Raw genomic sequence first — 230686 nt, 5'->3', positions numbered from 1 at the left:
CAACGTCACATAGGCCTTGGCCTCGTAACCGGACATGCCCAGGCGCTGCAACTGCTCCACGACGTCCCGCATCGGAGTTATGGTACGGCTCGCCATGCCTGTTGGGCGTTGTCGTAACGAACATTATTTAGTACGAAATTAATCGTTTTGGAGTGTTTCCCAATGTGGTGCGGAAAAAGTTGCCGCTGACCAGCGCTTTTTCCAATCGTGCCGGTGAAGGCCGGGTCGGCGACCAACTTCATCGGGATTCAGAAAACGTTCCGCACGCTGGAACACGGCGGGCCATGTCCTGGGAACGCGGAAGGGCCGCGCCCGCCCCTTCCGGGTGGACGCGGCCCCGCGCGGACGTGCCTGTCAGACCTGGCCGGCCTTCTCAAGGGCGGAGCAGCAGGTGCTGACGATGAGACGGGTCACCAGATACGGGTCGACGTTGGCGTTGGGGCGACGGTCCTCGATGTAGCCCTTCTTCTCCACCTCGACCTGCCACGGGATGCGCACGGAGGCGCCGCGGTCGGAGACGCCGTAGCTGAACTCGTTCCAGGGGGCGGTCTCGTGGTGGCCGGTGAGGCGCTCCTCGATGCCCGCGCCGTAGTGCTTGACGTGCTCCAGGGCGTTCGCCGCGAGGGCGTCGCAGGCGGTGATGATCGGGTCGTAGCCCTCCCGCATCGCCTTGGTCGAGAAGTTGGTGTGCGCGCCCGCGCCGTTCCAGTCGCCCTTCACCGGCTTGGCGTCGAGCGTGGCGGCGATGTTGAAGTCCTCGGCGACGCGGTAGAGCAGCCACCGGGCGATCCAGAGCTGGTCGGCGACCTCGATCGGGCCCGCCGGGCCGACCTGGAACTCCCACTGGCCGGGCATGACCTCGGCGTTGATGCCGGAGATCGCCAGACCGGCCTCAAGGCACAGGTCGAGGTGCTTTTCCACGACGTCGCGGCCGAAGACCTCGTCGGCGCCGACGCCGCAGTAGTAGCCGCCCTGCGGGGCGGGGAAGCCGCCGATCGGGAAGCCGAGCGGACGGCCCTCCTTGAAGAAGGTGTACTCCTGCTCGATGCCGAACCAGGACTCCTGCTCGGCGAACCGCTCGGCCACCTCGACGAGGGCGGCGCGGGTGTTGCTGGAGTGCGGGTTCATGTCGATGGTGAGGACCTCGCACAGGACCAGCACGTTGTCGCCGCCGCGGATCGGGTCGGGGCAGGTGAACACCGGCTTGAGCACGAGGTCGGAGGCGCCGCCGTCGGCCTGGTTGGTGCTGGACCCGTCGAAGCCCCACAGCGGCAGTTCGGCGCCGTCGGCGAGGATCCTTGTCTTCGAACGGAGCTTGGCGGTCGGCTCGGTGCCGTCGATCCAGATGTACTCAGCCTTGAAGGTCATCGCCGGAGTCCTTGCTAGGGGAGGGGTCTGCTGCCCCAAAGACTCGCAAGTCGCGATTTCGCATCTGTTGCCCTTATGTGAACGGGATGTTACTCAGGTCCGGTTCGCCCGGCACGGTGTTCACATTCCCGTGAAAACAGGGGCTGAGCTGCGGAAACGGAGATCGTCACGGGGTCGTGTGAGCCTTGTCACCGTCGTCGCCGGGCTCTATCCCGAAGAAACGGGCCGAGGCGGACTCGTGGGCCAGGCGGCGCAGCACGTCGAGGACCCGGCCGTGCATGACGGTGCCGATGACCAGGGTCTCGACCGCCGTCTCACGGGGCCCGTCCAGGGGGAGGACGCCGAACTCGTGCTCGACCAGCGTCTCCGCGGCCCGCGCGTAGGGACGCAGGGCCTCCTCGTCCATCGGCATGCCGAGCCGGGCCAGGGCGTACAGGGCCTGGGCCAGCTCGTCGAGCGCCGGGGCCCAGGGCTCCGTCCGCCAGCCGAGGCCGGAGATCAGCCGGTCGGCCTCGGCGCGGGCGCGGCGCCACTCCTCACCGTCGGGCCGGGGCGCGGGCGCGGGGGCGATGGCGTAGTGGGCGGTGCCCAGCACGCGGTGCATGCTCAGTTCCTCGTCGTCGACCGCGGCCAGCACCTTGGCGATGGAGGCGATCGGCAGCCGCCCGACCTCAAGCAGCGCGCGGATCAGCCGCAGCCTGCGCACGTGGGCCTCGCCGTACTCGGCCCTGGTCGCCGAGGTCTGCTCGCCGGAGGGGAGCAGACCTTCCCGCAGGTAGTACTTGATCGTGGGGATGGGCACGCCCGTCTCGGCGCTGAGCTGGGAAATCCGCATAGCCGGATAGTACAACTACCCAATAGGTGCGTCGTTGTTCCCGTCGGGGGCGGAGGGTAGCGTGACGGTCACCGTACGTCATGAAAGGGTGATCGTGAACTCCCCCTCTCTCCCTTCCGGGTGGCGAGCCGGGCGGCGAACCGGGTGGCGGGGCGTGTCCCGGCGCGAGCTGCTGCGCGGCGCCCTGGCCGGGCTCGGCCCGCTGGCCCTGTCCTCCTGCGCCTTCCCCGTCGGCGGCGCGCCTCCGACGTCCACCGCGGGCCCGCCCCGTCTCGTCGAGGACGGCCCCCTGGAGATCTGGATCTTCGACGGGGGGCTCGGCGACGACTACGCCAGGACCATTCACGAACCGCTGGTCGCCGCCCGCTTCCCCCGCCTCAGGATCAGCCACAACGCGACCAAGGAGATCTCCAGGACCCTCCAGCCGCGTTTCGTCGGAGGAGACCCGCCCGAGGTCGTGGACGACTCCGGGGCCGGGGCCATGGACCTGGGTGCCCTGGTCCAGGACGGCCAGCTCACCGACCTGACACCGTTGTACGACGCGCCCAGCTGGGACGACCCCTCCGTCACGGTGCGCGAGACCGTCGATCCCATGGCGATCGAGCTGGGCGGCTACGGCGGCAGGCCGTACGTCATGAACTACACCAACACCGTCTGGGGCATCTGGTACTCGCGGCCGCTCTTCGAGGCTAGGGGGTGGCGACCGCCCAGGACGTGGGCGCGTTTCCTCGACCTCTGCGAGGAGATCAGGCGTTCGGGGATGGCGCCGTTCACCTACGCGGGCACCCACCCCCAGTACATCTACGAGCCCATCCTCACCCTCGCGGCGAAGATCGGCGGCAGGCGGGTGCTGACCGACATCGACAACCTCGCCGAGGGCGCCTGGCAGGCCGAGCCCGTACGGCGGGCCGCCGCGGCGTTCGCGGAGATCGGGGCCAGGCACCTCCTTGAGGGCACCGCGGGCCTCGACCACGTCCAGACCCAGATCGCGCAGAACCGCGGGCTGGTCGCCATGCTGCCCTGCGGTTCCTGGCTGGAGAACGAGCAACGCGGCTCAGCCCCGGACGGCTTCGGCTACGCGATGTTCCCGCTGCCCGACTTCGGCCCCTCGGACGCCATGCCGTACGGCACGCTGCACGCCCAGCCGGGTGAGGAGTACATCGTGCCCGCGCGCTCGGCCAACCCCGGGGCCGGGCTCGAATACCTGCGGGCCATGCTCTCCCGGCGAGCGGCGGGGAGGTTCACCGAGGCCGTCTCGACGCTCACCGTCGTCAGGGGGGCGGCCGACGGTCTCAGGCTCAAACCCGGCCTGGAGAGCGCCCGCGCCGCCCTCGCCGCCGCCGGCGGCAACGTCGTCACCTTCATGTTCCGCAGGTGGTACTCCGAACTGCACGACGAGGTCGCCGCGGCCTCGGGGCAGCTGATGAGCGGGGCGATCAGCGCCGACCGGTGGGCCGAGCGGGCCCAGCGCAAGGCCGACGCGCTCAGGGCCGACCCCTCGGTGCGGAAGTTCACGAGGTAGCCGCCGATGAACCAGCACAGGAGACCGTTCGTCGCCGGGTTCCTCGCCGTCCCGGTCACGCTGTACACGGTCTACGTGCTCTCCCCCTGCGCGCAGGCCCTCGTCATCGCGCTCACCGACTGGCGCGGGGTCAACGCCGTCCCGCGCTTCGTGGGGGCGGACAACTTCCGCAGGCTCCTCGGCGACGAGGTCTTCCTGCGGGCCGCCGGCCACAACCTGCTGCTGCTGGCGCTGGTGCCGCCGCTGACGATCGGGCTCGCCCTGCTGTTCGCCTGGCTGCTGACCGGCGACGGGGCGGCCGGGCGCACGGGCGGAGGAGCGGTCAGGGGAGCGGGGTTCTACCGGGTGGTCTTCTTCTTCCCGCAGGTGCTGGCCGTCGTCCTGGTCGCCGTCCTGTTCCGGCAGATCCTCAGGCCGGACAGAAGCGGGATGCTCAACGGCCCGCTGACCGCCCTGGGGTTCGAGCCGGTCGGGCCGCTGGCGGAGACCCGCCTGGCGCTGTGGGCCGTACTGTTCGTGCTGGTCTGGCAGGCGGTCGGGTTCTACGTCGTGCTCTTCTCCGCGGCCATCGTCTCCATCCCGCGCGAGCTGTTCGAAGCCGCGGCCATCGACGGCGCCAGGGGCGGACGGCTGTTCCTGCGGATCACCCTTCCCCTGCTGCGGGACACGGTCCAGGCGGGCTGGGTCTATCTCGGCGTCGCCGCGCTCGACGTCTTCGCCGTCGTGTGGGTGATGACGGCCGAGCAGGGTGGTCCCGACCACTCCACGACGGTGATGGCGGCGGAGGTCTACCGCAACGCCTTCCACTACTCCAGGTTCGGTTACGCCTGTGCGATGGGTGTGGTGCTGTTCGCGCTCACCACCGGGTTCGCGGTGCTGGTCCTGCGGCTGACCCGGCGCGAGCGGATCGAGTTCCGGTGAGCGCGGCCCGCGCCCGCCTCACGGCGCTCCTCTCGCACGCCGTCCTGCTCTGGTGGACGCTCCTGGTCACGGTGCCGATCGCGTGGACCTTCCTGGCCTCGGTGAAGAGCGAGCGGGAGATCTTCGGCGACGCCTGGTCGCCGCCGGCCACGATCCGCCTCGACAACTGGGCGCGTGCCTGGCAACAGGCGCACGTGGGCCGCTACATGCTCAACAGCGTCGTCGTCGTGGCGTGCGGTACGGCGGGCACCATGCTGTTCGGCGCGATGGCGGCCTACGTGCTGGCCCGCTACCGCTTCCGCGGCAGCCGGATCGTGCACGCGCTGTTCGTCGCGGGACTGGCCCTGCCGGTCTACCTGGTGCTGACCCCGCTGTTCTTCGTCGTCAGGAACACCGGGGCGCTGCCGCTGGTCGGCCCGTTCATCGGCCTGAACACCCACGGCGGGCTGATCCTCGTCTACATCGCCTTCTCCCTGCCGTTCACGGTGTTCTTCCTCACCGCCTTCTTCGGGACCCTGCCGGAGACGGTCGCGGAGGCCGCCTTCGTGGACGGCGCCTCGCACACGCGGGTGTTCTTCCAGATCATGCTTCCGATGGCCAGGCCCGGTGTCGTCAGCGTGACGGTCTTCAACGTGCTCGGCCAGTGGAACCAGTACCAGCTTCCCCTCGTGCTGCTGCCCTCCGACCGGGACAGCTGGCTGCTCACGCAGGGCATCGCCGACATCTCGACCACGGCGGGCTACGACGCCGACTGGGGCGCGCTGTTCGCCGCGCTCGGTATGGCGATCATCCCGATGGTCGTCGTCCACGCGCTCCTTCAGGGACAGATCCGCAGGGGGCTGACCGCGGGGGCGTTCAAGTAGATCGGATTTTGCCGTTCACGGAGATTGGGTTAACTGTTGGAGTGACACTGACGACATATCGGGCAACCGACACCCTGTCTGTGACCTCCTCCGCCCGCCTCGGCGGGCGTCGACGTCTTCTCGGGCTGTTCCTGGCGCCCGTGGTGGCCGCCGGGACCGCCGTCCCGCTCGCCCCGGGCCAGGCCGCGCACGCCGCCCCGGCACGTTCCACGGTGATCTCCGGAGACTCGGCCTCGGCTCACTCGGCACCGGGGCTCGACGACCCGGCCAAGAAGGAGATCGCGATGAAGCTGGTCTCCAGCGCGGAGAACTCCTCCCTCAACTGGCGGGCACAGTACAAGTACATCGAGGACATCGACGACGACCGCGGCTACACGGCGGGCATCGTCGGCTTCTGCTCGGGCACCGGGGACATGCTGGACCTGGTCAAGCTCTACACCCGGTACAAACCGCACAACCCGCTGGCCAAGTACCTCCCCGCCCTGCGACGGGTCAACGGCACCGACTCGCACAAGGGCCTCGACCCCGGCTTCACCAAGGCCTGGGCCCGCGCGGCGAAGGACAGGGCCTTCAGGAAGGCGCAGAACCACGAACGCGACCGGCTCTACTTCCGCCCCGCCGTACGGCAGGCCAAGAAGGACGGCCTGCGCGCCCTCGGCCAGTTCGTCTACTACGACGCCATCGTCATGCACGGCGGCGGCGACGACTCGCTCAGCTTCGGGGCGATCCGCAGGAACGCGCTGAAGAAGGCCAAGCCGCCGTCGCAGGGCGGTGACGAGACCGCCTACCTCAACGCCTTCCTCGACGCCCGCAAGGTCGCCATGAAGGCCGAGTCGGCCCACGAGGACACCAGCAGGGTGGACACCGCACAGCGGGTCTTCCTCAGGAAGGGCAACCTCGACCTGAACACGCCGTTGTCGTGGAAGGTCTACGGCGACTCCTACCGGATCAAGAAGTAGCCGTCCGGCTCAGGCCCGCTCACCGGTCGTCAGGCCGTCGAGGAGGACCGTGATGTAGTGGTCGGCGAGTCCCGCGGTGTTCAGGCGTCCCCCCGGCCTGAACCAGCGGACCGTGACCCAGATGCTGTCGCGGACCATGCGGTAGGTGAGCTTGGGGTCGATGTCCCCGCGGAGCTGCCCGGCGGCCTGGCCGCGCCTGATCTGCTCGACCCACATGCGCTCGACCTCCTCCTCGGTCCTGACCAGGTAGTCGAAGCGGTCGCCGGGCAGGGAGCGCAGGTAGTTCCAGTCGTTCTGCATGACGGTGATCGCCGCGCGGTGCGGTTCGAGCGTGCCGAAGGCGACGCGGACCATCTCCGACAGGGTCGTGCGGGGGTCCTCCCGCCGGTCGAGCACCGTGCGGTAGCGGCCGACGAGGTCGTCGAGGAAGGTGGTCAGCACCTCGTCGACGATCGTCTCCTTGGAGTCGAAGTGGTGGTAGAGGCTGCCGGACAGGATGCCGGCCTCCTCCGCGATCTCGCGGACGGTTGTCGCCTGGAATCCCTTGCGGGCGAAGAGGTCGGCGGCGAGTTTCACGAGGTGTTCGCGGCGCTCCGAGGCGGAGCCGGATGAGGCCGCGCGCCTGGTCGCACCCTGGCGTCTGACGGAGGTGGTCGTGGCGCCGGAGTTCTTTCTCGTGTTCACGTCCTCCATTATGAGTCTTTGCGTAATCGCTTGTTCGCGCGAACGAACCAGCTCATCGCGGCATTCGCCCCGTGCCGGGCGCCTGTCCGGAACGGTGTGGCGGGGCCGCTCTCCGGCGCCGCGCCGTACGGCTCGTGCCCGGGTGGGCGCGGGGTGGGTTTCGGTTTTCCGTAAAGGGAGGGGAAAGCCTTCCCTTACCGACAAAACTCATAAACGTCACTTCTCTGGACATGCCTCCTCTTTCTTGGAGCGCGTCCGGTCTCCGGAGGGGGCTCGTGACGGATCCGGCTTCGCTGGCGCGCGCCACACGGATGGTTTCGCTCAAAGATCGCCCATGGTGACGCACCCGGCACGTCCCGTGGCTTCCGGTGACCGTTCCCCCTGCCGCCCCTGGAGCGTTCCCGGGTACCAGGTGTCACTCCGGATCGCAGGATCTTGACGGAAGGCCCATGGTCAGCCCCCTAGCGATAAAGAAAGTTTCCTATTAGATTTGCGCGCAAGGCCGATGGGAGCGCTTCCTCCCACGCCTGTGAACACAACATGGTGTCCGCGTGTCCTCGGCATGAGATGCCGGCCGGCCATGAGGCGAGGAGGGTGCATGAAGCGCGGCCAAGAGCTGCTTCGTCTGGCGGACACGGTTGTTCTCCCGGGATTCGAGGGCAAGTCACCGCCCGACTGGGTCCGCAGACGCCTGAGCGAGGGCCTGACCGGGGTGGTGCTCTTCTCCAGGAACATCGCCACCCCCTCCCAGGTCGCCGACCTCACCGCGGCGCTGCGCGCGGAGAACCCGCAGGTTCTCGTGGGCATCGACGAGGAGTCGGGAGAGGTGACCCGGCTTGAGGCGGCGGCAGGGAGCACGCGCCCCGGCAGCTTCGCCCTCGGAGTCGTCGACGACGTCGCGCTCACCGAGGAACTCGCCGCCGACCTCGGCCGCGATCTGGCGCTGACCGGCGTCAACCTCAACTTCGCACCCTCGGCCGACGTCAACTCCAACCCCGACAACCCGGTCATCGGCCTGCGCTCCTTCGGCGCGGACCCCGACCTGGTCTCCCGGCACACCGCGGCCTGGATCCGGGGCCTGCAGTCGGCGGGCGTCGCCGCCTGCGCCAAGCACTTCCCCGGGCACGGGGACACCTCGGTCGACTCCCACCACAGCGTCCCGCTGGTCACGGCGACCGCCGAGGAACTGCGCGAGGTCGCGCTGCGGCCCTTCCGCGCGGCGATCGCCGAGGGCGTGCGCACGGTCATGACGGCCCACCTGCTGGTCTCCGCTCTCGACCCGGGCGTGCCCGCGACGCTCAGCGGCAAGGTGCTGCACGACCTGCTCCGTGTCGAACTCGGCTTCGAGGGCGTCATCATCACCGACGGCATCGAGATGACCGCCGTCTCGGGCCCGTACGGCATCGGCGGCGCCTCGGCGCTGGCCATCGCCGGAGGCGCGGACGCGATCTGCATCGGCGGCCAGAACTCCGACGAGCAGACCGCCATCGACGTCCGCGACGCCATCGTGGACGCGGTGATCGAGGGCAGGCTTCCCGAGGAGAGGCTGGCCGACGCCGCACGGCGGGTGTGCGAACTGGCCCTGTGGGCGGCCTCGGCCCCCAGGCGGCAGGACCCCGCGCCCTCGCGTCCGGGAGACGTCTCCATCGGCCTTGAGGCGGCCAGGCGGGCGCTGCGGATCACCCGCCGCTCGGCGAGCGCCTCCCTTCCCCTGGCCGCCCCGCCCCACGTGCTCGAACTGGCCCCCGAGATGAACCTGGCCATCGAGAAGGACACGCCCTGGGGCGTCGGTGAGCCGCTCGGCAAGCTGCTGCCCGGCACCACGGTGACGCGCCTGGACGCCTCCGGGGCGACCGGGAGCGCGGTAGAGGGGGTGCTGGCCGCAGCCACCGACCGGCCGCTGGTCGCCGTCGTCCGCGACGCCCACCGTCACCCCTGGCAGATGGACGCCCTGCAGCACCTGCTGGCGGCGCGCTCCGACGCCGTCGTGGTCGAGATGGGCCTGCCGGGACGCTCCGACCTCGGCGCCGTCCACATCGCCACCCACGGCTCCTCCAAGGTGTGCGGCCAGGCCGCGGCCGAGGTGCTGGCGGGGGACGCCTGATCCAGCGTGTTCCGCCGCCCCCGGGCCGCGGGAACGGCGGAACACGCTCACAGGCCGGGCAGGCGGCCGTTGCGGAACAGGTCGACGAACAGCTGGTGGTCGGCCCTGGCCCGCGCGCCGTAGGCGTGGGCGAGGTCGACGAGCACACGGGTGAACCCGGCGGCGTCGGCACCGATCACGTTCACGATCGCGTCCTCGGTCGAGAAGTCGACCAGGTCGTGGCTGGACTCGTCGTCGGCGACGGAGTGCATGCGGGCCACGGCCCTGCCGAGGTCGCCGATCACCGAGGCGAGTTCCTCCGGCTCGTTGACGTCGCCCCAGTCGAGGTCGGCCGAGTAGGGGGAGACCTCGGCGACGAGCTGGCCGACGCCGTTCAGCGTCGTGTGGCCGAGCCAGGGGTCGGCGTAGGCCTGCAGGGCCCGCTGTGACTCCGCCGTACGGTGCCCCTGGTGCCTGAAGTAGCCGCGTACCTTCTCGTCGGTGATGTACCGGGCGACGGCCGGGACCTGGGCCTGCTTCATGTAGAGGATGACGTCGTTCTCCAGGGCCTGGGTGTGGCCCTCAAGGAGCATGTTGTAGGACGGCAGGCCCGCCGAGCCGATGCCGACGCCCATGCGGAGCGCGAAGTCCTTGATCCTGTGCTCGACCGCGGGGACCGACGAGGGGAGCGTGGTGAGGTACTCCGCGAAGGCGGCCTCGACGGCGTGCCTGGTCTCCTCGTCGACCGGATAACGGCCGTCCATGATGGCGAACCTGCGCTCGAAGTTGTCGATCGTGGTCTCGACGTCGAGCAGCGCGACCCGGGTGTTGAGCCGGGCGACCTGGAGCACCCGGTGCAGCACACCGGTGGTCGTCTCCAGCGTCAGTGAGCCGATCGCCTCGTCCCCGCCCTCGGAGATGCCGGTCAGCTCGGTGAGGTAGGCCTTGGCGAACCCCGAGACCAGGTCGGTGATCACCTCGTCCGACAGCGCCTTGGCGTAGCCGATGAGCGCGACGCTGGCCACGAACCGCTTGAGGTCCCAGATGTAGGGGCCGACGTAGGCCTCGTCGAAGTCGTTGACGTTGAAGACCAGGACGCCGGAGGCGTTCATGTAGGTGCCGAAGTTCTCCGCGTGCAGGTCGCCGTGTATCCACACCCGGCTCGTCTGGTCGTCGAGGAAGGCCGTGTCGGCGAAGGAGCCGGCCATGTCCGCGTAGAACAGGCAGGCGCTGCCGCGGTAGAAGGCGAACGGGGAGGCGGCCATCTTCCTGAACTTGCGCCGGAAGGCCGGGGGGTCACGCCTGATCGACTCGCCGAACTCGGTGATCAGGACATCGAGAATGTGCGCCGAGCGCCCATCTGTGGTCATGGTGCGCACGTTAGGGCCCACCGGCCCGGCTCCGCCAGGCGAAGACGTCACAGGGCCGTCACAGCGGCGGCTTCCCGGCAGAAGCGATGTCCGGGGAAACAAGGGGACATGCCATGGAATGAGGCGTTCGCCCGCGTCTGTTGGGGAGAGAGGACTCCGACCACGGTGTCCTCACGGGGAGAGACGGTGACGCGGCTGTGACACGACGGGGACCGGTGGTGGCCGGGCTCATGCTCAGCACGGCCCTGGCCGCGATGGACGCCACGATCGTGGCCACCGCGGTCCCGGCGATCGTGCGCGACCTGGGGGCCTTCTCCCTCTTCCCCTGGGTCATCGCGGTCTACATGCTGGCCCAGGCGGTGTGCACCCCGATCTACGGCGGGCTCGCCGACGTCTACGGCCGCAAACCCATGCTGCTCGTGGGCGCGGCGACCTTCCTGGCCGGGTCGCTGCTGGCGGGTGTGGCCTGGAGCATGCCCGTCCTCATCGTGGCGCGGGCGGTGCAGGGGATCGGGGCGGGAGCGATCCTGCCGATCACCCAGACGATCGCGGGCGACCTCTACCCACTGGCCCAGCGGGGACGCATCTCGGCGCTGATGTCCACGGTGTGGGGAGGCTCCGCGCTGCTCGGCCCGGCCCTGGGCGGCCTGCTGTCGGAGTTCGGGCTGTGGCGCTGGGTCTTCCTGCTGAACCTCCCGATCGGGGTGGCCGCGCTGGCCATGGTCACCGTGTTCCTGCGCGAGTCGGTCGAACGCCGTCCGCACCGCCTCGACCTGTTCGGCACCGCCCTGCTCGCGGCGGGCGTCGTCACCGTGATGATCGGGCTCCAGGAGACCGTCTGGTGGCTGATCGCGCCCGGTCTGGCGTTGCTCGCGGCCTTTCTGCGCTGGGAGCGGCACGCGGCCGAGCCGGTCGTGCCGCCGTGGGTCTGGCGTGACCGGATGCTGCTCGGCTCGTTCCTCGGCAGTGCGCTCGTCGGCGTGGTGCTGATCGCCCCCGCCCTCTACCTGCCCACCTACGCCCAGGGAGTGCTCGGGGTCGGCGCGGTCGCCGCCGGGTTCGCACTCGCCACGCAGTCCATCGGCTGGCCGCTGGCCGCGGGCCTGGCCGACCGCCTCTACCTGAGGTACGGCTTCCGCGCCACGGCCCTGGTCGGGATGGTGCTCGTCGTCGTCTCGGCGGTGATGTTCACGCTGCTGGGCCCGGCCTCGCCGCTCGTCTACGCGGGCCTGTGCGCGTTCGTCAACGGCGCCGGGCTCGGCCTGGTCTCGGTCTCCTGCCTCGTCGGCGCGCAGTCCGTGGTCGGCTGGGAACGGCGTGGCGTCGTCACGGGCGGGGTGGTGTTCTTCCGCAGCGCGGGAAGCGCGGTGGGCACGGCGGTCTTCGCGGCGGTCGCGAGCCTGTCCCTGCTGTCGTCCGGTTCCGTCGGCTCGGTCGACGACGTCGCCGCCGCGCTGGACGGTCCAGGGGCGCAGGCCGCCCGTTCGGCCCTGGCCTTCGCCGTGCACCACGTCTTCCTGGCGATGACGGTCGTCGTGGTGCTCGGCGTGCCGGCCGTGCTGGTGATGCCGAGAAGGGGACGGCCGTTGTCCGAAACCCTTTCCAAGGCCGAGCCGGAAACCGTTTCCGAGGGCGGGGAGGACGGTGGGCGGACCCGCGCGGACCGCTGAGTCGTACGGGAGCGTTCCATTTTCCGAGAACGGTTTTCATAAGGGAGGCCGCCCAGGGCCGGGGCGGCCTCCCGTCGTTTTTACAACCATTTTGGGTCTTGTAGAGCCCGGGGGTCAGGGTTACGATCCGCATAATTATTAGGAAACTTTCCTAAAGGAAAGAGCATCAACATGCGCCGATTAGCTTCTGTGCTGGTGGTGTTCGCCATGGCGGCCGCGATGGCCGCATTGTCGATCCCCGCCCACGCAGCCGCTCGCCTGACAGCCGCCTTCACCCTCACCGGCAACCAGGGCAAGTTCGTGGTGAGCAACCCCAACAGCACCGCTGTGACCGGTTGGTCGATCACTTTCGAACTCCCCTCCGGGGTGACGGCGAGCGGTGCCCAGAATGCGACCATCTCGCAGACTGGCACCAAGGTGAAGCTGACCCCCGCCTTCTACATCAACACCGTGAAGGCGAACGGCAACACCGAGCCCTACAGCCCGACCTTCACGCTCAGCTCGGCCGTCCAGCCGACCAAGTGCACCATCAACAACGCCAACTGTGACGGCAGCGGCGACCCGCCCCCGCCGGACGCGCCCGTCACCGCGACCTACTCGGCCAGCGGGTCGCGTGGCAAGTTCGTGGTCAACAACAACACCGACGCCGCGCTCAACGGCTGGACGATCACCTTCGACCTGCCCGCCGGTGTCACCGCCAGCTCCGCCGACAACGGCTCGATCAGCCAGAGCGGCCGTTCGGTCACGCTGAGCCCGGCCCACTACAACACCAACGTCGCGGCCCACGGCTCGACCGAGCCCTACAGCCCGACCTTCACGCTCAGCAGCGCCTCCGCCGAGCCGGACAACTGCCGGATCAACGACGTCAGGTGTGACGGCGCCGCCGACACCCCGCCCGGCGTCCCCGGCAACCTGCGCTCGCCGGTCAAGACCACCAAGACCGTGACCCTGGCCTGGGACGCGGCCACCCAGGGCAGCCTGCCCATCGTCGGCTACCAGGTCTACAAGGGCAGCGACGTGGCGGCCACGGTCACCGGGACGACCGCAACCGTCTCGGGCCTGACCCCGAACACCGAGTACACCTTCACCGTCAAGACCAAGGACAGGAAGGGCACGCTCTCCGCGGCCACTCCTCCGCTGAAGGTCACGACCAACAACGCCGGTGACGACACCCAGCCGCCCACCGCGCCCACCAACCTGCGCAGCACCGGCAAGTCCTCCTCGACCGTGAACCTCACCTGGGGTGCCTCCACGGACAACAAGGAGGTCGCGAACTACGAGATCTACAGCGGCTCGACCCTGCTGACCACCTCGACCTCGACCTCGACCACGGTGACCGGCCTCTCGCCGTCCACCGAGTACACCTTCACGGTCAAGGCCCGCGACACCTACGACAACGTCTCCGACGCCAGCAACGCGGTGAAGGTCACCACCGACGACATCATCGGCAGTGGCTACGCCCGGGTCGGCTACTTCGTGCAGTGGGGCATCTACGGCCGTCAGTACTTCGTCCGCAACCTCGACACCACCGGCGTCGCGGCGAAGCTGACCCACCTCAACTACGCCTTCGGCAACATCGACCCGGTCAACCTGACCTGTCTGCAGGGCGTGACCAAGGGCACCAGCGGCAACCCGCAGGACCCGAACCAGGGTGACGGCTCCGGCGACGCGGACGCCGACTACGCCAGGCCGATGAGCGCCGGTCAGTCGGTCGACGGTGTCGGCGACACCGGCTGGGAGAAGCTGCGCGGCAACTTCAACCAGCTCAAGAAGCTCAAGGCGAAGTACCCGAACCTGAAGATCCTGATCTCGCTCGGCGGCTGGACCTACTCCAAGTACTTCTCGGACGTGGCCGCCACCGACGCCGCCAGGAAGAAGTTCGTCTCCTCCTGCATCGACACCTACATCAAGGGCAACCTGCCCACCTACAACGCCGCCGGCGGCCCGGGCAGCGCTGCCGGGATCTTCGACGGCATCGACCTCGACTGGGAGTGGCCGGGCGCGGAGGGCCACCCGGGCAACCACATCGGCGCCAACGACAAGCAGAACAACACCCTGCTGATCGCCGAGTTCCGCAAGCAGCTCGACGCCCTGACCGTCGAGACCGGTAAGCGCTACCAGCTCACCGCCTTCACCCCCGCCGACCCCGCCAAGATCGAGGCCGGCTGGGAGCTCGCCGAGGTCGCCAAGTCGCTGGACATCTTCAACGTCCAGGGCTACGACTTCCACGGATCGGGCAGCGACAACTCGTGGGAGCCCAACGTCGCCGGCCACCAGGCCAACCTGTACGCCGACAACGACGACCCGTACAACTTCCACTTCAGCGTGGAGAACGCCGTCAACGCCTACCTGCAGGCCGGGGTGAACCCCCGCAAGATCGCCATCGGTCTCGCCTACTACGGGCGTGGCTGGCAGGGGGTCGCCGACGGCGGCAAGTCCGGTGAGTGGCAGTCGGCGACCGGCGCCGCGCCCGGCCAGTTCCAGGACGAGGCCGGTACCCGTGGATACAGCAACCTGCTGGCCAGCGTCCCCGGGTGCACCATCAAGCACGACGAGCAGTCGGTCGCGACCTACTGCTACACCGGCAACGGCGGCCAGTGGTGGACCTTCGACGACACGTGGACGATCGCGAAGAAGACCGCATGGCTCCGCAGCAAGAACCTGCTCGGCGTGATGATCTGGGAGATGTCCGGTGACCCCGGCACCCTGACCAACGCCGTGGACGCGGGCCTGAAGTAATCGATCGGGGGTAATCCCCATCAGAACGGGCTGTCCCCGCGACCTGCGACGCCGCGAGGACAGCCCGTTTCGCGTGCCGGCCTGTTCAGGCGTCACGGCGCCTGAACAGGGGAACGGCGACGACGAGCGGGAGCGCGATCCAGGCCAGGTAGACGGCGAAGCCGGTCCAGGGCCCCATCCCGACGGGACTGACCAGGGCGATCCGGCTGCCCGCGTTCGAGGGGGTGAGCTCCACCAGCCTCCTGCCCAGCTCGCCGGGCACGAACGCGACCAGCGTCGGCAGCACCATGAGCAGCGCGCAGGCCGTCACGATCGCGCCCGGGGTGTGCCTGATCAACGTGCCGAGCGCCAGCCCGAGCAGCCCGCCCGCGGCCAGGTAGAGCCCGGCGCCGACGATGGCCCGCAACACGCCGGGATCGGCCAGGGAGACCGCCGCCGCCCGCCCGGCGAACACGGCCTGACCGGCGAGGAAGGCGGCGAAGGAGGCGACGACGCCCACGACGAACGTGACCCCGGTGAGCACGGCGGCCTTGGCGGCCAGGAACCTCAGCCTGTCCGGCACCGCGACCAGGGAGGTGCGGATCGAGCCCGTGCGGTACTCGCCGCAGACGACGATCACCCCCAGCGTCGCCGTCACCGGCGCCGCGAGCATGATGCCCATCAGGCTGACGGAGACCGGGTCGGACAGGCGCCCGCCGTCCCCGGCGCTCACGGCGACCAGCGCCCCGGCCGCGCCGAGCGCGACCATCAGCGCCGTCACGGCGCCCAGGGTCCACACGGTCGAGCGCACCGAGCGCACCTTGGTCCACTCGGACCGCATCACGTCGATCATGAGGAGTACTCCAGGCTGTCCTTGGTCAGTTCCATGTAGGCGGCCTCCAGGGTCGGCCTGACGAGGGTCAGTTCCTCGACTGCCAGCCCCCGCGCGGCGACGACGGTCCCGACCTCAAGGGGAGAGCGCCCGGTGACGCGCAGGTGGTCCCCGTGCATCTCGGCACCGGGCAGCAACCCGGCCACCTCCGCCAGGTACGGCGAGCGCACCCGGACGTACCCCTGCGAGCTGCGCCCGATGAACTCCTCCATCCCGGCGTCGGCGATCAGCCTCCCCCTGCCGATGACGACGAGACGGTCGGCGGTCTGGGCCATCTCGCTCATGAGGTGGCTGGAGACGAAGACGGTGCGCCCCTCGGCGGCCAGGTCACGCATCAGCGTGCGGATCCACAGGATCCCGTCGGGGTCGAGCCCGTTGACCGGCTCGTCGAACAGCAGGATCTCCGGGTCTCCCAGCAGCGCCGCAGCGATCCCGAGCCGCTGCGACATGCCCAGCGAGAACCCTCCGATCCGCCGCCCGGCCACCGCGCCGAGCCCGACCGTCTCCAGCACCTCCCCGACCCGGGAGGCGGGGATCGCGTTGCTCCGCGCGATGGCCAGCAGGTGGTCGCGGGCGCTGCGCCCGCCGTGCACGGCCTTGGCGTCCAGCAGCGCGCCGACCTTGCGCAGCGGGTGCCTGAGCTCGCCGTACGGCACCCCGCCGACCGTCACCGTCCCCGAGGTCGGCCGGTCGAGGCCGAGGGTCATGCGCATCGTGGTTGACTTGCCCGCTCCGTTCGGCCCCAGGAAACCGGTCACCAGACCGGGTCTGACGTCGAAGGACAGGCCCGCGACGGCCGTGGTTCCGCCGTACTCCTTGGTGAGGCCGATGGCCCGTATCGCTGTCATGCCCCAAGGCTCTCCGGAGGGGGCGGGCGTTTCCTCCTGCCACGGGACCGTCCGCGGCGGCCCGGACCGGGAGCCGGGTCCTACTCTCCTGGTCTGACCAGGCCCCGTTCGTAGGCGACGATCACGGCCTGCGCCCGGTCCCGTGCGCCGATCTTGGCGAACAACGCCGTCACGTGGTTCTTCACGGTGTTCGGTGAGATCGCGAGCGCGTCGGCGATCTCGGCGTTCGAGCGGCCCCCGCCGATGAGCGTCAGCACCTCCAGCTCCCTCGCGGTGAGCCCGTCGAGAGGGGTCCGGCCCCGGACCCGGGCGGGTGCCTGGGACGGGGAACCTCTGACGTGGGTGCGGATGAGGCCGAGGAGCAGACGCGGCGCCACGGCCGCCGTGCCCTCGTGCACGGTCCTGACCGCTTCGACCAGTTCCTCGGGGGAGACGTCCTTGGGCAGGAAGCCGTTGGCCCCGGCCCGGAGCGCGGCCACGACGTTCTCGTCCAGGTCGAAGGTGCTGAGCACGAGCACCCTGGTCTCCGGCAGTTCCGCGGTGACGCGTTCGGTCGCGGCGACCCCGTCCAGCCCGGGCATGTGCAGATCCATGATCACGATGTCGGGCCGCAGCTCGTGGCAGCGGGTCACGGCCTCCAGGCCGTCGGCGGCCTCGCCGACCACGGTGATGCCCGGCTGGGCGTTCAGCATGAGCCGGTATCCGGTCCTGACCAGGGCGTGGTCGTCGGCCAGCAGCACGGTGATCACAGCGGCAGCCTCGCGTGGACCCGGAAGCCGCCCGCCGGTCCCGGTCCGGCGTCCAGGCTTCCCCCGCACAGCGCGACCCGCTCGGCCATCCCCACCAGGCCGAAGCCGCCGGGGGAGGGCGGGACGGTCACGGGCCCGTCGTCCAGCACCTCGACCTCGACCTCCTGTTCTCCGTAGCCGATCCGCACGAGGGCGCGCGACCCGGGGGCGTGTCTGCGCGTGTTGGTGAGCGCCTCCTGCACGATCCGGTAGACCGCCCGGTCGACCGCGGCGGGCAGTGGCACGGGCTCACCCTCGACCACCAGCTCCGCGGGCGCTCCCGCCGCGCCCGCCTGTTCGACCAGGGTGGGCAGCTCGGCCGTGCCGACCCCCGTGGCCTCCCCGCCTCCGGAGCCGTCGGCCCGTAGCACTTTCAGCAGGTGCCGCATCTCGGTGAGGGCCTGCCTGGCGCTCTGCTCGGCGGCCAGCAGTGCCTGCGTGGCCTCGGGCGGCTCCGTGGGCAGGGTCACCCTGGCCCCGCCGACCAGCGCGCTGACCACGGTGATGTGGTGGGCGACGACGTCGTGCAGCTCACGGGCGATGCGGCGGCGTTCGGCCTGCACCGCCTCCTCGGTCCGGATGCTCTCCTTGAGCCGTCGTGTCTCCGCCCTCGATCGCGCCAGCAGACCGGCGCCGGTGAGGACCAGCGGGAAGAGAGCACCGAAGGCGAACGCGCCGGAGGACTGGGGGCCCGCCGTGAGGGACGCGGAGGACGTGACGGCGTAGGCGGCCGTCACCGGGAGGAGGGAGGAGGCCAGCGCCCTCCTGGTCGTGGTGTGGCGGCCGAGGCCGTACAGGGCGATCGCCGCGAGGATCGAGAGGGAAGGAGTGATCGTCAGGCGCCCCGCGATGTCGAGCGCCGCGATCACGACGGCGACCGGGACCGGGTGGCGGCGCCGCGCCAGAAGGGGCGGGACGGCGAGCAGGAACAGCCCCGCCCTCATGGCCGTGTCCGGATCGTCGTCCAGCAGGGTGAAGGGCAGGACGATCAGCGAGGGCAGGCAGAGGAGCACGACCAGCGTCACGTCGAAGATCTGGGGACGACCCAGGAGCAGCCCGACTTTCCGCCCCGACCGCATGGGGTGATCTTAGTCGCCGGAGCCGCCGGACGGGCGGGAGAGCGGAGACGCGTCCTGGCGGGCGTGGGGGACCCGCCAGGACGCGCTCCTGCCCGGCGCGGCGATGCGAGGACCCCGGCGAGGGTTGGGGTCCTCGAACCGGTTACCCGCGCCGGGGGCCGGTGACAGGGGAGACGCGGACCTGAGGAACCCGCGCCTCCCCGGAGGGGGTGTCGCCGAAGACCGGACCCTGGTGGCGCCGGAAGAGAGGGCGGATGCCGCCTTTCTCATTTCGGACAAAAAACCTATTTCTCCACCAAAGGGTCAGATCTGTCGGTACCGAAAGCACTCGTGTGCCGTCCCCATCGCTCTGGTAGGTGTGGGGGAATCCGTGGCGGGGCGACGCGCAGCGCAGTAGGCGCGTCGGACCGCCGAGGTCGCGCCGGGACGGGCGTGGCGCGCCCACGCGGACCGATGGCACCGGCGTTCACCCCCTTGCCGACCTTTCGATGGATTTGTACCAACGATTGGATGATGCGGGTAACGAGAGGTTGGGTCAAGAGGCTGTTCCCCGGTAAAACCAAATCGTCTAGTTTTGTTGGCACAAAGGGGACTTAATGCCGCGGTCAACGCTGTATCAGCTGGTGGCCTCCGAACTCCGGAGGGCCATCTACTCCGGTGCGCTCCGGCCGGGCGATCAGCTGCCGACCGAGGTCGAGCTCATGGGCATCCACCAGGTGAGCCGCAACACCGTACGGCTCGCCCTCGGAGAGCTGGTCAACGAGGGTCTGATCACCCGCACCCCCCGCAGGGGAACCGTCGTCAGGGAACGCAGGCCGCTGCTCATCCACCCCCAGCGGGAGCTCCAGCCGCAGCCGGAGGAGACCAAGGAGGCCTTCGCCTGGGCGGTCTCCCAGGAGGGGCGCGTGCCGAGCCAGCACATCGAGGTCGCGATCGTGCAGCCCGCCGAGGAGATCGCCAGCAGGCTGGAACTGGCCGACGACGAGTTCGCCGTGGTCCGCCGCAGGCTGCGTTTCGTCGACGGCCAGCCGTACAACACCAACGACTCCTACTTCCCGCTGTCCCTGGTCGCCGACTCCGAGATCGCCCGTCCCGGCGACATCACGCGCGGCGCCAACAGGGTGCTGACCGAGCTGGGCCACCGTCAGGTCCGCATGGTCGACGACATCTGGGCCAGGATGCCGAACACCTCGGAGACCCACCGCCTGCAGCTCCAGTCGGGCACGCCGGTCGTCGTCTACATCAGGGTCGGCTACGACGAGGGCGACACCCCCGTCCGGGTCGCCGTCTCCGTGCTCCCCGCGGACAAGCACCTGATCAGGTACGAGCTGGAAAGCCGCTGACATCTCCGTGACCGCCCGGCCGGGCCGGCTCCCAGCACGCCCGCGCCGCGGGCGCCTGCCGGGCCGCCCGCCCAAGGCGGCAGGGCGCGGGCCGCTGCCCCCGCCCTCCCTGGACCCCTAGGCATTCGCCTGGGCCGGCATGGACACCGTGCGTCATCGAACGGTTACTCTCCGTGCCTCTTCACGCACCCTGTGCAACGAAGGGATCAATCATGCACTCCAACACCGTCGGTACCGTCACCGCGCGTCCGCTCGCGCTGCGCACCGCGACCGCCGCCGACCTCGGGGAGGTCCTCACCCTCCTGGCGGAGACCGCCGACTGGCTGAACGGCAGAGGCGTACGGCAGTGGCCCGCCGGAGGCTTCCCCGCCGCGCGCATAGCCCCGCTGATCGAGACGGGTGACATGTATCTGGTGGAGGGCGAGCGGGGCGTGGTGGCCACCATCGCCCTCGACGGCAACGCCGACCCCGAGTTCTGGCGGGCGGAGGACCTCCCCGGCGCCGCGTTGTACGTCCACAAGCTGTCGGTCGCCCGCTCCTGCTCCGGTCTCGGTCTGGGGCGGGCCCTGCTCGACTGGGCGGGCCTGCGGGTGGTGGCCGCCGGAGGGCGCTGGCTCAGGCTCGACTGCTCCAAGGACAACATGCGGCTCCAGGACTACTACCGGGGCCAGCGCTTCACCCACCTGCGCACCGTGGACCTCCCGCACCGCGCCTCGGGAGCGCTGTTCCAGCGGCCCGGAGGCGTGCGCGGCGGCCTCGGTACGGCGCTGCCGTTCACCGACCGGCGCGGGCTCGGCGGACGCCGTGGACCGCTTGTGAGCAGCCACGACTCCTCCCTCGCCGAACATGTCTGAACCACGGCGATCCCAGGACAAAGTCATCCGATAGCCTCACCCCATGACCGGTTCCTTGCTTGAGGTGATCGCGCTCGACGTCCGCGACGCCGTCGCGGCTGAGGAGGGCGGTGCCGACCGTCTTGAGGTCGTCGCCGACATCGCGTCCGACGGGCTCACCCCGGCGGTGGAGACGGTCGCGGCGATCTCCAAGGAGTGCGCGCTGCCGCAGATGGTGATGCTGCGCGGCGAGGCCTCCTTCCTGGCCGGGCCCGAGACTCTGGAGAGCCTGCGGCGTGACGCCAAGGCCCTCGCGGAGGCGGGCGCGGCCGGGTTCGTCTTCGGCTTCCTCGACCAGGCGGGGACGGTCGACCTCGCCGCGACCGAGGCGCTCATCCACGCCGTCGCCCCGCTGCCCTGGACCTTCCACCGGGCCGTCGACCACGCGGCCGACGTCCAGGCGGGGTGGCGGGCCGTACGGCTGCTGCCCAACCTCGCGACCGTGCTCACCTCGGGCGCGCCCAGCGGCGTCGGGGACGGCCTGCGGGTGCTCAAGACCCGCTGCGAGGCGGGGGACGGGCCACTGATCATGGCCGGTGGCGGGCTCAAGCCCACACACGTCCCTGCGCTGCTCGAATACGGCGTGCGCGCCTTCCACGTCGGCGGTGCCGTACGGGCCTCGTGGGCGCACCCGGTCGAGGCGCGCAGGGTCCGTGAGTGGCGGGCCCTGATCGACTGACGCAGCCCTCCTCGTCGCGGCCCACGCGCCGGGGAGGGCCCGCCGAGCCGGGTGAGGTCACCGGCCGCCGGCGTCGAGCATGGCGTCCAGGCCCAGGAGTTTGACGCGCTCGCCCCGGCCCAGCGTCCTGGCCAGGGCGATCTCCGCGGCCTCGATGGCCAGCCAGCGGTCGTAGGTGACGGGGGAGACGCCCCGTGAGGCGAGCAGGGCGTCCAGGCCGCCGCGCGGCACGGGCGCACGGCCGGCGAGATCGGCCAGAAGCGTGCGGACGGTCTCCGCGGCGTCGGACTTGTTGGTGCCGATCACACCGGTCGGGCCGCGCTTGAGCCAGCCCGCGACGTACTCGCGGTCACGGACCCGGCCGGCCTCGTTCGGCACGGTCGAGGTCCGCTCGGAGAAGGGCACGCCGGGCAGCGGGAGGCTGCGGTAGCCGACCGAGCGCAGCACCATCCCGACGGGAAGGGTCTCGAACTCACCCGTCCCGACGATCCCGTCCTCGGTCCGCCTGGTCCGTTCGAGCCTGAGCCCCTCGACCCGGTCCCGGCCGACGATCTCCACGGGCCGCATCCAGAAGCGGACCTCAAGCCGCCGGGGACGACCGGCGGGGGTGCGGGCCGCCCAGCCGCGCAGCACCTCGACGTTCCCCCTGACCTGGCGCGAAGCCCGGGACAGGTCGGCCGCCGACTCGTCCGGACGCACGTGCACGTCCGCGTTCGTCAGCTCGCCGAGCTCCCGCAGCTCCTTCAGGGTGAACTTGGCGTGCTCCGGCCCCCGGCGGCCGATCATGTGGATGACCCGCACCCGGCTGGCCGCCAGGCGGGCGAGCACCTCCTCGGGCACGTCCGTGGCGCGCAGCTCCCGCGCGGACTTGGCCAGGACACGCACCACGTCCACCGCGACGTTGCCGACGCCGACCACCGCGACCTCGGGACTGTCGAGGGTGAACCGGTCGGCCGGCACCTCGGGATGGCCGCAGTACCAGTTCACGAAGTCCGTGGCCGCCGCGCTTCCCGGCAGGTCCTCGCCCGGCACGCCCATCCGCCGGTCAACCGGCGCACCGGTGCAGTAGACCACGGCGTCGTAGCAGGCCAGCAGGTCGGCGACCGAGACGTCCCGGCCGAGTTCCACACCGCCGAGGAAGCGGACGTTCGGCAGTTCGAGGACCCGTCGCAGGTAGTCGGCGATCGACCTGATCGAGGTGTGGTCCGGGGCGACGCCGTAGCGCACCAGTCCGTACGGCGTCGGCAGCCGTTCGAGCACGTCCACCTCGACGGCTCCGGGGGCCTGCCTCGTCAGGGCCTCCGCCGTGTAGAGACCGGCCGGTCCCGAGCCGACGACCGCGACCCTCAACGGCCTGTTCTCCGGTGCCATGTCGCCTCCCAAGCGGTGACCGCCCCTGAGGGTGATTCTGTCCCACCACGGCGCCGGGCGGCCAGGGTGACGCGGCCGTTGCGCGGGCCGGGTTCCCGGCGCTCCTCTTGACCATCTCTTGGGGTATTTGGGTCATTCTTGCAGGTCAGATATGCTTTGCATGGTTATGGGGGCAATGCGATCGGGGGATCACTGACCTTGGCGGGATCGGACCATACGCTCGAATACGACTACCTCGCCGGAGACCGGCAGGAGCGGGCAATCCTTCTGCACATGGTGCTCTCCCTCCTGGTCGGCATGATCCTCGGCGCGGCCGGAGCGCTGCTCTCCTACGGGCCACAACTGATCCACTCGCTCTACGAGCCGTACGCGTACGTCCTGTTCGTCGTGATCGTGGGACGCACCGCCGCGGGATTCGGCTGGGCCGCCCTGACCAGCGCGCTGGCGAGCTTCGGCCCCCTCATCGCACTGCTGGCCGCCACGATCTTCGAGTCGGGCGCGAACCTGCTCAACTTCACCGCCAGAGGGCCGGGAATGGTCCTCGGCAGCAACGGCCCGACGGTGAACCTCACCGTCGCCACCCTCGCGACCTTCGGAGTACTCGCCTACTTCAGCGGACGACGTGACGTGTGGGGCGACCTGGCCAGCGGCGCGCTCGTTGGAATCGTCGCGATCGACGGGCTCGACAAAACCCTCCGGGGCGGCCCCGAGTACATCCGGGGATTCTGGCCCTGGGACACCCTCCTCGTGGCCGTGTTCGTGATCGGACTGCTCCTGGCACTACGCAGGGGCCGCTCCCTGAGCCGCTGCGCCGTGGTGGCCCTGACCGTCCTCTCAGCGGCGTTCGTGTTCGCGATCGGTATGTAGTTGTGCCCTGCCTTTTTGCGCCGCCTGCGGCGGCGCGGGCTTGGGCGCGTCGGTGTCTTCCCTCGTCGTTCGTCCGCTGCGCTCCCTCACTCCTCAGTCCAGACACCGACGCGCCCAAGCCGGACACCCCTCACGCACGGCACCGGTAAGGCCCAAGCCGAAACTCCTCACGCTTGGGGCCGATTGAGTCGATCGAGCTCTCCGACGCCCGGAGTGAGGGTTTGACCTTGTGCTTTACCGGTGCCGTGTGGGAAGGGTTTCGGCTTGGGCACGTCGGCGCTTGGACTGAGGAACGCGGGAGCGAAGCGACGGAGAGACGAGGGAAAGCGCCGACTCGGAGGCGCCCAAGCCCGCGACGCCGAAGGCGGAGCAAGGAGACACAGCGACGAGGGAAAGCATCGACTCAGGGCGCCCAAGCCCGCGACGCCGCCAGGCGTCGCAAAAATAATAGATAGCCTGTGGTTCATCGATCCCTGCTAGCTAGGAGTAGCCGTGCTGCTGCGCATGTCGTCGTTGTTTCTTCGAACCCTGAGGGACGACCCGGCAGACGCGGAGGTCCCGAGCCACAAACTGCTCGTCCGCGCCGGTTATGTTCGTCGTGTCGCACCCGGCGTCTACTCCTGGCTGCCGCTCGGCAAGAGAGTCCTGGAGAACGTCACGCGCATCGTGCGCGAGGAGATGGACCGGATGGGCGGCCAGGAGGTCCTCTTCCCCGCCCTGCTGCCCCGGGAGTACTACGAGGCCACCGGCCGCTGGACGGAGTACGGCGACACGCTCTTCCGTCTCAAGGACCGCAAGGGTGCCGACTACCTGCTCGGCCCCACCCATGAGGAGATGTTCACCGACATGGTGAAGGGGGAGTACTCCTCCTACAAGGACTATCCGGTGACGCTGTACCAGATCCAGACGAAGTACCGCGACGAGGCCCGTCCCCGGGCAGGCATCCTGCGCGGCAGGGAGTTCGTCATGAAGGACTCCTACTCCTTCGACCTGGACGACGACGGTCTCAAGCGCTCCTACGAGCAGCACCGTGAGACCTACATCAGGACCTTCGACCGGCTCGGCATCACCTACAAGATCTGTTTCGCCACCTCGGGCGCCATGGGCGGCTCGGCCTCGGAGGAGTTCCTCGCCCCGGCCGAGACCGGTGAGGACACCTTCGTGGCCTGCCACCACTGCGGCTACGCCGCGAACGCCGAGGCTGTCACCACGCCCGCACCCGCCGCGATCTCCGGGGAACGGCCCGCGCAGCGGGTGCTGGACACCCCGGACACGCCGACCATCGAGTCGCTGGTCGCCTACGTCAACGAGCACCACGGTCTGGACGTCACCGCCGCGCAGACGCTCAAGAACATCGTGGTCAAGGTCGTCACGCCCGGTTCGGACAAGGTGGAGACGCTGGTCGTCGGCGTCCCCGGGGACCGCGAGGTCGACTTCAAGCGTCTTGAGGCCGCCCTGGCCCCCGGCGAGCCCGCCATCTTCGAGGCCGAGGACTTCGCCAAGCACCCCGGCCTGGTCCGCGGCTACATCGGCCCCCAGGTGCTCAAGGACCTCGGCATCCGCTACCTCGTCGACCCCCGCGTGGTCGAGGGCACCTCCTGGGTGACCGGTGCGAACGAGCCGGGCAAGCACGCGGTCGACGTGGTCGCCGGGCGTGACTTCGTTCCCGACGGCACCATCGAGGCCGCCGAGGTTCGTGAGGGCGACTCCTGCCCCGTCTGCGGGGCAGGCCTGTCCATCGACCGGGGCATCGAGATCGGCCACATCTTCCAGCTCGGCCGCAAGTACGCGGACGCCGCCAAGCTCGACGCCCTCGGCCCCGACGGCAAGCCGATCCGCGTCACCATGGGTTCCTACGGAATCGGCGTCTCCAGGGCCGTGGCCGTACTGGTCGAGCAGCGGCACGACGAGCTGGGCCTGGTCTGGCCCCGCGAGGTCGCCCCCGCCGACGTCCACATCGTGGGCACCGGCAAGGAGGACCAGATCGAGGTCGCCACCAGGATCGCCGAGGAACTCGACGCCAGGGGCCTGCGCGTGCTGCTCGACGACCGCCCCTCCGTCTCCCCCGGCGTCAAGTTCAAGGACGCCGAACTGCTCGGCATGCCGACGATTCTGATCATCGGCCGCGGGCTCTCCCAGGGGGTCGCCGAGCTGCGTGACCGCGCCGGAGGCGTCAAGGAGGAGATCCCCGTCGACGAGGCCGTCGAACGTGTTCTGGCGGCCTGCGGCGCCTGACCGGAAGGCTTGGACGAGGCGGGTCACCCGTGGGGTGGCCCGCCTCTTCGGCGTGCCCGCGAGGCCGTGCCGTACGGGGCGGGTGTCTAGGACGGCGGGACGGAGGAGGACGGCGCGCCGGGGGTGCCCGAGACGGTCGGGGCCGGGGCGGCGGGCATGCCGGGGAAGGTCTCGATCTCCGGGCGCAGCCCGTAGGAGCGGGTGACGCACTCCTGCATGGCCAGCGCGGCCATCCGCCGGACGGCGGTGTCGGAGGAGGCGGTGAGCTCCAGGTAGGCGGCCGTGACGCCCCGCTCGACCAGCGTGGCGAGCTCGACGGCCTGGGCGGGCGTCGAGGGGGTGACCGGAAGCCGGTAGGCGGGGTCGGGCTCGACCGGGACGCCACCGGACGCCGTGATCAAAGCGCGCAGCTGGTCCCTGCGGGCGCGGTGCGCGTTGAAGGCGGCGGTCGCGGTCGCGCGCAGGGAGCCGGTGGTCCTGGCGCCGATGACCCCGTAGGCGTAGACGGCCGCGTGCTCGGCGGCCAGGGCCGTCTCAAGGTCCTGGCCTCTCACAGCGGCCTCGAAAGGGCCAGGGCGTGCGCGGCCTCACAGGCGCCCATGGAGGCGATCAGCTGGGCCAGCGCGGGGGAGACCCCGTCGAGCTGACGTGGTCGCAGGGCCGCCGACTCACGCTCCATGTCACGCAGGCTCCTGACGGAGACCGCCTTCCTGGAGCCCGGCCCGGCGGTTTCCGAGGCTCCCGGGGACGCCGAGGCGGCCGGAGTCGCCGGGGCCCCCGAGGGGGAGGGAGAGACCGGCGCGCTCTCGCGGGGCAGCCGGCGGCGGAGCTCGGCGAGGTGGGCCTCGTGCCGTCGTCTGAAGGGCGTCAGCCTGTCGGAGGAGGCCGAGGAGTAGAGCGCGATCGTCCGCTCCTTGCCCGCGATGAGCTGCCTGATCAGCATGATCTCCGGGTCCGGCTGCTCGGCGGTGGGCGAGGGTGAGGACACGGGCCTGCCGGTGGCGCATCCGGCCACGGTCACGGCGGCCACTCCGAGAGCGCCGCCCCGCAGCAGGGAGCGCCGGGAGACGGAACGCACGGACGACCTCCGGTTATGGATGTGGCTGCTGACGCATCTAGCATCGTACGGGCTTGGAATCACAATCACCGCGCTTCTCGGACGGCTTCGCCACACCGAGTGGCGCTCTTTCCACGCCCCGGTGTGGATAGGCTGGTGAACCGCAAGGGCGAGGTCCGCCCGCTTAGATCGTGACAATGGGAGGTCGGCATGGGCAGCGCCACATCCCGCGACCGCCTGATGAAGCTGCTGGAACCTGTCGCCTGCTCCTTCGGGCTCGACCTGGAGGACGTCACGGTCACACCGGCGGGCAAGCGGCGTCTGCTGCGTGTCATCGTCGACCGTGACGGCGGCGTGAGCCTGGACGACGTCGCCGAGGTCAGCCTCGCCGTCTCCACGGCGCTGGACGACGGTGACGCGATGGGCGCGACGCCGTACGTGCTTGAGGTCTCCTCTCCCGGGGTCGACCGGCCGCTCACCGAGCCGCGTCACTGGCGCCGCGCGGTGCGCAGGCTGGTCAAGGCCGACCTGCGGGACGGCACGCTGGTTGAGGGCCGGATCGTCGCCACGGACGACACCGGCGTAGAGATCGACGTCGACGGCGTGACCCGCCGCATCGACTATCAGGACCTGACCCGAGGACGGGTGCAGGTGGAATTCCGCCGGTTTGACGACGCCGAAGACGACGGCGAAGACGGCGACGAAGGCTAAGGGGGAGCCTCGTGGACATCGACATGAGCGTCCTGCGCAGCCTGGAGCGGGAGAAGGACATCTCCTTCGACCTGGTCGTCAAGGCGATCGAGGACGCACTGCTGATCGCGTACTTCCGGAGCGAGGGGGCCGCGGCCAAGGCCCGTGCCGAGCTCGACAGGCAGTCAGGGCACGTGACCATCTTCGCCGCGGAGCTCGACGACGAGAGCGGGGAGGTGCTCAGGGAGTTCGACGACACCCCGGGCAACTTCAGCCGCATCGCCGCGACCACCGCCAAGCAGGTCATCCTCCAGCAGCTGAGGGACGCCGAGGACGAGATCAACTTCGGTGAGTTCGCCAGCCGTGAGGGTGAGCTCGTCGCGGGCGTCATCCAGCAGGGCAAGGACCCCAGGGTCGTCCTGGTCGACCTCGGCAAGATCGAGGCGGTGCTGCCGCACAACGAGCAGGTGCCCGGCGAGGAGTACGTCCACGGCGAGCGCATCCGCTGCTACGTGGTCCAGGTCAAGAAGGGCCACAAGGGACCGTCGGTGACGCTGTCGCGGACCCACCCCGGGCTGGTGAAGAAGCTTTTCGCCCTGGAGGTTCCGGAGATCGCCGACGGTACGGTCGAGATCGCGGCGATCGCCCGCGAGGCGGGTCACCGCACCAAGATCGCGGTCCGTTCCCGGCGCCCCGGCGTCAACGCCAAGGGTGCCTGCATCGGCCCGATGGGTTCGCGCGTGCGCAACGTCATGGCCGAGCTGCACGGCGAGAAGATCGACATCATCGACTGGTCGGAGGACCCGGCGGAGTTCGTGGGCAACGCCCTCTCGCCTGCCCGTGTCTCCCACGTCGAGGTGATCGACCCCGAGGGGCGCGCGGCCCGTGTGATCGTTCCCGACTACCAGCTCTCCCTCGCCATCGGCAAGGAGGGGCAGAACGCCCGGCTGGCCAATCGCCTGACCGGATGGCGCATCGACATCCGTCCCGATACACAAGCGGGGGATGCGGCCGGTTCCGCAGATGCGTCCACACGGTAAGCTGGAATATGGTGACCGGGCGGCCCCACTGAGAACCTGTGTGGGCTGTCGGGTTCGCACGGTTTCCTCCGAGCTGCTCCGCCTGGTGGTGGTCGAGGGCGTCATCGTCCCTGACCTGCGACGACGGCTCCAAGGGCGTGGTGCTTCACTGCATCCCTCCCTGAGCTGTCTCGATCTCGCCGAGCGTCGCCGAGCGTTTCCGCGCGCGTTTCGTGCCGCGGCCCCGCTTGACGTCTCGCGAGTGCGAGAACACCTGGAAGGGCTCCACTCCGAAAGGAACGGGTGAAATGGTTGCCAACTGTCATGTAGGACGCCGAGTTGATGGGCTGGTCAGATAGCTATGAGCGCCTGATGAGCATGCGGCGATGAGTACGTCTACGTAACGACGGTCCGGCGGCACAGCCTCCCGGGCCGAGTAAGGGAGTGCAGTGGCGAAGGTCCGGGTATACGAGCTCGCCAAGGAGTTCGGTGTGGAGAGCAAGGTCGTCATGGCCAAGCTCCAGGAGATGGGCGAGTTCGTGCGTTCGGCGTCCTCGACTATCGAAGCACCGGTAGTCCGCAGGCTCACGGAAGCTTTGGGCGGTCCCCCCAAGGGTTCGTCCGACAGGGGCGGCAACAGGTCGCCCAGGCCGCCGCAGGCGGCACCCCGGCCGGCCGGAGGCCAGGCCGGAAACGGCGCTCCGTCGCCGGCATCGATTCCCAAGCCGGGACCGGTTCCCAAGCCGGGCCCCAGGCCGGGTCCCGCCGCGGCACGTCCCGCGGCCCCCGCGCCTCAGGCCCCGCCGGTTCCCCAGCCCCAGCAGGCACAGCCTCAGCAGCAGGCGCAGCCTCAGCAGCCGCCCTCGCCGGTCCAGCCGCCGAGGTTCGAGGCACCCCGTCCCGCCGCCCCCGGCCCCAAGCCGGGTCCGCGTCCGGGACCGCGTCCGGGACCCGCCCCCCGTACCGAGGGCCGTCCTTCCGGCGGTCCCGGTGGCGGTCAGGGCGCTCGTCCCGGTCAGGGTGCCCCCGCTGCGGGTGGCCCCAAGCCGGGCCCGCGTCCCGGCCCGCGTCCGGGTCCGCGCCCCGGCAACAACCCGTTCTCCTCGAACGCCAGCGGCATGGGCCAGGCCCGTCCGCCGCGTCCCGGTCGTGAGGGCGGCGGCCCCGAAAGGGGTCCGCGTCCCGGCGGTCCGCGTGAGGACCGCGGGCCCCGCGAGCAGCAGGGTCAGCGTGACGGCGGGCCTCGCCCCGGCGCTCCGCGCGCGGGTCAGGCCGGTCCCGGCGGTCCGCGTCCCGGGCCTCCTTCGGGTGGCCCCCGTCCCGGTGGCGGCGCGGGCGCGGGTGGTCCGCGTCCCGGCGGCCCCCGGCCCAGCCCGATGATGATGCCCCAGGGCCGTCCGGCTCCCGCCGGCGGCGGGCGTCCCGGTGCTCCCGGCGGCGGTCGTCCCGGCGGTGCCGGTCGTCCCGGTGGCGGCGGTGGTCGTCCCGGTGGCGGCGGCTTCGCCGGTCGTCCCGGTGGTGGCGGTGGCGCGGGTCGTCCCGGCACCGGAACCGGTGGTCCCGGTGGTGGCGGTGGCGGCGGCTTCGCCGGTCGTCCCGGTGGCGGCGGTGGCCGTGGCCGTGGCGGCGGTACGGCGGGCGCCTTCGGCCGTCCCGGCGGGCGTCCGACCCGTGGTCGCAAGTCCAAGCGCCAGAGGCGCCAGGAGTTCGACAACATGCAGGCCCCGGCGATCGGCGGCGTGCAGGCTCCCCGTGGTGGCGGCCAGACGATCCGTCTGTCGCGTGGCGCCTCCCTGGCGGACTTCGCCGACAAGATCGGCGCGAACCCGGCGTCCCTGGTGCAGATCATGCTGCACCTCGGCGAGATGGTGACCGCCACGCAGTCGGTCAACGAGGAGACGCTGCAGCTGCTGGCCGCCGAGCTGGACTACAACCTGCTCGTCGTCAGCCCGGAGGAGGAGGACCGCGAGCTTCTTGAGTCCTTCGACATCGAGTTCGGCGAGGACGAGGGCGACGAGGGCGACCTGGTCGCGCGTCCGCCGGTGGTGACCGTCATGGGTCACGTCGACCACGGTAAGACCAAGCTGCTCGACGCGATCCGGCACACCAACGAGGTCGCGCGGGAGGCCGGTGGCATCACCCAGCACATCGGTGCCTACCAGATCTCCACCGAGCACGAGGGCGAGGACCGGAGGATCACCTTCATCGACACCCCGGGTCACGAGGCGTTCACCGCCATGCGTGCCCGTGGTGCCAAGGTGACCGACATCGCCGTCCTGGTCGTCGCGGCGGACGACGGTGTGAAGCCGCAGACGATCGAGGCTCTGAACCACGCCCAGGCGGCCGACGTGCCGATCGTGGTCGCGGTCAACAAGGTGGACAAGGAGGGCGCCGACCCCAACAAGGTCAGGGCCCAGCTCACCGAGTACGGCCTGGTCGCCGAGGAGTACGGCGGCACCACGATGTTCGTCAACATCTCCGCCAAGAACGGGACCGGCATCGACGAGCTGCTCGAGGCCATCCTGCTCACCGCGGACGCCGAGCTCGACCTGCGGGCCAACCCGACGATGGACGCCCAGGGCGTCGCCATCGAGGCGCACCTCGACAAGGGCCGCGGCCCGGTCGCGACCGTGCTGGTCCAGCGCGGCACGCTCCGCGTCGGTGACTCGATCGTCTGTGGCGAGGCCTTCGGCCGCGTTCGGGCGATGGTCGCCGACAACGGCAAGCTGATCGACGAGGCCGACCCGTCTCGTCCGGTCCAGGTGCTCGGTCTGACCGCGGTGCCGGGGGCCGGTGACAACTTCATCGTCGTCACCGACGACCGGATGGCCCGGCAGATCGCCCAGCAGCGGGCGGCTCGCAAGCGCATCGCGGACATGGCCAGGTCCGGCCGCCGCCGTACGCTCGAAGAGCTCTTCAGCGAGATGGAGAAGGGCCAGGTCGACGAGCTCAAGCTCATCATCAAGGGTGACGTCTCCGGTTCGGTCGAGGCCCTTGAGGACGCGCTGCTCAAGATCGACGTCGGCGACGAGGTCCGCCTGCGGGTGCTCCACCGCGCCGTCGGTGCGATCACCGAGTACGACGTCAACCTGGCGGTCGCGGACGACAACGCCGTCATCATCGGCTTCAACGTGCGCCCGGAGGTCCGGGCACGCGACCTGGCCGAGCGCGAGGGCGTCGACATCCGCTACTACTCGGTCATCTACCAGGCGATCGAGGAGATCGAGGCGGCCCTGAAGGGCATGCTCAAGCCCGAGTACGAAGAGGTCCAGATGGGCACCGCCGAAGTCCGCGAGGTCTTCAAGGTGCCGAAGATCGGCAACATCGCCGGTGCGCTGGTCCGTTCGGGCACGATCGTCCGGAACAGCAAGGCGCGGATCATCCGTGGCGGTGTCGTCATCTCCGACAACCTCACGGTCAGCTCGCTGCGCCGGTTCAAGGACGACGCGACCGAGGTCCGTGAGGGCTACGAGTGCGGTATCGGTGTCGGCTACAACGACATCAAGATCGACGACGTCATCGAGACGTTCGAGATGCGGGAGAAGCCGCGCGTCTGACGCCACCGGTCCGGCACGGGCACCCGTAACGGCCGAGGGAGCCGCCCACAGTGTGGGCGGCTCCCGGAGCCGCGGCGGCCCCGGGCCGGACGGCGTGCGTCAGAGCCGCGGCTGGTGACTGACCAATGTATGTAGGTGCCCTGACACTGGACATCCTGCTCGGCGACGTCCGTTCGCTGAAGCAGAAGCGCTCCGTGGTGCGTCCCATCATCGCCGAGGTGCAGCGACGGTTCCCGGGTGTGGCCGTCGCGGAGACCGGACATCTGGATCTGCACCGCCGTACCGAGATCGGGATCGCCGTCGTTTCCGCGACCGCGTCCAACTGCGGTGCGGTGCTGGACGACTGCGAGCGACTGATCGCCTTCCACCCGGAGATCGAGCTGTTGTCGGCGAGACAACGGCTCTACAACGAGGACGAGGACTAGCACGGAGCGACCGGTCGCGGAGTTGTCGTGCCCGGTCGTTACTGTGAGAAGGGGGGAGCGAATATGGACGCCGCACGCGCACGTAAGATCGCCGACCGCATCCAGCAGGTGGTCGCGGAGATGCTGGAGCGTCGGATCAAGGACCCGAGGCTGGGCTTCGTGACCGTCACCGACGCTCGGATCACCAACGACCTGAGCGAGGCCACGGTGTTCTACACCGTGTTCGGCTCCGAGGCGGAGCGGGCTGACTCGGCGGCCGCCCTGGAGAGCGCCAAGGGGCTCATCCGGTCCGAGGTCGGGCGTCAGACCGGTCTGCGTCACACGCCGACGCTGACGTTCACCCACGACCCGCTCCCTGACAGCGCCCGCCACCTGGACGGGCTGTTCGCCGAGGCGAAGGTCAGGGACGCCGAGATCGCCAAGCAGGCCGCCGGAGCACGGCACGCGGGGGAGGCGGACCCGTACCGCAAGCCCGCCGAGGAGAGCGACCTTTCCGAGGAGGACGAGGACGAGCCGGCCGAGCAGGCGGGACGCCCCGCGACGTGACCTCCGACCCGCGTGAGAGCGACCCGGTGCCGGAGCGCGACTGGGACCGGGCCGTCGAGCTTGTCTCGGCCGCGGGAGAGGTGGCGCTGGCCTGCCACATCTCGCCCGACGCGGACGCGCTCGGTTCGATGCTCGCCGTCGGCATGGCGCTGCGCGCGGAGGGCAAGCGGGTCACGGCCTCCTTCGGGGAGCGCAGGTTCCGGGTTCCCCGGCTGCTGCGCTTCCTGCCCGGCCAGGAGTTGCTGGTCGAGCCGGCGGCCTACCCGGCGGTGCCCGAGCTGATGATGACGTTCGACGTCCCCGTCGCCGACCGGCTCGGCACGCTGGCCGCCAACGCGGGCAAGGCCAGGGAACTGGTCGTGGTCGACCACCACGCCTCCAACACCGGGTTCGGCACGCTCAACCTGGTCGATCCCGAGGCGGCGGCGACCGCCGTGCTCGCCGAGGAGCTGCTCGTACGGCTTGGCCTGCCGATCGGCAGGCAGGTGGCGACCTGTCTGTACGCCGGGCTGGTCACCGACACCGGATCGTTCAGGCACTCCTCGACCACGCCGCGGGCGCACGCCATGGCCGCCAGGCTGCTGGCCACAGGCCTGAACCCCGAGAAGATCGCCAGGGAGCTGTGGGACCGCTCGCCGTTCGGCTATCTCCGGGTGCTCGGCGCCGCGCTCGACCGGGCGGTGCTCGAACCCTCGACGGGGCCGGGGCTGGTCTGGACGTTCGTCACCAGGCAGGACCGGGCCGCCCAGGACCTGCCCTACGACGAGGTCGAGGGGATCATCGACGTGGTCAGGCGGACCGACGAGGCCGACGTGGCCGTGATCCTCAAGGAGGACGACGACGGGGCCTGGCAGGTCTCGACCCGTTCGAAGGGGGCCGTCGACGTCGCGCGGGTCTGCGCCGCGCTCGGCGGGGGCGGGCACGCGCGGGCGGCCGGGTTCACCTCCCACCTGCCGGTCGAGCAGACCATGGAGAGCCTGCGCGCCCTCCTGTAGTTCCCGGGCCGTGCCGCCGGCGCGGCCTCTTCGCACACAGCTCTTCTCCTGATGAGGACTCCCATGAGCACGGCTCGCGTCAAGCGCACCCCGCCGCCGAGCGGACTGATCATCGTGGACAAGCCCGCCGGGTGGACCTCGCACGACGTGGTCGGCAAGATGCGCGGCGTCGCGGGCACCAGGAAGGTCGGGCACGCGGGCACCCTCGATCCGATGGCGACCGGGGTGCTGGTGATCGGGGTGGAGAAGGCGACCAGGCTGCTCGGGCACCTGGCGCTGACCGAGAAGGGCTACGACGGCACGATCAGGCTCGGTCAGTCGACCAACACCGACGACGCCGAGGGGGAGATCGTCGCCTCGGCCTCGGCCGCCGGGATCGCCGCAGAGGAGGTCGGCAAGGGCGTCGCGGCCCTCACCGGGCGCATCATGCAGGTCCCACCGCAGGTCAGCGCCATCAAGGTGAACGGCGAACGGGCCTACAAGCGGGCGCGGGCGGGCGAGGAGGTCGAACTGGAGGCCCGGCCGGTCACCGTCTCCGCCTTTGAGATCCTCGACATCCGGCGTGAGGGGGACCTGCTCGACGTGGACGTCTCCGTGACCTGTTCCAGCGGCACCTACATCAGGGCACTCGCCCGCGACCTGGGGACCGCGCTCGGCGTCGGCGGTCACCTGACCGCCCTGCGGCGCACCCGGGTCGGGCCGTACGACCTGTCGGCGGCCCGCACGATCGAACGGCTCGCGGCCGACTGCGTCATCCTGCCGATGGCGGAGGCGGTCGCGGCGGCCTTCCCGCGTCGTGACGTGACCGAGCAGGAGGCCGGTCTCGTCGCGCACGGCGGCAGGCTGCCCGCGGCGGGGCTGGGCGACGGGCCGATCGGGGTCTTCGGGCCGGACGGCACGCTGCTGGCCCTGGTCGAGGAGCGGGGGAGGCTGACCAGGTCGTTGGCGGTCTTCGTGCCCTGATCCCCGCGGGCTCACCCGGACGCGACCGCGACCGGCCCGGGCTTCGAGGAGATCATGGTCCACACCCCCGGAGTCACGCTCCGCGGCCGGGCACACGCCGGGTCCAGGGCCTGTTCCCGCGTCACACGACCCGGCGGCCGGTAAAAGGATCTTCTGTTCGCTCCACCGGGCTCCCCGATTGGAGCGAAGCCGGGGCGGCATGGCAGGCTTTAGGGATCGATCCGCTACAACGGGAAGAGGTCACGGTGCGAGCCTGGCACGGATTGGACGACGTGCCCGAAGACTGGGGCAGGTCCGTCGTCACGATCGGCGTCTTCGACGGGGTTCACCTGGGGCACCAGCAGATGGTCGCCCGCGCCGTGGCGCTGGCGGGGAGGCTCGGCCTTCCCTCGGTGGTGGTGACCTTCGACCCGCATCCCGAGGAGGTCGTGCGCCCCGGCACGCATCCCCCGAGGCTGACGACGGGCAGGCACCGCACCGAGCTGCTCGCCGGTCTCGGTGTCGACGCGGTCTGCGTGCTGCCGTTCACACTCGACTTCTCCCACATGAGCCCGGACGAGTTCGTGCAGACCGTGCTGGTCGACCGGCTGCACGCGGCGGGTGTCGTGGTCGGGGAGAACTTCCGTTTCGGTCACAAGGCCTCGGGCGACGTCGAGACGCTGCAGACCCTCGGTGAGAAGTACGACTTCGTCGCGGAGGCGGTCCCGCTGGTGAGCAACGGGGAGGCGATCTCCTCCACCCTCATCCGCGAACGGCTCGCCGCGGGCGACATGGAGGCCGTGGCCGTCGCGCTCGGCCGTCCGCACCGGGTCGAGGGAGTGGTCGTGCGCGGCTACCAGCGAGGCAGGCAGCTCGGCTTCCCGACGGCGAACGTCGAGTCGCCCGAGCACACCGCGATCCCCGCCGACGGCGTCTACGCGGGCTGGCTGCAGGGGGTCTCCAACGGCAACCTGCCCGCCGTCTACGGCGGGGAGCGCTGGCCCGCCGCGATCTCCGTGGGCACCAACCCCACCTTCGAGGGGGTGCCGCGCACGGTCGAGGCCTACGCGCTCGACCGTGACGACCTCGATCTCTACGGCGCCCACGTGGCCGTCGACTTCGGGCGGCGGCTGCGCGCCAACCTCAGGTTCGACTCGGTCGAGGCGCTCATCGAGCAGATGCGCGCCGACGTGGACGAGGCCCGCCGCATCACCCGCGAAACGCCGTAAAGGCTCCGGTGTCCCGCCGGGCGCGTGGGATGTGCGCGTCCGTCCGGCCCGGTGGTAATCTGGCGTGTCAGCTCTGTAACCGGTGGTATCGCACCCCGGGCGCTGGCCCGCCACGGCGACTGTAGGCACGCACGGTCGTTCGGGCACCTGTATACCCGCGTGCCCGCAGAGTCCGAGGAGAGACGTGTCGCTCGACACCGCCGCCAAGAAGCAGATCATCGGAGAGTACGCCAAGGGTGAGGCCGACACCGGCTCCCCCGAGGTGCAGATCGCGCTGCTGAGCAAGCGCATCAGCGAGCTCACCGAGCACCTGAAGCTGCACAAGCACGACCACCACAGCCGCCGCGGCCTGCTGCTGCTCGTCGGCCGTCGCCGCCGGCTGCTGAAGTACCTGCAGAACAAGGACATCGAGCGTTACCGCTCGCTCATCGAGCGGCTCGGCCTGCGCCGATAGGTTCACCGGGGAGCGGCGCTCGCGCCGCTCCCTTCATCTCATATGGGGGGTGTCGGCGCGTCGCGCCGTAAAGACACCCCCGGTGTGAGCAAACTGAATAGCCGAGACAGTGCCCCGCGTCCGCACAGCAAGCGCGCCCCACGGCGTCGGAGGGCCGGTCCTCGGTAGTGGCCCCCGGTCATCATGGCATCAGCCGTACGGAACCGGGCGCTTCAATCGAAGACCGGCGCTGCACCTACGGGGAGCCGGCAGGAAAAGACGACCCAGGCGCGAGACGCGTGCCTGGGGGACGCGGGCGACCGATCAAAGGAGGTCCCCGTGGAGGGTGTCCACAGCAGTGAAGCCGTAATCGACAACGGCTCCTTCGGCACGCGTACCATCCGGTTCGAGACCGGCAGGCTCGCGCGCCAGGCGGCAGGCTCCGCCGTCGTCTACCTCGACGAGGAGACGATGGTCCTGTCCGCGACCACGGCGTCCAAGTCGCCCAAGGAGAACTTCGACTTCTTCCCGCTCACGGTCGACGTCGAGGAGCGGATGTACGCCGCGGGCCGCATCCCCGGCTCGTTCTTCCGGCGTGAGGGCCGTCCCTCCGAGGACGCCATCCTCACCTGCCGTCTGATCGACCGGCCGCTGCGCCCGTCGTTCGTCAAGGGTCTGCGCAACGAGGTCCAGGTGGTCGCCACCGTCATGGCGCTCGACCCCAACCACCTCTACGACGTGGTCGCGATCAACGCCGCGTCCCTGTCCACCCAGCTCGCCGGGCTGCCCTTCTCCGGGCCGATCGGCGGCGTGCGGGTGGCGCTGATCGAGGGCCAGTGGGTGGCCTTCCCCACCCACTCCGAGCTGGAGAACGCCACCTTCGACATGGTCGTCGCGGGCCGGGTCCTCGACGACGGCGACGTCGCCATCATGATGGTCGAGGCCGAGTCCACCCGTGACACGCTCAAGCTCGTCGCGGAGGGCGCCGTCGCTCCGACCGAGGAGACCGTGGCGCAGGGCCTCGACGCCTCCAAGCCGTTCATCAAGGTGCTCTGCGAGGCCCAGGCCAAGATCGCCAAGGTGGCGGCCAAGGAGGTCAGCGAGTACCCCGTCTTCCTCGACTACCAGGACGACGTCCTGGAGGCCGTGACCAACGCGGTCAGGAGCGAGCTGGCCGCCGCGCTGACCATCGCGGGCAAGCAGGAGCGTGAGGTCGAGCTCGACCGGGTCAAGGCGCTGGCCCTGGAGAAGGTCGCCCCCGACTTCGAGGGCCGCGAGAAGGAGATCGGCCCGGCGTTCCGGTCGCTGACCAAGAAGCTCATGCGCGAGCGGGTCATCGCCGAGGGCGTCCGCATCGACGGCCGCGGCGTCAAGGACATCCGGCAGCTCAGCGCCGAGGTCCACGTCGTGCCCCGGGTGCACGGTTCGGCCCTGTTCGAGCGCGGTGAGACCCAGATCCTGGGCATCACCACCCTCAACATGCTCCGCATGGAGCAGATGATCGACACGCTCAACCCGGAGCGCACCAAGCGCTACATGCACAACTACAACTTCCCGCCCTACTCCACGGGTGAGACGGGCCGCGTCGGTTCTCCCAAGCGCCGCGAGATCGGCCACGGCGCGCTCGCCGAGCGGGCGCTGCTGCCGGTCCTGCCGACCCGCGAGGAGTTCCCCTACGCGATCCGTCAGGTCTCCGAGGCGCTCGGCTCCAACGGTTCGACCTCCATGGGTTCGGTCTGCGCCTCGACCATGTCGCTGCTCGACGCGGGTGTCCCGCTCAAGGGCATCGTCGCGGGCATCGCGATGGGCCTGATCAACGAGGGCGACCAGTACGTCACGCTGACCGACATCCTCGGTGCCGAGGACGCCATGGGCGACATGGACTTCAAGGTCGCCGGCACCAAGGACGTCATCACGGCCCTGCAGCTCGACACCAAGCTCGACGGCATCCCCGCCTCGGTCCTGGGCGCGGCGCTGAAGCAGGCCAAGGGCGCCCGTCTGGCCATCATCGACGTGATGCAGGAGGCGATCGACTCCCCGGCGGAGATGAACGCCACCGCTCCGCGCATCATCACGATCAAGGTCCCGGTCGACAAGATCGGCGAGGTCATCGGCCCGAAGGGCAAGATGATCAACCAGATCCAGGACGACACCGGCGCCGAGATCACGATCGAGGACGACGGAACCATCTACATCGGCGCCACCGACGGCCCGTCCGCCGAGGCGGCCAGGTCGGCGATCAACGCCATCGCCAACCCGCACATGCCGGAGGTCGGCGAGCGCTACCTGGGCACGGTCGTCAAGATCGCCGCCTTCGGCGCCTTCATCTCCCTCATGCCGGGCAAGGACGGTCTTCTGCACGTCTCCCAGATCCGCAAGCTGCACGGCGGCAAGCGCATCGAGAACGTCGAGGACGTCATGAACGTCGGGGAGAAGATCCAGGTGGAGATCGCCGAGATCGACTCGCGCGGCAAGCTCTCCCTGGTCCCGGTCGAGGTCATCGAGAAGGAGGCCGCGGCCAAGGCCGAGTCCGGAGCCGACGGGGACGAGTCCCCGGCGCCCGCCGAGGACAGGCCCCGCGAGGACGCCGCCCCGCGCCGCCGTACCCGCACCCGCAGCAGCGGTGCGAGCCGTGGAGGGGAAGACCGCAACTCGTGACGACCACCACTCTGCACCCCGGCAAAGACGGTGCCGGGGTCGTGCGGCGCACCGTCCTCCCCGGTGGGCTCCGGGTGGTGACCGAGTCCATGCCGACCGTGCGTTCCGTCGCGGTCGGCATGTGGGTCGGCATCGGATCGAGGGACGAGGCCCCCGAGCACACGGGGGCCTCCCACTTCCTTGAGCACCTGCTGTTCAAGGGAACCCCAACGCGGGACGCCCTGGAGATCTCCGCGGCGATCGAGGGCATCGGCGGTGAGATCAACGCCTTCACCGCCAAGGAGTACACCTGCTACTACGCGCGGGTCCTCGACGAGGACCTGCCGCTGGCGGTGGACGTCCTCGCCGACGTGATCACCTCCTCGCTCATCACCCCGGAGGACGTCGAGGCCGAGCGTGGTGTGATCCTGGAGGAGATCGCCATGCACGACGACGATCCCTCGGACGTGGTGCACGAGCAGTTCTCCGCCGCCCTGTACGGCGACACGCCCGTCGGCCGCCCGATCCTCGGGACGGTCGAGTCGATCAAGGCGCTGTCGCGTGACCGGATCGCGGAGTACTACCACCGCTACTACCTGCCCTCGCACACGGTCGTCGCGGTCGCGGGCAACGTCAGCCACGAGTACGTCGTCGAACTGGTCGCGGCCGCCTACGAGCGGGCGGGCGCGCTCGGCGGTGAGGAGTGGCACGCCCCGCCCCGCGTGGGCGGCGCGGAGGTTCCCTACCGTTCCGGCGTCACGGTCCTCGACCGGACGACGGAGCAGGCGAACCTCGTGCTGGGCACCGCGGCCCTGGCCCGCAACGACGAGCGCCGCTTCGCCCTGGGCGTGCTCAACGCCGTGCTCGGCGGCGGCATGTCGTCGCGGCTGTTCCAGGAGATCAGGGAGAAGCGGGGCCTGGCCTACTCCGCCTACAGCTACACCTCCGCCTACGCCGACACCGGCCAGTTCGGTGTCTACGTCGGCTGCCTGCCGCCCAAGATCGACGAGGTCCTCAAGGTGGCGCAGGCCGAGGTGGCGCAGGTGGTCGCGCACGGCATCACCGAGGAGGAGCTCGTCCTCGGCAAGGGGCAGATGCGCGGCGGCCTCGTGCTCGGCCTTGAGGACACCGGGTCGCGAATGTCCAGGCTGGGCAAGAGCGAGCTGGTGCACGACCGCCTGATGTCCGTCGACGAGGTGCTCGGCCGCATCGAGGCCGTCACCCTCGACGACATCCAGGCCGTGGCCCAGGAGATCCTGCGGCGTCCGATGACCCTGGCGGTCGTCGGACCCTACGCAGGCCGGGACTTCTCCCCGCTCCTGGTCTGAGCTTCCACCGGTGTGACCGGCCGCCCTGCGCGACGGCCGGTCACACCGGTGGAGATAGGCTGACCGGGTGATCAGGGTAGGAGTTCTCGGCGCCAGAGGGCGCGTGGGCATCGAAGTGTGCAAGGCCGTCGAGGCGGCCGACGATCTGGAACTCGTCGCGGCCGTCGACAAGGACGACCCCATCGAGGAGCTTGAGGGCGCCCAGGTGGTGGTCGACTTCACCCACCCGGCCGTCGTCATGGACAATCTGGCCTGGTGCGTCTCCCACGGCATCCACGCCGTGGTCGGCACCACCGGGTTCGACGCCGAGCGTCTGGCCCGGGTGCGCGGCCTGCTCGACGACAACCCCGGCGTGAACGTGCTGATCGCCCCCAACTTCGGCATCGCGGCCGTCCTGATGATGCGCTTCGCCCAGCAGGCGGCCCGCTACTTCGACTCCGCCGAGATCGTCGAGCTGCACCACCCCAACAAGGCGGACGCCCCCTCGGGCACGGCCCGCCGTACGGCGGAGCTGATCGCCGAGGCGCGTCGCAAGGCCGGGATGGGGTCGATGCCCGACGCCACCAGCGCGGAGCTCGACGGCGCCCGCGGAGCCGACGTGGACGGCGTCCACGTCCACGCGGTACGGCTGGCCGGGCTGATCGCCCACCAGGAGGTGATCCTCGGCGGTGACGGCGAGATCCTCACCATCCGCCACGACACGATGAACCGCGCCTCCTTCACCCCGGGTGTGCTGCTCGGCGTGCGCCGGGTCGGTGAGACGCCGGGCCTCACCGTCGGCCTCGAACACCTTCTGGACCTCTAGCCGGATGACGGACGTCCGATGGGCGAGCGCCGCCGAACTGCCGGGCCTGGCCGAGGTCGAGATCGCGGCCGACGGGGTGTTCGCCCAGGTCGGCATCACCTTCCCGCCGGGGACCACGATGGTCGAGGAGGCCGGTGACCCGGCACGGGTGCTGGTCGCCGGAGACCCGCCGTTCGGGTTCGCGATGATCGGCTGGGTGGACGGCCAGGTCCACCTGGACCAGCTGGCGGTCCATCCGGCCCACGGGCGGCGGGGCGCCGGCGGGAGCCTTCTCGAAGCCGTCTGCGAGCACGCGCTCGCCGAGGGGGCGGCCGCGGTGACGCTGACGACCTTCAGGGACGTGCCGTGGAACGCGCCGTGGTACGCCCGGCGGGGCTTCGCCGTACTGGGACAGGAGGAGTGGGGGCCGGAGCTGGCAGCCCTGGTGGTCCACGAACGGGAACTGGGCATCGAGCTGGCGCCCCGGGTCGTGATGCGCAGGCTCCTGTGAGGGCGCGCCGTACCGGGCGGGCCTCTGTGACGGTGGCACGCCCTCGCCGGGCCGGGCGGATAGCATCGCTGGTGTGAGCCGGTTTCGCGATGAGCTGTGGCGGGTGGTCGACGGTGTCTACGGACGCATCCTGGCTCATCCCTTCCTCACCGGGCTGACCGACGGGACACTCCCGCGCGAGGTCTTCCGGCACTTCGTGGTGCAGGAGACCCACTTCCTGCCCGACTACGCGCGGGCGCTGGCGGCGTGCGGGGTCAAGGCGGCCGATCCGGCGGCGGTGCAGCGTTTCGCCGCCGACTGCGCGCGTACGGTCGAGGTCGAGCACAGCCTGCACGTCGAACTGCTGACCGCCTTCGGTCTCGACCGGGACGAGGCGCGCCGGGCGGGGGCCGCCCCGACGACCGTCGGCTACGCCTCCTACCTGCTGCGCGTCTGTCACCTCGGGACCTTCCCCGAGGCGCTGGGCGCGATCGTGCCCTGCTACTGGATCTACGCCAGGGTCGGTGAGGCGCTGTTGAAGCAGTCTTCGCCGGATCCGCTCTACGCCTGGTGGATCGAGACCTACGGCGGCGAGCACTACCAGGAGACCGTCGCCGGGGTGCTCGACCTGCTCGACGAGGTCGCCGCGACGCTGCCCGAGGCCGACCGGGCGCGACTGTGCGAGCACGCGCTGACCACCGCGCGCTACGAGTGGCTGTTCTGGGACGCCGCGTGGCGGCGGGAGTCGTGGCCGATCTGAGCGGCGGTTAACCTACAGGTATGCGCCTGCGGGACCTGTGCCAGGTCGATCACCTGGGGCTGAAGGTCCTCACCGGTCACGACCTGCTCGACCGCAGGGTCCGTGGCGTCACGACCACCGACCTCATCGATCCGGGCCGCTTCCTCAAGCCCGCGGAACTGGTCCTCACCGAGCTGACCTGGCATGACGGGCCCGGCTCCGCCAGGCGGTTCGTGGCCGCCCTGGTCGAGGCCAGGGTCGCCGCGCTCTGCTCGGGCACCGCCCTCAAGGTGCCGCCCGCCGACCTCGTCGACGCCTGCGCCGAGGCGGGGCTGCCGCTGCTGGCCCTCGGCGTCGAGGTCTCCTTCGGCGCGCTCACCGAGTACGTGCTGCGTGCCCTGATCGAGGAGTACGGCGCCGCCGCCCCCAGCAGGCCGTACGGCCCGCGCAGGAGGCTGGCGAGCACGCTCGTCGACGGCGGCAGCCTGAGCAAGGTCGTCACCACGGTCGCCGGGGAGCTGGATGTGCCCTGCTGGGTGCTCTCGGCGACGGGCCGGGTGGTCGTCGGCTCGCAGCCGCTGCCCGAGGGGGCCGGTGGGCGGCTGGCGCAGGCGTTCCTGTCCGCCCGTTTCCTGCCCGGTACGGCACCGCAGCCGGACGGCACCGTGCTGTCGGTCTTCCCGGTCAGCAAGGGGGCCCCGCACCGGATCGCCAACTGGTTCCTGGCCTACGCGGGTGAGCAGGTGCGGGCGGGCGGTGAGCATGAGGACCTGGTCGTCGAGCTGGCCGCGCTGGTGGCGCTCGAACGCTCCCGCCTTGAGGCGGCCCACCGCATCGAGCGCCGGGTCCTCGACCAGCTGCTGGACCTGCTGGCCTCCGGCGACGCGAACCTGCCCGGGGTGGTCTCCCGGCTGCACACCCTGCACATCGAGACCGAGCACGGCCTGCTGGCCGTCGCGCTGGCCGTGGAGGGGATCGACCGGGCGGACGAGGTGGGGGTCGCGGTGCTCGACGAGCTGCTGCGCCCGCTGGCGCCCGGCGTGGCGACCGCCGCGGACCGGCACGCCGTGGCGCTGGTGCCGCTGGCGGGCAACACCGCGGACGAGCTGACCGCGCACCTGCTGGCCGGGGCGGCCACGCTTGAGGCCGGGCTCGGCGAGGCCAGGATCACGATCGGCGTCAGCAGCGTGACCAACGGCCCGGCCACGCTGAGCGGCCTGATCGAGGAGGCCAGGCACGCCCGCACGCTGGCCGAGCTGGGTGAGGGCCGGGTCTCGGCGATCACCGGGGCCGACGTCAGCTCCCACCGCTCCCTGATCGCCGCCATCCCCGGGGAGTTGCGGCGCTCGTTCAGGACCCGGCTGCTCGGCCCGCTTGAGGAGTACGACGCCGCCCACCAGACGGACCTGCTGGAGACGCTGGAGACCTTCCTTGAGGAGTCGGGCGCGTGGGCGGCGACCGCTGACCGGCTCCACGTCCACGTCAACACGCTGCGCTACCGGCTCAAGCGCATCGAGGAGCTCACCGGCAGGTCGCTGACCTCCCTGGACGAGCGGGTGGACTTCCTGCTGGCCCTGCGGATGCGCTGATCCCACGGACCTCACCGGGGTTACCCTGTGTCCGCATCGCAATGCGTCCTCATCCACCCCCTTTTCAGCCTGAAGGACGTGAAAGACCACATGAGACACCGACTCATCGGGGCTCTGGCCGTCGTGGGAACCCTGCTGATCCCGCTGGGAGCCGCCGTCCAGGCGGACGCCACGGTCGTCCTCCCGATCCGGATCGACGCCAACGGGCCCGGCCTCACCGACTCCTCGGGAAACCTCTGGGAGGCCGACCGGGGATACGACATCCGTTACGGCGGCGGCCGGATCCCCTCTCCCATCGAGGGCACCGTCGACGACGCGCTGTACCAGACCTACAACGCCTTCGGCGGCGGAGCTGGCTACGCCCTCGACCTGCCCAACGGCACCTACCGGGTCACCCTGAAGATGGTGGAGGACTGGGCCACGGCGGCGGGGCAGCGCCGCTTCGACGTCAGGGCCGAGGGGGTGACCGCACTCGGCGCCTTCGACATCTACGCGAACTGCGGCAGGCTCACGGCGTGCGACCGCTCCTTCACCGTCGCGGTCACCGACGGCCGATTGAACCTGCAGTTCAGCGCGAACGGCGGAGCCAACCACGCCACGGTCTCCGCCGTCGAGATAACCGCCGCCACGGCCACTCCCTCGCCGTCGCCCACGGCCTCCCCGTCGCCCACAGCGTCCCCCACAGCGTCCCCCACAGGGTCGCCCACGCCGTCTCCCGGGGGCGGCCGGGTTGTCGCGGTGTCAACGGCCTCGGGGCTCAAGACGGCGCTGAGCACGGCCCTGCCCGGTGACACGATCCGGCTCGCCGACGGGAGATACACGGGCAACTTCAAGGCCACCGTGGCGGCCAGGCCCGACGCCCGCATCACGATCACCGGCTCCTCCGGGGCGGTCCTCACCGCGGGCGGCGGCTACGGCCTGCACCTCAACGGAGCCTCCTACTGGACCGTCACCGGCGTCACCATAACCGGCGGCCAGAAAGGGATCATGATCGACGCGGCGAAGGGCGTCGTCATCGACGGCGTCACCGTGCACGACCTCGACATGGAGGGCGTGCACTTCCGCAACTCCAGCACCGACGGCGTCATCAGGAACTCCACCATCTACGACACCGGTAACGACGGCCGGGGCATGGGGGAGAGCGTGTACGTGGGCACGGCCAACACCCTGTCCGACAACAGCGACCGCATCGAGATCGCCGGCAACACGATCGGTCCGGACGTCGGCGGTGAGAACGTCGACATCAAGGAGGGCACGACGGGCGCCAGGATCGTCGGCAACACCTTCGACGGCGGCGGGCTCACCGGCGCCAACTACGACGACTCCTGGGTCGACGTGAAGGGCAACGACGTCCTCGTCCAGGGCAACGTGGGCAGGAACACCACCAACAACGGGTACGAGACCCACACCCAGCGGCCCGGATGGGGCTGCGGCACCGTCTTCCGCGACAACGTCTCGGACCTGACGGGCGCGACCGGTGACCGGCGGCTGGCGATCAACGTCACCAACCATGCCCCCGGCTGTGAGACGACGGTCCACGCGAGCAACACGGTGACGGGCGGCAACGGCCTGACGAACGTCCCGGTGACCCCGTGAGACGGCTGGAGGCCGCCGCCCGGACTCGGGCGGCGGCCTCCAGCGGGTTGGTTCAGCGGGCGGCGTAGGCGTCCAGCTCGGCGAGGTAGGCGTCCTTCAGATGGCGGGGCAGCCAGGTGATCTCGAAGGCGTTGCGTTCGAGCTGGACGAGGTCCTCCTCGGTCAGCGAGAGCTCCTCGGCCAGGACGGCCAGGTTCTCCTGGACGTAACCGGCGAAGTAGGCCGGGTCGTCGGAGTTGACCGTGACGCGCAGGCCGAGGTCGAGCATCCTGCGGATGGCGTCGGCCTTCGTCGAGTCCGTCACGTAGCCGTTGGAGATCGGGCACACGGTCAGCCCGAGCCCCCGCTCGCGGAGCGTCTCGACCAGCGCCGGGTCCTCAAGGACGTTGACGCCGTGGTCGACGCGGTCCACGCCGATCTCCTCGACGGCCTGGCGGATGTGCTCGACCGAGTTCTCCTGGTCGACGTCGCAGTGCATGGTCAGCAGGTAGCCCTCCTGCCTGGCCCGCTCGTAGACGGCCTTGAACTTGACCGGGGGGTTGCCCTTCTCGTCGGAGTCGAGACCGACACCCACGATCCACTCCCGGTAGGGCAGCGACTCCAGCAGCGTCGCCATGGCGTACTCGGCCTGGAAGTCGCGCAGGAAGCACATGATGAGCTGCGCCCTGATCCCGAGCTGCCGCTCGGCGTCGATCAGCGCACGGCGCAGGCCGCGGATCACGAGGTCGAAGGGCACACCACGCGAGGTGTGGGCCTGCGGGTCGAAGAAGATCTCCGCGTAGCGGACGTTCTGCGAGGCGGCCTTGCGCAGGTAGGCCATGGCCAGGTCGTAGAAGTCGGGCTCGGTGCGCAGCACCTCCATGCCCTCGTAGTAGATCTTGAGGAAGGAGGGCAGGTCGTCGAAGGAGTAGGCGGCCCTGATGTCCTCGACCGAGGAGTAGGGCAGCTCGATGCCGTTGCGCTCGGCGAGCGCGAACTTGAGCTCGGGTTCGAGGGTGCCCTCGATGTGCAGGTGGAGCTCGCACTTGGGCAGCCCCGCGATGAAGTCGGTCATGCTCTAGCTCCAGGAGAGGATCGGGTCGACGACCTTGAGTTCGACGCAGTCCACCAGGCCGAGATCGGTGATGGCGTAGTCGGGGATCGCGGTGATCGACAGGAAGAAGAGATACATCAGCGGTGAGGGCAGCGCGCAGCCCAGTTCGCGGGCCAGATCGTCCAACTCGCTCTCCGCCTCGGCCATCTCCCGCGCGGGCAGGTCGGAGACGATGCCGCCGACCGGCAGCGGCAGCAACCGCAGGACCTCGCCGTCCACGACGACGGCCTGGCCGCCGCCCGCCCGGACGACCTCGTTGACCGCCAGGGCCATGTCGGAGCGGGAGGCGCCGACGCAGATGATGTTGTTGTCGTCGGGGGCGGCGCTGGTGGCGATGGCGCCCCTGGTGATGCCGAAGCCGTTGACCAGGGCGACCGGCCGGTTGGCGGTCTTGCCGTACCGCTCGACGACCGTGATGTAGAGCGCGTCGTGCTCGACGGACGGTTCGACGACGCCGCCGGTCACGGGGAGCGTGACGTCGTGCCGCTTGCGGACGAAGACCTGCTCGGGGCTCATCCGCATGGCCAGCGCGGTGACCGAGGCGGCCCCTTCGGGAGCGCGCAGCACGATGTCGTCCGCGGTCAGCTCGGCGACGGGGAAGGGCCGCACCGGCGGGCGGGCGGGCGGCGCCGTGGGCGTGATCATGGCGTTGTCCCTGGCCACGAGCCTGCCACCGGCCACGACCTCACGCACCTGGAAGTCGGCCAGATCGTCCACGATCAGCACGTCGGCGAAGCGTCCCGGGGCGATGCTGCCGACCAGGTGGTCGATCCGGTACATCTCCGCGCAGTTGATCGTGGCCATCTGGACCGCCGTCACCGGGTCGACGCCCGCCTCGACGGCCATCCGGACCAGCTTGTCCATGTGCCCGGCGGCGAGCACGTCGGCGGCGTGCACGTCGTCGGTGCAGAAGGCCACCCGGCGCGCGCCGACCTGGGAGACCACCTGGATGTTCTCCTGCAGGAAGTGGGCGACGCTGGACTCACGCACGATGGCGTAGATACCCAGGCGGAGCTTCTCCAGTGTCTCCTGCGCCGAGTACGACTCGTGGTCCAGGCGGATCCCGGCCGCGGCCAGGCCGCTGATCCGGCGTGTGTCGGACATCGGGGCGCAGCCGAAGACCGGGAGCCGGTGCCGTTCGGCCAGGTCGAGGGCCTCCATGACGGCCTCGTCGCCGTGCTCGACGAACTCCTGCACGGTCTCCCAGATGCCGACGCACTCGGGCCACTCGTGGGCCAGCCGGTGCTCGGCGGGGCCGAAGGTGTGCCCGACGGTCGACTCGGGAACGGTGTAGGGGGCCTTGGCGGGTGCCCCCCACCACACGCGCATGCCGGTGGCCGCGGCCTCGTCCAGGCAGCTCCGGACCCCGGGCAGGCCCTCGGCCACCAGGATCTGGTCCAGGCCGGAGACGACGCTGGTCGTGCCGTAGGGGACCACCAGGTCGGCGAAACCGGTCACGGAGAGCTTGCTGCACTCGATGTGCAGGTGGCCGTCGATCAGGCCGGGGACGAGATGGCCGCCCCGGGCATCGATGATCTTCGTCTCGGGGCCACGGGGCAGGTCGGGACCGACCAGGGCGATCCGGGAGCCGCTGATCCCGATCTCCGCGGGATAGGTCTCGCCGGTCAGCACGTTGACCAGGACACCGTTGGTGATGATCGTGTCGGCGGGACGTCGTCCGTACGCGACGTCGAGCAGGGCGCGGTCGGGCATTTCGCTGCGGCCTTTCTGCGGGTCAGGCGGGGACGGGGACGGGGGCGGGGCGGCGTTCCAGCACGGCGTAGACCAGACCGGCCACGGCCACGCCCGCGAAGATGCTCAGGTCGGAGCCGCCGGTCGCCTGGGAGAGCGGTCCGGTGAAGGCCGCCGAGTTGATCCACAGCGCCGCCGCGACCATGCCCGCGGCCTGCGCGATGATCCCGTTCCAGCGGACGCCCCCACGCCCGTGGTACGGCCCGGCCTCGGCGAACAGGCCCTCGGCGTCGTAGGAACCCCTGCGCCGCAGCCAGTCGGTCAGGTAGACGCCGGCCCACGGGGCCAGCCAGAGGATCAGCAGCCCGAGGAAGGTGTTGAGCATCGTGTTGAAGGAGTCGGAGAACACCGCCACACAGGTGATGGCCACGCAGATCACCAGGTCGAGCACGACCGCGGCCGAACGGTTCAGCCTGATCCCCGAGGCCTGCAGGTTCAGGCCGGAGGAGTAGAGGTCGGTGGTGTTCACCGCGAACAGCGTGACGATCGCCAGCAGCAGGTAGGGCACGACGAACCAGGAGGGCAGCGCGCCGGGCAGCCCGGAGACGGGGTCGCCCGCGTCCTTGACCACGGTGGCGACGGCCGCGCCGAGCGTCATCAGCAGCACGTACGGCACCAGCCCGCCGAGCGCGGCGTAACCGAAGACGGCCTTCCTGCTGGAGGAGGCGGGCAGGTAGCGCGAGTAGTCGCTGCCCAGCGGGGCCCAGGACAGGCCGCCGCACGACATGACCAGCGCGACCGCGACGGTGAACGTGGCGAAGTCGGCCCCGCCCCCGGCGGTGGCCTGCACCTTCGGGCCGACGAGAACGGCCATGACGGCGAACATCGCGACGAACACCCAGGTGAAGTACTTCTGGGCCTTCATGACGGCGGCGTGCCCGACGAGCGGCAGGACGAGCTGGATCAGCGCCGCGACGACGATCACGCCGACCTTCAGGGCCGCGCTCTGGGAGGCGATCCCGGCCTGGTCGAGCAGGGCCAGCGAGGCGAAGGTGATCAGCACCATGCCGCCCGCCTCGAAGCCGACCATGTTGATCCAGCCGAAGAAGCTGAGCACCCGGGCGCCCTTGGGGCCGAACGCGGCGCGGGAGACCGCCATCGTCGAGGTCCCGACGGCCGGTCCCTGGAGACTGGTCAGGCCGACCAGCGGGAAGGACAGCAGGTTGCCGATCACGATGGCCAGCACGGCCTGCGGAAAGCTGAGCCCGAGGGAGACGACGACGGTCCCGTAGACCAGGGTGAAGACTCCCATGGTGGTCCCGGTCCACAGGAACAGCAGGTCACGTGGCCTGCCGTACCTCTCGGACGGCGAGACCAGCTCGATCCCGCGTTGCTCGACGGCCACTACGCCTCCACCTGGTGCCTTGGACATTCACCTTCAGTGAACCAGGGCACGCGGCGTGCTCCCGTTGTCGGAGAACACGAGGTCAGGGGGTCCGGACTGTACCGGTCTCCAAGGTGATCGCCGGGCGGGAGGGGAGTCCTACAGGGCGTGCAGGGCCAGGCCCGCGGTGAACAGCAGGCCGAAGACGAGCTGGAAACGGCCGGTCTGCTGCAGCGTCGCGATCAGCGCCCGGCCGGTGGCACCCTGGGCGACCGCCCTGACGGGGGCGACGGCCAACGGGGCGGCGAGCAGGGTGAGCGCGGCGAACGGCTGCCAGGGGACCAGCGCCAGCGCGAGGACCAGCGGCAGCACCAGGCACACCGAGTAGAGCGTGCGGGTACGGCCGTCGCCGAGCACGACGGCCAGGGTGCGCTTGCCCGCGGGGCCGTCGGTCGCGATGTCGCGCAGGTTGTTGACCACCAGCAGCGCGCAGGCCAGCAGGCCGACGGGGACCGCGGCGGCGACCGCGGTCCACGGCAGTGACTCGGTCTGGACGAACGTGGTGCCCGAGACCGCGAACAGGCCGAAGAACACGAACACCGAGATCTCGCCCATCGCGCGGTAGCCGTACGGCCGCGAGCCCCCGGTGTAGAACCAGGCCGCCGCGATCGACAGCGCGCCGATCAGGACAAGCCACCACGCACGGGTCACCACGACCAGGGCCAGCCCGGCGACCGAGGCGGCCAGGAAGCAGCCGAAGGCCGCGAAGAGCACCTCGCGAGGGGTGGCCGCTCCCGAGCCGACCAGCCGCATCGGGCCGACCCTGCCGTCGTCGGTGCCGCGCACACCGTCGCTGTAGTCGTTGGCGTAGTTCACGCCGATCTGCAGGGCGAGCCCGACGAACAGGGCGAGCAGGGCCCGCCACCACACCGCGCCGTCGTAGCCGAAGGCGACGCCGGTGCCGACGGCGACCGGGACGACGGCGGCGGGCAGGGTGCGCGGGCGGGCTCCGGCGATCCACTGGCTCGGGGTGGCCATGGCTGCGAACGTCCTCTCGAAGGTCAGCTGATGTCGGTGGCCAGGCGGACCATCCGCACGGAGCGACCGATGTGCAGCACCCGTTCGGCGCCGTCCTCGCCCCAGCCGGCCGACTCAAGGAAGCCGAGCACCGCGTGGTTGTCGGCGAACGCCCACGTCACGATGGTGCGGTAGCCGTCCTCCCTGAAGTGGTCGACCGTGGCGTTCAGCAGGCGGCTGCCGTGGCCGCGCCGTATGTGGTCGGGGTCGACCAGGAAGGTCAGCAGCTCCCCGGTCGTGGTCGGATCGAGGTCGGGGTCCTCCGCCGGGGCGTGCGAGGCCAGCCCGACGACACGCTCGGGACCCAGGGCCGCCGCCGCGGCCGCGATGCCGCCGGGACCGAGCGCGGGGAACGCGTCGGTGTCCAGGACGACCTTCTCGACCGCCACGAGCACCCGGTGCCGTCTGCTGGGCGGGGAGACGATCGCCTCGTCCCACTGCCGTCGCCAGAGGTCCTCGGCCGCCGTGCCGGTCATCTGCTCAAGCGGCCCCTCGGGAAGGAAGTCCCGGTAGCCGTATCTCCAGGCGCGAATCTGGGTGCTCGCCACCGCGGCGACATCATCGTGCCGAGCCGCCCGCACGCCTACGTCTGCCATTCGGCCCGCTCCCTCTCTGCCGTCTGCCGTCGCCCATGACACGCCGCCTCGCGGGTCTCGTGCCACGCGAGCGGGCATCAGGCGGGTGGAACCGTGAGGCAGCCCCTACACCGTATCGGGGAATCAGACTCAGAGATGACGCGGCTGCGTCTCGGTCTGGCGCCGTGCCCGATATGCCCGAGTCTTGGTGCGGTTGCCGCACACCTTCATGGAACACCACGAGCGCGAGCGGTTCTTTGAGGAGTCGACGAAGGCCCACTGACAGGTGCTCTCCGTGCAGACCTTCAACCTGGGCCACATGCCCTCGGCGTGCGCCTCCATCACGGCCGCCGCGATCCTGGCGAGCCCGCCGGGGACGCCGGAGGCGGCCGGTTCGAGGACCGGCCCCGCCTCGGTCAGAACGACCCGCAGCGCGAGATCGGGGAACGATCTGGGCGGGGCCGCCTCCTGGTCGCGGTCGTGGTTGTGCCGCAGCGCGGAGCGCAGGGACTCGCGCAGGTCCACGGCGGCGCTCACGTCGGTCTCCTCCGCCGTGTCGGCGGGCCCGATCAACTCGCGCCTGCCGAGCCAGGCGGTCAGCGCGGCGGGGGACGGGATCGAGTCGGTCGCGCTCTCGACGTCGTAGGTGTTCACGAAGTCGCACACCAGGTCGGCGGCGTTGCCCATGGTCAGTCACCTCTTCGAACCGCTGTTGAAACCACTGTATGTCAATAGGAGGTTTTTCTCTCATCGACACCTGCATAATGATTTCAATGGTGTCGGCTCTCGTCTCGGCGGGCACGGGCGGGGACGCTCAGACCTCCTCGACCGCCGTCGCCAGCCGCCTGACCCCCTCGGTCAGCTCCGTCGTGTGCGCCGCCGCCGAGTGGCTGACCCTGATCCGGGGGCCGGGTGGCTCGGCCGGGTAGTAGATGCGTCCCGGGCTCACCAGGACGCCCGCCCGCCGGGCCCGCTCGACCACGGCCTCCTCGTCCAGATGGCGCGGGAGCCGTACCCACAGGTGCAGGCCGCCACGGGGGAGGAGGTGGATCTCCGCGGCCGGGGCGAAGGCGGTGAGCGCGCCCGCCAGGGCGTTCCTGCGGGCCGTCAGCTCGCTCTCCAGCGTGTCCAGGTGGCGGCGCCAGGCCGGTGAGCCGACGAACTCCAGAGCGGTCTCCTGCAGCGGCCTGGCGACGAAGAACGACTCGACGATCTGGCTCGCCCGCAGCCGCCGTGCCGCGGGTCCCCTGGCGACGAGGCCCGCCACGCGCATGTTGGGGGACAGGACCTTGGTGAGCGAGTTGATGTGCACCACGGTCCCGTGCTCGTCGAGCGCGGCCAGCGGCGGCGGGACCGGGGAGGTCGCGAAGTATCTGGCGTAGTCGTCCTCGACGACGAACGCCCCGGCGGCCCGCGCGACCGCGAGCACCTGCCTGCGCCGGTCGAGGGGGAGCGTCGCGCCGGTCGGGTTGTGCAGCGTCGGCTGACACAGGAAGACCCGCGCGCCCGTGACGGCGAACGCCTCGGCCAGCAGGTCGGGCCGCACCCCGTCCCCGTCCATCGGTACGGCCGTCGCCCGCAGCCCGGCGGCCCGCGCCGCGGCGAGCGCCCCCGGGTAGGTGGGTGTCTCGACCAGCAGGGGGGTGCCGGGGGCGGCCAGAGCGCGCAGCGCGTGGGTGAGGGCGGCCTGCCCGCCGCTGACCACGAGGACGTCGGCGGCGGTCACGTCGCCGCCCAGTTCGCAGGCGAACCACCCGCGCAGCTCGGGCAGGCCGCCCAGCGGCGGCACCTCCCAGACGCCGGGACGTCGCATCGCCCGTGCCCCGGCCGCCGACAGGGCCCGCGCGGGGCGGATCGACGGGTTGAGGTAGCCCCCGGTGAGCGGGACGACGCCCTCGGGTGGCGGGGTGAGCAGCCCGACCACGTCGGTGTCGTCGACCACCCGGTCGCCGAGCGCGACCGTCTGCCAGGACAGGTCGGGGGCGTTCTCCACCCGCGCCTGCGCGGGGGCCACGTAGGTCCCGCTGCCCGGCCTGACGATCACCCGGCCCTCGGTGGCGAGCCTGCTGAGCGCCCTGGAGACGGTCACCGGACTCACACCGTGGACCCGCATCAGTTCGCGGCTCGACGGCAGCCTGTCGCCGGGCCGCAACCGCCCGGCCTCCTCCCTGAGGATGGCGGCCAATCGGACGATACTGCTATCGTCATTCATGAGAGACAAGAGTAGCGCTACGCTCGCCAGCCCGATAGCGGTCGGCCGGGAGGCCCCGGCGCCGGCGGAGGGAGGCGCCTCGTGGCGCGGGACCCTGCTCGCGGGGCTGGGGGTGCTGACCTTCTCCGGCTCCTTCCCCGGCACGGTCTTCGCGATGGAGGGGTTCGACCCCTACCTCGTCGCGATCGGGCGCGCCGTGGTCGCCGTCGTCGCGGCGGTCGTGTTCCTGCTGGTGGCCAGGGCGCCCTTACTGCCGCCCAGAGAGCACCTGTGGTCGTACCTGGTCATCGCCGCCGGGGTGGTCTTCGGCTTCCCGATTCTCAGCGGGCTGGCCCTGGACGCCGGAGCCGACACCTCCCACGCCGCCGTCGTGGTCGGCCTGCTGCCCGCCGCGACCGCCGTCTGCGCCGTCCTGCGGGGCGGGGAACGGCCGAGGCCGCTGTTCTGGGCCGCCTGCGCGCTCGGCGCCCTGTCGATCACGGTCTTCACCGTCGGCAGAGGCGGCGGCCACGTCACCGGCGCCGACCTGCTGCTGGTCGGGGCGCTGCTGTCGGCCGCCGCCGGCTACACCGAGGGAGGGCGTCTGGCCAGGCGGACCCCCGGCTGGCGGGTGATCTCCTACGCCCTCGTCGTCGCGGCCCCGCTCACGGTCCCCCTGACGGTCGCGCTGGCGCTGACCACGCAGGTGCGGCCGAGCGCGGTCTCGCTGGCCGGGTTCGCCTACGTCGGGCTGATCTCGATGTTCCTCGGCTTCATCCCCTGGTACGCGGGTCTGGCCAAGGGCGGCATCGCCAGGGCCGGGCAGACCCAGCTCGCCCAGCCGCTGCTCACCCTGCTGTGGGCCTGGCTCCTGCTCGGCGAGCCGTTCGACCCGGTGACGGTCGCCGCGGCACTGGCCGTGCTCGTGTGCGTCGCGGTGAGCCAGCGGGCGCGCTCCTGAGGAATTCCCCGAATTATCGTGATGCTTTGTTGGGGAATGTGACCATTCTCGGATTGCGATGTTCCGGACGGGTGCCGTGCATGCTGAAAGGGCGGGGGAAAACGCCTGACGCCTGCCGATCGGAAAGTGATCCGTTTCCCCCGGCGTCGTTCGTGGGGGCCGTTCACTGTTCCGGAGGGCAACATTGTTCCCACCGTCTCTTCCCGGCACGGGAGGAGCGGTTATACGGTCAGCGAGACCGGTGCCCGCGGGCAGGGGGTGGTTCCCCCACGGTCACGGGCGGGCGGGCGACGCAGGCCCTTCGGCGACAGATGGAGGACGGTCATGGCGGGAAGCCCCAAGGTCGGGGACGTGGTCGAGGACTTCGAGCTCCTCGACGAGACCGGTACGGCACGGCGGCTCGTTGATCTGGTGGCCAAGGGGCCGGTGGTGCTGTTCTTCTACCCCGCAGCCATGACCACGGGGTGCACCGCGGAGAGCTGCCACTTCCGCGACCTGGCGGAGGAGTTCGAGGAGGTCGGCGCGAACCCGGTCGGCATCAGCCGCGACGCCGTCACCCGGCAGAAGAAGTTCGCCGACACCTACGACCTGGGCTTTCCCCTGCTGTCCGACCCCGACGGGGCCGTGGCCCGCAAGCTCGGCGCACGCCGTAACTTCGCGGTCGGGCCGTTTCTCACCCGCAGGATGACCTTCGTCATCGACGTCGACCGTCGCCTGCTCGAAGTGATCCACAGCGAGACCAGCATGCTGTCCCACGCCGACCGGGCGCTTGAGGTTCTGCGGGCCCGCGCGCAGGAGTGACGGGACCGGCCGGGCGTGATTTTAGAGGTCCCGGGTGATCACACGGTGTAGCCGTGGTCATGGGGTGGAGACGCTGGGGGGAGACGGCGAAACCTTCGCTGGACCGGCGGGAGGATAAATGGTCACCCTGGGGCTGTTCGTGCTGATCGAAGCCAAGCCCGGCAAAGAGGACGAGGTCGAGAGCTTCCTCAAGGAGGCGATCGCGCTCGCCGAGATGGAGGAGGGGACACCGGTGTGGTTCTCCATCCGCCTGGGACCGACGACCTTCGCCGTGTTCGACGCCTTCGCCGACGAGGCGGGCAGGGAAGCCCATCTGTCGGGCCAGATCGCCAAGGCGCTTGAGGACCAGGCCTCGCGCCTGTTCGCCAAGCCCCCCGCGGTCAACAAACTGAACATCCTGGCGGCCAAGCTGCCCGGCCGGTGACTCTCAGTGGGTTTCCATGGGAGCCAGGAGATCCGCCGCGTGCCGTAACTCCGCCACGAGATACTCGGTGCCGCCCCGTCCGTCGGACTTCTCGATGATCGCGGCCAGTGCCCTGGCCGCGCCGGGTGAGAGCCGTACGGCGGGCTTGGTGCCGGCGTAGGGGATCGTCAGCAGGATCGAGGGGCCGTCCTGCTCGCCGGGTGAGTGGGGGCGCACGGTCTGGCTGGCCGTGATCGTGAGGTGCAGGCCTTTCCAGACAGTCGTGCGATGGGTCGTCGTGAGAGCGTCGCGGTTGCCGTGGTTACCGTCACACCAAGCGGGACATTCCACCGCAGAATTATTATTCATCACCGAACCATGGCTGTCGGCTGTGGGCTTCCCCGTCAGCATCTTAGGCGGGGAAGCGAGGTGTCAAGAAAGTGAATACGTGGAATTCCCCCGGATCGGAGAAAAGGCGGGATTTTTCGTTATCGGTCAGCCGTATGCGTCGTCCCGCGGCGGCGGATTCCTCCGAGGCCGGTTTCGGTCCCCGTCCGGGAAAAGGTCAGGCGCACATGCCGTACGGCCGTGCCGAAAACGGGGCGCACGGGATGGGGGAGCGCGATGCATCATGGGAGGCGCGGGCCTTTCGGGTACGCCAGGACATAAGGTGTAGCCGATACAAGGAGGCCTGATCGTGATCGACCCGCACATCGCCGAGCTGCTCGGGATCGATCCCGAGGCTCCTGAGACGCGGCGCGAACTGCGGGCCGCCGAGCGCGACGTGCGGCTCATCGAGGAACTCGTCAGGTTGCGCAGGGCGCGGGGCCTCACCCAGGCTCAGGTCGCCGAGCGCATGCGCCGCACCCAGCCCGCGGTCTCCGACTTCGAGCGCCTCGGCGGTGACCCTCACCTGTCCACGATCAGGCGTTACGCCCTGGCCATCGGAGCCGAGGTCACCTACGTCGTGCGGGAGCTGGACGACCCGCCCTCGGAGCCGCTGGAGCACGTCGGCGAGCGGTAGCGGTCGTCAGGAGGGGGCCAGAGCTCGTTCGAGGCAGTCGAAGACGCGATCGAGCAGGGCGGCGTGTTCCTCGACCACCTTCTGGATGGGCTCGCCGGCGAAGACCTTGTCCACGGTGGTGACGTAGACCGTGCGGTAGGCCGAGACGATCATCGCCGCGGAGACCCGTGACCATGGGTCGTCGGAAGGTGCCCCCGCGGCCTCGGCCAGCAGTGAGCCGAGCAACTCCTCGAACTCGGCCGCCCGTTCCCTGGCCCGCGCCTGCAGCGACGGGGAGTCGATCACGACCTGCCAGAAGAACCGGTAACCGTCGGTGAACGCGCCGAAGGGGTGATTGTCCCGCAGGAGCTCCCGCTGCAGGCGCCGTAGCGCGGTCAGCGGCTCCTCACCCTCGGGGCGTTCCCTGATGGCCCTGGTGATCAGCTCGGCGGCCTCGGGGAACCGGTCGAGGAAGAGGTCCTCCTTGCGCGGGAAGTAGTTGAAGACCGTCTTCGCCGAGACGCCCGCCGCCTCGGCCACCTCGGCGACCGTGACGTTGTCGAACCCGCGCCTGAGGAAGAGCCCGGAGGCGATGTCCGAGATCGTCTGGCGTGTCCGCTGCTTCTTCCGCTCACGGAGTCCTGGCTCGCTGCTCATGCGCTGACTATAGTTGATAAAAGTTTTTAGTCGTAGTAACTTTCTAGTGGCAGTAAGAATTTTCGTGGAGGTGTGGTGTGTCGTACGACGTCGTGGTGGCCGGAGGCGGCCCTGTCGGGCTGATGCTGGCCTGTGAGCTGGCGGTCGGAGGCGTCTCGGTCGTGGTGATCGAACGGCTGACCGAGATCGACCAGACCGTCAAGGCGGGTTCGCTCAACACGCCCAGTGTCGAGGCGCTCCACCGGCGCGGCCTGCTTCCCGCGCTCCGCGCGGCGGAGGAGGAGAACCTCGCCGCCTTCATGAGGGGGAACGCCCCCAAGGGCAGGCCCCAGGGCGGGCCGAAGTTCGCGGGGCACTTCGCGGGGATCGTGCTCAGGGGGGACCTGCTCGACCCCACCGACCCCGACCTGGGCGGGAACGGCCCCGGCGACAACGTCAAGCTGGTCGGCCAGCAGCAGCTTGAGTGGATTCTGGCCGAACGCGCCGCCGAACTCGGGATCGAGGTACGCAAGGGAGTCGAGCTGACCGGCTTCGAGGCCGACGAGGACGGGGTGACCGTCACCACCACCGAGGGCACGGTCCGCGGCGGCTGGCTGGTCGGCTGCGACGGGGGAAGGAGCCTGGTGCGCAAGCTCGCGGGTTTCGACTTCCCCGGCACCGACCCCGAGATCACCGCCCATCAGGCCATGGCCGCGATGGAGGGCACGGAGGAACTGCGGCTGGGCTGGAACGCGACTCCGACCGGCGTCTACGCCTACGGTCCCATGCCCGGCCGGATCCTGACCGTGGAGTTCGGCGGCGTGCCCAAGGACCGGGACGCCCCCGTCACCACCGAGGAACTGCAGGACTCGATCAGGCGGGTCACCGGGGCGCCCGTCGTCGTGACCGGCATCAAGACCGCGACCCGGTTCACCGACAACGCCAGGCAGGCGAGCACCTACCGGAAAGGGCGGGTGCTGCTCGCCGGGGACGCCGCCCACGTCCACTCACCCTTCGGCGGCCAGGGGCTCAACCTCGGTCTCGGCGACGCGATGAACCTCGGCTGGAAACTCGCCGCGACCGTGCGCGGTGACGCCCCCCAGGACCTGCTCGACACCTACACCGCGGAACGTCACCCGATCGGCGCCTGGGTGCTCGAATGGACCCGCGCCCAGATCGCGGTGATGCGTCCCGACCGCCACGCCAGGGCGTTGCGCGCGGTGGTCACCAACCTCGCGGAGACCGTGGCCGGAACCACCTACCTCGTCAAACAGCTCTCCGGGGTCTGGCAGCGCTACGACATCCCCGGTGACCACCCGCTGCTCGGCAGGAGCGCCCCCGACCTGGAGCTGGCCGACGGTTCCAGGCTCGCCGACCACATGCACACCGGCCGCGCGCTGCTGCTCGACCCGTCAGGGGAACTCGCCGCCTCGGCGTACGGCTACCGCGACCGTGTCGAGGTCGTCGGGAGCGCGATCGTGGAAAGGCCGCAGCTCGCCGGACTGCTCGTCAGGCCCGACGGATTCGTCGCCTGGGCGGCTGACGAGGGGCACCCGAGCCCGGTCCCGCTCGGGGCGGCCCTGTCCACCTGGTTCGGAGCACCCGCCGTCACGGGCGCGGGCGGGAGCGCCGAAGCGGAGACGAAGGCCGTGGGAACGGCCTCCTGAGCGTCCGCCGGGCCCGCGCCGGACCCGGCGGACGCGGCTCATCACAGGGGGTGGTTGTAGATCAGGCGGAAACGGTCGCCGGGGATGACGATGTCGCTGGTCTCCACCGGACGGTCGCCCGCCCAGTGGGTGCGCTCCACATGCAGGACGTGGACCCCCGCGGGCAGGGCGAGGACGTCGCTCTCGGCGGGCTGGGGCACACGCGTGTAGACCTGTTCGACGATCTCGGTGACCTTGACGCCGAAGGAGGAGAGCCTCGATATCAGACCCCGGGGGTTCTCCTCGGCCGCGGGCTCGCCGAACCCGGTCGGCTCATAGGAGGTGGCCAGCTGAACCGGCCTGCCGTCGCCGCGGAAGACGTAGCGGACACGGGTCACGGGGGCCGACTCGTCCAGGCGCAGTCGCTGGGCGATGCCGGGCGGGGCCTCGGTGTGCTCGGCCCGCCACTCCCAGGTGGCGCGGGTGCCCTGCGACTGGATGTCCGCGCCGAAGGGGGCGTGGTGATCGTGGAAGCGCCAGCGGTGCAGCGGCAGCAGCACCGGCCTGGCCCTCACGTAGTGGCCGGAGCCGACCCGGCCGATGATCAGCCCCTCGGCGGCGAGCACCCGCAGCGCGTGACGGGCGGCAGTCTCGCCCACGCCGTACTTTCTGGTCAGCTGGGCGCGGGAGGGGATCGGCGCGCCGGGGGGAAGGGAGCCGTCGACGATCTGGCGGCGGATATCGGCGACGACGCGCAGGTAGACCGGATCGGAGCTTGCCACGTGTTCATCCCTGGGTTCGACAGCGTCGCCCCATCCTGACGTATTCGGTGGACAACTCACGGTAATGGCGGCGATTTGGAGTTCCAACTTTGCGGCCTCCCGGAGAGCGCGTGAAAATCTCTCAGAGACTGTGTAACGCCCGCGTAAGGAGCCTCGATTCACCTACAGAGGCCGTCGATGTGTGTACCCCCGAGCACATATCGGCGGCCTCTGTGTCTCTTTGCTCCGCCTTCGGCGTCGCGGGTCCGGGCGCTTCGAGCCAACGCTTTCCCTCGTCGTTCGTCCGCTGCGCTCCCTCACTCCTCAGTCCAAGCGTCGGCGCGCCCGAACCGTGTCTCTTTGCTCCGCCTTCGGCGTCGCGGGGCTTGGGCGCCCTGAGTCGGCGCTTTCCCTCGTCACTCCGTCGCTTCGCTCCCGCGTTCCTCAGTCCAAGCACCGACGCGCCCAAGCCGACACTCCTCACACTTGGGGCCGGTAAAGCCCGAGACGTGTCTCTTTGCGCCGCCTTCGGCGTCGCGGGCTTGGGTGCTTCGCGTCGGTGTTCTCCCTCGTCACTGCGTCGCTGCGCTCCTGCGTTCCTCGGTCCAAGTCGGCACTCCTCGCGTGGGGCGCCGGGGGGCTGGGTCGGGAGGCCCTCGGGTGGGGCACCGGGGGAGGGCTTGGGGAGAATTTCTGCCTTCTGGGGTGGTGATGTTCGGGGCGTTTCCGGCTGACGGGGGGGCTTCTGGGGGGTTTGTCTTATTTGGTGGTTTGTTTGGAGTTCGGGGGCGGTGGGGGCTTCAACGGGGGGTTTCCGGGAGGAGGAAGCGGGGCCATGTGGGGGTTGACGAGGCAGGGAAGGGGGAAGAGGGCTTAGGCGGGGTGGCGGGGTCTACCGTTTGCGTGGTTCCGGGTAGCGTTCGGTCTATGGCAGCGCCAACTGGAACCTCTGACGCCCCCTTCGGCCGCATGCTGACCGCGATGGTCACACCGTTCACCGCGGACGGCTCGGTCGACTACGAGGGAGTGCGGCGCCTTGCCGCCTACCTGGTGGACGAACAGCGCAACGACGGCATCATCGTGAGCGGCACCACGGGTGAGTCCCCGACGACCACGGACGAGGAGAAGGAGCGCATCCTGCGCGCCGTCGTCGAGGAGGTCGGCGACCGCGCCACGGTCGTGGCGGGGGCGGGCACCAACGACACCCGCCACAGCGTCGAGCTGGCCACGGCCGCCGAGCGCGCCGGGGCCCACGGTCTCCTGGTGGTGACGCCCTACTACAGCAAGCCCCCGCAGGAGGGGCTCTACCGGCACTTCACCGCCGTGGCCGACGCCACCGGCCTGCCGGTCATGCTCTACGACATCCCGGGCCGCAGCGGCGTGCCCATCGAGACCGCCACCCTGCTGCGGCTGGCCGCGCACGAGCGGATCGTCGCGGTCAAGGACGCCAAGGCCGACCTGTTCGCCGGGTCCCAGGTGATGGCGGCGACCGACCTCGCCTTCTACTCCGGCGACGACACGCTCAACCTGCCGTGGATCTCGGTCGGAGCCGCGGGATGCGTCAGTGTCATCGGGCACGTCGTGGGCGCCGAGATCGCCACGATGATGAGCCTGTACCGCTCCGGCGACGTCGCGGGAGCGCTCGCCGTACACCGTGCGATCCTGCCGGTGGTCGAGGGCGTCATGACGCGGGCGGGCGGTGCGATCATGACGAAGGCGGCGCTGACCCTGATGGGGCGCTCCGCGGGACCGGTGCGGGCACCGTTGGCCGACGCCACGGCGGAGCAGGTCGCGCGGCTGAGAGAAGACTTGATCGCGGGTGGCGTGAAGCTGCCCGACGGAGATGTGTCATGAGAAGGAACGCGGCGGCCGGTGACGGCCGCAGAGGGGAGAAACGGAAGTTTGAGTGACAGAGGACACAGTGGCCGGCCGGTGACCGGAGTGCTCGGCGAGGGAGCAGTCCCGCCGGCGGAGAGGGCCGCCTCCACCTACCAGAGAGGCGTGGCCGGATGAGTCATCCCCACCCGGAGCTCGGGCCGCCTCCCGAGCTTCCCGAAGGCGCGCTGCGCATCGTCGCGCTGGGCGGCCTGGGCGAGATCGGCCGCAACATGGCGGTCTTCGAGTACGACGGCCGTCTGCTGATCGTCGACTGCGGGGTGCTGTTCCCCGAGCCCGACCAGCCCGGCGTCGACCTGATCCTGCCCGACTTCGAGTACATCAGGGACCGCCTCGACGACGTCGAGGCGCTGGTGCTGACGCACGCGCACGAGGACCACATCGGTGCCGTGCCGTACCTGCTGCGGGAGCGGCGTGACATCCCGATCGTCGGCTCGAAGCTGACGCTGGCGCTGATCGAGGCCAAGCTCACCGAGCACCGCATCCAGCCGGTCAAGGTCGAGGTCGTCGAGGGCGAGCGGCGCGTGTTCGGGCCGTTCGAGACCGAGTTCTTCGCGGTCAACCACTCGATCCCGGACGCGCTGGCCGTGGCGATCAGGACGCCCGCGGGCATCGTGCTGCACACCGGTGACTTCCGGATGGACCAGCTGCCCAGCGACGGGCGGCTGACCGACCTCGGCGGGTTCGCCAGGCTCGGCGCCGAGGGCGTCGACCTGCTGATGTCGGACTCGACGAACGCGGAGGTCCCGGGCTTCGTCACCAGTGAGCGGGAGATCGGCCCGGTCATCGACGAGGTGATCCGCACCGCGGAGAAGCGGGTGATCGTGGCGAGCTTCGCCTCCCACATCCACCGCGTCCAGCAGGTCATCGACTCCGCGGAGAAGCACGGCCGCAAGGTCGCGCTGGTCGGCCGCTCCATGGTCCGCAACATGGGCGTCGCCAGGGACCTGGGCTACCTGAGGGTGTCGTCCGACGTCATCGTCGACGCCAAGGAGATCGAGGGCCGGCCTCCAGAGGACGTCGTGCTGATCTGTACCGGATCCCAGGGCGAGCCGATGGCGGCGCTGTCGCGCATGGCCAACCGCGACCACCCGATCAGGGTGGCCGAGGGCGACACCGTCCTGCTGGCCTCCTCCCTGGTCCCGGGCAACGAGACCGCCGTCAACAAGGTGATCAACGGGCTGAGCCGCTGGGGCGCCCGCGTGGTGCACAAGGGCAACGCCAAGGTGCACGTCTCCGGGCACGCCGCCGCGGGCGAACTGCTCTACGTGCTCAACCTGACCAGGCCGTCGAACTTCATGCCGGTGCACGGAGAATGGCGTCACCTGCGGGCGCACGCCAAGCTCGCCGCGCTGACCGGGGTTCCCGACGACCACATCGTGATCGCCGAGGACGGCGTCGTGGTCGATCTGCTCGACGGCCGCGCGCGGATCGTGGGAGCGGTCCCCGCGGGCTACGTCTACGTGGACGGCACCTCGGTCGGCGACGTCACCGACTTCGCCCTCAAGGACCGTCGCATCCTGGGCGAGGAGGGCTTCATCTCCATCGTCGTGGTGGTCGACACCGGCACGGGCAAGCTGACCGGAGGGCCGGAGATCCACGCCCGGGGGTCGGGCATCGACCCCGACCGGCTCACGGAGGTCCTCCCGCAGATCGAGAGGGCGATCGAGGAGAACGCCGCCGACGGCGTCGTGGACATCCAGCAGGTCCGCAGGGTGGTCCGCAGGACCGTCGGGCGCTGGGTGAGCGACACCTACCGCCGCCGCCCGATGATCGTCCCCGTGGTGATCGAGGTCTGACCCGTCTCCGCCGTACGGCCAGCTCAGGCAGGCCGTACGGCATGTCGGTGGGGGCGGATCCATGGGGCTTTTGTTCCGTATGGTGAGGCTGGTACCGGCGAGCCTGCGCGTGATCGACGGTGTCGCTCGATAGCCTCGCTAGCATGGCCACCGGTACGTCTAAAGGCGCCTCAGGCAAGACTCCCGCCAAGGGGTCGGGCCGGTCCGGGTCCTCCGCGCCCCGCACGGCTCCCGTCAGGCGGGCCGCCACCACCCGGGCGAAGCCCGCCCCGCGTTCCAGAAGACCCCCGGGCCCCCAGCACGACCCGCTCGGCTGGGTGTTCACCATGATCGGCAAGCTGTTCATGGGGGTCTGGATGCTGCTGGCGGGCGGCATCGGCACCGCGGCGCGCGCCCTCGGGCAGAACGCCAGGGAGCTCGACCCGGTGCACCGCCGTGACGGGCTCGGCCTGGCGGTGTTCTCCGGGGCCGTCGCGCTGGCCGCCATCCTCTGGCGGGACACGACGGGCACGGTCTCCCAGGTGGTCAACGGGGTGATGCGCGGGACCTTCGGGTCTCTGGCCTGGCTGATTCCCATCCTGCTCGCGCTGCTGGCCTGGCGGCTGCTGCGCCACCCCGACCAGAACGCCGACACGGGCCGGATGGGCATCGGGTGGTCGGCCCTCATGATCGGCCTGCTCGGCGTCGTGCACGTGGTGCACGACACGCCGTATCCGTCGGGAGGACCAACCGACGGGATGGACAAGGTCTCGGCCGCCGGAGGCATGGTCGGCTTCATCGTCTCTGCGCCGCCCGCGAGCATCCTGCCTGCCTTCGTGACGATCCCGCTGCTGCTGATCCTGTCCGGGTTCGGCGTCCTGGTGATCACCGCGACACCGGTCCACCGGGTCCCCGAGCGGCTGGCCGAGATCAGGCACATGCTCTTCGACCGGGAGGCGCCCCCCAAGGCCAGGCCCGCCAGGAAGCCCGCGCGCAAGCGTCCCGCCGAGGAGCGTGAGGGCGGCGAGACCGTCAAGCCGTACGACACGCCGGTCGTCACCGAGACGCGGGCGGGGACCGGGCAGGACCACTCCCCGGAGATCGTCCCCGGGCTCACCGAGGAGCAGCCGGAGGAGGAGGCCGTCGCCGCCACCAGGGCGGAGCCGCCTGCCCCGACCCCGGCGCCGCGCAAGGTCGAGCAGCTCGTCCTGTCGCCGCAGGCGGGCCCCTACACGCTGCCGGACATCCAGCTCCTGCGCCCGGGCAGCGCTCCCAAACCGCAGACCAAGGCCAACACCGTCGTGGTCAACGCGCTGACCAGCGTGATGGAGCAGTTCTCCATCGACGCCCAGGTGATCGGGTTCACCCGGGGGCCGACGGTGACGCGCTACGAGATCGAGCTGGGCCCCGCGGTCAAGGTCGAGAAGGTGACCGCCCTCACCAGGAACATCGCCTACGCCGTCAAGTCCGCCGACGTACGCATCCTGTCGCCCATCCCCGGCAAGTCGGCGATCGGCGTGGAGATCCCCAACACCGACAAGGACCTGGTCTCCCTCGGCGACATCCTGCGCTCGCAGGTGGCCCAGGCCGACCACCACCCGATGATCGTCGGCCTGGGCAAGGACGTCGAGGGCCGCACCATCGTGGCCAACCTCGCCAAGATGCCGCACCTGCTCATCGCGGGCGCGACCGGCGCGGGCAAGTCGGTCTGCGTCAACGGCCTGATCTCCTCGATCCTGATGCGCGCCACGCCCGACGAGGTGCGGATGGTGCTGGTCGACCCCAAACGGGTCGAGCTGAGTGTCTACGAGGGCATCCCGCACCTGATCACGCCGATCATCACCAACCCCAAGAAGGCGGCCGAGGCCCTGGAGTGGGTGGTCGGTGAGATGGACCGCCGCTACGACGACCTGGCCGCCAGTGGTTTCCGGCACGTCGACGACTTCAACAAGGCGGTGCGCACGGGCAAGCTCGTGCCGCCGCCGGGCAGCGAGCGTGTCTACCAGCCCTACCCGTACCTCCTGGTGATCGTGGACGAGCTGGCCGACCTGATGATGGTCGCCCCGCGCGACGTCGAGGACTCCATCGTCCGCATCACCCAGCTCGCCCGCGCCGCGGGCATCCACCTGGTCATCGCGACCCAGCGGCCGAGCGTGGACGTGGTCACCGGCCTGATCAAGGCCAACGTGCCCTCCAGACTGGCCTTCGCCACCTCCTCGCTGGCCGACTCGCGCGTCATCCTGGACCAGCCGGGCGCCGAGAAGCTGGTCGGGCAGGGCGACGCGCTGTTCCTGCCGATGGGCGCGAGCAAGCCGATGCGGCTGCAGAACGCCTTCATCTCGGAGAAGGAGATCGGCGACGTCGTCGCGCACTGCAAGGAGCAGATGCAGGTCGAGTACCGCGACGACGTGGCCGCCTCGGCGACCGCCAAGAAGGAGATCGACGAGGACATCGGCGACGACCTCGACCTGCTGGTCCAGGCCGCGGAGCTGATCGTGACCACCCAGTTCGGCTCGACCTCGATGCTCCAGCGCAAGCTGCGGGTCGGCTTCGCCAAGGCGGGCCGTCTGATGGACCTGCTGGAGAGCAGGAACGTCGTGGGGCCGAGCGAGGGCTCCAAGGCACGCGAGGTCATGGTCAAGCCCGACGAACTGCCCGGGCTCCTGGCCGACCTGCGGGGTCAATGACGCCCCCGACGTACGGGAGCAGCCCGATTACTGGTTGAATAGGACTCACTACGCAGCGTCGGGTGCTTTGGGGGCGTGCGGCTATGAGCATTGGTAGTGGTTTGGCGCAGGCGCGCCGGTCGGCGGGGCTGACCGTGGCGGAGCTGAGCGCGCACACGCGCATTCGTGAGGCGTTGATCCACGCGATCGAGCGTGACGACTTCTCCCAGTGCGGAGGGGACTTCTACGCGCGGGGCCACGTCCGGAACATGGCCAAGGCCCTCGGGCTCGATCCGGAGGCCGTGGTGCACGAGTACGACGAGCTGCACGGGGGCGTGCCGCTGCCGGTCAGGGCCGCCAGCGTGTTCCAGGCCGACACGCCCATCAAGATCCGTGAGAGCCGCTCGCCCAACTGGACCATGGCCATGGGTGTCGCGCTGGCCATCGTGGTGGTCTTCGGCGTGGTCAAGACCATGGGCGGGCGGGGGGAGACGCCGACGGCCGAGGTGCGGCCCGCCGTGCCCGCGCACTCCGAGGCGGGCAGGGCGTTCGACACGCCCGGGCCGACACGCAGGCCCAACTCGCTGGCCGCGGGCACGGTGAGCGGGCCCGTGGTCCTCAAGATCAGCGCGAAGCGCTCCTCGTGGCTCGACGTGAAGGACGTCAGGGGCAAAAAACTCTTCTCCGGCACTCTGGAGGCGGGTAAAACCTCCGTCTGGCGGGCGGAGAAAGGGATGAAGGTCACTTTCAGCGACGGCGGGGCTGTCTCGTTGCAGCTCAACGGCAAGAACCTCGGCGCTCCCGGGCGCCGTGGGCAGGTCGTCAACCGCTCCTACGGCCTGCGGGACTCCACACCGAGCTGACCCGGGGCCATCTGGGAACGGGGGAGGTGCATCGGTGGCCGTCAACTCCCGATACCGTAGTGTCCACCATGTCATCCCGCCGAACCGCATCGCTGATCACGCTGGGCTGCGCGCGCAACGAGGTCGACTCAGAAGAGCTCGCCGCGCGTCTTGAGGCTGCCGGTTGGCAGGTGGGCGACGACGACCCCGAGGTCATCGTCGTCAACACCTGCGGCTTCATCGACTCAGCGAAAAAGGACTCCATCGACACCCTGCTCGCCGCGGCCGACTCCGGGGCCAAGGTGGTCGCCGCGGGCTGCATGGCCGAAAGGTACGGTGACCAGCTCGCCGACGCCCTGCCCGAGGCCGCGGCCGTCATCTCCTTCGACGACTACACCCAGATCGGCGCGCGTCTCGACGACGTGCTCGCCGGCAAGTCGCTCGTCCCGCACAGTCCGCGTGACCGCAGGACCCTGCTGCCGATCTCCCCGGTCGAGCGCGCCTCGGCCCCCAAGACCAACATCCCCGGCCACGGAGAGCTGCCCGAGGGGCTGGCCCCGGCCAGCGGTCCCAGGCCGCTGCGCAAGCGCCTGGGGGACGGCCCCGTCGCCTCGCTGAAGCTGGCCTCCGGGTGCGACAGGCGCTGTACGTTCTGCGCCATCCCCGCCTTCCGCGGCGCCTACGTCTCACGTGATCCCGCCGAGCTCATCGGTGAGGCCGCGTGGCTGGCGGGTGAGGGCGTCAAGGAGCTCGTGCTGGTCAGCGAGAACTCCACCTCCTACGGCAAGGACCTGGGCGACCTGCGGGCGCTGGAGAAGCTGCTGCCCTCCCTGGCGGCCGTCGAGGGCGTCGAGCGGGTGCGGGTCAGCTACCTGCAGCCCGCGGAGCTACGTCCCGGCCTGCTGGAGGTGATCTCCTCGACCGAGGGCATCGCCCCCTACTTCGACCTGTCCTTCCAGCACGCCAGCGGCTCCGTGCTGCGGCGGATGCGCCGTTTTGGTGACCCGAGGCGCTTCCTCGACCTGCTGGAGATGATCAGGGCCAAGGCTCCCGAGGCCGGAGTCCGCTCCAACTTCATCGTGGGCTTCCCCGGCGAGACCGAGGAGGAGTTCGGCGAGCTCGTCTCCTTCCTTGAGCTGGCCAGGCTCGACGTGATCGGCGTCTTCGGCTACTCCGACGAGGAGGGCACCGAGGCGGCCTCGCTGCCGGGCAAGCTGGAGCAGGAGGTCATCGACGCACGGGTGGCCACACTGACCGAGCTGGCCGACGAGCTCATGGCCCAGCGGGCCGAGGAGCGCATCGGCACCGAGGTCGACATCCTCATCGAGGAGGATCTCGGTGACGGCGGCTACGAGGGACGCGCGGCGCACCAGGGCCCCGAGGTGGACGGGTCCGTCACGGTCCAGGGCATCGGCCTGGTGCCCGGGCAGATCGTCAGGGCCGTCGTGGTCGACTCAGAGGGAGTGGACCTGATCGCCCGCATCAAGGCCGCGCCGTGAGCGCGCCACCGGGCCGGGGGACCGTATGACCAATTCGCCAGAGACCGGTACCGGCACGACGCCGGCGACCACGCGCCCGAAGGTGAGCGCGTGGAACATCGCCAATGTCGTGACGGTGATACGTCTGGCGATGGTCCCCTTCTTCGCGGCCTGCCTGTTCCTGCCCGGCGCGGGCTGGCGGGTCACCGCTCTGGTGGTCTTCCTGGTCGCCTCGCTGACGGACCTGCTCGACGGTGAGCTGGCCCGGCGTTACGGCCTGATCACCGACTTCGGCAAGATCGCCGACCCGATCGCGGACAAGGCGCTGATCGGCGCGGCGCTCATCAGTCTCTCGCTGCTCGACGAGCTGCCCTGGTGGGTCACGATCGTGATCCTCGGCAGGGAGCTCGGCATCACCCTGATGCGATTCGCGGTCATCAGGCACGGTGTGATCCCCGCCAGCTACGGGGGCAAGGTCAAGACCGTCCTGCAGATCGCCGCGATCGTCTCCTACATGTGGCCCGGGGTCCCCGAGCCGGTCCGTCTGGTCGTCATGGGCGCGGCCGTCGTCGTGACGGTGGGCACCGGCCTCGACTACGTGATCCGCGCGGTCAGGCTGCGGCAGGTGGCCAGGAAGGCGCGGGGCGAATGAGTCACCGTCTGCTCGCCGCGACCAGCGTGCTGTCCCTTCTCATCCGCAGAGGGGAGACGGTCGCGGTCGCCGAGTCGATGACCGCGGGGCTGATCGGCGCGGTCCTCACCGCCCCTCCGGGGGCCTCGACGGCCTTCGTCGGGGGTGTGCTGTCCTACGCGACCGAGCTCAAGCACCGGTTGCTCGGCGTTCCCGCCGACCTGCTCGACCGGGAGGGGGCGGTCCATCCGGACGTCGCGGCCGCGATGGCCGAGGGCGTCCGTGAACTCACCGGCGCCTCGTACGGCCTGGCCGTGACCGGTGTCGCCGGTCCCGAGCCGCAGGACGGCAAACCGGTCGGCACCGTGCACCTGGCTGTTAGTGGTCCTGATGGGCGGGTATGGCACCGGGATCTCCACCTCGCAGGCGCCCGTGAGGAAATTCGCCAATCGACAGTCAAGGAGGCCGTAGACCTGCTTTTAGGTGTGCTGGAGTCGAACTTGGGGGAACATTCCGGGTGATTACCGCGTTACGTCCCCAGCGAACATGCTCACCACGGTCTGCCGCAGGGTTGGTGGATACAGGTACGGTGGAGCTGTGAGTGAGGTAAAGGTCAAGCGATGATGACGGCGAGGAGTATGTACGAAGGGTCGCGTTCGAAGAACGGGCGGCACGAACCGATCGCGCGGAGTGTCGTGAAGGCGCCCGCGCCGGGGAGGGAGCGACAGATGGTCCTGCTGCGTCAGCTGCTCGGTGACGTGCTGCGGCGGCTGCGGGTGCGGCAGAGTCGCACCTTGCGTGAGGTGTCCACACTGGCTCGTGTTTCTCTCGGATATCTGTCCGAGGTGGAGCGTGGCCAGAAGGAGGCCTCCTCCGAATTGCTCGCGTCGATCTGCGGTGCCCTCGGTGTGCCGCTCTCACAGGTGCTGCGTGAGGTCTCAGACCAGTTCGCGCTGGCCGAGCTTCAGCACGCCCCGGTGCTCGCCGGTGACGTGCCCGAGCGTGAACGCCTGCCGATCGCCGAGACCGTGGTCTCCGGCGCTCTTCCGGATTCCGTCTTTCCCGAAGTCAACGACATGGTCGCTGCCTAACCGGTCACTCGTTCCGGCTGGCAGTGACGACACCAGACGATCAGCCGTTCCTGCGGCCCTCTCCCCATCTCACCGCGACTGATCCGGTTCCCACAGCGCAGGCAGGCCCGTCCGGCCCTGCCGTAGACCCAGGTGTCCCGGCCGGGGCGTGCGTCTCCTGTCGTCACCCTGTTGGGACGCTCCCTGTTCGCGTGCAGTAGCCGCTGCGCGATTCTCACCACCTTGTCCAGGTCATCGACCGCGCCGACGGGCCGCCACGGCCACAGACCGGCCAGGAACAGCGTCTCGGCCCGGTAGATGGTCCCGATTCCCGCAAGGTTGCGCTGATCCAGCAGCGCCTCTCCGATCGTCGTCTCCGGGACGGCGGACAGCCGCCGTACGGCCTCGCCCGGATCCCAGTCCGCCCCGAGCAGGTCGGGGCCGAGATGCCCGACGACTCTCGCCTCGTGCCCGGTGGGCAGCAGATCGACCATGCCCAGCCGTACGCCTGTGGCCTGCCACTCCTCGTTGGCCAGCAGCAGGCGCACGACGTCTCCCGGGGGCGTGCCCCGTCCCGGTTTGGAGATCCGCCAGCTTCCCTCCATCCGCAGATGGGTGTGCACGGTCAGACCGCCCTCGACCCGGGTGAGCAGGTGCTTGCCCCGGGACCGGGTCTCCAGGACGGCCCGGCCGGTCAGATCCGCGGTCGCGTGGGCGGGCACGCGGAAGTCGGAGCGGGTGAGCACCCGTCCGTCGAGCGCGAGACCGAGCCGTTTCGCGGTGAGGTGGACGACGTCACCCTCGGGCACGGCGGTCTCCCGGATGGTGCCCCGGCCGGTGCCGGCGACTCAGTCCCACGCCGAGGGGTCGGCGGCGAGCTGGCGGACCCGTTCGGGGAGCACACCGGTGGCCACGCTGTCGAGCGTGACCTCCTCCAGGATGGCCCGCTCACTGGCCCGCAGCGCGATCCAGACCTGCTGCAGCGCCTCGGCGGGGCCCCGGTAGCCGACGTGCTCGGGGCGCTCGCCCCGCACGTTGGCCAGCGGCCCGTCAACGGCGCGGATCACGTCCGCCAGGGTGATCTCAGAGGCGGCGCGAGCCAGCACGTAGCCGCCCTCGGGCCCTCTCTGACCCCGGACCAGACCGGCTCGCCGCATCTGCAGGAGGATGTTCTCTAGGTATTTGGGCGGCATGTCCTGCTCCTTGGCCAGCTCACCCACGGTGGTAGGTCCGTCACCCGCGGCGGCGAGTTCGGCGGCGGCACGTAGGGCATAGTCGACACGAGCGGATAGACGCATGTAATCGATTATCCCGCCTGCTATTGACTGCTTACGCGCGAGGTGGCGGAAAAAACGAACTCACGTCCGCAGCCTTCGGTGACGACAGGGGCTCGCAGCCACGCCTCCGCCGGCGCGGGCTGGTGGATCACGTAGTGGTGAGGGGCGATCGCGGAGGTGCGTCCCGGGAGCAGGGCCATGCACGCGGCGTGGGCCTCCTGGGGGGTTCCTCCGGAGACATGGCAGGTCAGACGTCCGTCCGCGTCGCGGGTCACCAGGTGGGGGCGATCTCCGAGGGCCGCGTCGACCAGCCGTTCCACGGCCTCCAGGTTCACCCAGCACGAGTCGGTGTGGACCCAGCCCGGGCCGTACTCGACGGGCGGGACCCCGCACAGGTCCGCCACCTCCGGCAGCGGGACCACCCGCCCCGCCGCCTCGATCAGCAGTCTGACCAGGCCGGTGCCGAATCTCTCCGCCTCGGCGCGGGACATGACGCGGGGGTCGATCCAGAACGTCAGGTCGACCTCGTCCTCAAGGCGGTTGGTCCACAGCGCCAGGTGCGCGGGGAAGGAGGCCTCGGGCAGCCACCGGCACTCGATGTCCTCCGCTGGGGGAGGCTCCCGCTCGGCCAGGGCGACCCCGCTCATGTCGCTGAAGACGCAGTCGCGGGCGAAGTCGATCCCCCGCTCGGTGTTGACGGCCCCGATCAGGTTCCAGAGCGCGATCGAGTCGAACCTGGTGTGCTGGTAGCCGGTGAGGGAGGCGGTGCGGAAGCGGCGGACGGCCTCGTCGAAGGTGGGGACCTCCAGATCGGCGGTGATCAGCGCGTCCTGGGCGATCGGGCCGACGTAGTCACGCACCTCGGGGCGGATCCTGTTGCTGGTCAGCGAGGCGATCACGCAGGTCCGCTGGACGGTCCGCGCCCCGATCAGCGTCCCGAGCGCGGCGAGGGTGACCACGGACCTGCTGGCTCCCGTACGGCGCGCCACGGCGCCGAGCGCCTCGGCCGCGACGGTGGAGCGGACCCGCAGCCGGGGCCGGAGCGCCTCGGGGTCGGCGGTCTCGTCGACGGCGAACATCGACTGGGGCACCCGGCCGAGCTGGGTGCCCCAGTGCCGCAGGGCGGCGGCGGTGCGCAGCCGGGTGGGCGGGGCCTTCTCCTCCAGGGCCAGGTCGAGCGGCTGGGTCGGGCACGGCTCGGGTACGGCCTCGCCTCTGATCAGCCGTTCCCAGTCGCGCATCACGGTGGCCAGGCCGACCTCGTCGACCGAGGTGTGCGTCAGCACGAAGACCATCCTGAGGGGGACGTCCCCCTCGGTGATCACCGCGACCCGGATCGGCAGCTCGTTCTCCACGTCGAACCGGTCGCCCTGCAGGCGCAGGCCGACCTCCTCGGCCAGCCGGTCGACGGCGTCCGGCTCCGGCTCGTCCTCGACGACGTGGACCTCGACGGGCAGGGTGCCGGACCCGGAGACCAGCTGGGTGTCCCCGCGGATCGTGGCCCGCAGACTCTCGTGCCTGGCCAGCAGCAGCCCGACCGCCTCGACGACGGCGGCCAGGGTCGTCCCGTGGGGAAGGGGCGTGGTCTCACGGAAGTTCATGTGCAGAGGGGGATCACGCAGCACGCAGCGGGCCATGTTCGCCTGGCCCATCGTGACGGGGCCGTGCCGGGTCGGTCGTCCCGCGTAGCAGGCCGAGATCCTGATGACGGTTTCCATGTCGAGACCTGCCTCGCCACACGCCGCAAGAGTCTTACTGAAAAGAATCTTTACCATTTCCCGTTTCCCGGAGTGTTCCACGCGACGGGCGGGCGTCGCAAGCCCTGATTTCACGGCGATCCCGTGCTGTGAGGGGGCGGTGGAGGCGGGTAAGTCCGGGGAAGGAGGGGGAAGGACATGCCGGAAGAGGCCCTCCTGGCCTCCCCGCACCCCCCTTCGGGGCTAAACTATCAGGAAGCTTTATTAATGAATAGAACCGCTATTCTTACCTGAATGTAATTGCGACGGGGAAACGGCGAACAAGAGAGCATGCGTATGGAGCGACGTCCTGGCGTGCCCAGGCTGCTGAGGGAGATCAACGACCGGGCCGCCCTGGAGCTGTTGCTGGATTCGGGACCGCTGACGCGGGGCCAGATCGGAGAGCTCACCGGCCTTTCCAAGGTGACGGCGTCCCAGACGCTCGCGCGCCTTGAGGAGCGCGGTCTGGTCGAGGTGGCAGGGGAGCAGGCGGGAGGAAGAGGGCCAAATGCCGCGCTTTACGGCATCATTCCCTCCTCCGCTTATGTGGCGGGTCTGGATGTGGGCCCGGAATTCGTGACCACCGCCATCGCGGATATCCACGGGGACATCGTGGCCGAGGTGACGGTCGCGCCGAACGGGCACGACGACCCGGTGGCGCTGGTGCACAGCGCGGTCGTCAAGGCGTGCCGGTCGGCGAAGGTCGCCCTGTCCAAACTGAGGGCGGTCGTGATCGGCACTCCGGGCGTTGTCGACCCCAGGACCGGGGACGTGCGTTTCTCCTTCGACCTGCCCGGCTGGCACGAGGGAATCCACGAGGCGCTCGCCCGTGACCTGCGGCGCGACGTCAGGATCGAGAACGACGTCAACCTCGTCGCGGTCGCCGAGCGCGCCCGTGGCGCGGCGCACGGGGCCGACGACTTCGTGCTGCTGTGGGTCGGCCGCGGTATCGGTCTCGGCGTCGTGCTCGGCGGCAGGCTGCACCGGGGCCTGTCCGGCAGCGCGGGTGAGATCGGCTACCTGCCGGTGCCCGGCGTGCCGCTGGCCGAGGACATCCGGGCGGTGCCCGGACGGCTGCCCTCGCTGGCGGGTGGTCTGCAGTCGCTGGTCAGCGCGGAGGCGGTGATGGAACTCGCCGCGACCTACGGCTTCAGCGGCGAGAGCGCGACCGAGTGCGTGGCCGCCGCGGTCGGGGCGGGAGAGCGGGGGGAACCCCTGCTCGACGAGATCGCCGGGCGTCTGGCGCTGGGCGTGGCCTCGGTGTGCGTGGTGCTCGACCCCGGGCTCGTGGTGCTCGCCGGGGAGATCAGCCAGGCGGGCGGAGCCGTGCTCACCTCCAGGATCGAGGAGGCGGTCGCCAGGATCTGCCCGGTCCGCCCGCAGGTCGTGCCCAGTCAGGTGATCGGGAACCCGGTTCTGCGCGGGGCCGTCCTGGCCGCACTCGACCAGGCACGCGAGGAGATCTTCGCCTCCTGAGCCGCGCGCGGGGGGTGTTCCGGGATGCCGGAGCACCCCCCGCGCGTAATGGAACGTGCCATTTTCCCGACTTGCCGGTTTCTTCTTGATCGCCCGTTGCGGTGCGAGGAAGATCGTCTATGCTGGCGCGGAAATGTCATAAAACTGACATTCTTCCGTGATCGGGGAGCGAAGCACTATGACAGCCGTCATCGCCGTGCTGCATGCCGAGGACGTGGCACTTGAGTTCCTGTCCGTCCTGAGACAGCACGCGGAGGACGACATCGGGGTCGTCATCGGGCGCCCCGGCACCCGGGTGACCCTCCCCGGTGGCCTGTCGCTGCGGGAACGCCTGGAACTGCTCGCGCCGTTCGTCGAGCCGGGGGGCAACACCGCGGCCCTGCCGGGACCCGAGGAGGTCGCGGGCCTGCTGGGTGAGGCGACGGGGGAGGTCTGGACCCACTCCCCGGCCGACCACCGCATCCGCAGGGCCAGGTTCGGCTGGATCGTCTCCAGGGCGCTGGCGGGCCGGGCCGTGACGTACTCGGTGGGGGACAACCTGTTCCTGCAGACGGTTCCCGGCCAGGTGGCGGGGCTCACCGGAGCCGAGGCCGCCGCGAAGATCGACTTCATCAACCGGCACGCGGGGGAGCTGCTGCGCAGCCGTGTGCCCGACCGGCTCGTCACCACCGACCGGGTGCCGGTGGTCGAACGCTTCTTCACCGTCGACACCGAGCGGGCGAACCGGCTCTACGCCCTCATCTCCAGCCTGGGGGAGGACGCGGCCGTCGCCGACGACCCGTGGGAGTTCGGGCGCTCGCCGTACGAGGCGGACCGGCTGGACGCCACGGCGGCCTGGATCGGCCGGTGGTGCTCTCCGGACGACGGGCCGCTGGTCGAGGTGGGGGCCTGTCAGGGTGAGCTGACCCGCAGGCTGGTCGGCAAGGGGTACGCCGTCCAGGCGACCGAGCCGAACGCCTCCTTCCTGGCCAGGCTGGGGGAACGGGACCTGGGGGCCGAGCTCTCCGCGGAGAGCCTGGAGGAGCTGGCCGCCGGGCGCTCCCGGCCCGCGGCGGCCTACCTGCTGATCGAGATGCTCTACTACGACCAGGACCTGACGCTGCTGGACGCCCTGCCGACCGACCGGATCCTGCTGGCGCTGGAGACCGAACGGCTCAACGACGTGGTCTGGCCCTGGCTCAGGGAACAGTCGGTCTGGCGGGTGGCCGAACGGGTCGAACTGGCCCCGCCGACCCTTGAGTTCGTCTGCGACGACCTGGCCTACCTGCGTAAGCGGGGCAGCCGGGGACTCGTGCTGACCAGGAACGGACAGGTGTGATGAGCTGGCGGACGATCGTGGTCTCCCCGCACTTCGACGACGCGGCCATGTCGGTCGCGGGGGTCCTCGCCAGGAGCGAGGGGCCCTCGGTGATCGTCACGGTGCTCGGCGGCGCCGCGGCGGAGCGGGAGTCGTCCTGGGACCGGCTGTGCGGGTTCGCCTCCGCGGAGGAGACGGCCCGTGAACGGCTGGCGGAGGACGCCAGGGCGTGTGAGGTCCTCGGCGCCGAGCAGGTGGCGCTCGACTATCCCGACGTGCCCGCACAGGCGCTGAGACTGGACGGGCTGGCGGACTTCCTGACCGCCGGCGTCACACCGGACACCCGGGTGCTGGTCCCGATGGGCATCGGCAACGCCGACCACGAGACCGTCCGTGACCGGGCGCTCGACGCGCTGAGCGGGCTCGGGGCGGGGGAGGTCCTGGCCTACGCGGACCTGCCTTACGCCTCGGCGGCCCGCGAGTGGGGCACCCCGGAGGCCGCGCGGGCCCTGGCGGAGCGGCAGCCGGTGCTGACGCTGGCCGGGCGGCACCGGCTGCGTCCCGAGCCGCCGGTACGGCTCGACGAGCGGGAGTGGGCGCTCAAACGGCGCGCCGTTCTGTCCTACGCCTCGCAGATCGCACCCCTGGCCTGCGAGTACGGGGAGTTCGTCGCGATGCCGGGGCCGCTGCAGCACGAACTTCTGTGGGCCCTCGAAAGCGAGTCCGCCGCGAGTCCGGCGTGATGTTCGCGGTGAACTCACGCTGGACTCGCGGCGGGCTCACCGGGTCCCGTACGGCCCGCGCGCTCAGGCCGGGGTCAGGTCCGTCACGGCGGTCCTGCCCGTGAGCAGCTCGGCCACGGCCTGCCCCGAGGCGGTCGTCGCGCCGTGGGTGGTGATGTGAGTGCCCCCCGGTGTCAGCGGGCCGGGCAGGCCCATCTCGACCACGATCGCGTCGGGCCGTCCGGCCAGCAGGGTGTCGAGGCCGGCCGAGACCCAGGTGTGACGGTGCGCGTCGCGTACCACGACCACCAGGGGGCGTCCCTCGGCGGGCACCGGGAGCGGGTCCTCGGGGCCGAGCCGTACGCCGTCGGTGCCGGGGAGCAGCGCGGCCAGCGGCGCGGCCACGCCCCACGGGGTGACCCGGTCGATGGCGATGTTGGTCTCGGAGACGAACTCGACCACCTGCGGGGCCGTGACGAGAGGGAGCCCCTCACCGCGGACCCGCAGGGCACGCCTGGCCGCGGCGAGGCCGGAGGGGTCGGCTTCGGTGCCTCCGGTGACCCAGGTCGCCCGGCGCTGTTCGGCCGACCACGCGGCCAGGCGGCGCACCCGCTCCGCGGCCTCGGCCAGGCGCTCCTCGGGAAGCGTGCCGTCGATCACCGCGGCCATGATGGCGTTGCGCATGAAACCGACGACGCCCGCGCCCTTGCGTTCGCCGCCGACACAGATGGCGTCGGCACCCGCGGCCAGGGCGCGCACCGCGGCGCCGGTCACGCCGTAGCGCTCGGCGACCGAGGGCATCTCGACGGCGTCGGTCACGATCAGGCCGTCGAAGCCGAGTTCCTCCCGCAGGAGCCCGACCAGCAGCCGGTGGCTCAGCGTCGCCGGGAGTTCGGCGTCGTAGGCGGGCACCAGCAGGTGACCGGTCATCACGGCCCGCACTCCCGCCTCGATGGCGGTCCGGTACGGCGGAAGCGTGGTCGCGGCGAGTTCCTCGACCGAGTAGGAGACCGTTGGCAGGTCGTTGTGGGAGTCGACGGCGGTCGCGCCGTGCCCGGGGAAGTGCTTGGCACAGGCGGCGACCCCGGCGGCCTGCAGGCCGGTGACCCACGCCGCGGCGTGCCTGGCGACCAGCCACGGGTCGGAGCCGAAGGCGCGGGTGCCGACGACGGGGTTGTCCAGGTCGGAGTTGACGTCGATCACGGGGGCGTAGTTGAGGGTGACACCCGCCCGCGCCAGGTCGGCGCCGATCTCGCGGGCCACCCGCTCGGTCAGCTCGGGGTCGTCCACCGCGCCGAGGGCGAGGTTGCCGGGACGGGAGCTGCCGGTGAGGGCCTCAAGCCGGGTGACGTCCCCGCCCTCCTCGTCGGTGGCGATCACCACGTCCGGGTTCTCCGCGCGCAGGGCGGCCGTCAGGGCTCTGATCTGGGGGCCGTCCACGAGGTTCCTGGAGTAGAGCGCGACCCCGCCGAGCCCGTCGGCGAGCCGTCTGCGCAGCCAGTCGGGCACCTCGGTCCCCACGAAGCCCGGCTGCAGCACGGTGTCCGCAAGCCTGGCCAGCTCGGGACTCGCGCCACTCAGGCCCCCGCGAACGCTCATAACGCCTCCGTTTTTTCAACATCGTCTTTTGCTTGTTTCAGACGTACCACATGTGTAGCATTCGGATTGCGTTAATAGACAGGAAACTTTACTAATTAAAGGTTTCCTGGCGGTCCCATGCCCGTGTCGCCCGCCCGAAGACAAGTCACCCATGAGGGAGACGGACCGGATGCCGCACACCCGGCTAATCGCGCCGGTCCCTCCGCACCGTCGCCTCCCACCGCCGTCATGTCCTCGGGCCGCGTCCCAGGACGAGCCACGGAACGTGCCCGTCCTCGCGGGATCCGGGCCACAAGAGCCGGTCAAAACCGAACCAGATGAGGAGTCCCCGTGACCGACCTGTTCTCCCCGGCCAAGGAAACCGATCCCTTAGGCCTGGAGGACCCGGTGACCGCCCAGATACGCGAGATCTGGCAGGAGGTGCTCCGTGTCGACGACATCGGTCCCGACGAGGACCTCTACGATCTCGGCGGCCACTCGCTGACCATCACCCAGATCATCGCCAGGACCCGTCGCAGACTCGGCGTCGAGGTCTCCCTGGACGTCTTCTTCGACAATCCCACCGTCGCCGGCATGGCCGAGGAGGTCACCCGGCTGCGGGGAGAGCAGGCGTGAACGCGCTTCCCTCCGCACGAGAGCTCTTCCCCGCGCCGGGGCTGTCTCCCGCGCAGGAACGCATGTGGTTCCTCGACCGGCTCTCCCCCGGCGACGGGGCCAACAACATGGTCGTCTGCGAGAGGCTGACCGGGCCGCTCGACACCGGGGCCCTGGAACGGGCGCTGAGTGAGATCGTCGCCAGGCACGAGGCGCTGCGCACCGTCTTCCCCGACCGGGAGGGCGTCCCGGAGGCGAGGGTGCTCGACCCGGAACCCGTGGTCGTCGAACATCTCACCCCGGTGGGCGAGCCGTCCCCGGAGACCCTCGCCGAACTCAGCAACCGGCCCTTCGACCTGGCCTCGGGGCCGCTGCTGCGCGCGGCCCTGGCCCGGGTCGGCCCCGAGGAGCACATCCTCCACCTGGTCGTGCACCACATCGCCGGGGACGCCTGGTCGATCGAGCAGATCCTCTATCCCGAACTGGCCGCTCTCTACTCGGCCTTCGCCTCGGGACGGCCGTCACCGCTGGCACCGCCACGGCGAGGCTACTCCGACCACGTGCGGGAGCGGCGCGAACGCCCGGCCGACGTCACGAGCCCGGCGAGGGAGCTCGACGGCGTCCCGGCGCTCGAACTGCCGACCGACAGGCCCCGCCCCGCCGTACGGACGACCGAGGGGGACCTGGTGATCCACCGGGTCCCGATCGGGCTGTGGCGGCGCGTCACCGAGCTGGCCAGGACCGAGCGGTGCACCCCGTTCATGGTGCTGCTGGCCGCATACCAGGTCCTGCTGTCCCGCTACAGCGGTCAGGAGGACTTCTGCGTCGGCACCCCCGTCGCCGGGCGCGACCGGGAGGAGGACGAGGAGGTCTTCGGGCTCTTCGTCAACACCCTGGCCCTGCGCGCCGACCTCGGGGGCGACCCGGCCTTCCGCGACCTCCTCAAACGCGTACGGCGCCGCGCCTTCACCATGTACGGCCACGCCGCGGTGCCGTTCGAGCGGCTGGTCGCCGAGCTGCGGCTGGGTGGGGACCCGGCCAGGACCCCGCTGGTCCAGACGTTGCTGACACTCGGCAACCCCGAGGCAGGCTCCCTCGAACTCGACGGGCTGCGCGTCGAGCCGGTGCTGTCCGGGCTGGTCTCGGCCAAGTTCGACCTGTCGCTGAACGTGGTCGTCTACCCCGAGCACCTGCAGCTCATGTTCGACTACAGCACGGCCCTGTACGACCGGGCGAGCGTCGAACGGATGGCCGTGCACCTGGAGACGCTGCTCGGCTCCGTCACCGCGACCCCGGGCAGCCGGTTGTCCGAGCTGGAGATCCTGCCGGAGGCCGAACGCGCGGCCCTGCTCGGCGAGCCTCCCGAGGAACTGGCCTGGGAGGAGGGCGCCCTCCTGCTGGACCACCTGGTCGCCAGGCAGGCCGCCCGCACCCCGGAGGCGCCCGCCGTCGTCACCGCGGAGGTGACGCTCACCTACGGCGACCTCGACCGGGCCGCCGACGCCGTCGCCGCCGGGTTGCGTCCCCTGCTGGATTCGGGGCCGGTCGAACCGAGGGTCGGGCTCGCCCTGACCGCGAGCCCCGAGGCGATCGTCGCGCTGCTCGGCGTCCTCAAGGCGGGGGCCGCGTACGTGCCGCTGGACCCGGCCCAGCCCGTGGAACGGCTGACCGCGCTGCTGCGGGACGCGGGAGTGGCCGCGGTGATCGCGGACGAGGCCGGGTTCGCCGGGTTCACCGGGGGGCCGGTCGTCACCCGCGCCGACCTCGCCGCCTGGACCTCCCGGATCGCGCCGGCCAGAGAGCCGGCCAGAGAGCCGGTCAGGGGCAGGTCCGTGCCCAGGCACCCGGACCAGGCCGCCTACGTGATCTACACCTCCGGTTCGACCGGGAGCCCCAAGGGGGTGGTCGTCGGGCACCGGACCCTGTCCCATCTGGCCAGGTCCTTCCGCGACCTGCACGGATTCGGGCCGGGGGAACGGGTGCTCATGGTCCCGCCGCTCAGCTTCGACGCCTCGGCCGGGGACGTCTTCCCCGCGCTGATCAGCGGCGCCGCCCTGGTGCTGCACCCCGACCCCGCCTCGCTGACCGGGCCCGGCCTCGCCGAACTGTGCGACGACCTCTCGGTCACCATGGTCGACACCGCCTGCGCCCTGTGGCAGCAGTGGGTCGAGGAGCTGGACCGGGCGGGCCTGCGGCTGCGCGGGCCGCTCACCACGATGATGGTCGGCGGCGAGAGCGTCCCGGTCGCACGGCTGCGGACCTGGGCGGGGCTGACCGGGGGGCGGGTCGCCTTCCACAACCACTACGGGCCGACCGAGGCGACCGTCTGCGCCACCTCCTACCGCACGACGGACGGCGCCGAGGTGAACGCCCCTCACCTGCCGATCGGCACGGCGCTGGCGCACACCCGCGTCTACGTGCTCGACCGGCACGGCAACCCGGCCCCGACGGGTGTGCCCGGCGAGGTGCACATCGGCGGGGAGTGCCTGGCCCACGGCTACCTCGGCCGCCCCGGCCTGACCGCCGAGCGTTTCCTGCCCGACCCGTTCTCACCCCGGGCGGGGGCCAGGATGTACGCCACCGGGGACCTGGCCAGATGGCTGCCCGGCGGCGACCTGGAGTTCCTCGGCAGGACCGACCGGCAGGTCAAGGTCAACGGCGTCAGGATCGAGCCCGGTGAGGTCGAGGCCGCCTGCCTGGCCCACCCAGGGGTCCGCGAGGCCGTCGTCGTCGCGAGAGAGGGGCGGCTGGTCGCCTACCTCGTCGGGGAACCGGTCGGCCTGGCGCGGCTGCGGGCCTTCCTGGCCTCCAGGCTGCCCGGCTCCATGCTGCCCGGGGCCGTCGTCATGCTGCCCGCGCTGCCTCTCACCCCGCACGGCAAGATCGACCACCGGGCGCTTCCGGAACCGGACACGCGCTCCGCGCCGCCGTACGAGGCGCCGAGGGAGGGCACGGAACGGGAGCTCGCCGCGATCTGGGCGGGGCTGCTCGGCGGAGAGCCGGGACGCGGGGACAACTTCTTCGACCTGGGCGGCACCTCGCTGCTCGTGCCCCGGGTCGTCTCCGGGATCTCGGCCAGGCTCGGGGTCACGGTGCCGATGAGCGAGGTGTTCACCGCCTCCGACCTGGCCGACCTGGCCGGAATCGTGGACGGCGGGCCCGCCGAGCCCGTGGACCTGCGGGGGGAGGCGGTTCTGCCGCCGGATGTCGTCCCCGGCGGGCCGGTCGTCACGGGGCCGCCCCGGCGGGTGCTGCTCACCGGCGCGACCGGCTTCCTCGGCGCCCACCTGCTGGCCGAACTGCTGCGCCGTACCGAGGCGACCGTGCACTGCCTGGTCAGGGGGAGCGAGCCGGAGGAACGGCTGCGCGCGGGCCTGGAACGCTACGGGCTGTGGGAGGAGGACCTGGCCGGGCGGATCGTCGCCGAGCCCGGTGATCTCGGCGTCCCCGGCCTCGGCCTGCCTGGCGGGCGCTTCGCGGAGCTGGCCGGGACGGCCGACCTCATCGTGCACAACGGGGCCGTGGTCAACTTCGCCTGGCCGTACCGGAGACTGCGGGCGGCCAACGTGGACGGCCTCGTCGAGGTGCTGCGCCTGGCCACGAGCGGCGGCAGGACCGTCCCGGTCCACCTGGTCTCGACCCTCGGCGTCCACCTGACCCCCGGCGAGCGCACGGTCAGGGAGAAGGACCCGCTGCCCGACCCGGAGCCGCTCACCCTCGGCTACGACCGGAGCAAGTGGGTCGCCGACCGGATCGCCGGGCTGGCGCGCCACGCCGGGCTGCCGGTCTCCGTCCACCGGCCCGCCAGGATCTCCGCCGACAGCGGGACGGGCACGGCCGCGCCGGACGACTTCCTCGGCCGGTTCTTCGAGACCTGCGCGCGCCTCGGCTCGGTGCCCGAAGGGGAACGGCTGGACATGGCGCCGGTCGACCACGTCGCGGCGGCGATCGTCCACCTGGCGCTGAGCGGGGCCGTCGGCGACTTCCACCACCACAACCCCGGCCTGCTGCGCCCCGCCGTGCTGGCGGAGGGACTGGCCGAGCGCGGCTTCCCCGTACGGCTCATGCCGAGCGAGGAGTGGCGCAGGCTCGCCCGTGACCGCGTCGCGGTCGGTGACGACCTGCCCATCGCCCTCTACCCGGCCTTCATCGCCGAGTACGGCGGGCAGGCCGGTCCCTCCTTCGACTGCTCGGCGACCGAGGAGATGCTCGCGCCCGCCGGGCTGGTCTGCCCGCCCGCCGACGCGGCGCTGCTCGGCCGTTACCTGGACCACTACGTGGCCTCAGGAGTGCTCGTAGGGGGCCGCCGTGACTGACGGTGTGGACGCCGGTGTGGACGACGGCGTGCGCAGGTTCGCCGTCATCTGGGCCGCGCAGCTGCTGTCGATCATCGGTTCGAGCCTGACCGGGTTCGTGCTCGGGGTCTGGGTGTACCAGCGCACCGGTTCGGCGACCCAGTTCACGCTGATCATGCTCTGCGCGGTGCTGCCCGAGGTGCTGCTCTCGCAGCTCGCGGGTACGGCGGCCGACCGGCTCGACCGCAGGCGGCTGCTGATGGCGGCGGACGCGGGGGCGGCCGTGGTGACCGTCGCGCTGGCCGTACTGCTGGCCACCGGCTCGCTGCAGGTCTGGCACGTCTACGTGGTCACCGCGGCGGGGGCCGTCTTCGGCACCTTCCACATGGCCGCCTACCACTCGATGATGCCGCTGATCATGCCGAGCAGGCACCTGGGCCGCGCCAACGGCCTGATGCAGGTCGCCGACGCGGTCAACATCGCGGCCCCGCTGTTGGCGGGCACGCTGCTGGTGACGGTGGGCATCACCGGCGTCGTGGTGGCCGACCTGGCGACCTTCCTGGTCACCATGGCCGTCATGTTCGCCGTACGGCTGCCGCCCGAGGTGACCCGGCCCGGCGCGGTCACCGCCCCGGAGCCGCTCCGCGGTGACCTGGCCTTCGGCTGGCGTCACCTGCGGGCCAGGCCGGGGCTGCTCCTGCTGGTCGCGTTGCTGGCCGCGCACAACCTGCTCTTCGGCGCCGCGGGAGTGCTGGTCCAGCCGCTCATCCTGTCGTTCGGCTCCCCGGCCGTGCTGGGCGCGCTGATGTTCGCCGGAGGCGCGGGAGTCTTCGCCGGGGGACTGGTGCTGAGCGCCTGGGGAGGGCCCCGGCGCAGGGTGCGGGGAGTCGTGCTGTTCACGGCGCTCGGCGGGGTGCTGCTGGCCCTGCACAGCCTCGCACCCTCGCCGTGGCTGATCGCGGTCGTGGCGCCCGCCTTCCTGTTCACGCTGCCGTTCGTGCAGGGCACGGCGATGACCGTGGTGCAGGCCAAGACGGAACCCGCCGCGCTCGGCCGGGTGCTCAGCACCGTGCGGACCCTCACCCAGACGGCGACGGTGCTCGCCTACCTGGCCGCGGGCCCCCTCGCCGACCGCGTCCTGGAACCCGCGATGGCTCCCGGAGGGGCGCTGGCGGGAGTCCTCGGCGGCGTGATCGGCACCGGCCCCGGCCGGGGGGTGGCGGCCGTCTTCCTCATCTCCGGCCTGGGCCTGCTGGTCCTGGCCCCGCTGCTCTACCTTCAGCCCCGCCTGCGCGGGGTCGAGGCCGAGCTTCCGGACGCGCGTCCGGAGCCCGACCCCACGCGGGCCGCCCAGACCGTGTGATCCGACAGGCGTCGTGTGCTCAGCGAGGAGCCACGCGCGGAGAAGTCATGCGCGGAGAAGAGCAAGGAAGCCACGTGAACCGTGCAAATCATGCAAATCATGTAAGTCGCGCAAGGAGATAGCGATGCCGCTCTACCTCGACCCCGAGGAACTCCGCTACCAGGCACCGGGACCACACCTCGACCTGATCGGGGCGATGGCCTTCCGCGCCGCCGGGGCCGCCCAGCGATTAGGGATCTTCGAGGCGCTCACGGCCGGGCCGTCGTCCGCCGCCGAACTGGCGGCCAGGACGGGGACGGACCCCGGCACACTGCCCGTCCTGCTGGACGGTCTCGTCGGCTTCGGCTACCTCGACAGGGGGGCGCGGGGAACCTACGCCAACAGCCCGATGACGGCGAACTCCCTCGACCGGCGCGACCCGTGGAGCTACGCCCCGGCGCTGGCCTTCTGGCACGACCTGCTGGACGAGCTGTGGGACGGCCTTGAGGAGACCGTCAGGACCGGCAGGCCACAGGCCGACTTCTACACCTGGCTTGAGGGCCGCCCGCGCACGTTGCGCGACTTCCAGACCATGCTGGACGGGATGGCCGCGGGCATGGCCCCCCTCATCGCCGAGACCGCGCCCGACCCGGGGGAGCGGCTGCTCGACGTCGGCGGCGGCCACGCCCGCCACAGCGTCGCCCTCTGCCAGGTCCACCCGCGCCTGACCGCGACGGTCGTGGACCTGCCCGGCGCGATCGAGGGCGGCAGGACCCGGGTCGAGGAGGCGGGACTCGGCGACCGTGTCACCCTCGTCCCCGGCGACGTGACCACGGCCGACCTCGGCACCGGCTACGACACCGCGCTGCTGTTCAACGTCTGCCACGGCTTCGACGCGGCGGCCAACCGCGCGCTGCTCGGCAGGGTCGCCGCCGCGCTGCGGCCCGGCGGCACGCTGCTCGTCCTGGAGACCTTCGCCGACCTGCCGGAGGGGACCTCCCCGGTCGCCGAGGCCTTCCTGCGCTCCTTCAGCCTCAACCTCGCCGTCACCCAGGGCGGCCGCCTCCACTCCTTCGCGGACGTGGCCGGATGGCTGGCCGAGGCGGGGTTCGAACACCTGGAACGTCGCGGCCTCGACGGCCCCGACGAACTGCTCGTCGCCCGTCTGGCCGGCACCGTACGGACGACAGGGGAGGGACGATGAAACGCCGGATCCTCATCATCGGAGCGGGGCCCGCGGGCACGCTCCTGGCCTGCTACCTCGTACGGCGGGGCTTCCAGGTCGACGTCTACGAACGGCGTCCCGACCCCCGGCTCCTCGACGAGGACGAGAGCAGGTCGATCAACCTCGGCCTGTCGGCCAGGGGCATCAAGGCGCTCGACGACATCGGCCTGATGGAGAGGCTGCGGCCGCTCATCGTGCCGATGCGCGGCAGGGCCATCCACCTGCCCGGCGGCGCGCTCCCCTTCCAGCCGTACGGCGCGCACGAGGGCGAGATCCTCCACTCGGTGCTGCGCCGCGACCTCATCACCACCCTGGTCGACCACGCCGAGGCCCAGCCGGGGGTGCGCTTCCACTTCGGGCACCGGCTGGTCGACCTCGACCGCGAGGCGGCGGCCGTACGGCTCGTCGGGCCCGAGGGGGAGGAGGTCGGCGCGGCCGCGGACGCGGTGATCGGCGCCGACGGCGCGTTCTCCCGGGTGCGGGCCCGGATGCAGCACGGGCTGCGGGCCGACCTCCACCTGGAGTTCCTGGAATGGGGCTACAAGGAGCTGACCATCCCCGCGGCCGACGACGGCTCGGCCAGGACCAGGCTTGAGGCGCTGCACGTCTGGCCGGGGGAGGACGCCCTCATCGTCGCCCACCCCAACCGCGACAACTCGCTGACCGGGACCCTCTTCCTGCCCTTCGAGCGGTTCGGCGAGATCACCGACCCCGAGACGTTCCTGGCCGCGCGCTTCCCGGACACCCGGGAGCTCATGCCGTACCTCGCCAAGGAGTACGCCGAGCATCCGGTCGGGCACCTGGTCTCGGTCCGCACCTCGCACTGGCACCACAGGGACAAGGTGGCGCTGATCGGCGACGCCTGCCACGCGGTCTACCCCTTCTACGGCCAGGGCATGAACTCGGCGCTTGAGGACTGCACGGTCCTGGACCGGTGTCTCGGCGACCATCCGGACGACCTGGGCGCGGCCTTCGCCGCCTACCAGCGGTTGCGCAAACCGCACACCGACGTGCTGGACGAGCTGTCGAAGCAGAACTTCGTCGAGCTGCGCGACCGGCTCCGCTCCCCGCTCCACCTGGCCCGCAAGAAGGCCGACCTGCTGCTGGCCAGGCTGCTGCCCGGCAGGTGGGTGCCGCTGTACACGATGGTCTCGCACACCACGATCCCCTACGCCGACGCGCTGGCCCGCGCCAGGCGCCAGGACGCGTCGCTGAAGGCCGGGAGTGCCGCGCTCGGGGCGGTGCTGGCGGCCACGCTCGCGTTCGCCGTGCGACGGGGGAGGGGCGGACGGCGATGCTGACCGATCCGGCAGACCCCACGCGCGCGCTCATCGAGCTCTCCGACCTGGACGGCGAGCACGAACTGGTCCGCGGGTACGGCGTGCCGCTCAAGGAGACCGTCGTGTGGGCCAGGGAGTACCTGTGCCGGCCCCACCCCGACCTGGGCAGGAAGGGACCCGTCTGCCCCTACGCCCAGACCTCGCTCGACCGGGGGGTCTTCTACCTGGCGGTGCAGCCGGGGACGCCGGACGGCGACGCGGTGGCCGAGGCTTTGGACGGCTACCGCGACTGGTTCCGCGCGCTGGTCTCCCCGCCGGGGACCTCCCCGCAGTACCGCACGATCCTGGTGCTCTTCCCCGACCTGCCGGAGGCGGAGGCGGCGCGGACGATCGACGCCGCGCAGCGGCTGCTCAAGCCGCGCTACGTCAGGGAGGGGCTGATGGTCGGGGAGTTCTACCCGGGGCCGCCGCCGAAGGCGGGGCTGTGGAACCCGGACTTCCTGCCGTTGGGCAGCCCGGTCCCGATGCTGGTGATCAGGCACATGGTGGCGACGGACTTCGCGTTCCTGCGTGAGGACCGGGAACAGCTCGCGGCCTATCTGGAGCGCTTCGGCGACCGGCCGCCCGCGGCGCTGCGCGCGGAGGTGGAGGAGGCGGCCAGGCTGCACGGGTTCACCGTCAGGGTGCCGTAACGCGGAGTTCGTGACGCTTCGGGACGAGGGGTCCGTCCCGAAGCGTGACGTACCGGGGGGCGGGCGCAGACCCGGGTGAGGGGGCCGCGAGGCTCAGATGCTGAGCAGCTCGGCGGCGGCCTGGGCGTTGGCGCGGGCGGCGCCGTACGTGGCGAGGTAGGTAGCCCCCTTGGGACGCCAGATCGGCAGCCCCATCTCAACGACCGTCGTGTCGGGACGGGCGGCCAGCACCGCGGAGACAACCGACTGGCTGATCTCGTAGCGGTGGGCGTCCTTGACCACGACGACCAGGGAACGGCCGCTGGCACGCTCCAGGATGTTCGGCACGTCCGCCTCCTCCGGCTTGACCCGGACGACCTCGGCCTGCGGCATCAGCGGGGCGAAACCCCACGGCACGTCGCCGACGGCGATGGTCGGGGGGGTCTCCATCTCGACCACCAGCGGGTCGACCAGCGGGGAGGTGGAGCCGGTGAGGGTCACGGCGCGGCGGGCGGCGGTGAGGCCGATCATGCTCTCCTCGGCGCGCTCCGGCTGGGACGAGCCGAACCAGGAACGCAGCTTGGCCACACGCGCGGCGGAGGCCTCCAGCCGCTCGGCGGGCAGCCGTCCGTCGAGCACGGCGGCGACGATCTCGTCGACGATCGCGCGGACGTCCTGCTGGGTGGGCAGCGGGCCGAGGCAGAGCAGGTCCGCCCCCGCGGCGAGGGAGAGCACCGCGCCGCCGGCCAGGCCGACGCTCTCGGTGATGGCGTGCATGTCGAGGGCGTCGGTGACGATCACGCCGTCGTAACCGAGCTCACCGCGCAGCAGACCGCCCAGGGCGGCGGCCGACAGGGTGGCGGGCTCGGTGCCGGTCACCGAGGGCACCCGGACGTGCGCGGTCATGATGGACATGGTCCCGGCCTCGATCGCGGCGCGGAAGGGCACGAGCTCGCGCTCGCGCAGCAACTCGGCCGAGGCGTCGACGAGCGGGATCTCCAGGTGGGAGTCCTGCCTGGTCGCGCCGTGGCCGGGGAAGTGCTTGACGCAGGCGGCCACGCGGGCCGACTGCAGGCCGTGCACGGCCGCGACGGTGTGCCGGGAGACCAGGGCGGTGTCCGACCCGAAGGACCGGGTGCCGATGACGGGGTTGTCGTCGGCGGTGTTGACGTCGGCGGACGGGGCCATGTCCAGGTTGATACCGCAGCGGGCGAGGTCGTCGCCGATGGAGCGGTAGACACGCCGGGTCAGTTCGACGTCGTCGACGGCGCCGAGGGCGGCGTTGCCCGGGTAGGGGCTGCCCACGTGGTAGGCGAGCCGGGTGACGTCGCCCCCCTCCTCGTCGAGTGAGATGACGGGGTCACCGGCATCGCGCAGGCGGGAGGTGAGCGCCGAGAGCTGGGCGGGGTCGGCGACGTTGAAGCCGAACAGGGTGACCCCGCCGAGACCGTTCTCCAGGTCGTGGAGAACCCAGTCGGGGGCGGTGGTGCCCTGGAACGCGACGAGCAGCGTTCCGGCTGCGAGACGTCGCAGTACCTGATCGCTGGGAGCCGCGATGAGCTCAGACATGGCGGTAGATGCTCCTTACCTGAGGTGAGTAGGGGACAAACGAGGACAGGGCTGGTACGGCCAGCTCCTTGTGGGGGCGTGGCCGTACCAGCACCGCGGGGTTAGCCCTTGACAGCGCCGGCGACGAGGCCGGAGACCATTCGCCGTTGCACCAGGAGAAAGAAGATGATCACCGGGATCGTCATCAGGGTCGAGGCGGCCATGATTCCGCCCCAGTCGACCGATCGCTGGCTGACGAAGTAGCGCAGTGCCACGGGCATGGTGTAACTGCCCTGATCGCTGATGAGGGTCAGCGCGAACACGAACTCGTTCCACGCGGTGATGAACGTGAAGATGCTCGTGGCCACGAGACCGGGGGCCACCAGGGGGAAGAGCACCTTCCAGAAGGTCGTGAAGCGGCTCGCGCCGTCGATCCAGGCGGCCTCCTCAAGAGACCTGGGCACCGCGGCGACGAAGGTGCGCAGCATCCAGATGCCGAACGGCAGCGTCAGCGCGACGTTCACCACGATGAGGCCGATCAGCTGGTCGTAGAGACCGGCTCGCCTGACCATCAGGAACAGCGGGATGAGCAGGGCCTCGGCCGGGACCATCTGCACGATGAGCAGCAGGATCAGGAACGAGGTGCGCCCGCGGAACCTGAAGCGGGCCACGGCGGTCGCCGACAGCAGGGAGAAGACGGCGCCGATGAGGACGGTGCCGATCGCGACGATGGCGCTGTTGAGCATGTAGCGCCAGATCGAGTGGCCGGCGACGCCCTCGCTGAAGACCCTCTCGACGTGCTCGATGGTCGGGTCCGTCGGGAAGGGGATGAACCGCGTCGTGAAGATCTCCTCGTTGCTCTTGAACGCGGTGGAGATCATCCAGTAGACGGGGAACACCGCGAACAGGAACACCAGGACGGCCGCGGTGTTGAGGCCGATCTTGCCGAGCAGCTTCCTGGTCTTGGGAGTCATCGCACGTCCTCCGTCTTCACGATCTGGCGGACGTAGAAGAAGGTGATGATGAGCAGGATCAGCGTCAGCACCACCGCGATCGCCGCGCCCAGGCCCATCTTGGGCGGGGAGCTGAACGCCTGGGTGAAGGCGTACAGCGACAGGTTGAAGGCGTCACGGTTGGAGGTTCCGCCCGCCAGCACGAACAACTGGGTGAAGACCTTGAAGTCCCAGATGACCGACAGCACGGTCAGCACGGAGAAGACCGGCTTGAGCAGCGGGAAGGTGATCTTCCAGAAGATGCGCCAGGCGGAGGCCCCGTCGACCTTGGCCGCCTCGTACAGTTCGGCGGCGATGCTGCGCAGGCCCGCGAGCACCGAGACGGCGATGAAGGGGAAGCCGGCCCAGACCACGACCAGGATGAGCACCAGGTAGATGGTCACCGGGTCGTTGAGCCACGGCTCACCCGTCCAGTCGGCCCTGCCGAACAGGAGGTTGGACAGCCAGTCGGGCAGCGCGTTGAGCGCCCAGTTGATGACGCCGGACTCGGCGTCGAAGAGCCAGCGCCAGATGATGGCACTGGCGATCGCCGGGGTCGCCCAGGCGGCCATGATGCCGATGACCAGGAAGGTCGACATCTTCCTGCCGAGCTTGTTCAGCAGCAGGCCGACCAGGGTGCCCAGTCCCAGCGTGCAGGCGACCGTGACGACGGCGAACACGACGGTGTTGCGGAGCGAGGTCCAGAACAGCTCCGACTCGAACAGCTTCAGATAGTTGTCGAACCCGACGGACTTGGCGGGCACACCCCGGATCTGCCGCAGTCCCACGTCCTGGAAGGACATGACGACCATCTGGTACAGCGGGTAGAGCAGCAGTCCGGCGATGACCACCAGACCGGGGATGAGCAGCGCGTAAGGGACCACCCCTTCGGGCAGTCCTCTGGAGCCGCGCGGGGGCTTCGTGCCTCTGCGCCCCCGCGCCGGGACGGGGGAGGAGCCCCCGTCCCGGGCGATGGTTGAGGTGTTGGCCATGATTACTGGTTCAGGATCTCTTCGAGTTCCTTGTTGGCGTCGGCCAGGGCGGTGTCAATGTTCTTCTTGCCCTCGATGACCGAACGGGCCGCGTTCTGCAGAACGGCCTTGGTGTCGTTGGCCTCGGCCCAGTTGGTGTCGTTCGGGAAGCCCTTGGCGACCTTGAAGGTCTCCGCGAACGGCGCCTGCAGCGGGTCGGAGGCGAACTCGGCCAGCGCCTCCGGGTACAGCGGCAGCAGGCCGCCTTCCTTGGCGTAGCGGGTGCCGAACTCCTTGCCCGCGGCGACCTTCAGGTACTCGGCGGCGAGCTCCTGGTTCTTGGTGTCCTTCCAGATGGCGATGTCGTTGCCACCCTGGAAGGCGGGCGCCGGGCCGCTGCCGTCCTTGGCCGGCAGGGAGAAGAACGCCATCTGGTCGTCGCCGACCTTGTTCTTGCTCTGCTCCTTGATGGTGGTGATGTCCCAGCCACCGGTCACGAACATGCCGACCTTGTTGTTGGCGAAGCGGGTGCGGATGTCGATCGAGTTCTGGCTCAGGGCCGACTTACGCGACGCGCCGTGCTTGACGACCAGGTCGGTGTAGTACTGGAAGCCCTCCTTGAAGCCGGGCTCGGTCAGCTTGCCGACCCACTTGCCGCCCTCGAAGGCGGCGAAGTCGCCGCCCGCGGACCACACGAACGGCGAGAGCGACATGTTGGCGTCGGAGCCGCCGTTGAAGGCGAAGCCGTCGACGTCCTTGCCCTTCTTCTCCACGATCTTCTTGGCGGCGGCGACGAGGTCGTCCCAGTTCTTGGGAACCTCGATGCCCAGCTCCTTGAACCAGTCCTTGCGGTAGAGGACGGCCCGGGTGCCACCACCCCACGGCGCGGCGTAGATCTTGCCGTCGACCGTCTCGTAGCCCCACAGGTTCTGCGGGATCTGCTGGAAGTCGGGGTTGCTCTTGGCGAGGTCGGTGATGTCGGCCAGCGCGTCCTGCGCGACCCACGCCGCCACCTGGTCGTTGCCGAACTCGGTGACGTCGGGGCCCTCACCGCCGGCGAGAGCGGCGGTCCACTTGGCCTGGGCGTCCGGCCACGGCACCCACTGGAGGTTGACGTCGGCGCCGGTGACCTCCTTGAACTTGGCGTTCATGTCGGCCATGAGCTTGTTCTGCACTTCGTCCGGAGCGCCCAGGCGCCAGACGGTCAGGGTCTGACCGGCGAACTTGGGGCCGGAGGAGGCGGCGGAGGGCGCCTCGGACGCGCCATTGGCGTCCGGGGTGGAGGGCTCGCTACTGCTGCCGCACGCGGCAAGGCCCAGGGCGAGGGCGGCGGTGGTTGCCGTCGTGGTGGCGATTCTCGCGAACTTCACTTGAGTTCTCCCTTTCCGGCTTTCGACGGGGTAGGCGCTCAGCTGCTTTTTGGCTTGGGTCCCCGCGACCCTCTTACTCACGATCAGTGATCGGAGTTGTCGTAACCCGCGGCTCGGTCGCTCTTGCCTGCGGGCTGACTAGGGCTAAACTAACAAGAAACTTTCTTAAAAGAAACGATCGTTAGCGGATCGTGACGGGGGGAAGCCGATCTTGTCCAGACGTCCGGGAACCCCTCGGCTGCTGCGTCAGCTCAATGACCGCGCAGCCCTGGAGCTCCTGCTGTCCAGTGGGCCTCTCACCCGGGCTGAGCTGGGAGAACTCACCGGTCTCTCCAAGGTGACCGCCGGTCAGTTGCTCGCCAGACTGGAGGAGCGCAGGCTCGTCGCCATGGTCGGGGAGCAGGCGGGCGGGCGGGGGCCGAACGCGGCGCTCTACGGCGTCGTTCCCTCTTGCGCGTACGTCGCGGGACTCGACGTGCTGCCCGACCGGATCAGCGCGGGAGTGGCCGACATAACCGGCGAGACGGTCGCCGAGGTCTGCGTCGACCCCAGCGGTCATAACGATCCGGTACGCCTGGTGCGCGGCGCCGTGCAGAAGGCGTGCGAGTCGGCGGGCATCGGCATGGACCGGCTGCGCGCCTTCGTGATCGGGACCAGGGGCGTCGTCGACCCCCGCACCGGCGACGTCCGCTTCTCCTTCGACCTGCCCTCCTGGCACGAGGGCGTGCTCGCCCAGCTGCGCCGGGACCTCAACGTCTCGGTGACCATAGAGAACGACGTGAACCTGGCGGCGCTCGCCGAGCGCTTCTGCGGCGCGGCCCTGGACGTCGAGGACTTCGTGCTCGTCTGGGCGGGCGTCGGCCAGGGACTCGGGGTCATGCTCGGTGGGCGCCTGCACCGCGGCTTCACCGGCGGCGCGGGTGAGATCGGCTGGCTGCCCGTGCCCGGGGAGCCGCTGCCGACCGAGGTGACCGAACCCCAGTCGGGCTCGTTCCAGCGACTGGTCGGCGGCGACGCCCTGGCCAGCCTGGCGGACGCGCACGGCATCCGGGGGGATTCGCTGGCCGACCACGTCAGCCAGGCCGTCACGAACGACTCCGGAGGCTTCCTGGACGAGCTGGCCGGGCGTCTGGCGGTCGGCGTCGCCGCGGTGGCCGTGGTGCTCGACCCCGGGCTGATCGTGCTCAGCGGCGACATCGGCAGGGCGGGCGGGAAGGTGCTCGCGGCCAGGGTCGAGGAGGCGGTGGCCAGGGTCTGCCCGAGCCAGCCCAGGGTCGTCGTCTCGGAGGTCATGGGCAACTCCGTGTTACGCGGGGCCCTGGTCTCGGCCCTGAACCAGGCCCGGGAGCAGGTCTTCTCCGAGACGGTGTGACAATTGCGGCTATGCACGACATCGTTCTGATCTCCGATCCCCGGGTGGCCGCGATTCCGGTCGAGGAGTCCGGGGAGCGGCTGGTCGACGTCCGGGGGCGGCTGCGGGTCGACGGGCGGATGGCCGACCGTGACGGGGCCTTCGCCCACCTCAGGCAGGGGCTGGTGGCCAGGCTTGAGGAGGCGCAGCGGCACCTCCCCGAGGGGTACCGGCTGCTGATCGTCGAGGGATACCGGCCGCCGTCGACGCAGCAGCAGATCTTCGACGAGTACTCGGCGGAACTCCGGGCGACATTTCCGGAAATGTCGCCCGAGGAGATCGTTTCGGCGGCCAGCCGCTACGTCTCACCGGTCGAGGTCGCCCCGCACACCGCGGGCGCGGCCGTCGACCTGACCCTGTGCACCGAGGACGGCGTCGAGGTCGACATGGGCAGCCCGCTCAACGCCACCCCCGAGCAGAGCGAGGGCGCCTGCTACACCGCCGCCCCCGGCATCTCCCCGCAGGCGCGCCGCAACCGCGAGCTCATGGGAGCCGCCCTCGACGCGGCGGGCCTGGTCAACTACCCCACCGAGTGGTGGCACTGGTCCTACGGCGACCGCTACTGGGCCATGACCACCGGAGCCCCCTCCGCCCTCTACGGTCCCCGCGCCCTCTGAGAGCCGGGGACAATCGACCCCATGCGGTTCGGCATCCTCGGCCCTCTGGACGTGCGCTCACCGGCCGGTGAGGCGATCGCCGTACCCGGGCCGAGACCGCGCGCCCTGCTCGTGATGCTCCTGCTGGAACCGGGCCGGGTGGTGACCGTCGAGCGCCTGATCGACGGCCAGTACGGCGACGCCCCTCCCTCGGGCGCCGCCAACGCGGTGCAGGCCCAGGTGTCCAGGCTCCGCCGGGTCCTGCCCGCCGAACTGGTCGAGTTCCACGGGACCGGCTACCGGCTGGCGGCCGACCCCGAGGACGTCGACGTCCACCGCTTCGAACGGCTCGCCCGCCAGGGGCGGCTGCTGCTGACCTCCGGCCGCCACGCCGCCGCCGCGGACGTCCTGCGTGAGGCGCTCGGCCTGTGGCGGGGGCCCGCCCTGCAGGACCTGCCCTTCGGCGGGGCGCAGGTGGCGCGTCTTGAGGAGCTGAGGCTGACCGCGGCCGAGGATCTCGCCGAGGCCGAACTCACGCTCCCCGAGGCCGACCCGGTGGCCGAACTGCGGCGGCTGACGGCCGCCAACCCGCTGCGGGAACGCCCCAGGGGCCAGCTGATGCGCGCGCTGAGCGCCGCGGGACGCCAGGCGGAGGCGCTTGAGGTCTTCGAGGAGACACGGAGACTGCTGGCCGGGGAACTCGGCGCCGACCCCTCACCCGAACTGGCCGCGATCCACCTGGCCGTCCTGCGCGCCGAACGCCCGGCCCCGCCCAGGGGAAACGGCCTGCCCGTGCAGCTGACCGGCTTCGTCGGGCGGGAGAAGGAGCTGGAACGGCTCGCCTCGCTACGCGGGCACCGGCTGGTCACGATCGTCGGCCCCGGCGGCACGGGCAAGACCCGGCTGGCGGTCGAGGCGGCCGGGCGCACCCGGGACGTCCGGGGCACCCAGGGTGAGGTGTGCTTCGTCGACCTGTCCCCGCTCGCCGACCCGGCCCCGCAGGGCGGCCGGGCACCGGCCGTCACAACGACCGTCACGGCCCCCCAGGTGGCCCAGACGGTGCTCGGCGCCCTCGGGCTGCGTGAGACGGGCCTGCACTCGCTCCACGTCCCCGACCCGGTGGCGCACCTGGCCTCGGCCCTGGCCGGGCGGGAGCTGCTGCTGATCCTCGACAACTGCGAGCACGTGGTCGAGGCCGCCGCGACCCTGGTCCGCGAACTGCTCGGCGCCTGCCCCGGGCTGTCGATCCTGGCCACCGGCCGCGAACCCCTGGGCATCACCGGCGAGACGCTCGTGCCGCTGGCGCCGCTTGCCGTCCCGCCCCCTGACGCCACCCCCGCGCAGGCCGCGGCCTACCCCGTCGTCCGGCTGTTCGCCGACCGGGCGGCGGCCGTACGGCCCGGGTTCGAGACGGACGAGGGCAACGTGGCGGCGGTCGCCGGGATCTGCGCGGCGCTGGACGGGCTGCCGCTCGCGGTCGAACTGGCGGCGGCGAGGCTGCGCTCCTTCACCGTCGAGGAGATCGCCGTCCGGCTGGCCGAGCACGGCCGCTTCCGGCTGCTGTCCAGGGGCGACCGTACGGCCGCCGCCCGGCACCGGACCCTGCGCGCGGTCGTCGAGTGGAGCTGGGACCTGCTCACCCCCGGCGAGCGGGTGCTGGCCAGGCGGCTGGCCGTCTTCTCCGCGGGCGCCTGCCTGGAGGCGGTCGAGGCGGTCTGCGACGTCGAGGGCGCCGCGGGCCTGCTGGCAGACCTGGTGGACAGGTCGCTGGTCGAGGCCGACGGCGACCGCTACCGGATGCTCGACACGATCCGGCTGTTCTGCGCGGAACGGCTGGCCGAGGCCGGGGAGCGGGAGCGGATGGACCGCGCCCACGCCCGTCACTTCCTGGCCCTGGCCCGGCGCGCGGACCCGCACCTGCGCGGGGCCGAGCAGCTGACGTGGCTGGCCAGGCTGTCGGCCGACCACGGCAACCTGACGGCCGCGCTGCGCAGGTCCGTGGCCGCGGCGAAGACGGGCGACGAGGACGGCAGACGGACGGCGCTGCGGCTGGTCACCGCGCTCGCGGCCTACTGGTGGCTGAGCGGGCGGCGCGGCCAGGTCGGGGAGATCGCCGCCGAACTCCTCGAAACGGCCCCCGAGCCCGCGGAGGGGTTCGAGGAGGAGTACGTCATGTGCGTGGTGCACGCCGTACCCCGGGCGCTGCCCGAGCACTGGCGGCGGGCGGAGGCGACCGTGGCCGGGCTTGAGCGGCTGCGCCACCCCTTCACCGTCGCGCTGTGGGGCATGGCCGCAGGGCCCCCGCCCAAGGCCGACCTGCGCACGCTGGCGGGGTCCGACCCCTGGCTGCGGGCCCTGGAGAGGCTTAGCGTTTCGTTGCTCGCGATGCTGTGGGGCGACCCGGTCTCGGCGGAACGGGGACTTCAGGAGACGCTGACCCACTTCGACGCCATCGGGGAGCGGTGGGGGACGGCCCAGGCGCTGGACGGGCTGGCCCTGATCGCGGCCGGGCGCGGCGAGTGGGCGCGCGCCCATGACATGTGGGCCCGGGCCCTGGAGCTGTTCGAACGGCTCGGCGCCGCCGAGGAGACCGCCGACGTGCTGACGCGCAGGGCCGAAGGACTGGTGCGCCAGGGCGAGACCGCCGCGGCCGTCGCCGACTACCGGCGCGCCGGGGAACTGGCCCGCACCACCGGCAGGCCGGGCGCGGCGGCCACGGTCCACCTGGGGCTGGCGGAGATCGCCAGGCACGACGGCGACCTCGCCGAGGCGGCACGCCTGCTCGGTCTCGCCCTCGACGCCTCACAGGACGGCGACTTCGGCATCGAGGGGACACAGGCCCGCGTGCTGGTCGCGCTCGGCAGGCTGGCCGAGGCCGGGGGAGACCGGGAACAGGCCCGTCTCATGCACCGCCGGGCGCTCGCCGTGGTCCACGGGTCCCCGATGGCCGCCGACCTCGCCGACGTCGCCGAAGGGCTGGCGGGGGCCGTGCTGCTCGACGGGGCGGGACGGGAGGCGGCGGCGCTGCTCGGCACGGCGGTCGCGCTGCGCGGCATGGCCGTCGCCGGAGACCGCGACGTCGCCAGGATCTCCGGAGCCGCCCGCGACCTCATCGGCGCCGAGGCCTTCGCCGAGGCGTTCGCCCAAGGCGCCGCCATGAGCCAGGAGGAGGCCCGGCAGGAGGTGCTGACAGCGCCCGGCGCGTGGGACGGGTGACTGTCAACGCGGTGTCGGCGGGCTGTCAGCGCCCGCGCCGAAGCTCCTCACATGAAGAACACCACGGTCCTCATCTCCGGCGCGAGCGTCGCCGGGCCCGCCCTCGCCCTCTGGCTCGGCCGCATGGGCTGCACCGTCACCGTCGTGGAGAAGGCGCCCGCCCTCCGGCTCGGCGGCCAGGCCGTCGACTTCAAGGGGGCGACCCACCTCACCGTGCTCGAACGCATGGGCGTCCTCGACGAGGTACGGCGGCGCCAGACGGGCGGAACCGACCAGGAGGTCGTCGACGCGGACGGCAGGCGCCTGGCGGTCATACCCGGGGCGTTCACCGGCGGCGACATCGAGATCCGCCGCGGCGACCTGGCCGCCCTGCTGTACGAGCGGACCAGGCGGAGCTGCGAGTACGTCTTCGGCGACTCCATCACCTCGCTGACCGAGACGACGGGCGGCGTGCACGTCACCTTCGAGCGCGGCGCGCCGCGCACCTTCGACCTGGTCGTCGGCGCCGACGGCATCCACTCCAACGTGCGGCGCCTGGCCTTCGGCCCCGAGTCCGGCTACGTGAACTTCACCGGCCACTACTACGCGCTGGCCGACCTGGGCCTCGACCACCCGCCCGCGATGTACAACGAGCCGGGCAGGATGGCCGCGCTCGGCGGCCCCAAGGCTCCCGCGTTCTTCGTCTTCGCCTCCGGGCGGCTCGACTACGACCGCTACGACGCCGAACAGCAGAAGCGCCTGCTGATCGACGCCTACCGGGGCATGGGCTGGAAGGTCCCGGAGCTGATGGCCAGGCTGCGCGACGCAGAGGAGGTCTACCTCGACTCGATCAGCAAGGTGAGGATGGACCACTACGCGAAGGGGCGGGTCGTGCTGCTCGGCGACGCCGCCTACGGCAACACCCTGGGCGGCTTCGGCAGCGGCCTGGCGATCGTCGGCGCCCACGTGCTGGCCGGGGAACTGGCCGAGGCGGACGGCGACCACGTGACCGCGTTCGCGAGGTATGAGGAGATCATGCACCGCTACGCCACGGTGACCGGGCAGAGCAGCGCGGGCCCCTTCCTCGCCCCGCCCTCGCCGCTGCGCATCACCATGCGCAACTGGATGTTCAAGCGGAGCCTCCTGCTCCGGGTGATGCTGAAGGCGACCGACAGGTTCGCCAGGTCCGTCGAGCTCAAGGACTACCCGGCTCTCGCCCCTGTCGGAGGTTCCACCAGGTGACAGGGGCGGGTCAGCGGTCGGGCAGGGGGGTGCGCCAGAACAGCGGGCGGTCGGGGCCGGTGCCGATCAGCAGGCCCGCGTGCGCCGTCAGGACGGTGCAGCCGCCCGCGTCGCACAGGTCCTCCCACCCGGCGGGGCCGACGACCGGCGGGCGGGTGCGGATCCTGCCCTCGGCGTCGGCGATGTAGAGGCGGCCGTTCATCGCGGTGAGGCTCACGGCGCCGCCGGAGGGGCCCGCCAGGACCCAGTCGGAGGTCTCCGGGCGCAGCTTCCACAGCCCCTCGGCGTTCACCGCGAAGAACTCCCCGTTCACCATGCCCAGGCCGACCGGCTCGGCCGGCGCCTCGGCGAGGGTCGTCCAGCCGTCCTCCTGGTCGTCGAAGACGAGCCGCCCGTCCGCGGTGAGGCCGTACAGGCCGATGGGATGCGCGGTGGTCGCCTCCCTGGGGGTGGCCATGGCGACGACCCCGGGGGCGGTTCCCGCGTGCCGCCAGCGCAGGTTCTGGGCCGAGACGTCACGCACGAGCAGTGAGCCGTCGGGGGCGACGCCGTACAGGCGGGAGCCGAAGACCGTCAGCGCGCGCAGCGAACCGGCGCCGCCGACGATCTGCCAGCCGCCGACGGGCTCCGACAGGCGGTCGAGCACGTTGCGGGTGATCCGGTCGACCATGGGGTCGTGCAGGGCGTTGCCCCAGTTCACGGTCGAGGCGGTGAACACCGTCCCGGCGCCGAGACCGAAGACGCCCATGGTCGCCATGCCGCCCTGGCCGTAGCGGTGCCAGTGGCGCAGGTCGGCGGTGGCGAGGATGACGAAGGAGGGCGGGGTGCCGTCCCTGCCGGTCGCCAGCGGGACACCGTCCACCTCGACGAAGTCGCAGGCGTCGGTCTCGTAGCCGATGGCGCCCTGGCCGAACTTGTCGCCCTCGCCGAGCCCGGTCCCCTCGAACACCCAGTGCTCGGGGAACCTGACCGTGTAGGACTCCTCGTGCATCAGCCGCATGTACGGCCCCCACGTCCCGGCGCCGCGTCTGAAGCTGACGCCGGTCAGCGTGTTCTCCGGCCGGTTCACCGGGGCGCTCGACCACTCGACCGTGGTCAGGCCCGGTTCGACCGTGGCCATCGGGTCCATGGCCGCGTCGCGGTAGCAGACCATGGTCCGGCCGTCGTCCTCAAGACGGAACTGCCACCAGCAGGTGTTGCCGGAGAACACCGCGAGGTTGCCGCCGCGGGCGACGAACGCCTCGACGTTGTCGCGCATCCCGGCTGTCCAGTACTCGTCGTGACCGTTGACGACCAGCAGCCGGTAACCGGCCAGCAGTTCGGCGCCGTCGTGCAGGTCGAGCCCCGAGCAGTAGTCGACGTCGTAGCCCGCCGGGCCGAGCCAGCGGAGCATGCCCTCCTCCCAGCGCTCGGGCGGCGGCCCCCCGCCGGGCCGGGTGAAGGAGACCTTCGCGGCGCGGGTCGGCTCCTCGGTCCAGTAGATCGACTCCCCGGGGATGCCCGCCCGGTTGTAGGCCTGCCAGGTCGGGAACGGGATCGACAGCAGGACCCGGGAGGAGGGCCTGGCCGCCCTGACGACGAAGTACACGTCGGAGAGCCCGTCGGAGGAGTCCTCCTCCGAGGTGAAGACCGCGCGGTAGAGCGAACTGGGCCAGTCGCCGGGGACGTCGAGCGTCCAGACGGGGCCGTCGAACCTCGCCTGGAGCACCGGCCGGTCGGCGGCGACGTCCTCGACCGTGACCGAACCGCGCGCCGGGGCGCGTGAGGTGCGGGTCAGGTGGAAGCGCAGCGACCCCTCCTGGACGCACGAGGTGGACTCGGCGTAGGCGTAGACCGTCATCCGACCGGCTCCAGCGTCTCGTGGAAGGCCGCCTCGACCAGCAGCGACTCCAGGTCGCGCAGGTAGCGTTCCATGGCCTCCTTCGGCAGGTAACGGGTGTCGGCGGTCAGTGAGACACCCAGGCCGCCGCCCTCCCCGGTCACGTGCAGGCAGAAGCGGCAGTTGAGCTGGTCCTGGCTGAGCGGCCAGGTCAGCGTGGTCTCCTCCATCGCCAGCCGTACGGTCCGCTCGTCGTGGGAGGCGTCGACCCGGTCGATGAAGCGCATGTCGTTGAAGCAGCAGTAGGGGTGGACCCGGGTGCCCCGTTCGCGGCTGACCCGTTCGGTCAGCCGGTCCCTGTCCCCGGGGTCGTGGTAGGCGGAGCGGTAGGCGCGCAGCGCCGCGGGCTTGGCGGCCCTGAGCACCTCGGCGAAGGAGCGCCCGCCCACGTCGAGCACGAACAGGCCCTCCTGGGAGAGGGTGGTGACGGCCTGCGCGGCGTCCTGGCGGAAGCGGTTGCCGACGATGGGCAGCATCGCGCACACCTCGTGCCCGGTCACCGCGCAGACCAGCACGCTGGAGGCGGCCAGCAGCACGGTCGAGGTGCTGGTGCCGTACACGGCCGCGATCCGCTGCACGGCCAGGTCGAGCGCCCTGGAGACCAGGTGCGCGCGCCAGATCGGCGGCCCCTCGGGGGCGGCGACCCGGCGGTCGAACATGGTCGGCGGGATGCGCCGGTACTCCCGCTCCCAGTGCTCGGCGGCGACGCGGGCGACCCGCAGGCCGGGCTCGGAGCGCTGCCAGCGGGCCAGGTCGAGCGGGGAGGGCGGCGTCGGTCCCGGTACGGCCCCGCGCAACAGCAGCAGCCGCAGGTCGGTGATCGCGACCTCGGCGCCGAGCCCGTCCGCGGCCAGGTGGCAGAAGACGAGCACGATGTGGGTCACCGTTTCGTCCTCGGCGACCACCAGCCCGACTCTGAGCGGCCACTCGCCGGCGTAGTCGAACGGCGTCGCGGACAGCTCCTCCATCAGCCGTTCCGGATCGTCACGGGAGACGGTCAGCGGGATGCTCCCGGCGGTCCCGAGGACCTGCGCCGGTTCGGCGCCCCCGTCCTGCCCGCCGGTCTGCGCCGGTACCCGTGGGGAGGGGGCCGCCCCTGGCCCCGTCCCCACGGACGTCTCAAGCCCTGTGCTCAACCCGGCGCTCAGCCTCGTCCGCAGCGACTCGTGCCGTTCGACCAGGACGCCCAGGACCTCCGCGGCCCGCGCCACGGTGAGCGGCCTGGCCCGTCTCGGCACCGCGAGCACGCGGCCGAAGTTGAAGTAGTGGTCGTCCGGTGCCGTCTTCCTGATCGCGTCCCAGATGGCCCGCTGTCCCCAGGTCAGCGGAGCCGTACCCGATCGGCTCCCCGAGAACCGGATGTCCATGTTTTCTCTCCCCCGTTCGAAAAACGCCTCCCGACCGCTCTGTCAGGGGTGCCTCAGGGGCCGGAGTCTCCGGCCTGCGCGATGTGGCGTTCGAGCGCCCCCAGGTCGTCCAGCAGGTCGAGGCCGTCGCCGGACAGGTCGATCTCGATGCCGAACTCCGTCTCGACCGCGTCGATCAGCCGCATCTGGGCCAGGGAGGTGACCCCCAGGGCGGACAGCGGGACCGTGGCGTTCAGCGCCTCCTCGGCGGTGACGGCGCCGTCCGACGCCGAGGCCACCATCGCGGCCAGCCGTTCCCTAACCATTGACGCTCCTCCTCAGATGACGGCCACGGACGTCGTCCAGCGAGACCCAGATCCACTCGTCGGACATGTCAGGACTTCCTTGCGCTGAGCGGGCGCAGGTCGGTCCACACCTGGTCGATGTGGGCCAGGCACTCCTCCTTGGGGCCGGAGAAGCCCTCAAGACGCCAGCCGTCCGGCAGCCGCCTGCCGTCGGGCCAGATCGAGTACTGCTCCTCGTGGTTGACCACGACGTGGTGACTCATCACGCTTCCCCGTTTCCTTGGGAGGTCTGCACGAGACCCTCGGCCTCGTCGTCGGACAGTTCCGCCAGCTCGGCGATCAGCATCTCCTCGATCGAGGCGGCGAGCCCGGCCACGGTGCCGCGCGCGAACAGCACGCGGATCGGCACGTCGATCTCGACGAGGGCGCGGATCCTGGCGATGACGCGGGTGGCGAGCAGCGAGTGCCCGCCGAGGGCGAAGAAGTCGTCGAAGGCGCCGACGTCCTCGATCCCCAGCACCTCGCCGAACACGTCGGCGACCAGCTGCTCGGCGTCGCCGCGCGGGGCGACCCGCTCCCTGGGGGCCGCCTGCGGCGCGGGCAGCGCGGCGCGGTCGATCTTGCCGTTGCGGTTGAGCGGCAGCGCGTCGAGCCGCACCCACAGGGAGGGCACCATGTAGGCGGGCAGCGTCGCCCCGAGCAGCCTGGCGAGATCCTCCCCCTCGGGGGCGCCGACGGTGTAGCCGACCAGGATCCCGTCCCGTACGGCGACGGCCGCCTGGCCGACTCCGGGGCAGGCCAGCAGCCGCGCCTCGACCTCGCCGAGCTCGACGCGGAAGCCCCTGACCTTGACCTGGTCGTCGTCGCGGCCGAGGAACTCCAGCCGCCCGTCGTTGCGCCAGCGCACCCGGTCGCCGGTGCGGTAGACACGTGAGCCGCCGGGGCCGGGCACGAACCGCTCGGCGGTCAGCGCGGGCCTGCCCAGATAGCCCTGGGCGACGCCCGCCCCGGTGACGCACAGCTCACCGGGCACACCCGGCGGCACCGGCTGACCGTTCCGGTCCAGGACCAGGACGCGGGTGCCGCCGACGGGCGTGCCGATGGGCGGGCGTCCCGGGGAGCCGTCCAGCTCGGCCGTGGTCGCGATGATCGTCGTCTCGGTCGGGCCGTAGGTGTTGACCAGCCGCACCCGGTCGCCGAAGCGCTCCCGCCAGCGGGCGACCGCGGCCTCGTGCACCTGCTCGCCGCCCAGGATGACCAGCCGCAGCGTGTCCGGCCACGGGACGTCGTCGATCTGGTCGACCAGCGCGTGCCAGTAGGCCGTCGGCAGGTCGAGGACCGTGACCCCGGCCAGGTGGTCGGGCAGGGTGACGCCGCCGTCGGGAAGCAGTTCGACACGCGCCCCCGCGGCCAGAGCCGGGTAGATCTCCTCGGCGTGCGTGTCGAAACTCAGTGAGGCGAACTGCACCACCCGGTCACCGGGGTGCAGGCCGTACGCCTGGCGCATCCACGCCACCCGCGCGGCGAGCCCGTCGTGCCCGACCACCACGCCCTTGGGGGTGCCGGTCGAACCGGAGGTGTAGATCACGTAGGCGGCGGCGCCGTCCGGCACCGGGCCGGCCTGGAGCGCCTGCGGCACGGACTCGGGAACCGTGTCGAGCACGAAGGACGCCCCGCTGTCCTCGATGAGGAAGGCGAGCCGTTCGGCCGGGTAGTCGGGGTCGAGCGGCAGGTAGGCGGCCCCGGCGCGCCAGACGGCCAGCAGCGCGGCGATCGTGTCCGGGGTCCTGCCGAGCCGTACGCCGACCACGTCCCCGGGGGTGACCCCCCGCGAGCGCAGCAGCCCGGCCAGCTCACCGGCCCTGGCGTCAAGCTCGGCGTAGGTCAGCGCGCGCGTCCCGCAGCCGACCGCGACGGCGTCCGGCCGCTCCCGTACGGCCGCCGCGACCAGTTCGGGGACGGAGGGCGTCGCGGGCAGGGCGGGTCCCTCACCCAGCCGGGCCAGCAGCGCCTCGTCCTCCTCGGTGCGCAGCGGCAGCGCGGAGATCCGCTCGTCCGCGGCGCCGGGCAGCGCGGTGAGCAGCAGCCGCAGCCGCGCGCCCAGAGCCTCGACCGTCGCCCGGTCGAACAGCGCGGTGTCGTAGACCAGGGTGAGCAGCAGTTCGTGCTCGTCCTGCCAGGCCTCAAGGGCGAGTTCGAGCTTGGCCTGGCGCATGCCGTGCTCGAACGCCGACGCGGTCAGCCCGGCGAAGGCGCCGCCGTCCTGCCCGCCGTCCTGGGTGTGCAGGATGAACATCGTCTGGAACAGCGGGGTGCGGGTGAGGTCGCGTTCGGCCCGCAGCGCCGTGACCAGCTCCTCGAAGGGGACACCCTGGTGGGAGAAGGCGTCCAGGACGCCGATCTGGGTGCGTTCGAGCAGTTCGGTGAAGGCGGGGTCGCCGGACAGGTCGCCGCGCAGCACCAGCGTGTCGCTGAGGTAGCCGACGACGGGTTCGAGCTGGACCCGGTCCCTGCCCGCGGTGGCGGTGCCGACCAGGACGTCGTCCTGGCCGGTGTGCCTGGCCAGCAGCACCTGGTAGGCGGCCAGCAGCACCATGAACATGGTCGCGCCGTGCCGCCTGCCGAGCAGCGCCAGCTCACGGGCCTGTGCCGCGGTCAGCCTGACCTCGACCACGTCGCCGTCCCTGGTGCCGGCGGCGGTGCGCGGCCGGTCCAGCGGCAGGTCGAGCGGGGTGGGGTCGGCGAGCCGTTCACGCCAGTGGTCGAGCAGCGCCGAGGTGTCGCGCTCCCGCTGCCAGTGGGCGACGTCGCCGAACTGCAGCGGCACCGGGGGCAGTTCGGCGCCCCCCGAGTAGAGGTGACCCAGCTCCTCGAAGATGAGGTTGAGCGACCAGCCGTCGCCGAGGATGTGGTGGATCACCACGCACAGCACGTGGTCGTCCTCGCCGATCTCGATGAGGACGGCCCGCAGCGGCGGCCGGTCGGCCAGGTCGGCGAAGGGCCGGTTGGTCAGGCCCGCGACGAGGTCGAGCGCCTCGGCCTCCCCGGCGGCGGAGATCTCCTCGACGGGCACCGGGCCCGGCGGGTCGACGACGGCCGAGGGCGCCCCGTCCACCTCGGGGAAGCGGGTGCGCAGGCTCTCGTGCCTGGCGGCGACGCCCTCGAACGCCCTGGCCAGGGCCGTCCTGTCGAGCGGTCCCCGCAGCCGCCTGACCAGGCACATGTTGTAGGAGGCGTCGTCCGGGTCGAGCCGGTTGAGGAACCAGAGCCGTTCCTGGCCGAAGGACAGCGGCTGACCGGCTCCCTCCGGCCGCGGCCGGGGCCCCTCGTCGTCCCGCCCGTCACGCGCGGGCTCGGCGCCGGTGAGCAGTTCGGCCAGCGCGGCGACGCCGGGCCGCAGGAAGACCTCCCTGACCGGAACCTCGATCCCGGACAGTACGGCCAGCCGCGAGGTGACCATGGTCGCCAGCAGCGAGTGGCCGCCGAGGGAGAAGAAGTCGTCGTGCGCCCCGACCGAGGGCACGTCGAGCACCTCGGAGAAGACCTGGGCGACCAGCCGTTCCGCGGGGGTGCGGGGCGCGGTCGCGCCCGTCCGCGGAGCCGCCTCGACGTCGGGCAGCGCCTTGCGGTCGATCTTCCCGTTGGGGGTGAGCGGGAGCGCGGCGACCTCGACGAGCACGCCGGGCACCATGTAGGCGGGCAGCTGCCCGCCCGCGTGCTCCCTGACGGCGTCGAGGAGTCCGGGGGCGCCCGGTTCGACGGGCACGACGAAGGCGGCGAGCCGTTCGCCGCGCACCGCGACGACGGCCTGCGCGACGCCGGGGCAGGTGTCGAGGACCGCCTCGATCTCGCCGAGCTCGATGCGGTGGCCACGCAGCTTGACCTGGTTGTCGGTGCGGCCGAGGAACTCAAGGGTGCCGTCGCCCCGCCAGCGGGCCAGGTCCCCGGTGCGGTAGACACGTGAGCCGCCGGGGCCGGGCACGAACCGCTCTGCGGTCAGCGCGGGGCGGCCGAGGTAGCCGGTGGCCACCCCGTCGCCGCCGATGAGCAGCTCGCCGGGCACGCCGATCGGGGCGGGTGAGCCCGCCGGGTCCAGCACGTGCACGACGGTGTTGGCGATCGGGCCGCCGATGACGATCTCGCCGGGCTCCTCGGGGACCTCCCAGGCCGTGGACCAGATCGTGGTCTCGGTCGGGCCGTAGACGTTGACGAGCCTTTCGACCCTGGGCCGCAGTTCCCTGGCCAGCTGGGGCGCGAGCGGCTCACCGCCGGTCAGCGCGGTCACCCTCGGCAGGTCCCCGCTGAGCAGCACCCGCCAGCCGGACGGCGTCGCCTGCACGTGGGTGACGCCCTCGTCCTGGACGAGGCGGGCGAGCGCGGCGCCGTCGCGGGCGGTTTCGGCGTCGGCGACGACGATCCTGCCGCCGGTCACCAGCGGGAGGTACAGCTCAAGGGCGGAGATGTCGAACGACAGGGAGGTCAGCGCGAGCCACACGTCCCGCGACGTCGAGCCGACCAGCGTCCGCATGGCGAGCAGGAAGTTGGTCAGCGCCCGGTGGGGCACGACGACGCCCTTCGGCCGCCCGGTCGAGCCCGAGGTGTAGAGCACGTAGGCGGTGTCGCGGGGACGGGGCCGTGCGGGCGCAACCGCCTGCGCGGGCGGCAGGTCGTCCAGGCTCGTCAGGACCAGGGCGGCGCCGGAGTCCTCGATGACGTAGGAGACGCGGGCCTGCGGGTACTCGGGGTCGACGGGCAGGTAGGCCGCACCGCTCATCGCCACGCCGAGCAGCGCGACGACCATGTCCGTCCCGCGTTCCATCCGGACGGCGACGAGCGAGTCCCGCCCGATGCCCGCGGCGGCCAGCCGCCCGGCCAGGTCGGCGGCGCGGGCGGTCAGCTCGGCGTAGGTCAGCGTGCCGACGGCCACGGCGCCGGGGGTGGCGGCGGCCTGGTCGAGCACGAGGTCGACCAGGGTCGCCTCGGGCAGTTCCGCCGAGGTCTCGTTCCACTCGCCCAGCAGGGCCAGTTCGGCCTCGGGCAGCATGGGCAGCGCGCCGATCGGCGTCTCCGGGGCGGCGACCGCCGCCTCAAGCAGCCTGACGAACCTGGCGACCATCCGTTCGGCGGTCCGCTGTTCGAACAGGTCCGTGCTGTAGAGCACGGTGCCGAGCACGTGGCCGTCGGGGGTGGGGGTGAGGTCCATGGACAGGTCGACCCTGGCCCTGGTCCAGCCGTGAGGGAAGGGCTCGGCGTCGAGACCGGGCAACGGGTCGCCGGTCTCGCCGTGGGTGTGGAAGGCGAACAGGGTCTGGAACAGCGGGGTGCGGCTGAGGTCCCGTTCGACGTCCAGTTCGGCGACGAGCCGTTCGAAGGGCACGTCCTGGCGGGAGAGCGCGTTGAGCACGACCTTGCGGGTGCGCTTGAGCAGGTCGGCGAAGGAGGGGTCGCCGGACAGGTCGCAGCGCAGCGCCAGGGTGGTCGACAGGAAACCGATCATGGTCTCCAGGTCGGTGCTGTCCCGTCCCGCGGACGGTGTGCCGACGCAGAAGTCGTCCTGTCCCGTGTGCCTGGCCAGCAGCACCTGGTAGGCGGACAGCAGCACCATGTACGGCGTGCAGCGCGAGCGCCTGGCCAGTTCCGCGATCCCGGCGGCCAGTTCCCCGCCGATCTGGAAGTGCACCTCCCCGCCCTCACCGCTGCGCTGGGCGGGACGGGGCCGGTCGGCGGGCAGGTCGAGGGGCGAGACCCCGGTCAGGTGCTCGACCCACCAGCGAAGCTCGGTGTCCTCGGCGGCGCGCTGCGCGCGGGCGTGCTCGCCGTACTGCAGGGGGAGGGCCGGCAGGTCGGCGACGCCGCCGCCCGCGTAGTGGGCGGCGACCTCCGAGCACAGCACGTTCAGCGACCAGCCGTCGCCGTTGATGTGGTGCAGGACGACGCAGAGCACGTGTTCGAGCGGGCCGAGCTCGATCAGCGCCACCCGGAACGGCGGCGCGGCGGCCAGGTCGAAGGAGGTGTTGGTGACCGTGGAGACCAGCGTGCGCGCCTGTTCCTCGTCCGCCGCGGTCAGCCGCTCGACGACGATCGGAGCCGGGGGCTCGACGACCGCGACCGGTTCCCCGGCCACCTCGCGGAAACGGGTGCGCAGGCTTTCGTGCCGGGCCGCGACCGCGGTGAACGAGGCTTCGAGGGCGGCGGTGTCAAGTCGACCTTTCAACCTGTAAACATAGGATGTGTTGTAGGTTGAGTCGCCGGAGTCGAGGCGGTGAAGAAACCATAACCGCTGCTGGCCGTACGACAGCGGATACTCCGTCCAGGGCTGGCCGGGGGAAATGGTCTCTGGCTGAAGCACGCAGAGCTCCTTCGGCGGCCGCGGGATCGCACGCACATGAGCACGCCTCGTAAATGGGTATGCGAAAGCCCGCTCCGCGCATATTTGCCGAGTTGAGCACAGAAGACGAAGGGCTTCTTTCTGGAAAGAAACCTTTCAGTTAGGTCTGGGTCGTTAGTGTTACACCTCTTCCCCAGCTTCGCAAGGCCCGCCATCTCTGGGGGATCCAGGCCTATCCTGGCAACCTTCCCAAAGGGCTTGCGTGGCCGTGGCGATCATGTAAGACTGGCGCTCGTTTTACAATAGTAAAGATTCTTTCCTGTAGAGACCTCGGGCGCTCTTTATGTGCCGGGTTCATACATCCGATCTTTTGTGGGAGGTTCACTTGGTGAACCTGACCGTTCCCCAGTTGCTCAGAGACCGGGCCGCAGGCGACCCGGACGGGGTCGCGTTGATCGTGCACGGCTCAGCGCCGCTCACCTATCTCCAGTGGCACCAGAGGGCGACCGTGATCGCGAACGGCCTGGTAGCCCGGGGTGTGAGCAGGGGCGACAGGGTCGGTCTCGTCTTCGGGAACGCGGACTGGGCGGACTACGCGGCCGCCTTCTGCGGCGTGCTCGCGGCCGGAGCGGTCGCCGTGCCGCTCTCCGACCGCCTGGCCCCCGCCGACCTGCGCTTCATGCTGGAGCACTGCGGCGCGAGCGGCGCCGTCCACGCCGCGGGCCTCGACGCGCCCGGAGTCGGCTGGAGCGCGACCCCGGACGAGCTGCGTGCGGAAACGTCCTATGAGATCGCCGATCCCGCGCCCGGAGACCTCGCGCAGATCCTCTACACCTCCGGCACGACGGGCCGTCCCAAGGGCGTCTCGGCCACCCACGCCAACCTGGCGTACGGCTGCGGCGCGAAGCGACGCCCCTTCGCGCACTCGCGCCACCTGGTGCACGCCTTCCCGATCGGCACGAACGCCGGCCAGGCCATGCTGATCAACGCCCTCGACGCCCACCCCGCCGTGGTGACGCTGCCGCGCTTCACCCCGGGCCGCTTCGCGACGCTGATCGAGTCCTACCGGGCGGGCACCGTCTTCCTGGTGCCCGCGATGGCCATCGAACTGCTCAACGCCGGGATCGGCGACCGCCACGACCTGTCCAGCGTGCTGCTGCTCGGCTCGGCCGCCGCGCCGCTGCCCTCCGCCGTCGCCGAGGCGCTCACCGCCGCCTTCCCCAACGCGACGATCACCAACTACTACACCTCGACCGAGGCCGCCCCCGCGCAGACGGTCATGATGTTCGACCCCGAGCGTCCGGGCAGCGTCGGCCGCGCCATCGCCGGGGGCCGGGTCAGGATCGCCACCGCCGAGGGCCACCCGCTGCCGCCGGGCGAGACCGGTGAGGTGTGGATGCGCTCCCCGGCCGCCCCGCGTTCCTACTACGGCGACCCGGACAGCTCCACCTTCCGCGACGGCTGGGTACGGATGGGCGACCTGGGCCGTATCGACGCCGAGGGCTACCTCTATCTCGTCGACCGCGAGGGCGACGTCGTGAAGTCCGGCGCCTACAAGGTCTCCACGATCCACGTCGAGGAGGCCGTCTACCAGCACCCCGCCGTGGTCGAGGCCGCCGCCTTCGGCGTGCCGCACCCCGTGCTCGGCACCGTCGTCGCCGTCGCGATGGCCACCAAGGTCCCGCTCGCCCCCGAGGAGCTGCGCGTCTTCCTCAAGGACAGGCTGGCCCCGCACGAGCTGCCCGCGCACGTGACCACCCTCGACGCCCTGCCGCGCAACAACGGCGGCAAGGTCGACAAGCGCGCCCTGCGCGCGAGCATGGAGCGGGTGCCGTGAACGCCGGGCACGAGGTCACGTTCACCCAGCAGGGGATGTGGGTGACCGAGCAGCTCGTCGGCGCGGGCACCGCCTACCACATGCCGCTGCTGATCGGCCTGGACGGCGACCTCGACGCGGACGCGCTGCTCGCCGCGTGCGCCGCGCTCGTCGAACGCCACCCCATGCTCGGCCAGGTGGCCGCCGAGGCCGAGGGCGGGCTGCGGCTCGTCCCCGGCGCCGACGTCCCGGTGCGCCGCCTGCGGGTGACCGAGGGTGTGGAGGCCGCGGTACGGGAGGAGATCCTGCGCGGCTTCGACCTGGAGAAGGGGCCGCTGGCCAGGTTCACCCTCCTGGAGACGGGACCGGGCCGTCACGTGCTCGTCTTCGTCGCCCACCACCTGGTCTTCGACGGCCACTCCAAGGACGTGCTGGCCGGTGACCTGGCCGCCCTGTACAACGGGGAACCGCTCACTCCGCTGGCGTCCCTCGACCACGGCGCCCTGGAGCGGGAGCGGGTCGCCGCCCTGCTGCCCGAGGCGCGGGACTTCTGGAAGTCCCGCTGGCGGGAACAGGGCGAGACCGTGCTGCTCGGGCGGACGCTGCGCTCCCGGCGCGCCGGCGAGGGGCGGGAGCTGAGCTTCACCGCCGCCCCCTCGGCGGTCCCCGGGCTGACCCGCTTCGAGACGTTGCTGGCCGCCCTGCACGTCCTGCTCAGGGGATACGGCAACGACCGGGTGACCACCGCCGTCGACCTGTCCACCCGGCCGAAGGAGGCGGCGGGCCACATCGGCCTGTTCGTCAACGAACTGCCTGTCTCCTCGGAACCCTCCGTCGAGGAGGACTTCGGGTCCTTCGCGACCGCACTACGCGCGGGGCTGCGCGAGGTCTACCGGTTCCGTCAGGTTCCGCTGGTCCGCGCGATGCCCCGCATCCGGCCGCACGCCGCGCTGGTTCCCGTCTCCGTCAGCTACCGCACCCGCCGCGACGCCGACCCGGTCTTCACCGGTCTCGACGCCTCGGCCGAGTGGACGGTCTTCAACCACGCGGTGAGAGGCGCGCTGCACCTGCAGTGCGTCGACGGCCCCGGTGGGCTCACGGTCAGCCTTCGCTATGACCCAGAGGTGGTTTCGGACGCCCGAAAAGTGGCCGACGACCTGCGTCTTCTTCTGGAACGCGCCACCTCCGCCCCCGAAAAAACGATCAACACGCTACTGAACGACACTCTGGAGAAGAGATGGGTTCCGTCACCACCCTGACCGACCAGGTACGCGAGATCTGGGAAGAAGTCCTGGGCATCTCGCCGATCGACGAAAACGACGACATCTTCGACCTGGGCGGCCACTCGCTGACCATCACCCAGATCATCGCCCGGATGCGCAAGCGGCTCGACGTCGAGGTCTCCCTTGACGACTTCTTCGACAACCCGACCATCTCGGGGATCGTGGAGTCCCTCGGAGATGACTGAGACCCTCGACCGGCTCAGGCTGTCGCGCCTCGGCGACGACGACCTGGAACTGCTGCTCCTGGTCAGGCACTTCGAACTGAAGCTCTTGGAGCTGTACGGCAAGGGTGACCTGAACGGCACGACCCACACCTGCCTCGGGCAGGAGTACGTCCCCGTCTCGCTGACCCCGCTGCTCGGCGAACACGACCACGTCTTCAGCAACCACCGGGGCCACGGCCACTACCTGGCCAGGTTCCGCGACCCGCACGGCCTGCTCGCCGAGATCATGGGCAGGCAGGGCGCGGTCTGCGGGGGAGTCGGCGGCAGCCAGCACATCCACCGCGACCGCTACATGTCCACCGGCGTCCAGGGCGAGAGCATGCCCGTCGCCGCGGGCGTCGCCCTGCACCTCAAGCGCGCCGAACCCGGCACGCTCGCCTGCGTCTACATCGGCGACGGCACCTGGGGGGAGGGCGCCGTCTACGAGGCGCTGAACCTCGCCGCCCTCTGGCGGCTGCCGCTGGTGGTCGTCGTGGAGAACAACGGCATCGCCCAGTCCACCCCGACCACGGCGCAGATGGCCGGAAGCGTGGCGAGCAGGGCGGCGGCCTTCGGCATCACCCACCACCTGGTCGTCTCCACCGACGTCAACGAGATCAGGGCCTCCCTTGAGGCGCCGGTCGCCGCGGTGCGGGCGGGCAGGCCCCTGATCGTCGAGTTCGCCACCCACCGGCTCGGCCCGCACAGCAAGGGCGACGACATCCGCCCGGCAGACGCCGTGCAGGCGGCCAAGGACAACGACTGGTACGTCCGCTACGCCAACGACCACCCCGACCAGTTCCACCGGCTCGACGGAACGGTCAGGGCCCAGGTGGAGGCCATCGCGGAGGAGATCGCCGCGCGTCCGCCCTCCCGCTGGGAGGCGTCGTCTTCTCGGGGGACGTCGTGAGAGTCGGGGAGAACCTCAACGAGGCCCTGCACGGGCTGCTCGACGACGACCCCACCGCCTACGTGATCGGTGAGGACGTCCTCGACCCCTACGGCGGAGCCTTCAAGATCACCAAGGGTCTCTCGATGCGCTTCCCGGGACGGGTGATCGGCACCCCGATCAGCGAGGGCGCCCTGACCGGAGTCGCCGCGGGCCTGGCCCTCACCGGCAACACGGCCGTCGCGGAGATCATGTTCGGTGACTTCGTCGCGCTCGCCTTCGACCAGATCTGCAACTTCGCCAGCAAGTCGGTCTCCATGTACGGCAGCCGCCTGCCACTGCGGATGATCGTGCGCTGCCCCACCGGCGGCGGCAGGGGGTACGGCCCCACGCACAGCCAGAGCATGCAGAAGCACTTCATCGGCATGCCCGGCCTGTCGCTGTACGAGATGTCGCCCTTCCACGACAACCGTGAGGCCCTCGCCTCGATGCTGGGACGCGGCGAACCCTGCCTGTTCTTCGAGGACAAGGTTCTCTACACCCGGCAGATGGGCCAGACCGACCCGATGTTCCCGGTACGCCGCGACGGCGAACTGGCCATCGCCGAGGCCGACGGCAGACCCGACTGCGTGATCATCGCACCGGGCGGCATGGCGCACCGGGCACTGGCCGCGATGCGGACCCTGCTGCTCCAGGACGAGATCTCCTGCCGCCTGCTCGTCCCCTCCCGCCTCTACCCGCTGGACGTCGAGGCGCTGCTGCCGTACGTGGGCGGCGTCGTCCTCGTCGCCGAGGAGAGCACGGCGGGCGGCACCTGGGGCAGCGAGGTCGCGCACCTCCTGCACGAGCGCGTGTGGGACCGCCTGCGCGGCCCCGTCCGCCTCGTCCACTCGCGGGACAGCGTCATCCCCACCGCTGCCCACCTGGAGAGCGAGGTCCTGGCCGGGGAGTCCACGATCCACCACGCCGTACGAGAGGCCCTGCGTGGCTGACATCCGCGTCCCCAAGCTCAACAACAACGACAGCGAGTACCTCGTCGTGGCGTGGCTCGTCGAGGACGGCAAGCCGGTCAGGGCCGGCGAGCCCGTCGTGGTCCTGGAGACCTCGAAGGCGGCCGACGAGCTGGAGGCCGAGGAATCCGGCTACCTGCACCACGGCGCCGCGCTCAACACCTGGGTCACCCCCGGTACGCTGCTGGCCAGGATCACCGAGGAACCCCAGGCCCCGCCCGCCGAGGTCGTTCCCGACGCCGTCCCGGCGCCTGTCGTGGCGGCCCCCGCGGTTGTCACGGTCGCCCCGGCGGCTGTTCCGGCAGCCGCCTCGACGGCCGTTCCCGTCAGTGTCCCCAGCAGCGCTCCCGTCGACGCCCCGGAGCCGCGCGACCCCGTCATCACCGACCCCGCCCGCGCCCTCATCGCCGAACTCGGCATCACCCCGGAGCAGATCGCCTCCCTCGGCCTCGGCGTCATCCGCCGCGCCGACGTGGAACGCCTCGCCGGCCTCACCCAGGAGCCGCCCGCCCCGCAGGTCGTACCCGAGGAGCTCGACGAGGCCGCGCGGCACACCCTCTCCCGGGTGCAACGGGCCGTCGCCAAGGCCGTCACCACCTCGCACAGCACGATCCCGGCCGCCTACACCGTCGTGAAGTTCGACGTCGGCCCCGCCCTGGAGCGCACCAAGGACCTCAGCAGGCAGGTCCGCAGACCGGTCGGGCTCACCGAACTGTTCGTGCGGGCCGTGGCCGCCCTGCACCCCGAGTTCCCGCTGTTCTTCGCCGCGGTGGAAGGCGACGGCGCCAGGCTCTCCGACGCCCCGCGCGTCGGCGTCACCTTCGACATGGGGGAGGGCCTCTACGTCCCGGTGGTCCGCGAGACCGGGACGCTCAAGGAGATCGCCGACACGCTGATGCGCTACCGCCTGGCGGCGGCCGAAGGCGACTTCAAGGAGAGGGACCTCACCGGCGCCAACATCGCCGTCACCCTCCACACCGACGCCGACGTCGTCCTCGCGGTCCCCCTTGTCTTCCCGGGGACGGTCTGTGCGCTCGCGATCACCTCGCCACAACCGGAACTCGTCCTCGGGGAGGACGGCGCGGTGACGACGAGGACCGTCGCCAACATCGGCCTCGCCTACGACCACCGACTGATCAACGGCCGGGACGCCGCACACTTCCTGGCCGCCCTCCGGACGGAGCTGCAATGACCGAGACAACGCTGTCGGACGCCAAAAGGGCACTGCTCGCCCAGCGGCTCCGGCGCCGGGAGGAGTCCCGGACCATCACGGCCCGGGACCCCTCAGTCACCCCACCCCTGTCCCACGCCCAGGAACGCCTGTGGTTCCTTGAGCAGTACCGGCCGGGGACCACCACCTACACCGTTCCCGTCGCGGTGCGCCTGCGCGGCGAACTCGACGAGGAGGCGCTGCGCCGCGCCCTCGACGAGATCGTCGTCCGCCACGAGGCGCTACGGATGCGCTTCCTCACCACCGAGGACGGCACGCCGGAACTGGTCGTCGACGGCCCCCGCCCCGCCGAACTGCGCGTCACCGAGGCCGCCGACCTGGACGCCGCCGTCGAACTCCTCGACGACGAGGTCGCGACGCCGTTCGACCTGGAGACCGGGCCGCTGCTGCGGACCCTCCTGGTACGGCTCGCCCCCGACGACCACGTCCTGCTGCTGGCCGCCCACCACACCGTCGTCGACGGCTGGTCCGTGGACCTCATCATCCGTGAGCTGCTCGCCCTGCACGACGGCAAGACCCTCAAGCCCGCCCAGGTCGGCTACGGCGACTACGCCCTCTGGCAGCGCGGACGCGACCACCGCCGCGAGGTCGACCACTGGCGCGAGAAGCTCGCCGGGCTGCCCGCCATCGAACTGCCGACCGACCGGCCGCGCCCCGCCGAGCAGGGCTACGAGGGCGCCTCCCTCGACTTCGCCGTCGACGCCGACCTCACCGCGCGCCTGACCGAACTGGCCAAGTCCTCCGGCGCGACGCCGTACATGACGTTGATGGCGGCCTTCCAGGTGCTGCTGGCGCGCTACTCCGGGCAGACGGACTTCGCGGTCGGCTCCCCGGTCGCCGGGCGGGGCCTGCCCGAGCTGGACGACGTCGTCGGCATGTTCGTCAACACGCTGGTGCTCCGCGCCGACCTGGCCGACGACCCGGCCTTCACCGACTTCCTGGCCCGCACCAAGGAGACCGCGCTCGACGCCTTCGCCCACCAGGAACTGCCGTTCGACCAGCTCGTCAACGAGCTCAACGTCGTCCGCGACGTCAGCAGGTCACCCCTGGTGCAGGTCACCTTCGCGCTGCAGAACTACAAGGCGGGCGAGGAGGACGGGCGTATCTCCTACGTCTCCATGCCCGTCAGGACCACCCGCTACGACCTGGCCCTCTACCTCTTCGAGAGCCCCGACGGCCTGGTCGGCAACTTCACCTACAACACGGCGCTGTTCGACCCGGAGACCGTCGAACTGCTCGGCTCCCGCTTCATCACCCTGCTGAGCTCCATCGTCGACTCCCCCGACACCCGGGTCGGCGAACTGTCGCTGCTGTCGGAGCAGGAGCGGGAACTCGTCCTGGGCTTCGGGTCGAGCACCGACCTCGTGCCGACCGGTCACGACCTGCTCCACGAGATCGTCACCGCGCAGGCCGGGCTCACCCCCGACGCCCCTGCGGTGACCCACGAGGACGACACCTACACCTACGCCCAGCTCGACGAGCGCTCCGGCCGGATCGCCGCGCTCCTGCGCAACCGGCACGGCATCGGCCCGGACAGCAGGGTCGGGGTGCTGCTCGACCAGTCCGCGGACGTGGCCGCCGCCCTGCTCGGCGTGCTGAAGTCCGGCGGCGCCTACGTGCCCCTGGACCCCAAGCAGCCCCGCGACCGCCTCGCCTACATGCTTGAGGACTCCGGGGCCGCCGTGGTGATCACCACCACGGACCTGGCCGACCTGGTCTCCGGCCCCCGGCTCGTCCTGCTCGACGCCGAGGCGCTTGAGGAGACCGCGTTCGACGACCCCGGTGTCATCCCGGGCAACCTGGCCTACGTCATCTACACCTCCGGCACCACCGGGCGCCCCAAGGGCGTCGGCGTGCAGCACCGGCAGGTGCTGAACTACCTGGCCGGGGTCAGGGAACGCTTCGCCGTCGAGCCCGCGGGCGTCTACACCCTGCTGCAGTCGCTGTCGTTCGACTTCGGTGTGACGATCTTCTACCTGTCGCTGATGACCGGTGGCGAACTGCACCTGGTCGACCCGCAGGCGCCGGTCGAGGACCTGGCCGAGCAGCTCGGCCGTACCGACTACATCAAGATGACCCCCTCCCACCTCGCGTCGCTGCTCGCCGATCCCGACGTGAACCCCGCCGAGCTGCTGCCGCGCAAGCTGCTCGTCCTCGGCGGCGAGGCCTCCAAGTGGAGCTGGGCCCGCGAGCTGACCGAGCACACCAGGGTCGTCAACCACTACGGCCCGACCGAGGCGACGGTCGGCATCTCCACCCACGCCGTCACCGACGAGGCCGAACGCGCGCTGAACCTGCCCATCGGCAGGCCGCTGCCCGGCGCCAGGGTCTACGTGCTCGACGAGCACCTGCGGCTCGTCCCGCCCGGCATGACCGGTGAGATCTACCTCGGCGGCGACCGGCTCGCCCGCGGCTACCTCGGTCAGCCCGGCCTGACCGCCGACCGTTTCCTGCCCGACCCGTACGGCGAGCCCGGCGCCCGCATGTACAAGACGGGCGACCTGGGCCGCTGGCTGCCCTCGGGGGACCTGTGCTTCCTCGGCCGCCGTGACCTGCAGGTCAAGGTCCGCGGCTACCGCGTCGAACTGTCGGAGATCGAGTCCGTCCTCACCGACCAGCCCGGTGTCGCCCACGCCGTGGTGGACCTGCGCGAGGACCGTCTCGTCGCCTACCTCGTGGGAGAGAAGACGACCGTCGGCGAACTGCGCGCCTCACTCGGCGAGCGGCTCCCCGAATACATGATCCCGGCACGCTTCGTCTGGCTGGACGAGCTGCCGCTGAAGTCGCACGGCAAGGTCGACCGGGCCAGGCTGCCCGAACCCGACGAGGAACGCCCCGATCAGGAGGCGGGTTTCGTCCCGCCGGCGACACCGATCGAAGAGGCGATCGCCTCGGTGTGGGCCGCGGTGCTCGGCCTGGTCCAGGTCGGCGTGCTGGACGACTTCTTCGACCTGGGCGGACATTCGCTGCTCGCCGCACAGGTGGTGGCCCGCCTGCGGAAGGCTCTCCCCGCAGGCGGGCGCCAGGTCAGCATCCTGGACCTGTTCAAGTACCGGACCGTGCGCGAACTGGCCGAGGTCGTCGAGGCGGGCGAGAGCGGCCCCCGGCTGCTGCTGCACCGCCTCACCCCCGCCAGGGCCACGACCTCCAACCTCGTCTGCGTGCCGTACGGCGGCGGCAGCGCGGCCATCTACCAGCCGCTGGCCGACGCGATGCCCAAGAAGTGGGCGCTGCACGCGGTCGCGGTACCCGGCCAGGAGATGGGCCTGATCGAGGAGACCCGGCCGGTGGCCGAGGTCGCCGAGGGCTGTGTCGAGGAGATCCTCAAGGGGGTCAAGGGCCCGCTGACGCTCTACGGCCACTGCGGTCTCGGCGTCATGCTGACCGTGGAGATCGCCAGGCGCCTTGAGGCGGCCGGCCGCCAGGTCGACGCCATCTACCTCGGTGGCGTCTTCCCCTTCGCCAGGCCGCAGTCGGCGCTGGCGTGGATGGCGAACCTGACCGACAAGCTCCGCAGCGACCAGGTCTGGGCCAACGCCCTGCAGGCCGCCGGTCTCGACGTCGAGGACCTCGGCCGCGAGGAGCTCAAGCTGGTCATCGACAACCGGCGCAAGGGCACCAGGGAGGCCGAACGCTACTTCACCCGCCTGTTCGAGGAGGGGGTCGAGCCGCTCAAGGCGCCGATCATCTCCGTGGCGGGCGAACGCGACCCGGCGACCGAGTTCTACCAGGAACGCTTCCGCGAGTGGCACCTGCTGACCGACTCGACCGCGGCGGTCGTGCTCGACGAGGCGGGCCACTTCTTCCTCAAGTACCGCGCCGAGGAACTGTCGGTCATCCTCACCGGCACCCACAAGGCCATCGCCTCCGGCGAGACCGAGGAGCTGCGCCGTACGGCACGCTCCACCTGGTGGCTCGAAGGTGTCTCCAACCGCTCGGAGGGCGCCCCGGCTCCCGCCTCGGACGGCCAGGCCGTACCGGAGAGCGGGCCGAGGACCGGGCCGAAGCCGAGCATGCGGCGCTTCGCCGCGGTGGCGGCGGGCCAGCTCATCTCGATCGTCGGATCGTCCCTGACCGAGTTCGCCATCCCGCTGTGGATCTACATCCACACCGGCTCACTCGTCAGGTTCGCCCTGTTCTCGGTGCTGGCGCTGGTGCCCGGCATGCTGGTCGCCCCGCTCGCGGGCACCCTCGTCGACCGCTACGACCGGCGAAAGATCATGCTCGCCGGTGACATCGGGGCCTTCAGCACCCAGCTGATCATGGGCGTGCTGCTGTGGACCGGCAATCTGGACGTCTGGCAGATATATCCGCTGCTCGTGGTGCTGTCGGTGGCGCTCACCCTCCAACGCCTCGCCTACAACTCGGCGATCCCACAGCTGGTCCCCAAGCGCTTCCTCGGTCACGCCAACGGCGTCGTACAGATGATCACCGGTACCGCCCAGCTGATCGTCCCGCTGGTCGCCGTCGGCCTGATGGCGGTGATCGGCCTGGAGGGCATCCTCGCCCTCGACGTCGCCTCCTACGTCTTCGCCATCGGGGTCCTGCTGTTCGTCCGCTTCCCCAAGACCATGGCCTGGAAGCGCAGGGAGACCCTCCTCGCCGAGATGGTCGAGGGCTGGAAGTTCTCCTGGGGCGTCAAGGGCTTCCGCGCGATGCTGTTCTTCTTCGCCTTCCTCAACGTCTTCCTGTCCCCGCTGTTCCTGCTCATCTCCCCGCTGGTGCTGGGCTTCGCCACCCTTGAGGACGTCGGCCGGGTCTCCTTCTTCGGCGGCCTGGGCGTCTTCATCGCGGGCCTGGCCATGACGATCTGGGGTGGCCCCAGGCGGCAGAGGCTGCGCGGCGTGATGCTCTCCACCCTCATCCTGTCGCTCTTCTGCCTGGTCGTCGGTTTCCAGCGCGACCTCGTCATCGTCTCCATCGGTGTCTTCGGGATGTCGTTCTGGCTGACCATGCTCAACGGCGTCTACGCCACGATCATCCAGGTCAAGGTGCCGCAGCGCTTCCACGGCCGGGTCATCGCGCTGAACACCCTCATCGCGTGGTCCACGCTGCCCATCGGCTTCGGCCTGGTCGCGCCGTACGGCAGCGCGATCTTCGACCCGCTGATGATGCCGGGCGGCGCGCTCGCCGACACCTTCGGCGCCGTGATCGGCACCGGCCCGGGACGCGGCGTCGGCCTGATGTACGTCCTGTTCGCCTTCGCCATCGCCGCCATCGCGGTGGCCGGACTGCGGATCAAGACACTGGCCAGGTTCGACGAGGAGGTGCCGGACGCGCTCCCCGACGACCTGGTCGGTTTCCAGACCGTCCAGCGGCGCCAGGAGTCGCTCGCCGAGGTCGTCCCCATCACCACCAAGAAGCAGCCAACCGGAGTGTGACCTTCTGTTCTTCTGATGCCTTTCCTGCTCTTCTGATGATTTCGACCGGGTTCGGGCGTGTTCCGCTGCGGTACACGACCTTCCGGTGCGTGACTTCTGAGCACGTGCCGGGGAACCCGGGTCGCTGACCGGACTCCCGCCGGTCGGTTCCCAGCGGAAGTACCTCCCCACTGGGAACCGGCCGACGGGTCCTCCCCGCCGAGCGCCCGGCGGGGAGAAGCCCCGGCGGACGGCGAGGACGACGCGGTGTGGGGTACCCGCACTCGTCCCCGCTCCGTCCGCACCGGGGCGAAGACAGGCACGGCGGGGTGAGGCTCTCCCCGGACCCCCTTGCCGGGACACCCACCCCGCCGCGCCCGTCTCACCCGCCCTCGTCCCCGAACCAGACGAGGTCGGAGTGCAGCCGCCTGGCGGCGCTCTGCGCGCTGTTCCACAACCCGTGCCCACGGCCGTCGGCCCCGATGGTCGCCGCCTGCCCACAGGGCAACGTCAGCCCGTAGGCCACCACCTCGGCCTGTTCGCCCTCCCAGCCTTCCTGAACCAGCGCGAACACGCGGGGCACGTGCTCCTCGTTGATGTTCTCCATGCCGGTACTCCTTGTTGTCGGGTGCTGGTTTCCCGGTCCCTGAGGCGAGACCTCACAGGACTTCTTGATGCGAGCCGATGCCCGCAGGTGTGGCCAAGTTGTTCGAGGCCGCAAGGGGGTGCTCGGGCTGGTGCGTTCGTTCGCGACTGATCTTTCTGCGAGCTGCGTCCGGGCGCTGTTGTTCGGTGGAGTTCTGGTTCTCGCTGAATCTCGACAGGCATATGAAAGCTGGACATAGGGAGCTTCCTGGTCGGGAGGATCATGCCTTCGTCCTGCCAGGATGATACGTCCTTGACGTCAAGGCAACAAGGAGATTCGAGAGTGGAGACATTGCCTCCTTGTCGATAAGGTGCGAGAAGTACCTGTGTGGCGGCCGCAGATGCACGCATGCGCGTCGTAGTGAGGGGATGAGCTCATCGTCCTCATGAGGGGACGTGACTTGATCTGTCGGACGAGGGCGTTTGCGCCGATGCCGATCTCATCGCTCCTGTAGAGATCCCAACGGAGGGAAGCTGTGAAGCCCGATACCCGAGACCAGTCCGAGCGGATCGCCGCCGACCTTCGTGCCCAGATCATGGCCGGGCAGATTCCACCCGGTGCACAGCTTCCGTCCATTCCGGCGCTGGCCGCCAAGCGTGGCGTCTCGACGACCGCCGTGCAGACCGCCTGGCGCATCCTCAAGGCGGAGGGGTACCTCGTCAGTGAGACGGGCAAGGGGGTGTTCGTGCGTGATCGTCACCAGTTCACGGTGAACGCCGCCGCGTACTTCGACCCGGCCGAACGAGGGGTCAAATACAAACTGCTCGACGTCGCCGAGGTCACGGCACCCGCCGATGTCGCCGCCGCTCTCGGTGAGGAACGAGCCGTGCTGCGGCGCCGGCTGACACTTCGTCAGGACGAGCCGGTAGAGCTGTCCTGGTCCTACTACCCGGTCAGCCTGGCTGCGGGGACTCCTTTGGCGGGACGGGGCAAAATCCGGGGAGGCGCGCCGCAGGCCCTGCACGACCTCGGTTACCCGGAGCGTGAGTTCGTGGACCGCCTGTCGGTTCGTCCGCCGACGACCGAGGAGGCGGAGGCCCTCGACATCCCGCAGGGGGTTCCCGTTCTCCGGCAGTTCCGCACGGTGTACTCCGCCGACGAGCGACCGGTGGAGGTAAGCGTGATCATCAAGCCGGGACACCTCTACGAGTTGTCCTACCGTCAGTCGGTCTCCATGGGCGACCGAAAGTAATTGCCACTCCGGGTCAGGACGAGGACCGGCGGAGTTCTCGGGTGGCGGTTCGGTAGGCGTGGCCTATGTGGGTCAGCAGGCCCAGCAGCAGGGGGATCTGTTCCGGGGTGTAGTGCGCGCCGATCGCGTCCAGATGGCGTCTCGCGGAGTCGCGGGTGGCCTCGTAGTCGCCCAGTCCGTCTTCGAGCAGCTCCACGGTGACCGTACGGCGGTCGCGTTCGCCGCGCACCCGCCGTACGTAACCCGCCTTCTCCAGGCGGTCGATCAGCCGGGTCGTCGAGGCAGACGGCAGCCCGAGCTCCTCGGCGATCGCCCCGACGGCGAGGGGGCCGCGCATCTCCAGCAGGATGACGGCGGCGACGTCGGCCGGTTGCAGGCCGAGCCGGTTGGCCACCGCCTCGTTGTGCTGCACGACCGCGATCAGGAACTCGCGGTAGATGTCCTCTTCCGGATGTTTGTGGGCCACTCAGCCAACCTACTCCAGCTTGGTATATCTTCATATCGGAGATACTCCGATTTGGAGGAAATATGGACATCCTTGTCGTTGGTGCCGGCGTGGGCGGTCTGGCCGTGGCGCGTCACCTGCTGGCCGCCGGTCATCGGGTGCGGGTTTTCGAGCGGGCCGCCGCCAGGCGGACGGGCGGGGCGGGATTGACCATGTTCAGCAACGGCGTCGCCGTACTGAACGATCTCGGTGTCAGCCTGGACGGTGTGGGAGGGCGCATCGACAGGATCGACGCGCTCACCTCCGGTGGCCGGTTGCGCACCACCATGGACCTGGTTCACACTGCCGCCCGGTTCGGGTTCGAGAACAAGTCGGTCTCCCGGAACATCCTGCTGGACCGTCTCGCCGAAGGGCTGCCCGAGGGACTCGTCCGCTACGGGACGGGCTTTCGGAGCGTGACGCAGGACGACGAGAAGGTCACCGTGACCTTCGACGACGGCACGACCGCCACCGGAGACCTGCTCATCGGGGCCGACGGCCATCACTCGGCGGTACGGCGGCAGCTCTGGGGCGAGGAGGTCGTCCGTACGGCGACCTTCGGCACCTGGCAGGCGCTCAGCCCGATCGACATCGACCTCACCCACACCAACCTCCACCTGATGATCACCGGAAAGGAGGGGGCGTGCGGGCTGATTCCCGGGGGCGACGGGCTGCTGCAGTGGTGGTTCGACGTGCGCTGGTCGCCCTCCGACCCACGGCCCGCGGAACCGCTGGCCGAGCTGAGGCGTCGCTTCGGGCACTGGGCCCCACCCGTTCCCGAGGTGCTGGCCGCCGCGCGCGAGGAGGACCTCGGGTTCTTCGGCCACCACTGGAACAAGGTCCGGACCGTCTGGGGGCAGGGCCGCGTCACCCTGATCGGCGACGCCGCCCACACCATGCCGCCGACCCTGGGGCAGGGCGCCAACCAGACCCTTGAGGACGTGTGGGTGCTCGGCCGCGAACTCGCCAAGGGTGGAGACCTTCCGGTACGGCTGCGCGCCTACGAGCGGGCCCGCTACCCGAAGGTCTCGCTGGTCTCCCGGCTTGCCAGGCGCAGTCCCGCGAACTGGCGCATCCCGCCGACGGTCGGCCGCCTGTTCCCCGAGACCTCCCAGACCACCATGCTCACCCGCTTCAGCAACCGCCTGACGGCCCTGGCGGGATGACCTACCCGCTTCCCGGGTGTCAGCGGGGGACGAACATCACCGCCGAGATGGGCTCGTCGAAGTCCCGCCGCTCCCCGGGGGCGACGGGGATGGGTGCTCCCGTGCAGTTGCGGTTGACGTACATGTTCGCGACCTCGTCGGTGCCGTTGGACACGAGTAGGACGGTTTGCCCGAACGCGGACAGGCCGATGCACCTGAGGCTCTGTGGATTGACCAGAAGGTTGGGCCGCCCGGCCTGAAGCCGGTAGACGAAGCGACCCGTCGCGGCGTAGGCCGGAAGCGCCGCGCCGGCGAGCATCGCGACGGCGCACGCGGTGGAGACGGCGGCTTTGGTGATCTGTCGCCTCATAGGAGGCACCTCCCGTGAACCTGGGGCCACTGTTTCTTCGTTCGATAACTCTCCGTAGTCGTCAATGGTCACCCGTGTCCCGTGAGTGACGGTCCGGTGTGCCCCGAAGGGCTCTTATGTCTTCCGTGGAGCTCGCTACCGGGAATCCGTGGGTCCGGTCTTGGGTGAGCGTGACGGCGCCGATGATCTCACGTCCGGTCACACGTGGAATTTCTGGGCGGACGCTCGGCTCGCATGGAGCGAAGCGTATTCCCTGGCCTGTTCGTTGTCGTTGTTTCACCTCGGCCGACGAGCTGAGCGATGAAGAATATGAATTCCCCTCTACGCAAGGCTGTGACAGAAAAAGAAGTATTTTTCCTGAGAATGACGGAACCCCCGGTGGCCGGGGGTTCCGTTTGGGGTCCTGTGTCGGGCGGCTCACGCCGTACGCGCGCCGGTGGATCCGTACCGGGTCCGGTCCGGCCGGGCACGATCCGGGGTCAGCAGAGCTTGATGAACCAGACCGGGTCCCAGTTCGTGATGAACTTGGCTCCGGGCTCGAAGTACCTGATGGGGTTGTGCTGCTGGTCGCGGAGCTCCACACGGACGTTCTGGTTGTTGAAATAGGGCGTCGTGCCACCCCACCTCGTCAGCGCGTACTCCGCGCAGGTGTAGAACCGGAACAGAACGTACCTGTCGCCGTTGCCGGCGTTGTACCTGATCCAGGTGCAGAGCCTTTCCGGCCCGCAACTGTTGACCCAGTCGGTGGCCTGCTGCTGGCTCCAGTCGGACTTCGTGTCCCAGACCTCCGGGGCGGGGCTGACCACAGGCCAGGGGATTATGTCCTTCGCCGCGGCCGGTACGCCCTTCACGCTCGCGACATCCGCCCCGGCTGGACTGACAAGGCCCGCGAGGGCCGCGACGACAAGGGTCAGCGCTGCCAGGACGCGTTTGATAGCTGACACGTGCACTCCATCCTTGGGCGATTACCTCATCACCGATCAAATCAGAAGCAGGAGAGCGATATAGGCCGGGAAAATGCCATTTTTCGCTGGTTTACTGCCAACATTGGATCGATGAAAGGAAGGCCCTTTTCCGTGACGGCCCCCTCACGTGTCGCCATCAGGGGTCAGGCCAGGTCCCACAGCAGGCGGTAGTACGCGATGCGCTCCTCGTCAGGGGTGACGCCGTAGGCCTCGTACACCAGGTGGTCGTAGCCGGGGCCGTGGTTCCACTCGGTGCTCCAGGCCGCGACCGCGAGGTCGGCCCACCGGTCGGCCACCCCGAGCGAGCCGAGGTCGACGTGCGCGGCGAACGTGCCGTCATCGTGCACCAGGGTGTTGGGGGCGCAGGCGTCCCCGTGGCAGACGACCAGCCGGTCGATCGGCGGAGGGTCGCCGATGATCGCCCGGGCTTCGGCGAGGCCGAGATGACGGTGTTCGGGGGACCAGTCCTGCGGCCCCTCACCGTCGGCGACGCGCTCGTCGGCGCGGGCGAGCCGCCGCTCGACGCTCCAGTCGAACGGGCACTCCGCGACGGGCAGGGCGTCGTGGAGGACGCGCAGTCCCCGGCCGATCGCGGCCGCCGCGGCCGCGGAGGCCTCCGGGCCGTCACGCCAGCGGTCGTCCACCGCGGAACGGCCGACGAGCGCCGCCGTGACCAGCCAGGAGCCGTCGGCGTCGTCGCCGTGTTCGAGGACCTGAGGGACGTTCACCCAGTGTCGCGCCCAGGTCAGGCGTTCCGCCTCGGCGGCCAGGTCGATCTCCGGGGTGCCGACGGCGATCCACTTGGCGTATCTGACGCCGCCACGCCCGTCGTCGAGCCGGAACGTCAGGCCGCCGAGCTCGTTGCGCCACACCGGGGTGATGTCGTCGTCACCGGCGAGTGCCGCGATGACGTCGGGTACGGGCACCGGGCCGGTCGGGATCTCGTCGATGTCGATAAGGCTCATGGGCCGTGATGCTTCCAGGCACGCCGTACCGGGAACAAAGGGTTTTCAGCCACGGTCACATGTCGGCCCGGGTCGTGAGCCCGCGGTCCGTGAGCACCAGGGCCAGCCCGGCCACCGAGGCGGCGACCATGATCAGGGCGAGGACGTGCAGGCGGTCGTCGTTCACCTGGGTGTGGAAGGCGAGGGAGATCAGCGCGGTCGAGGCGATCGAGCCGAGGAATCCGGAGGTGCGCAGCAGCCCCGAGGCGGTGCCGAGCTGGGCGGCCGGAGCCTGGGCGTACAGGGTGGTCTGGTTGGCGCTTGAGGTCGCGGCCAGGGTGACCCCGACGGCGAGCGTGATGCCGACGACCCAGAGGATCGGGGTGTCCCTGGTCAGCGAGAGGACCCCGATCGAGGCGGCCAGGCAGCAGAACGCCGAGACGAGGAGCGGGGCGCGGACGAGGTTGCGCCGTGAGATGGGCTGCACGATCAGGACGGGAAGCGCGCTCATGGGCAGCAGGAGCAGGCCCGCCTCCTTTGAGGAGACGCCGCGTTCGGCCTGCAACCACTGGGTGAGGCCGTACAGGACGGTGTAGACGCACAGCGACGCCACGGCCCAGCGCAGGTAGGTGCGGGTGAGCGCCGGATTGGCGCGCAGCAGGCGCATGTCGATGAAGGGACGGCTCGCCCGCAGTTCCCACCACACGAGCCCGGCACCGAGCAGTACGGCCAGGCAGAGGGCGGTCCAGTTGGGACGCGGCAACTCCATCAGGAAGACCAGCAGGGCGGCCATCGCCCCGCCGAACCCGGCGATGCCCGCCACGTCGACGCGGGCCGCGAGCTGCCGGGGCGTCACCGGCCCCTCGACCGGCGGGTCGGCGGGAATCCACAGCAGGGCCATGACCAGGGCCGCGAGCGCGACGGGCAGGTTGACCAGGAACGTGGTCCGCCAGCCCCAGGCGTCGACCAGGACGCCGCCGATGGGAAGACCGAGGGCCGCGGTGGCGGAACCGGCGAGCATCAGGCCGCCGAGCACGCCACCGGGCGGCGCGGTCAGGCCCGCCGCCTCCGCGCGGCGCCGGACGAGCAGCATCGCCGAGGGGTAGACGGCCGAGCTGCCCACACCGATCAGGACCCTGGCCACGACCAGGGCGGTCAGACTCCGCCCCGTCCCGCCGACGACGCCGCCCGCCAGGACGATCAGCAGGCCGGTCAGGAAGACACGGCGGGCCCCGAACTCCTCGGCGAGCTTCCCGCCGGTCGGCTGGGCGATGGCGCCCGCCAGGTAGAGCGCGGAGACCAGCACCGCGGTCCGCCCGACCGGGACGCGCACGGCGGCGGCGACCGGGACCAGCGCGGTCGCGATGAGGGAGGTGTTGACCGCGTTGATCGTCGATCCGGTGAACAACGGCGCCACGAACCGCCAGGAGAAGGCGGAGTCCCGCGTCACAGGCGCTCGACCGGGGGCGGTGCGGCCATCAGGGTCTCCGGTTGGGCGAGGACGAACCCGCCGCCGGTGCGCGCCCGTTCCGGGTGGGCCGCCTCCGGGAACCGCCTGCGGACAGCGCGACGTAGCCGCCCAGAAGCGCCAGGCCGGTCAGCGTCTGCGCCACCAGGAAGGGCAGCGGGTCGGCGGGCCGTACGGCCAGGGCCAGCAGGGCGGGCGCGCAGCCGGGCAGGGCGAGGTCGACGCCGGTCAGCCCCCACAGCAGCGGTCCCGTGGGAATCGCGCCGCCCGGAGTGTCGATGACCGGCATGGAGTGGTCGATCGGGCGCCTCCTGGCCATCCGCAGCGCCGCGACCGCCAGGACGGGGCCGCAGGCCGGACCGAGCAGCGGCCACCACGCGCCCGTGCCGAGGGCACCCGAGACGCTCAGCCCGGCCAGGGCCGCCCCCAGCCAGCAGGCGCCGAACAGGGCGGGCGGCAGAGCCCGTACGGCCAGCGCGGTACGGGGACCGACGGCGAGCGCCCGCAGCAGGGCGGGATTGTCACCGTCACGGCGGGCACCGGAGGTGACGGAGACCGCCGCGGCGAGCGTGCCCACGGCCGTCAGCGCGACGGCCACCTGGGACAACCCGGCGGTCACGGCCAGGGCGGGCAGCGTGGCGGCACCGGCCAGCACCGCGAGCCGTACCGGACGGCGTCCGGCGCGGCGGGCCTCCTGCCAGGCCAGCGCCCAGGCGCCCGGCACCGGCCAGCGGCGCGAACGCAGCGCCCGGCCCCGCCAGTGGTTGTCCTCGACCGACCAGGTCAGCGCGCCCGGGTCCAGGGTCACGGTCGCCTGGGCCACCCTTCCCGACCGGGCGGAGGCGGCCAGGATCGCGCGGGCGGGGACACGGTCGAGCGCCGTCCAGGCCCGCCGTACCAGGAACGCGGCCACCGCCGCCGTACAGCAGGCGACCGCGCCGACCACCCCGGCGGGGAGAGCGGCCGCCACCCGGCCGGGCCCCGGACCGGACACGGCCATCAGTACGGCCACCGCCACGGTGAGGGCGATCAGGGCCTGCAACCAGGCGTCCCAGGTGGGGAAGGCCTGACCGAGGACCCCCATCGCCATGCCGCCGAGCCCGGCGCCGAGGCCGATCACCAGCGCGGCCGCCAGCCGCAGGGGGAGCAGGTCGGGGGCGCCGAGCACGGCGACCAGCGTCGTGCCCAGCACCAGCCCGCCCAGGATCGAGATCACGAGCAACGTCCGCGCCGTCCCGCCCAGGACGGTACGGCGCGGCAGCGGGGAGAGCAGGCGCCAGGAGGCGTCGGCGGCGCCGAGCACCACCGGCCCGGCCGCCCTGACGACGGCCAGGTAGCCCGCGTAGGCCACGGTGACCAGCGCCAGCCCGGCTCCCACCTGCCGGGGATCGGCCGGGTGGACGAGGTTCTCCAGCACGGAGGCGACCGGCCTGCCGAGGACCGCGAGCGCCATGGCGACGCCGAACAACGTCGTGTACCGGTCCTGCCAGCGTCTCATCGCGCCGCCTCCAGCCTGACCAGGCGGGCGCCGCAGGCCTCGGCGAGGGCGAGGTCGTGGGTGGCCATGACGACGGCGCCGCCCCGCGCGGCGTACTCACGCAGGAGGTCCGCCAGGCGGTCGCGGAAGGCGGCGTCAAGGCCGCGTTCCGGCTCGTCGAGCAGCAGCAGGCGGCTCGGCCTGACCAGTGTCGCGGCCAGTGAGACCCGCTGGCGCTGCCCGGTCGACAGGGTCAGCGGGTGCAGGTCGGCGCGGCCCTCAAGGTCGAACGCGGCGAGGGCCGTCCCGGTGTCCATCCGTCCGCCACCGTGTACGGTCGCCACCAGCTCCAGGTGCTCCCGGACACTCAGCCCCGGATACCAGGCGGGCTCGTCGCCGGCCAGCGCCACCTCGCGCCAGAATCCCGCGGTGTCCGCCGGAGGTTCGCCCAGCACCAGGACCCGGCCGTCCGCCGGGATCTCCAGTCCGGCCAGGCAGCGCAGCAGCGTCGACTTGCCCGCGCCGTTCTCCCCGATGACGGCCACGATCTCCCCGGGGCACGCCGTCAGGCCGACTCCGCGCAGCACCGCCTGCCCGCCCAGGTCCACCCGCACGTCACACGCGGTCAGGGTCGCCTCCACGGTCACGAGCCCGGGGCGGTTTCGGTCACGCCGGAAGGGCCGGCCCAGGCCCACGGTCCTGAGGTCGTGCCGGGCGTGACGCCGCCGGGCGGGCAGGAGAGGGCGCGGGTGGTCGGACGGCTTCCGGGGAGCTCGAACCGCTGGTTTCGCGGGTCGACGCTCCAGTTGCGGGCGCCGACGATCCCAGCCGGGTGCGGCTGGCGTTGGAGGGGGTTCGTCAAGATCGGTGATTCCGGCACGCCCACAGACTAGGGCGTGTCCTCCCGCCATGAGCGGGGCCCGGCGGCGCGTGCGGTTGCGGTGGGCGGCGGAGCGAACGTAACCTTCCGGCAACGCGTTGACGGAGACGAGTAGTCCCCGGGCACGGACAGGTCGGAGAGAGCCGCCGGAAGCTGCGAAGGCGGACCTGTCCCCGGGGGTGAAGACCCTCCCGAGTGCGGGGAGAAACGGCGTGCGCGCCCAATGCCCCGCCGGCCGGCCCCCGTGATCGGGCCGTCGAGGCCGTCGTGACGGCGGCGAAAGTGCGGTGGCACCGCGAGTTCCCTTCTCGCCCGCACTCCCAAGGGATCACCACTCACTGAGTTGAGGTTTGTGATGATCTCCACATCCACTCGTACCCTGGCCGCCGAGCTTCCACGGCGAATCGGCGACCGGGTCACCGTCCAGGGCTGGCTGCACCGGGGACGGACCCTGAAATCGGTGGTCTTCCTCATCCTGCGGGACCGGTCAGGCCTGGCCCAGGCCGTCTTCACCGGCCCCGAGGCCATGGCCGAGGCCGACGGCCACCCCGAGGAGACGGTCCTGAGCGTCACCGGGACCGTGACCGCCAACCCGCAGGCTCTCGGAGGGGTCGAGCTGACCTCCCCGGAGGTCGTCGCCCTGTCGGGGCCCGCCGAGGCCCCGCCGTTCGACCTCTACCGGCCCGGGGTGCCCGCGACACTGCCGACCATCCTCGACCACGCCCCGGTCACGCTGCGCCACCCGGCGCTGCGCGCCCCGCACGTCATCTCGGCCGCCTCGGTCGCGGGCTTCAGGGCGGCGCTCGACGGTCTCGGCTTCACCGAGATCCACACGCCGAAGGTGGTGGCCTCGGCGACCGAGTCGGGCGCCAACGTCTTCGCGATCGACTGGTTCGGCACCCCCGCCTACCTGGCGCAGTCTCCGCAGTTCTTCAAGCAGGCCATGGTCGGGGTCTTCGAACGGGTCTACGAGACCGGCCCGGTCTTCCGGGCCGAGCCGCACGACACCGCGCGGCACCTGGCCCAGTACACCTCGCTGGACGCAGAACTCGGGTTCGTCACCGACCACCGGGACGTGATGGCGGTGCTGCGCGAGGTGCTGGCGGGCATGACGGAGGCCGTCGCGCGTCAGGCGGGCGAGGAGTGCGCGCTGCTGGACGTCGCGCTGCCCAAGGTGCCCGAGCGTATCCCGGAGATCCACTTCGCCGAGGCGCAGGAGCTCATCGCCGCCCACACCGCCGAGGACCCCAGAGGAGAGCCGGACCTCGCCCCGGCCCACGAGCGCTGGCTGTCGGAGTGGGCGCTGAACGAGCACGGCAGCGAGTTCCTGTTCGTCTCCGGCTACCCGATGGTCAAGCGGCCGTTCTACACCCATCCCGAGCCGGGCAGGCCGGAGTACTCCAACAGCTTCGACCTGCTCTTCCGGGGCCTCGAACTGGTCACCGGAGGCCAGCGCCTGCACCGGTACGAGGACTATCTCGCCGTCCTGGCGGCCAAGGGCGAGTCCACCGAGCCGTACGAGGGGTATCTGTCGGCCTTCCGGCACGGCATGCCGCCGCACGGCGGGTTCGCCCTGGGGCTCGAACGGTGGACCGCCAGGCTGACCGGCGCCGACAACGTCCGCCGCGCGACGCTGTTCCCCCGTGACCTGCACCGCCTGAACCCCTGACGTCTCCCTCCCGTACGGCCCGCCCCGGTTCCCGCTGGGGCCGGGCCGTACGGCGTGGCCGCCTGGTCAGGAGGCCCGCTCGGCGCTTTCCTCCGCACCGCCGAGCAGGTGCTCCCTGCCCCAGGCGCCCAGCGGGCCCAGCGCCGCGTTGAGCGAGACGCCCAGCGGGGTCAGGGAGTACTCGACCCTGGGCGGCACCTCGGCGTACACCTCACGGTGCACGATGCCGTCCCCCTCAAGCTCGCGCAGGTGGGAGGCGAGCACCTTCTCGGTCACCCCCGGCACCAGCCTGCGCAGCTCGCCGAAGCGGCACGGCCGTTCGTCGAGCGCCCAGAGGATCAGGACCTTCCACTTGCCGCCGATCACGTCCATCGCCGCGTCGATCCCGCAGACGTACGCCCCCGGCCTGGGTACGGTCGCCATCTCCAGCCCTCCTGCCTGCTCACTCACCCCGGGGTAAGCACCCACTTCGAAGTGCGTACTTGATCGTTCCGGGGACCGGGATCCAGCCTAGTAGGCATGAACGACAACACTTCCGGACTCACTCTGCTCGGCCTCGGCGCCATGGGCACCGCGCTGGCCCAGGCCTGGCTGACCGCCGGTCACCGGCTGACCGTCTGGAACCGTACCCCGGGCAGGGCCGAGGCGCTCGCCGGGCGGGGCGCGCGGATCGCGGGGAGCGCGGCGGAGGCGGTGGCCGCCAACCGCCTCGTGGTGACCTGCCTGCTCGACGACGCCTCGGTCGGGGAGACCCTGGACGGCGCCGACCTGACGGGCAAGGACCTGGTCAACCTCACCACCGGCACCCCCGGGCAGGGACGCGCCCGCGCCGCCTGGGCCGCCGAACGCGGCGCCCGTTTCCTGGACGGCGGCGTCATGGCGGTCCCCCCGATGATCGGCGCCCCGGAGTCGGGGGCCTTCATCCTCTACAGCGGCTCCCGCGACCTCTTCGACGAGCACCGGGACACGCTGGCCGTACCGGCGCGGCCCGTTCACGTCGGGGAGGACGCCGGGTACGCCGCGCTGCAGGACGTGGCGCTGCTGAGCGCGATGACCGGGATGTTCGCCGGGGTCACGCACGCCTTCGCCCTGCTGCGCCGGGAGAAGGACATCTCGCCGAAGGAGTTCGCCCCCACGCTGGTGGCCTGGCTCACCGCCATGACCTCCTACACCTACGGCATCGCCGACCATCTGGAGAGCGGCGACTACACCAGGAACGTGACCTCCAACCTCGCCATGATGGTCGAGGGCAACGCGACGATGCTGCGGACGGCCGAGGAGCAGGGGATCAGCGCCGAACTGATCATCCCGTTCACGACCCTGATGGAACGCCGCCTGGCCGACGGCCACGGCGACGAGGGCACCGCGGGCGTGGTCGATCTGCTCCTCCGCTGACCCTGGGCGGTTTGTGGGGTTTTGGTGCGGGTAACCCGGCGGAACGGAGGGGTTCCCGCGCGAAGGAGCGGACATGTCAGCGACGAAGAGAATCCTGGTCGTCGTCACCAACGTCGGCGAGTACGAGAAGGCGGGCATGCGGACGGGCCTGTGGCTGGGGGAGCTGACGCACTTCTGGGACCACGCCGAGCGGGCCGGGTTCTCCCTGGACATCGCGAGCCCGTCCGGCGGCACGATCCCGATCGACCCGGAGAGCCTGGCCCACGACGTGCTGGCGGAACTGGGCACGGAACGGCGCTATCGGGACAGGAGGTTCATGAACCTCCTCGACGACACCAGGAAGGTGGCCGACGTCGACGTCGAGGACTACGACGCGATCTATCTCACCGGCGGGCACGGGGTCATGTTCGACTTCCCGCGCAGTGACGACCTGGAGTCGCTGGTCGCCAGGTTCCACGAGAGCGGACGCGTGGTCTCGGCCGTCTGCCACGGCCCCTGCGGGCTGCTGAACGTCACGCTCTCGAACGGGGAGCCGCTGGTCAGGGACAGGGACGTCACCGGCTTCTCCTGGCCGGAGGAGGAGGCGGCCGGCCGCGACGACGCCGTCCCCTACAGCCTCCAGGAGGAGCTGAAGAGGCTCGGGGCCCACTACAGCGTCGCCGGCAGGCCGTTCGAGGCCCACGTCGTCGAGGACGACCGGCTGATCACCGGTCAGAACCCCGGCAGCGCCAGAGGGGTCGCCGAGGCCGTCGTCAGACGGCTCCAGCCCGCCTGAGCACGCCGTACGGGCTCACACGGGTGCGTTCACCGGGGCAGCAGCCGGTCGAAGAAGCGGTCGAGCGGCGCCACGTGCCGCTCCGGGTCCCGCCACCGGGCGGCCACGCTGTCGGGCAGGTGCAACTCGCCGGTCAGCACGCCGTTCCTGAAGACCCGCACCGCCGGATGGATGGCCCCGCCTCCGGCGCCACGGGTCACCCCCTCGGGCAGCGGGAGCCGCTCGGCCCCCAGCGCGACGGCCTCCAGGTCGTCGGGGCCGGGCTCCCTGCTCTGCCACAGGCCGACGGTCACCAGATCTCCGAAGCGCTCGACGGCGTAGTCCTCGGGAAGCTCCTCGTAGCACTCGATGCCGTGCTCGGTGATCACCAGGGCGTCGACCAGGTAGCCCGCCTGCGCCCACAGGGCCGAACTGCGGTTGACCCGGTCGAGGACCGTCCCGGTCAGCGCGGGCCGGGGGACGGGGGTGCGCGGCAGCCGTACCCCGTCGTAGCGCTCGGCGAGCAGGCGGCTGAGCGTGCGCAGGTTGTAGCGGAAGCCGTAGATGAACGCCGAGGAACCCCGCCTGGCGTCCCGGGCCTGCATCATGGTGCCCGCCACGTAGAGCCCGGGGAGACCGGCAGACTCCCAGTCGGAGGTGAGCGCGGGCAGCCTCCCGCCGGGGAGGGTCCGCAGCTCGTCGGCGAACACCTCGGTGTCCATCCGGAAGCCGGTGCAGCGCAGCACCGCGTCGTACTCCAGCCTCTCCGGGCCGCCGCCCGCGTGGTTGTGGACGACGTCGGCGGTGTAGACCGCGCCGTCGAAGGAGATCCGCTCGACCGAGCAGTCGAGCAGCGCGTGCAGCGAGCTGAAGTGGTGGCTGTCGAGCAGCGTGCCGTGACAGCCGCGCACGTCCCCCGGATGCCGGGAGTTCCAGGCGAGCCTGACCGGTCTCGGGCTGGCCAGATGGATCGCCGAGGCGTGGTCGCGCAGCGCGTGCGCCGTCTCGAAGGCCGCGTTGCCCTTGCCCAGGATCAGCACCCGTTTGCCGAGGAACGACTCGGGATCGACCGTCATGTCCTCATACCCCTCGGCGTGCTCGATGCCGGGGATGTCGGGAACGTACGGCCCGCCCCATCCGCAGGCCCAGATCAGGCACTCGGCCTGGAACTGGCCGCCGCCCTCCGTTTCGAGCCGGAACCCCTCCTCCTTGCAGGTCACCCGGCTGATCCCGGTGCCGAAGACGACCCGCAGGTCGTGGGTGGTGTGGAAGTCGGCGAGATAGCGCCGCAGATCATCGGGGGAGGGGAAGTAGTCGTCGCTGTAGGCGGGGAACAGCAGGGACGGATCGTCGCTCAACAGCGAGTTCCAGTCCCAGCGCAGCCTGAGCTCCGGATCGTCGGACCAGTCCCGGGCCCTGTTGATCGAGATCAGCCGCCGGTGCCGGGGAAAGCGGGCGAAGAAGTCACCCGCGGACCGCTCCCGCTCGACGATCACGTAGTCGGCGCCCCGTTCCTGCAGGAAGTAGCCGATCTGCAACCCCGCGGGCCCGGCGCCGACCACGACGTAACGATGTTCCTGGATCACGGGGCCGGCCTTTCTGGAGGTTGTACGGGCCCATGTGGGATACCCACCTCCGGCGAGGAGTCATCCCCGTGTGTCTCGTCCCGGCGTGTCCTGTCCCGGCGCGTACGGCTCAGGCGAGCAGGGCGACCAGCGCCTCGCCCTTCGCGGTCGCCCTGACGCGCACGTGGCGGCCGTGTCGCTCGCGGTCCAGCAGTCCCGCGGCCTCAAGCTGGGCGCAGTGGTAGGTCGCCGCGGCGGGGGTCGAGCGCAGCAGGGAGGCGACCTCGCTCATGGTGAGCGAGGCCCCGGCGGCCCGCAGGATGGCGGCGCGGGCCTGCCCCAGGGTGAGGGCCAGGGAGTCGGGCGGGGCGTCCTTCTGGTCGCCGTCGTCCCACAGCACCCCCAGCGCGGGCAGCGGGTAGCCGATCCACACCATCCCGGGATCGTCGAAGGCGAAGATGCTCGCGCCGTTGCCCGACACGATCGGCACCAGGGCGAGCCGGCGTCCGGCCAGGTCGAACCGCTTGGCCTGCTGGTCGGGAAGGCCGAGCGTGGTGCCGGAGAAGTGGAAGCGCGGGCTGAGGTTGCCCATGACCGTCTCAAGGCGGTCGGTGACCGTGGCGGCCCCGATCCGCTCCCGCTCCCGCTTGAGCAGGCTGTCCGCCCGGCGCCAGACCGGCCTGAACTCCTGCCACAGCACGCGCATGAGGTGCGAGTAGGCGTGGATCCACGCGCCGGGGCGTTCGACGACGGGCCGCCACTGGGCGGGGACGGCAGGCTGGAACTCCGTTTCGAGTTCGGCGAGCAGGGTGTCGGGGGAGAGGTCGGCCAGCCGCTCCAGATGGGTGTCGGCGTCGGGCTCCGACATCGAGACCGCCGGGCTGACGCAGTCGGGGATGACCGAGAAGGACGGGGCGAACAGTGGGCGCAGCACCTCGGCCGCGTTGCGCGGGGCGGCGGACATGACCGCCTTCTGCCAGTGCCGTGGGACGCCGTGTGGACGGCCCCCCAGGGTCCCGGCCGTCAGCGACAGCAGCGTGGCCCCGGGATGGAGCACGACCGAAACCTTGACCTCGTCCAGGCGCCCGAGGCGGAGTTCGGAAAACCCCTGCATAGGGTGCTCCCCTTTCGGTGCTTCCGCGGTGGATGTCCCGTCCCGCTGAAGCCATATTTTTGTCCCGATCCCGGGAGTGCGCACCTTTTAAGGATCATTTTAATGATTGTGGTTGATTTTGCCGTTCGCGATGCTTGTTCTGCGCGGCTCGAACGGGGGTGCCTCCCGTCCGGTCCGTGCGCGGGGCAGGAGGGGATCATGCGTTTCACGGGGGTTCGTACGGTTTCCTGAGCTCCGGGGGTGCTCGCCGGGGGATGACGGTGAGCGCCGTCCGGTGCCGGAGGTGACCGTCCCGCTCGACGTACCGGTACAGCCATGCCGGTACGGCCGCGCAGGTCGCGGCGAGTGGCGGGACGGACGGGCGGGGCGCCGGTCGCCGAGGCCCGGCGAGCGCGTGGCTCCATCGCGCGCCCGAACACGGCACCGGCGCCGCAGGGGGCGGCGGACGGCTCGCCCATGAGGGATGCGGCGGGCCCAACACCGCCGTCCGCGGCCGTGTCAGCCGCCTGACGGCGTGAGCCCGAAGGGAGCCGTCAGCAGGACACGGCCGAGCGGTACGACCCCGCGGGGGCGTGGGGGCCGTACCGCCTGAACGGCGTCGCTCAACGGAGCGACGCCGTTCAGCCGTTCTTCGGGGCTCCCGGGGGTTCCTGGGTAATCAGACTTTCAGGGATATATCCCGAAAATACGTATTAAAAGCCACGGGGTGGCGGCGGTGGCTCGGGGGAAAAATCCCTAGATCGCTTTTCTGGGATGCATGTACCCCACAAAAGATCACGAATACCCTTACGTCAATATATAAAAGCGATCATGAAGGCTGTCAGTCCGGAACGGAAGAATGCCCGCGTTCGCCCACAGGTCCCTTCGCCCAGGCGGCACCGGCTCTTCCTGGCCGTCCTGCTGGTCGCGGCGGCGCTGCGTGTTCTCACCGTCATGGGCTACTCGCCGGTCGTGTGGTTCGAGGACTCCTTCGACTACGTGGGCGTCGCCGAACGGCCACAGCCCTACGAGGTCCGTCCCAGCGGCTACTCCCTGCTGCTGTGGCTCCTGCGACCGCTGCACAGCTTCGCCGCCGTCGCGATCCTCCAGCATCTGATGGGGCTGGCGACCGGGACGGCGATCTACGCGCTCGTCCGCCGCAGGGCGGCCGGGGCACGGGCGGGGTGGGCGGTGCTCGCAGCCACCCCCGTCCTTCTCGACGCCTACCAGATCTTCTTCGAGCACACGATCCTGAGCGACGTCCCCTTCACGTTCCTGGTGGTCGTCGCCGTCGCGGTCGTGCTCTGGACGCCCGGGGTCACCCCCGGCCGCGCGGCCACGGCCGGGCTGCTGCTGGCCGTCGCGGCGCTCACCCGCTCGATCGGGCTCGTGCTGCTCCCGCTGCTCGCCGCCTACCTCCTGGTCGCCCGCGCGGGCGCCCGAGCCCTGCTCACGGCGCTGGTCGCGGTCGCGGTCCCGCTCGGCGGCTACGCCGCGTGGTACGGCGCCTGGCACGGCACCCCCGCGCTCAACGGGGGCAACGGCGTGTGGCTGTGGGCCAGGACCATGCCGTTCGCCGACTGCCGGAGGATCAGGCCGCCGCAGGAGGAGGCCGTCCTGTGCCCGTCCCAGCCGGTCGGTTCGCGCCCGGCCTCGCCGTACTTCATCTGGTCGGACTGGTCGCCCCTGCGCCGGGTGCCCGGCCACCCCGTCGTCACCCGCGCGGACCTGTTCCAGCCGAGGATCGACGCCCTGGCGGGAGACCTGGCCCGGCGCGCCGTCATCGCCCAGCCGCTGGACTATCTCCGGGTGGTCGGTGAGGACCTGCGCAGGACGCTGAGCTGGCGAAGAGGACCGGTGCCGGGTGCGGCGCCGGTCGTCTACAACCGTTACGTCCTGCCCAACGCCGAAGGTCCGTTGCCCGACGGGGTCAGGATCCCCGGTGGAGGCATCAGGGCCGACCTGCTGGCCTACGGGCACGAACGGCCGGAGACCCGGGTCGTCGAGCCCGCGGCGAGGGTGATGCGCGCCTACCAGTCCTTCGGCTTCCTGCCCGGACCGCTGTTCGGCGCCCTCGCGGCGGGAGCCCTCCTGGCCTGCGCGACCCGTCTCATCGCGAACACCCGAGCCCGGGACACCCGAGCCCGGAACACCCGAGCCCGGAGCGCCCGAACCTGGCGAGCCCGGATCCGAGGCGTCGGAACCCAGGGCGTTCGAACCCGGAGCGCCGAAAGCCAGGGTGCCGAAAGCCGGTTCGCCCAGAGCTCGGACGCCCCGGGCTCGGGCACCCGGGATCCGGAGGCTCAAGATTCGGAGACCCGGGGTTCGGAGACCCGGGGTTCGAAGGTGCAGGGTTCGGAGACGGGCAGGAGAGCCACACCGGCCGGGGCGTTGCCGTTGTCCATGGCGTTCGCCCTCATCGTGGGCCCGGTGGCCGTCACCGCCTACGACAGCAGGTACTGGCTGCCCGCCGTCCCGCTGCTCTGCCTGGCGTTGAGCCTCGCCCTCACCGAACGCCGCCCCCGAACCGTTCCCGGTGAAGGCCACGACGGCCCATGACCCACACCTTCGTCCATGACGCCTCAGGGTGCCTCTCGGACCTCCGGGGGTGGACGCGATCCGCGCCGTATGCACTCCACCGCACGGGACGGCGCCGGGTCAGGCGCGCAGACGCAACCCCCTGGGGGTCGGGTGGAATCCGGCGGATTCGAGGGCGGCACCCAGCGGGGAGTCGTTGATGGCGGTGCCGTCGGCCCGTTCGACGGTCAGTTTGCCCAGCGCCCCGTCGCGTACGGCCAGCGCGAGGGCGTCGACCGCGGGCTGCAGGACGTCGCCGTCGGCGAAGGACAGCAGGGTCCTGCCGCCGCGTTCCACATAGAGAACCAGGTGCCCGTCGACCAGCACCACCAGGGAACCCGCCTTCCTGCCCGGTTTGTGAGACACCTCTCCCGGGTGCGCGGGCCACGGCAGGGCGGCACCGTACGGGTTGGCCGGGTCGGTCGCCGCCAGCACGACCGCCCGCCGCGAGGTCTCACCCCGTGACGCCGCACCCTGTGACATCGCACCCCACGGCCCTCCGCCCCGAGCTCCCCAGGACCCGCCGCCCCACTCGCTCTCACCCCCGGGGTCCATGACCGGCGGGCCGGTCCGCCACGGGTCCGAGGACACCCCGGCGGCCGGATCGTCGAGCGGGGTGGCGGGCGGGACGGCGGATGGGGAGACGGGCGGGCGGACGGGCGGCGCCGAGGTCGCGCGCATCCGGTCGACCGCGCCGGCCAGCGCGAACTGCGCCCCGCCGAGCCCCTCGACGAAGTAACCCCTGCGGCACCGGCCGCTCTCCTCGAAGGCGCGCAGCACGGGATAGACCGCGGCGAACCCGCCGGGCAGCCGCTCGGCGGCGACCGCGCCACGGGTCACCACGCCGTGCCGTTCCAGCAGGACCTCCGCCTGGGCGTGCGCACGCTGGGTCGCGTCCTGCGACGGGACGGGCAACGACCACCAGCGCCCGCCGACGGTCGGCGGGCCGCTCCGGCTGGGAAGCACCGCGCGCCTGCTGCGCGAAGGCGCCCTGCGGTGGGCGGGACGCCCGGTGCCGAGCGTGGCGCGCAGCGGCGCGAGCGTGTCACCGGTGATCCGCCCCGCCCACACCAGGTCCCACAGCGCGGCGGCGAGCGCGCCGTCGTCCGGGACCGCGCCCGGCATCAGGGAGCCGACCCGGCCGGACAGGTCGCGGAAGAACAACGCGCCCCCGCCGTTCAGGACGTCGAGCACCCGCTCGTGCACCGGTGTCATGGTGATCTCCACCGGATCGGGCATCAGCAGCGGGGCGGTGTCGGCGAAGTACAGCGCGACCCAGCCGTCTCCACCGGGCAGCGACCCCTGACCCGCCCAGACGACCTCGCCGGAGGAGGTCAGCTCGTCGAGCATCGAGGGGTCGTATCCGGGCACCCGCGAGGGCAGGATCAGCGTCTCCAGCGCGGAGGCGGGCACCGCCGCCCCCTGCAACTGCTCGATGGCCCCGGCCAGCGCGTCGATGGGAGGCCTGCCCCGCTGCTGACCGCCGGTGATGCCGTGCCAGGCGGGGGAGAAGGCGGCCAGGGCCTCCGGGGGAACCGGCTCGACCTCCTTGCGGAGCCTGGCCAGCGACCTGCGGCGCAGGGTCCGCAGCACCCCGCCGTCGCACCACTCCTCACCCCGGCCCCCGGGCCTGAACTCCCCGTTCACCACCCTGCCGTGGACGGCCAGGCGGCGCAGCGCGTCGGTGACGACGGCGGGCCCGAGACCGAACCTCGCGGCGGCGGTGTCCGCCGAGAACGGCCCGCGCGTACGGGCGTGCCTGGAGACGAGGTCGCCGAGGGGGTCCTCGACCGGTTCGAGGAACACGTGCGGCACCCCGACGGGCAACGGCGCGCCGAGCGCGTCACGCAGCCGGGCGGCGTCCTCGATCGCCGCCCACTGCTCCTGCCCGGCGATCCGCACCCTGATCGCCCGCCTGGCGGCCTCAAGCGCGCCGAGCCAGGCCGGGTCGCCCTCACGCAGGCTCACATCCGCCGCGACCAGCGGGCCGTGCGAGCGGAGCAGGTCGGCCAGGTCCTCGGCGTCGCGCAACGGCCGGTCGAGCCGTGCGAGCTCCCGCTCGGTGTCGGCGATCACGTCGGGGTCGAGCAGCTCACGCAGGTCGGCCTGGCCGAGCAACTCGGCCAGCAGGCTCGTGTCGAGGGCGAGCGCCTGGGCCCGGCGCTCCGCCAGCGGGGCGTCTCCCTCGTACATGAACGCGCCCACGTAGTTGAACATCAGCGACGCCGCGAACGGCGACGCCTGCCCGGTCTCGACCTCGACCAGCCGCACCCGCCTGGCCGCGATGTCGCGCATGAGCCCGGCCAGCCCGGGGACGTCGAACACGTCCTGCAGGCACTCGCGCATCGTCTCAAGCACCACGGGGAAGGAGGCGTATCTTCCGGCGACGTCGAGCAGGTGCGAGGCCCGCTGCCGCTGCTGCCACAGCGGGGTGCGCCTGCCAGGCGTGCGCTTGGGCAGCAGCAGTGACCGGCCCGCGCACTCGCGGAAACGCGCCGCGAACAGCGCCGAACCGCCGAGCTCCTCGGTGACGATCCGTTCGATCTCGTCGGGGTCGAAGACCGCGATGTCCGAGGGAGGCCCGGAGAGCGTGTCGGGAACGCGCAGCACGATGCCGTCGTCGGAGTGCACCGCCTGGACGTCGGTGCCGTAGCGCTCCCGCAGCCGTCGCCCGATCGCCAGGGCCCACGGCGCGTGCACTCTGGCGCCGTACGGCGAGTGCACCACGACCCGCCAGTCGCCGAGCTCGTCGTGGAACCGCTCGACCAGCAACGTCCGGTCGTCCGGCACGTAGCCGGTCGCCTCCCGCTGCTCGGCCAGGTAGGACAGCAGGTTCGCGGCGGCGAGCTCGTCGAGCCCGGCCGCCCGGATGCGGGTCAGGGCGGCCTCGCGCGCCGCGTCGCCGTCCCCCTCCGGACTCCGCCCCGGCCTCCGCCGCCTCAGCGTCGTATCGGCCGGGTTCGGGCCGCCGGAGGCGGACGACTCCGTGGTCTTCCCGCCGCCCGAGCCCGCGCCCGCGGCGGACATCTCACGCAGGAACTCGCCGATCGCCCTGCCCAGCTCGGCAGGGCGGCCCGCGCTGTCACCGTGCCAGAAGGGCAGCTTGCCCGGCCGGCCCGGGGCGGGGGAGACCAGGACCCGGTCGGCCGTGATGTCCTCGATCCGCCACGAGGTCGCGCCCAGCACGAACACGTCCCCGGCGCGGGACTCGTAGACCATCTCCTCGTCCAGCTCGCCCACCCGGGAGGACTTCTCCCCGGCGAGGAACACGCCGAACAGCCCCCGGTCCGGGATCGTGCCCCCGTTGGTCACCGCCAGCCGCTGGGAGCCGGGGCGCCCGCTCAGCGTGCCCGTGACCCGGTCCCACACGACACGCGGCCGCAGCTCGGCGAACTCCTCGCTGGGGTAACGCCCGGCGAGCATGTCGAGCGTCGCCTCAAGCGCGCTGCGGGGCAGTCCGTGGTACGGCGCGGCACGCCGTACCACCGTCTCCAGCTCGTCGACCGTCCAGTCGTCGAGCGCCGTCATCGCCACGATCTGCTGGGCCAGCACGTCGAGCGGGTTGCGCGGGTAGCGCAGCTCCTCGATCCGCCCGTCGCGCATCCGCTCGGCGACCACGGCCGTCTGGACCAGGTCGCCCCGGTATTTGGGGAAGATCACGCCGCGGGAGACGGCCCCGACCTGGTGACCGGCCCTGCCGATGCGCTGCAGGCCGCTGGCCACGCTCGGCGGAGACTCGACGCAGGCGACCAGGTCGACCGAGCCCATGTCGATGCCGAGCTCCAGGCTGGAGGTCGCCACCACCGCGGGCAGCCGCCCCGACTTCAGAGCCTCCTCGATCTGGGAACGCTCCTGCTTGGAGACCGAGCCGTGGTGGGCCCGCACGATCTCAGGGAGGGCCCCCTTCGAGGCCCCGGCCTGCGCCATCATCGCCGCCGGGGTCGCCAGGGAGGCCGGGGTCGCCAGGGAGGCCGGAGTCGCGGGGGCGCCGGGGGGAGTGGGGAAGCCCTCGGCCCAGTGGGCGGGCTCCCCGGCCCCCGGCTCCGGCTGGGAGCCCGCCCCGTGCTGCCAGGCCAGCTCGTTGAGGCGGGTGCACAGCCGTTCGGCCAGCCGCCGCGAGTTGGCGAACACGATCGTCGAGCGGTGCCGCCCGATCAGGTCGAACAACCGCTCCTCGACGTGTGGCCAGATGGAGCGTCTGGGCGCGGGATGGGCCGGCCACCGCTCCTCGTCGGCGGGGTCGGCCGGCCGTACCGGGGCGTCGAGCTCGGTCATGTCCTCGACGGGGACGACGACCTCGACCTCGATCACCTTGTCCGAGGGCGGCTGGACCACCACGGCGGGCCTCCCGCCGCCGAGGAAGGTGGCGACCTCGCTCACCGGGCGCACCGTCGCCGACAGCCCGACGCGCTGGGCGCGGCGGGCGAGCAGGGCGTCGAGCCGTTCGAGGCTGAGGGCCAGGTGCGCGCCGCGCTTGGTCGCCGCGACCGCGTGCACCTCGTCGAGGATGACGGTCTCGACGCCGCGCAGCGCCTCACGGGCCTTGCTGGTCAGCAGCAGGAACAGCGACTCCGGGGTGGTGATGAGGATGTCGGACGGTTTGGCGGCGAAACGTCTGCGCTCCTCGGCGGAGGTGTCGCCCGAGCGGATCGCCACCGAGATCTCCGGCACCGGGAGCCCGAGCCGCCGGGCGGTCTGCCGCAACCCGGCCAGCGGTGCCCTGAGGTTGCGCTCGACGTCGACCGCCAGCGCCTTGAGCGGGGACACGTAGAGCACCCGGCACCGCCGGGAGGGCTCCTCCTCCGTCCGTTCCTCCGCCCGCGCCGCCAACCGGTCGAGTGACCACAGGAACGCGGCCAGGGTCTTGCCCGACCCCGTCGGCGCGACCACGAGAGTGTCGTCGCCCCGGGCGATGGACGCCCACGCGCCCTCCTGCGCGGCGGTCGGGGCGGAGAAGGCTCCGGTGAACCACTGCCTGGTCACGGGGGTGAAGAGACTGAGCGCCCCGCCCATGGGATCGGTGTCCGCCTCACGCACGTGAGATCGCCCCCTCGTCTCGTCCCGGCCGGAAGGCCCGGCCACCGCTCCATAGTGCACGGCGCCACCGACAGAATCCGTCCCACTCCCTCACCCCACTGATAGGGGGAAAGATCACAATAAGTCGTCCTTAATAGCTTTTATCCAAATTTGTGATGCCAGTCGGAGCCCGGAAGTGGGCATGAGTCAGAAAAGGTTCATCCACCGTCAAGGCGGAGATAGATCCCAGGTGAGCAACCAAGCCGGTGAGCGTGCGCGATGAGCATCGACCACCCCGCCATCGAGGCGGCACGTGAACGAATCAGGGCGGAGCACCTCAGGGATCACCGTCCGCCGAGCAGCGTCAGAGGCCTGCACCACGTCGCGCTGCTCTGTTCGGACGTCGAGACCACGATCGCCTTCTACCAGGACCTGCTGGAGTTCCCCCTCACCGAGATCGTCGAGAACCGCGACTACCGAGGCTCGAACCACTTCTTCTTCGACGTGGGAAACGGCAACCTGCTGGCCTTCTTCGATTTTCCCGGCCTGGACGTCGGCCCCTACCGGGAGGTGCTCGGCGGCCTGCACCACATCGCCCTGTCCGTCGATCCGGCCACCTGGGAACGACTGCGCGGCAAGCTGGAGGCCGCCGGGGTGCCGCACCAGATCGAGAGCGGCGCCTCCATCTACTTCCGGGACCCCGACGGCACCCGCCTGGAACTGCTCGCCGACCCCCTCGGCGAGATGTACGGCTCACACGTCCTGTGACGGGGGCCTTCCCGGGTGGGAAGGCCCCCGCGCCCTGACAGGTCGTGGATCGGCGCCCCCGTCGGACACCGGACGGTCGCGGCCCTGGGAATGCCGTGAAACACGGGAAACCGCCTGCTCTCCCGTCTTCGGTTCGGAAAGGCCGTACCTGAGAGGAGTTTTCGCGTGACGCGTCCTCGTTTCCACGCTCCCGGTGTGAAGTCCGGAGAAACGCCCGGATAGTACGGCCGTCGCGTTGATCTGGAGGAATGCGTATCTCGGAAGAACGCGGTCTTCGGTAGCATGGCGTGCGCTCTGTCATTCGGTCATGTCATGACCAAAAGCGCGGATAGGGTGAACTGAATCGCCGCCGAAGGTCCTTGGCCGGTCCTTTCGCGCGCCGGAAACCGCCGAAGGGGAAACCATGGTCGAGCGCGTCCCATGGATTCCCGTGACATATGCGGATCTCGTTCCGGTTTCCCGTCCGCCTGGCCGCGCAGGCGACCGCGGAGTCCAAGGTCCCGCACCTGGCCGCGCACGTTTCCCGAAAGGCCCAGCCCGGCCCCCTCATCCTTCTCTCCGGGACACCGATGTCGTTCTCCTCCTCCTTGTTCCTGTGGTTCTTCATGCCGGTCACGCTGCTGGCCTACTGGGTGCTCCCCTCGCGGTGGCGCAACTCCCTCGTCGCGGTGGTCAGCCTGGTCTTCTACACCTGGGGGGCGGGGCCGTACACGGCGTTGCTGCTGTCGGTGATCGCCGTGAACTACGCCATGGGCCTCGCCCTGGACTCGGAGCGGCTCAGGGAACGTCCGCGGACACGCAGGGGCCTGCTGGTCACGACGATCGTGTGGGACCTCACGATCCTGGGGGTGTGGAAGTACGCCGGGTTCGCCAGCCGTCAGATCGACGCCCTGTCGAGCGCCCTGGGACTGGGGCACAGCCCGATCGTGAACCTCGCCCTGCCGATCGGCATATCGTTCTTCACCTTCCACCACCTGTCCTACGTGGTGGACGTCTACCGGCGCAGCAGGCCTGCCCAGCGGAGCCCGGTGCGGTTCGTCACCTACATCGCGATGTTCCCCCAGCTCATCGCCGGGCCGATCGTCCGGTACCACGAGATCTCCGAGCAGCTCTCCGACACCCGGCGTGACCGGTACGCCGACTTCGCCGCGGGCTTCCCCCGGTTCGCCCTCGGGCTGGCCAAGAAGGTGATCGTCGCCGACACGATCGCCCCGGTCGCGGACGCCGCGTTCGCCCACGCCGGAGGCCAGATCACCACCCCGACCGCCTGGCTGGGGGCCGTGGCCTACACGCTCCAGATCTACTTCGACTTCTCCGGATACTCCGACATGGCCATCGGCCTGGGCATGATGCTGGGCTTCCGGCTTCCGGAGAACTTCGACCGGCCGTACTCGGCGTACTCGGTGACGGACTTCTGGCGGCGCTGGCACATGTCCCTGTCCCGCTGGTTCCGCGACTACGTCTACATCCCGCTCGGCGGCAACCGCCGGGGCACCCTGGTCACCTACCGCAACCTGCTGGTCATCTTCGTGCTCTGCGGCTTCTGGCACGGCGCCAACTGGACATTCCTCGTCTGGGGTCTGTACCACGGAGGCCTGCTGGTCGCCGAGCGGCTGCTGGGCTGGGACCGCCCGCCGGGCACCGTCACGACCGCGGCGCTGCGTCGTGCCGTGACCTTCCTGCTGGTCGTGGTCGGCTGGGTGTTCTTCCGGGCGGAGACGATGACCGGGGCGGTCGACGTCCTCCAGGCGATGTTCGGCTGGCGGCCCGGCGGCCTGGACGAGTTCACGGCCTTCGCGCTCAACCACCAGCGGACGCTCACCCTCGCGCTGGCGCTGGGCGTGGTGCTGCTGCCGGCCTCGTTCACACTCGGCCGCCTGGTCGAGGCGGGGCGGGGCCGTACGGCGGTGGCGGCGCGCGCCGTGGTGACGTGGGTGGCCGCCCCCTACTCCGCCGTCCTGGTCGCCGCGGGCACCTTCAGCCCGTTCCTGTACTACCAGTTCTGAGAGAGAGGCCGTCGATGACCGCAGTCGAGACCGAACCGGCGACCTCGGGGACCCGGCCCCGTCGCCTCCGGGGGCGGCTGCCGACGCTGCTGGCGGCGGGGCTGTTCTTCTTCGGGCCCGCGCTGGCCTTCGCCCTGGGAGACCGGGCCGTCGAGATCGAGAACCGGAGACTGCCGGAGTTCCCCTCACTGTCGGAGGGCTGGGACCTCATCCCGAAGGCCGAGTCCTGGGCGGTGGCCCACCTGCCGCTGCGGCAGTACGCCATCCGTGGCAACGCCGCCCTGTCGGAGGGCGTGTTCGGCCAGCTCCCGTCGTACAACACCGGCAGGAAACCGACCTATCCCCGGGCGATCGAGGGCCGTAACGGCTGGCTCTACTTCGGGGACGACGTGATCGAGGCGTGCGGGCCGCGCTGGAGCGTCGCCGAGACCCTGGAGCGGACGCGAAGGCTGGCCGAGATCGTGCGGAGATCGGGCAGGAGGTTCGTGCTCACCGTCGCGCCGGACAAGACCACCGCCTATCCCGACGAGCTCCCGGAGCGCTTCCTCGGCCAGGGATGCCTGCAGAGGCGCAAGAAGGAGTTCTGGGCGGCGCTTGAGGCGGCCCGCCCGCCCGGTTACATGGACCTGCGGGGCCCGCTCCAGCGACTGCGCGTGGAGACCGGCGCGCCGACCTACTGGCGGACCGACAGCCACTGGAACGAGCGTTCGTGCGGACTGTACGGCACGACACTGGCCCAGACGCTCGACCCCCGGCTGGCGCGGGGAACGAGCCTGGTCAAGGCCGGGCAGGAGCCCAGGGTCGGCGACCTCGGGCCGATGCTGGGCACACCACGCGAGGAGATCATCGACCGGTGGTCCCTGGTCAGGCAGGGGGTACGGCGGACCAGGCAGGACGACACACAGCTGCCCACCTCCTTCAGCACGGCCAACACTTCCTCCGGGGCGTCGCTGTACGAGCCGAGGACCCTGCTCGTCGGTGACTCGTTCACCCGTAACTCGCTGCCGTGGATCACGCCGTACTTCGCGGACCTGAACTATCTGCGCAGTGACGCGCCCGCCAAGGCGGGGCCCGGGTACGTCGCGGAGAAGGTCGTCGGGAGCGAGACGGTGGTGTTCGAGATGGTGGAGCGCTACTTCGTCGGCGGGCACGGGGAGATGCTGGACGACGCGACCCTCGCAGCGATCGAGAAAGCACTGCGCTAGCCTCTCCGTCCTCGCGATTCGATCAGGATCCGAACATCCGTAAAGGAGTGCCGAAAGCGTTTTTGTATATGGCGCCATGTCGCCCGTGCGGCGGGCGGCCCTTTCCCGTCCGGAGGGTGATGGCTTTATCACGGCTCGTGATGAATGTTCGGTCGTCGCCTCCGTGAAATTGGATTTCTCTCGTGGAGCCGGGGGTGGGCGCGCGCCACGGCGGGGCTCCTCGATCCATGGCGTCCGGCACCCGTGGCCGGGGTCATACTTGGGGGATGCGCCTGTCGGATTTCTGGGACCGGATGAAACTGCACTTCGGTGACGCCTACGCCGAGTCGTGGGCTCGCGACTACATCCTGGCCGAGCTGGGCGGCAGGACGGTGGACCAGGCGCTCGCCGACGGTTTCGCGGCCAAGGACGTCTGGCGGGCGGTGTGCGGGGTGATCGACGTCGCCCCCCGCCTGCGCTGAGGACCCCGCCCCGGCCTCCGGGGCGCCTTCGTTCCCGGGCCGTGGGTTTCGCGCGAAACGCCGCCGGATATGGCCGCCCCTTTCCCTGCGCCGATCTTGAAGCGTGTTCCCCGGGCGGACGGGCCGGTCACCGGAAAGTTTCCGGGGCATGTCAACTAGCTGGGTAAATAAGCGCTTCGTGATCGTCCCGCCCATCACACGGGTGAGCGGGCCTCGCCGGCCATGCCGAACTTCGTATGGTTCCTCGTGTTGATCGACTTTTCTCGTAAGGCCGCCACCTGGCCGAATATCGTTCCGGTCGCAAATAGCGAGGGTTAAGTCACAAAAATTGGTAGATACATTGCGATCGCACTGTTGTATACCCGAGGTATGCGTATCCGGATAGTGGGGGTCTGTCCGCTGTGTCTCTTGTCGACCGCGAGCAGACCCGCCCCATGACCCATGGTCCGCCCGTCAGGGACGGGCCCGCCGGGAGGGCGCCCCGGCCGACACACGCGCGCGGCCTCCGCGTGCGGCGGCCGTACCTCGTGATCTGGAACCTTCGCGATCTCCTGACGGCCCGTGCGCGGGCCGTGCCCTCAGGCACGCAGGACGAGAGCCGCCGAAACCGCGATTTCCCAGGCCAGATACGGTGACGATGAAGAATGCCACCCAGAAGAAGACGGTCCTTCTGGCCGAGAGCCGCACGCTTCTCCGGATCGGACTGAGGGAGATCCTCGACGAGACCGGAGACATGGCGGTGACCGGTGAGACGACCGACTCGACGGACACCATCCGCAGCATCCGCGACCTGTGCCCCGAGGTCGTCGTGATGGGACCGCTCAGCGACTGCGCCGACTCCGTCGAGGCGACCAGGAAGATCGTGGCGGAGCTCCCCGGCGAGACCCCTCGCTTCCTCGCGCTCGTCGACGCCTGGGACGCCCGCTCCCTCGACATGGCCGAGCCCGAGGTGGGAGGTCTGCTGTTCACCAACGCCTCGGCCGAGGAACTGCGTGCCGCGATCAGGATGCTGTCCGCCGGATACTCCTTCCTGGCCCCCGAGGCGTGCCAGCGGACCGTCAGGACCGCCGCGACGGGATCGCCCAGGACGCCGCCGGTGACCGACATGACCAGCAGGGAACTGGACGTATTGCGCCTGCTGGCCCGTGGCTACACCAACGCGGAGATCTCCAGGGACCTGTCACTCAGCGAGAGCACCGTCAAGTCCCACGTCCAGAACGTGCTGCACAAGAAACACCTGCGCAACAGGGCGGGCGCGGTGATCTACGCCTACGAGACGGGCCTGATGAAGGTCGGGGAGAACCCCGTCCACCTGTCCCGCAGGAGGTATCCGCAGGAGGAACGCAGCCGGGCGGCCAACGCGTAACGGGAGGTCAGTCCACTTGCCCGCCCATTGGCACTTTCGCGAGATCATGCCGCTTGCCACGATGACACCCCGTGACGTTCATACGAGACAAGGCCGACAGGCGGCGCGGCATGATCGGTGCGGCGACCGCGATGTTCTGCGTCGGCACACTGACGGGGGTCTCTCCCGCGCTCCACGGCTATCCCGTGTACGGCGGGCAGGCGGTGCGCTACGCCGTCGGCGCGGTCCTGCTGTTCGCCGTCGTCAAAGCCAGGCGGCTGCCCCCGGTCAGGCTGACCCGCCGCGAGATCCTTCTCGTCGCCGCCCTGGCCCTGGTCGGGCTGGCGGCGTTCAACGTGTTCGTGGTCGAGTCGACCCGCTACGCCGACCCGGCGATGGTCGGCACGATCGTGGCCACCGTCCCCATCGTCTTCGCGGTCGCCACACCGCTCATGGAGGGCAGGAGGCCGACCCCGCACGTCGTGGTCGCGGCGGTCGTGGTCGCCACGGGGGCGGCCGTCACGATCGGCCTGGGCGGCGCGACGCTCGTCGGGGTGCTGCTCGCGCTCGGCGCGCTCGGCGGGGAGGTCGGCTTCTCACTGCTGGCGATCCCGCTCCTGCCGAAACTCGGCGCCGTCAGGGTCGCCGCCTACTCGGCCGCCGCCTCCGTGCCGCTGCTGCTGATCGCAGGGGCCGTTGTCGACGGACCGCGGATGCTGCGGATGCCCACGCCCTCGGAGGCGGGGGCGCTGGCCTACCTCGCCGTCGTGGTCACCGCCTTCGCGTTCTTCTGCTGGTACGACGCGCTGCCCCGGCTCGGCGCGGAACGGGCCGGCCTGTTCTCCGGCTTCCTGCCGCTGGGCACCATCGTCGCCGCCGTCGTCCTGGGGACGGGCCACCCCGGCTGGCCGGAGTTCGCCGGGGCCGCCCTCGTCGTCGTGGGCCTGCTGATCGGGCTACAGCCGACGGGCCCCTCCATCTCGCCGGCGGGCCGTCAGCCGGTCGAGCAGCGAGAGTAACGGGGCCGTCGCGGCGGTCGTCACCAGCGCCATGGCCACCAGCACGACGAACAGCCGTTCGCTGAGCATCCCCAGGGCGAGCCCGAGGTTGAGCACCACCAGCTCCGTCAGGCCCCTGGCGTTGAGAAGCACTCCGAGCGAGGCCGAGTCGGGCCAGCTCAGCCCGGTCGAGCGGGCCATCAGCATCGGACCGGCCAGCTTGCCCAGCATCGAGACCACCACGACGAGCACGGTCACGCCGAGCAGTGAGGCGTCGAGCCCGCTGCGCCAGACGTCCGTGCGCAGCCCCGTGCCCACGAAGAAGAACGGCAGCAGCAGAAGCCCCGAGACGGAGTTGATCCGCTCGGTCAGCCGGGACAGGGATCCGGAGGGACAGCACAGGCCGTACAGGAACGCGCCGAAGATGGCGTGAATCCCGATCGCCGAGGTCACTGCGGAGGAGGCGAGCAGGCCCGCCAGCAGCACCAGCAGGCGTATCTCCGGCCGGTCCTCAAGCGCGGTGAGAATCCTGGCCAGCCAGGGACGGACCAGCCAGGTCATCACGACGCCGTAGGCGAGCACCAGCGTCACGGTGAGCGCCGCCCTGACCGGGGTGTCCCGGCCCGCGACCGCGGTCATCACGGCGATCAGGCACCAGGCGACCACGTCGGCGATCGCCGCGCACAACATGCTCAGTCTGCCCAGCGGGGTACGGAACATGTCCCGTTCGACCAGGATGCGGGCGAGCACCGGGAAGGCGGTGATCGACAGGGCGGAGCCGAGGAACATCGCGAAGACCACCGGGCTGGCCTGAGGCCCGGCCCAGTCGCGATACAGCAGGCTCGCCAGGAGCGCGCCGCCGAGGAAGGGACCCGCGATGCCCGCGTGGGCGATCGTCACGGCGGCCCCGCCCTGACCGCGGAAGGAGGTCTGCCTCGTCTCCTGGCCGACCACGAACATCAGGGCGATCAGCCCAAGGTCGGCCAGGCCCTGCAGGACGGGACGCACCTCGGCGGGGAAGAGCCAGGCGCTCACGCCGGGCAGCAGCGCGCCGAGCACCGAGGGCCCGAGGCAGAGCCCGGCGAAGATCTCCCCGACGACGGGTGGCTGCCCCACGCCCCTGGCCAGCCGTCCGAAGAGCCTGGCGGCCAGGATGACCACGGCTATCGCGGCGAACAGCTGGACGCTGTGTTCGACGGGACCGGAGGCGGAGGGCACCGGCCGCGCCGTGCCCGCCGAGGTCCCCAGCATCACCAGCAGGCCCACGGCCGCCAGCGCGGGCAGGATCGCGGTCAGGGCGTAGACGGCGGCGCCCGCTCCGCGGCGTGAGACGGGGGTCCCCGACGGGCGGGGATCGAGCTCGACCGTGCCCGTGGGCGTCGGCGTCATCGTGCCTCCGAGGTGAGCAGACGGCGATGGATCTTGCCGTTCGGTGTCCTGGGCAGCTCGTCGACGTGCCGGACGGCGTCGACGATCATGTGCCGGGGCAGCGAGGCCGCGCAGTGGCGCTTGATCTCCAGCAGGTTCGGGCGCTCGGCCCCAGAGGGCACCAGGTAGGCGACCAGCCTGGCGTCGATGCCGCTGCCGGTCAGCACGACCGCCGCGTCGCCGACGGCGGGATGGGCCTGCAACACCGCCTCGATCTCGCCGATCTCGACCCGGTACCCCCGGATCTTGACCTGTCCGTCACGCCTGCCGAGGAAGCGGTAGTCGCCGTCGTCCTGCAGCAGCACCAGGTCACCCGTCGCGTACGGCCCGGCCTGCGGCGCGGAGCCCCAGTACCCCAGCATCACCGTCGGCCCGTCGACGACCAGCTCACCCTCCTCGCCGGGACCTGCCACGCCCCCGTCCTGCCTGACCGCCCACACCCGGTCACCGGAACAGGCCCGCCCGATGGGGACCGGCGTGGTCCTGTCCCCGGCCACCTCGCCGACCTCGTGGAAGGTGCACACGTTGGTCTCCGTCGGTCCGTACAGGTTGAGCATGCGCACCCCGGGCAGGTGCTCACGGAGCCTGCGCAGATGCGTCACCGGGTACGGCTCGCCGGCGAACAGCAGCGCGCGCAGCGCCGAGGGGCGCGCGTCGAGCAGCCCGCCGTCGCGGGCCATCAGGATCAGCGCCGAGGGCACCGAGTACCACACGGTGATCCGCCGGCCCAGCAGGAAGTCGACCAGCAGGCGCGGGGCGTAGGCCGTCTCCTGCGGGATCAGGTGCACCGAGGCCCCCGCGTGGAAGGCGACGTACAGGTCCAGCACCGACAGGTCGAAGTGGAAGGGAGCGTGGTTGGCGAAGCGGTCTGCGGGGACGGCCCCGAGCTCGGCGGCGGCCCAGCCGACGAAGGCCAGCGCGTTGCGGTGCGACAGGCAGACGCCCTTCGGCACGCCGGTCGAGCCCGAGGTGTACAGGATGTAGGCCAGGTCGTCGGCCGTCCCGTCCGGCTCCGGCAGCGGCGGCGGGGTGCCCTCGGGTCCCGGGCCGGGCGCCGGGACGTCCACGCCGTTGAGCTCCAGCGTCCGCAGGCGCTCGGGGGAGGTGACCACGGCGCGCGGCGCGCAGTCCCGCACCAGGTGGACGGCCCGCTCGACCGGGCTGAGCGGATCGACGGGCACGTAGGCGGCCCCCAGACGCAGCACCGCCTGGGTCGCGACCACGGCCCGCGCCGACTTGTCGAGCCAGAGCGCCACCCGGTCGCCCCGCCGTACGCCGGTCGCGGCCAGCGCGTGCGCCAGGCGGTCGGCCTCGGCGTCCAGCTCGCCGTAGGTCAGGGCGGCGTCCGGCCCGGCGACGGCGAGCGCCTGCGGGGCGCGGCGAGCGCTCCGGCGGACGAGTTCGTGCAGTCTCACAGCCCCAGCTCCTTGACGATCTGTTCGAGCTGGATCTCCGTGGTGCCGGAGAAGACGGTCGAGGGCAGCGCGTCCCGCAGCGCGCGCTCCACCCCCGCCTCGCCGCGGATGCCCGCCCCGCCGAAGATCTGCACGGCGTCGAGACCGGCCTGCACCGCGCCCTCGCTGACCGCGAGCTTGGCCATCGCGACGTCGAGTACGGCGCGCTCGCCCCGGTCGAGCCGCCAGCAGGCCCGCCACAGCAGCAGCCGTGCCGCCTCAAGGCGCAGCCGCAGCCGCGCGATGCGGTGCGAGACCGCCTGGTTGTCGGAGACACGGCGGCCGAACTGCCTGCGCTCCCCGGAGTGCTCGACGACCGCGTCGAGCAGCCGTTCGGTCAGGCCCAGGTAGCCGGCGAACAGGCAGGTGCGCTCCCAGCGCATCGAGGACTGGAAGATCGCCGCTCCCTGCCCCCGCACACCGAGCATGGCGTCCGCCGGGACACGGCACCCGTCGAGCCGGACCCGCGCGGCGGGGACGCTCTCCAGCCCCACCTTGCGGAACGGCTCACCGACGGTCAGTCCCGGCGTGCCGCGTGACACGGCGAACGCGCTGACCCCCATGTGCCCGAAGGCCGGGTCGGTCGAGGCGTAGACCGTGAAGACGTCCGCGATCGGCGCGTTGCTCACGAAGGACTTGACCCCGGTGATGACGTAGTCGTCGCCGTCGCGGACCGCGCGCGTCGTCATCGCGGTGACGTCCGAGCCCGCCTCGTCCTCGGTGATCGCGTTGGCGCCGACCAGTTCGCCGGAGCACAGGCCGGGGAGCGTCGCCGCACGCAGCTCCGCGCCGCCGTGCTCGGCGATGGGCATCGCGCAGGCGAACAGGTGCGCCATGGTGGCGAAGACCAGCCCCATGTCCTGGCAGCCCCGGCCGAACGCCTCCACGGTCAGCGCCGTGTCCAGGAAGCCGAGTCCGCCGCCGCCGTACTCGGCGGGCACGGACAGGCCCGTCAGGCCCAGTGCCGCGCACCGCCCCCAGTCCTCACGGGTGAGGAACCCGTTCTCGGTCACCGGCCATGTACGTGTCTTTTCCCGGACCAGCTCGTATCGCTCCCGCTGGTCGGAATCCCAGGCGAAATCCACGCTCGGAAGCTTAGGATCGGCCGCTTTCCGCTGTCCTCATCATTCCAGCGGAAGCTTCTGCCCAGGAAACGAGAAAACGTGGGGAACAAGTCTGCCCACTCGTCCTTTCCGCCCCCCTACCAAATGAGGAGCCCACCTGTCCTCAGGGTGGCCGGGGAGAGGTGAAGTTCAATATTTGTCAGGAGGACAGTCAGGGCACCGCTTCGTAGTCTCATGCCGGTGGTCGTGCCCGGAGCGACGGCCACGGCGGTGTGATCGCCCGATGGGTCACCCATGAGACGGGAGCTGCGAATGAACGAGTCGGAGGTCTCCGACGTACTCCGCAAATACCTGCAGGAGAGAATCCTTGACACCTCGGACGTGGAGATCGAGCCGGAGACCCCGTTGCTCGAATGGGGAATTCTCAATTCGCTCACGACCACCCGGCTCGTCGGATTCATCAGGGAACAGTACGGGATCGAGATTCCCATGGAGGAGATGGTCGGTGGGAACTTCAAGGACCTGCGGAGCATCAGCGGTCTCGTCGTACGGCTCGGCAGCGAGTGAACGTGTACCGGTGTGCCCGTGAACGTGTCCACGAGGGGAAGGCCAATCATGTCTGACGTTGACTTCGACATCGCGATCATCGGAGGCGGTCCCGCGGGATCCACGATGGCCTCCTACCTGTCGCAGGCCGGGCTGTCCTGCGGCGTGTTCGAGGGCGCGATCTTCCCGCGCGAGCACGTGGGGGAGTCCCTGATCCCCGCGACCACCCCCGTGCTGTCCGACATCGGCGCGCTGCCGAAGATCGAGGCCGCGGGCTTCCCCAGGAAGTACGGCGCCGCCTGGACCTCGGCGATCGACGCGAAGATCCCCACCCTGGGCTTCGAGGTCTCCCACGGGTTCGGGACGGCCGAGATCGACTTCAGCGAGCGTGACCAGGCCGGGGTCAACCAGGACTACACCTACCACGTGGACCGCGGGCGGTTCGACCTGATCCTGCTGCAGCACGCCGAGTCGCTCGGCGCCAAGGTCTACGAGGGCATCCGGGTGCGCCGGGTCGACTTCTCCGAGCCCGAGCCCAAGCTGGTCTTCAGCATGGGCCGCAGGGAGACGGATGTGCGGGCGAGGATGGTGATCGACGCCAGCGGGCGCAACACCTTCCTCGGCAGGCAGCTCAAGCTCAAGGTCTCCGACCCGGTGTTCAACCAGTACGCGATCCACACCTGGTTCGACGGGCTCGACCGTGGCGCGCTGTCGGTCGACAAGGAGCAGAGCGACTACATCTTCGTCCACTTCCTGCCCATCACCGACACCTGGGTGTGGCAGATCCCCATCACCGAGACGATCACCAGCATCGGGGTCGTCACGCAGAAGAAGCACTTCAGCGAGGCCGGATCCGACTGGGAGACCTTCTTCTGGAGGTGCGTGGAGAGCCGCCCCGAGCTGGCCGAGGCGCTGCGCGCGAGCAAGCAGGTCAAGCCGTTCAAGCCGGAGGGCGACTACAGCTACGCCATGCGGGAGATCTGCGGCGACGGCTGGCTGATGATCGGCGACGCGGCCCGCTTCGTCGACCCGATCTTCTCCAGCGGCGTCAGCGTGGCCATGAACAGCGCCAGGATCGCCTCCTACGACATTCTCGCGGCGGCGGAGCGGGGTGACTTCACCAAGCCCTCCTTCGCGAACTACGAGGGCAAACTACGCAACGCCGTGAGCAACTGGTACGAGTTCATCTCCATCTACTACCGGCTCAACATCCTGTTCACGGCCTTCGTCGCCGACCCGAGATACCGCCTCGACGTGCTGAAGATGCTCCAGGGAGACGTCTACGACGGCGGCGAGCCGGTGGCTTTGACCAAAATGCGAGAGATCACCCGCCAGGTCGAGGAGAATCCTGATCATCTCTGGCACAAGCACCTCGGCACGCTGCGCGCCCCCAGCGCGGCGCCGCAGTTCTAGCCGCAGTTCCGAACGGAAGGACCGGGAGATCCGTGAAGAAGTTCATCCTGGCGGAGAACGACCTGCCCCAGCAGTGGTACAACATCCTGCCCGACCTGCCCGCCCCGCTGCCGCCGTACCTCAACCCCGTCACGCACGAGCCGCTGCGCCCTGAGGACCTCGCGCCGCTGCTGCCGCAGGCGGTGATCGAGCAGGAGTTCTCCCCGGAGCGCTGGATCGACATCCCCGAGCAGGTGCGGGACATCTACCGGATGTGGCGGCCGAGCCCCCTGGTGCGGGCCGACCGCCTGGAGAAGGCGCTGGACACCCCGGCGAAGATCTACTTCAAGTACGAGGGCGTCTCGCCCGCGGGATCGCACAAGCCCAACACCGCGATCCCGCAGGTCTACTACAACGCCAACGAGGGCGTGCGGCGGCTGACGACGGAGACCGGCGCGGGACAGTGGGGCTCGGCGCTGTCCTTCGCGGGCAGCCTGTTCGGCGTCGCCGTCACGGTCTACATGGTGCGCGCCTCCTACGAGCAGAAGCCCTACCGCCGCTCGCTCATGCACACCTGGGGCGCCGAGGTGTTCCCCTCCCCGACCAGCCGCACCCAGGCGGGCCGCGACATCCTCGCCAAGGACCCCGACTCGCCCGGCAGCCTGGGCATCGCCATCAGCGAGGCCGTCGAGGACGCCCTGGCCCACGACGACACGAAGTTCGCGCTCGGCTCGGCCATGAACCACGTGGTGCTGCACCAGACCGTCATCGGTCTTGAGGCCAAGCGCCAGCTGGAGATGGCGGGCGACTACCCCGACGTCGTGGTCGGGTGCGTCGGCGGGGGCTCCAACTTCTCCGGGCTGGTCTTCCCCTTCATGGCCGACCGGCTCTCCGGGGAACGGCCGGGGACCAGGTTCATCGCGGCCGAGCCGACCGCCTGCCCGACGCTCACCCGGGGCGCCTACACCTACGACTACCCCGACTCGGCCGGGCTCGGGCCGCTGCTGCCCATGCGCACCGTCGGCCACGACTTCATGCCCGCGCCCATCCACGCGGGCGGCCTGCGCTTCCACGGGGACGCCCCGACCCTGTGCGCGCTGCACGAGCAGGGCTACATCGAGGCCCGCGCCTACGAGCAGAACGAGGTGTTCGCCGAGGCCGTGCGGTTCGCCAGGAGCGAAGGGTTCATCATGGCGCCCGAGTCGTCGCACGCGCTGCGCGGCGCCGTGCAGGAGGCGCTCGCGGCCAAGGAGGAGGGGAGCGAGCGCACGATCCTGTTCGGTCTGTCCGGGCACGGCCACTTCGACCTGGGCGCCTTCGACGCCTACCTGGCGGGCCAGCTTGAGGACTACGCGATCCCCCAGGCCCAGCTGGACGAGGCGCTGAGCCGGCTGCCGAAGATCGCGACGACCTGAGATGGGCGGCGGCTGGATCGACGTGCACCACCACAGCTACCACCCGCCGCTGATCGCCGAGCTGCGCCGGAGAGGGGTGACGCACATGGCACCGGGCGTCCCCCTCCCCGAGTGGACGGTCGAGGACTCCCTCAGGGTGATGGACGCCAACGACGTCCGGGCGGCGATCCTGTCGATCCTGCTGCCGGACGCCGCGCTCGGCCAGGGCGCCGCCTCCCTGGTACGGCAGGCGAACGAGTGGTCGGCCGAGCTGGTGCGCGACTTCCCCGGCAGGTTCGGCGCCCTGGCCGTCCTGCCCATGCCCGACGTCGAGACGACCCTGGCGGAGATCGAGTACGCGCTCGACGTGCTCGGCCTCGACGGGGTCGTCATGAGCGCGAGCCAGGCCGACGGCCGTTACCTGGGCGATCCGGCGTTCGCCCCGGTCTTCGACGAACTCGACCGGCGCGGGGCCGTGGTCTTCGTCCACCCGAACCCGGCCTACCGGTGCGACTGCGCCGGCGGGCCCGGGTTCGCCGCCAAGGTCCCGCCGCCGCTGGTCGACTTCGTCATGGACACCACGCGGGCGGTCGCCGACCTGCTCTTCGGCGGCACCCTCGGCCGCTGCCGCGACATCCGGTTCGTCCTGGCCCACGCGGGCGGCACGGTGCCGTTCCTGGCCTGGCGGCTGGAACTGGCGGCGACCTGGGTACTGCCGGGGGCGGGCGGGCTGGACGTGGCGGGAGAACTGCGGCGGCTGTACTACGAGACGGCCCAGGCGGCCTCGCCCGCGACACTGGCCTGCCTGGCCGAGGTGACCGGCAGGGAGAACGTCCTGTTCGGCACGGACTTCCCGTTCATGCGGGACGCGGTCGTCTCCGGGACCCTGCGTCACCTGGCGGACGCCGGGGACATCCCCTTCCTGGACAACGCCCTGGCCCTGTTCCCCCGCCTGGCGGACAGGCTCGCGGCGGGAAGGGAAGGGGCCGCCGATGCCGCGCGCCTTTGAGGACTTCCACGTCGGGGACGTCTTCGAGCTGGGCAGCCAGAAGATCACCCACGAGGAGATCGTACGGTTCGCCCAGGCGTACGATCCGCAGCCCCGTCACCTCGACCACGAGGACCTCATCGCCAGCGGCTGGCACGTGACGGCGACGTTCATGAGGCTCTACACGGAGGGGGTACTGCTGCACGCCGAGGCGGAGGTCTCCCCGGGCGTGGACGAGCTGCGCTGGCTGCGGCCGGTCAGACCGGGGGACGTCCTGACCGGCCGGGTGACGGTCGTCGGGCTCGCGGCCTCCCTGTCCAGGCCCGACTGCGGGATCCTCCAGCAGCGCGGGGAGTTCCTCGACGACCGGGAACGGCCCGTCATGCGGATCATGATCTACGGCCTGATGCGCAGACGCCAGGCCGCGAACCCCTAGCCGTCTCAGACCACGACCTGTACGGCGGGCGCGGGCCCGTGCCTGGCGATCTCCGACCAGGCACGGGCGAGCCGGTGGACGAGTTCGTCGAGGATCTCGGGGGAGAAGGTGAAGGGCAGCCTGATGTGGTTGGTGTGCCCGCCGTCCGGGTCCATCACGGCTCCGGGCACCACGTCGACGCCGTGCCGTACGGCGACCTGGGCGAAGGCCATGGCGTCGACACCGGGCAGCTCGACCCACAGGGCGCCGCCGCCGTCGGGGCGACGCCAGCGCCAGCTCGGCAGCCGGTCCCGCAGCAGGGCGTCGATGTGGTCGAGCTGCAGGCCGAGCTCCTTGGCCCGTTCGGCGAGGATCCGGTCGAGGCGGGGCATCAGCCTGGCCGCGAGGGCCTGGTCGATCACCGGGCTGCCGATGTCGGCGAGGACCTTGCGCCGGGAGAGCCGCTGCACGATCTCGGCGGGCCCGCGGACCCACCCGATGCGCAGGCCGCCCCAGACGGCCTTGGCGAGCGAGCCGAGCGAGAGCATCTCCGTGCCGGGCGGCGCGTAGGCCGCGAGCGGCGCGGGTACGGCCCCCGGTTCCGCGTGGTAGGTCATGTAGGCGTTGTCCTCAAGGACGGGCACTTCGTGCTCGGCGGCCAGTTCCGCGATCCTGCGCCTGCGCGCCGCCGACATGAGCACCCCGGTCGGGTTGTGGTAGGTCGGCATGAGATAGAGGAGCGAGGGTTTGCGCTCCCGCAACATGGCGCCGAGCGTGTGGATCTCAGGCCCCTCCTCGTCGAGCGGTACGGTCACCAGGCGCGCCCCGGCGGAGCGGAACACGTCCAGGCAACCGGGCCAGTTGGGCGACTCGACCAGCACCGTCGCCCCCTGGCTGACGTACAGCTCGGTCACCAGGACCAGGCCCTGGTGCGCGCCCGTCGTCACCACGATCTCGTCGTGCGCGGTCGGCAGGCCGTTCCTCGTCAGGTAACCCGCGATCGCCTCACGCAGCTCAGGAAGCCCGGAGGGATGGTAGCCGGGCCCGGAAAGCAGGTCGTCCAGGTCGTCGCGGACCAGCTCGCGCAGCGCGACGGCCAGCTCGGGCGCAGCCCCGCCCGCCGCGACCGCGACGGAGATCAGCTCGCCGGGGCCGTCGATCAGCCGCTGGAAGATGGTCATCGCGGTGCCACCGGGCACCCGCCCGTCGGCGGTCGGCCTGCGCACCTTGACGTCCGAGGCGATCCTGGTGCCGCTTCCCTGCCGGCTCGACAGCAGGCCCGCGCCCCGCAGCTCCTGGTAGGCCGCGACCACGGTCGCCCTGCTCACCTGGAGCGCGTCGGCCAGCCCGCGCTCGGAGGGCAGCCGGTCGTCGGGGAGGAGCAGGCCGTCCTCGACGGCCTGCGCCAGCGCGTCCGCGAGCTTGCGATAGAGAGGGCCTCGGCCCGACGCCCAGTCACCGAGAAGCGCGACGATGTCACGCTCGGTGGAAATACGGTCCATTTTTCCCTCTACTGGATCTGGCCACTTGTGCCAAGGGTGCCAAGAATGGACGCAGTGGGCAATGGAAGTGGACTGGAAAATGACCAATTTTCTCTTTTTCCTGGCCGCGGCCGTGTTCCTGGCCGTGGTTGTGCCGCGTTTCGGCGCGGACACCCGTGACGGCCGGGACTGGAAACCCGCCGATCCCTATCCGCCGGAGCGCGCGGTCGTCACCGCCGTAACCGGCAGGCAGACCGGGCGGGCGCGGGCCGGACGACGTACGCCACGGCGGAGGGCGACGGAGGTAAGGGCGTCCGGCCCGCGCGGGACGGTCGGCGTGCGTCACCCGTAGGTTCTCCGGCCCCCCGGGCGGCGGCGTTTCGCCGTGCGCGGATCAGGGGCCGGGGTCGGGGGCGCTCAGCAGCCGGTCGAGGGACTCCGCGGTCCCGCGGGGGTCCCCTGCCTTCTCCCGGCCGTCGGGGGACCACAGGAAGAGCCATCCGTCTCCGGCCGGGGTGGCGAAGACGATCGTCTGTCTCAGGCTCTCCGGATGCCACACCCACAGCACCGGGTCGTCCCCGCCGACCATGCGGCTGGCCAGCCCCTGCCGCGACAGCTCGGCGGACAGAGACCCAAGGTAGGTCAGGCGTTGCTGGCTGAACGTGCTGGTCACGTCGGCACCTCAGAGTCGGCTGCCCCCAGGATCGCCCCAGGTCAGCCCCCTGACAACAGGCATGGGGGAATTCTCGGAAATATCGCCTTCCGGATGGGGTGGGTCGTCCCGCACGCCCCGGAACATGCGCTGTCGTCCGGCCTCGCTCGAACAGTCGTCCGGCCTCGCTCGAACAGTCGTTCGGCTATATTGGACGCGCTGACGCTCCTCGGCGTGCTCTCCGGAAAATGTCGGTGGCACCCCGTAGCTTTCTGGCAACCGATCCAACCCGCGACCCTCCAGGGGGGCTCCCATGGCAGCTAACGACCGCGAGAAGGCGCTTGAGACCGCCCTCGCCCAGATCGAGCGGCAGTTCGGCAAGGGCTCCGTCATGCGACTCGGTGACGAGGCACGTGCGCCCATCGAGGTGATCCCGACCAGTTCCATCGCGCTCGACGTCGCCCTCGGCATCGGCGGTTTCCCGAGGGGCCGCATCATCGAGGTCTACGGTCCCGAGTCCTCCGGTAAGACCACGGTCGCCCTGCACGCCGTGGCCAACGCCCAGCGGGCCGGCGGCATCGCGGCCTTCATCGACGCCGAGCACGCCCTCGACCCCGAGTACGCCAAGAAGCTCGGTGTCGACACCGACGCGCTGCTGGTCTCCCAGCCCGACACCGGTGAGCAGGCGCTCGAGATCGCCGACATGCTGATCCGTTCCGGCGCCATCGACCTGCTGGTCATCGACTCGGTCGCGGCCCTGGTGCCGAAGGCCGAGATCGAGGGCGAGATGGGCGACAGCCACGTCGGCCTCCAGGCCCGCCTGATGTCCCAGGCGCTGCGCAAGGTCGCGGGCGCGCTCAACAACACCGGCACCACCGCGATCTTCATCAACCAGCTCCGCGAGAAGATCGGCGTCATGTTCGGCTCGCCCGAGACCACGACCGGTGGAAAGGCGCTGAAGTTCTACGCCTCGGTCCGTCTCGACATCCGCCGCATCGAGACGCTGAAGGACGGCACCGAGGCGGTCGGCAACCGCACCCGGGTGAAGGTCGTCAAGAACAAGATGGCTCCGCCCTTCCGCGTGGCCGACTTCGACATCCTCTACGGCGTCGGCATCTCCCGCGAGGGCGGCCTGATCGACATGGGTGTCGAGCACGGCTTCGTCCGCAAGTCCGGCGCTTGGTACACCTACGAGGGCGACCAGCTCGGCCAGGGTAAGGAGAACGCCCGTAACTTCCTGAAGAACCACCCCGACATCGCCAACGAGATCGAGAAGAAGATCAAGGAGAAGCTCGGCATCGGCCCCCGCCTGGACAGCCCGGCCACCCCGCCGCCCGCCGCTCCGGCCCCCGCCGCCTCCTCCGGCCGTGGCTCCAAGGCCTCGACCCCCAAGCCGGGCGACGCCTGATCCGGCTGACCGATGACGACGGGACCTGATTCCGGTCCGGCGGGTGAGGCCGGGCCGCGAGACTGGGGTGCCTGGCCCGACTCGGAGGACACCCGGCGGGACCGGCGCGGCCGGGGCTCCTCCCGGGGCACGCGTGCCCAGGGGAGGCGCGCCAGGCGCGCGGGGGAGGGGGACGGTCTCCTGCCCGACGGTCCGGCCGAGGGGTCGGTGGCGGCCCGGGGGCCCGACGCCGATCCGCAGGCGGTGGCGCGGGCGATCTGCCTGCGGCTGCTGACCATGGCGCCGCGCACTCGGGCCCAGCTCGCCGAGGCGCTCCAGCGGCGCGAGGTGCCGCAGGAGGCCGCCGAGGCGGTGCTGGAGCGTTTCTCCGAGGTCGGTCTCATCGACGACGAGGCGTTCGCCGAGGCGTGGGTGAGCTCCCGTCACACGGGGCGGGGGCTGGCCAGGAAGGCGCTCGCCTCGGAGCTGCGCCACCGAGGGGTCGACGAGGACATCGTCAAGGACGCGGTCGAACGGCTCGACCCCGAGCGGGAGGCCGAGACGGCACGCGCCCTGGTCACGCGCAGACTGTCCTCGACCCGTGGTCTGGATCCCGCGGTCAGGACCCGCAGGCTGGCGGGCATGCTCGCCAGAAAGGGCTACGGCCCCGGGCTGGCCTTCCGGGTGATCCGTGAGGCTTTGGAGAGCGAGGAGGCGGACAATTTCCCCTCCTCACCCTCTTCCATGGACGAACACGACTATTCAGAGGATTGACCCGGGAGCCGGTGGCCCCAGGCGCCCCTCCCCATTCCGTACGGCCGCCGCCCCGGTCCTGACGGGTGTCGTCGCCGTCGGCGAAACCTGAGCGGCCGGCGAGCCGGTGCGTCCTGCGGCCGTGCCGTACGGGGGAAAGGGGGGTCGCTTCACGTTCGAGTGTTTCCCGGTGCGCCTTTGCTTGCCCGTTACCTCTTTGACGCTTAACCTCGACGGCAGTGAGGAGTTACTCCGCGCAGCGCGGATTGTCATAACGGTAAATTGCGGACGAACAAGCTTCATGGATGCGGGCAGGCGACAGAGCCGGTGGGATGGGCTGATGCGGCGTCGCTCCCGGATCAACATATGTCCTGGTGATACCACCATGTGGACTTTCCGTGCCGTGCGTGTGACGCCTCGTGTCTTGCTATTGGCAACGCGAGGAGGGCGGGGCGCGCATGAATTCGGTTGTGGTCGTCACTTTGACGGTCGCGGTCGCGGTTCTCGCCGTGGCGATGATAGCCGCGCTGATCGTGTTGCTACGCCGTACCGGCGGAGCACTGGGACGGCCGAGCGGTCCCTCACCCGAGCAGCTTGAGGAGATCCAGACCGAGCTTGAGGTGGCCAGGCAGGAGGCCGCCGAGATTCGCGCCAAGGCGGAGAACGACGCCGGAGACCTTCTACGCAGGTCGGAGGCCGCCGTGGAGGCCGCCGCCGGGCTGCGCAAGGAGGCGGAGGCCGAGAGCAGGCTCCTGAAGCAGGAGCTCAAGGAGTTCCGCTCCGACCTCGAACGCAGGGAGAAGCGGCTCGCCGAACGGGAGCAGCGGCTCGACGAGGAGGCCAGGCGCCAGGCCGAGCGGGCTCGCAAGCTGGCCGAGACGGAGACCGAGCTCGCCGACCGCCGCGAGGACCTCGACCGGGCCGCCCAGGAACGCAGGGCCGTCCTGGAGCGGGTGGCCGGGCTCACCGGCGAGCAGGCCAAGACCGAACTGGTCAAAGAGATCGAGAACCAGGCCAAACGTGAGGCCGCCCTGATCGTCAGAGAGATCGAGGGCCAGGCCCGCAAAGAGGGGGAGAAGCGCGCCACCAAGATCGTGACACTGGCGGTCCAGCGGGTGGCCACCGAGCAGACCGCCGAGTCCGTCGTCAGCGTCCTGCACCTGCCCGGCGACGAGATGAAGGGCCGCATCATCGGTCGTGAGGGCCGCAACATCCGTGCCTTCGAGTCGACCACCGGGGTCAATCTGATCATCGACGACACCCCCGAGGCGGTCCTGCTGTCGTGCTTCGACCCGGTCCGCAGAGAGACCGCCAGGCTGACGCTGGAGAAGCTCGTCCTCGACGGGCGCATCCATCCGCAGCGCATCGAGGAGGCCCACGAGCGCAGCAGGGCCGAGGTCCAGGACCTGTGCGTGCGCGCCGGTGAGGACGCGCTGGTCGAGCTCGGCATCACCGAGATGCACCCCGAACTCGTCACCCTCCTCGGCCAGCTCCGCTACCGCACCTCCTACGGGCAGAACGTGCTCGGCCACCTGGTCGAGTCCGCCCACATCGCCGGGATCATGGCGGCCGAACTCCGGCTCGACCCTCTGCTGCTCAAGCGCTGCACACTCCTGCACGACATCGGCAAGGCGCTCACCCACGAGGTGGAGGGCAGCCACGCGCTCATCGGCGCCGAGATCGCCAGACGGTACGGCGAGCACGAGGACGTGGTCCACGCGATCGAGGCCCACCACAACGAGGTCGAGGTCAGGACCGTCGAGGCCGTGCTCACCCAGGCCGCGGACGCGATCAGCGGTGGCAGGCCGGGGGCCAGGCGGGAGTCCCTCGAAGCGTACGTCAAGCGCCTTGAGCGGCTGGAGGAGATCGCCACCTCCTACGACGGCGTCGAGAAGGTCTTCGCCATGCAGGCGGGCCGAGAGATCAGGGTCATGGTCAAACCCGACGCGATCGACGACATCCAGGCCCAGGTGATCGCCCGGGACGTGGCAAAACAGGTCGAGGAGGAGCTGACCTACCCCGGTCAGATCCGCATCACCGTGGTCCGGGAGTCCCGCGCCACGGAGTTCGCCCGATAGGGGTCGTCCAGGCGCGGGGTCACCCGGCGTGCCGGAGCCGTCAGGAGTGGAAGATCTGCTGGTAGAAGGCCAGCTCGGTGGCCAGGGCCGTGCTTCGGGTCTCGGCGCGGCGGAAGCCGTGCGACTCTCCCTCGAAGGTGAGGTAGGTGCACGGGATACCGCGCTCGGCCAGGGCGTCGGCGAAGGCCTGAGACTGCTCCGGAGGCACCACCGGGTCGGACAATCCCTGCAGAAGGAGCATCGGGCAGGTCACCTTGGAGACCATGCCCAGCGGTTCGCGGGGGCCGTACAGCGCGGGGTCCGCACCGATCAGCCAGTCGATGTAGCGGGACTCGAAGTCGTGGGTGGTGGTCACGAACGAGGCGAGCGCGCTCACCCCGTAGTAGGAGACGCCGCCCGCGAACGCGTCGGAGGCGCAGCAGGCGGCCATGACCGTCCAGCCGCCCGCGCTGCCGCCCCTGATCGCGATCCGCCGTGAGTCGGCGAGCCCCTCGGCGGACAGCCACTCGGCCGCGGAGACCGCGTCCTCGACGTCGACGATCCCCCACTGCTCGTGCAGCAGGTCGCGGTAGGCGCGGCCGTACCCGGTGGAGCCGCCGTAGTTGAGGTCGAGCACGCCGATGCCCCTGCTGGTGAAGAAGGCCTTCTCCAGGTCGAGCGCGCTGATGCTGTGCGCGGTCGGACCGCCGTGCACGAACACCACGTACGGCGCGGGCCCCTCGCCCCTGGCCTCGGGGCTGACGGGCGGGTAGACGATCGCGTGCACCCGGCGCCCGGCTTTGCCGTCGAACTCGACGGCCCGGGGAACGGGCAGGTAGGCGGGGTCGGGCAGTTCGGTGGCGTCGCGCCGGAACTCCTCGGCGCTCCCCGTCGCGGGGTCGAGCCGGACGACGGCGCGGGGAATCGCCGGGCCGTAGGCGATCGCGGCCACCGCCTGCCCATCGCACGACAGGGACGGGTGCCAGCCGTCGTAGGGGGTTTCGAGGTCGGTCAGTGTGCCGTCCTCGGGGTCGAGCACGCCCAGGCGCAGGTCTCCCCGGCCGTGCAGCAGGACGATCCGCCCGTCGGCCAGCGGAGCGTAGGGTGCTCCGCCGAGCTGCCACAGCGGTCCTGCGCACTCCTCCTGGAGGGGGTGGAGCGCCCGCGCGGGGGCGCCGCCGACGCCGCTCAGGTAGAGGTTCCACCAGCCGGAGCGGTCGGAGATGAAGTAAAGGCTCAGGTCGTCGCGCCAGGAGGGGGCCAGGACCGACTCCTCAAGGCCTCCGGCCACCGTCCTGGTCAGGCCGTCGGAGAGCCGGGTGACCCGTATCTCGGTGCCGTTCCACGGCATGCGGGGGTGGTCCCAGCAGACGTAGGCCAGGTGTTCGCCGTCGGGAGACAGGGCGGGGAAGGCGTAGAAGTCGCTCCCGCCGACGAGCTCGCGCGTCTCGGCCCCGCCGTCCAGTGGGATGGAGACGATCGAGCGGCTCACCCGTCCTTCGGCGTCGTGCCGCTCGCGCACGCACAGGACCCGCCCTTCGTGGACGGTCATCTCGGCGTAGCGCAGGCCGCACTCGTGCTCGGGTTCCGGAGTGAGGGGCTCGGGCTCGGAGCCGGGGGACAGAAGGTAGAGGCGCTGGTCGGCGAAGTTGGTGAACACCAGCCCCCCGCCGGGGACCAGGGCGTACGGCCGCCCGCCGTACTCGTGGACGCGGGTCCTGGCGTTCCACGGAGCCGCCAGGAGCTGCGTGCGTGTGCCGTCGGCCTCCTGCCGCACGATCGTGGTGCGGCCGCCCTCAAGGGGGCGGTCCTCGGTCCACCACATCTGGGTTCCCGACACCGTCGGGAACCCCAGGCGCAGCCCCGACCGGGCGACACCCGTGGTCGAGATGGGAGAGGGCCAGGTGGCATACGGCCGGACGACCTGCTCGGGGGACATGGCGCCATCCTGCCCGATAACCCGTCCCGTGTCGCCGGTATGGTCCTCATCCCTCGCGGCGTGCGGAAATTCGTTTCCCATGCTCACCTGATGCAGCCTCCCAAACAGTGATGATCAGCTTGTCCCGGACTCCGTCAGTCGACCGCGGAGACGCCGGGGGTCGTTCCGGACACCACGATCGCCCCGGGGGGTTCGACCGGAGCGGCCGTGGTCCTGCGGCTTCGGCGGCTGCGTCTCTCCAGCCAGGTGGCGACGGCGCCGACGGCCAGGTTGATGATGATGTAGACGATCGCGATGACGATCACGGAGGGGATGAGGTTGTTGAAGTTGGACGGCAGCACACGCGCCCCCGCGTTCAACAGGTCCTCGAAGGAGACGATGAACCCCAGCGCGGTGTCCTTCAGGAGCACCACGAGCTGAGAGACGATCGCCGGCATCATGGCCGTGACCGCCTGCGGCAGCAGGATCATCCGCATGACCTGGCCCTTGCGCAGGCCGACGGCGTAGGCCGCCTCCGACTGGCCGCGCGGCACGGCCTGGATGCCCGCCCGCACGATCTCCGCCAGCACCGACCCGTTGTACAGGACCAGGCCGACGACCACGGCGGCGAACGGGGTCACGGTCAGCCCGAAGACCGCGCTCCCGCCGTACATCACCGCGAAGATCATGATGAGCAGCGGGATCGCCCTGAAGAACTCCACCACCACACCCGCGGGGACGCGGATCACGGCGTGGTCGGACAGCCGCCCGATGCCCAGGACGAACCCGAACGGCACCGCGATCAGTGAGGCGACCAGTGCCGCGCTCAGGGTGTTCAGCAGGCCGGGCACGATCAGGTTGAGCCACACGTCGCCCCGCAGGAACGGCGTCCACAGGGCCGGGTCGAGCTGGTTCTTCTCACCCAGCTTGGCCACCATCAGATAGGCGGCCAGCAGTGCCGCCACGACGACCAGCACCGTGAGCACGGTGTTGCGCGTCCGGGCGCGTGGCCCGGGGGCGTCGTAGAGGACGTCGGACGAGGGCGCGTTCACCGGACCACCGCCAGCCGCCTGGACAGCCAGGTGAACAGCAGCCCGGTCGGCAGGGTCAGGACCAGGAAGCCGAGGGCGAACCCGAAGAAGATCGGGACGACCGAGTCACCGTGTGCCTCGAAGAGTGTCTTCATCGTCAGCGAGGCCTCGGTCACGCCGATGGCCGCGGCGATCGTGGTGTTCTTGGTCAGCGCGATCAGGATGCTGCCCAGCGGGGCGACCACCGCGCGCAGCGCCTGGGGCAGCACGATCAGCCTGAGGTTCTGGGAGAAGGTCAGGCCGATGGCGCGGGCCGCCTCGGCCTGGCCGACCGGCACGGTGTTGATCCCGGACCTGATCGCCTCGCAGACGAACGCGGCCGTGTAGGCGGACAGCCCGATGATCGACAGCCAGAGGTAGTTCGTGGACAGGCTCGTGGAGAACGAGATGTCCAGTACCAGGCCCAGGCCGAGCCCGCAGAAGACGATCACCAGGGTCAGCGGCGTGTTCCGCAGGGTGTTGACGTAGACCGTACCGATGCCGCGCAGCACGGGCAGCGGGCTGACCCGCATCGCGGCCAGGATCGTCCCGAGAACCAGGGCCGCGGCCCCGCTGGCGAGCGTGAGCCGTATCGTCAGCCAGAAGGCGCTCAGGATGGCCGGGAATTCGTCGAGGAGTGCCTGCACTCGTTCCCTCCAGGGAACCCGGGCCGGGACGCGCCCCGGCCCGGGGACGGGTCAGTAGCGCTCGATGGTCGGCGGCGTGGTGAAGAACTTACCGAACTCACCGAAGTTGGCGTCCACGGCCTTCTTCCAGCTTCCGTCGGCGAACATCTTCTCCAGAGCCTTGTTGATCTTCTCGCGGGTGTCCTTGTCCTCCAGCTTCAGGCCGATGCCGTACTTCTCCTCGGAGAAGGGCTTGCCGACGAGGCGGAACTTGCCCGGCGACCGGGCGGCGAACCCGGCCAGGATCGTCGCGTCGGTGGAGATCGCGTCCACCTGCTTGTTCTCCAGCAGCGGCAGGCAGGCGCCGTAGCCCTGCTGCTCGGTGAGGTACTGGCTCTTCCACGCCTCGCCGAACTTGTCGACCAGGCGTTTGGGCGAGGAGGAACCCTGGGCGCCGCACACCTTCTTGTTCCTCAGGTCCTCCTCACCGTTGATCGTCGTGTCGTCGGCGCGGGTCAGGATGTCCTGCCCGGTGACGAGGTACGGCCCGGCGAAGGAGATCTTCTTCTTGCGGTCGTCGGTGATCGAGTAGGTCGCGGCGACGATGTTGACCTGGCCCTGCTGGATGAACGGCTCCCGGTTGGCCGAGATGGCCTCCTTGAACTCGATCTGGTCGTCCCGGTAGCCGAGCTGCTTGGCGACGTATCTCGCCACGTCCACGTCGAAGCCCTTGAACGAGCCGTCCGGCTGTTTCTGGCCGAGCCCGGGCTGGTCGAACTTGATGCCCACGACGAACTTGCCGCCGCCGCTGCCGCCACCGCACGCGGTGAGCCCGGCCACCATGGCGGCCACCGCGACCAACACGGTTCCGGCACGCTGTACACGCATCCTGCTACCTCGTCTTCCCTTGAGAGATACCGGCGGCCCTAGTGCGTAAGGATCTTGGAGAGGAAGTCCCTGGCCCTGTCGGTCCTGGCGGAGGTGAAGAACTCCTCGGGAGTGCTCTCCTCGACGATGCGGCCCTCGGCCATGAACACCACCCGGTCGGCCGCGCGGCGGGCGAACCCCATCTCGTGGGTGACGACCATCATCGTCATGCCGTCGGCGGCCAGGCCGATCATGACGTCGAGGACCTCCTGGACCATCTCCGGGTCCAGCGCCGAGGTCGGCTCGTCGAACAGGATCATCTTGGGGTTCATGGCCAGGGCGCGGGCGATGGCCACGCGCTGCTGCTGGCCGCCGGAGAGCTGGGCGGGGTACTTCGCCGCCTGGGCGCCGATGCCGACCCGCTCCAGCAGCTCCATGCCCAGCGCGCGGGCCTCGGCCTTGCCCAGGCGGCGCACCTTGACCGGGCCGAGGGTGACGTTCTCCAGGATCGTCTTGTGCGCGAACAGGTTGAAGGACTGGAACACCATGCCGACCTCGGCCCTGAGCATGGCCAGCGCCCTGCCCTCCGCGGGGAGCGGGCGCCCGTCGAAGGTGACCGTGCCGTCGTCGACGGTCTCCAGCCTGTTGATCGTCCGGCACAGGGTCGACTTCCCGCCTCCCGAGGGGCCGATGACCACGACGACCTCCCCCCTGGAGATCGTCAGGTCGATGTCACGCAGGACGTGCAGGTTGCCGAAATGCTTGTTCACGTTCGTGAGGACGACCAGAGGAGTCGCTTCCCCGTTCTCCGTCATGAAACACAACGTAAATCCGTGATCGGCACCTCGGGCTAACCCTGAGGTACCGATCAGATCACATCCCCCTTACTCCGGGTAAAGGTTTGTTGTTTTCTGTCATATCTCGATGAGGTCCACGGGCATAAAGGGCTGTTCGAGTGGTTCGGCGGGATCCTGCCCGGTGATCCCCGGCGCGGTGCCCATGGGGAGGCGGGGCGGCTCGGGCCGTACCTTGGGGTCGGCGGAGCGCCTACCCTTGTCTTGAGATGACTGCCACCGTGGAGAGCGCCCGCACGTACGAGGTTCGTACCTACGGGTGCCAGATGAACGTGCACGACTCCGAGCGCCTTTCCGGCCTTCTTGAGGACGCGGGCTACGTCCCCGTGCCCGAGGGGCAGGTCGCCGACGTGGTCGTGTTCAACACCTGCGCCGTGCGAGAGAACGCCGACAACCGGCTCTACGGCAACCTCGGGCACCTGCGCCCCTCGAAGGTCGGCAACCCCGGCATGCAGATCGCCGTCGGTGGCTGCCTGGCGCAGAAGGACCAGGGGGAGATCGTCCGCAGGGCGCCCTGGGTCGACGTGGTCTTCGGCACGCACAACATCGGCTCGCTGCCGGTGCTGCTTGAGCGGGCGCGCGTCCAGCAGGAGGCGCAGGTCGAGATCAAGGAGTCGCTGGAGACCTTCCCGAGCACGCTGCCGACCAAGCGCGAGTCGGCCTACGCCGCCTGGGTCTCGATCTCCGTCGGGTGCAACAACACCTGCACCTTCTGCATCGTGCCCTCGCTGCGCGGCAAGGAGAAGGACCGCCGTCCCGGCGACGTCCTCAGCGAGGTGCGGACCCTCGTCGGCCAGGGGGTGCTGGAGATCACCCTGCTCGGTCAGAACGTCAACACCTACGGCGTCGAGTTCGGCGACAAGCTGGCCTTCGGCAAGCTCCTGAGGGCCTGTGGCGACGTCGAGGGCCTGGAGCGGGTCCGTTTCACCAGCCCGCACCCGGCCGCGTTCACCGACGACGTCATCGCGGCCATGGCCGAGACGCCCAACGTGATGCACCAGCTCCACATGCCCCTGCAGTCCGGCTCCGACCGGGTCCTGAAGGCCATGCGCCGCTCCTACCGGGCCGAGCGCTACCTGGGCATCATCGAGCGGGTCCGCGCCGCCATGCCCGACGCGGCCATCTCCACCGACATCATCGTCGGCTTCCCCGGCGAGACCGAGGAGGACTTCCAGGAGACCCTGGAGGTCGTGCGCCGTTCCCGCTTCGCCAACGCCTTCACCTTCCAGTACTCCATCCGTCCGGGCACGCCCGCGGCGACCATGGACGGGCAGGTGCCCAAGGAGGTCGTGCAGGAGCGCTACGAGCGTCTCGTGGCCCTGCAGAACGAGATCTCCTGGGAGGAGAACCGCAAGCAGGTCGGCCGGACGCTGGAGGTGCTGGTCGCCGAGGGCGAGGGCCGCAAGGACGAGGCGACCAACCGCCTGTCCGGCCGCGCCCCCGACAACCGCCTGGTCCACTTCACCCCGGGGGACGAGACGCCCAGGCCCGGTGACATGGTCCGCGTCGAGGTCACCTACGCCGCGCCGCACCACCTGGTGGCCGACGGGCCCGCTCTCGAACTGCGCCGTACCCGCGCGGGGGACGCCTGGCAGGCCAGGCAGGGCGCTGCGGCGACCGGTGGCTCCGGCGTCATGCTCGGCATGCCGTCGATCGGCCGTCCCGCCGCCCCCATGGTCCAGGACTCCGGCTGCTCCGTCCGTTCCTGAACGCCGTTCAGCGGCCCTCAAGGCCGTCGAGCACGGCGTCGCAGTAGGCGCGGCGGATGCCGTCCAGCATGTCGCAGAAGCTCTGCCGCCTGGGCTTCCTCGCGGGGGCCTCGGGCCGTCTGATCGGTTTCTTGACCTTCGGGTGCCGCGGGAGCTGACGCGGAGCCGGGTGCGTACGACCCCACACGGTGCGCCCCTGCGGATGCGCGGGCGGCCGCAGGTGCGGACGCGCGGGCAGGTGCGCGGGCAGGCGCTCCGCCCGGTGTCCCGTCTTACGGGCCACCGGCGGCACGAGCACGGCCGCGGGCCCAGGGGGAAGCGGCGGAGGGTACGGCGCGGCCACCGGCGTCCGCGTGACGACCCGGGTGAGGCCGGGGTCCGGCCCGGGGACGGGAGGCTCGGGCGAGCCGGTGACGATCGCGACGCTGATCCCCGCCACCCCGGCGGCCACGACCACGCTCGCCAGGGCGTACGGCCACGCGTACGGCGCCCTCCCGGAGTATGACAAGCCGCACTTCCTTCCTGAGGGCCGAAGAGCCCGGGAACCCTGAGGGCCGCAGGAGCCCGGAGCGTTCGGGGGCGTCGGAGACTGGGGGACGTTTCGTGTTCCGTCCAGTTTGGCGCGCCACCCAGAGGTCCTGTGCGTGTTTTCCCTGGAGAACAGGTATTTCCGGCTCTTTCCCCGGACAGGCTTCCCGATGGGCGTGGAAACCCGGCGCGGGCGAAACGGCAAATATGGATCGATCCATTTTGCGCGCCCTATACAAGGCAACAGGGTGAAAAATCGGGAAAATGTGAGAACCGCAGCGTTGTCTCCGAGACCGGAGGAGTGCGGGACGGTCAAAGCGCTCCGTTACTCTGACGAGGTGCTTGTCGCCGCGGCGGTCTGCCCGCATCCTCCGTTGCTGTTCCCCGAGCTGGCCGGTGAGGCCGCCACCGAGCTCGACGGGCTGAGGGACGCCTGCGCGGTCGCGGTCGGCGGCCTGCGCGAGGCCGGGCCCGAGGCGGTCCTGGTGGTCGGCGGCGCGACCCGCGCCGGGGCGTACGGCCCGCACGCCGCGGGAAGCCTGGCCCCCTGGGGGGCCGACGTCCTGGTCGGCACCGGGCAGCCCGTGCTGCCGCTCTCCCTGACGGCGGGCCGGTGGCTGCTCGACCGGGAGGGGATGGCCGCGACCGCCTTCCACGCCGTGCCGTTCGACGCCTCCGAGGAGGAGTGCGCGCGGCTGGGGGCGCGGCTGGCCGAGGAGCACGACAGGGTCGCGCTGCTGGTCATGGCCGACGGCTCCGCCCGGCTGACCGAGAAGTCACCGGGGTATCTGGACCCGCGGGCGCTGCCGTACGACGCGGAGATCGTCGAGGCGCTGGGGCGGGGCGAGGTACCGGAGCTCGACCGGGGACAGGCCGAGGAGCTGTGGGTCCAGGGCAGGGCCGCGCTACGGGTCCTGGCGGGGGCGGGCGGTCGCCTCGACGGGAGGGTCCTTTACGCCGACGCCCCCTACGGGGTCGGCTACTTCGTCGCCGCCCTCGCGTCCAGGGCCTCCACGGTCCCCTGAGGGGTCGTCAGCCCACGACGCGGTGGGGCACGGCGATCCGTTCCAGGTCGTGTGCCAGGACGACGTCGCCGCCGAAGTGACGCCGGGCCTCGTCGAGGAAGCGGGGCTCGTCGCCGGCTCCGTAGCGTTCCGACAGGTGCGTCAGGACGAGACGGCGCACCCCGGACTCAGCGGCGACCAGGCCGGCCTGCTCCGCGGTCAGATGGCCGTAACGGGAGGCGAGCGCGGCCTCCCCGGAGAGGAACGTGGACTCGACCACCAGCAGGTCGACCCCCTCCGCGAGGGCGAACACCCCGTCGCACAGCCGGGTGTCCATCACGAAGGCGGCGCTCTGACCGGGGCGTGGCCTTGAGCACTCCGCGAGCCCGACCGTCGTGCCGTCGGGGGCGACGACCGTGCCCGTGCGCTGCAACTCCCCGATCGCGGGGCCGTGAAGACCTCGCGCAGCCAGTAGTTCGGGAACCATCCGGTGGCCGTCCGGCTCGTCGAGACGGTAGCCGTAGGAGTCCACGGGATGGGACAGCGGGCGGGCGGTGAGGGTCACCGGCCCCGCGTCGAGGCGCGTCTCGTCCCCGGAGACGGGGTGTTCGGCGATGACCGAGGTGTCGGCGAAGGCGGTGGCGTGACGCAGGCGCCGCCAGTAGACCTCCCCGCTCGCGGGGAAGACCGCCGAGACCCGGTGGGCGACCCCGTCCCTGGCGATGCGCTGGACGATGCCGGGGACCCCCAGGCAGTGGTCACCGTGGAAGTGCGTGACGCAGATCCAGGTGACGTCGTGCGAGCCGACTCCCGCGTACAGCATCTGACGCTGGGTGCCCTCCCCGGGGTCGAACAGGAAGCCCTGGCCGTCCCAGCGCAGGAGGTAGCCGTTGTGGTTGCGGTGCCGGGTGGGAACCGCGCTTGAGGTGCCGAGGACGACGAGTTCGCGATGGGACACGAGCCGATGCTAGGGCCTGTTGATCGCGATCATCGGTGGGGAATACGGCTCCATGCGGCGCTCTTTCATGAAGAATGCCGTTACCTGCCGCGGTCGGCGGGGACCGGGGACGCACTCACAAGGGGGACACATGGCGGCAACCGTGGCGTTCGGGACTGTCCAGACGCCCCTGGGGGAGATGCTCGCCGCCGTCACCGAGGACGGGGTCGCCGGGGTCGGCTGGACCCACCGTAGCGGGAACCTCAGGGCACGCATGCTGGCGGGCCTCGGCCTGGCCGAGGCCGACGACCAGGACAGGACGGCTGCGGTGCTCGGCGAGCTCGCCGAGTACTACGCGGGCAGACTGCGGACCTTCCGCGTCCCCGTCGACTGGCGGCTGACCTCGCCTGTCCAGCGCAGGGTGCTCGGCACGCTGTACGAGACGGTCGGCTACGGCAGAGCCGTGACGTACGGCGAGCTGGCCACGCGCAGTGGCACGGGTGTCCCGGCGAGGGCCATCGGGTCGATCATGGGGGCCAACCCCATCCCGATCATCGTCCCCTGCCACCGGGTGGTCGCGGGAAACGGGCTCGGCGGGTTCAGCGGGGGAGAGGGCGTGGAGTCCAAGCGCTGGCTGCTCACCCTTGAGGGCTATCTGCAGCCGACCCTCGACTGGGACTGAAAGGCCCTCTCACCTCCGCGCCCACCGAGCCTGGAACCCGTCAGACGGCGGGCGGGTCGATCCTGCCCTCGTCGGAGCGGCCCTGACCCGGGTACCCCGGGGAGGCGTCCTGCCCGGGAGGCCGTGGTGTGCCGTCCGGTTCGTCGATTCTGTCGGCCATCTCCTTCGCCTTGGCGGCCGCGGTGTCGATGTGCCGGTCGTACTTGCCGCCCGTCTTCTCCTTGGCCATCCGCGCCGCCTGGTCCACGCCCTGCTTGGCGAGTTCCTCGGCCTTGGCGCTGTGGTCGCCGAGCATGCTCTTGACCTTGTCGAAGATCGACATGGGTGAATCCCCCGATCCGATGTGACGAATCATCGTCATCCCATGCATACCCAGGGAGTTGACACACTTATCACCGTGCGCCAGCTACCAGTCATCGCCGTCGTGGGTCCCACCGCCGCGGGCAAGTCCGACCTCGCCGTCGACCTCGCCCTCGAACTGGGAGGTGAGGTGATCAACACCGACTCCATGCAGTTCTACCGGGGAATGGACATCGGGACGGCCAAGCTGACCCTCGGGGAACGGCGCGGGGTCCCGCACCACCTGCTCGACATCTGGGAGGTGACCAGGACCGCGAGCGTCGCGGAGTACCAGTCGCTGGCCAGGCCGCTGATCGACGACATGCTTGCCAGGGGGGTCGTGCCCATCCTGGCCGGGGGGTCGGGGCTCTACGTGCGGGCCGCGCTCGACGACCTGGAGTTCCCCGGCACCGATCCCGGCATCCGCGCCAGGCTGGAGGCCGAGCTCGAACGCGTGGGAACCGCTCCCCTGTACGAACGGCTCCGCGAGCTCGACCCGAAGGCCGCCGGGGCGATCCTGCCGGGAAACGGCCGCAGGATCGTCCGCGCGCTGGAGGTCATCGAACTGTCCGGGAGACCGTTCTCGGCCACCATGCCCTCCTACGACGCGATCTACCACAGCGTCCAGCTGGGGGTCGAGGTGCCCAGGGAGGTCCTCGACGAGCGGGTCGCCGTACGGGTCGAGCGGATGTGGGAGGCCGGGCTGGTGGAGGAGGTCGGACGGCTGGCCGCGCACGGCCTCGCCGAGGGCCGCACGGCCAGCCGCGCGCTCGGCTACGCCCAGGTTCTGCGCTTCCTGGACGGCGAGTGGACCGAGGAGCAGGCGAAACAGGAGACGATCCGGGCCACCCGCAGGTTCGTCCGCCGTCAGGAGTCGTGGTTCCGGCGCGACCCGCGGGTGCTCTGGCTGCCCCAGCAGGAGCCCGATCTGCTGGGCAGGGCGCTCGCGCTGATACCCCGGTAGGGCGCCGATAGAGTTGGAACATGCGATTCGTCAAGGGCCACGGCACAGAGAACGACTTCGTGATCATCCCCGACCTCGACGGCGAGCTGGAGCTCTCCGCGGCGTTCGTCGCCGCGGTGTGCGACCGGCGCGCGGGGATCGGGGCGGACGGAGTGCTGCACGTGATGCCCACCAAGCTCAGTCCAGAGGTCGCCGACCAGGCGGGCCGGGCCGAGTGGTTCATGGACTACCGCAACGCCGACGGCAGCGTCGCGCAGATGTGCGGCAACGGTGTGCGGGTCTTCGCCCGCTACCTGGTCGACTCGTGCCTGGCGGACGCCGGCGAGTTCGAGGTCGCCACCAGGGGAGGCGTCAAGCGCGTACGGCTGGCCGAGACCGGCGACGTGACCGTGGAGATGGGGCGGCCGAAGACGTTCGGCGAGAGCGCGACGACCGTCTCGGGAAAGCGCTACGAGGGGCTCCACGTCGACATGGGCAACCCCCACCTGGCATGTGTCATCGGCGACCCGGTCGCCCAGCTCGACCTGTCCCGTCAGCCCGGCTTCGACCCCGCCGTGTTCCCCGAGGGGGTGAACATCGAGCTGCTCAACCCGGTCGGGGAGCGCCGCGTGGTGATGCGGGTCTTCGAGCGGGGCTCCGGCGAGACGCGTTCCTGCGGGACCGGCGCAGTCGCCTCGGCCGTCGCCGCGGCCCGGCTGGCAGGGGAGAACACGGGCACCTGGGCGGTCGAGGTGCTCGGCGGCACGGTGACCGTCACCCTCGAAGAGGACACCAGTTACCTGGCCGGGCCCGCCGTGATGGTCGCCTCGGGGGAGCTGAACCTGTGAGCTCGCGGGAGCGCTCTCACGGCCCGGCGCGGCGAACTCCACCGAACCGGGTGAATCACGTGGCCAATCGGGATGGCGCAGTCGTTTGGGGCATGGTCGCCGACCTGGCAGACTGACGTCCCATGGACGTGGACATCTGGGCCTGGGTGGGCGACACCCAGCGGCAACTGCACGAAGCCGGGAACACCGGCCTGGCCATGGCGATCGGCGACGTGCCCGCGCAGGCGCTGGAGGGCCGGTACGCGCAGCTCGACGTGCTCGCGCCGGCCATCGCACAGCAGGCGCAGAACCTGGGGCTGCCCTGGCTGGAGTTCTACGCCCGCTACTGGCACCTGATCGGCCGCGTCGGCGACCGCGCCCAGGGGGCCGTCGCCCTCGCCGACGCCGAGACGCTGGTCGAGCTCGCCCAGCGGGAGGACATCCGTGACTGCCCCGGAGCGCCCGGGGCCGTGACGGCGCTGGCCCTCACCCAGGCGAACACCGACGGTCCCGGCTACGCCGACGAGCGGCTGGCCGCCCTCGGCGCCCTCGGGGTCGAGCCGGACTCGCTGGCCTTCTCCTCCGTCGCGGAGCAGTACGTCTCGGCTCTGCTGGACGCGGGCCGCGCCGAGGAGGCGGTCACCTACGCCGAGTCCGCGGTCGGCAGGCTCGGCGCCGCCGACAGGCAGGCGAGCTGGGAGCTCGGTGCCGCCTCCGCCCGCGCCCTGCTGGCCGCGGGGCGCGCCCAGGACGCGCTCACCGCGCTCGACGCGGCGACCGGGTTCAAGCCCGACGACCCCGTGGCCAAGGAGCATCGCGAGGGCGTGCTGCGCTCGCTCGTGCTCGCCGTGCTCGGCAAGCCGCAGGAGTCCGTCGACGCGCTGCCCGACCTGGACGTGGTCGGCGACCACCCGCGGGTTTGGGCCGAGTGGGCGCGGGCCATCCGTGAGCTCGCCGGATTCGCGAAGATCACCAACACCTGGCAGCTCGGCCGGGTGCTCAAGCAGTGGATCGACTACTTCGCCATGATGGGCGGCTACCGCACGCGGGTCGAGCTGGCGCTGGTCGCCGGGGACCTGGCGGTGAGCAGGCAGAGCGTCTGGCAGGCCAGGCAGCTGGCCGACATCGCCGAGTCCGCAGTGGGCGAGCTGAAGTCCGCCGGGGACGCCGCCGGGAGCATCGCCGAGCGGATCGCCGCGCTGCGCACCGCCGCGGACGCGGTCGTCGAGCCGGAGGCGCCGGGTCCCGAGGCTGAGCTGGTCGAGTACTTCGACGCGGCCGACGGCTTCAACGCCGACCCCGAGCGCTGGGTCGGCTGGCTGGCCCCGCTCTCCGGCCGTGACCTGCCCGCCACCCGCAGGCACACCACCACGCTGGGCTTCCTCGGCTACCCGGCCAGGGGCGCCGACATCTACTGGACCATGCTGGTCGAGTCGGGCGACATCGAGACCGCCGACCAGCAGGACGTCTCCTACCTCACCGGTCTGCTGATCGAGGCCCGTCAGGACGAGCGTCTCGAACAGATGGCGCAGCGGCTTCCCGAGGCTCAGCGTCACCTGTCCCTGGGCCGTCTGCACCGCGCGCGGGAGCGCTGGGAGCAGGCCGCCGCCGAGGGCGAGGCCGCCGTCGCCGCGGGCGCGGGCATCGAGGCGAGCCGTCTGTGGGCCGCCGCCGTGCAGCAGAGCGGCGACAACGCCAAGGGCGCCGCGATCCTGCGTGACGCGCTCGACTCGGAGGAGATCGAGCCGGAGGACATCTGGCGGATGATCACCATGGCCACGGCCGCCGAGGACTGGGAGACCGTCCGCGCGGGCACCACCAAGCTCGGCATGCCGCTGCAGTCGACGGAGGGGCCGATCGAGGAGGAGATGGGCCTGGTGCGCATCGTCCTGCCCGCTCCCGACGGCAGCCAGCGCGTGGTCATCAGCCTGCGCACCGGCCCCGCCACGGCCAGGCTGGCCATCCCGCAGCCGACCGGCATGGACTACAACGCCGGTGACCTGGTCGTCTTCGACCCGCAGCTGCTGGAGCCGATCCCGGAGAGCCAGGAGGAGCAGGAGGGCTTCATCCCGCCGTTCGCCGCGGTCAGCATGCTCCGCCCGGGTGGGTACACCAGCTGGTTCTTCGACGGCGCCGCTCCGAGCGAGGCCGACTGGACCGAGTTCAACGAGGTCATGGCCGAGCGCGGCTGGCCGATGTGGGTCTACAGCGACGACAGCTACACGGTCGCGCACCCGACCTCCGGCGAGCGGCTGCCCGGCGTCTTCGGCTGGATCGCGATCCCGCCGGACGTCACGCCGGTCGAGCTCGACGCGGTGCTCGACGACGCCACCGAGCGCTGGGTGCATCCGCTGGCCTGGCTCGACCTCGCCAAGGCCGTCGACGTCGAGGTCGAGCGGCACGAGCGCATCGTCAAGGAGTACGGCCTGTAGCCGTGCCCGTATCCGTGCCCGCCCGGAGCCATCTCCTCCGGGCGGGCACGTACTCCCTGCCCGTGGGTCGCGAGGCCGTGGCGGCGGGTTCCGCGTGGCGAGTGCGGTGATCCCGGTGAATTCTCGTAACGTGAGGTAATCGTCTCACCTGAGTTAAGCATCCAGTTTCATGGAACATGCGCGCTCGTTACGTGGACATGTCACAGTTCCTGTACTCAGGTGAGTGGATGGAGGCATCTTGCAGGACATCGACCGGCTCGGCGCGGTGATCCGGGACGAGCGCCCGTGGGGTGCTTTCGAACGGTACACACTCAACGAGACGTCCACGGTGAAGATCATCGAAGTGGCGCCGGGGCAGCGGCTCAGCCTGCAGCGGCACGAGCACCGTGACGAGCTCTGGGTCGCCCTCGACCCCGGCGCGGTGTTCGAGATCGACGGTGAGCGGATCGAGCCCGCCGTCGGCGACCGGGTGCTCATCAGGGCGGGGCAGACCCACCGGCTCAGCTCGTCGGGCAAGGCGACCCGGATCCTGGAGATCGCCTTCGGATACTTCGACGAGGACGACATCGAGCGGCTTGAGGACTCCTACGGTCGCGTCTGAGGGGTTACTTACCATCGCGTCCTGAAACAGGTAATGAGGGTTACGGCGTGTGACCTTATGATTGATGACGGTGGATGCGGGTAGTTGGCCGCTTCGTCATCGCTGAAGTCGTAATTCGTCATAAGGGGTGCCATGCTGCGGTCGGCGCTTGGTCGGGGAGCGGTCGCCGCGGCGGTCGCGTTCACTCTGGCGGGATGCGGTCTCACCGGGCAGGCGGGCGGGGGGTCGTCGGCCGTCCAGGGGAAGTCCGCCGCCGAGGCCCTCGGCGAGCTGGACAGGCTGCAGGTCAAGGGGCGTGCCCCGATGACCGGTTTCGACCGCGGGGAGTTCGGCCCCGCCTGGTCCGACGTCGACCACAACGGCTGTGACACCCGCAACGACATCCTCAAGCGCGACCTGAAGGACGAGACCTTCAAGTCGGGCACTCACGACTGCATCGTGCTGACCGGGGTCCTCGACGACCCCTACAGCGGCAAGACCATCAGGTTCGAGCGCGGCCAGAAGACCAGCTCCGCGGTGCAGATCGACCATGTGGTCGCGCTGGCCGACGCCTGGCAGAAGGGCGCGCAGCAGTGGCCGGAGAACAAGCGCAAGGAACTGGCCAACGACCCGCTGAACCTGCTGGCCGTCGACGGGCCGCTGAACAGTCAGAAGGGCGCCGGTGACGCGGCCACCTGGCTCCCGCCGCGCGGCGCCTACCGGTGCACCTATGTCTCACGCCAGATCCAGGTGAAGGCCAAGTACGGTCTGTGGGTGACGTCCGCGGAGAAGGACGCCATGCGGAAGATCCTCAACTCCTGCTGACGGGCGCCCACGGTCGCATCCGGTCACGTCGCTCGCTCGTGATGTGACGGTAATAGGATCCGCCTTTGACAAATGGATATAAGGCGGACGTAAAGGATGGGCGATGGGCACTAAGGGACCGGTCGGCAAACGGAGGTCGCTGCGGATCTACCTGATCGCGGTGCCCCTGCTGGTGGTGTGCGCGGTGATCCTCAGCGGCTGCTCACGGGTGAGCACCCAGCCCGACGAGATGGTCCTGCACTACGCCGGCGGCCTCTTCGAGCCGATCAAGTTCGAGCGTTGTATCAACCCATCGAGCGGCGCGACGCTGCTCGGCCCCGGCGACACCCCCTACTCCTACCCGTTCGGGCAGCGGACCTTCGACTTCTCCGAGGCCAAGGACGCCGAGTCCAAGCCGTTGTCCGTCGTGTCCAAGGACAACGTCGAGATGACGGTGTCCGGGGTCGCGACGTTCACGCTCAACACCGAGTGCAAGACGCTGCAGCGCTTCCACGAGAAGATCGGGCTGAAGTTCCGCGCCTACTACGAGGACGGCCAGTCCGAGGGCTGGGGGCGGATGCTCAACCTGTACATGCGGGTGCCGCTCGACCGTGCGATGGACGCCGCCTCCCAGGAGTTCGAGTGGCGGGGACTGTTCAACGACCCGAAGGTGAAGCAGGCCTGGGAGGCCAGGGTCGGTGTGCTGGCCAGGCAGTTCATCGAGGAGACGGGCGGCGCCGACTACTTCTGCAACCCCAACTACACCGGCAGCGGTCAGTGCGGTGACATCTCCCTGACCATCCAGAAGCCCGAGCCGCCCGAGGCGCTGGTGAACGCCCTGGCCGACGAGCAGGCCGCCAAGACCGAGAACATCGCCCAGGCGCAGCGCAACGCGAAGGTCCGCACCGAGATGGAGTCCATCAAGGACCTCGTCAAGGTCCTGGGGCCGCAGGGCGCCGTGCTCTGGCAGGCCATCCAGAAGGGCCAGGTCTCGGTGGTCCCGGTTCCCCAGGGCAGCAACCTCAACATCACCCCGCCCGCCCGGTAACCGGCGGGGTCACGCGCCCAGCGCGGTGCCGAAGTCGCGGGCGATCCCCCGCATGCCCTCCGCGAGCTCCTCCCGGTCGAGCGCCTCGATCCGCCCGGCCGGGCCGGAGATCGACATCGCGGCGACCGTGCGCGAGCCGTCGCGTACCCCGACGGCCAGGCAGTGCACGCCGAGTTCCTCCTCGCCCAGGTCCATGGCGTAGCCCCGCTCACGCACCCGCCGCAGCTCCTCCAGCATGCCGGGCAGGTCGACGACCGTGTTGGCGGTGCGCCTGGGCATGCCGGTGCGCCCGACCAGCGCCGCCACCTCGTCGTCGGCGCGGTCGGCCATCAGGACCTTCCCCACCGCCGTGCTGTGCGGCAGCACCCGCCTGCCGACCTCGGCGAACATCCGCAGCCTCCGGGGAGAGGGCACCTGGGCGACGTAGACGACGAAGTCACCTTCGAGCACCGCCAGGTTGGCCGTCTCACCGGACAGTTCGACCATCCTCGTGAGATACGGCTGCGCCAGCGTCGCGACCATGCGCTCGGCGACCCCGCCGAGCCGTACCAGGGCACCGCCGAGCGCGTAGCGGCGGTCGGACTCCTGACGTACGTAACCGCGCGCCAGCAGGGTGCGCAGCAACCGGTGGATCGTCCCGTACGGCAGGCCGGTCCCGGCCGCGATCTCGGAGAGCCCGGCCTCCCCGCCCCGTTCGGCGAGCGCCTCAAGCACGTCGAGCGCCCGGTCGACCGACTGCACGGTGCCGCCCGGGGAGGCCGGGGCGGCGGCTCCGTGTCGTGCGTCGCTCATATCCGTTTTGTCCATGCGGTCCGTTCCTGTTCCTTGTTCCCGCGTTCACCACGCCCGGTCCAGTCCGCGCAGGGAGGCGTCAAGCACCTGGGCGACGTGCGCGACAGGGATCGGGTCCATGCCGCGGCGGCGGACGGCCGAGGTGATCTGCAGGGTGCAGCCGGGGTTGGCCGAGACCAGCAGGTCGGCGCCGGTGGCCAGCACCCGTTCCGCCTTGCGGTCGCCGAGGTCGCGCGCGGCCTCGGGCTGCAGGAGATTGTAGGTCCCCGCGGAGCCACAGCAGATGGACGATTCGGCGATCTCCACCAGCCTGAGCCCGGGCACGGCCGACAGCAGCGCCCTGGGCTGGGCACGGATTCCCTGGGCGTGCGCCAGATGACAGGCGTCGTGATAGGCCACGGTCAGCGGCAGCGGGTGCCGCCGGGCCACGGGGCCGAGCTCGGCGAGGTACTCCGACAGATCCACGACCCTGACGGCCCCGGCCCGTTCCGGCCCGAGCAGGTCGCCGTACTCCTTCATGGTCGATCCGCAGCCCGCGGCGTTGACCACGACCGTGTCCACTCCCGCGCGCTCGAAGGCCGCCATCGTCCGATCCGCGAGCCGTCCGGCCTGTTCCTGTCGTCCCGAGTGCAGGGACAGGGCCCCGCAGCAGCCCTGCGCGGGCGGGATCACCACCTCGCAGCCCTCCATCGCCAGCACCCTGGCGGTGGCCGCGTTGACCTGGGGGAAGAAGGCGCCCTGGACACAACCGGTGAGCATGCCGACCGTGGCCCTGCGCGGCCCGATCGGCCTGACCCTGTGCGGCAGCCGTACCCGGGCGGGGACCGGGGGCGCCAGCTCGGCCATCGCGGCCAGGGCCGGACTGATCCGCCCCAGCCTCGGGGCGAGCCTGCGGCGCACGCCCGCGGTGAGCCGCAGCGGCAGCCGCATCGCCCGCAGCCGCCGGGGATAGGGGAACAGCCGGAAGACCAGGGCACGCAGCACCCGATCCTGGAGCGGCCTGCGGTGGACCCGTTCGACCTCGGCCCTGGTCTGTTCGATCAGCCGGTCGTACCTCACCCCGGACGGGCAGGCCGTCACGCACGCCATGCACCCGAGGCAGGCGTCGAAGTGCCCGGCCATCTCCGGGGTCAGGGGCGTGCCCTCCACGTGCTGGCCCATGAGGTGGATCCGGCCACGGGGGGAGTCCATCTCCTCGCCCCACAGCACGTAGGTCGGGCACGTCGGCAGGCAGAACCCGCAGTGCACGCAGTCGCCGATCAGCTCAGGGTCCATCTCAGATCCCTCCGACGAACCGGCCGGGGGACATCCTCCGGTCCGGGTCGAACCGCTCCTTGACCCGCCGCATCAACGGCAGCGCGCCGCTCGGCCCCCACCTGTCGATCCTCTCGTCCCGTCCGTACGGCGCGGCGAGGACGACCAGGTGGCCGCCGAGCACGCCGAGCCGGTCGCGTACGGCCGGGACGAACGCCGGGAGCGCCTCCGGTGGTGGGGCGGCCCACAGGACCCCCGAGGCGGCCGAGCCCCGGATCCGGGCGGACGGCTCACACGCCGTGACCGCCCGCAGCGCCCGGCCGACCTCGGCGGGAGGCAGGCGCAGCTCGCACAGCGCCCCGCCGGGGTCACCGGGCAGGGTGTTCCACCAGCCGGGCGCGCCGTTCCCGGTCCACGCAGGACGTCCGCGCGCCAGTTCCCGTACGGCCGTCGCCCGCTCCCCGGCCGCCGTCCCCTCGACGAGGGCCGTGACGAGCGGCCCGTCCCCGTCTCCCGGCCAGTCGACCTCGACGGCGCAGGGTTCGGCCTGCGAGGCGGTCAGGTCGGCCACGAGCCCGTCGAGGGCCGTGAACGGGTCCGGCTCCCGGCCGAGCCCGACGGTGATCCAGCGGCGCTCCGGCGGGGACGGATGGAGGCGGAAGACGGCCTCGGTGACGACCCCGAGCGTGCCGTAGGAGCCGCACAGGAGCTTGCCGAGGTCGTAGCCCGCGACGTTCTTGACGACCCGGCCGCCGGAGGTCGCGGCCGTGCCGTCGGCCAGGACCACGGTGACGCCGATCAGCAGGTCGCGGGCGGTGCCGTACCTGAACCTTCGGGGGCCCGCGACGCCGGTGGCGAGCGTGCCGCCGACGGTTCCCGCGCCGAGCGGGTTGTCCAGGGCAAGTTCCTGGGCGACGCCGGGGAAGGAGGCCAGCGCGCCGAGGGGGAGGCCGGCGCAGACCCTGACGACCAGGTCGCCGGGGGAGTGCTCGACGGTCGTCTCACCGTCGAGGGTCAGACGGCCGGTGCGGAGCAGCAGGTCGCAACGCTCGGGAGGGTTCCCCCAGGCCAGCTTCGTGCCGTCCCCGGCGGGGACGACGGCGAGGTCGTGCCCGGCCGAGACCCGCATCAGCGCGGAGACCTCGGCGGTGGTCCTCGGCAGCGCGACCCAGCGGGGCATGACCCCGGCGACGGCGTCCCCGGGCTCTGCCGGCCGGACCGTCACGCCCGTTCCGCGCAGCGCCTCGAACGGGGCCGTCATCAGAACTGCTCCGCCTGGCCGGACTCGACCAGCGGGTGCGCACCTTTGCGCACCCCGGGGACCTCGCCGCACAGCCGTGGGGTCGGGAAGATCTTTCCCGGATTCGACAGGCCCGCCGGGTCGAAGGCACAACGCACCAGCTGCATGGTCGCGAGATCCTCGTCAGAGAACATTTTCGTCATATATCGGGACTTATCGACGCCTACGCCGTGTTCCCCGGTGATCGAGCCGCCATGCTCGACACAGAGGTCGAGAATCCTGCCGGAGACCAGCTCGGCACGCTCGGCCGTCCCGGGCTCACCGTCGTCGAACAGCACCAGCGGATGCAGGTTGCCGTCCCCGGCGTGGAAGACGTTGGCCACCCGGATGCCGTGCTCCAGGGAGATGCGGTCGATGGCAGCCAGCACCTCCGGCAGCGCGGTCCTGGGCACCACCCCGTCCTGCACGATGTAGGCCGGGCTGATCCGGCCGACCGCCGCGAAGGCCGACTTGCGGCCCTTCCAGACGGCCGCCCGCTCCGCCGGGTCCGCCGCCGTGCGCAGCTCGAAGGCACCGTTCTCCTCACAGATCCGCCGCACCTCGGCGAACTGGTGCGCGACCTCGGGGGCGGGGCCGTCCAGTTCGACGATGAGCACGGCCCCGGCGCCCTCGGGGTAGGCGCAGGCGACCGCCGCCTCCGCGGCCTCGATCGCCAGGGCGTCCATCATCTCGATCGCCGCGGGCAGGATGCCGCCGCCGATGATCGCCGAGACCGCCCGGCCGCCCCCCTCGACGTCGTCGAAGGCCGCCAGCAGCGTCGTCACGGCCTGCGGGGCCCGTGTCAGCCGGACGGTGACCTTGGTGGTGACGCCCAGCGTGCCCTCCGAGCCGACGAAGGCACCCAGCAGGTCGTAGCCGGGATCGGTGTTCGACAGCTCGACGATGTCGCCGTCCGGGGTGACGACCTCCAGGGCGAGCACGTGGTTGACCGTGAAGCCGTACTTCAGGCAGTGGGCGCCGCCGGAGTTCTCCGCGACGTTGCCGCCGATGGAGCAGACCTGCTGGCTTGAGGGGTCGGGCGCGTAGTAGTAACCCAGGTCGCGGACCGCCTCGGTGATCGCCAGGTTGGTGACCCCGGGCTCGACGACGGCACGCCGGTTCGGCAGGTCGACCGACAGGATCCGCCGCATCCTGGAGGTGACGACGAGCACCCCGTCCGCCCTCGGCAACGCCCCGCCGGACAGGCCGGTCCCCGCGCCCCTGGCCACGAACGGCACGCCGTGGCGGACGCAGACCCGCACCACGGCCGCGACCTGCTCGGCGGTCTCCGGCAGCACGACGACGCCGGGACTCGCGCGATGGTGGGTCAGGCCGTCGCACTCGTAGGTGCGCAGCCGTACGGGATCGGTGATCACCGAGCCGGGGCCGAGGATCTCCAGGAACCGCCGGACCGGTTCGTCGAGGGTCTTCTCCGGCATCGCGCCTCCCTTCCCCTGCGGGGCCCGCCGGTCCCGGGCCCCGCGGTCGCGGTCGCCTCAGGGCATGCGGGCGTAGGCGGGCAGCGTCAGGAACTCGGCGAAGTCGTCGTCGAGGGCGACCTCCTTGAACAGGGCGGTCGCCTGGGCGTAGCGCTCGGCGTCGTAGCCGGGCTGCGCGGCGATCCCGGCGAGCTCCTCCTCGATGATCCGCTCGACGAGTTCCCTTGTCACCTGGGCACCGGTGTCGGCGAGCCGGATGTCGTTGTGGATCCACTGCCAGACCTGGGAACGGGAGATCTCCGCGGTCGCCGCGTCCTCCATCAGGTTGTGGATGGCCACCGCGCCCTGGCCGCCCATCCAGGCCGCGAGGTAGCGCAGCGCCACGTCGACGTTGTTGCGCAACCCGGCCTCGGTGATCTCACCCGGGGTCTTGGAGACCGCGAGCAGGTCGGCGGCCGAGACCGAGACGTCCTCGCGCAGCCGGTCGAGCTGGTTGGGCCGCTCGCCGAGGACGGAGTCGAAGACCTCGCGGCAGACCGGGACCAGGTCGGGGTGGGCCACCCACGAGCCGTCGAACCCGTCGCCCGACTCACGGGTCTTGTCCGCGGTGACCTTCTCCAGCGCGACCTTGTTGACCTCGGGGTCACGGCGGGAGGGGATGAACGCGGCCATGCCGCCGATGGCGTGGGCGCCGCGCCGGTGGCAGGTGCTCACGAGCAGCTCGGTGTAGGCGCGCATGAAGGGGGCGGTCATGGTCACCGCGTTGCGCTCGGGCAGCAGGAACTCCCTGCCCCGGGTGCGGAACTTCTTGATCACGCTGAACAGGTAGTCCCAGCGGCCCGCGTTGAGCCCCGCGGAGTGCTCGCGCAGCTCGTAGAGGATCTCCTCCATCTCGAAGGCGGCCGGGTAGGTCTCGATCAGGACGGTCGCGCGGATCGTGCCCCGCGGGATGCCGAGCAGCTCCTGGGCCCTGACGAAGACGTCGTTCCAGAGGCGGGCCTCCTGGTGCGACTCCATCTTCGGCAGGTAGAAGTAGGGGCCCCTGCCCTTGTCGATCTGCCGCCGCGCCGAGTGGAAGAAGTACAGGCCGAAGTCGACCAGCGAGCCGGAGAACGGCTCACCGTCGAGGGTGAGGTGTTTCTCCTCCAGGTGCCAGCCACGCGGGCGGACCACGATCGTCGCGAGTTCCTCGTCGGGCCTGAGCGCGTAGTCCTTGCCGCCGGCGGAGAAGTCGATGGTCCTGTCGAGCGCGTCACGCAGGTTGAGCTGGCCGTTGACCGTGTTCTCCCAGGTGGGGGCGTTGGCGTCCTCGAAGTCCGCCAGCCAGACCTTGGCCCCCGAGTTCAGCGCGTTGATCGTCATCTTGCGGTCGACGGGGCCGGTGATCTCCACCCTGCGGTCCTCAAGGCCGGGTGCGGGCGGGGCGACCCGCCACTCGGACTCGCGCACGTGCCGCGTCTCCGGCAGGAAGTCGAGGGTGCCGCCCGCGGACAGCTCCGCCTGGCGCGCCTGGCGGGCGCCCAGCAGCTCAAGGCGCCTGGCGCCGAACTCTCGCTGGAGTGTGGCCGTGAAGGCCAGCGCCTCCGGCGTGAGGATCTCGTCGAACCGGTCCGCCGACGGGCCGTGGATCTCAACGCCGTCCATGAGCATCCTTTCCATAGAGTGGAAAAATACTTCTGAAGTGTGGAATAGACGCTACTCGATGGTCACCCAGGGGGCAAAGACCGGGGTCCCCGGAGGGACTTGTCGGGGGCTTCCCCGATGGAGAGCGGGCCGTCCTCCCGGAAGAGTTGGACATGTCCCGAACAGGGGTGAACGAGGAAGGTCGGAGATGCTGTCCAAGAGGAAGAACCTGGTCGCCGCGGGGGCGCTCGCCGGGGCGGTCCTGCTGCTGTCCGGCTGCAGGCTGAACGTCGACTTCGGCGACCGGAAGCAGTCCGTCGCCACCTACACCGTCGGTGGCGGCGTCACCGCCCTCGAGGCGTACGCGGAGGTGGGGGACATCGTGATCTCCGAGAGCGGGCAGCAGGAGGTCCGGGTGACCGAGACCCGCCACTGGGGCGGGGACGACAGGAACATCCCGAAGACCGAGCACCCCGTCGCGGGCGGCACGCTCACCCTGCGCTACGACTGCCCGGGCTCCTCGAACTGCTCGGTCGACTACCGGATCGACATCCCCAAGGGGCTCGCCGTCACCCTGGAGTCGACCGCGGGCGACATCACGATGCGCTCACTGACCGGCGAGGTGAACGCGAGCGCGGGCGCAGGCGGCATCGAGGGCAACGACCTGGGAGGAAAGAGCCTCGTCGCGACCACCGGGGCGGGTGAGGTCAGGGTCAGGTTCGCCACGGCCCCCGGCCGCGTGGAGGTCGAGACCGGCACCGGCGACGCGACCGTACGGCTGCCGCAGGGCAGCTACAACGTCACGGCGGACACCGGGGTCGGCGAGGAGGTCGTCAAGGTCACCAACGACCCGGCCTCGCCCAACGGCGTCTCGGTGCGGACCGGCGCCGGGGACGCCAAGGTGCTGCCCGTGTGAGCCACACCGGATAACGGGATGAATACCCGGCCGTCCGCGTGGCACCATCATGGGAAGAGACACCGAGGTTCGGGCGTTCTCCCAGGAGATGACGCATACGAACCACGCACCTGAACGGAGCGACAACATAGACATTCGTGAGCCGCTGGAGATCGACCGATTCGACGACCTGCCGGAGATCGGCGAGATGGACCTGGCAGAGCGCCAGGCACTGCGCAGGGTCGCGGGGCTCTCGACGGAGCTTGAGGACGTCACCGAGGTCGAGTACCGCCGGCTGCGACTTGAACGAGTCGTCCTGGTCGGCGTCTGGACCTCGGGCACGGCGGCCGACGCCGAGAACTCCCTCCTGGAGCTGAAGCTCCTGGCCGAGACCGCCGGGTCGGAGGTCCTGGAAGGGCTGATCCAGCGCCGCCAGAAGCCCGACACCGCCACCTACATCGGCTCGGGCAAGGCGCAGGAGCTCGCCGACATCGTCGCGGCGACCGGAGCCGACACCGTGGTGTGCGACGGAGAGCTGAGCCCCGGCCAGCTCCGTCAGCTTGAGGAGGTCGTCAAGGTCAAGGTCATCGACCGGACCATGCTGATCCTCGACATCTTCGCCCAGCACGCCAAGAGCCGCGAGGGCAAGGCGCAGGTCGAGCTGGCCCAGCTCAACTACCTGCTGCCGCGCCTTCGAGGCTGGGGTGGCAACCTGTCCCGCCAGGTCGGCGGACGCGCCGCGGGCGGCGTTGGCATCGGCGGCCGAGGCCCCGGTGAGACCAAGATCGAACTGGACCGCAGGCGCATCCGCGAGCGGATGGCCAAACTGCGCCGTCAGATCGCGGAGATGACCACCGCCAGAGAGACCAAGCGGGCGCGGAGGCTGTCGCGCGAGGTGCCCGCGGTGGCCATCGCCGGATACACCAACGCGGGCAAGTCCTCGCTGCTGAACCGGCTCACCAGCGCCGGTGTGCTGGTCGAGGACGCCCTGTTCGCCACGCTGGACCCGACGGTCCGCAGGGCGCACACGCCGGACGGCAGGCTGTTCACGCTGGCCGACACCGTCGGGTTCGTCCGGCACCTGCCGCACCAGCTGGTCGAGGCCTTCCGCTCGACGCTTGAGGAGATCGGCGACGCCGACCTGATCCTGCACGTGGTCGACGGCTCGCACCCCGACCCGGAGTCGCAGCTGGCGGCCGTGCGGGAGGTGGTCTCCGAGATCGAGGGCGCCCGCGACATCCCGGAGATCGTCGTCGTCAACAAGGCCGACGTCGCCGACCCCGTGGTGCTGGCCCAGCTGGAGGCCAGGGAGAAGCCCATCGTCGTGGTCTCGGCCCGCACCGGCGCCGGGATCGACGAGCTGATGGCGCTGATCGAGCGGGAGATGCCCCGTTTCGACCAGGAGGTCAGGCTGCTGGTGCCGTACCAGCGGGGAGACCTGATCTCCAGGGCGCACAAGGAGGGCGAGGTGCTGGGCATCGAGCACACCGGTGACGGCACGATCCTGCACGCCAGGGTCCTGCCCTCGCTCTTCGCCGAGCTGGAGCGGACCGCCAAGCCGGTCGAGACCGTCTGAGAGAGACCCTGAGCCCCGTCCCGCCGTTTCCCCGGCGGGCGGGGCTCTCTCACTCCGTGCCGCGCCGGAAGACCACCAGCGCCACGTCGTCCTCCCGGGCGCCGAACCGCCTGATCAGCCGTTCGCAGAACAGTTCGAGGTCGTCCTCGACCGTGTCCGCCAGCTGCCGTACGATCTCCAGGCTCTCGTCGAGGAGCTTGTCGCGGTCCTCGACCAGGCCGTCGGTGAACATCAGCACCGCCCCGCCCTCGGGAACGACCAGCCGGTCGACCCGGTAGGTCTCCTCGGCCACGCCGAGCAGGAGATTGCCCAGGCGGTCGTAGCGGGCCCGGCCGTCACCGATGAGCAATGGGGGGATGTGGCCCGCGTTGGCGACCTCCATGCACCCGGTCGCCGGGTCGATCAGCGTCAGGCACACGGTCGCGGTCATGCCCGGGTGATAACGCCGTAGCACGTCGTTGAGCAGTCCCATGGACGCGCCCAGGTCGACGGTGCCGATGAGCGAGGCCCGCAGCGCGTGACGCAGCTCCGCCATGACCGTCGCGGCCAGCAGGGAGTGCCCCTGGACGTCCCCGATCGCGATGAGCACGCGTTCACCGAGCCGCAGGACCTCGTAGAAGTCGCCGCCGACCTCCACGTTGTCCACCGCGGGCTGGTAACGCCAGCTGATCTCCAGACCGGGCACCTCGGGAATCCTGGCGGGCAGCAGGCTGCGCTGCAGGGTGAGGGCTATCGCGTGCTCCTCGGCGTAGGCGCGCAGCGCGTCGAGCGCCAGGGCCAGCGCCTGGCCGAGCTGCCGCAGGACGTTCGACTCGTCCTGGCCCAGCTCCGGCGTCGCCTCGACGCCGAGGAAGACCGGCGGCCTGCCCCCCTTCGTACGGCAGAGCACCCCCCGCACGTCGCCCTTGAGGTCCGCGTCGGGAATCAGCCTCAGCCAGTCGCTCGCCAGGACGGTGAAGACCCGGGTTCCCGCCGCGTTGCCCAGCGACATGGCGTCCAGCGCGGGCAGGGTCGTCGCGGTCACGTTCCGGGAGACGGCGCAGCCAGGAGGCAGCGCGGTGTATCTGCGGACGCGCCCGTCGGGCGGCAACGCCAGAGCGCCCGCCTGCCTGCCGAGGATCCTTGAGGTGCCCTCGACGGCCGTGACGAGGAGTTCGTCGAAGGTGTCCGCCGAGTTCATCGCGAGGGTGACCTCGGTGAGCGCGGCCAGCCGTTCGGCGATCCGCTCGGCCCGCTGCCTGGCCCGGTAGTAGCGCAGCGTCGCCTCGACCGTCGCGGCGAACTCGTCGGGTTCGACCGGCTCGGCCAGATAGGCGTCCGCCCCCCGTTCGAGCCCGTGCGCCCGGTCGGCCGGGGTGATCGCCGCCCCGGAGATCTGGACGACCGGGATCGAGGCGGTCACCGGATCGGCCTTGATCTGCTCGCACACCTCGTGCCCGCTGATGTCGGGCAGCCGTACGTCGAGGACGACCAGGTCGGGCCGAAGCTCCCTGACCTTGGCGAGCGCCTCGACGCCGCCCGTCGCCTGCAGTACCTCGTGTCCCGCGCGCCGCAGCCAGCTCGACAGGATGTACAGCTTGGTCGGGGTGTCGTCGACGACGAGCACCCTCGCCTGCGCCTGGTTCACCGTGCCTCCGCCTGCTCCAGGGCGCGGCGCAGGGCCGCGAGCAGGCTGTCCCTGCGCAGGCCCTGCTTGGGGACGACCGCGCTCGCCTCCTGCGGGTACTGGTGCGAGCCCGCCGCGGTGACCACGACGACCGGCACCCGCCGCAGCCGCTCGTCCCGCGCCATCCGCTGCAGCAGGGCCCCGCCGTCCAGCCTGGGCATGAGCAGGTCGACCAGGGCGATGTCCGGCGGGTTCGCCGCCATCGTCTCCAACGCCACCAGGCCGTCGGCGGCCTCGTCGACGTGCGCGGCGACCCCGGAGAGCATCCGCCGTACGGTCGCGCGGAACTCCGCGTCGTCGTCGGCGACGAGCACCCGCCCGACGGAGGGCATTGCGTCGTCGCGGCTGGGCAGCTTGAGCGTGACCGTCGTCCCCGCACCCGCCACACTGGACAGCCTGAGCGTGCCGCCCATCGCCTCGACCAGCCTGCGGGCGTACGGCAGGCCGAGCCCGGTGCCCTTCGTCCTGACCTGGATCGGCCCCGGCACCTGGTAGAACTCCTCGAAGACACGCTCCTGGTGCTCCTCGGGAACGCCGATCCCGGTGTCGGTGACCAGCAGGACGACCTCGTGGGTCGCGGCGTCGAAGCTCACGTCGAGCGTGACCTCGCCCTCCTCGGTGAACTTCAGCGCGTTGGACAGCAGGTTGCGCAGCACCCGGGTGAGCATCGTCTCGTCGACGAGCATCTCCCGCGCGTCGTGCGCGATCCGCGTCGTCAGGCGCACCCGGTTGCCGCCGGTCGGGCGCAGTGACATGCGCAGCCGTTCGGCCAGGGCGACCAGGTCCACCTGGGACGGTTGCGGGTCCAGCCGTCCCGCCTGCGCCTTGGCCATGTCGAGCAGCTCGCTCACCAGGTTGAGGAGCGTCTCCGCCGAGGAGCCGATGAGCTGGATCTGGTGGAGCTGCTCGTCGGCCAGCGGCTCCCCGCCGGGGCCGACCAGGAGCCGCACCAGGCCGATGATCGAGTTGAGCGGGGTGCGCAGTTCGTGGCTGACCGTGGCCCAGAACCGGTCCTTGGCGGCGCTCGCCTCCCTGAGCTGGGCGGACTTCTCATCCAGCTCGGCGTAGAGCGCGACGACGCCGCGGTTGGTCTCCTCAAGCTCCTCGGAGAGCTGGTTGTACAGCGCGAGCACACCCTGGTTGGTCTCCTGCAGCTCGGCGTTGAGCTGGATGACCTCCTCCAGGGTCGCGGCCAGCTCGTGGTTCTGCTGGCGCAGCTCGTCCAGGGCGGTCGTGGGGGTCAGCTTCGCGAGCCTGGCGCGTATCTCCTCGACCGACGGCCTCGGCCGGCCCGGAGGAAGCCGTTTGAGCATGCTTATCGTTCCCCTGGCGGGACTCAGCTCGATCGCGTCGACGAGACGCCCCGCCAGCGTCACACCGTCCGCCGTCTGGACGGCGGCCTGCTCGGGCAGGCCGATCCTGACGACCAGGCTGTCCTGCCCCAGAAGGAAGGTGGCGAACGTCTCCGTCGTCTCGCCCAGCACCTCGCGGCCGATCTCACTCAGCGCCGTGGCCATGCGGATCTGGTCCTGGGTCTCAAGGCCCACGGCCTCGGCGACGTCGCGGCCGAGCTTTCGCATGGCGAACACGTCCCGCTCGTCGCGGACGGGGACGCTGATCAGCTCCTCGCCGTCGGGTACCGAGCCCCCGCGGTTCACAGAGCGGGCCTCACGGCCACCACGCAGGCGTCGTCCCTGCGCGTGCCCGCGTCCCTCAGCAGCGTGGCGGCGACCACCGAGGGGGCCCGGGTGGCGAGCCCCGGGTAGGCGGAGATGTCCCAGCGGTCGGACAGGCCGTCCGAGTGGAGCACGACCACGCTGTGCGGCGGCGCGGTGTACTCGTACTGGCGCAGGGTCCTGGCCTGGTGGCCCGCGATCCCCGGCACCGAGATCATGCCCTGCCTGCCGTCGTGGCCCGCGATCCAGGCGGAGACGTTGCCCAGGCCCGCGAAGCCGACCGTGCCCGTGACCCGGTCGACGCGGGCGACGGCGACGGCGCCGCCCCTGGTCTGGCCGAGCCCCCGGTGGAGGCGTTCCAGGATGTCCCCGGGCGCCAGGGCGGCGTGTTCCGTGAACAGCCGTACGGCCTTCCGCGAGGCGTGGGCGGCGGCGGGGCCGTGGCCGAGGCCGTCGCAGAGCATCACGGTCACCGAGGTGCCCGAGTCCGAGGCCGCGAACGCGTCACCGCAGACGCTCTCCTCGCCGATCGGGCGCGTCACGCCGCTGACCCGGCAGGCAGGTTTGGGGCTCTGACGTGCGGTGAAGTACATGCCGAGCACAGTGCCCCGTCCCGGTACCGAGTGAACCTCGTAGCCGGTGGCCATCCGCGCGATGCCGCCCATGCCGATGCCGAGGGTTCCCGCCGTCGAGTAGCCGTCGCGCAGGGCGCGGGCGACGTCGCGCATCCCCGGCCCCCGGTCCACGGCGACGACCTCGACCGCCGAGCCGAGCTCGGGGTGGGGACGGATCAGCATGGTGCCCTCGACCGCGTGCTTGACCAGGTTGGAGGCCGCCTCGCTCACAGCCACGGCGACCCGTCCGGTGTCCTCCTCGTCGAACCCCCGGTTCTCGGCGAGCACGACCGCGGCGCGGCGCAGGGAACCGATGGCGCTGGCGTCCTCGGCCCTGGCCCACACGTCGTCCTGGGAGACGATCACCTCGCCCATTTCGTCACCGTGATGAGCGTGCCCTCTCCTGGAGCCGACTTCAGGTCGAACTCGTCGACCAGCCTGCGGGAGCCGCTGAGCCCGAGCCCGAGGCCGCCGCCGGTGGTCCATCCGTCGGTGAGGGCCTGCTCGATGTCCGGAATGCCGGGACCCTCGTCGCTGAAGGTCAGGCGCAGCCCCTTGCGTAGACCGTTGTGCACGATCTCGACGCGGACCCGGCCGCCGCCCGCGTAGACCAGCGCGTTGCGGGCCAGTTCGCTGGCCGCGGTCACGACCTTGGTCTGGTCGACGAGGGACAACCCCACGTCCACGGCCACGGTCCTGACGTGCTGGCGTACCAGGACGACGTCGCTGTTGCCGTTGACGGGCAGTTCTGCGGGGGTGGTCACCGGGCGGCCGTGGCGATCTGGGCGCCTTCGAGATGGTTCAGCAGCGCGACACCCTTCTCAAGGTTCAGCGCGGTGCGCACGCCACCGAGGGAGAGCCCGAGCTCCACGAGGGTGATCGCCACCGCGGGACGCATCCCGACGACCACCGTCTCGGCGTCGAGCATGCGGGAGATCGCCGCGATGGTCGCCAGCATGCGCCCGATGAACGAGTCGACGATCTCGACGGCGGTGATGTCGATGATCACTCCTCGGGCCCCCGTCGCGACGACCTTGTCGGCCAGGTCCTCCTGCAGGGCCAGGACGCCCTGGTCCTGCAGGTCGATCTGGATGGAGACGATCAGGATGTCTCCGAGCTTGAGGATGGGGACGCGGTCCATCATCCCTCCTCGGTCCGTACGGCGACGCGGGTCTTCCTGCTGGCGAACTCCACGCCACTGCGCCGTAGCGCGTGCGCCAGGGCGTCGGCGAGGGAGGCCTTGGTCACGATGTCACCGAACTCGATGCCCAGGGTGACGATGGTGTGGGCGATCTGCGGGCGGATGCCGGAGATCACACACTCCGCGCCCATCAACCGCGCCGCGACCACGGTCTTGAGGAGGTGCTGGGCGACCTGGGTGTCCACCGCGGGCACACCGGTGATGTCGATGACGGCGTGTTCGGAGCCGGTGTCGACCAGCGTCTGCAGCAGCTTCTCCATCACCACCTGGGTCCTGGCCGAGTCGAGCGTGCCGACCAGCGGCACCGCGACGATGCCCTCCCAGAGTTTGACCACCGGGGTGGACAGTTCGAGGAGCTGCTCCGCCTGGTCGACGATCACCTTCTCCCTGGCGGCGGCGTAGTTCTCTATGGTGAACAGCCCCAGGTCGTCGATGAGCCGGGAGAACCAGATGAACCCCCGCAGGGCCTCGGGGGAACCGTCCGCCTCCACGCTCTCGTAGACCGCCTCCTTCAGGCCGAACACCACGACGGCGGTCTCCGAGGGTGTGAAGCCCTGGCGGGCGCGGCTGCGGGACAGCTCGGCGAGCAGGCCGTGCAGGTCGCTGGAGCCGCCCTCCTCACCGAGTGACCGCCGTAGCGCCTGGAGCAACTCGTGCAGCTGTCCCCTCAGGGCGGCACGGTCCACGTTGCCCGCCGAGGAGGAACCCGCTATTTCCTGCCAGCGCCGGAGGATGTCCTCCTCGTTGTCCTGCAGCAGCTGTTCTATGCGACGCCGACCGGCGTCTGCGGAGACGGACAAGATGACTCCCATGCGTACGGCTGACAGACGGCTCGCACGAAAGGCTACATGGCATGTCCGTTTTGGGAGCCGGGCAGAGGTTCCCCCGGCATGGTCCGCCGGTCCGGCGAGGGGTTTCGCGCCGATGCGTGACTCGCGGACGTTCGAGAGATGTGATACCGAGACCTGGTTCCAACAGCCTAGATAGATGGCTTGTCCTATTTCAATGGAAAAGCTTGCCTTGATGGGGCTTTGTGGGGTGCACTATTGGTCTCTGAAAATCGTACAAAAGCCCCAAAAGCGACAGTGGTCGGGCAAGGTTTGGATTGCTACCATAAGGCAAATCCAGCGGAGAGCTGGGGTGCAAGTTGCCTCGGTGACCGCTGTTACGGATGGATGAGAAGTGGCTTGAGCTGCGCAGATGCGTTCAGGTCGCACGGGGCCGTGCAGCCGGTGGTTCGGGTGTGGCCACGGTGAAGCGGTGGTTCTTCCCAATTAGCCTGTACAGCGAGCTCACTTGTGAAATAACGTAACTGAACTGAAATCGCCTGATCATGATCTCGGCGATACTGTCGCCGCACAACGATATGCGGATGAGAGCAGGAGACCCCCGATGTCGTCCGGACTCACAGCGAACCCAGCAGGCATGACGCTCCGCGTCCGCCAGGCCGGTTTGCCGTCTCCGGAAACGGCGTCCCTCCCGATGTCCTTCCCTGCGTGCAAGGCTGTGATGCGATGACGGTCCGCCTTCTGACCAACATCGGCCGGCTCTGGACCGGTAACGATGTGTGCAGCAATGCCGCGATCCTGGTGCACAACGACCGGATCGCCTGGGTCGGGCGAGCCGCGGACCTGCCACAGAGCGTTCCCGGGGTGGTCGACGACATCGTCGACGTCGACCACGTCGAGAACCTTGGCGGTGCGCTGGTCATACCCGGCTTGATCGACGCCCACACCCACCCGGTGTACGCGGGCAACCGCTACGCCGAGATGGCCATGCGCTCCGGCGGCTCCAGCTCCTCGGCGATCACCGCGGCCGGCGGCGGCATCGGCTCGACCGTCACGGTGACCCGCGGCACCGACCCCTGGACCCTGTGCAACGGCGTCCGCGAACGCCTGCGCGAGTGGCTCCTCGCCGGCACCACGACCGTCGAGGCCAAGACCGGTTACCACCTCACCCGCGACGGCGAGCTCGCCGACGTGCGGCTGCTGCGCGAGCTTGAGAAGGAACCGATGATGCCGCGCGTGCACGTCACCTTCCTCGCCGCGCACGTCGTCCCGCCGGAGTACTTCGGCCGTCAGCGTGACTACGTCGAAGCGGTGGGCGCCTGGTGCGCCGACGCGGCGGCGGCCGGTGCCGACAGCGTCGACGTCTACTGCGACGAGGGGCACTTCACCACCGACGAGGCCCGCTGGGTCCTGGCGTCCGGCCGCAACGTCGGTCTGCTGCCGCGCGTGCACGCCGGGGCCTACAGCCGTCGCGGCGCGGTCCAGCTCGCCGCCGAACTCGGCTGCGCCTCGGCCGACCTGCTGCACCACACCTCCGACGAGGACATCTCGATCCTGTCCCGCTACGGTGTCCCCGCCGTGGTCTGCCCGGGAACCGCGCTCCAGCGCGGCAGCCTGCCGCCGGTCAGGCGCATGCTCGCCCAGGGCGTCACCGTCGCGCTCGGCAGCGACCACAACCCCGGGCACTGCGGGATCACCTCGATGGCCCTGGTCATCAGTCTCGCGGTGGCGGCCTTCGGGATGAGCGTCAACGACGCGCTGCGCGCGGCGACGCTCGGTGGCGCGACCGTGCTCGGCGTCCCCGACCGCGGCGTCCTCGCCCCCGGCAGACTGGCCGACATCGTCCAGTGGGACGCCGACCACGAGGGTGCCTTCGCCTGGGCGTTCGGCCTCAAGCCGCGCCGGGTCTGGCGCGGCGGCACCCCCGTCCAGTAGGTCTTCCCCCCGGCCCCCGGCACCTGCCGGGTGGCCGGGGTCACCGGTGACCTCCTGCGCCTCTTCCCATGGGGCGTGTTTCCCGTGCTCCGCCCCGTAGACCCCACGGGGGGACGGCGTCGCGCGACTCAAGGGTTTTCCACAGGCGGTTCGTGAGACGTGGGGTTTTCCCCAGAACCGCGTTCGGTGGCCGGAGGGGCCACGGCGTCGCCGTACCGTCCTGGGCGTGCGGACAACAGATCAGGCCACCGAGCGGTTCACGGCCGGGGCACGGCTACGGCTTCTGACGGTCTCGGGCCCTCGCGAACCGGCCACCTTCCCCTCGCTTGCGGGGCGTCCCGGGGGCCGCGAGGCCCTGTTCCCCGAAGCCGGGGGCGGGACGGGGCCGTCATACGCCGGGGTGGCCTTCGGGGACGACCCGCCTTCCGCGGGCGGAGACGGCGAAGCCGCTCCGGACGGCGGTCCCAGGGGCGGAGGCGGTCCTGCGAGCTGGTTGCGGTCGGCCCCGGTGCCGCCGTTCCCACCCTCCTTCGAGGCCCTCCGTACGGCCGTCGCAGCCCAGGGGCCGGTGCTCGGGCTCAGCCGTTCCGGGCTGCGAGCCCTCGTGCTCGTCGCGATCGTCGCCGCCGCGGTCGCGGGCGTCCACCTGTGGCTGTCCCGGCCGGAGTCTGAGCCCCTCGCGCCGCCCACACCGATCGTCGGTCCGTCCCCGGCCTCTCAGGAACCGGTGTCCCGTCCGCCCTCCGCACCGCTCACGACGGCGGTCCGGGCCGGGACCGGCCCTCCGGGGGTCCCCGAGGTCACCGTTCATGTCACCGGCAAGGTCCGTCGCCCAGGAGTGGTCACCCTGCCCGGCGGCTCCCGCGTCACCGACGCGCTCCGGGCTGTGGGAGGTGTGCGCGGAGGAGCTTCCTCGGGCTCCCTCAACCTCGCGCGCAGGCTGGTCGACGGAGAGCAGATCGTCGTCGGAGTGCCCAGGGCTCCGGGGGCCGTCGGCGCGATCACGCCCGTCCCCGCCGACCCGGCGGCCGTCGTCCTCGACCTCAACTCCGCGACCCCGCAGCAACTGGAACAGCTACCCGGGGTCGGTGAGGTGCTGGCCCGGCGCATCGTCGAGTACCGCGACGGCCACGGGGGTTTCCGGGGGGTCGAGCAACTACGCGAGATCAGCGGCATCGGCGATCGGAAGTACGCCGACCTGAAGGACAGGGTCCACGTATGACCTGGTTGACCGGGCAGGCCGCGAACCTCGGTCAGGACACAGGCCAGGACACACCCGCGCGGGCGCACACCCTGCATCTGGTCCTGCCCGCCCTCGCCTCGTGGATGGCCGCTCTCGTGCTCGTGGGCTGCCCCGCGTCCATCGGGGCCTGCGCGGCTCTGACCGCCCTCGGCGGCGCGCTCCTGACGGCGGTGGCGATCCGCGCCCGGGGCCGTACGGCCTGGCGTGGGGTGGCACTCGCCGTGCTGGTGTGCGTGGCGGCAGCAGCCGGTGTGGTCGCCTTCCACGTGCACGCGGCCGATACGGGGCCGGTGGCCGAGCTGGCCCGGCGGCGGGCCTCGGCGACGTTCGAGGCGGTGGTGACGGACGACCCCCGGGAACGCGCCCAGCGTGGCGGCCTCTCCCGCAGGAGCGGCTTCGTGGTGCCCGCACGCGTCGAGGTGGTCAGGCAGACGTCCGGCACGGCGGGAGAACCGGGAGGCGCGGTGAGGCTGCGAGCCTCGGTGATCTTGCTGGCCACGGGAGAGGAGTGGCGTTCCCTGTTGCCCAGCCAGCGCGTAGCCGTACAAGGGCAGTTCGGGCCCGCGGAGCCCGGAGAACTGCTCGCCGCGGTGGTGCTGGTGCGGGGGCCGCCCCGGGTGCTGAGCGGGCCGTCGTGGGTCCAGCGCGTCGCTGGAGCGCTCCGTGCGGGGTTGCGTGAGGCCTCCGCGGTGCTTCCTCAGGGCCAGCGCGGCCTGCTGCCCGCACTGGTCGTCGGTGACATGTCCCAGATGGACGAACAGGTGAAGGCCGACTTCAAGCAGGCCGGCCTCAGCCATCTGACGGCCGTGTCCGGGGCCAACCTCGCAGTCGTGGCCGGGGCGGCCGTCGCGCTGGCCAGGATCATGGGCCTGCGTCTTCCGCTCAGGGCGGCGCTCGCCGTTCTCGCCATGGTCTTCTTCGCCGTCGTCGCCCGGCCTTCGCCCAGTGTGCTCCGTGCGCTGCTCATGGGCGGCGTCACCGCCCTGGCACTCGGTACGGGCCGCGCACGCGACGGCTTCGCGGCCCTGTCGGTGACCGTTCTGGGGCTGATCCTCTTCGACCCCGGCCTCGCGCGCTCCTACGGCTTCGCCCTGTCGGTCTTCGCGACCGGCGGCATCCTGGTGCTCGCGCCGCGCTGGCGGGACCGGCTCGCCGGGCGACTGCCCCGCTGGGCCGCGGAGGCGGTCGCCGTGCCCGCGGCGGCACAGGCGGCGGTCACCCCGGTGCTGGTCCTGATGTCAGGGCAGATCGCCCCGGTCGCCGTCCCCGCGAACCTGCTCGCGGGGCCCGCCGTGGCACCCGCGACGCTGCTCGGGTTCGCCGCCTCGCTGACCGCGCCGCTGCACATGGGCGCCGCGCGGTTACTGGCCCGTCCCGCGGGTCTGGCCACCGGGTGGATCGTCGGTGTGGCGGAACGCGCGGCGGGCCTTCCCCTGGCGGTGTTCCCATGGCCCGGTGGCCTCGCCGGACTGGCCGCGCTGCTGGTGGCCGCGCCGCTCGCCGTGCTGGCGCTGCGGCGCCGGTGGTCACGCCGGGTGGTCGCCGCGGTGGCCGTCGGGGTGCTCCTCGCCGTCGTCGTGGCCGGATCGGTCGTGACCCGTCGTTCCTCCGGAGGCTGGCTGCTGGTCGCGTGCGATGTGGGCCAGGGTGACGCGCTGCTGGTCGCCGCGGGTCCCGGTCGCGCCGTGGTGGTCGACACGGGGCCGGATCCCGTGCGGATGGACCGCTGCCTGAGGTCCATGGGGGTCAGGCAGGTCCCGCTCGTCGTCCTCACCCACCCGCACTTCGACCACGTCGGCGGCCTGGGCGGGGTCTTCCGCGGCCGGCCGGTCGGAGCGGTCGTGGTCACCCCGCGCGATGTGGCCGAGCGCGAGAGCGTCCGGCTGAGCGCGGACCTGACCCGCCGGGGAGTCGCCGAGTGGACGGCGCAGCCGGGGACGCGGTGGCGCTTCGGCCCCTCGGAGCTCACGGTCCTCGCACCGTGGGACGGGACGTCCCCGCCAGGGGGAGGGGAGGGCACGACCATAAACAACGCCAGCGTCGTGCTGCACGTGCGCTGGGCGGCCGGTACCGCGTTGCTCAGCGGGGACGTCGAGACCGAGGCGCAGGCCGAGCTGCTCAGGAGAGGTCTGCCGCGGGCTGACATCCTCAAGGTCCCCCACCATGGTTCGGCGAGATATGACCCCGGCTTCCTCGCGGCCACCGGTGCTCGCGCGGCACTGATCAGCGTGGGTGCGGGCAACGACTACGGCCACCCGGCTCCCTCCACCGTCACCGGGCTGCTGGCGCTCGGTATGCGGGTCTATCGGACGGACCTGTCAGGCACGCTGACCGTGGTCGCACGGGAGGCGGGACTGGCCGTCGTCAGAGAGAGGTGACGTCTCTGGACGACCTTCGGCCCGGATACTCCCGGAGGAGTCGGGCGCCTTCGGGCGGATGCCGACGTCTTCGAGGAATCCCGGTGCTCTCTGGGACGTTCCCCGAGGCCTCGGCCGCCCTGGGACGGCCTGGACGCCGTCGGGTGACTCGGACGCCGTCGGGCGGCCCGGCGTCTTGGGCGGCTTGAGTGCTCTCGGTGTCTGTGGACGCCGATCGACGTGCCCGGCGGAGAGTTAGGATTTGCTTCATGATCAAAACATGGGACGCCACGGCACCGGGGGTGTTGAGACTGCCGTCGGGGCGGCTCGTCCGGGGCCGGGGCCTTCGGTACCCGCTTCCCGAGGGGGAAAGACCCGTCTTCGCGCTCTACCTCCTGGGACGACAGCCTCCCGCCGTCAGCTGGGAGCACCGCTGGCTCCGCTGGCCCGACTTCTGGCTTCCGTCCGACCGGACGGAGGCCGTCGAGGCGCTGCGCGAGGTCTGGGAGCGTGCCGGAAGTGAGCGGGTCGAGGTCGCCTGCGGCGGTGGGCGTGGCCGTACGGGCACGGCTCTGGCCTGTGTCGCGGTGCTGGACGGGGTTCCGGCCGCGGAGGCGGTCGCCTACGTTCGTGAGCACTACGCCGCAGGGGCCGTCGAGACGCCCTGGCAACGCCGCTACGTGGCCCGATTTCCATGACGACGGCGAACGACGGTCTTCCGGCCTGGCCGCTACCGGACGCGCCTGAGGACCTTGTCGTTCACGAAGGGCAGTTCCACCGGGTGATCGTCGGCGCGGACCGGGTCGTGTGCCTGCCGCGCACCAGGGCGGCGGCCTCCCGGCTGCCCCGGCGCGTGGAGGTGCTGCGGCTGCTCGCGGAACTCGACCTCGGGTTCGTCACGCCCTCGCCCCTGTTCGAACACGGCACCCGGGACACGGACGGGCGATCGGCCCCCGGGGGCGATGCCGGGGACGCGCTTCTCGGACACGGCACCGGAGACGTGGACGGATGGCCTTTTCTCGTCCTCAGCCGTGTTCCCGGGGCTCCGCTCGAGGCGGACACGCTCAAGGACCCCGCCGTGGCCGAGGCCGTGGCGGCACGGTACGTCACGCTGCTGGCCTCACTGGCCGGGGCGGGTTCGGACGAGAGGGCGCGGGCCGCCCTGACGGCGCCCCGGGACCGCTGGCGGTGTTTCGCGCAGGATGTCAGGAGTGAGCTGTTCGGGCTCATGTCGCAGGACGGGCGGCGGCGGGCCGACCGGGAACTCGTGGCCCTCGACGACCTTCCGCATCTCACCGACGCACTGGTGCACGGCGACCTCGGTGTGGAGAACGTCCTGTGGGAGATCGTCGATGGACGGCCCCGGCTCGGCGGGGTGGTCGACTGGGACGAGGTCACGATCGGAGACCAGGCCGAGGACCTGGCGGCGATCGGCGCCGGTCACGGCGAGGCCTTCCTGAGACGGGTGTTCGCCCTCGGCGGCTGGTCCGGTGACACGGCGGCCCGTGTCACCGTGATCGGCCGGACCTTCGCCCTGCAGCAGGCCCTGTCCGCCTTCCGGGACGAGGACGAGGAAGAACTGGCGGACGGCCTGTCCGCCTACCGTTGAGCCCGCCGGGTCTCCGGGTCAGACCGGGACCGCGGTCTCAAGGGGACGGTGGAACTCGGTGTCGATGTCGGCGGCGTAGAGGGAACGGCCGCAGGGGGAGCAGCGATACATGATCGGCCCCTCGTCGAGGGCCGTGCCGCAGTGCGGACAGGTGTGACGGCTGACGGTGGAATTCATTGGGAATCTCTCCTCTGTTCACCTGGAGTGTGCCGCACGCCGCCTGCGGATCGGTTGCGAATCGCTTGTCGATCGATACTCGGGTTTGTTCGCCTCGGGCGGCGCGGGTCGCCGGAGCGGGGGCCGAGGAGGCGCCGCACACGTGGCACAGGCCGAATCTCCGGCACTCATGCCGGGGAGCGCGTCAATCGACTGGCCGCACGTGGCATGCTGCTGGACATGGCGGCGACCAACCCAGCACCGGTGACCCTGGTAGTCGGAGACGAGGAACTCCTCGCGGACCGCGCGGTCGGCGAGGTGGTCGCCGCGGCGCGGGCGTCCGACGCGGGGGCCGAGGTCCACGACCTGGTCGGCGGGAAGGTACAGCCGGGGGAGCTGACCCAGCTGACCTCGCCGTCACTGTTCGGCGACAGGTCGGTGGTGGTGATCCGCTCCGCGCAGGACCTCGTCAAGGAGGTGATCGCGGAGATCGTCTCCTACACCGCGAACCCGTCTGAGGACACCGTGCTGGTCCTGGTCCACCCCGGCGGGGTCAAGGGCAAGGCACTGGTCGACGGCGTCAAGAAGGCCGGTGGCCACGTGGTCACCGTGGCCAAGGTCACCAAACCGGCGGAACGGCTCGCCTTCGTCAAGGCGGAGCTGAGGCGGGCGGGGCGCACCATCGGCGGCGACGCGGCGGCCGCGCTGCTCGACGCGGTGGGGAACGATCTGCGGGAACTCGCCGCAGCCTGCAACCAGCTCGCCTTCGACACGCCGGGCAAGACCATCGACGAGGCGGCCGTCGCCCGCTACCACCGGGGGCGGGCCGAGGTCAGCGGATTCACCGTCGCGGACTCCGCCGTCGAGGGGCGCCTGGGTGACGCCCTTGAGCAGTTGCGCTGGGCGCTGGCCACCGGCACGGCGCCCGTTCTGCTGGTGAGCGCGCTCGCCGGAGGCCTGCGTTCGCTGGCGAAGGTCGGCGGGGCGCCGCGCAACATGCGTGGCGGGCAGCTCGCCAGTCACCTCGGCATGCCTCCCTGGAAGGTCGACCGGGTACAGCGGCAGCTGAACGGCTGGGGTCCTGAGGGGATCGCCCGCGCCCTTCAGGCGACCGCGACGGCCGACGAACAGGTCAAGGGTGGCGGCGCCGATCCCGCCTACGCGCTTGAGCACATGGTGCAGATCGTCGTCGCCAGCCGTACCGGCCGTTAGCCCGCGTCGGGGGTTGAGGAGAGGCGGGCGCGGCGGAACGCCGGGAGCTGGCCCGCAACCGTCGCGGCCAGCGCCAGGAAGAAACCGGTCAGCTGGAGCGGGCTCAGCGACTGGTTCAAGACGATCCAACCGGCCAGGGCGGCGGTGAGCGGGCTGAGGGTGCCCAGCAGGGAGACCTGCGGGGGCGCCAGACGGCCGACCCCGCGAAACCACAGACTGTAGGCGGCGGCCGTACCGACGAGGCCCAGCCAGGCGTAGCCGGCGACGGCGGCGCCGTCCAGCGTGGGAGGTGGCCCCTCGACGGCGAAGGCGACCGGGGCGATCATGAGGCCGCCCGCGGTGAGCTGCCAGCCGGTGAGGGCCAGGTCGCCGACGCCGGGTGGTTTGCCCCACGCACGGGTGAGGACGACCCCGGCGGCCATGCCGGTCGCGCCGAGCAGACCCGCGGCGACTCCCGTGACGTCGAGGGCGGCGTTGGCCCTCAGCACCACGAGGGAGACGCCCACGGTGGCCGCGATCGCGGCGGCGACACGGTGGAGCGAGACGGTCTCGCGGAGCACGGCGCGGGTGAGCCCGGCGACGATGAGCGGCTGGATGGAGCCGAGGACCGCCGCGACCCCGCCGGGCAGCCGGTAGGCGGACAGGAACAGCAGCGGGAAGAACAGGCCGATGTTGAGCCCGCCGAGCACCGCCGCCCGCCACCACCAGTCGCCGCGGGGCAGCGTGCGTGTCACGGCCACCAGGAGCAGCCCGGCGGGGAGCGCGCGCATCAGGGCGGTGAACAGCGGGCGCTCCGGAGGGAGCAGCACGGTGGTCACGACGTAGGTCGTGCCCCAGACCGCCGGGGCGAGTGCGGTGACGGCCACCAGGGCGGCACGGGGGGAGGGCACGGGATCTCCTTCAGAAGCCTCGACGTCGATTAACTTAGCATTGAGTTAATCGACATCAAGCTATGTGATCGCGCGAACCCCTCCGAGCCGCCCAAAGGGAACAAAACAAGAACGCCGCGCCCCGTAGGGCACGGCGTTCCGAAGAACCCTGGATTACTTGGCGGCCGCGAGGGCGGCGGCGCGCTGGGCGATCGCCGACTTGCGGTTGGCAGCCTGGTTCTTGTGGATGACGCCCTTGCTGGCGGCCTTGTCCAGCTGGCGGGAAGCGGCGCGCATGAGCACGACGGCCTCGTCGACGTTGCCCTGGTCGGCGGCCTCGCGGAACTTGCGGACGGCCGTCTTCAGGGAAGACTTGACAGCCTTGTTACGCAGCCGGGCCTTCTCGTTCTGCCGGTTGCGCTTGATCTGGGACTTGATGTTCGCCACGAAGAAGCCTCGGTGAATGTCGTCGGAGTGGGGCGCGCGGGCAGAGAGGGCGCGCCACACGCAGTTGAATAGGCTACCAATCACCCGGGTGGTCGCTCAAATCGACAACCTGGGCGTAGGAGTGTCCACCCAGCTTACCGTGTCCGCCTCCGGCCGCGTGCGCGCATCGCCGCCGGAGAGTCGTCGGAGAGCCGTCAGGGGGCCGCCGGTCTGGAAGGAGGGCTTCGGTGGCGTCAGGGGTTGAACCAGGAGTCCTCATACTCCTTCCAGTCCTCGGGTGTGGCGGCGAAGTCCACGTAGAGCGCCAGCCCGAACAGCTCCCGGCGGGTCCCGTGCGAGGTCAGCGCCAGTCTGGCGCCCTCGGCCGCCGTCGCGACGCTCTCCGCCGCGTCCCCCCAGACCACGCCGTGGTCGTGGTAGGCGGGTGCGCCGATCAGCACCGTCTTGTCGTCCGGCACGAGGCCGAGCGCCAGGGTGCCCTGCCGTACGACGTGGCCGCCGTAGAGGATCGTGGAGGGGTAGTAGGAGTCGTAGGTCATGATGGCCACCTGGTCGGTACGGGAGGCCACATCCCTGAAGTAGTCCGGGGACCAGTACTTGTCGTGGCCGATGGCCAGACGCGCGAGGGGCCGGGTGAGCGGGAACGGCTCGATCTGGGGCGTGGAGACGGAGAGCAGGTCCTTGCCGACGATCTGGCGGGTCCGGTCGAGCAGGTCGAGGAAGCCGGCGTCGCCGTCCCCGACCGGTTCGAAGTCGTAGTGCACGCCGTCGTAGCCCACGGCCATGACTGCGCGGGCGCCGTCGAGCACCCGCTGGCGCGCGGCCGCGTCGCCGAGGCTGAGGCGGCCGTTCACCTTCTGCCCCAGCCACGCCGAGACCCGGACGCCGGGAAGCCGCGCGTGGATCTCCTTGAGGAAGGCGGCGGCCCCGGAGTACTTCTCGGGGGAAAGCGCGCCGTCGAGGCCGAACGGGCCCGAATGGACGTACAGGTCCTTGATCCCGGTGCCGCGCAGCCGTACGGCCAGGGCCTTGACGTCGGCGGCGTCCTTGCGGCCGTCCACCCACATGTGACCGAGCCACAGGGCGTCATGGCCCGTGCTCTTCGCCCACGGGGCGGGCGTCCCGGTAAACTGGATCGTGAGGGTGGCCGCTGCCACCCCGGGCAGCACAAGGAGCACGGCCGCGACCGCCACGAGAAGGCGCAGGCCGCGTCGTGCTCTGGTCCGGGTAATCACCCGGACATGTCACCATGGAGAACGGCTGGTATGCCAGCCGTAGATCGTCGTCAATCCCGTCGAAACGGACACCGGTGCGCATTCAGCCTGGCCAGACCGATCCCGCGGTGATCCGCAACTTCTGCATCATCGCGCACATCGACCATGGCAAGTCAACGCTTGCCGACCGCATGTTGCAGATCACCGGCGTGGTCGACGACCGCTCCATGCGCGCCCAGTATCTCGACCGGATGGACATCGAGCGCGAGCGCGGCATCACGATCAAGTCACAGGCGGTCAGGCTGCCGTGGCAGGTCGACGGCGCCGACTACGTCCTCAACATGATCGACACCCCCGGGCACGTCGACTTCACCTACGAGGTCTCCCGCTCCCTGCAGGCGTGCGAGGGCGCGATCCTGCTGGTCGACGCCGCGCAGGGCATCGAGGCGCAGACGCTGGCCAACCTCTACCTGGCCATGAACAACGACATGACGATCATCCCGGTGCTCAACAAGATCGACCTCCCGGCCGCCCAGCCGGAGAAGTACGCCGCGGAGATCGCCCACCTCATCGGCTGTGAGCCCGAGGACGTCCTGAAGGTGTCCGGCAAGACCGGCGTCGGCGTCAGGGAACTGCTCGACCACGTCGTCGAGCGGGTCCCCGCCCCGGTCGGCGAGGCCGCCGCCCCCGCCCGCGCGCTGATCTTCGACTCCGTCTACGACACCTACCGCGGCGTGGTCACCTACGTCCGGGTCATGGACGGCCACCTGGGCAAGCGTGAGCGCATCCTGATGATGTCCAGCGGCGCCACCCACGAGACCCTGGAGATCGGCGTCATCTCCCCCGAGCCCAAGATCGCGGACAAGGGCCTCGGCGTCGGTGAGGTGGGCTACCTGATCACCGGCGTGAAGGACGTGCGCCAGTCGCGGGTGGGTGACACCGTCACCTCGGGCGCGCAGCCCGCCGCGAAGCCGCTCAGCGGTTACGAGCACCCCAAGCCGATGGTGTTCTCCGGCCTCTACCCGATCGACGGCGACGACTACCCCGAGCTCCGCGAGGCGCTGGACAAGCTGCAGCTCAACGACGCGGCCCTGGTCTACGAGCCGGAGACCTCGGCGGCGCTCGGCTTCGGCTTCCGCTGCGGCTTCCTCGGCCTGCTCCACATGGAGATCGTCAGGGAGCGTCTTGAGCGGGAGTTCAACCTCTCCCTCATCTCCACCGCGCCCAACGTGATCTACCGGGTGATCATGGAGGACGCCAAGGAGTTCACGGTCACCAACCCCTCGGAGTTCCCCACGGGCAAGGTGGACAAGGTCTTCGAGCCGATGGTCAAGGCGACCGTGCTGGTCCCCTCCGAGTTCATCGGCGCCATCATGGAGCTGTGCCAGAACCGCAGAGGCAATCTGCAGGGCATGGACTACCTGTCCGAGGACCGGGTCGAGATCCGTTACACCATGCCGCTCGGCGAGATCATCTTCGACTTCTTCGACCAGCTCAAGTCCCGCACGCGCGGCTACGCCTCGCTCGACTACGAGCCCTCCGGCGAGCAGGAGTCCGAGCTGGTCAAGGTCGACATCCTGCTCCAGGGCGAGGCGGTCGACGCCTTCAGCGCCATCGTCCACAAGGACAAGGCCTACTCCTACGGCGTCGAGATGGCCAAGAAGCTTCGCGAGCTCATCCCGAGGCAGCAGTTCGAGGTGCCGATCCAGGCCGCCATCGGCGCCCGGGTCATCGCCAGGGAGAACATCCGCGCCATCCGCAAGGACGTGCTCGCCAAGTGCTACGGCGGCGACATCTCCCGTAAGCGCAAGCTGCTGGAGAAGCAGAAGGAGGGCAAGAAGCGGATGAAGATGGTCGGCCGTGTCGAGGTCCCCCAGGAGGCCTTCGTCGCCGCGCTGTCCACCGAGTCCTCCTCGGCGGACAAGCCGAAGAAGTGAGATGCGACGCCCCCGCCCGCGAGGAGCGCGGACGGGGGCGTCGCGGGGTGGTGCGGGCGGGGCGGCCGATGACCCAGGATCGCCGGCCCCGCCCGGTCTCAGGGGAGACTCAGCGCAGGACCTTGTAGAGCGCCGAGGTGAGGGACGCCTTGTCGTCGTCCTGGTCGATGGACCACATCATCGAGCCGCCCAGGCCCCGCAGGCGGATGTAGGCCGCCTTCTGGAGCACCGTGGCCGGGTCGTCGTAGGACCAGAACTCGTTGCCGTCGTAGAGCCAGTTGGCGCCGGTCAGCACGTCGCGGTAGCGCTTTCCGGGCTTCTTGACCAGGTTCTTGTAGTCGTCGGTGCCCGCCGCCCAGGTGCCCTGCGCGGGGCCGGTCGCGGGCTTGAACAGGCCGTTGCCGCCCGCGGTCACACCGGTCCAGCCCTGGCCGTACGCCGGGATGCCGACCACGATCTTCTTCGCCGAGGCGCCGCGGTTCAGGTAGTCGCGCACGGTCTGCTCGACGCTGTACTTCACCGTGTTGGGGTCGCGCCGGTCGGTGAACAGGTTGCCGTTGTGACCGGTGATGGGGTCCCACGAGCCGCGCAGGTCGTAGCCCTGGATGGTGGCGAAGGTGAGGTTCTTGAAGACGTCGCGGACCTCGAAGCCCGCGTCGATCTTCGGTCCGCCCGCGGGCAGGAAGGCCGTCAGCTCACTGCGCCGGTCGTACTGGTTGAGCTGGCGGCGCAGCTCGGTGGTGAACAACGTGAAGTTGTGCTTGTCCTCGGGCCTGACGACGTTGCCCTCGTTGCCCTCGCTGCCGGGCCACTCCCAGTCGAGGTCGATGCCGTCGAACACGCCCGCCCCGGTGCCGGCCGCGGTGTCGGGCAGGTTGCCGCGAAGCCACAGGTCGATGCAGGAGGCGGCCAGCTTGGCGCGGCTCTCCTCGGTGAGGACGGCGTCGGAGAAGTACTTCGAGCCGCTCCAGCCGCCGAGGGAGATCAGGGCCTTGAGGCCGGGGTGCTTGGCCTTGAGCTTCTTGAGCTGGTTCAGGTTGCCGTTCAGGGCCTGGCCTGGGGCGTCGGCGACGCCGTCCACGCTCTGCTCGGCGGGTACCGGTCGCTGCCAGTCGGCCCAGGCGTCCGAGGAGACGCACGTACCCTCGGCGCTGACGGACCCGAAGGCGTAGTTGATGTGGGTCAGTTTCGCCGCCGCGCCGCTGGTCTCCATGTCCTTGACGTGGTAGTTGCGTCCGTAGACGCCCCACTGGATGAAGTAGGCGACCCGCTTGAAGCGGTCACCGTGGCCGGTGTTGGTCTGGGCCTGGGCGGGCGCCGGGGCGGCGGTGGCCGCGAGACCGGCGGCCAGGGCCGCGGCGAGCGTGTTCCGGAGGAGTCTCTGCACGGGCTTCTCCACGTTGCCTGGGGGGCCTTGGGGGGTGGAACTTATAGGAAACTTTCCTTTAAGTTTTCCCGGATCGTAGACCTGGGCGATCTACCCGTCAACGGTCTGGCCGGATCCGGCGTACCGGGCACCGCGTCCGGGGCGGCAGACTTGGTCACGTGCCATCCACACTTCCCGACGGCGATCCGGTACCCCCCTCGGGTGACCTGCCGGAGAGCGCGCTCCACGGCCTGGGGGAGCGGCCCTTCGGCTTCTACGTCCACGTCCCCTTCTGCGTGACCCGGTGCGGCTACTGCGACTTCAACACCTACACCGCCTCGGAGCTGGGCCCCGGCGCCTCCCGCGAGGACTACGCGCGCACCGCGATCAGGGAGGTACGGCGAGCACGCGCCAACCTCGGCGAGGCCGACCTGCCGGTCCGGACCGTCTTCTTCGGCGGGGGCACCCCCACTCTGCTGCCCGCGGCCGACCTGGTCGCGATCCTGAAGGTGATCGGGGAGGAGTTCGGCCTCGCACCGGGCGCCGAGGTGACCACCGAGGCCAATCCCGAGTCGGTCGGCCCGGCCTACCTTGAGGAACTGCGCGACGGCGGGTTCACCCGGATGAGTTTCGGCATGCAGAGCGCCCGCGAGCACGTGCTGCGGGTCCTCGAACGGGCGCACACCCCCGGCCGCCCGGCCCAGGCCGTCGCGGAGGCCCGTGCGGCGGGGTTCGAGCACGTCAACCTGGATCTGATCTACAGCACGCCGGGGGAGAGCGACGACGACTGGCGAGCCTCCCTGGCCGCCGCGATCGAGGCGGGGCCCGATCATGTGTCGGCCTACTCGCTGATCGTGGAGGACGGCACCAGGCTGGCGGCCAGGATCCGGCGAGGCGAGCTGCCGATGCCGGACGACGACGTGGCCGCCGACCGCTATCTCATCGCCGACGGCATGCTCGCCGAGGCCGGGTTCGAGTGGTACGAGGTGTCCAACTGGGCCACCTCGGAGGCGGCGCGCTGCAGGCACAACCTGCTGTACTGGACCGGCGGCGACTGGTGGGGGGTCGGTCCCGGAGCGCACAGCCACGTCGGGGGCACCCGGTGGTGGAACGTCAAGCATCCGGCGGCCTACGCCCAGCGCCTGACCTCCGGTGCCTCGCCCGCGCACGCCCGCGAGGTGCTCACCTCGCAGGACAGGGCGGTCGAGCGCCTGATGCTGGAGCTGAGACTCTCCGCGGGCTTCCCGCTTCGCGAGCTGGACAGGCCGAGGGTCGTCGCCAGAGCCCTGGCGGACGGCCTGCTCGAAGTGGAGCCGTTCAAGACCGGGCGGGCGGTGCTCACGCTGCGGGGCCGCCTGCTGGCCGACGCCCTGGTGCGCGACCTGACCTGACCGGTACGGGACTCAGCTCACGAACCGGATGTTCAGCGGGTAACGGTAGCTCTCTCCGCGGTTGGCCGCGACGGCGGCGATGATCATCAGGATGAGTGAGCCGATCCAGACCAGCGGCATCAGCAGGAAGCCGATCAGCACGAAGGCCAGCATCCAGGAGACCAGATAGGCGATCATCAGGGTGAGCTGGAAGTTCAGCGCCTCGGCCGCCTGGGCCCGCACGTAGGGGGCCTCGTCCCGCTTGGCGAGGTAGAGCACCAGCGGACCGACGAACGAGGTCAGCAGGCCCAGCAGGTGGGCGAGCATCGCCATGGTCGTGTCGTCGGTGCCCGGACGCGGGCCCTGCCCGCCGTAACCGCCGTAACCGGGCACACCGTACCCCTGGTGACCGTACGGCCAGCCGCCCTGGGGCGGGTACCCCTGGTATCCCTGCCCGGGGGGAGGGCCTGGAGGGGGGCCGGGCTGAGGGCCGGGCCACGCTCCGTACCCAGGCCGGGGGTGCTCCTCGTGCGGGAACCGCTCGGGATTGTCGCTCATGGCCGTCTCCTCGATGGGGTGGGTCAGTCGTCCTGGGCGGGGTCGGTCACGAAGTCGATCAGCCGCTCGACCGGGCCGAGGAGCTCCGGTTCGAGATCGGCGTAGGTGGTGACCGATCCGAGGATGCGGCGCCAGGCCTCCGCGGGATCGACCCCCCATCCGAGGGCGGCGATGACGCCCTCCTTCCACGGCAGGCCGCGCGGAACCCGGGGCCAGGCGGCGATCCTCAGCGCCGACGGTTTGACGGCCTGCCAGACGTCCACGAACGGGTGCCCGGCGACCAGCACGTGGGGCGAGGAGACCTCGGCCGCTATCCGGCTCTCCTTGGACCCGGCGACCAGATGGTCGACGAGCACACCGAGACGACGCTCAGGGCCGGGCCCGAACTCCGCGACGATCTCGGGGAGGTGGTCGACGCCCTCGAGGTACTCGACCACGACGCCCTCGACGCGCAGGTCGTGTCCCCAGACCTTCTCGACCAGCGCGGCGTCGTGCACGCCCTCCACGTAGATCCGGCTCTCCCTGGCGACCCGGGCCCGCAGGCCCTCGACCGCGATGGAGCCGGAGGCGCTGCGCCGTGGCCCCTGGGGCCCCTGGGGCCCCTGGGGTCCCCGGGAGCCCGGAGACGCGGCGGCGGGCCGTACCAGGGTCACCGTCCTGCCTTCGAGGAGGAACGCGGCCGGGTCGAGCGGGAACAGGCGCCGCCGCCCGAAGCGGTCCTCCAGGGTGACGGCCTCCTTGTCGCAGGCGACCACGGCGCCGCAGAAGCCGCTCTCGGCGTCCTCGACGACCAGGTCGGGCTCGGCGGGGACCTGGGGGATCTTCCCCTTGAGGGGACGACGCCAGTTTCCCGCCAGCACGTCACGCTCGTACATCACCGGCCGTCAGCCACCTCTCGCAGGGGATCACGTGGGACGGTAGCAAAGAGCGGGCCTCACCTGCCGTAGGCTCCAGGCTGTCCCCACTGGGCCGCCGCGGCCGCGGCCTGGCGCTTGCGGGCGCCGCTGCGCTTGACCAGCACGACGATCGTCACGATGACGGCCAGCAGGAACCCGATCCCCGGCACGCCGAACAGCATCAGCGTGCCGCTGATCACCGAGTCGGCCACGATCTCCTTGCCCACGCCGAACTTGGCGTCGACCCCGCCCGAGGTGGTGCAGGTGATCGGGTAGTCGCCCGCCTTGTCCACCCCGATCCGCAGGGCGAGCTCCCACAGCTGCCCGTCGGCGGTGACGGTCTGCTGGAAGCTCGGCCGCTGGAGCTTGACGGTTCCCGGGGCGCCCTCGATCTGGCACTCGAAGTTCGTGCCCTTGGCCGCGGCGACGTAGATGGCGGGCTTGTTCGCCGGGTCGATGCTGACGGTCGTCTTCTGGTCGGGGCCGAAGGAGGAGGTCGGGGCGGCTTCGGTGACCGCGTTGAAGAGACCGCCCGCGAAACCGACGAAGCCAATGATCACGCTCAGCACGAAGAGCAGCCACACGCCGACGATCCAGCCGACGCTGGGCTTCACCTTCGGCGGCGGGCCCTGGGGGGCGCCGTATCCCGGGGGCGGGTAGCCGAAGGAGGGGCCGCCCTGCTGGTACTGCTGTTGCTGCTGGTGGGGCTGGCCGTACGGCTGCTGGGGGGTGCCGTAACCCGAAGGGGATCCGAAATCATTGGACATATACCTAATTGTGGCCCTTACCACTTGGATAGCGATAGCAGCTGACTTGACAATGGCTTGCTCCAGGACCCGCTCCCGCCCATCCTGGTGCCGTGTTATCGCACCCCCCGGGCTGGAGCCGTACACTTGGCACTCGGGAACACCGAGTGCCAGACCTGGCGTTTCCCGTCCGAGCGCAGGTAGGAGGTGAGCACGTTGGTTGACGACCGCAAGCTGGCGGTCCTACGCGCCATCGTCGAGGACTACGTGTCCACCAATGAGCCGGTCGGCTCGAAGGCTCTCGCGGAGCGTCACAACCTGGGTGTGTCCCCCGCGACCATCCGCAACGACATGGCGGTGCTGGAGGAGCAGGGCTACATCGCCCAGCCCCACACCAGCGCGGGCCGGGTGCCGACGGACAAGGGCTACCGGCTGTTCGTCGACCGCCTCTCCCAGGTGAAGCCGCTGTCCGGCGCGGAGAGGAGGGCCATCGAGAGCTTCCTCGCGGGCGCCGTCGACCTCGACGACGTCGTGATGCGCACGGTACGGCTGCTGGCCCAGCTGACCCGTCAGGTCGCCGTGGTCCAGTACCCCACGATCTCCAACTCCAAGGTCCGCCACGTCGAGCTGGTCCCGCTGAACGAGCACCGCCTGATGTTCGTGCTCATCACCAACACCGGGCGGGTCGAGCAGCGCGTGGTGGAGCTGCAGGAGGTCATCGACGACAACCGCGTGGCGCACCTGCGCGCGGTGCTCAACGCCTGCCTGGACGGCTGCGGGCTGGCCAGTGTTCCCGACATGGTCGCCGACCTGCCAGAACGGCTGCCCGCCGAGGACAGGCCCGTCGCGGCCACCATCCTTTCGGTCCTGCTTGAGTCCCTTGTGGACCGGCATGATGAGAAGATCGTTTTCGCCGGGGCCGCCAATCTCGCGGGGGCCGACTTCACCGTCGGGCTCCGCGACGTGCTGGAGGCCCTGGAGGAGCAGGTGGTGCTCATGCGCCTGCTCGGTGAGACCTCGGACCTGTCGGCGCTGACGGTGCGCATCGGCTCGGAGAACCCCTACACGGGTCTCCAGGGCACATCCATCGTCGCCGCCGGATACGGTTCGGGTGGCAAGCAACTGGCCCGGCTCGGTGTGCTGGGTCCGACACGTATGGACTACCCGGTCACGATGGGCGCGGTGCGCGCGGTGGCACGCTACGTCAGCCAGATCCTGGCTGCATCCTAAGAGGTCAACTAAGTGGCTACTAAGAGTGACTACTACGGCACCCTGGGGGTGCGGCGCGACGCCAGCGCGGAGGAGATCAAGAAGGCCTACCGCCGCCTGGCCAGGGAGCTGCATCCCGATGTGAACCCCGACCCTGAGACCCAGGAGCGGTTCAAGGACATCACCCAGGCCTACGAGGTGCTGTCCGACCCCAACAAGCGTCAGATGTACGACATGGGCGCCGACCCGTTCTCCTCGGGCGGCGCGGGCGCCGGAGGCTTCGGCGCCGGCTTCCCCTTCAGCGACATCATGGACGCCTTCTTCGGCGCGGCGGGCGGCGGCGCGGGGCGCGGTCCCCGCTCGCGGGCCCGCAGGGGCCGCAACGCCACCATCAGGGTCGAGCTCGACCTGCGGGAGGCGGCCTTCGGCACGACCCGCGAGCTGGTGGTCGACACCGCGATCCTGTGCGAGGTCTGCACCGGCTCCGGTGCGGCGGCGGGCACCCACCCCGACACCTGTGACGTCTGCCACGGGCGCGGCGAGGTCTCCCAGGTCACCCGGTCCTTCCTCGGCCAGGTCATGACCTCCCGTCCCTGCCCGCAGTGCGGCGGGTTCGGTTCGATCATCCGCAACCCCTGCCAGGAGTGCTCCGGCGACGGCCGGGTCCGCACCCGGCGGACCATCAAGGTCCGCATCCCCGCGGGCGTCGAGGACGGCACCCACATCCAGCTCGCCGGCGAGGGCGAGATCGGTCCCGGCGGCGGCCCGCCCGGTGACCTGTTCCTGGAGATCGTCGAGCGCCCCCACGAGACGTTCGAGCGCCGCGGCGACGACCTGCACTGCACCGTGCAGATCCCGATGACCGCCGCCGCGCTCGGCACGATCCTGACGCTGGAGACACTCGACGGCGCCGAGGAGCTGGACGTCCGCCCCGGCACCCAGTCCGGGCAGACCATCCCGCTGTACGGCAAGGGCATCCAGCGCCTCAACGAGACCGGCAGGGGAGACCTGCTGATCCACGTCAACGTCGAGACTCCCGCCCGTCTCGACCAGGCTCAGGAGGAGCTCCTGCGCGAGCTGGCCAGGCTCCGCGGCGAGGAACGCCCGCCCGGCAAGTTCGCCCCCGGCCAGCAGGGCTTCTTCTCCCGCCTGCGGGACGCCTTCAATGGCCGCTGATCCAGCGGGCGCCCGCGGGGCCTGTGAGGGCCGATGACGGTTCCGGTCTTCCTGGCGGAGCCGGGTGACCTGGCCCGGCGGGAGTTCGTCTTCGGCGGCCCCGAGGGCCGCCACGCGGCTGCCGTACGGCGGCTGCGGACGGGGGAGCGGCTCGACCTCACCGACGGCGCGGGGGCGGTCGCCGAGTGCGTCGTGCTCGACGCGGGCAAGGACTCGCTCCGGGTGGAGGTGCTGCGCCGCTACGAGGTCGTGCCGCCGCGCCCCCGCCTGGTCGTCGTGCAGGGCCTGCCCAAGGGCGACAGGGGAGAGCTGGCCGTCGAGATGATGACCGAGGCCGGGGTCGACGTGATCGTCCCCTGGTCCGCCGCCAGGTGCGTCACCCAGTGGAAGGGCGAGCGCGCGGCCAAGTCCCTGGCCCGCTGGCGCTCGACCGCGCGGGAGGCGGGCAAGCAGTCCCGGCGCTTCCTGCTGCCCGAGGTGACCGAACCCGCGACGACCTCCCGGGTCGCCGCCCTGCTGGCGGAGGCCGCGCTCGGCGTCGTGCTGCACGAGGAGGCCGCCACGCCGCTGTCCACCCTTCCCCTGCCCGCAGGGGACGACGGCGACATCGGAGACATCGTCGTGGTCGTCGGTCCCGAGGGCGGCGTCACCGAGGAGGAGATCGCCGCCTTCCGTGAGGCGGGGGCGGTGGCCGCGCTGCTCGGGCCCACGGTGCTGCGCACCTCGACGGCGGGCGTCGCCGCCGCGGCAGTGCTACAGACCCGTACCGGCCGCTGGTGACGGGGCTCGCCGGGGCGCGAACGCCTCAGGGACGGGCCGCGGGGGCGGGAGAGGAGTCCGTCTGCACCGGGGTCCGCTGGGGGTCCTGAGGGCACTCGTCGGCCGCGCAGGGAGCCTCGGAGGGGCCACCCGTCTCCGAGGGCTCCGGCGGGGCCGGGGTCTCGGTCGGCTCCCCACACCCCTTCTGCGTCTCCTCGGGCTCGACCGTGGTGCCGGGAGAGGTCGTCCCGCAGGTCGGCGACGGTGACGGCTTGGGAGTCCTGGACGGCTTCGCCGACGGCTTCGGGCTCGGCGTCCCCGACTTCGAGGCCACCGGAGGCGTGGGAGGCGTGACGCCGGGCTTGGCCGGGGCGGGGGACGGCCCGGCGGTCCGCAGTGGAGGCCGCGACGTCGCGGACATCTCCGGGCTCGTCGGCACGGTGAAGTTGACCTCGTTGCTGTGGACCTGCTTCGTGTCGTGACGGAACTGCGGCACGACCACCACGACCGCCGCCGCGACGAGGACGGCCCCGGCGACGGAGGCTCCGGCGCGCCACCACATCAGCCCGCGGAGCCCGCGTCGCTCTATGCGGGCGCGGATGATCTCCAGACCGTCCGGGGAGGGAACGACCGAGTTCGCCTCCGCGCTCAGGGCACGGCGGAGAAGCTCGCCGTACTCGTCGTCGGGGGAGTCGGTCATGACAGTTGCTCCAGTGAGGTTCGTAGGGCGGCCATGCCGCGAGCCGTGTGACTCTTGACCGCGCCTTTGCTGATGCCCATCGCGTGGGCGATCTGCGCTTCCGACAGGTCACCGTAGTACCGCAGGACCAGGGCCTCCCGCTGCCGGGCGGGCAGGCCGCGAAGCGCCTCGATGACGGCGGACCTCTCCAGTTCGCCGATGGCGCCGTTCTCGGCGCTCGGCGCGTCGGGCAGGCCCTTCGGGGCGTACTTCTCAACGACCGCCCGGTGCCGCAGCACGGAGCGTGATCTGTTGACGACCGATTGGCGCAGGTAGGCGAGTGCCTTGTCGGTGTCACGCAGGCGGCGCCAGGCGCCGTGGATGGCGACGAACGCGTCCTGCACGACTTCCTCCGCGGTTGCCATGTCGCGGACGAGCAAAACTGCGAGACGCACAAGAGACCGATAATGCGCGCTGTAGAGCGCGGTCACGGCCATGTCGGCGTCCCAACCGACGGGCACCGCCCCCAGCGACCTGTCGGCCACGAGGGTCTCGGTGGTCACATCAGTGGGACGCTCGGCCTTCCCAGAGGGTTTACGCTCTGCCGGTTCATTAGGGGGCATGACCCAGTCGTGTCCTCGCCAGGCGGCCACATCGTGCTAATCGCATGGGCTGTCGTTGTTGAAGTTTTGCACACTTACCTTAGCTGGGCGGATCTTTGTTCGCTGACGATGTGCCATCACCGATTGACAACGGCGCGGGGAGTGGGGAAGGGGCTTCACGAGACGGCAGGGGGATAGGGTGCCCGCATGGTGAGTGAAGCCGACTGCCTGTTCTGCAGGATCGTGGCCGGGGAGATTCCCGCGGACGTCGTCCACGAGACCGAGCGGACCCTGGCCTTCAGAGACGTCAACCCCCAGGCGCCGACCCATGTCCTGGTGGTTCCCAAGGACCACTACCAGGACGCGGCGGCGCTGGCCGCGGCCGACCACGGGCTCGCCGACGAGGTGCTCAGGACGGCGCACACGGTGGCCGAGCAGGAGGGGGTCGCGGAGCCCGGATACCGCATCGTGTTCAACACCGGTCCCGGGGCGGGACAGACCGTTTTCCACGTACACGGGCACGTGCTCGGCGGACGCGGCCTGACCTGGCCGCCCGGGTGAAAACGGGAAAGCGCGATCGGGTCGAACACGGATACGATGGCGGGGAAGTCTGAACCCGATATCTGGAGGCGAACAGGCCGAAAGGCCCGCCTATGTCCGAGACAAACGATTCCAGCAGAACGTCCCAGCCCAAGGCCAAGGGCCCCAGTAGGACCCAGGCAAAGGTGGTGATTCCGGACGACCATTCGATGGTGAGCCTGCTGGGCTCGCGTGACGAGCTGCTGCGGGTCGTCGAGGGCGCCTTCCGCGCCGACATCCACGTCCGGGGCAACGAGATCACCATCACCGGCAGCCCCGAGGAGAGCAGCGTCGTGGTGCGCCTGTTCGAGGAGCTGGCCGAACTCGTCCGAGGGGGCGCGGAACTCACACCCGACGCGGTCGAGCGCAGCATCGCGATGCTGCGCATGAGCTCGGACCGCCCGGCGGAGGTGCTCTCCCTCGACATCATCTCCTCGCGGGGCCGGACGATCCGTCCCAAGACGGTGAACCAGAAGCGCTACGTCGACGCGATCGACCGGCACACCATCGTCTTCGGCATCGGCCCCGCCGGCACCGGCAAGACCTACCTGGCGATGGCCAAGGCGGTCAGGGCGCTGCAGGAGAAGAAGGTCAACCGGATCATCCTCACCCGTCCGGCGGTCGAGGCGGGCGAACGGCTCGGCTTCCTGCCCGGCACGCTCTACGAGAAGATCGACCCCTACCTGCGCCCGCTCTACGACGCGCTGCACGACATGGTCGACCCCGACTCGATCCCCCGGCTGATGGCCGCGGGCACGATCGAGGTCGCCCCGCTGGCCTACATGCGCGGCCGTACGCTCAACGACGCCTTCATCATTCTCGACGAGGCGCAGAACACCTCGCCCGAGCAGATGAAGATGTTCCTGACGCGTCTGGGGTTCAACTCGAAGATCGTCGTCACGGGTGACGTCACCCAGGTCGACCTGCCCGGCGGCACGCAGAGCGGCCTGAAGGTGGTCCAGGAGATCCTCGACGGCATCCCCGACATTCACTTCAGCCGTCTGACCAGCTCCGACGTCGTACGGCACAGGCTGGTCAGCGACATCGTCGACGCCTACGGGCGTTACGACGAGCTGCGACGTGACGAGCCGCAGCCGATCAAGGGCGTGGTGAAGCGTCCCAGGGGAAGAACGGTGAGCGACCGATGAGCATCGAGGTCAACAACGAGTCCGGTGTCGAGATCGACGAGGGGCTCATCGTCTCGCTGGCCGGGCACGTGCTGGAGCGGATGGACATCAACCCGCTCGCCGAGCTGTCCATCCTCGTCGTGGACGAGGAGGCCATGTCGGTGCTGCACGAGCAGTGGATGGGCGAGCCCGGGCCGACGGACGTGCTCGCCTTCCCGATGGACGAGCTGCGCCCCGGTCCCGGCAGCGGCGCCCGCCAGGAGGGCGACGCCCCGGCCGACCCGGCGCTCCTGGGCGATGTGGTGCTGTGCCCGCAGGTGGCGGCCAAGCAGGCCGCCGAGGCGGGGCACAGCACGGAGGCCGAGCTTGAGCTGCTGTGCACGCACGGCATCCTCCACCTGCTCGGCTACGACCACGCCGAGCCCGAGGAGCACAAGGAGATGTTCGGCCTGCAGGGCGAGCTTCTCGAATCGTGGCGGAAGGTGCGCCCCCAGCGGTGAACTTCGCCAACGGGTGGTTGCTCTCGGCCGTCGTCCTCGTCGTGGTCGGCGGCCTGATCGCCAGTGCGGAGACGGCTCTCACCCGCATCTCGCGGGTGCGGGCCGAGGAGTTCGTGCGTGAGGGCCGCCGGGGCGCGAAGCGCCTGCAGGCGATCGTCGCCGACCCGCCGCGCTACCTCAACCTGCTGCTCCTGCTGCGCCTGAGCTGCGAACTGGTCGCCACGGTGATCGCCACGCTGCTCTTCATCGATCTGCTCGGCGACGAGGGCGGGGCGTACGCCGCCGCGGCGGCCGTCATGATCGTGATCAGCTACGTGATCGTCGGGGTCTCCCCGCGCACCCTCGGCCGTCAGCACGCCGAACCGATCGCCCTGGCCAGCGCCCCTCTCGTGTACGGCCTGACCAGGATCTTCGGTCCCCTGCCCAAGCTGCTCATCCTGATCGGCAACGCCGTGACGCCCGGCAAGGGCTTCAGGGAGGGGCCGTTCACCTCAGAGGCCGAGCTGCGCGACCTGGTCGACCTGGCCGAGGAACGCAGGGTCATCGAGCCGGACGAGCGGGAGATGATCCACTCGGTCTTCGAGCTCGGCGACACCCTGGTGCGCGAGGTCATGGTGCCCCGTACCGACATGGTCTTCATCGAGCGCGCCAAGACCCTGAACCAGGCGCTTTCGCTCGCCCTGCGCAGCGGTTTCTCCCGCATCCCCGTCGTCGGGGAGAACGAGGACGACGTCATCGGGATCGCCTACCTCAAGGACGTCGTGCGCCGCCTGCAGGAGACCGGGGAGCAGAGCCGCTCGGAGCAGATCGACACGATCATGCGCCCGGCCTCCTACGTGCCGGAGAGCAAGCCGATCGACGAGCTCCTGCGCGAGATGCAGGCCCGTCAGATCCACCAGGCCATCGTCATCGACGAGTACGGCGGGACGGCCGGTCTGGTCACCATCGAGGACATCCTGGAGGAGATCGTCGGCGAGATAACCGACGAGTACGACCAGGAGGCGCCCAGGATCGAGTCACTGGACGACGGCTCCGTACGGGTGACCGCCCGGCTGCCCGTGGGTGACCTGGCCGACCTGTTCGACGTCGAACTTGAGGTGGACGACGTCGAGACCGTGGGCGGCCTGCTGGCGCACGCCCTCGGCCGGGTGCCGATCGCGGGCTCGGAGGCCGTGGTCGAGGGGCTCAGCCTGACGGCCGAGAGCCTCGCGGGCCGTCGCAACCGGATCGGCACGGTCCTCGTCCGGCGGGTCGCCCCCGCCGAGCCCGGCTCCGTGGAGGCCTCGGCGGGACACGACTGACCCCGCGGAAAGCGGCTTTCAAGCGGGCCGCAAGCGTCCTGCAACCGGGGCCGGGCACTGTGTTCTCACGGCGCCGCTCACGCGGAGCCGATGGGGGCCGGCACCGTGAGGGGTTCGCGGGGCCGGGACGAAAAACACGGGGGAAAGGCACGAGAGGCTCCGGCAGACAGTCTCTCGTCGCTCGCTGAAGGGTGTTCTCAACCGCATGGGGTGGTTGAGGGCACCCTTAGGCGTTTCTTGGCGATTGCCGCTTTTGGTGACAGGGAAGAAAGCGGATCGGCGGGGACAAGACATCTCGCATGTGACATCGGGGGATGAGTCATGACGCGGGGGATTCAGGTTGTTATTGCGGTCACTATCTGCGGAGCGCTGGCCGTGGGGGCGGCCGCGTGCGGTGGCGGGGCGGCGCGGGACGCCTCAGCGGGGGGCGACTCCCGGGCCGAGCTCACGAGGCTGCGGGGACTGCTGCGGGAAGGAGCGTCGCACCTTCCCGACGGCTTCTCCGCCAGGCCACGCGACGGGTGGGTGCCGCCGTTCAGGGCGGTCAACCAGGACTGCAGACTCCTGCTCGACACGGCAGCAGGCGCAGGAACCGGTCCCGGCGGGGCACGGGTGGCCGCGACCTACCCGGGCGACAGGCTGGGCGAGCTGGCGGGGGTCAGCATGGCCTCCTACGCCGGGCAGGGCGCCGAACTGCGCTTCGCGGAGCTGACCCGGGCACTGGACGGCTGCAGGGTGGCCAGGAACTCCCTGGCGGGCAGAGGAACCGTGCTCCGGGTCTCCCGGTTGCGGCTGGGCGACACCGGGGCCGAGGTCCAGGCCAGGCGGCTGCGGGGCAGGCTCAACGGCTACCCCTACGAGATGCACGTCGTCTTCGCCCTCACGGGAAACACCCTGGTCTCCCTGGTGCACACCGGCGTCGCGGGCGTCGACGCGGGCCGTACCGGGCGGCTCACCCGGTCGCTCGTCGGCGGCGCGGCCTCGTGAACGGTCCCGCCGGGCGCGCGGGCCGGTCGTGCCTCGCCTCCCGGGGCTGAATACCCTTGTGCCGTGAGTGACACGACCCTCGACCCAGAGGACAACAAGATCATCGTGCTGGCCCGCTCCATCCGCGCCCGTAACGGCGCGGCCGAGGGGGCGGCCGTACGCGACGAGACGGGACGGACCTACTCGGCGACCAACGTGGCGCTGCCGTCACTGCGGTTGTCGGCGCTCCAGGTGGCCGTGGCGATGGCCGTCTCCAGCGGGGCCGAGGCCCTGGAGGCGGCGGCTCTGGTCACGGCGGCGGACGGCCCGGCGGAGGCGGACGTGCTCGTGGTCCGCGATCTGGGCGGGGAACGGCTCCTGGTCGCCGGTCCCGACGGAACGTTGCGTCAGAGCTGACCGTTCCATCGGGGACAATGGTTGGCGTGAGTTCCTCAGCTGCTGATTTCCGTGCCGGTTTCGCCTGCTTCGTCGGCAGGCCCAATGTCGGCAAATCCACGCTGATGAACGCGTTGGTCGGCACGAAGGTGGCGATCACCTCCTCCAAGCCGCAGACCACTCGCAGGGCCATCAGGGGCATCGTGCACCGGCCCGACGCTCAGCTCGTCATCGTGGACACCCCCGGCCTGCACCGGCCCAGGACGCTGCTGGGCGAGCGGCTGGACAGCCTGGTGCTGTCCACCCTCACCGAGGTCGACGTGATCGGCTTCTGTGTGCCCGCCAACGAGCCCGTCGGCAAGGGAGACCGGTTCATCGCCGAGAAGCTCGCCGCCGTCAGGAAGACCCCGGTCGTCGCCGTGGTGACCAAGTGCGACCTGGCCACCCGCGAGCAGATCGCCGCCCAGCTGCTCGCGGTCTCCCAGCTCGCCGAGTTCGCGGAGATCGTCCCGGTCTCCGCGGCGTCGGGCGAGCAGCTGGACGTGGTCGCGGACGTGCTGATCGACCGGCTTCCCGAGAGCCCGCCGCTGTACGAGGGGGGGCAGCTCACCGACGAGCCGGAGCAGGTGCTCGTGGGCGAGCTGATCCGGGAGGCCGCGCTTGAGGGGGTCAGGGACGAGCTGCCGCACTCGATCGCGGTCGTCGTCGACGAGATGCTGCCCCGTGAGGGCCGTGACGACCTGCTCGACATCTACGCGCACATGTTCGTCGAGCGCCCGTCGCAGAAGGCCATCGTGATCGGCCACAAGGGGACGCGCCTGAAGGAGGTCGGCAGCCGGGCCCGTAAGCAGATCGAGGCGTTGCTCGGCAGCCGGGTCTACCTCGACCTGCGCATCAGCGTCGCCAAGGACTGGCAGCGCGACCCCAAACAGCTGCGCCGTCTCGGCTTCTACGACTGAGCGTCTTCTTCACGGTCCGGAGTACGGCCGGTTTTCCCGGCCCGCGGGCCTCTCCCGGGTTTCGCCGTGCGCCGGACGCCGTCGGAAACGCCTGCGGGTGAAAGGGCGGCCGGGAGAGCCAAAAAGGGTTTTCCACGGCCGATGACCTGGTCTTGTGGTGTTTTTTCGGGACCACTGATTCGGCGATCCTGACCGGCCGGCGGGCCTTCCTGAAACCGGGGGGCATTGCCGGAGGTTTTCGCCGGTGTTTTCCCGGTACTCCGTTCGATCTCGTCTTGGTGAAGGCCCTCCTGAATCCGGGAACCCCGGCGTAGCCTTCGGGGTAAAGAGGAGGTCAAGGGCGCAGTGACCGAGAAACCCGCGCGGGGGCAGGAGCCACCCGAGCCCGAGCCCGAGCTCGATCGGCCCGAGCCGGAACGGCCGGCGGAGCCCGAACCGCCCGGGACGCCCGAGCCGTTCGAGGAACCGCCCCCCGCCACGGAGCGCTACGTTCCCCAGCCCGTCCCGCCGGAGCTCGGCGGCTCGACGGGCAGAGGGCGCAGGGTGCGGCGCTTCCGGCTGACCGCCTGGATCGCGCTGGTCCTGGCGGCCGTCGTGGTCGGCGCCTCGGTCCTGTGGGTCAACGGACCGCCGACGGAGGCCGAGCTGCGGGAGAAGGCGGGCCTGTTCGGCAAGGAGACCCTGCGGATCGGCGTCAAGGACGACACCCCGGGCATCGCGCTGCAGGACAGGAGCGGCGCACGCGTCTTCAGGGGCTTCGACATCGACATCGCGTACATGATCGCCGCGGATCTGGGCTATCCGAAGGACAGGGTCGCCTTCATGGCCATCGAGACCGAGGACAGGGCCCGTATGCAGGCTCGTGACAAGGACGGCCTGTTCGTCAGGGTCGACCTCGTGGTCGCCACCTTCAGCGTGACGCCCGAGCGGCAGAGGGACCCCTCAGTCGGCTTCTCCACCCCCTACCTCTACACCGAGCAGTCCGTGGTGACCAGGTCCGACTACGAGGGGAAGGTCACCTCGCTGGGGCAGTTGAGGGGCAAGAAGGTCTGCACGCTCGGCACCTCGACCTCGGAGGTCGAACTGGAGCGGGCGACCAGGGCGGACGTCACCGCGAAGAACCGGATCAGCGACTGCATCGAGGGACTGAAGAACGGGGAGTACGACGCGGTGACGACCGACGCGGCCATCCTGGCGGGGTTCGTCAAGGAGTCGGCCGGAGAGCTGGTCCACCACGACATCGCGCTGGAGAAGACCGAGATGTGGGCGGTCAACGCGGGCCCGAACGCCGCGCTGCGCGACCTGGTCAACCTCGCCCTCTACCGGTCCTACGCCGACCCGCAGAACCACGGCTGGGAGGACGCCTACAAGGACAACATCGAACCGATGCTCGCCGCCAGCCGCGACGTCAACGTGGCCCAGTCCGAGCAGCCGTGTGTACTTCCCCCGCCGATCCGCAGGTGGCCGTGGGAGCGGGGCCTGGCCGCGGCCCAGGAGTGTCTCTCCCGGTGAAACGCCCCCGGCGAGTCATGGCCACGCCGAGGAACCAGGAATGGCTGCTCGCGCTGCTGCCGGTCTTCCCCGTCGTCCTGCTGGTGCTGCGGCTGTGGTATGCCAGCAGGCAGGACACCCAGACGCTGCTCCTCCTCGTGCAGAGCATCAGTCCACTGGGCATGCTGACCGCCGTCCTGCTCACGAGCGTGTGGGTGCTGCCCGCGCTCATCCTGGGCGGCAGGGTGCTGGGCACCCTCTACTGGATCAGCGCGCGCCGTTCCTCGTGGCTGGTGCGCACCGCGCAGCGGCTTCCCAGCTGGGTGGTCGTCCTGGCCGTCGTGGTCGGCCTGTTCTCCTGGCAGCTGCGCTTCCTGCCGACGCTGGTGATGCTGGCACTGGCCGCGGCGGGTCTCACGGTCCGCGACCGGTTCCCGCACCACGAGGGGTTGCGCACCGCCTTCTGCTACGCGCTGCCGCTGATGATCGCGCTGCTGTCCTACGTGGTGCTGTGGCCCGCGATCGTCACGGCCTTCACCATCCACGACGTGCCGACCGCGATCCTGCTGACGCTTCCGCCGGGGGTCTCGGTGCTGCTCACCGGGCCCGTCCCCCTGATCGCCGCGCGGACGCTCACCCACGGCATCGCCATCGCCATCGCGGTCTTCGCGCCGTTCCTGATCGGGGTGGTCGTGATGCGGGCGCCGATCCTGCCGCTGACCGCGCTGCAGATCGAGGAGGAGGGCAAGCCCCGGGTGCTCGTCGGCTACCTGGTCGCGGGCGACGACCGGATGTTCACCGTCCTCGGGCGGGAGGGCGCCGTGAGCTTCGTCCGCAACGACGAGCTCAAGTCCAGGGTGCTGTGCCCCGATCCGGGCGAGGTGCCCAGGACCCAGGTCAACCTGTACGGCTGGTACGTGGAGCAGAACATGGCCTCCTGGATCGCCCCGTCCCGGCCCATGCTCCCCGTCGACTCCCGCTGCCAGGGAAGGCCACTCGGCTGAGGACCCTCGGGCCGGTCCGCGCTACTGGCGGTACTCCTCGACCTCCCGCACCGGGCGCGGGGCCGCCGAGTCGGGGTCCTCGCCGAACTCCCTGTGCGCCCTGCGCTGCCTGAGCAGGTCCCACGCCTGGTCGAGGGCCTCCTCAAGTTCCCTGATCCGGTTGTTCTCCTCGTGTGAGGAGATGCCGCCGGAGGCCAGCCGCCGCCGCAGGCCGTGTTCCTCCGCGATCAGCTCGTGGATGTGGGCGAGGATGTCGTCGTCCTTCATGGTCGATCCCCCTGTCGTCGACAGCAGCGCCACGGTAACGCCACTGTAACCCGCGACCCTCCGCGGGCCTCCCGCCGGGCGCCGCCCAGGGGACGGGCACGGCACACGCGCCGCTCACGCCCCACACGTCCCGCGATGTGAGACCGCGTCTCAGGTATTCGCAACCGTCTGCTAACGTGCTAGGCATGCTGCGCGGGCTGCTTCTTAGCTGCCGCGACGAGGGCCTGTAACAGGCCGGCTCCCTCGTCGCGGAGCGAGCCATGCGTGTCGGCCGTGATCGTCTTTCCAGCCGAGGAGCCTCATGTATCCGCAGCAGCAGCCCAGTTCCATGCCCTTCGCGCGCTATCAGCCCTTCGACGCCGTACGACTGGACGACCGCACCTGGCCGGGGAAGGTCATCGAGCGCGCCCCCCAGTGGTGCGCCGTGGACCTGCGTGACGGCAACCAGGCGCTGATCGACCCGATGGACTCCCACCGCAAGCTCAAGATGTTCGAGCTGCTGGTGGGAATGGGCTACAAGGAGATCGAGGTCGGCTTCCCCTCCGCCTCGCAGACCGACTTCGACTTCGTCCGGCAGATCATCGAAGAGGGCCGGATCCCCGACGACGTGGTGATCCAGGTCCTCACCCAGGCCAGGGCCGAGCTGATCGAGCGGACCTTCGAGTCGCTGCGCGGCGCCAAGCAGGCCATCGTCCACCTGTACAACTCGACCTCGACGCTGCAGCGCAGGGTCGTCTTCGGCCAGGACAGGGAGGGCATCACCGCGATCGCGGTCGAGGGCGCCAAGCTGTGCAAGAAGCTCGCCGCCGAGCTGGAGGGCACCGAGATCTACTTCCAGTACTCGCCCGAGTCCTTCACCGGGACCGAGCTGGAGTACGCCGTCGAGGTCTGCAACGCCGTCAACGACGTCTGGCAGCCGACCCCGGAGCGCAAGGTCATCGTCAACCTGCCCGCGACGGTGGAGATGGCCACGCCGAACGTCTACGCCGACCAGATCGAGTGGATGCACCGCAACCTGGCCTACCGCGACTCGATCGTGCTGTCGCTGCACCCGCACAACGACCGGGGCACCGCCGTGGCCGCCGCCGAGCTGGGCTACATGGCCGGGGCCGACCGCATCGAGGGCTGCCTGTTCGGCAACGGCGAGCGCACCGGCAACGTGTGCCTGGTCACGCTGGGCATGAACCTGTTCTCGCAGGGCGTCGACCCGCAGATCGACTTCTCCGACATCGAC

Annotated in this window: 197 protein-coding genes (2 of these 197 running past the window's edge); 115 read left to right on the top strand and 82 right to left on the bottom strand. The window is 70.8% G+C overall.

Going from position 1 to position 230686, the window contains the following annotated elements; all coding sequences use genetic code 11:
• The 3 genes from ABZ470_RS09210 to ABZ470_RS09200 form a co-directional block, all read right to left on the bottom strand.
• Nucleotides 1-72 carry the beginning of a helix-turn-helix domain-containing protein gene (locus tag ABZ470_RS09210; RefSeq protein WP_362910972.1) on the bottom strand. The gene continues 780 nt to the left of window position 1, outside the view, so only the first 72 of its 852 coding nucleotides appear in the window; its start codon is at nucleotides 70-72; its stop codon lies off the left edge, out of view.
• Nucleotides 73-354: 282 nt separating this feature from the next.
• Nucleotides 355-1368, bottom strand: coding sequence for a glutamine synthetase (gene glnII / locus ABZ470_RS09205; protein ID WP_352008424.1), 1014 nt, complete (start codon nucleotides 1366-1368; stop codon nucleotides 355-357).
• Between the two features lie 166 nt (nucleotides 1369-1534).
• Nucleotides 1535-2203: a MerR family transcriptional regulator gene (locus tag ABZ470_RS09200; protein WP_352008425.1), complete on the bottom strand. Its 669-nt coding sequence runs from the start codon at nucleotides 2201-2203 to the stop codon at nucleotides 1535-1537.
• Between the two features lie 154 nt (nucleotides 2204-2357).
• Here ABZ470_RS09200 and ngcE point away from each other — a divergent pair, with 154 nt between their 5' ends.
• The 4 genes from ngcE (at nucleotide 2358) to ABZ470_RS09180 (ending at nucleotide 6468) form a co-directional block, all read left to right on the top strand.
• The gene (gene ngcE, locus ABZ470_RS09195) at nucleotides 2358-3725 is read left to right on the top strand and encodes an N-acetylglucosamine/diacetylchitobiose ABC transporter substrate-binding protein (protein WP_362910971.1); all 1368 of its coding nucleotides are present in this window, start codon (nucleotides 2358-2360) and stop codon (nucleotides 3723-3725) included.
• A gap of 6 nt (nucleotides 3726-3731) precedes the next feature.
• The gene (locus ABZ470_RS09190) at nucleotides 3732-4646 is read left to right on the top strand and encodes a sugar ABC transporter permease (RefSeq protein ID WP_362910970.1); all 915 of its coding nucleotides are present in this window, start codon (nucleotides 3732-3734) and stop codon (nucleotides 4644-4646) included.
• Entirely contained in the window at nucleotides 4643-5509 is an 867-nt protein-coding gene (locus ABZ470_RS09185) for a carbohydrate ABC transporter permease (RefSeq protein WP_362910969.1), read from the top strand. The genes ABZ470_RS09190 and ABZ470_RS09185 overlap by 4 nt, the downstream gene beginning before the upstream one ends.
• An 80-nt stretch (nucleotides 5510-5589) precedes the next feature.
• Nucleotides 5590-6468 (top strand): chitosanase, encoded by an 879-nt coding sequence (locus ABZ470_RS09180; protein WP_362910968.1) that lies wholly within the window; start codon nucleotides 5590-5592, stop codon nucleotides 6466-6468.
• 9 nt (nucleotides 6469-6477) lie between these two features.
• On the opposite strand, the gene ABZ470_RS09175 is transcribed toward ABZ470_RS09180, so the two are convergent.
• Entirely contained in the window at nucleotides 6478-7152 is a 675-nt protein-coding gene (locus tag ABZ470_RS09175; protein ID WP_352008430.1) for a TetR/AcrR family transcriptional regulator, read from the bottom strand.
• A 598-nt stretch (nucleotides 7153-7750) separates the two neighbouring features.
• Here ABZ470_RS09175 and ABZ470_RS09170 point away from each other — a divergent pair.
• A complete protein-coding gene (locus ABZ470_RS09170; protein WP_352008431.1) occupies nucleotides 7751-9256 on the top strand; it encodes a glycoside hydrolase family 3 N-terminal domain-containing protein in 1506 nt (501 codons plus the stop codon).
• A gap of 47 nt (nucleotides 9257-9303) precedes the next feature.
• Here the strand turns inward: ABZ470_RS09170 and ABZ470_RS09165 are convergent, their stop codons facing one another.
• Nucleotides 9304-10605: a DUF2252 domain-containing protein gene (locus ABZ470_RS09165; protein WP_362910967.1), complete on the bottom strand. Its 1302-nt coding sequence runs from the start codon at nucleotides 10603-10605 to the stop codon at nucleotides 9304-9306.
• A 197-nt stretch (nucleotides 10606-10802) separates the two neighbouring features.
• Here ABZ470_RS09165 and ABZ470_RS09160 point away from each other — a divergent pair, with 197 nt between their 5' ends.
• The gene (locus tag ABZ470_RS09160; protein ID WP_362910966.1) at nucleotides 10803-12275 is read left to right on the top strand and encodes an MFS transporter; all 1473 of its coding nucleotides are present in this window, start codon (nucleotides 10803-10805) and stop codon (nucleotides 12273-12275) included.
• Between the two features lie 171 nt (nucleotides 12276-12446).
• Nucleotides 12447-15014, top strand: a complete 2568-nt coding sequence (locus ABZ470_RS09155; protein ID WP_352008434.1) for a glycosyl hydrolase family 18 protein — start codon at nucleotides 12447-12449, stop codon at nucleotides 15012-15014.
• An 85-nt stretch (nucleotides 15015-15099) separates the two neighbouring features.
• On the opposite strand, the gene ABZ470_RS09150 is transcribed toward ABZ470_RS09155, so the two are convergent.
• The 4 genes from ABZ470_RS09150 to ABZ470_RS09135 form a co-directional block, all read right to left on the bottom strand.
• Complete coding sequence (locus ABZ470_RS09150; RefSeq protein ID WP_362910965.1) at nucleotides 15100-15846, bottom strand: ABC transporter permease; 747 nt, start codon at nucleotides 15844-15846, stop codon at nucleotides 15100-15102.
• Nucleotides 15843-16733, bottom strand: coding sequence for an ATP-binding cassette domain-containing protein (locus ABZ470_RS09145; protein WP_362910964.1), 891 nt, complete (start codon nucleotides 16731-16733; stop codon nucleotides 15843-15845). The genes ABZ470_RS09150 and ABZ470_RS09145 overlap by 4 nt, the downstream gene beginning before the upstream one ends.
• An 80-nt stretch (nucleotides 16734-16813) precedes the next feature.
• Entirely contained in the window at nucleotides 16814-17482 is a 669-nt protein-coding gene (locus tag ABZ470_RS09140; protein WP_362910962.1) for a response regulator transcription factor, read from the bottom strand.
• A complete protein-coding gene (locus tag ABZ470_RS09135) occupies nucleotides 17479-18600 on the bottom strand; it encodes a histidine kinase (RefSeq protein ID WP_362910960.1) in 1122 nt (373 codons plus the stop codon). Before ABZ470_RS09135 ends, ABZ470_RS09140 begins: the two co-directional genes overlap by 4 nt.
• A 596-nt stretch (nucleotides 18601-19196) precedes the next feature.
• On the opposite strand from ABZ470_RS09135, the gene ABZ470_RS09130 reads away from it, so the two are divergent.
• The 3 genes from ABZ470_RS09130 to ABZ470_RS09120 all read left to right on the top strand — a co-directional run bounded on the left by ABZ470_RS09130 (nucleotide 19197) and on the right by ABZ470_RS09120 (nucleotide 21515).
• On the top strand, nucleotides 19197-19943 hold the full coding sequence (locus ABZ470_RS09130) for a GntR family transcriptional regulator (protein ID WP_352008439.1): 747 nt from the start codon (nucleotides 19197-19199) through the stop codon (nucleotides 19941-19943).
• A gap of 212 nt (nucleotides 19944-20155) precedes the next feature.
• A complete protein-coding gene (locus ABZ470_RS09125; protein ID WP_362910958.1) occupies nucleotides 20156-20797 on the top strand; it encodes a GNAT family N-acetyltransferase in 642 nt (213 codons plus the stop codon).
• Between the two features lie 43 nt (nucleotides 20798-20840).
• Nucleotides 20841-21515, top strand: a complete 675-nt coding sequence (locus ABZ470_RS09120; protein WP_362783552.1) for a copper homeostasis protein CutC — start codon at nucleotides 20841-20843, stop codon at nucleotides 21513-21515.
• A 57-nt stretch (nucleotides 21516-21572) separates the two neighbouring features.
• Here ABZ470_RS09120 and ABZ470_RS09115 read toward each other — a convergent pair whose 3' ends face one another.
• Nucleotides 21573-22886, bottom strand: coding sequence for an FAD-dependent oxidoreductase (locus ABZ470_RS09115; protein WP_352008442.1), 1314 nt, complete (start codon nucleotides 22884-22886; stop codon nucleotides 21573-21575).
• Nucleotides 22887-23084: 198 nt separating this feature from the next.
• On the opposite strand from ABZ470_RS09115, the gene ABZ470_RS09110 reads away from it, so the two are divergent.
• Nucleotides 23085-23753 carry a hypothetical protein gene (locus tag ABZ470_RS09110; protein WP_362783548.1) on the top strand — a complete coding sequence of 223 codons (669 nt, stop codon included), beginning with the start codon at nucleotides 23085-23087 and terminating at the stop codon, nucleotides 23751-23753.
• Nucleotides 23754-24245: 492 nt separating this feature from the next.
• Complete coding sequence (locus tag ABZ470_RS09105; protein ID WP_352008444.1) at nucleotides 24246-25988, top strand: proline--tRNA ligase; 1743 nt, start codon at nucleotides 24246-24248, stop codon at nucleotides 25986-25988.
• Between the two features lie 86 nt (nucleotides 25989-26074).
• Here the strand turns inward: ABZ470_RS09105 and ABZ470_RS09100 are convergent, their stop codons facing one another.
• Both ABZ470_RS09100 and ABZ470_RS09095 read right to left on the bottom strand, forming a co-directional pair.
• Nucleotides 26075-26542 carry a ferritin-like domain-containing protein gene (locus tag ABZ470_RS09100; protein ID WP_362910956.1) on the bottom strand — a complete coding sequence of 156 codons (468 nt, stop codon included), beginning with the start codon at nucleotides 26540-26542 and terminating at the stop codon, nucleotides 26075-26077.
• Entirely contained in the window at nucleotides 26539-27066 is a 528-nt protein-coding gene (locus tag ABZ470_RS09095; protein WP_362910954.1) for a hypothetical protein, read from the bottom strand. Before ABZ470_RS09095 ends, ABZ470_RS09100 begins: the two co-directional genes overlap by 4 nt.
• Before the next feature lie 189 nt (nucleotides 27067-27255).
• On the opposite strand from ABZ470_RS09095, the gene rimP reads away from it, so the two are divergent.
• The 17 genes from rimP (at nucleotide 27256) to ABZ470_RS09010 (ending at nucleotide 46044) form a co-directional block, all read left to right on the top strand.
• The gene (gene rimP / locus ABZ470_RS09090; RefSeq protein WP_362910952.1) at nucleotides 27256-27756 is read left to right on the top strand and encodes a ribosome maturation factor RimP; all 501 of its coding nucleotides are present in this window, start codon (nucleotides 27256-27258) and stop codon (nucleotides 27754-27756) included.
• Between the two features lie 11 nt (nucleotides 27757-27767).
• On the top strand, nucleotides 27768-28775 hold the full coding sequence (nusA, locus tag ABZ470_RS09085; protein WP_352002912.1) for a transcription termination factor NusA: 1008 nt from the start codon (nucleotides 27768-27770) through the stop codon (nucleotides 28773-28775).
• A complete protein-coding gene (locus ABZ470_RS09080) occupies nucleotides 28741-29061 on the top strand; it encodes a YlxR family protein (RefSeq protein WP_362910950.1) in 321 nt (106 codons plus the stop codon). The genes nusA and ABZ470_RS09080 overlap by 35 nt, the downstream gene beginning before the upstream one ends.
• A 142-nt stretch (nucleotides 29062-29203) precedes the next feature.
• Complete coding sequence (gene infB, locus ABZ470_RS09075; protein WP_352008448.1) at nucleotides 29204-32311, top strand: translation initiation factor IF-2; 3108 nt, start codon at nucleotides 29204-29206, stop codon at nucleotides 32309-32311.
• Nucleotides 32312-32436: 125 nt separating this feature from the next.
• Nucleotides 32437-32736, top strand: a complete 300-nt coding sequence (locus ABZ470_RS09070) for a DUF503 domain-containing protein (protein ID WP_352008449.1) — start codon at nucleotides 32437-32439, stop codon at nucleotides 32734-32736.
• Between the two features lie 63 nt (nucleotides 32737-32799).
• Entirely contained in the window at nucleotides 32800-33282 is a 483-nt protein-coding gene (gene rbfA / locus ABZ470_RS09065) for a 30S ribosome-binding factor RbfA (RefSeq protein WP_352008450.1), read from the top strand.
• Entirely contained in the window at nucleotides 33279-34277 is a 999-nt protein-coding gene (locus ABZ470_RS09060; protein ID WP_362910948.1) for a DHH family phosphoesterase, read from the top strand. Before rbfA ends, ABZ470_RS09060 begins: the two co-directional genes overlap by 4 nt.
• A gap of 63 nt (nucleotides 34278-34340) precedes the next feature.
• The gene (truB, locus tag ABZ470_RS09055; protein ID WP_352008452.1) at nucleotides 34341-35240 is read left to right on the top strand and encodes a tRNA pseudouridine(55) synthase TruB; all 900 of its coding nucleotides are present in this window, start codon (nucleotides 34341-34343) and stop codon (nucleotides 35238-35240) included.
• 245 nt (nucleotides 35241-35485) lie between these two features.
• A complete protein-coding gene (locus ABZ470_RS09050; protein WP_352008453.1) occupies nucleotides 35486-36448 on the top strand; it encodes a bifunctional riboflavin kinase/FAD synthetase in 963 nt (320 codons plus the stop codon).
• A 184-nt stretch (nucleotides 36449-36632) separates the two neighbouring features.
• Complete coding sequence (gene rpsO / locus ABZ470_RS09045; RefSeq protein ID WP_352008454.1) at nucleotides 36633-36902, top strand: 30S ribosomal protein S15; 270 nt, start codon at nucleotides 36633-36635, stop codon at nucleotides 36900-36902.
• A gap of 318 nt (nucleotides 36903-37220) precedes the next feature.
• Complete coding sequence (locus ABZ470_RS09040; protein ID WP_352008455.1) at nucleotides 37221-39539, top strand: polyribonucleotide nucleotidyltransferase; 2319 nt, start codon at nucleotides 37221-37223, stop codon at nucleotides 39537-39539.
• Nucleotides 39536-40846, top strand: a complete 1311-nt coding sequence (locus ABZ470_RS09035; RefSeq protein WP_352008456.1) for a pitrilysin family protein — start codon at nucleotides 39536-39538, stop codon at nucleotides 40844-40846. The genes ABZ470_RS09040 and ABZ470_RS09035 overlap by 4 nt, the downstream gene beginning before the upstream one ends.
• Nucleotides 40847-40913: 67 nt before the next feature.
• Nucleotides 40914-41651, top strand: a complete 738-nt coding sequence (dapB, locus tag ABZ470_RS09030; RefSeq protein WP_352008457.1) for a 4-hydroxy-tetrahydrodipicolinate reductase — start codon at nucleotides 40914-40916, stop codon at nucleotides 41649-41651.
• Between the two features lie 4 nt (nucleotides 41652-41655).
• Entirely contained in the window at nucleotides 41656-42141 is a 486-nt protein-coding gene (locus tag ABZ470_RS09025) for a GNAT family N-acetyltransferase (protein WP_362910946.1), read from the top strand.
• A gap of 73 nt (nucleotides 42142-42214) precedes the next feature.
• Entirely contained in the window at nucleotides 42215-42880 is a 666-nt protein-coding gene (gene tenA, locus ABZ470_RS09020; RefSeq protein ID WP_352008459.1) for a thiaminase II, read from the top strand.
• A 20-nt stretch (nucleotides 42881-42900) separates the two neighbouring features.
• Nucleotides 42901-44448 (top strand): PucR family transcriptional regulator ligand-binding domain-containing protein, encoded by a 1548-nt coding sequence (locus tag ABZ470_RS09015; protein ID WP_352008460.1) that lies wholly within the window; start codon nucleotides 42901-42903, stop codon nucleotides 44446-44448.
• Between the two features lie 90 nt (nucleotides 44449-44538).
• A complete protein-coding gene (locus ABZ470_RS09010) occupies nucleotides 44539-46044 on the top strand; it encodes a malectin domain-containing carbohydrate-binding protein (protein ID WP_362910944.1) in 1506 nt (501 codons plus the stop codon).
• A 52-nt stretch (nucleotides 46045-46096) separates the two neighbouring features.
• On the opposite strand, the gene ABZ470_RS09005 is transcribed toward ABZ470_RS09010, so the two are convergent.
• The 7 genes from ABZ470_RS09005 to ABZ470_RS08975 all read right to left on the bottom strand — a co-directional run bounded on the left by ABZ470_RS09005 (nucleotide 46097) and on the right by ABZ470_RS08975 (nucleotide 54059).
• Entirely contained in the window at nucleotides 46097-47098 is a 1002-nt protein-coding gene (locus ABZ470_RS09005) for an adenosine deaminase (RefSeq protein WP_352008462.1), read from the bottom strand.
• 3 nt (nucleotides 47099-47101) lie between these two features.
• Nucleotides 47102-48850 carry an adenine deaminase C-terminal domain-containing protein gene (locus ABZ470_RS09000; RefSeq protein ID WP_362910942.1) on the bottom strand — a complete coding sequence of 583 codons (1749 nt, stop codon included), beginning with the start codon at nucleotides 48848-48850 and terminating at the stop codon, nucleotides 47102-47104.
• 22 nt (nucleotides 48851-48872) lie between these two features.
• Nucleotides 48873-50234, bottom strand: a complete 1362-nt coding sequence (locus ABZ470_RS08995; protein WP_352008464.1) for a cytosine permease — start codon at nucleotides 50232-50234, stop codon at nucleotides 48873-48875.
• A 138-nt stretch (nucleotides 50235-50372) separates the two neighbouring features.
• Entirely contained in the window at nucleotides 50373-51251 is an 879-nt protein-coding gene (locus ABZ470_RS08990) for a 1,4-dihydroxy-2-naphthoate polyprenyltransferase (protein WP_352008465.1), read from the bottom strand.
• A gap of 23 nt (nucleotides 51252-51274) precedes the next feature.
• Nucleotides 51275-51886, bottom strand: a complete 612-nt coding sequence (locus ABZ470_RS08985; RefSeq protein ID WP_352008466.1) for a GNAT family N-acetyltransferase — start codon at nucleotides 51884-51886, stop codon at nucleotides 51275-51277.
• Between the two features lie 129 nt (nucleotides 51887-52015).
• Nucleotides 52016-52552 (bottom strand): CGNR zinc finger domain-containing protein, encoded by a 537-nt coding sequence (locus ABZ470_RS08980; RefSeq protein ID WP_362910939.1) that lies wholly within the window; start codon nucleotides 52550-52552, stop codon nucleotides 52016-52018.
• Between the two features lie 127 nt (nucleotides 52553-52679).
• Nucleotides 52680-54059 (bottom strand): PLP-dependent aminotransferase family protein, encoded by a 1380-nt coding sequence (locus ABZ470_RS08975; protein ID WP_362911000.1) that lies wholly within the window; start codon nucleotides 54057-54059, stop codon nucleotides 52680-52682.
• A 16-nt stretch (nucleotides 54060-54075) separates the two neighbouring features.
• On the opposite strand from ABZ470_RS08975, the gene ABZ470_RS08970 reads away from it, so the two are divergent.
• The 3 genes from ABZ470_RS08970 to ABZ470_RS08960 all read left to right on the top strand — a co-directional run bounded on the left by ABZ470_RS08970 (nucleotide 54076) and on the right by ABZ470_RS08960 (nucleotide 56242).
• Nucleotides 54076-55017 carry a DMT family transporter gene (locus ABZ470_RS08970; protein ID WP_362910937.1) on the top strand — a complete coding sequence of 314 codons (942 nt, stop codon included), beginning with the start codon at nucleotides 54076-54078 and terminating at the stop codon, nucleotides 55015-55017.
• 324 nt (nucleotides 55018-55341) lie between these two features.
• Nucleotides 55342-55818 (top strand): peroxiredoxin, encoded by a 477-nt coding sequence (locus ABZ470_RS08965; RefSeq protein WP_362774364.1) that lies wholly within the window; start codon nucleotides 55342-55344, stop codon nucleotides 55816-55818.
• A gap of 118 nt (nucleotides 55819-55936) precedes the next feature.
• Complete coding sequence (locus ABZ470_RS08960) at nucleotides 55937-56242, top strand: antibiotic biosynthesis monooxygenase (protein WP_352008470.1); 306 nt, start codon at nucleotides 55937-55939, stop codon at nucleotides 56240-56242.
• Nucleotides 56243-56245: 3 nt separating this feature from the next.
• On the opposite strand, the gene ABZ470_RS08955 is transcribed toward ABZ470_RS08960, so the two are convergent.
• Entirely contained in the window at nucleotides 56246-56572 is a 327-nt protein-coding gene (locus tag ABZ470_RS08955) for a hypothetical protein (RefSeq protein ID WP_362910935.1), read from the bottom strand.
• A 346-nt stretch (nucleotides 56573-56918) separates the two neighbouring features.
• On the opposite strand from ABZ470_RS08955, the gene ABZ470_RS08950 reads away from it, so the two are divergent.
• Nucleotides 56919-57245, top strand: a complete 327-nt coding sequence (locus tag ABZ470_RS08950; protein ID WP_362910933.1) for a helix-turn-helix transcriptional regulator — start codon at nucleotides 56919-56921, stop codon at nucleotides 57243-57245.
• A gap of 6 nt (nucleotides 57246-57251) precedes the next feature.
• Here ABZ470_RS08950 and ABZ470_RS08945 read toward each other — a convergent pair whose 3' ends face one another.
• Nucleotides 57252-57881 carry a TetR/AcrR family transcriptional regulator gene (locus ABZ470_RS08945; protein ID WP_352008473.1) on the bottom strand — a complete coding sequence of 210 codons (630 nt, stop codon included), beginning with the start codon at nucleotides 57879-57881 and terminating at the stop codon, nucleotides 57252-57254.
• A 77-nt stretch (nucleotides 57882-57958) separates the two neighbouring features.
• Here ABZ470_RS08945 and ABZ470_RS08940 point away from each other — a divergent pair, with 77 nt between their 5' ends.
• Entirely contained in the window at nucleotides 57959-59527 is a 1569-nt protein-coding gene (locus ABZ470_RS08940; RefSeq protein WP_362910930.1) for an FAD-dependent monooxygenase, read from the top strand.
• Between the two features lie 41 nt (nucleotides 59528-59568).
• On the opposite strand, the gene ABZ470_RS08935 is transcribed toward ABZ470_RS08940, so the two are convergent.
• Nucleotides 59569-60288, bottom strand: a complete 720-nt coding sequence (locus tag ABZ470_RS08935) for a GntR family transcriptional regulator (protein WP_352008475.1) — start codon at nucleotides 60286-60288, stop codon at nucleotides 59569-59571.
• A gap of 906 nt (nucleotides 60289-61194) precedes the next feature.
• Between ABZ470_RS08935 and dapA the strand changes: the two genes are divergently transcribed.
• The 8 genes from dapA to ABZ470_RS08895 all read left to right on the top strand — a co-directional run bounded on the left by dapA (nucleotide 61195) and on the right by ABZ470_RS08895 (nucleotide 70649).
• Entirely contained in the window at nucleotides 61195-62121 is a 927-nt protein-coding gene (gene dapA / locus ABZ470_RS08930; protein WP_352008476.1) for a 4-hydroxy-tetrahydrodipicolinate synthase, read from the top strand.
• A gap of 155 nt (nucleotides 62122-62276) precedes the next feature.
• A complete protein-coding gene (locus ABZ470_RS08925) occupies nucleotides 62277-63962 on the top strand; it encodes a ribonuclease J (protein WP_352008477.1) in 1686 nt (561 codons plus the stop codon).
• Nucleotides 63963-64105: 143 nt separating this feature from the next.
• On the top strand, nucleotides 64106-66628 hold the full coding sequence (locus ABZ470_RS08920) for a DNA translocase FtsK (protein WP_362910928.1): 2523 nt from the start codon (nucleotides 64106-64108) through the stop codon (nucleotides 66626-66628).
• Between the two features lie 83 nt (nucleotides 66629-66711).
• Nucleotides 66712-67470 (top strand): RodZ domain-containing protein, encoded by a 759-nt coding sequence (locus ABZ470_RS08915; RefSeq protein ID WP_362910926.1) that lies wholly within the window; start codon nucleotides 66712-66714, stop codon nucleotides 67468-67470.
• A gap of 68 nt (nucleotides 67471-67538) precedes the next feature.
• Nucleotides 67539-68948, top strand: a complete 1410-nt coding sequence (gene rimO / locus ABZ470_RS08910; protein ID WP_352008480.1) for a 30S ribosomal protein S12 methylthiotransferase RimO — start codon at nucleotides 67539-67541, stop codon at nucleotides 68946-68948.
• 25 nt (nucleotides 68949-68973) lie between these two features.
• Nucleotides 68974-69579, top strand: coding sequence for a CDP-diacylglycerol--glycerol-3-phosphate 3-phosphatidyltransferase (pgsA, locus tag ABZ470_RS08905; RefSeq protein ID WP_352008481.1), 606 nt, complete (start codon nucleotides 68974-68976; stop codon nucleotides 69577-69579).
• Nucleotides 69576-70079, top strand: coding sequence for a nicotinamide-nucleotide amidohydrolase family protein (locus tag ABZ470_RS08900; protein WP_352008482.1), 504 nt, complete (start codon nucleotides 69576-69578; stop codon nucleotides 70077-70079). Before pgsA ends, ABZ470_RS08900 begins: the two co-directional genes overlap by 4 nt.
• A 207-nt stretch (nucleotides 70080-70286) precedes the next feature.
• The gene (locus tag ABZ470_RS08895; RefSeq protein WP_352008483.1) at nucleotides 70287-70649 is read left to right on the top strand and encodes a helix-turn-helix transcriptional regulator; all 363 of its coding nucleotides are present in this window, start codon (nucleotides 70287-70289) and stop codon (nucleotides 70647-70649) included.
• Here the strand turns inward: ABZ470_RS08895 and ABZ470_RS08890 are convergent.
• From ABZ470_RS08890 to ABZ470_RS08880, 3 genes are read right to left on the bottom strand one after another with little or no spacing between them, the layout of a single operon-like run.
• A complete protein-coding gene (locus tag ABZ470_RS08890; protein WP_362910923.1) occupies nucleotides 70646-71437 on the bottom strand; it encodes a DNA-formamidopyrimidine glycosylase family protein in 792 nt (263 codons plus the stop codon). The two genes, ABZ470_RS08895 and ABZ470_RS08890, sit on opposite strands and share 4 nt — an antisense overlap.
• A 39-nt stretch (nucleotides 71438-71476) precedes the next feature.
• The gene (locus ABZ470_RS08885) at nucleotides 71477-71926 is read right to left on the bottom strand and encodes an Rrf2 family transcriptional regulator (protein WP_184719254.1); all 450 of its coding nucleotides are present in this window, start codon (nucleotides 71924-71926) and stop codon (nucleotides 71477-71479) included.
• Between the two features lie 20 nt (nucleotides 71927-71946).
• On the bottom strand, nucleotides 71947-73623 hold the full coding sequence (locus ABZ470_RS08880; protein WP_362910921.1) for a condensation domain-containing protein: 1677 nt from the start codon (nucleotides 73621-73623) through the stop codon (nucleotides 71947-71949).
• A 315-nt stretch (nucleotides 73624-73938) separates the two neighbouring features.
• Here ABZ470_RS08880 and ABZ470_RS08875 point away from each other — a divergent pair, with 315 nt between their 5' ends.
• The 3 genes from ABZ470_RS08875 (at nucleotide 73939) to ABZ470_RS08865 (ending at nucleotide 77157) form a co-directional block, all read left to right on the top strand.
• Nucleotides 73939-75117, top strand: coding sequence for an ROK family transcriptional regulator (locus ABZ470_RS08875; RefSeq protein WP_352008486.1), 1179 nt, complete (start codon nucleotides 73939-73941; stop codon nucleotides 75115-75117).
• 178 nt (nucleotides 75118-75295) lie between these two features.
• Nucleotides 75296-76435 carry a hypothetical protein gene (locus tag ABZ470_RS08870; RefSeq protein WP_362910919.1) on the top strand — a complete coding sequence of 380 codons (1140 nt, stop codon included), beginning with the start codon at nucleotides 75296-75298 and terminating at the stop codon, nucleotides 76433-76435.
• Complete coding sequence (locus tag ABZ470_RS08865; RefSeq protein ID WP_352008488.1) at nucleotides 76435-77157, top strand: PIG-L family deacetylase; 723 nt, start codon at nucleotides 76435-76437, stop codon at nucleotides 77155-77157. The genes ABZ470_RS08870 and ABZ470_RS08865 overlap by 1 nt, the downstream gene beginning before the upstream one ends.
• Nucleotides 77158-77220: 63 nt before the next feature.
• On the opposite strand, the gene ABZ470_RS08860 is transcribed toward ABZ470_RS08865, so the two are convergent.
• Complete coding sequence (locus ABZ470_RS08860) at nucleotides 77221-78735, bottom strand: glycoside hydrolase family 3 N-terminal domain-containing protein (protein WP_362910917.1); 1515 nt, start codon at nucleotides 78733-78735, stop codon at nucleotides 77221-77223.
• Between the two features lie 330 nt (nucleotides 78736-79065).
• On the opposite strand from ABZ470_RS08860, the gene ABZ470_RS08855 reads away from it, so the two are divergent.
• The 6 genes from ABZ470_RS08855 (at nucleotide 79066) to ABZ470_RS08830 (ending at nucleotide 88163) form a co-directional block, all read left to right on the top strand.
• Nucleotides 79066-79350: a phosphopantetheine-binding protein gene (locus ABZ470_RS08855; protein WP_362774405.1), complete on the top strand. Its 285-nt coding sequence runs from the start codon at nucleotides 79066-79068 to the stop codon at nucleotides 79348-79350.
• The gene (locus ABZ470_RS08850; protein ID WP_362910915.1) at nucleotides 79347-83645 is read left to right on the top strand and encodes an amino acid adenylation domain-containing protein; all 4299 of its coding nucleotides are present in this window, start codon (nucleotides 79347-79349) and stop codon (nucleotides 83643-83645) included. Before ABZ470_RS08855 ends, ABZ470_RS08850 begins: the two co-directional genes overlap by 4 nt.
• Nucleotides 83638-84987: an MFS transporter gene (locus tag ABZ470_RS08845; protein WP_362910913.1), complete on the top strand. Its 1350-nt coding sequence runs from the start codon at nucleotides 83638-83640 to the stop codon at nucleotides 84985-84987. The genes ABZ470_RS08850 and ABZ470_RS08845 overlap by 8 nt, the downstream gene beginning before the upstream one ends.
• A gap of 124 nt (nucleotides 84988-85111) precedes the next feature.
• Nucleotides 85112-86170, top strand: coding sequence for a methyltransferase (locus tag ABZ470_RS08840; protein WP_362910911.1), 1059 nt, complete (start codon nucleotides 85112-85114; stop codon nucleotides 86168-86170).
• Entirely contained in the window at nucleotides 86167-87492 is a 1326-nt protein-coding gene (locus ABZ470_RS08835; RefSeq protein ID WP_362774417.1) for an NAD(P)/FAD-dependent oxidoreductase, read from the top strand. The genes ABZ470_RS08840 and ABZ470_RS08835 overlap by 4 nt, the downstream gene beginning before the upstream one ends.
• Nucleotides 87486-88163 (top strand): DUF6875 domain-containing protein, encoded by a 678-nt coding sequence (locus ABZ470_RS08830; RefSeq protein ID WP_362774420.1) that lies wholly within the window; start codon nucleotides 87486-87488, stop codon nucleotides 88161-88163. Before ABZ470_RS08835 ends, ABZ470_RS08830 begins: the two co-directional genes overlap by 7 nt.
• 93 nt (nucleotides 88164-88256) lie before the next feature.
• Here the strand turns inward: ABZ470_RS08830 and ABZ470_RS08825 are convergent, their stop codons facing one another.
• The 4 genes from ABZ470_RS08825 to ABZ470_RS08810 all read right to left on the bottom strand — a co-directional run bounded on the left by ABZ470_RS08825 (nucleotide 88257) and on the right by ABZ470_RS08810 (nucleotide 93023).
• On the bottom strand, nucleotides 88257-89711 hold the full coding sequence (locus ABZ470_RS08825; RefSeq protein WP_352008496.1) for a glycoside hydrolase family 3 N-terminal domain-containing protein: 1455 nt from the start codon (nucleotides 89709-89711) through the stop codon (nucleotides 88257-88259).
• Between the two features lie 101 nt (nucleotides 89712-89812).
• Nucleotides 89813-90664 carry a carbohydrate ABC transporter permease gene (locus ABZ470_RS08820; protein WP_352008497.1) on the bottom strand — a complete coding sequence of 284 codons (852 nt, stop codon included), beginning with the start codon at nucleotides 90662-90664 and terminating at the stop codon, nucleotides 89813-89815.
• Nucleotides 90661-91674, bottom strand: coding sequence for a sugar ABC transporter permease (locus tag ABZ470_RS08815; protein WP_352008498.1), 1014 nt, complete (start codon nucleotides 91672-91674; stop codon nucleotides 90661-90663). The genes ABZ470_RS08820 and ABZ470_RS08815 overlap by 4 nt, the downstream gene beginning before the upstream one ends.
• A gap of 2 nt (nucleotides 91675-91676) precedes the next feature.
• Nucleotides 91677-93023: an extracellular solute-binding protein gene (locus tag ABZ470_RS08810; RefSeq protein ID WP_362910909.1), complete on the bottom strand. Its 1347-nt coding sequence runs from the start codon at nucleotides 93021-93023 to the stop codon at nucleotides 91677-91679.
• Nucleotides 93024-93234: 211 nt separating this feature from the next.
• On the opposite strand from ABZ470_RS08810, the gene ABZ470_RS08805 reads away from it, so the two are divergent.
• Genes ABZ470_RS08805 through ABZ470_RS08790 form a run of 4 tightly spaced genes read left to right on the top strand, consistent with a single transcriptional unit; the run spans nucleotide 93235 to nucleotide 99467 of the window.
• Nucleotides 93235-94395 carry an ROK family transcriptional regulator gene (locus tag ABZ470_RS08805; protein ID WP_362910907.1) on the top strand — a complete coding sequence of 387 codons (1161 nt, stop codon included), beginning with the start codon at nucleotides 93235-93237 and terminating at the stop codon, nucleotides 94393-94395.
• A gap of 11 nt (nucleotides 94396-94406) precedes the next feature.
• Complete coding sequence (locus ABZ470_RS08800) at nucleotides 94407-95051, top strand: M15 family metallopeptidase (protein WP_352008501.1); 645 nt, start codon at nucleotides 94407-94409, stop codon at nucleotides 95049-95051.
• Between the two features lie 21 nt (nucleotides 95052-95072).
• The gene (locus tag ABZ470_RS08795) at nucleotides 95073-98246 is read left to right on the top strand and encodes a BTAD domain-containing putative transcriptional regulator (protein WP_362910905.1); all 3174 of its coding nucleotides are present in this window, start codon (nucleotides 95073-95075) and stop codon (nucleotides 98244-98246) included.
• A gap of 51 nt (nucleotides 98247-98297) precedes the next feature.
• A complete protein-coding gene (locus ABZ470_RS08790; protein ID WP_362910903.1) occupies nucleotides 98298-99467 on the top strand; it encodes an FAD-dependent monooxygenase in 1170 nt (389 codons plus the stop codon).
• Nucleotides 99468-99477: 10 nt separating this feature from the next.
• Here ABZ470_RS08790 and ABZ470_RS08785 read toward each other — a convergent pair whose 3' ends face one another.
• The 5 genes from ABZ470_RS08785 to ABZ470_RS08765 all read right to left on the bottom strand — a co-directional run bounded on the left by ABZ470_RS08785 (nucleotide 99478) and on the right by ABZ470_RS08765 (nucleotide 109346).
• Nucleotides 99478-101307 carry a N,N-dimethylformamidase beta subunit family domain-containing protein gene (locus tag ABZ470_RS08785; protein ID WP_352008504.1) on the bottom strand — a complete coding sequence of 610 codons (1830 nt, stop codon included), beginning with the start codon at nucleotides 101305-101307 and terminating at the stop codon, nucleotides 99478-99480.
• Nucleotides 101304-102713, bottom strand: a complete 1410-nt coding sequence (locus ABZ470_RS08780; RefSeq protein ID WP_362910900.1) for a hypothetical protein — start codon at nucleotides 102711-102713, stop codon at nucleotides 101304-101306. Before ABZ470_RS08780 ends, ABZ470_RS08785 begins: the two co-directional genes overlap by 4 nt.
• Before the next feature lie 53 nt (nucleotides 102714-102766).
• Complete coding sequence (locus tag ABZ470_RS08775; protein ID WP_352008506.1) at nucleotides 102767-103018, bottom strand: acyl carrier protein; 252 nt, start codon at nucleotides 103016-103018, stop codon at nucleotides 102767-102769.
• Between the two features lie 68 nt (nucleotides 103019-103086).
• Entirely contained in the window at nucleotides 103087-103260 is a 174-nt protein-coding gene (locus tag ABZ470_RS08770; RefSeq protein ID WP_352008507.1) for an MbtH family protein, read from the bottom strand.
• The gene (locus ABZ470_RS08765; protein ID WP_362910898.1) at nucleotides 103260-109346 is read right to left on the bottom strand and encodes an amino acid adenylation domain-containing protein; all 6087 of its coding nucleotides are present in this window, start codon (nucleotides 109344-109346) and stop codon (nucleotides 103260-103262) included. Before ABZ470_RS08765 ends, ABZ470_RS08770 begins: the two co-directional genes overlap by 1 nt.
• A 367-nt stretch (nucleotides 109347-109713) precedes the next feature.
• Here ABZ470_RS08765 and ABZ470_RS08760 point away from each other — a divergent pair, with 367 nt between their 5' ends.
• The 7 genes from ABZ470_RS08760 to ABZ470_RS08730 are packed head-to-tail and all read left to right on the top strand — an operon-like array spanning nucleotide 109714 to nucleotide 121138.
• Complete coding sequence (locus ABZ470_RS08760) at nucleotides 109714-111162, top strand: class I adenylate-forming enzyme family protein (protein ID WP_362910896.1); 1449 nt, start codon at nucleotides 109714-109716, stop codon at nucleotides 111160-111162.
• Nucleotides 111159-112400 (top strand): condensation domain-containing protein, encoded by a 1242-nt coding sequence (locus tag ABZ470_RS08755; protein WP_362910894.1) that lies wholly within the window; start codon nucleotides 111159-111161, stop codon nucleotides 112398-112400. Before ABZ470_RS08760 ends, ABZ470_RS08755 begins: the two co-directional genes overlap by 4 nt.
• On the top strand, nucleotides 112379-112609 hold the full coding sequence (locus ABZ470_RS08750; protein WP_352008511.1) for a phosphopantetheine-binding protein: 231 nt from the start codon (nucleotides 112379-112381) through the stop codon (nucleotides 112607-112609). The genes ABZ470_RS08755 and ABZ470_RS08750 overlap by 22 nt, the downstream gene beginning before the upstream one ends.
• Complete coding sequence (locus ABZ470_RS08745) at nucleotides 112602-113537, top strand: thiamine pyrophosphate-dependent dehydrogenase E1 component subunit alpha (RefSeq protein WP_362910892.1); 936 nt, start codon at nucleotides 112602-112604, stop codon at nucleotides 113535-113537. Before ABZ470_RS08750 ends, ABZ470_RS08745 begins: the two co-directional genes overlap by 8 nt.
• Entirely contained in the window at nucleotides 113534-114508 is a 975-nt protein-coding gene (locus ABZ470_RS08740; protein WP_352008513.1) for a transketolase C-terminal domain-containing protein, read from the top strand. Before ABZ470_RS08745 ends, ABZ470_RS08740 begins: the two co-directional genes overlap by 4 nt.
• The gene (locus tag ABZ470_RS08735) at nucleotides 114501-115718 is read left to right on the top strand and encodes a 2-oxo acid dehydrogenase subunit E2 (RefSeq protein WP_362910890.1); all 1218 of its coding nucleotides are present in this window, start codon (nucleotides 114501-114503) and stop codon (nucleotides 115716-115718) included. Before ABZ470_RS08740 ends, ABZ470_RS08735 begins: the two co-directional genes overlap by 8 nt.
• The gene (locus tag ABZ470_RS08730; RefSeq protein ID WP_362910888.1) at nucleotides 115715-121138 is read left to right on the top strand and encodes an amino acid adenylation domain-containing protein; all 5424 of its coding nucleotides are present in this window, start codon (nucleotides 115715-115717) and stop codon (nucleotides 121136-121138) included. The genes ABZ470_RS08735 and ABZ470_RS08730 overlap by 4 nt, the downstream gene beginning before the upstream one ends.
• A gap of 361 nt (nucleotides 121139-121499) precedes the next feature.
• On the opposite strand, the gene ABZ470_RS08725 is transcribed toward ABZ470_RS08730, so the two are convergent.
• Nucleotides 121500-121724, bottom strand: coding sequence for a hypothetical protein (locus tag ABZ470_RS08725; protein ID WP_362910886.1), 225 nt, complete (start codon nucleotides 121722-121724; stop codon nucleotides 121500-121502).
• Between the two features lie 514 nt (nucleotides 121725-122238).
• On the opposite strand from ABZ470_RS08725, the gene ABZ470_RS08720 reads away from it, so the two are divergent.
• A complete protein-coding gene (locus ABZ470_RS08720; RefSeq protein ID WP_362910884.1) occupies nucleotides 122239-122955 on the top strand; it encodes a GntR family transcriptional regulator in 717 nt (238 codons plus the stop codon).
• Between the two features lie 13 nt (nucleotides 122956-122968).
• On the opposite strand, the gene ABZ470_RS08715 is transcribed toward ABZ470_RS08720, so the two are convergent.
• On the bottom strand, nucleotides 122969-123421 hold the full coding sequence (locus tag ABZ470_RS08715; RefSeq protein ID WP_362910882.1) for a MarR family transcriptional regulator: 453 nt from the start codon (nucleotides 123419-123421) through the stop codon (nucleotides 122969-122971).
• Between the two features lie 62 nt (nucleotides 123422-123483).
• Between ABZ470_RS08715 and ABZ470_RS08710 the strand changes: the two genes are divergently transcribed.
• A complete protein-coding gene (locus ABZ470_RS08710; protein WP_362910880.1) occupies nucleotides 123484-124605 on the top strand; it encodes an FAD-dependent monooxygenase in 1122 nt (373 codons plus the stop codon).
• Between the two features lie 19 nt (nucleotides 124606-124624).
• Here the strand turns inward: ABZ470_RS08710 and ABZ470_RS08705 are convergent, their stop codons facing one another.
• From ABZ470_RS08705 to ccmA, 6 genes are all read right to left on the bottom strand, one after another.
• A complete protein-coding gene (locus ABZ470_RS08705; RefSeq protein WP_352008522.1) occupies nucleotides 124625-124954 on the bottom strand; it encodes a hypothetical protein in 330 nt (109 codons plus the stop codon).
• 479 nt (nucleotides 124955-125433) lie between these two features.
• On the bottom strand, nucleotides 125434-125898 hold the full coding sequence (locus ABZ470_RS08700; RefSeq protein ID WP_362774489.1) for a hypothetical protein: 465 nt from the start codon (nucleotides 125896-125898) through the stop codon (nucleotides 125434-125436).
• Nucleotides 125899-126062: 164 nt separating this feature from the next.
• A complete protein-coding gene (locus tag ABZ470_RS08695) occupies nucleotides 126063-126884 on the bottom strand; it encodes an aminoglycoside 3'-phosphotransferase (RefSeq protein ID WP_362910878.1) in 822 nt (273 codons plus the stop codon).
• Between the two features lie 55 nt (nucleotides 126885-126939).
• Entirely contained in the window at nucleotides 126940-128313 is a 1374-nt protein-coding gene (locus ABZ470_RS08690; RefSeq protein ID WP_362910876.1) for an MFS transporter, read from the bottom strand.
• A gap of 28 nt (nucleotides 128314-128341) precedes the next feature.
• Nucleotides 128342-129829, bottom strand: coding sequence for a DUF6297 family protein (locus ABZ470_RS08685; RefSeq protein ID WP_362910874.1), 1488 nt, complete (start codon nucleotides 129827-129829; stop codon nucleotides 128342-128344).
• Nucleotides 129826-130449: a heme ABC exporter ATP-binding protein CcmA gene (gene ccmA, locus ABZ470_RS08680; RefSeq protein WP_362910872.1), complete on the bottom strand. Its 624-nt coding sequence runs from the start codon at nucleotides 130447-130449 to the stop codon at nucleotides 129826-129828. The genes ABZ470_RS08685 and ccmA overlap by 4 nt, the downstream gene beginning before the upstream one ends.
• Before the next feature lie 594 nt (nucleotides 130450-131043).
• On the opposite strand from ccmA, the gene aspS reads away from it, so the two are divergent.
• Nucleotides 131044-132357: an aspartate--tRNA(Asn) ligase gene (gene aspS, locus ABZ470_RS08675; RefSeq protein WP_362910870.1), complete on the top strand. Its 1314-nt coding sequence runs from the start codon at nucleotides 131044-131046 to the stop codon at nucleotides 132355-132357.
• A gap of 66 nt (nucleotides 132358-132423) precedes the next feature.
• Here the strand turns inward: aspS and ABZ470_RS08670 are convergent, their stop codons facing one another.
• Nucleotides 132424-132780: a helix-turn-helix domain-containing protein gene (locus ABZ470_RS08670; RefSeq protein WP_362910868.1), complete on the bottom strand. Its 357-nt coding sequence runs from the start codon at nucleotides 132778-132780 to the stop codon at nucleotides 132424-132426.
• A 96-nt stretch (nucleotides 132781-132876) separates the two neighbouring features.
• Here ABZ470_RS08670 and ABZ470_RS08665 point away from each other — a divergent pair, with 96 nt between their 5' ends.
• Both ABZ470_RS08665 and ABZ470_RS08660 read left to right on the top strand, forming a co-directional pair.
• Entirely contained in the window at nucleotides 132877-133752 is an 876-nt protein-coding gene (locus ABZ470_RS08665; protein WP_362910866.1) for an NAD(P)-binding domain-containing protein, read from the top strand.
• Between the two features lie 73 nt (nucleotides 133753-133825).
• Entirely contained in the window at nucleotides 133826-134527 is a 702-nt protein-coding gene (locus ABZ470_RS08660) for a type 1 glutamine amidotransferase domain-containing protein (RefSeq protein ID WP_352008531.1), read from the top strand.
• A 29-nt stretch (nucleotides 134528-134556) separates the two neighbouring features.
• Here ABZ470_RS08660 and ABZ470_RS08655 read toward each other — a convergent pair whose 3' ends face one another.
• Both ABZ470_RS08655 and ABZ470_RS08650 read right to left on the bottom strand, forming a co-directional pair.
• Nucleotides 134557-136092 (bottom strand): NAD(P)-binding domain-containing protein, encoded by a 1536-nt coding sequence (locus tag ABZ470_RS08655; protein WP_362910863.1) that lies wholly within the window; start codon nucleotides 136090-136092, stop codon nucleotides 134557-134559.
• A 109-nt stretch (nucleotides 136093-136201) separates the two neighbouring features.
• Complete coding sequence (locus ABZ470_RS08650; protein WP_352008533.1) at nucleotides 136202-137185, bottom strand: hypothetical protein; 984 nt, start codon at nucleotides 137183-137185, stop codon at nucleotides 136202-136204.
• An 810-nt stretch (nucleotides 137186-137995) separates the two neighbouring features.
• Here ABZ470_RS08650 and ABZ470_RS08645 point away from each other — a divergent pair.
• Nucleotides 137996-139723 carry a hypothetical protein gene (locus ABZ470_RS08645; protein ID WP_362910861.1) on the top strand — a complete coding sequence of 576 codons (1728 nt, stop codon included), beginning with the start codon at nucleotides 137996-137998 and terminating at the stop codon, nucleotides 139721-139723.
• Nucleotides 139724-139822: 99 nt separating this feature from the next.
• Here ABZ470_RS08645 and ABZ470_RS08640 read toward each other — a convergent pair whose 3' ends face one another.
• Nucleotides 139823-144754 carry an ATP-dependent helicase gene (locus ABZ470_RS08640; protein WP_362910999.1) on the bottom strand — a complete coding sequence of 1644 codons (4932 nt, stop codon included), beginning with the start codon at nucleotides 144752-144754 and terminating at the stop codon, nucleotides 139823-139825.
• 282 nt (nucleotides 144755-145036) lie between these two features.
• Here ABZ470_RS08640 and ABZ470_RS08635 point away from each other — a divergent pair, with 282 nt between their 5' ends.
• The 6 genes from ABZ470_RS08635 to ABZ470_RS08610 all read left to right on the top strand — a co-directional run bounded on the left by ABZ470_RS08635 (nucleotide 145037) and on the right by ABZ470_RS08610 (nucleotide 151561).
• Nucleotides 145037-145525 (top strand): VOC family protein, encoded by a 489-nt coding sequence (locus ABZ470_RS08635; RefSeq protein ID WP_352008536.1) that lies wholly within the window; start codon nucleotides 145037-145039, stop codon nucleotides 145523-145525.
• 437 nt (nucleotides 145526-145962) lie between these two features.
• Nucleotides 145963-147531, top strand: coding sequence for an MBOAT family protein (locus ABZ470_RS08630; protein WP_362910858.1), 1569 nt, complete (start codon nucleotides 145963-145965; stop codon nucleotides 147529-147531).
• 14 nt (nucleotides 147532-147545) lie between these two features.
• On the top strand, nucleotides 147546-148736 hold the full coding sequence (locus ABZ470_RS08625; RefSeq protein WP_362910856.1) for a hypothetical protein: 1191 nt from the start codon (nucleotides 147546-147548) through the stop codon (nucleotides 148734-148736).
• A 266-nt stretch (nucleotides 148737-149002) separates the two neighbouring features.
• Nucleotides 149003-149197 (top strand): DUF3046 domain-containing protein, encoded by a 195-nt coding sequence (locus ABZ470_RS08620; protein ID WP_352008539.1) that lies wholly within the window; start codon nucleotides 149003-149005, stop codon nucleotides 149195-149197.
• 637 nt (nucleotides 149198-149834) lie between these two features.
• On the top strand, nucleotides 149835-150563 hold the full coding sequence (locus ABZ470_RS08615; protein ID WP_352008540.1) for a response regulator transcription factor: 729 nt from the start codon (nucleotides 149835-149837) through the stop codon (nucleotides 150561-150563).
• A gap of 71 nt (nucleotides 150564-150634) precedes the next feature.
• Nucleotides 150635-151561, top strand: a complete 927-nt coding sequence (locus ABZ470_RS08610; protein WP_362910854.1) for a DMT family transporter — start codon at nucleotides 150635-150637, stop codon at nucleotides 151559-151561.
• Here ABZ470_RS08610 and ABZ470_RS08605 read toward each other — a convergent pair.
• Genes ABZ470_RS08605 through ABZ470_RS08595 form a run of 3 tightly spaced genes read right to left on the bottom strand, consistent with a single transcriptional unit; the run spans nucleotide 151499 to nucleotide 155507 of the window.
• Nucleotides 151499-152929 (bottom strand): cation:proton antiporter, encoded by a 1431-nt coding sequence (locus ABZ470_RS08605; protein ID WP_362910852.1) that lies wholly within the window; start codon nucleotides 152927-152929, stop codon nucleotides 151499-151501. The two genes, ABZ470_RS08610 and ABZ470_RS08605, sit on opposite strands and share 63 nt — an antisense overlap.
• Nucleotides 152926-154383 (bottom strand): amino acid adenylation domain-containing protein, encoded by a 1458-nt coding sequence (locus ABZ470_RS08600; RefSeq protein ID WP_362910850.1) that lies wholly within the window; start codon nucleotides 154381-154383, stop codon nucleotides 152926-152928. The genes ABZ470_RS08605 and ABZ470_RS08600 overlap by 4 nt, the downstream gene beginning before the upstream one ends.
• A complete protein-coding gene (locus tag ABZ470_RS08595) occupies nucleotides 154380-155507 on the bottom strand; it encodes an acyl-CoA dehydrogenase family protein (RefSeq protein WP_352008544.1) in 1128 nt (375 codons plus the stop codon). Before ABZ470_RS08595 ends, ABZ470_RS08600 begins: the two co-directional genes overlap by 4 nt.
• Nucleotides 155508-155798: 291 nt before the next feature.
• Here ABZ470_RS08595 and ABZ470_RS08590 point away from each other — a divergent pair, with 291 nt between their 5' ends.
• The 5 genes from ABZ470_RS08590 to ABZ470_RS08570 are packed head-to-tail and all read left to right on the top strand — an operon-like array spanning nucleotide 155799 to nucleotide 160242.
• Nucleotides 155799-156053: an acyl carrier protein gene (locus ABZ470_RS08590; protein WP_352008545.1), complete on the top strand. Its 255-nt coding sequence runs from the start codon at nucleotides 155799-155801 to the stop codon at nucleotides 156051-156053.
• A gap of 48 nt (nucleotides 156054-156101) precedes the next feature.
• A complete protein-coding gene (locus tag ABZ470_RS08585; RefSeq protein WP_352008546.1) occupies nucleotides 156102-157445 on the top strand; it encodes an NAD(P)/FAD-dependent oxidoreductase in 1344 nt (447 codons plus the stop codon).
• 32 nt (nucleotides 157446-157477) lie between these two features.
• Complete coding sequence (locus ABZ470_RS08580; protein ID WP_362774538.1) at nucleotides 157478-158839, top strand: TrpB-like pyridoxal phosphate-dependent enzyme; 1362 nt, start codon at nucleotides 157478-157480, stop codon at nucleotides 158837-158839.
• 1 nt (nucleotide 158840) lies between these two features.
• Complete coding sequence (locus ABZ470_RS08575; RefSeq protein WP_362910848.1) at nucleotides 158841-159827, top strand: amidohydrolase family protein; 987 nt, start codon at nucleotides 158841-158843, stop codon at nucleotides 159825-159827.
• Entirely contained in the window at nucleotides 159811-160242 is a 432-nt protein-coding gene (locus ABZ470_RS08570; RefSeq protein WP_362910846.1) for a MaoC/PaaZ C-terminal domain-containing protein, read from the top strand. The genes ABZ470_RS08575 and ABZ470_RS08570 overlap by 17 nt, the downstream gene beginning before the upstream one ends.
• Before the next feature lie 5 nt (nucleotides 160243-160247).
• Here the strand turns inward: ABZ470_RS08570 and ABZ470_RS08565 are convergent, their stop codons facing one another.
• Nucleotides 160248-161723 (bottom strand): PLP-dependent aminotransferase family protein, encoded by a 1476-nt coding sequence (locus ABZ470_RS08565; RefSeq protein WP_362910844.1) that lies wholly within the window; start codon nucleotides 161721-161723, stop codon nucleotides 160248-160250.
• Between the two features lie 79 nt (nucleotides 161724-161802).
• Between ABZ470_RS08565 and ABZ470_RS08560 the strand changes: the two genes are divergently transcribed.
• Nucleotides 161803-162054: a hypothetical protein gene (locus ABZ470_RS08560; protein WP_352008551.1), complete on the top strand. Its 252-nt coding sequence runs from the start codon at nucleotides 161803-161805 to the stop codon at nucleotides 162052-162054.
• Between the two features lie 42 nt (nucleotides 162055-162096).
• On the opposite strand, the gene ABZ470_RS08555 is transcribed toward ABZ470_RS08560, so the two are convergent.
• Nucleotides 162097-162375: a hypothetical protein gene (locus ABZ470_RS08555; RefSeq protein ID WP_352008552.1), complete on the bottom strand. Its 279-nt coding sequence runs from the start codon at nucleotides 162373-162375 to the stop codon at nucleotides 162097-162099.
• Nucleotides 162376-162667: 292 nt separating this feature from the next.
• Here ABZ470_RS08555 and recA point away from each other — a divergent pair, with 292 nt between their 5' ends.
• The 3 genes from recA to rny all read left to right on the top strand — a co-directional run bounded on the left by recA (nucleotide 162668) and on the right by rny (nucleotide 166572).
• On the top strand, nucleotides 162668-163762 hold the full coding sequence (recA, locus tag ABZ470_RS08550; protein ID WP_352008553.1) for a recombinase RecA: 1095 nt from the start codon (nucleotides 162668-162670) through the stop codon (nucleotides 163760-163762).
• A gap of 12 nt (nucleotides 163763-163774) precedes the next feature.
• The gene (gene recX / locus ABZ470_RS08545) at nucleotides 163775-164515 is read left to right on the top strand and encodes a recombination regulator RecX (protein WP_362910842.1); all 741 of its coding nucleotides are present in this window, start codon (nucleotides 163775-163777) and stop codon (nucleotides 164513-164515) included.
• 437 nt (nucleotides 164516-164952) lie between these two features.
• A complete protein-coding gene (rny, locus tag ABZ470_RS08540; RefSeq protein WP_352008555.1) occupies nucleotides 164953-166572 on the top strand; it encodes a ribonuclease Y in 1620 nt (539 codons plus the stop codon).
• A 40-nt stretch (nucleotides 166573-166612) separates the two neighbouring features.
• Here rny and ABZ470_RS08535 read toward each other — a convergent pair whose 3' ends face one another.
• The 5 genes from ABZ470_RS08535 to ABZ470_RS08515 form a co-directional block, all read right to left on the bottom strand.
• On the bottom strand, nucleotides 166613-168490 hold the full coding sequence (locus ABZ470_RS08535; protein WP_362910840.1) for a prolyl oligopeptidase family serine peptidase: 1878 nt from the start codon (nucleotides 168488-168490) through the stop codon (nucleotides 166613-166615).
• A gap of 134 nt (nucleotides 168491-168624) precedes the next feature.
• Nucleotides 168625-169521 carry an amino acid ABC transporter permease gene (locus ABZ470_RS08530; RefSeq protein ID WP_362910838.1) on the bottom strand — a complete coding sequence of 299 codons (897 nt, stop codon included), beginning with the start codon at nucleotides 169519-169521 and terminating at the stop codon, nucleotides 168625-168627.
• Nucleotides 169518-170186 carry an amino acid ABC transporter permease gene (locus tag ABZ470_RS08525; RefSeq protein ID WP_352008558.1) on the bottom strand — a complete coding sequence of 223 codons (669 nt, stop codon included), beginning with the start codon at nucleotides 170184-170186 and terminating at the stop codon, nucleotides 169518-169520. Before ABZ470_RS08525 ends, ABZ470_RS08530 begins: the two co-directional genes overlap by 4 nt.
• A 51-nt stretch (nucleotides 170187-170237) precedes the next feature.
• Complete coding sequence (locus tag ABZ470_RS08520) at nucleotides 170238-171053, bottom strand: glutamate ABC transporter substrate-binding protein (protein WP_352008559.1); 816 nt, start codon at nucleotides 171051-171053, stop codon at nucleotides 170238-170240.
• A gap of 38 nt (nucleotides 171054-171091) precedes the next feature.
• The gene (locus ABZ470_RS08515) at nucleotides 171092-171847 is read right to left on the bottom strand and encodes an amino acid ABC transporter ATP-binding protein (protein ID WP_352008560.1); all 756 of its coding nucleotides are present in this window, start codon (nucleotides 171845-171847) and stop codon (nucleotides 171092-171094) included.
• A gap of 248 nt (nucleotides 171848-172095) precedes the next feature.
• Here ABZ470_RS08515 and miaB point away from each other — a divergent pair, with 248 nt between their 5' ends.
• The gene (gene miaB, locus ABZ470_RS08510) at nucleotides 172096-173595 is read left to right on the top strand and encodes a tRNA (N6-isopentenyl adenosine(37)-C2)-methylthiotransferase MiaB (protein ID WP_362774559.1); all 1500 of its coding nucleotides are present in this window, start codon (nucleotides 172096-172098) and stop codon (nucleotides 173593-173595) included.
• Nucleotides 173596-173602: 7 nt separating this feature from the next.
• Here miaB and ABZ470_RS08505 read toward each other — a convergent pair whose 3' ends face one another.
• Nucleotides 173603-174103 (bottom strand): hypothetical protein, encoded by a 501-nt coding sequence (locus tag ABZ470_RS08505; RefSeq protein ID WP_362774562.1) that lies wholly within the window; start codon nucleotides 174101-174103, stop codon nucleotides 173603-173605.
• 358 nt (nucleotides 174104-174461) lie between these two features.
• On the opposite strand from ABZ470_RS08505, the gene ABZ470_RS08500 reads away from it, so the two are divergent.
• Nucleotides 174462-175148 (top strand): class III extradiol dioxygenase subunit B-like domain-containing protein, encoded by a 687-nt coding sequence (locus tag ABZ470_RS08500; protein ID WP_362910836.1) that lies wholly within the window; start codon nucleotides 174462-174464, stop codon nucleotides 175146-175148.
• A 7-nt stretch (nucleotides 175149-175155) separates the two neighbouring features.
• On the opposite strand, the gene ABZ470_RS08495 is transcribed toward ABZ470_RS08500, so the two are convergent.
• Entirely contained in the window at nucleotides 175156-176085 is a 930-nt protein-coding gene (locus ABZ470_RS08495) for a ribonuclease Z (RefSeq protein ID WP_352008564.1), read from the bottom strand.
• A 130-nt stretch (nucleotides 176086-176215) separates the two neighbouring features.
• Here ABZ470_RS08495 and ABZ470_RS08490 point away from each other — a divergent pair, with 130 nt between their 5' ends.
• Entirely contained in the window at nucleotides 176216-176746 is a 531-nt protein-coding gene (locus tag ABZ470_RS08490) for a methylated-DNA--[protein]-cysteine S-methyltransferase (RefSeq protein ID WP_362910834.1), read from the top strand.
• Nucleotides 176747-176786: 40 nt separating this feature from the next.
• Here ABZ470_RS08490 and ABZ470_RS08485 read toward each other — a convergent pair whose 3' ends face one another.
• On the bottom strand, nucleotides 176787-177068 hold the full coding sequence (locus ABZ470_RS08485; protein ID WP_352008566.1) for an antitoxin: 282 nt from the start codon (nucleotides 177066-177068) through the stop codon (nucleotides 176787-176789).
• A gap of 75 nt (nucleotides 177069-177143) precedes the next feature.
• Between ABZ470_RS08485 and miaA the strand changes: the two genes are divergently transcribed.
• From miaA to ABZ470_RS08455, 6 genes are all read left to right on the top strand, one after another.
• Nucleotides 177144-178049, top strand: coding sequence for a tRNA (adenosine(37)-N6)-dimethylallyltransferase MiaA (gene miaA / locus ABZ470_RS08480; protein ID WP_362774574.1), 906 nt, complete (start codon nucleotides 177144-177146; stop codon nucleotides 178047-178049).
• A gap of 20 nt (nucleotides 178050-178069) precedes the next feature.
• Nucleotides 178070-178876, top strand: coding sequence for a diaminopimelate epimerase (gene dapF / locus ABZ470_RS08475; protein ID WP_362910831.1), 807 nt, complete (start codon nucleotides 178070-178072; stop codon nucleotides 178874-178876).
• Between the two features lie 122 nt (nucleotides 178877-178998).
• Nucleotides 178999-181287: a tetratricopeptide repeat protein gene (locus ABZ470_RS08470; RefSeq protein WP_362910829.1), complete on the top strand. Its 2289-nt coding sequence runs from the start codon at nucleotides 178999-179001 to the stop codon at nucleotides 181285-181287.
• 238 nt (nucleotides 181288-181525) lie between these two features.
• A complete protein-coding gene (locus tag ABZ470_RS08465) occupies nucleotides 181526-181888 on the top strand; it encodes a phosphomannose isomerase type II C-terminal cupin domain (RefSeq protein ID WP_352008570.1) in 363 nt (120 codons plus the stop codon).
• A 132-nt stretch (nucleotides 181889-182020) separates the two neighbouring features.
• Nucleotides 182021-182692, top strand: coding sequence for an HNH endonuclease family protein (locus ABZ470_RS08460; RefSeq protein ID WP_352008571.1), 672 nt, complete (start codon nucleotides 182021-182023; stop codon nucleotides 182690-182692).
• Nucleotides 182693-182795: 103 nt separating this feature from the next.
• Nucleotides 182796-183719, top strand: coding sequence for an SPFH domain-containing protein (locus tag ABZ470_RS08455; RefSeq protein WP_352008572.1), 924 nt, complete (start codon nucleotides 182796-182798; stop codon nucleotides 183717-183719).
• A 9-nt stretch (nucleotides 183720-183728) separates the two neighbouring features.
• Here the strand turns inward: ABZ470_RS08455 and ABZ470_RS08450 are convergent, their stop codons facing one another.
• From ABZ470_RS08450 to aceB, 5 genes are read right to left on the bottom strand one after another with little or no spacing between them, the layout of a single operon-like run.
• Nucleotides 183729-184511, bottom strand: coding sequence for an IclR family transcriptional regulator (locus ABZ470_RS08450; protein ID WP_352008573.1), 783 nt, complete (start codon nucleotides 184509-184511; stop codon nucleotides 183729-183731).
• 45 nt (nucleotides 184512-184556) lie between these two features.
• Nucleotides 184557-185786, bottom strand: coding sequence for a heterodisulfide reductase-related iron-sulfur binding cluster (locus ABZ470_RS08445; protein ID WP_362910826.1), 1230 nt, complete (start codon nucleotides 185784-185786; stop codon nucleotides 184557-184559).
• A 1-nt stretch (nucleotide 185787) separates the two neighbouring features.
• Nucleotides 185788-187026 (bottom strand): FAD-binding oxidoreductase, encoded by a 1239-nt coding sequence (locus ABZ470_RS08440; RefSeq protein ID WP_362910824.1) that lies wholly within the window; start codon nucleotides 187024-187026, stop codon nucleotides 185788-185790.
• Nucleotides 187026-188483, bottom strand: a complete 1458-nt coding sequence (locus ABZ470_RS08435; protein WP_362910822.1) for an FAD-linked oxidase C-terminal domain-containing protein — start codon at nucleotides 188481-188483, stop codon at nucleotides 187026-187028. The genes ABZ470_RS08440 and ABZ470_RS08435 overlap by 1 nt, the downstream gene beginning before the upstream one ends.
• Nucleotides 188484-188540: 57 nt before the next feature.
• A complete protein-coding gene (gene aceB / locus ABZ470_RS08430) occupies nucleotides 188541-190127 on the bottom strand; it encodes a malate synthase A (RefSeq protein ID WP_352008577.1) in 1587 nt (528 codons plus the stop codon).
• A 187-nt stretch (nucleotides 190128-190314) separates the two neighbouring features.
• On the opposite strand from aceB, the gene ABZ470_RS08425 reads away from it, so the two are divergent.
• Both ABZ470_RS08425 and hflX read left to right on the top strand, forming a co-directional pair.
• On the top strand, nucleotides 190315-191022 hold the full coding sequence (locus ABZ470_RS08425) for a DUF4097 family beta strand repeat-containing protein (protein ID WP_362910818.1): 708 nt from the start codon (nucleotides 190315-190317) through the stop codon (nucleotides 191020-191022).
• A gap of 187 nt (nucleotides 191023-191209) precedes the next feature.
• Nucleotides 191210-192577, top strand: coding sequence for a GTPase HflX (gene hflX, locus ABZ470_RS08420; protein WP_352009438.1), 1368 nt, complete (start codon nucleotides 191210-191212; stop codon nucleotides 192575-192577).
• Nucleotides 192578-192626: 49 nt separating this feature from the next.
• Here hflX and ABZ470_RS08415 read toward each other — a convergent pair whose 3' ends face one another.
• Genes ABZ470_RS08415 through ABZ470_RS08390 form a run of 6 tightly spaced genes read right to left on the bottom strand, consistent with a single transcriptional unit; the run spans nucleotide 192627 to nucleotide 198546 of the window.
• A complete protein-coding gene (locus ABZ470_RS08415) occupies nucleotides 192627-194204 on the bottom strand; it encodes a fused response regulator/phosphatase (protein ID WP_362910815.1) in 1578 nt (525 codons plus the stop codon).
• Nucleotides 194201-195901, bottom strand: a complete 1701-nt coding sequence (locus ABZ470_RS08410; protein ID WP_362910813.1) for an ATP-binding protein — start codon at nucleotides 195899-195901, stop codon at nucleotides 194201-194203. The genes ABZ470_RS08415 and ABZ470_RS08410 overlap by 4 nt, the downstream gene beginning before the upstream one ends.
• Complete coding sequence (locus ABZ470_RS08405) at nucleotides 195898-196908, bottom strand: ATP-binding SpoIIE family protein phosphatase (protein WP_352008581.1); 1011 nt, start codon at nucleotides 196906-196908, stop codon at nucleotides 195898-195900. Before ABZ470_RS08405 ends, ABZ470_RS08410 begins: the two co-directional genes overlap by 4 nt.
• Nucleotides 196896-197297: an anti-sigma regulatory factor gene (locus tag ABZ470_RS08400; protein WP_352008582.1), complete on the bottom strand. Its 402-nt coding sequence runs from the start codon at nucleotides 197295-197297 to the stop codon at nucleotides 196896-196898. The genes ABZ470_RS08405 and ABZ470_RS08400 overlap by 13 nt, the downstream gene beginning before the upstream one ends.
• Nucleotides 197294-197677 carry an STAS domain-containing protein gene (locus ABZ470_RS08395; protein WP_362910810.1) on the bottom strand — a complete coding sequence of 128 codons (384 nt, stop codon included), beginning with the start codon at nucleotides 197675-197677 and terminating at the stop codon, nucleotides 197294-197296. Before ABZ470_RS08395 ends, ABZ470_RS08400 begins: the two co-directional genes overlap by 4 nt.
• A complete protein-coding gene (locus ABZ470_RS08390; protein WP_362910808.1) occupies nucleotides 197674-198546 on the bottom strand; it encodes an STAS domain-containing protein in 873 nt (290 codons plus the stop codon). The genes ABZ470_RS08395 and ABZ470_RS08390 overlap by 4 nt, the downstream gene beginning before the upstream one ends.
• Nucleotides 198547-199248: 702 nt before the next feature.
• On the opposite strand from ABZ470_RS08390, the gene hutI reads away from it, so the two are divergent.
• From hutI to ABZ470_RS08365, 5 genes are all read left to right on the top strand, one after another.
• Complete coding sequence (gene hutI, locus ABZ470_RS08385; protein WP_362910806.1) at nucleotides 199249-200457, top strand: imidazolonepropionase; 1209 nt, start codon at nucleotides 199249-199251, stop codon at nucleotides 200455-200457.
• 226 nt (nucleotides 200458-200683) lie between these two features.
• Nucleotides 200684-201679: a helix-hairpin-helix domain-containing protein gene (locus ABZ470_RS08380; protein ID WP_362910804.1), complete on the top strand. Its 996-nt coding sequence runs from the start codon at nucleotides 200684-200686 to the stop codon at nucleotides 201677-201679.
• Nucleotides 201676-204078, top strand: a complete 2403-nt coding sequence (locus ABZ470_RS08375) for a ComEC/Rec2 family competence protein (protein WP_362910802.1) — start codon at nucleotides 201676-201678, stop codon at nucleotides 204076-204078. The genes ABZ470_RS08380 and ABZ470_RS08375 overlap by 4 nt, the downstream gene beginning before the upstream one ends.
• A gap of 248 nt (nucleotides 204079-204326) precedes the next feature.
• Nucleotides 204327-204755 carry a protein-tyrosine phosphatase family protein gene (locus ABZ470_RS08370; protein WP_362910800.1) on the top strand — a complete coding sequence of 143 codons (429 nt, stop codon included), beginning with the start codon at nucleotides 204327-204329 and terminating at the stop codon, nucleotides 204753-204755.
• Nucleotides 204752-205666: an aminoglycoside phosphotransferase family protein gene (locus ABZ470_RS08365; RefSeq protein WP_362910798.1), complete on the top strand. Its 915-nt coding sequence runs from the start codon at nucleotides 204752-204754 to the stop codon at nucleotides 205664-205666. Before ABZ470_RS08370 ends, ABZ470_RS08365 begins: the two co-directional genes overlap by 4 nt.
• Nucleotides 205667-205684: 18 nt before the next feature.
• Here the strand turns inward: ABZ470_RS08365 and ABZ470_RS08360 are convergent, their stop codons facing one another.
• Nucleotides 205685-205843 carry a hypothetical protein gene (locus ABZ470_RS08360; protein ID WP_352008590.1) on the bottom strand — a complete coding sequence of 53 codons (159 nt, stop codon included), beginning with the start codon at nucleotides 205841-205843 and terminating at the stop codon, nucleotides 205685-205687.
• 219 nt (nucleotides 205844-206062) lie between these two features.
• On the opposite strand from ABZ470_RS08360, the gene holA reads away from it, so the two are divergent.
• Nucleotides 206063-207034: a DNA polymerase III subunit delta gene (gene holA, locus ABZ470_RS08355; RefSeq protein ID WP_362910796.1), complete on the top strand. Its 972-nt coding sequence runs from the start codon at nucleotides 206063-206065 to the stop codon at nucleotides 207032-207034.
• Here holA and ABZ470_RS08350 read toward each other — a convergent pair.
• The 3 genes from ABZ470_RS08350 to ABZ470_RS08340 form a co-directional block, all read right to left on the bottom strand.
• Nucleotides 207031-207924 carry an EamA family transporter gene (locus tag ABZ470_RS08350; RefSeq protein ID WP_352008592.1) on the bottom strand — a complete coding sequence of 298 codons (894 nt, stop codon included), beginning with the start codon at nucleotides 207922-207924 and terminating at the stop codon, nucleotides 207031-207033. The two genes, holA and ABZ470_RS08350, sit on opposite strands and share 4 nt — an antisense overlap.
• A gap of 153 nt (nucleotides 207925-208077) precedes the next feature.
• Nucleotides 208078-208350, bottom strand: coding sequence for a 30S ribosomal protein S20 (rpsT, locus tag ABZ470_RS08345; RefSeq protein ID WP_352008593.1), 273 nt, complete (start codon nucleotides 208348-208350; stop codon nucleotides 208078-208080).
• Nucleotides 208351-208583: 233 nt separating this feature from the next.
• Nucleotides 208584-209585 (bottom strand): hypothetical protein, encoded by a 1002-nt coding sequence (locus ABZ470_RS08340; protein ID WP_362910793.1) that lies wholly within the window; start codon nucleotides 209583-209585, stop codon nucleotides 208584-208586.
• Nucleotides 209586-209659: 74 nt separating this feature from the next.
• Here ABZ470_RS08340 and lepA point away from each other — a divergent pair, with 74 nt between their 5' ends.
• Nucleotides 209660-211501, top strand: a complete 1842-nt coding sequence (gene lepA / locus ABZ470_RS08335; protein ID WP_352008595.1) for a translation elongation factor 4 — start codon at nucleotides 209660-209662, stop codon at nucleotides 211499-211501.
• Nucleotides 211502-211610: 109 nt separating this feature from the next.
• Here the strand turns inward: lepA and ABZ470_RS08330 are convergent, their stop codons facing one another.
• Entirely contained in the window at nucleotides 211611-212888 is a 1278-nt protein-coding gene (locus tag ABZ470_RS08330; RefSeq protein WP_352008596.1) for a glycoside hydrolase family 18 protein, read from the bottom strand.
• A 158-nt stretch (nucleotides 212889-213046) separates the two neighbouring features.
• On the opposite strand from ABZ470_RS08330, the gene hemW reads away from it, so the two are divergent.
• Entirely contained in the window at nucleotides 213047-214258 is a 1212-nt protein-coding gene (hemW, locus tag ABZ470_RS08325) for a radical SAM family heme chaperone HemW (protein ID WP_362910791.1), read from the top strand.
• A 12-nt stretch (nucleotides 214259-214270) separates the two neighbouring features.
• Here hemW and ABZ470_RS08320 read toward each other — a convergent pair whose 3' ends face one another.
• Genes ABZ470_RS08320 through ABZ470_RS08310 form a run of 3 tightly spaced genes read right to left on the bottom strand, consistent with a single transcriptional unit; the run spans nucleotide 214271 to nucleotide 216458 of the window.
• Nucleotides 214271-214795: a DUF4870 domain-containing protein gene (locus tag ABZ470_RS08320; protein ID WP_362910789.1), complete on the bottom strand. Its 525-nt coding sequence runs from the start codon at nucleotides 214793-214795 to the stop codon at nucleotides 214271-214273.
• A 23-nt stretch (nucleotides 214796-214818) separates the two neighbouring features.
• On the bottom strand, nucleotides 214819-215670 hold the full coding sequence (locus ABZ470_RS08315) for a DUF3097 domain-containing protein (protein ID WP_362910787.1): 852 nt from the start codon (nucleotides 215668-215670) through the stop codon (nucleotides 214819-214821).
• A 59-nt stretch (nucleotides 215671-215729) separates the two neighbouring features.
• Nucleotides 215730-216458: a hypothetical protein gene (locus ABZ470_RS08310; RefSeq protein ID WP_352008599.1), complete on the bottom strand. Its 729-nt coding sequence runs from the start codon at nucleotides 216456-216458 to the stop codon at nucleotides 215730-215732.
• A 195-nt stretch (nucleotides 216459-216653) separates the two neighbouring features.
• On the opposite strand from ABZ470_RS08310, the gene hrcA reads away from it, so the two are divergent.
• Genes hrcA through ABZ470_RS08295 form a run of 3 tightly spaced genes read left to right on the top strand, consistent with a single transcriptional unit; the run spans nucleotide 216654 to nucleotide 219602 of the window.
• The gene (gene hrcA / locus ABZ470_RS08305) at nucleotides 216654-217667 is read left to right on the top strand and encodes a heat-inducible transcriptional repressor HrcA (RefSeq protein ID WP_352009440.1); all 1014 of its coding nucleotides are present in this window, start codon (nucleotides 216654-216656) and stop codon (nucleotides 217665-217667) included.
• Nucleotides 217668-217679: 12 nt separating this feature from the next.
• Entirely contained in the window at nucleotides 217680-218822 is a 1143-nt protein-coding gene (dnaJ, locus tag ABZ470_RS08300) for a molecular chaperone DnaJ (RefSeq protein ID WP_352008600.1), read from the top strand.
• Between the two features lie 33 nt (nucleotides 218823-218855).
• Nucleotides 218856-219602, top strand: a complete 747-nt coding sequence (locus tag ABZ470_RS08295; protein WP_362910785.1) for a 16S rRNA (uracil(1498)-N(3))-methyltransferase — start codon at nucleotides 218856-218858, stop codon at nucleotides 219600-219602.
• 25 nt (nucleotides 219603-219627) lie between these two features.
• Here ABZ470_RS08295 and ABZ470_RS08290 read toward each other — a convergent pair whose 3' ends face one another.
• Nucleotides 219628-220281 carry a hypothetical protein gene (locus tag ABZ470_RS08290; protein WP_362910783.1) on the bottom strand — a complete coding sequence of 218 codons (654 nt, stop codon included), beginning with the start codon at nucleotides 220279-220281 and terminating at the stop codon, nucleotides 219628-219630.
• On the bottom strand, nucleotides 220278-220757 hold the full coding sequence (locus tag ABZ470_RS08285) for a SigE family RNA polymerase sigma factor (protein ID WP_184719763.1): 480 nt from the start codon (nucleotides 220755-220757) through the stop codon (nucleotides 220278-220280). The genes ABZ470_RS08290 and ABZ470_RS08285 overlap by 4 nt, the downstream gene beginning before the upstream one ends.
• A 315-nt stretch (nucleotides 220758-221072) precedes the next feature.
• Between ABZ470_RS08285 and ABZ470_RS08280 the strand changes: the two genes are divergently transcribed.
• The 9 genes from ABZ470_RS08280 (at nucleotide 221073) to ABZ470_RS08240 (ending at nucleotide 229185) form a co-directional block, all read left to right on the top strand.
• Nucleotides 221073-221423 (top strand): histidine triad nucleotide-binding protein, encoded by a 351-nt coding sequence (locus ABZ470_RS08280; protein ID WP_352009441.1) that lies wholly within the window; start codon nucleotides 221073-221075, stop codon nucleotides 221421-221423.
• Between the two features lie 92 nt (nucleotides 221424-221515).
• On the top strand, nucleotides 221516-222589 hold the full coding sequence (locus ABZ470_RS08275) for a PhoH family protein (RefSeq protein ID WP_352008603.1): 1074 nt from the start codon (nucleotides 221516-221518) through the stop codon (nucleotides 222587-222589).
• Complete coding sequence (gene ybeY, locus ABZ470_RS08270; protein WP_352008604.1) at nucleotides 222586-223068, top strand: rRNA maturation RNase YbeY; 483 nt, start codon at nucleotides 222586-222588, stop codon at nucleotides 223066-223068. Before ABZ470_RS08275 ends, ybeY begins: the two co-directional genes overlap by 4 nt.
• On the top strand, nucleotides 223065-224369 hold the full coding sequence (locus ABZ470_RS08265) for a hemolysin family protein (protein ID WP_362910781.1): 1305 nt from the start codon (nucleotides 223065-223067) through the stop codon (nucleotides 224367-224369). The genes ybeY and ABZ470_RS08265 overlap by 4 nt, the downstream gene beginning before the upstream one ends.
• 321 nt (nucleotides 224370-224690) lie before the next feature.
• Nucleotides 224691-225356, top strand: coding sequence for a hypothetical protein (locus ABZ470_RS08260; protein WP_362910779.1), 666 nt, complete (start codon nucleotides 224691-224693; stop codon nucleotides 225354-225356).
• A 63-nt stretch (nucleotides 225357-225419) separates the two neighbouring features.
• A complete protein-coding gene (locus ABZ470_RS08255) occupies nucleotides 225420-225752 on the top strand; it encodes a cytidine deaminase (RefSeq protein ID WP_362774646.1) in 333 nt (110 codons plus the stop codon).
• Nucleotides 225753-225769: 17 nt separating this feature from the next.
• A complete protein-coding gene (gene era, locus ABZ470_RS08250) occupies nucleotides 225770-226690 on the top strand; it encodes a GTPase Era (protein WP_352008608.1) in 921 nt (306 codons plus the stop codon).
• 345 nt (nucleotides 226691-227035) lie between these two features.
• A complete protein-coding gene (locus tag ABZ470_RS08245) occupies nucleotides 227036-228202 on the top strand; it encodes a transporter substrate-binding domain-containing protein (RefSeq protein ID WP_352008609.1) in 1167 nt (388 codons plus the stop codon).
• Between the two features lie 17 nt (nucleotides 228203-228219).
• Nucleotides 228220-229185 carry a hypothetical protein gene (locus tag ABZ470_RS08240; protein WP_362774653.1) on the top strand — a complete coding sequence of 322 codons (966 nt, stop codon included), beginning with the start codon at nucleotides 228220-228222 and terminating at the stop codon, nucleotides 229183-229185.
• 21 nt (nucleotides 229186-229206) lie between these two features.
• Here ABZ470_RS08240 and ABZ470_RS08235 read toward each other — a convergent pair whose 3' ends face one another.
• Entirely contained in the window at nucleotides 229207-229452 is a 246-nt protein-coding gene (locus ABZ470_RS08235) for a DUF2630 family protein (protein ID WP_352008611.1), read from the bottom strand.
• A 301-nt stretch (nucleotides 229453-229753) separates the two neighbouring features.
• Between ABZ470_RS08235 and leuA the strand changes: the two genes are divergently transcribed.
• Nucleotides 229754-230686, top strand: the 5' portion of a protein-coding gene (gene leuA / locus ABZ470_RS08230) for a 2-isopropylmalate synthase (RefSeq protein ID WP_352008612.1). It continues 780 nt past the right edge of the window; 933 of the gene's 1713 nt are visible here — the first part of the coding sequence; the start codon lies at nucleotides 229754-229756; its stop codon lies off the right edge, out of view.

The organism is Streptosporangium sp. NPDC020072 (assembly GCF_040631445.1).
In the GTDB taxonomy this organism is placed as follows: domain Bacteria; phylum Actinomycetota; class Actinomycetes; order Streptosporangiales; family Streptosporangiaceae; genus Streptosporangium.
The sequence above is the reverse complement of the archived record's forward strand: the minus strand, read 5'-3'. Positions and strand labels throughout refer to the sequence as shown.

Coding starts and splice junctions, on each gene's coding strand:
- glnII (WP_352008424.1), bottom strand. CDS start 1,368: ATGACCTTCAAGGCTGAGTACATCTGGATCGACGGCACCGAGCCGACC.
- ABZ470_RS09200 (WP_352008425.1), bottom strand. CDS start 2,203: ATGCGGATTTCCCAGCTCAGCGCCGAGACGGGCGTGCCCATCCCCACG.
- ABZ470_RS09190 (WP_362910970.1), top strand. CDS start 3,732: ATGAACCAGCACAGGAGACCGTTCGTCGCCGGGTTCCTCGCCGTCCCG.
- ABZ470_RS09170 (WP_352008431.1), top strand. CDS start 7,751: ATGAAGCGCGGCCAAGAGCTGCTTCGTCTGGCGGACACGGTTGTTCTC.
- ABZ470_RS09165 (WP_362910967.1), bottom strand. CDS start 10,605: ATGACCACAGATGGGCGCTCGGCGCACATTCTCGATGTCCTGATCACC.
- ABZ470_RS09155 (WP_352008434.1), top strand. CDS start 12,447: ATGCGCCGATTAGCTTCTGTGCTGGTGGTGTTCGCCATGGCGGCCGCG.
- ABZ470_RS09150 (WP_362910965.1), bottom strand. CDS start 15,846: ATGATCGACGTGATGCGGTCCGAGTGGACCAAGGTGCGCTCGGTGCGC.
- ABZ470_RS09145 (WP_362910964.1), bottom strand. CDS start 16,733: ATGACAGCGATACGGGCCATCGGCCTCACCAAGGAGTACGGCGGAACC.
- ABZ470_RS09135 (WP_362910960.1), bottom strand. CDS start 18,600: ATGCGGTCGGGGCGGAAAGTCGGGCTGCTCCTGGGTCGTCCCCAGATC.
- ABZ470_RS09130 (WP_352008439.1), top strand. CDS start 19,197: ATGCCGCGGTCAACGCTGTATCAGCTGGTGGCCTCCGAACTCCGGAGG.
- ABZ470_RS09125 (WP_362910958.1), top strand. CDS start 20,156: ATGCACTCCAACACCGTCGGTACCGTCACCGCGCGTCCGCTCGCGCTG.
- ABZ470_RS09120 (WP_362783552.1), top strand. CDS start 20,841: ATGACCGGTTCCTTGCTTGAGGTGATCGCGCTCGACGTCCGCGACGCC.
- ABZ470_RS09115 (WP_352008442.1), bottom strand. CDS start 22,886: ATGGCACCGGAGAACAGGCCGTTGAGGGTCGCGGTCGTCGGCTCGGGA.
- rimP (WP_362910952.1), top strand. CDS start 27,256: ATGGGCAGCGCCACATCCCGCGACCGCCTGATGAAGCTGCTGGAACCT.
- ABZ470_RS09080 (WP_362910950.1), top strand. CDS start 28,741: ATGCGGCCGGTTCCGCAGATGCGTCCACACGGTAAGCTGGAATATGGT.
- ABZ470_RS09070 (WP_352008449.1), top strand. CDS start 32,437: ATGTATGTAGGTGCCCTGACACTGGACATCCTGCTCGGCGACGTCCGT.
- rbfA (WP_352008450.1), top strand. CDS start 32,800: ATGGACGCCGCACGCGCACGTAAGATCGCCGACCGCATCCAGCAGGTG.
- truB (WP_352008452.1), top strand. CDS start 34,341: ATGAGCACGGCTCGCGTCAAGCGCACCCCGCCGCCGAGCGGACTGATC.
- ABZ470_RS09025 (WP_362910946.1), top strand. CDS start 41,656: ATGACGGACGTCCGATGGGCGAGCGCCGCCGAACTGCCGGGCCTGGCC.
- ABZ470_RS09015 (WP_352008460.1), top strand. CDS start 42,901: ATGCGCCTGCGGGACCTGTGCCAGGTCGATCACCTGGGGCTGAAGGTC.
- ABZ470_RS09010 (WP_362910944.1), top strand. CDS start 44,539: ATGAGACACCGACTCATCGGGGCTCTGGCCGTCGTGGGAACCCTGCTG.
- ABZ470_RS09005 (WP_352008462.1), bottom strand. CDS start 47,098: ATGACCGACTTCATCGCGGGGCTGCCCAAGTGCGAGCTCCACCTGCAC.
- ABZ470_RS09000 (WP_362910942.1), bottom strand. CDS start 48,850: ATGCCCGACCGCGCCCTGCTCGACGTCGCGTACGGACGACGTCCCGCC.
- ABZ470_RS08990 (WP_352008465.1), bottom strand. CDS start 51,251: ATGGCCACCCCGAGCCAGTGGATCGCCGGAGCCCGCCCGCGCACCCTG.
- ABZ470_RS08985 (WP_352008466.1), bottom strand. CDS start 51,886: ATGGCAGACGTAGGCGTGCGGGCGGCTCGGCACGATGATGTCGCCGCG.
- ABZ470_RS08980 (WP_362910939.1), bottom strand. CDS start 52,552: ATGGGCAACGCCGCCGACCTGGTGTGCGACTTCGTGAACACCTACGAC.
- ABZ470_RS08970 (WP_362910937.1), top strand. CDS start 54,076: ATGAGAGACAAGAGTAGCGCTACGCTCGCCAGCCCGATAGCGGTCGGC.
- ABZ470_RS08965 (WP_362774364.1), top strand. CDS start 55,342: ATGGCGGGAAGCCCCAAGGTCGGGGACGTGGTCGAGGACTTCGAGCTC.
- ABZ470_RS08960 (WP_352008470.1), top strand. CDS start 55,937: ATGGTCACCCTGGGGCTGTTCGTGCTGATCGAAGCCAAGCCCGGCAAA.
- ABZ470_RS08945 (WP_352008473.1), bottom strand. CDS start 57,881: ATGAGCAGCGAGCCAGGACTCCGTGAGCGGAAGAAGCAGCGGACACGC.
- dapA (WP_352008476.1), top strand. CDS start 61,195: ATGGCAGCGCCAACTGGAACCTCTGACGCCCCCTTCGGCCGCATGCTG.
- ABZ470_RS08925 (WP_352008477.1), top strand. CDS start 62,277: ATGAGTCATCCCCACCCGGAGCTCGGGCCGCCTCCCGAGCTTCCCGAA.
- ABZ470_RS08920 (WP_362910928.1), top strand. CDS start 64,106: ATGGCCACCGGTACGTCTAAAGGCGCCTCAGGCAAGACTCCCGCCAAG.
- ABZ470_RS08915 (WP_362910926.1), top strand. CDS start 66,712: ATGAGCATTGGTAGTGGTTTGGCGCAGGCGCGCCGGTCGGCGGGGCTG.
- rimO (WP_352008480.1), top strand. CDS start 67,539: ATGTCATCCCGCCGAACCGCATCGCTGATCACGCTGGGCTGCGCGCGC.
- pgsA (WP_352008481.1), top strand. CDS start 68,974: ATGACCAATTCGCCAGAGACCGGTACCGGCACGACGCCGGCGACCACG.
- ABZ470_RS08900 (WP_352008482.1), top strand. CDS start 69,576: ATGAGTCACCGTCTGCTCGCCGCGACCAGCGTGCTGTCCCTTCTCATC.
- ABZ470_RS08895 (WP_352008483.1), top strand. CDS start 70,287: ATGGTCCTGCTGCGTCAGCTGCTCGGTGACGTGCTGCGGCGGCTGCGG.
- ABZ470_RS08885 (WP_184719254.1), bottom strand. CDS start 71,926: ATGCGTCTATCCGCTCGTGTCGACTATGCCCTACGTGCCGCCGCCGAA.
- ABZ470_RS08880 (WP_362910921.1), bottom strand. CDS start 73,623: ATGGAAACCGTCATCAGGATCTCGGCCTGCTACGCGGGACGACCGACC.
- ABZ470_RS08875 (WP_352008486.1), top strand. CDS start 73,939: ATGGAGCGACGTCCTGGCGTGCCCAGGCTGCTGAGGGAGATCAACGAC.
- ABZ470_RS08870 (WP_362910919.1), top strand. CDS start 75,296: ATGACAGCCGTCATCGCCGTGCTGCATGCCGAGGACGTGGCACTTGAG.
- ABZ470_RS08865 (WP_352008488.1), top strand. CDS start 76,435: ATGAGCTGGCGGACGATCGTGGTCTCCCCGCACTTCGACGACGCGGCC.
- ABZ470_RS08860 (WP_362910917.1), bottom strand. CDS start 78,735: ATGAGCGTTCGCGGGGGCCTGAGTGGCGCGAGTCCCGAGCTGGCCAGG.
- ABZ470_RS08840 (WP_362910911.1), top strand. CDS start 85,112: ATGCCGCTCTACCTCGACCCCGAGGAACTCCGCTACCAGGCACCGGGA.
- ABZ470_RS08835 (WP_362774417.1), top strand. CDS start 86,167: ATGAAACGCCGGATCCTCATCATCGGAGCGGGGCCCGCGGGCACGCTC.
- ABZ470_RS08830 (WP_362774420.1), top strand. CDS start 87,486: ATGCTGACCGATCCGGCAGACCCCACGCGCGCGCTCATCGAGCTCTCC.
- ABZ470_RS08825 (WP_352008496.1), bottom strand. CDS start 89,711: ATGTCTGAGCTCATCGCGGCTCCCAGCGATCAGGTACTGCGACGTCTC.
- ABZ470_RS08820 (WP_352008497.1), bottom strand. CDS start 90,664: ATGACTCCCAAGACCAGGAAGCTGCTCGGCAAGATCGGCCTCAACACC.
- ABZ470_RS08815 (WP_352008498.1), bottom strand. CDS start 91,674: ATGGCCAACACCTCAACCATCGCCCGGGACGGGGGCTCCTCCCCCGTC.
- ABZ470_RS08800 (WP_352008501.1), top strand. CDS start 94,407: ATGCACGACATCGTTCTGATCTCCGATCCCCGGGTGGCCGCGATTCCG.
- ABZ470_RS08795 (WP_362910905.1), top strand. CDS start 95,073: ATGCGGTTCGGCATCCTCGGCCCTCTGGACGTGCGCTCACCGGCCGGT.
- ABZ470_RS08790 (WP_362910903.1), top strand. CDS start 98,298: ATGAAGAACACCACGGTCCTCATCTCCGGCGCGAGCGTCGCCGGGCCC.
- ABZ470_RS08785 (WP_352008504.1), bottom strand. CDS start 101,307: ATGACGGTCTACGCCTACGCCGAGTCCACCTCGTGCGTCCAGGAGGGG.
- ABZ470_RS08780 (WP_362910900.1), bottom strand. CDS start 102,713: ATGGACATCCGGTTCTCGGGGAGCCGATCGGGTACGGCTCCGCTGACC.
- ABZ470_RS08775 (WP_352008506.1), bottom strand. CDS start 103,018: ATGGTTAGGGAACGGCTGGCCGCGATGGTGGCCTCGGCGTCGGACGGC.
- ABZ470_RS08770 (WP_352008507.1), bottom strand. CDS start 103,260: ATGAGTCACCACGTCGTGGTCAACCACGAGGAGCAGTACTCGATCTGG.
- ABZ470_RS08750 (WP_352008511.1), top strand. CDS start 112,379: ATGGGTTCCGTCACCACCCTGACCGACCAGGTACGCGAGATCTGGGAA.
- ABZ470_RS08745 (WP_362910892.1), top strand. CDS start 112,602: ATGACTGAGACCCTCGACCGGCTCAGGCTGTCGCGCCTCGGCGACGAC.
- ABZ470_RS08730 (WP_362910888.1), top strand. CDS start 115,715: ATGACCGAGACAACGCTGTCGGACGCCAAAAGGGCACTGCTCGCCCAG.
- ABZ470_RS08725 (WP_362910886.1), bottom strand. CDS start 121,724: ATGGAGAACATCAACGAGGAGCACGTGCCCCGCGTGTTCGCGCTGGTT.
- ABZ470_RS08710 (WP_362910880.1), top strand. CDS start 123,484: ATGGACATCCTTGTCGTTGGTGCCGGCGTGGGCGGTCTGGCCGTGGCG.
- ABZ470_RS08705 (WP_352008522.1), bottom strand. CDS start 124,954: ATGAGGCGACAGATCACCAAAGCCGCCGTCTCCACCGCGTGCGCCGTC.
- ABZ470_RS08695 (WP_362910878.1), bottom strand. CDS start 126,884: ATGAGCCTTATCGACATCGACGAGATCCCGACCGGCCCGGTGCCCGTA.
- ABZ470_RS08685 (WP_362910874.1), bottom strand. CDS start 129,829: ATGAGACGCTGGCAGGACCGGTACACGACGTTGTTCGGCGTCGCCATG.
- aspS (WP_362910870.1), top strand. CDS start 131,044: ATGATCTCCACATCCACTCGTACCCTGGCCGCCGAGCTTCCACGGCGA.
- ABZ470_RS08670 (WP_362910868.1), bottom strand. CDS start 132,780: ATGGCGACCGTACCCAGGCCGGGGGCGTACGTCTGCGGGATCGACGCG.
- ABZ470_RS08665 (WP_362910866.1), top strand. CDS start 132,877: ATGAACGACAACACTTCCGGACTCACTCTGCTCGGCCTCGGCGCCATG.
- ABZ470_RS08660 (WP_352008531.1), top strand. CDS start 133,826: ATGTCAGCGACGAAGAGAATCCTGGTCGTCGTCACCAACGTCGGCGAG.
- ABZ470_RS08650 (WP_352008533.1), bottom strand. CDS start 137,185: ATGCAGGGGTTTTCCGAACTCCGCCTCGGGCGCCTGGACGAGGTCAAG.
- ABZ470_RS08645 (WP_362910861.1), top strand. CDS start 137,996: ATGAAGGCTGTCAGTCCGGAACGGAAGAATGCCCGCGTTCGCCCACAG.
- ABZ470_RS08640 (WP_362910999.1), bottom strand. CDS start 144,754: ATGGGCGGGGCGCTCAGTCTCTTCACCCCCGTGACCAGGCAGTGGTTC.
- ABZ470_RS08635 (WP_352008536.1), top strand. CDS start 145,037: ATGAGCATCGACCACCCCGCCATCGAGGCGGCACGTGAACGAATCAGG.
- ABZ470_RS08630 (WP_362910858.1), top strand. CDS start 145,963: ATGCGGATCTCGTTCCGGTTTCCCGTCCGCCTGGCCGCGCAGGCGACC.
- ABZ470_RS08625 (WP_362910856.1), top strand. CDS start 147,546: ATGACCGCAGTCGAGACCGAACCGGCGACCTCGGGGACCCGGCCCCGT.
- ABZ470_RS08620 (WP_352008539.1), top strand. CDS start 149,003: ATGCGCCTGTCGGATTTCTGGGACCGGATGAAACTGCACTTCGGTGAC.
- ABZ470_RS08615 (WP_352008540.1), top strand. CDS start 149,835: ATGAAGAATGCCACCCAGAAGAAGACGGTCCTTCTGGCCGAGAGCCGC.
- ABZ470_RS08605 (WP_362910852.1), bottom strand. CDS start 152,929: ATGACGCCGACGCCCACGGGCACGGTCGAGCTCGATCCCCGCCCGTCG.
- ABZ470_RS08590 (WP_352008545.1), top strand. CDS start 155,799: ATGAACGAGTCGGAGGTCTCCGACGTACTCCGCAAATACCTGCAGGAG.
- ABZ470_RS08585 (WP_352008546.1), top strand. CDS start 156,102: ATGTCTGACGTTGACTTCGACATCGCGATCATCGGAGGCGGTCCCGCG.
- ABZ470_RS08575 (WP_362910848.1), top strand. CDS start 158,841: ATGGGCGGCGGCTGGATCGACGTGCACCACCACAGCTACCACCCGCCG.
- ABZ470_RS08570 (WP_362910846.1), top strand. CDS start 159,811: ATGCCGCGCGCCTTTGAGGACTTCCACGTCGGGGACGTCTTCGAGCTG.
- ABZ470_RS08565 (WP_362910844.1), bottom strand. CDS start 161,723: ATGGACCGTATTTCCACCGAGCGTGACATCGTCGCGCTTCTCGGTGAC.
- ABZ470_RS08560 (WP_352008551.1), top strand. CDS start 161,803: ATGACCAATTTTCTCTTTTTCCTGGCCGCGGCCGTGTTCCTGGCCGTG.
- recA (WP_352008553.1), top strand. CDS start 162,668: ATGGCAGCTAACGACCGCGAGAAGGCGCTTGAGACCGCCCTCGCCCAG.
- recX (WP_362910842.1), top strand. CDS start 163,775: ATGACGACGGGACCTGATTCCGGTCCGGCGGGTGAGGCCGGGCCGCGA.
- rny (WP_352008555.1), top strand. CDS start 164,953: ATGAATTCGGTTGTGGTCGTCACTTTGACGGTCGCGGTCGCGGTTCTC.
- ABZ470_RS08535 (WP_362910840.1), bottom strand. CDS start 168,490: ATGTCCCCCGAGCAGGTCGTCCGGCCGTATGCCACCTGGCCCTCTCCC.
- ABZ470_RS08520 (WP_352008559.1), bottom strand. CDS start 171,053: ATGCGTGTACAGCGTGCCGGAACCGTGTTGGTCGCGGTGGCCGCCATG.
- ABZ470_RS08515 (WP_352008560.1), bottom strand. CDS start 171,847: ATGACGGAGAACGGGGAAGCGACTCCTCTGGTCGTCCTCACGAACGTG.
- miaB (WP_362774559.1), top strand. CDS start 172,096: ATGACTGCCACCGTGGAGAGCGCCCGCACGTACGAGGTTCGTACCTAC.
- ABZ470_RS08490 (WP_362910834.1), top strand. CDS start 176,216: ATGGCGGCAACCGTGGCGTTCGGGACTGTCCAGACGCCCCTGGGGGAG.
- ABZ470_RS08485 (WP_352008566.1), bottom strand. CDS start 177,068: ATGTCGATCTTCGACAAGGTCAAGAGCATGCTCGGCGACCACAGCGCC.
- dapF (WP_362910831.1), top strand. CDS start 178,070: ATGCGATTCGTCAAGGGCCACGGCACAGAGAACGACTTCGTGATCATC.
- ABZ470_RS08470 (WP_362910829.1), top strand. CDS start 178,999: ATGGACGTGGACATCTGGGCCTGGGTGGGCGACACCCAGCGGCAACTG.
- ABZ470_RS08460 (WP_352008571.1), top strand. CDS start 182,021: ATGCTGCGGTCGGCGCTTGGTCGGGGAGCGGTCGCCGCGGCGGTCGCG.
- ABZ470_RS08455 (WP_352008572.1), top strand. CDS start 182,796: ATGGGCACTAAGGGACCGGTCGGCAAACGGAGGTCGCTGCGGATCTAC.
- ABZ470_RS08450 (WP_352008573.1), bottom strand. CDS start 184,511: ATGAGCGACGCACGACACGGAGCCGCCGCCCCGGCCTCCCCGGGCGGC.
- ABZ470_RS08445 (WP_362910826.1), bottom strand. CDS start 185,786: ATGGACCCTGAGCTGATCGGCGACTGCGTGCACTGCGGGTTCTGCCTG.
- ABZ470_RS08440 (WP_362910824.1), bottom strand. CDS start 187,026: ATGACGGCCCCGTTCGAGGCGCTGCGCGGAACGGGCGTGACGGTCCGG.
- ABZ470_RS08435 (WP_362910822.1), bottom strand. CDS start 188,483: ATGCCGGAGAAGACCCTCGACGAACCGGTCCGGCGGTTCCTGGAGATC.
- aceB (WP_352008577.1), bottom strand. CDS start 190,127: ATGGACGGCGTTGAGATCCACGGCCCGTCGGCGGACCGGTTCGACGAG.
- ABZ470_RS08425 (WP_362910818.1), top strand. CDS start 190,315: ATGCTGTCCAAGAGGAAGAACCTGGTCGCCGCGGGGGCGCTCGCCGGG.
- hflX (WP_352009438.1), top strand. CDS start 191,210: ATGGACCTGGCAGAGCGCCAGGCACTGCGCAGGGTCGCGGGGCTCTCG.
- ABZ470_RS08405 (WP_352008581.1), bottom strand. CDS start 196,908: ATGGGCGAGGTGATCGTCTCCCAGGACGACGTGTGGGCCAGGGCCGAG.
- ABZ470_RS08395 (WP_362910810.1), bottom strand. CDS start 197,677: ATGATGGACCGCGTCCCCATCCTCAAGCTCGGAGACATCCTGATCGTC.
- ABZ470_RS08390 (WP_362910808.1), bottom strand. CDS start 198,546: ATGGGAGTCATCTTGTCCGTCTCCGCAGACGCCGGTCGGCGTCGCATA.
- hutI (WP_362910806.1), top strand. CDS start 199,249: ATGACGGTCCGCCTTCTGACCAACATCGGCCGGCTCTGGACCGGTAAC.
- ABZ470_RS08375 (WP_362910802.1), top strand. CDS start 201,676: ATGACCTGGTTGACCGGGCAGGCCGCGAACCTCGGTCAGGACACAGGC.
- ABZ470_RS08370 (WP_362910800.1), top strand. CDS start 204,327: ATGATCAAAACATGGGACGCCACGGCACCGGGGGTGTTGAGACTGCCG.
- ABZ470_RS08365 (WP_362910798.1), top strand. CDS start 204,752: ATGACGACGGCGAACGACGGTCTTCCGGCCTGGCCGCTACCGGACGCG.
- ABZ470_RS08360 (WP_352008590.1), bottom strand. CDS start 205,843: ATGAATTCCACCGTCAGCCGTCACACCTGTCCGCACTGCGGCACGGCC.
- holA (WP_362910796.1), top strand. CDS start 206,063: ATGGCGGCGACCAACCCAGCACCGGTGACCCTGGTAGTCGGAGACGAG.
- ABZ470_RS08320 (WP_362910789.1), bottom strand. CDS start 214,795: ATGAGCGACAATCCCGAGCGGTTCCCGCACGAGGAGCACCCCCGGCCT.
- ABZ470_RS08315 (WP_362910787.1), bottom strand. CDS start 215,670: ATGTACGAGCGTGACGTGCTGGCGGGAAACTGGCGTCGTCCCCTCAAG.
- ABZ470_RS08310 (WP_352008599.1), bottom strand. CDS start 216,458: ATGTCCAATGATTTCGGATCCCCTTCGGGTTACGGCACCCCCCAGCAG.
- ABZ470_RS08295 (WP_362910785.1), top strand. CDS start 218,856: ATGACGGTTCCGGTCTTCCTGGCGGAGCCGGGTGACCTGGCCCGGCGG.
- ABZ470_RS08290 (WP_362910783.1), bottom strand. CDS start 220,281: ATGACCGACTCCCCCGACGACGAGTACGGCGAGCTTCTCCGCCGTGCC.
- ABZ470_RS08285 (WP_184719763.1), bottom strand. CDS start 220,757: ATGGCCGTGACCGCGCTCTACAGCGCGCATTATCGGTCTCTTGTGCGT.
- ABZ470_RS08275 (WP_352008603.1), top strand. CDS start 221,516: ATGTCCGAGACAAACGATTCCAGCAGAACGTCCCAGCCCAAGGCCAAG.
- ybeY (WP_352008604.1), top strand. CDS start 222,586: ATGAGCATCGAGGTCAACAACGAGTCCGGTGTCGAGATCGACGAGGGG.
- ABZ470_RS08260 (WP_362910779.1), top strand. CDS start 224,691: ATGACGCGGGGGATTCAGGTTGTTATTGCGGTCACTATCTGCGGAGCG.
- era (WP_352008608.1), top strand. CDS start 225,770: ATGGTTGGCGTGAGTTCCTCAGCTGCTGATTTCCGTGCCGGTTTCGCC.
- ABZ470_RS08240 (WP_362774653.1), top strand. CDS start 228,220: ATGGCCACGCCGAGGAACCAGGAATGGCTGCTCGCGCTGCTGCCGGTC.
- ABZ470_RS08235 (WP_352008611.1), bottom strand. CDS start 229,452: ATGAAGGACGACGACATCCTCGCCCACATCCACGAGCTGATCGCGGAG.